The organism is Streptomyces noursei, assembly GCF_001646665.1.
GTDB classification, from domain to species: Bacteria; Actinomycetota; Actinomycetes; order Streptomycetales; family Streptomycetaceae; genus Streptomyces; species Streptomyces lavendulocolor.
This window is the reverse complement of the sequence record NZ_LWBU01000043.1, coordinates 1-229,085: the sequence shown is the minus strand read 5'-3', so window position 1 is coordinate 229,085 and position 229,085 is coordinate 1. Positions and strand designations below refer to the sequence as shown.

General features: G+C 74.6%; 184 protein-coding genes and 6 pseudogenes. 83 read left to right on the top strand and 107 right to left on the bottom strand.

Annotated elements, in window-relative coordinates:
* Positions 1–63 precede the first annotated feature (63 nt).
* The 10 genes from A4V12_RS05105 to A4V12_RS05060 form a co-directional block, all read right to left on the bottom strand.
* Entirely contained in the window at positions 64–258 is a 195-nt protein-coding gene (locus tag A4V12_RS05105; RefSeq protein WP_064067989.1) for a hypothetical protein, read from the bottom strand.
* A gap of 205 nt (positions 259–463) precedes the next feature.
* On the bottom strand, positions 464–1,330 hold the full coding sequence (locus tag A4V12_RS05100; protein WP_064067988.1) for a GAF and ANTAR domain-containing protein: 867 nt from the start codon (positions 1,328–1,330) through the stop codon (positions 464–466).
* A gap of 180 nt (positions 1,331–1,510) precedes the next feature.
* Positions 1,511–2,173 (bottom strand): ABC transporter ATP-binding protein, encoded by a 663-nt coding sequence (locus tag A4V12_RS05095; protein WP_064067987.1) that lies wholly within the window; start codon positions 2,171–2,173, stop codon positions 1,511–1,513.
* Complete coding sequence (locus tag A4V12_RS05090) at positions 2,166–3,065, bottom strand: ABC transporter ATP-binding protein (RefSeq protein ID WP_064068009.1); 900 nt, start codon at positions 3,063–3,065, stop codon at positions 2,166–2,168. The genes A4V12_RS05095 and A4V12_RS05090 overlap by 8 nt, the downstream gene beginning before the upstream one ends.
* A 41-nt stretch (positions 3,066–3,106) precedes the next feature.
* A complete protein-coding gene (locus A4V12_RS05085; RefSeq protein WP_064067986.1) occupies positions 3,107–4,012 on the bottom strand; it encodes an ABC transporter permease in 906 nt (301 codons plus the stop codon).
* A 121-nt stretch (positions 4,013–4,133) separates the two neighbouring features.
* The gene (locus tag A4V12_RS05080) at positions 4,134–5,099 is read right to left on the bottom strand and encodes an ABC transporter permease (protein WP_064067985.1); all 966 of its coding nucleotides are present in this window, start codon (positions 5,097–5,099) and stop codon (positions 4,134–4,136) included.
* A 38-nt stretch (positions 5,100–5,137) separates the two neighbouring features.
* Positions 5,138–6,751 carry an ABC transporter substrate-binding protein gene (locus A4V12_RS05075; protein ID WP_064067984.1) on the bottom strand — a complete coding sequence of 538 codons (1,614 nt, stop codon included), beginning with the start codon at positions 6,749–6,751 and terminating at the stop codon, positions 5,138–5,140.
* A gap of 131 nt (positions 6,752–6,882) precedes the next feature.
* Positions 6,883–7,959, bottom strand: coding sequence for an acyl-CoA dehydrogenase family protein (locus tag A4V12_RS05070; protein ID WP_234372080.1), 1,077 nt, complete (start codon positions 7,957–7,959; stop codon positions 6,883–6,885).
* Positions 7,938–9,119: an acyl-CoA dehydrogenase family protein gene (locus tag A4V12_RS05065; protein WP_064067982.1), complete on the bottom strand. Its 1,182-nt coding sequence runs from the start codon at positions 9,117–9,119 to the stop codon at positions 7,938–7,940. Before A4V12_RS05065 ends, A4V12_RS05070 begins: the two co-directional genes overlap by 22 nt.
* Positions 9,116–10,093, bottom strand: coding sequence for an NADPH:quinone oxidoreductase family protein (locus A4V12_RS05060; RefSeq protein WP_064067981.1), 978 nt, complete (start codon positions 10,091–10,093; stop codon positions 9,116–9,118). Before A4V12_RS05060 ends, A4V12_RS05065 begins: the two co-directional genes overlap by 4 nt.
* Positions 10,094–10,641: 548 nt before the next feature.
* Between A4V12_RS05060 and A4V12_RS05055 the strand changes: the two genes are divergently transcribed.
* A complete protein-coding gene (locus A4V12_RS05055; RefSeq protein WP_064067980.1) occupies positions 10,642–12,099 on the top strand; it encodes an aminotransferase class I/II-fold pyridoxal phosphate-dependent enzyme in 1,458 nt (485 codons plus the stop codon).
* On the opposite strand, the gene A4V12_RS05050 is transcribed toward A4V12_RS05055, so the two are convergent.
* The 3 genes from A4V12_RS05050 to A4V12_RS05040 all read right to left on the bottom strand — a co-directional run bounded on the left by A4V12_RS05050 (position 12,089) and on the right by A4V12_RS05040 (position 14,610).
* Positions 12,089–12,832, bottom strand: a complete 744-nt coding sequence (locus tag A4V12_RS05050) for a PIG-L deacetylase family protein (RefSeq protein WP_064067979.1) — start codon at positions 12,830–12,832, stop codon at positions 12,089–12,091. The two genes, A4V12_RS05055 and A4V12_RS05050, sit on opposite strands and share 11 nt — an antisense overlap.
* 65 nt (positions 12,833–12,897) lie before the next feature.
* Entirely contained in the window at positions 12,898–13,260 is a 363-nt protein-coding gene (locus tag A4V12_RS38335) for a dTMP kinase (protein WP_064067978.1), read from the bottom strand.
* A 255-nt stretch (positions 13,261–13,515) separates the two neighbouring features.
* Positions 13,516–14,610 (bottom strand): glycoside hydrolase family 5 protein, encoded by a 1,095-nt coding sequence (locus tag A4V12_RS05040; RefSeq protein ID WP_064067977.1) that lies wholly within the window; start codon positions 14,608–14,610, stop codon positions 13,516–13,518.
* Between the two features lie 171 nt (positions 14,611–14,781).
* Here A4V12_RS05040 and A4V12_RS05035 point away from each other — a divergent pair, with 171 nt between their 5' ends.
* Both A4V12_RS05035 and A4V12_RS05030 read left to right on the top strand, forming a co-directional pair.
* Entirely contained in the window at positions 14,782–15,753 is a 972-nt protein-coding gene (locus tag A4V12_RS05035; protein WP_064067976.1) for an acetylxylan esterase, read from the top strand.
* 106 nt (positions 15,754–15,859) lie between these two features.
* Entirely contained in the window at positions 15,860–16,456 is a 597-nt protein-coding gene (locus A4V12_RS05030; RefSeq protein ID WP_064067975.1) for a Type-2Aa cytolytic delta-endotoxin, read from the top strand.
* A gap of 30 nt (positions 16,457–16,486) precedes the next feature.
* Here the strand turns inward: A4V12_RS05030 and A4V12_RS05025 are convergent, their stop codons facing one another.
* The 3 genes from A4V12_RS05025 to A4V12_RS05015 all read right to left on the bottom strand — a co-directional run bounded on the left by A4V12_RS05025 (position 16,487) and on the right by A4V12_RS05015 (position 20,437).
* The gene (locus tag A4V12_RS05025) at positions 16,487–17,830 is read right to left on the bottom strand and encodes a UDP-glucose dehydrogenase family protein (RefSeq protein ID WP_064067974.1); all 1,344 of its coding nucleotides are present in this window, start codon (positions 17,828–17,830) and stop codon (positions 16,487–16,489) included.
* A 206-nt stretch (positions 17,831–18,036) separates the two neighbouring features.
* Complete coding sequence (locus A4V12_RS05020; RefSeq protein ID WP_079136818.1) at positions 18,037–19,800, bottom strand: SulP family inorganic anion transporter; 1,764 nt, start codon at positions 19,798–19,800, stop codon at positions 18,037–18,039.
* 37 nt (positions 19,801–19,837) lie between these two features.
* Positions 19,838–20,437: a carbonic anhydrase gene (locus A4V12_RS05015; RefSeq protein WP_064067973.1), complete on the bottom strand. Its 600-nt coding sequence runs from the start codon at positions 20,435–20,437 to the stop codon at positions 19,838–19,840.
* Between the two features lie 596 nt (positions 20,438–21,033).
* Here A4V12_RS05015 and A4V12_RS05010 point away from each other — a divergent pair.
* Both A4V12_RS05010 and A4V12_RS05005 read left to right on the top strand, forming a co-directional pair.
* Complete coding sequence (locus tag A4V12_RS05010) at positions 21,034–21,777, top strand: response regulator transcription factor (RefSeq protein WP_064067972.1); 744 nt, start codon at positions 21,034–21,036, stop codon at positions 21,775–21,777.
* Between the two features lie 14 nt (positions 21,778–21,791).
* A complete protein-coding gene (locus A4V12_RS05005) occupies positions 21,792–23,327 on the top strand; it encodes a sensor histidine kinase (protein ID WP_064067971.1) in 1,536 nt (511 codons plus the stop codon).
* A gap of 7 nt (positions 23,328–23,334) precedes the next feature.
* Here A4V12_RS05005 and A4V12_RS05000 read toward each other — a convergent pair whose 3' ends face one another.
* The gene (locus A4V12_RS05000; protein WP_079136817.1) at positions 23,335–23,886 is read right to left on the bottom strand and encodes a DUF2165 domain-containing protein; all 552 of its coding nucleotides are present in this window, start codon (positions 23,884–23,886) and stop codon (positions 23,335–23,337) included.
* A gap of 102 nt (positions 23,887–23,988) precedes the next feature.
* On the opposite strand from A4V12_RS05000, the gene A4V12_RS04995 reads away from it, so the two are divergent.
* Both A4V12_RS04995 and A4V12_RS04990 read left to right on the top strand, forming a co-directional pair.
* Entirely contained in the window at positions 23,989–25,629 is a 1,641-nt protein-coding gene (locus tag A4V12_RS04995; protein WP_064067970.1) for an FAD-binding oxidoreductase, read from the top strand.
* Positions 25,630–25,860: 231 nt separating this feature from the next.
* Positions 25,861–26,655, top strand: a complete 795-nt coding sequence (locus tag A4V12_RS04990) for a VOC family protein (protein WP_064067969.1) — start codon at positions 25,861–25,863, stop codon at positions 26,653–26,655.
* A 22-nt stretch (positions 26,656–26,677) separates the two neighbouring features.
* Here the strand turns inward: A4V12_RS04990 and A4V12_RS04985 are convergent, their stop codons facing one another.
* From A4V12_RS04985 to bdeA, 3 genes are all read right to left on the bottom strand, one after another.
* Positions 26,678–34,297: a type I polyketide synthase gene (locus A4V12_RS04985; protein WP_064067968.1), complete on the bottom strand. Its 7,620-nt coding sequence runs from the start codon at positions 34,295–34,297 to the stop codon at positions 26,678–26,680.
* A 176-nt stretch (positions 34,298–34,473) separates the two neighbouring features.
* Positions 34,474–37,404: an AAA family ATPase gene (locus tag A4V12_RS04980; protein ID WP_064068007.1), complete on the bottom strand. Its 2,931-nt coding sequence runs from the start codon at positions 37,402–37,404 to the stop codon at positions 34,474–34,476.
* Between the two features lie 215 nt (positions 37,405–37,619).
* Positions 37,620–38,561 (bottom strand): bis(hydroxyethyl) terephthalate hydrolase, encoded by a 942-nt coding sequence (gene bdeA / locus A4V12_RS04975; RefSeq protein ID WP_064067967.1) that lies wholly within the window; start codon positions 38,559–38,561, stop codon positions 37,620–37,622.
* 181 nt (positions 38,562–38,742) lie between these two features.
* Between bdeA and A4V12_RS04970 the strand changes: the two genes are divergently transcribed.
* From A4V12_RS04970 to A4V12_RS04945, 5 genes are all read left to right on the top strand, one after another.
* A complete protein-coding gene (locus A4V12_RS04970) occupies positions 38,743–39,408 on the top strand; it encodes a TOPRIM nucleotidyl transferase/hydrolase domain-containing protein (RefSeq protein WP_064067966.1) in 666 nt (221 codons plus the stop codon).
* A gap of 860 nt (positions 39,409–40,268) precedes the next feature.
* A complete protein-coding gene (locus A4V12_RS37355) occupies positions 40,269–40,898 on the top strand; it encodes a hypothetical protein (RefSeq protein WP_064067964.1) in 630 nt (209 codons plus the stop codon).
* 158 nt (positions 40,899–41,056) lie between these two features.
* Positions 41,057–41,428, top strand: a complete 372-nt coding sequence (locus A4V12_RS04955; RefSeq protein WP_064067963.1) for a hypothetical protein — start codon at positions 41,057–41,059, stop codon at positions 41,426–41,428.
* A 193-nt stretch (positions 41,429–41,621) separates the two neighbouring features.
* The gene (locus tag A4V12_RS04950; protein ID WP_107415322.1) at positions 41,622–45,527 is read left to right on the top strand and encodes an nSTAND1 domain-containing NTPase; all 3,906 of its coding nucleotides are present in this window, start codon (positions 41,622–41,624) and stop codon (positions 45,525–45,527) included.
* A 139-nt stretch (positions 45,528–45,666) separates the two neighbouring features.
* Positions 45,667–46,641 carry an NlpC/P60 family protein gene (locus tag A4V12_RS04945; RefSeq protein ID WP_064067961.1) on the top strand — a complete coding sequence of 325 codons (975 nt, stop codon included), beginning with the start codon at positions 45,667–45,669 and terminating at the stop codon, positions 46,639–46,641.
* Here the strand turns inward: A4V12_RS04945 and A4V12_RS04940 are convergent.
* The 9 genes from A4V12_RS04940 to A4V12_RS04900 form a co-directional block, all read right to left on the bottom strand.
* On the bottom strand, positions 46,629–47,015 hold the full coding sequence (locus tag A4V12_RS04940) for a VOC family protein (RefSeq protein WP_064067960.1): 387 nt from the start codon (positions 47,013–47,015) through the stop codon (positions 46,629–46,631). The genes A4V12_RS04945 and A4V12_RS04940 overlap by 13 nt on opposite strands.
* A gap of 9 nt (positions 47,016–47,024) precedes the next feature.
* Positions 47,025–47,246 carry a Trm112 family protein gene (locus A4V12_RS04935; RefSeq protein ID WP_064067959.1) on the bottom strand — a complete coding sequence of 74 codons (222 nt, stop codon included), beginning with the start codon at positions 47,244–47,246 and terminating at the stop codon, positions 47,025–47,027.
* Entirely contained in the window at positions 47,233–48,144 is a 912-nt protein-coding gene (locus tag A4V12_RS04930) for a hypothetical protein (protein ID WP_064067958.1), read from the bottom strand. Before A4V12_RS04930 ends, A4V12_RS04935 begins: the two co-directional genes overlap by 14 nt.
* An 8-nt stretch (positions 48,145–48,152) precedes the next feature.
* The gene (locus tag A4V12_RS04925) at positions 48,153–48,884 is read right to left on the bottom strand and encodes a class I SAM-dependent methyltransferase (protein WP_064067957.1); all 732 of its coding nucleotides are present in this window, start codon (positions 48,882–48,884) and stop codon (positions 48,153–48,155) included.
* Between the two features lie 109 nt (positions 48,885–48,993).
* Positions 48,994–50,319, bottom strand: a complete 1,326-nt coding sequence (locus tag A4V12_RS04920) for a hypothetical protein (protein ID WP_064067956.1) — start codon at positions 50,317–50,319, stop codon at positions 48,994–48,996.
* Positions 50,316–54,542: an alpha-(1->3)-arabinofuranosyltransferase domain-containing protein gene (locus A4V12_RS04915; protein ID WP_079136814.1), complete on the bottom strand. Its 4,227-nt coding sequence runs from the start codon at positions 54,540–54,542 to the stop codon at positions 50,316–50,318. Before A4V12_RS04915 ends, A4V12_RS04920 begins: the two co-directional genes overlap by 4 nt.
* A complete protein-coding gene (locus tag A4V12_RS04910) occupies positions 54,539–55,264 on the bottom strand; it encodes a class I SAM-dependent methyltransferase (RefSeq protein ID WP_064067955.1) in 726 nt (241 codons plus the stop codon). The genes A4V12_RS04915 and A4V12_RS04910 overlap by 4 nt, the downstream gene beginning before the upstream one ends.
* 4 nt (positions 55,265–55,268) lie before the next feature.
* Positions 55,269–56,696, bottom strand: coding sequence for a glycosyltransferase family 4 protein (locus tag A4V12_RS04905; RefSeq protein WP_079136813.1), 1,428 nt, complete (start codon positions 56,694–56,696; stop codon positions 55,269–55,271).
* Positions 56,697–56,944: 248 nt separating this feature from the next.
* Positions 56,945–57,913, bottom strand: a complete 969-nt coding sequence (locus A4V12_RS04900; protein ID WP_064067954.1) for a DUF3068 domain-containing protein — start codon at positions 57,911–57,913, stop codon at positions 56,945–56,947.
* Positions 57,914–58,102: 189 nt separating this feature from the next.
* On the opposite strand from A4V12_RS04900, the gene A4V12_RS37915 reads away from it, so the two are divergent.
* The 4 genes from A4V12_RS37915 (at position 58,103) to A4V12_RS04885 (ending at position 63,221) form a co-directional block, all read left to right on the top strand.
* Positions 58,103–58,255, top strand: coding sequence for a hypothetical protein (locus tag A4V12_RS37915; RefSeq protein ID WP_199831219.1), 153 nt, complete (start codon positions 58,103–58,105; stop codon positions 58,253–58,255).
* 15 nt (positions 58,256–58,270) lie between these two features.
* Positions 58,271–59,497 (top strand): helix-turn-helix domain-containing protein, encoded by a 1,227-nt coding sequence (locus tag A4V12_RS04895; RefSeq protein WP_064067953.1) that lies wholly within the window; start codon positions 58,271–58,273, stop codon positions 59,495–59,497.
* Positions 59,498–60,061: 564 nt separating this feature from the next.
* Positions 60,062–62,125: a galactose-binding domain-containing protein gene (locus A4V12_RS04890; RefSeq protein ID WP_064067952.1), complete on the top strand. Its 2,064-nt coding sequence runs from the start codon at positions 60,062–60,064 to the stop codon at positions 62,123–62,125.
* Positions 62,126–62,183: 58 nt separating this feature from the next.
* A complete protein-coding gene (locus tag A4V12_RS04885) occupies positions 62,184–63,221 on the top strand; it encodes a lactonase family protein (protein ID WP_064067951.1) in 1,038 nt (345 codons plus the stop codon).
* A 12-nt stretch (positions 63,222–63,233) separates the two neighbouring features.
* Here the strand turns inward: A4V12_RS04885 and A4V12_RS04880 are convergent, their stop codons facing one another.
* Both A4V12_RS04880 and A4V12_RS04875 read right to left on the bottom strand, forming a co-directional pair.
* A complete protein-coding gene (locus tag A4V12_RS04880) occupies positions 63,234–63,470 on the bottom strand; it encodes a hypothetical protein (protein ID WP_064067950.1) in 237 nt (78 codons plus the stop codon).
* 73 nt (positions 63,471–63,543) lie between these two features.
* The gene (locus A4V12_RS04875; RefSeq protein WP_064067949.1) at positions 63,544–65,457 is read right to left on the bottom strand and encodes a glycoside hydrolase family 15 protein; all 1,914 of its coding nucleotides are present in this window, start codon (positions 65,455–65,457) and stop codon (positions 63,544–63,546) included.
* Positions 65,458–65,685: 228 nt separating this feature from the next.
* Here A4V12_RS04875 and A4V12_RS04870 point away from each other — a divergent pair, with 228 nt between their 5' ends.
* A complete protein-coding gene (locus A4V12_RS04870; RefSeq protein WP_107415321.1) occupies positions 65,686–68,043 on the top strand; it encodes an MMPL family transporter in 2,358 nt (785 codons plus the stop codon).
* A gap of 39 nt (positions 68,044–68,082) precedes the next feature.
* Positions 68,083–68,170 (top strand): annotated as a pseudogene (locus A4V12_RS39880) (IS5/IS1182 family transposase); the annotation flags it as partial.
* 136 nt (positions 68,171–68,306) lie between these two features.
* Here A4V12_RS39880 and A4V12_RS38330 read toward each other — a convergent pair.
* Positions 68,307–68,399 (bottom strand): annotated as a pseudogene (locus A4V12_RS38330) (IS5/IS1182 family transposase); the annotation flags it as partial.
* Positions 68,400–68,523: 124 nt separating this feature from the next.
* Here A4V12_RS38330 and A4V12_RS38325 point away from each other — a divergent pair.
* The 5 genes and pseudogenes from A4V12_RS38325 to A4V12_RS39415 all read left to right on the top strand — a co-directional run.
* Positions 68,524–68,625: pseudogene (locus tag A4V12_RS38325) on the top strand (IS5/IS1182 family transposase); the annotation flags it as partial.
* A gap of 17 nt (positions 68,626–68,642) precedes the next feature.
* Positions 68,643–69,144, top strand: a pseudogene (locus A4V12_RS39875) (transposase); the annotation flags it as partial.
* Positions 69,145–69,239: 95 nt separating this feature from the next.
* Positions 69,240–69,710: a DUF5959 family protein gene (locus A4V12_RS04855; protein ID WP_064068006.1), complete on the top strand. Its 471-nt coding sequence runs from the start codon at positions 69,240–69,242 to the stop codon at positions 69,708–69,710.
* Positions 69,711–70,190: 480 nt separating this feature from the next.
* Positions 70,191–70,685 carry a peptidylprolyl isomerase gene (locus A4V12_RS04850; RefSeq protein WP_064067947.1) on the top strand — a complete coding sequence of 165 codons (495 nt, stop codon included), beginning with the start codon at positions 70,191–70,193 and terminating at the stop codon, positions 70,683–70,685.
* A 195-nt stretch (positions 70,686–70,880) separates the two neighbouring features.
* Positions 70,881–71,009, top strand: a complete 129-nt coding sequence (locus tag A4V12_RS39415; RefSeq protein ID WP_267893180.1) for a hypothetical protein — start codon at positions 70,881–70,883, stop codon at positions 71,007–71,009.
* A gap of 113 nt (positions 71,010–71,122) precedes the next feature.
* On the opposite strand, the gene A4V12_RS04845 is transcribed toward A4V12_RS39415, so the two are convergent.
* The gene (locus tag A4V12_RS04845; protein WP_064067946.1) at positions 71,123–71,785 is read right to left on the bottom strand and encodes a hypothetical protein; all 663 of its coding nucleotides are present in this window, start codon (positions 71,783–71,785) and stop codon (positions 71,123–71,125) included.
* A gap of 225 nt (positions 71,786–72,010) precedes the next feature.
* Here A4V12_RS04845 and A4V12_RS04840 point away from each other — a divergent pair, with 225 nt between their 5' ends.
* Both A4V12_RS04840 and A4V12_RS04835 read left to right on the top strand, forming a co-directional pair.
* A complete protein-coding gene (locus tag A4V12_RS04840; protein ID WP_064067945.1) occupies positions 72,011–72,907 on the top strand; it encodes a GNAT family N-acetyltransferase in 897 nt (298 codons plus the stop codon).
* 179 nt (positions 72,908–73,086) lie between these two features.
* Positions 73,087–73,605: a hypothetical protein gene (locus A4V12_RS04835; protein ID WP_064067944.1), complete on the top strand. Its 519-nt coding sequence runs from the start codon at positions 73,087–73,089 to the stop codon at positions 73,603–73,605.
* Positions 73,606–73,652: 47 nt separating this feature from the next.
* Here A4V12_RS04835 and A4V12_RS04830 read toward each other — a convergent pair whose 3' ends face one another.
* Together A4V12_RS04830 and A4V12_RS04825 are read right to left on the bottom strand one after the other, a co-directional pair.
* A complete protein-coding gene (locus A4V12_RS04830; RefSeq protein ID WP_064067943.1) occupies positions 73,653–74,537 on the bottom strand; it encodes a diacylglycerol/lipid kinase family protein in 885 nt (294 codons plus the stop codon).
* A 52-nt stretch (positions 74,538–74,589) separates the two neighbouring features.
* Entirely contained in the window at positions 74,590–76,185 is a 1,596-nt protein-coding gene (locus tag A4V12_RS04825) for an FAD-binding oxidoreductase (RefSeq protein WP_064068005.1), read from the bottom strand.
* A 73-nt stretch (positions 76,186–76,258) separates the two neighbouring features.
* Here A4V12_RS04825 and A4V12_RS04820 point away from each other — a divergent pair, with 73 nt between their 5' ends.
* From A4V12_RS04820 to A4V12_RS04810, 3 genes are all read left to right on the top strand, one after another.
* Positions 76,259–76,858 (top strand): TetR/AcrR family transcriptional regulator, encoded by a 600-nt coding sequence (locus A4V12_RS04820; RefSeq protein ID WP_064067942.1) that lies wholly within the window; start codon positions 76,259–76,261, stop codon positions 76,856–76,858.
* Entirely contained in the window at positions 76,855–78,459 is a 1,605-nt protein-coding gene (locus A4V12_RS04815; RefSeq protein WP_064067941.1) for a glycerol-3-phosphate dehydrogenase/oxidase, read from the top strand. Before A4V12_RS04820 ends, A4V12_RS04815 begins: the two co-directional genes overlap by 4 nt.
* 378 nt (positions 78,460–78,837) lie before the next feature.
* Positions 78,838–79,347, top strand: coding sequence for a hypothetical protein (locus A4V12_RS04810; protein WP_064067940.1), 510 nt, complete (start codon positions 78,838–78,840; stop codon positions 79,345–79,347).
* Between the two features lie 18 nt (positions 79,348–79,365).
* On the opposite strand, the gene A4V12_RS04805 is transcribed toward A4V12_RS04810, so the two are convergent.
* The 4 genes from A4V12_RS04805 to A4V12_RS04790 all read right to left on the bottom strand — a co-directional run bounded on the left by A4V12_RS04805 (position 79,366) and on the right by A4V12_RS04790 (position 82,066).
* Entirely contained in the window at positions 79,366–80,220 is an 855-nt protein-coding gene (locus tag A4V12_RS04805) for a DMT family transporter (RefSeq protein ID WP_064067939.1), read from the bottom strand.
* Between the two features lie 240 nt (positions 80,221–80,460).
* Positions 80,461–80,838 (bottom strand): phage holin family protein, encoded by a 378-nt coding sequence (locus A4V12_RS04800; RefSeq protein WP_064067938.1) that lies wholly within the window; start codon positions 80,836–80,838, stop codon positions 80,461–80,463.
* A 143-nt stretch (positions 80,839–80,981) separates the two neighbouring features.
* Positions 80,982–81,401 carry a VOC family protein gene (locus A4V12_RS04795; protein ID WP_064067937.1) on the bottom strand — a complete coding sequence of 140 codons (420 nt, stop codon included), beginning with the start codon at positions 81,399–81,401 and terminating at the stop codon, positions 80,982–80,984.
* A gap of 92 nt (positions 81,402–81,493) precedes the next feature.
* Positions 81,494–82,066: an antibiotic biosynthesis monooxygenase gene (locus tag A4V12_RS04790; RefSeq protein ID WP_064067936.1), complete on the bottom strand. Its 573-nt coding sequence runs from the start codon at positions 82,064–82,066 to the stop codon at positions 81,494–81,496.
* 428 nt (positions 82,067–82,494) lie between these two features.
* Here A4V12_RS04790 and A4V12_RS04785 point away from each other — a divergent pair, with 428 nt between their 5' ends.
* Positions 82,495–84,315 (top strand): S8 family peptidase, encoded by a 1,821-nt coding sequence (locus A4V12_RS04785; RefSeq protein ID WP_199831218.1) that lies wholly within the window; start codon positions 82,495–82,497, stop codon positions 84,313–84,315.
* 86 nt (positions 84,316–84,401) lie between these two features.
* Here the strand turns inward: A4V12_RS04785 and A4V12_RS04780 are convergent, their stop codons facing one another.
* Entirely contained in the window at positions 84,402–85,202 is an 801-nt protein-coding gene (locus tag A4V12_RS04780; RefSeq protein ID WP_064067935.1) for a DUF1206 domain-containing protein, read from the bottom strand.
* A gap of 239 nt (positions 85,203–85,441) precedes the next feature.
* Here A4V12_RS04780 and A4V12_RS04775 point away from each other — a divergent pair, with 239 nt between their 5' ends.
* The 12 genes from A4V12_RS04775 to A4V12_RS04720 all read left to right on the top strand — a co-directional run bounded on the left by A4V12_RS04775 (position 85,442) and on the right by A4V12_RS04720 (position 101,060).
* Positions 85,442–87,058: a sigma-70 family RNA polymerase sigma factor gene (locus tag A4V12_RS04775; protein WP_064067934.1), complete on the top strand. Its 1,617-nt coding sequence runs from the start codon at positions 85,442–85,444 to the stop codon at positions 87,056–87,058.
* Between the two features lie 174 nt (positions 87,059–87,232).
* The gene (locus A4V12_RS04770) at positions 87,233–87,799 is read left to right on the top strand and encodes a methanogen output domain 1-containing protein (RefSeq protein WP_064067933.1); all 567 of its coding nucleotides are present in this window, start codon (positions 87,233–87,235) and stop codon (positions 87,797–87,799) included.
* 1 nt (position 87,800) lies between these two features.
* On the top strand, positions 87,801–89,381 hold the full coding sequence (locus A4V12_RS04765) for a PP2C family protein-serine/threonine phosphatase (RefSeq protein WP_064067932.1): 1,581 nt from the start codon (positions 87,801–87,803) through the stop codon (positions 89,379–89,381).
* Positions 89,382–89,595: 214 nt separating this feature from the next.
* Positions 89,596–90,792 carry a PP2C family protein-serine/threonine phosphatase gene (locus tag A4V12_RS04760; RefSeq protein WP_064067931.1) on the top strand — a complete coding sequence of 399 codons (1,197 nt, stop codon included), beginning with the start codon at positions 89,596–89,598 and terminating at the stop codon, positions 90,790–90,792.
* Between the two features lie 252 nt (positions 90,793–91,044).
* Entirely contained in the window at positions 91,045–91,581 is a 537-nt protein-coding gene (locus tag A4V12_RS04755) for a hypothetical protein (RefSeq protein ID WP_064067930.1), read from the top strand.
* A gap of 433 nt (positions 91,582–92,014) precedes the next feature.
* Positions 92,015–94,150, top strand: a complete 2,136-nt coding sequence (locus A4V12_RS04750) for a hypothetical protein (RefSeq protein ID WP_064067929.1) — start codon at positions 92,015–92,017, stop codon at positions 94,148–94,150.
* Between the two features lie 95 nt (positions 94,151–94,245).
* Positions 94,246–96,030, top strand: a complete 1,785-nt coding sequence (pelF, locus tag A4V12_RS04745; protein WP_234372078.1) for a GT4 family glycosyltransferase PelF — start codon at positions 94,246–94,248, stop codon at positions 96,028–96,030.
* Positions 96,027–97,346 carry a hypothetical protein gene (locus A4V12_RS04740; RefSeq protein ID WP_064067928.1) on the top strand — a complete coding sequence of 440 codons (1,320 nt, stop codon included), beginning with the start codon at positions 96,027–96,029 and terminating at the stop codon, positions 97,344–97,346. The genes pelF and A4V12_RS04740 overlap by 4 nt, the downstream gene beginning before the upstream one ends.
* Before the next feature lie 185 nt (positions 97,347–97,531).
* On the top strand, positions 97,532–98,533 hold the full coding sequence (locus tag A4V12_RS04735; protein WP_064067927.1) for a GDP-mannose 4,6-dehydratase: 1,002 nt from the start codon (positions 97,532–97,534) through the stop codon (positions 98,531–98,533).
* 31 nt (positions 98,534–98,564) lie between these two features.
* Positions 98,565–99,278 (top strand): nucleotidyltransferase family protein, encoded by a 714-nt coding sequence (locus A4V12_RS04730; RefSeq protein WP_064067926.1) that lies wholly within the window; start codon positions 98,565–98,567, stop codon positions 99,276–99,278.
* A 7-nt stretch (positions 99,279–99,285) separates the two neighbouring features.
* A complete protein-coding gene (locus A4V12_RS04725; RefSeq protein WP_064067925.1) occupies positions 99,286–100,257 on the top strand; it encodes an NAD-dependent epimerase/dehydratase family protein in 972 nt (323 codons plus the stop codon).
* Positions 100,254–101,060, top strand: a complete 807-nt coding sequence (locus A4V12_RS04720) for an endo alpha-1,4 polygalactosaminidase (protein ID WP_064068003.1) — start codon at positions 100,254–100,256, stop codon at positions 101,058–101,060. Before A4V12_RS04725 ends, A4V12_RS04720 begins: the two co-directional genes overlap by 4 nt.
* 99 nt (positions 101,061–101,159) lie before the next feature.
* Here the strand turns inward: A4V12_RS04720 and A4V12_RS04715 are convergent, their stop codons facing one another.
* Positions 101,160–102,170: an isopenicillin N synthase family dioxygenase gene (locus A4V12_RS04715; protein ID WP_423564146.1), complete on the bottom strand. Its 1,011-nt coding sequence runs from the start codon at positions 102,168–102,170 to the stop codon at positions 101,160–101,162.
* A gap of 536 nt (positions 102,171–102,706) precedes the next feature.
* Between A4V12_RS04715 and A4V12_RS04710 the strand changes: the two genes are divergently transcribed.
* Both A4V12_RS04710 and A4V12_RS04705 read left to right on the top strand, forming a co-directional pair.
* Positions 102,707–104,914, top strand: coding sequence for an acetoacetate decarboxylase family protein (locus A4V12_RS04710; RefSeq protein ID WP_159028817.1), 2,208 nt, complete (start codon positions 102,707–102,709; stop codon positions 104,912–104,914).
* A gap of 54 nt (positions 104,915–104,968) precedes the next feature.
* Positions 104,969–105,265, top strand: a complete 297-nt coding sequence (locus A4V12_RS04705; RefSeq protein WP_064067922.1) for a hypothetical protein — start codon at positions 104,969–104,971, stop codon at positions 105,263–105,265.
* Between the two features lie 90 nt (positions 105,266–105,355).
* Here A4V12_RS04705 and A4V12_RS04700 read toward each other — a convergent pair whose 3' ends face one another.
* Together A4V12_RS04700 and A4V12_RS04695 are read right to left on the bottom strand one after the other, a co-directional pair.
* A complete protein-coding gene (locus A4V12_RS04700) occupies positions 105,356–106,585 on the bottom strand; it encodes a beta-ketoacyl-[acyl-carrier-protein] synthase family protein (protein ID WP_064067921.1) in 1,230 nt (409 codons plus the stop codon).
* A 199-nt stretch (positions 106,586–106,784) separates the two neighbouring features.
* On the bottom strand, positions 106,785–108,005 hold the full coding sequence (locus tag A4V12_RS04695; RefSeq protein ID WP_079136809.1) for an acyl-CoA desaturase: 1,221 nt from the start codon (positions 108,003–108,005) through the stop codon (positions 106,785–106,787).
* A 213-nt stretch (positions 108,006–108,218) separates the two neighbouring features.
* Between A4V12_RS04695 and A4V12_RS04690 the strand changes: the two genes are divergently transcribed.
* A complete protein-coding gene (locus A4V12_RS04690; protein ID WP_064067920.1) occupies positions 108,219–109,559 on the top strand; it encodes a cytochrome P450 in 1,341 nt (446 codons plus the stop codon).
* A gap of 64 nt (positions 109,560–109,623) precedes the next feature.
* Positions 109,624–111,216 carry a peroxidase family protein gene (locus A4V12_RS04685; RefSeq protein WP_064067919.1) on the top strand — a complete coding sequence of 531 codons (1,593 nt, stop codon included), beginning with the start codon at positions 109,624–109,626 and terminating at the stop codon, positions 111,214–111,216.
* Between the two features lie 28 nt (positions 111,217–111,244).
* On the opposite strand, the gene A4V12_RS04680 is transcribed toward A4V12_RS04685, so the two are convergent.
* From A4V12_RS04680 to A4V12_RS04665, 4 genes are all read right to left on the bottom strand, one after another.
* Positions 111,245–112,897, bottom strand: coding sequence for an FAD-dependent oxidoreductase (locus A4V12_RS04680; RefSeq protein ID WP_064067918.1), 1,653 nt, complete (start codon positions 112,895–112,897; stop codon positions 111,245–111,247).
* A gap of 201 nt (positions 112,898–113,098) precedes the next feature.
* Positions 113,099–114,013 (bottom strand): AurF N-oxygenase family protein, encoded by a 915-nt coding sequence (locus tag A4V12_RS04675; protein ID WP_064067917.1) that lies wholly within the window; start codon positions 114,011–114,013, stop codon positions 113,099–113,101.
* A 278-nt stretch (positions 114,014–114,291) separates the two neighbouring features.
* Entirely contained in the window at positions 114,292–115,296 is a 1,005-nt protein-coding gene (locus tag A4V12_RS04670) for a 2-hydroxyacid dehydrogenase (RefSeq protein WP_064067916.1), read from the bottom strand.
* A gap of 260 nt (positions 115,297–115,556) precedes the next feature.
* Complete coding sequence (locus A4V12_RS04665) at positions 115,557–115,943, bottom strand: hypothetical protein (RefSeq protein ID WP_064067915.1); 387 nt, start codon at positions 115,941–115,943, stop codon at positions 115,557–115,559.
* Between the two features lie 297 nt (positions 115,944–116,240).
* Here A4V12_RS04665 and A4V12_RS04660 point away from each other — a divergent pair, with 297 nt between their 5' ends.
* Positions 116,241–119,717: an amino acid adenylation domain-containing protein gene (locus A4V12_RS04660; RefSeq protein ID WP_079136808.1), complete on the top strand. Its 3,477-nt coding sequence runs from the start codon at positions 116,241–116,243 to the stop codon at positions 119,715–119,717.
* 11 nt (positions 119,718–119,728) lie between these two features.
* Positions 119,729–120,961, top strand: a complete 1,233-nt coding sequence (locus A4V12_RS04655; RefSeq protein ID WP_064067913.1) for a cytochrome P450 — start codon at positions 119,729–119,731, stop codon at positions 120,959–120,961.
* A gap of 120 nt (positions 120,962–121,081) precedes the next feature.
* On the opposite strand, the gene A4V12_RS04650 is transcribed toward A4V12_RS04655, so the two are convergent.
* From A4V12_RS04650 to A4V12_RS04630, 5 genes are all read right to left on the bottom strand, one after another.
* Positions 121,082–121,975 carry an SDR family oxidoreductase gene (locus A4V12_RS04650; protein ID WP_064067912.1) on the bottom strand — a complete coding sequence of 298 codons (894 nt, stop codon included), beginning with the start codon at positions 121,973–121,975 and terminating at the stop codon, positions 121,082–121,084.
* Positions 121,976–122,173: 198 nt separating this feature from the next.
* Complete coding sequence (locus A4V12_RS04645) at positions 122,174–123,073, bottom strand: endonuclease/exonuclease/phosphatase family protein (RefSeq protein WP_423564183.1); 900 nt, start codon at positions 123,071–123,073, stop codon at positions 122,174–122,176.
* A 241-nt stretch (positions 123,074–123,314) separates the two neighbouring features.
* Positions 123,315–125,261 carry an ABC transporter permease gene (locus A4V12_RS04640; RefSeq protein ID WP_064067911.1) on the bottom strand — a complete coding sequence of 649 codons (1,947 nt, stop codon included), beginning with the start codon at positions 125,259–125,261 and terminating at the stop codon, positions 123,315–123,317.
* A gap of 290 nt (positions 125,262–125,551) precedes the next feature.
* A complete protein-coding gene (gene modA, locus A4V12_RS04635; RefSeq protein WP_064067910.1) occupies positions 125,552–126,352 on the bottom strand; it encodes a molybdate ABC transporter substrate-binding protein in 801 nt (266 codons plus the stop codon).
* A gap of 116 nt (positions 126,353–126,468) precedes the next feature.
* Positions 126,469–126,882 carry a TOBE domain-containing protein gene (locus tag A4V12_RS04630; RefSeq protein ID WP_064067909.1) on the bottom strand — a complete coding sequence of 138 codons (414 nt, stop codon included), beginning with the start codon at positions 126,880–126,882 and terminating at the stop codon, positions 126,469–126,471.
* A gap of 406 nt (positions 126,883–127,288) precedes the next feature.
* Here A4V12_RS04630 and A4V12_RS04625 point away from each other — a divergent pair, with 406 nt between their 5' ends.
* Positions 127,289–128,563: a serine hydrolase domain-containing protein gene (locus tag A4V12_RS04625; RefSeq protein ID WP_064067908.1), complete on the top strand. Its 1,275-nt coding sequence runs from the start codon at positions 127,289–127,291 to the stop codon at positions 128,561–128,563.
* A 324-nt stretch (positions 128,564–128,887) separates the two neighbouring features.
* Here A4V12_RS04625 and A4V12_RS04620 read toward each other — a convergent pair whose 3' ends face one another.
* The 5 genes from A4V12_RS04620 to A4V12_RS04600 form a co-directional block, all read right to left on the bottom strand.
* Positions 128,888–130,315, bottom strand: coding sequence for a DEAD/DEAH box helicase (locus A4V12_RS04620; protein ID WP_064067907.1), 1,428 nt, complete (start codon positions 130,313–130,315; stop codon positions 128,888–128,890).
* A gap of 102 nt (positions 130,316–130,417) precedes the next feature.
* Positions 130,418–131,344: an amino acid ABC transporter permease gene (locus A4V12_RS04615; protein WP_064067906.1), complete on the bottom strand. Its 927-nt coding sequence runs from the start codon at positions 131,342–131,344 to the stop codon at positions 130,418–130,420.
* A complete protein-coding gene (locus A4V12_RS04610) occupies positions 131,341–132,006 on the bottom strand; it encodes an amino acid ABC transporter permease (protein WP_064067905.1) in 666 nt (221 codons plus the stop codon). Before A4V12_RS04610 ends, A4V12_RS04615 begins: the two co-directional genes overlap by 4 nt.
* Positions 132,007–132,016: 10 nt before the next feature.
* On the bottom strand, positions 132,017–132,859 hold the full coding sequence (locus tag A4V12_RS04605) for a glutamate ABC transporter substrate-binding protein (RefSeq protein WP_064067904.1): 843 nt from the start codon (positions 132,857–132,859) through the stop codon (positions 132,017–132,019).
* Between the two features lie 46 nt (positions 132,860–132,905).
* Complete coding sequence (locus A4V12_RS04600; RefSeq protein ID WP_064067903.1) at positions 132,906–133,700, bottom strand: amino acid ABC transporter ATP-binding protein; 795 nt, start codon at positions 133,698–133,700, stop codon at positions 132,906–132,908.
* Between the two features lie 246 nt (positions 133,701–133,946).
* On the opposite strand from A4V12_RS04600, the gene ppk2 reads away from it, so the two are divergent.
* A complete protein-coding gene (ppk2, locus tag A4V12_RS04595; protein WP_064067902.1) occupies positions 133,947–135,002 on the top strand; it encodes a polyphosphate kinase 2 in 1,056 nt (351 codons plus the stop codon).
* Positions 135,003–135,113: 111 nt separating this feature from the next.
* Here the strand turns inward: ppk2 and A4V12_RS04590 are convergent, their stop codons facing one another.
* Positions 135,114–135,698: a hypothetical protein gene (locus A4V12_RS04590; protein ID WP_079136806.1), complete on the bottom strand. Its 585-nt coding sequence runs from the start codon at positions 135,696–135,698 to the stop codon at positions 135,114–135,116.
* Positions 135,695–137,323, bottom strand: a complete 1,629-nt coding sequence (locus tag A4V12_RS04585) for a serine/threonine-protein kinase (RefSeq protein WP_064067901.1) — start codon at positions 137,321–137,323, stop codon at positions 135,695–135,697. The genes A4V12_RS04590 and A4V12_RS04585 overlap by 4 nt, the downstream gene beginning before the upstream one ends.
* Positions 137,324–137,618: 295 nt before the next feature.
* On the opposite strand from A4V12_RS04585, the gene A4V12_RS04580 reads away from it, so the two are divergent.
* Positions 137,619–138,206, top strand: coding sequence for a hypothetical protein (locus A4V12_RS04580; protein WP_064067900.1), 588 nt, complete (start codon positions 137,619–137,621; stop codon positions 138,204–138,206).
* Positions 138,207–138,234: 28 nt separating this feature from the next.
* On the opposite strand, the gene A4V12_RS04575 is transcribed toward A4V12_RS04580, so the two are convergent.
* From A4V12_RS04575 to A4V12_RS04565, 3 genes are all read right to left on the bottom strand, one after another.
* Positions 138,235–138,630 carry a hypothetical protein gene (locus tag A4V12_RS04575; RefSeq protein ID WP_107415320.1) on the bottom strand — a complete coding sequence of 132 codons (396 nt, stop codon included), beginning with the start codon at positions 138,628–138,630 and terminating at the stop codon, positions 138,235–138,237.
* Positions 138,631–138,825: 195 nt separating this feature from the next.
* Entirely contained in the window at positions 138,826–140,103 is a 1,278-nt protein-coding gene (locus tag A4V12_RS04570; protein ID WP_064067899.1) for an MFS transporter, read from the bottom strand.
* 6 nt (positions 140,104–140,109) lie between these two features.
* Positions 140,110–141,492, bottom strand: a complete 1,383-nt coding sequence (locus A4V12_RS04565; RefSeq protein WP_064067898.1) for an FAD-dependent oxidoreductase — start codon at positions 141,490–141,492, stop codon at positions 140,110–140,112.
* A 140-nt stretch (positions 141,493–141,632) separates the two neighbouring features.
* Between A4V12_RS04565 and A4V12_RS04560 the strand changes: the two genes are divergently transcribed.
* The gene (locus A4V12_RS04560; protein WP_064067897.1) at positions 141,633–141,995 is read left to right on the top strand and encodes an ArsR/SmtB family transcription factor; all 363 of its coding nucleotides are present in this window, start codon (positions 141,633–141,635) and stop codon (positions 141,993–141,995) included.
* A gap of 105 nt (positions 141,996–142,100) precedes the next feature.
* On the opposite strand, the gene arsB is transcribed toward A4V12_RS04560, so the two are convergent.
* Both arsB and A4V12_RS04550 read right to left on the bottom strand, forming a co-directional pair.
* Complete coding sequence (arsB, locus tag A4V12_RS04555; protein ID WP_064067896.1) at positions 142,101–143,183, bottom strand: ACR3 family arsenite efflux transporter; 1,083 nt, start codon at positions 143,181–143,183, stop codon at positions 142,101–142,103.
* Entirely contained in the window at positions 143,180–143,488 is a 309-nt protein-coding gene (locus A4V12_RS04550; protein ID WP_064067895.1) for an ArsR/SmtB family transcription factor, read from the bottom strand. Before A4V12_RS04550 ends, arsB begins: the two co-directional genes overlap by 4 nt.
* Before the next feature lie 99 nt (positions 143,489–143,587).
* Between A4V12_RS04550 and A4V12_RS04545 the strand changes: the two genes are divergently transcribed.
* Positions 143,588–144,001, top strand: coding sequence for an arsenate reductase ArsC (locus A4V12_RS04545; protein ID WP_064067894.1), 414 nt, complete (start codon positions 143,588–143,590; stop codon positions 143,999–144,001).
* Between the two features lie 338 nt (positions 144,002–144,339).
* On the opposite strand, the gene A4V12_RS04540 is transcribed toward A4V12_RS04545, so the two are convergent.
* Positions 144,340–145,362, bottom strand: coding sequence for an NAD(P)/FAD-dependent oxidoreductase (locus A4V12_RS04540; protein WP_064067998.1), 1,023 nt, complete (start codon positions 145,360–145,362; stop codon positions 144,340–144,342).
* A gap of 146 nt (positions 145,363–145,508) precedes the next feature.
* On the opposite strand from A4V12_RS04540, the gene A4V12_RS04535 reads away from it, so the two are divergent.
* The gene (locus tag A4V12_RS04535; RefSeq protein WP_064067893.1) at positions 145,509–146,078 is read left to right on the top strand and encodes an XRE family transcriptional regulator; all 570 of its coding nucleotides are present in this window, start codon (positions 145,509–145,511) and stop codon (positions 146,076–146,078) included.
* 118 nt (positions 146,079–146,196) lie between these two features.
* A complete protein-coding gene (locus tag A4V12_RS04530) occupies positions 146,197–147,069 on the top strand; it encodes a class I SAM-dependent methyltransferase (RefSeq protein WP_199831217.1) in 873 nt (290 codons plus the stop codon).
* A gap of 56 nt (positions 147,070–147,125) precedes the next feature.
* Here the strand turns inward: A4V12_RS04530 and A4V12_RS04525 are convergent, their stop codons facing one another.
* Positions 147,126–148,214 (bottom strand): DUF5937 family protein, encoded by a 1,089-nt coding sequence (locus A4V12_RS04525; protein WP_064067891.1) that lies wholly within the window; start codon positions 148,212–148,214, stop codon positions 147,126–147,128.
* 99 nt (positions 148,215–148,313) lie between these two features.
* Between A4V12_RS04525 and A4V12_RS04520 the strand changes: the two genes are divergently transcribed.
* Entirely contained in the window at positions 148,314–149,588 is a 1,275-nt protein-coding gene (locus A4V12_RS04520) for an MFS transporter (protein ID WP_064067890.1), read from the top strand.
* Between the two features lie 590 nt (positions 149,589–150,178).
* Here A4V12_RS04520 and A4V12_RS04510 read toward each other — a convergent pair.
* On the bottom strand, positions 150,179–152,632 hold the full coding sequence (locus tag A4V12_RS04510; RefSeq protein ID WP_064067888.1) for a phosphoketolase family protein: 2,454 nt from the start codon (positions 152,630–152,632) through the stop codon (positions 150,179–150,181).
* A gap of 344 nt (positions 152,633–152,976) precedes the next feature.
* On the opposite strand from A4V12_RS04510, the gene nsrR reads away from it, so the two are divergent.
* Positions 152,977–153,420, top strand: coding sequence for a nitric oxide-sensing transcriptional repressor NsrR (gene nsrR, locus A4V12_RS04505; RefSeq protein WP_064067887.1), 444 nt, complete (start codon positions 152,977–152,979; stop codon positions 153,418–153,420).
* A gap of 139 nt (positions 153,421–153,559) precedes the next feature.
* The gene (locus tag A4V12_RS04500) at positions 153,560–154,756 is read left to right on the top strand and encodes a globin domain-containing protein (protein ID WP_064067886.1); all 1,197 of its coding nucleotides are present in this window, start codon (positions 153,560–153,562) and stop codon (positions 154,754–154,756) included.
* A gap of 46 nt (positions 154,757–154,802) precedes the next feature.
* On the opposite strand, the gene A4V12_RS04495 is transcribed toward A4V12_RS04500, so the two are convergent.
* Positions 154,803–155,042: a DUF5133 domain-containing protein gene (locus tag A4V12_RS04495; RefSeq protein ID WP_064067997.1), complete on the bottom strand. Its 240-nt coding sequence runs from the start codon at positions 155,040–155,042 to the stop codon at positions 154,803–154,805.
* 156 nt (positions 155,043–155,198) lie between these two features.
* Here A4V12_RS04495 and A4V12_RS04490 point away from each other — a divergent pair, with 156 nt between their 5' ends.
* Together A4V12_RS04490 and A4V12_RS04485 are read left to right on the top strand one after the other, a co-directional pair.
* Positions 155,199–155,516: a hypothetical protein gene (locus tag A4V12_RS04490; RefSeq protein WP_064067885.1), complete on the top strand. Its 318-nt coding sequence runs from the start codon at positions 155,199–155,201 to the stop codon at positions 155,514–155,516.
* 262 nt (positions 155,517–155,778) lie between these two features.
* The gene (locus tag A4V12_RS04485) at positions 155,779–156,471 is read left to right on the top strand and encodes a pyridoxamine 5'-phosphate oxidase family protein (RefSeq protein ID WP_234372077.1); all 693 of its coding nucleotides are present in this window, start codon (positions 155,779–155,781) and stop codon (positions 156,469–156,471) included.
* Positions 156,472–156,563: 92 nt separating this feature from the next.
* Here the strand turns inward: A4V12_RS04485 and A4V12_RS04480 are convergent, their stop codons facing one another.
* A complete protein-coding gene (locus A4V12_RS04480; RefSeq protein ID WP_064067884.1) occupies positions 156,564–157,106 on the bottom strand; it encodes a GNAT family N-acetyltransferase in 543 nt (180 codons plus the stop codon).
* A gap of 190 nt (positions 157,107–157,296) precedes the next feature.
* Here A4V12_RS04480 and A4V12_RS04475 point away from each other — a divergent pair, with 190 nt between their 5' ends.
* Positions 157,297–157,689, top strand: a complete 393-nt coding sequence (locus tag A4V12_RS04475) for a DUF2267 domain-containing protein (protein ID WP_064067883.1) — start codon at positions 157,297–157,299, stop codon at positions 157,687–157,689.
* Positions 157,690–157,731: 42 nt separating this feature from the next.
* On the opposite strand, the gene A4V12_RS04470 is transcribed toward A4V12_RS04475, so the two are convergent.
* The 3 genes from A4V12_RS04470 to A4V12_RS04460 all read right to left on the bottom strand — a co-directional run bounded on the left by A4V12_RS04470 (position 157,732) and on the right by A4V12_RS04460 (position 161,513).
* Positions 157,732–157,983 (bottom strand): DUF5133 domain-containing protein, encoded by a 252-nt coding sequence (locus tag A4V12_RS04470; protein WP_064067882.1) that lies wholly within the window; start codon positions 157,981–157,983, stop codon positions 157,732–157,734.
* An 88-nt stretch (positions 157,984–158,071) separates the two neighbouring features.
* Positions 158,072–160,150, bottom strand: a complete 2,079-nt coding sequence (locus A4V12_RS04465) for a pectinesterase family protein (RefSeq protein ID WP_064067996.1) — start codon at positions 160,148–160,150, stop codon at positions 158,072–158,074.
* A 190-nt stretch (positions 160,151–160,340) separates the two neighbouring features.
* Positions 160,341–161,513, bottom strand: coding sequence for a carboxylate-amine ligase (locus A4V12_RS04460; protein ID WP_064067881.1), 1,173 nt, complete (start codon positions 161,511–161,513; stop codon positions 160,341–160,343).
* 323 nt (positions 161,514–161,836) lie between these two features.
* Here A4V12_RS04460 and A4V12_RS04455 point away from each other — a divergent pair, with 323 nt between their 5' ends.
* Complete coding sequence (locus A4V12_RS04455; RefSeq protein ID WP_064067880.1) at positions 161,837–162,400, top strand: hemerythrin domain-containing protein; 564 nt, start codon at positions 161,837–161,839, stop codon at positions 162,398–162,400.
* A 140-nt stretch (positions 162,401–162,540) separates the two neighbouring features.
* Here the strand turns inward: A4V12_RS04455 and A4V12_RS04450 are convergent, their stop codons facing one another.
* A complete protein-coding gene (locus A4V12_RS04450; RefSeq protein ID WP_064067879.1) occupies positions 162,541–164,994 on the bottom strand; it encodes an ABC transporter permease in 2,454 nt (817 codons plus the stop codon).
* Positions 164,991–165,683, bottom strand: coding sequence for an ABC transporter ATP-binding protein (locus tag A4V12_RS04445; protein WP_064067878.1), 693 nt, complete (start codon positions 165,681–165,683; stop codon positions 164,991–164,993). The genes A4V12_RS04450 and A4V12_RS04445 overlap by 4 nt, the downstream gene beginning before the upstream one ends.
* 225 nt (positions 165,684–165,908) lie before the next feature.
* On the opposite strand from A4V12_RS04445, the gene A4V12_RS04440 reads away from it, so the two are divergent.
* Both A4V12_RS04440 and A4V12_RS04435 read left to right on the top strand, forming a co-directional pair.
* On the top strand, positions 165,909–167,204 hold the full coding sequence (locus A4V12_RS04440) for a sensor histidine kinase (protein ID WP_064067877.1): 1,296 nt from the start codon (positions 165,909–165,911) through the stop codon (positions 167,202–167,204).
* Positions 167,201–167,902, top strand: a complete 702-nt coding sequence (locus A4V12_RS04435; RefSeq protein WP_064067876.1) for a response regulator — start codon at positions 167,201–167,203, stop codon at positions 167,900–167,902. Before A4V12_RS04440 ends, A4V12_RS04435 begins: the two co-directional genes overlap by 4 nt.
* A 39-nt stretch (positions 167,903–167,941) precedes the next feature.
* Here the strand turns inward: A4V12_RS04435 and A4V12_RS04430 are convergent, their stop codons facing one another.
* A complete protein-coding gene (locus tag A4V12_RS04430; RefSeq protein ID WP_064067875.1) occupies positions 167,942–170,641 on the bottom strand; it encodes a cation-translocating P-type ATPase in 2,700 nt (899 codons plus the stop codon).
* Between the two features lie 441 nt (positions 170,642–171,082).
* On the opposite strand from A4V12_RS04430, the gene A4V12_RS04425 reads away from it, so the two are divergent.
* The 3 genes from A4V12_RS04425 (at position 171,083) to A4V12_RS04415 (ending at position 172,892) form a co-directional block, all read left to right on the top strand.
* On the top strand, positions 171,083–171,589 hold the full coding sequence (locus tag A4V12_RS04425; protein WP_064067874.1) for a flavodoxin domain-containing protein: 507 nt from the start codon (positions 171,083–171,085) through the stop codon (positions 171,587–171,589).
* A gap of 4 nt (positions 171,590–171,593) precedes the next feature.
* Complete coding sequence (locus tag A4V12_RS04420; RefSeq protein WP_064067873.1) at positions 171,594–172,181, top strand: Rv1733c family protein; 588 nt, start codon at positions 171,594–171,596, stop codon at positions 172,179–172,181.
* Positions 172,182–172,250: 69 nt separating this feature from the next.
* A complete protein-coding gene (locus A4V12_RS04415; protein WP_064067872.1) occupies positions 172,251–172,892 on the top strand; it encodes a CBS domain-containing protein in 642 nt (213 codons plus the stop codon).
* Between the two features lie 84 nt (positions 172,893–172,976).
* Here A4V12_RS04415 and A4V12_RS04410 read toward each other — a convergent pair.
* The 8 genes and pseudogenes from A4V12_RS04410 to A4V12_RS04375 form a co-directional block, all read right to left on the bottom strand.
* Positions 172,977–173,147: pseudogene (locus A4V12_RS04410) on the bottom strand (DUF1918 domain-containing protein); the annotation flags it as partial.
* A 216-nt stretch (positions 173,148–173,363) separates the two neighbouring features.
* Positions 173,364–176,009, bottom strand: coding sequence for a cation-translocating P-type ATPase (locus A4V12_RS04405; RefSeq protein WP_234372075.1), 2,646 nt, complete (start codon positions 176,007–176,009; stop codon positions 173,364–173,366).
* 47 nt (positions 176,010–176,056) lie between these two features.
* Entirely contained in the window at positions 176,057–176,929 is an 873-nt protein-coding gene (locus A4V12_RS04400; RefSeq protein WP_064067871.1) for a universal stress protein, read from the bottom strand.
* Positions 176,929–177,831 (bottom strand): universal stress protein, encoded by a 903-nt coding sequence (locus tag A4V12_RS04395; protein WP_064067870.1) that lies wholly within the window; start codon positions 177,829–177,831, stop codon positions 176,929–176,931. Before A4V12_RS04395 ends, A4V12_RS04400 begins: the two co-directional genes overlap by 1 nt.
* A gap of 313 nt (positions 177,832–178,144) precedes the next feature.
* Positions 178,145–178,861, bottom strand: a complete 717-nt coding sequence (locus tag A4V12_RS04390; protein WP_064067869.1) for a helix-turn-helix domain-containing protein — start codon at positions 178,859–178,861, stop codon at positions 178,145–178,147.
* 141 nt (positions 178,862–179,002) lie between these two features.
* Positions 179,003–181,705, bottom strand: coding sequence for a pyruvate, phosphate dikinase (gene ppdK, locus A4V12_RS04385; protein WP_064067868.1), 2,703 nt, complete (start codon positions 181,703–181,705; stop codon positions 179,003–179,005).
* An 81-nt stretch (positions 181,706–181,786) separates the two neighbouring features.
* Entirely contained in the window at positions 181,787–182,668 is an 882-nt protein-coding gene (locus A4V12_RS04380; protein ID WP_064067867.1) for a universal stress protein, read from the bottom strand.
* Positions 182,669–182,942: 274 nt separating this feature from the next.
* Positions 182,943–183,533 (bottom strand): rhodanese-like domain-containing protein, encoded by a 591-nt coding sequence (locus A4V12_RS04375; protein ID WP_064067866.1) that lies wholly within the window; start codon positions 183,531–183,533, stop codon positions 182,943–182,945.
* Between the two features lie 72 nt (positions 183,534–183,605).
* On the opposite strand from A4V12_RS04375, the gene A4V12_RS04370 reads away from it, so the two are divergent.
* On the top strand, positions 183,606–183,887 hold the full coding sequence (locus A4V12_RS04370; RefSeq protein WP_064067865.1) for a metal-sensitive transcriptional regulator: 282 nt from the start codon (positions 183,606–183,608) through the stop codon (positions 183,885–183,887).
* An 18-nt stretch (positions 183,888–183,905) separates the two neighbouring features.
* Here A4V12_RS04370 and A4V12_RS04365 read toward each other — a convergent pair whose 3' ends face one another.
* From A4V12_RS04365 to A4V12_RS04355, 3 genes are read right to left on the bottom strand one after another with little or no spacing between them, the layout of a single operon-like run.
* A complete protein-coding gene (locus A4V12_RS04365; RefSeq protein ID WP_064067864.1) occupies positions 183,906–184,655 on the bottom strand; it encodes a sulfite exporter TauE/SafE family protein in 750 nt (249 codons plus the stop codon).
* Positions 184,652–185,008 (bottom strand): rhodanese-like domain-containing protein, encoded by a 357-nt coding sequence (locus A4V12_RS04360; RefSeq protein ID WP_064067863.1) that lies wholly within the window; start codon positions 185,006–185,008, stop codon positions 184,652–184,654. The genes A4V12_RS04365 and A4V12_RS04360 overlap by 4 nt, the downstream gene beginning before the upstream one ends.
* A 6-nt stretch (positions 185,009–185,014) precedes the next feature.
* Positions 185,015–186,406 (bottom strand): MBL fold metallo-hydrolase, encoded by a 1,392-nt coding sequence (locus A4V12_RS04355; protein WP_064067993.1) that lies wholly within the window; start codon positions 186,404–186,406, stop codon positions 185,015–185,017.
* Positions 186,407–186,604: 198 nt separating this feature from the next.
* Here A4V12_RS04355 and A4V12_RS04350 point away from each other — a divergent pair, with 198 nt between their 5' ends.
* A complete protein-coding gene (locus A4V12_RS04350; RefSeq protein WP_064067862.1) occupies positions 186,605–186,991 on the top strand; it encodes a DUF302 domain-containing protein in 387 nt (128 codons plus the stop codon).
* A gap of 115 nt (positions 186,992–187,106) precedes the next feature.
* Here the strand turns inward: A4V12_RS04350 and A4V12_RS04345 are convergent, their stop codons facing one another.
* Complete coding sequence (locus A4V12_RS04345; protein WP_064067861.1) at positions 187,107–187,847, bottom strand: SDR family NAD(P)-dependent oxidoreductase; 741 nt, start codon at positions 187,845–187,847, stop codon at positions 187,107–187,109.
* Positions 187,848–188,030: 183 nt separating this feature from the next.
* Between A4V12_RS04345 and A4V12_RS04340 the strand changes: the two genes are divergently transcribed.
* Complete coding sequence (locus A4V12_RS04340; protein ID WP_064067860.1) at positions 188,031–188,576, top strand: flavodoxin domain-containing protein; 546 nt, start codon at positions 188,031–188,033, stop codon at positions 188,574–188,576.
* Positions 188,577–188,639: 63 nt separating this feature from the next.
* Positions 188,640–189,089, top strand: coding sequence for a universal stress protein (locus A4V12_RS04335; RefSeq protein ID WP_064067859.1), 450 nt, complete (start codon positions 188,640–188,642; stop codon positions 189,087–189,089).
* A 33-nt stretch (positions 189,090–189,122) separates the two neighbouring features.
* On the opposite strand, the gene A4V12_RS04330 is transcribed toward A4V12_RS04335, so the two are convergent.
* Both A4V12_RS04330 and A4V12_RS04325 read right to left on the bottom strand, forming a co-directional pair.
* Positions 189,123–189,797 carry a CBS domain-containing protein gene (locus tag A4V12_RS04330; RefSeq protein ID WP_107415319.1) on the bottom strand — a complete coding sequence of 225 codons (675 nt, stop codon included), beginning with the start codon at positions 189,795–189,797 and terminating at the stop codon, positions 189,123–189,125.
* A gap of 154 nt (positions 189,798–189,951) precedes the next feature.
* On the bottom strand, positions 189,952–190,836 hold the full coding sequence (locus A4V12_RS04325; protein WP_064067858.1) for a universal stress protein: 885 nt from the start codon (positions 190,834–190,836) through the stop codon (positions 189,952–189,954).
* Positions 190,837–191,010: 174 nt separating this feature from the next.
* Here A4V12_RS04325 and A4V12_RS04320 point away from each other — a divergent pair, with 174 nt between their 5' ends.
* The gene (locus tag A4V12_RS04320) at positions 191,011–193,695 is read left to right on the top strand and encodes a bifunctional acetate--CoA ligase family protein/GNAT family N-acetyltransferase (protein ID WP_064067857.1); all 2,685 of its coding nucleotides are present in this window, start codon (positions 191,011–191,013) and stop codon (positions 193,693–193,695) included.
* Positions 193,696–193,716: 21 nt separating this feature from the next.
* Here A4V12_RS04320 and A4V12_RS04315 read toward each other — a convergent pair whose 3' ends face one another.
* From A4V12_RS04315 to A4V12_RS04285, 7 genes are all read right to left on the bottom strand, one after another.
* Complete coding sequence (locus A4V12_RS04315; RefSeq protein WP_234372074.1) at positions 193,717–195,402, bottom strand: FAD-dependent monooxygenase; 1,686 nt, start codon at positions 195,400–195,402, stop codon at positions 193,717–193,719.
* Positions 195,399–195,986, bottom strand: coding sequence for a hypothetical protein (locus A4V12_RS04310; protein WP_234372073.1), 588 nt, complete (start codon positions 195,984–195,986; stop codon positions 195,399–195,401). Before A4V12_RS04310 ends, A4V12_RS04315 begins: the two co-directional genes overlap by 4 nt.
* The gene (locus A4V12_RS04305) at positions 195,979–196,902 is read right to left on the bottom strand and encodes a universal stress protein (protein WP_064067855.1); all 924 of its coding nucleotides are present in this window, start codon (positions 196,900–196,902) and stop codon (positions 195,979–195,981) included. The genes A4V12_RS04310 and A4V12_RS04305 overlap by 8 nt, the downstream gene beginning before the upstream one ends.
* A gap of 78 nt (positions 196,903–196,980) precedes the next feature.
* A complete protein-coding gene (locus A4V12_RS04300; protein ID WP_064067854.1) occupies positions 196,981–198,051 on the bottom strand; it encodes a zinc-dependent alcohol dehydrogenase family protein in 1,071 nt (356 codons plus the stop codon).
* A 321-nt stretch (positions 198,052–198,372) separates the two neighbouring features.
* On the bottom strand, positions 198,373–201,309 hold the full coding sequence (locus A4V12_RS04295; protein WP_064067853.1) for an ABC transporter permease: 2,937 nt from the start codon (positions 201,307–201,309) through the stop codon (positions 198,373–198,375).
* Between the two features lie 2 nt (positions 201,310–201,311).
* Entirely contained in the window at positions 201,312–202,049 is a 738-nt protein-coding gene (locus A4V12_RS04290; RefSeq protein ID WP_064067852.1) for an ABC transporter ATP-binding protein, read from the bottom strand.
* A 312-nt stretch (positions 202,050–202,361) separates the two neighbouring features.
* Positions 202,362–203,300 (bottom strand): universal stress protein, encoded by a 939-nt coding sequence (locus A4V12_RS04285; protein WP_064067851.1) that lies wholly within the window; start codon positions 203,298–203,300, stop codon positions 202,362–202,364.
* A gap of 282 nt (positions 203,301–203,582) precedes the next feature.
* On the opposite strand from A4V12_RS04285, the gene A4V12_RS04280 reads away from it, so the two are divergent.
* Positions 203,583–204,455: a universal stress protein gene (locus A4V12_RS04280; protein ID WP_064067850.1), complete on the top strand. Its 873-nt coding sequence runs from the start codon at positions 203,583–203,585 to the stop codon at positions 204,453–204,455.
* Positions 204,456–204,547: 92 nt separating this feature from the next.
* Here the strand turns inward: A4V12_RS04280 and A4V12_RS04275 are convergent, their stop codons facing one another.
* Complete coding sequence (locus tag A4V12_RS04275) at positions 204,548–204,895, bottom strand: helix-turn-helix transcriptional regulator (RefSeq protein WP_064067991.1); 348 nt, start codon at positions 204,893–204,895, stop codon at positions 204,548–204,550.
* 148 nt (positions 204,896–205,043) lie between these two features.
* Here A4V12_RS04275 and A4V12_RS04270 point away from each other — a divergent pair, with 148 nt between their 5' ends.
* Both A4V12_RS04270 and A4V12_RS04265 read left to right on the top strand, forming a co-directional pair.
* The gene (locus A4V12_RS04270) at positions 205,044–205,556 is read left to right on the top strand and encodes a universal stress protein (protein ID WP_199831216.1); all 513 of its coding nucleotides are present in this window, start codon (positions 205,044–205,046) and stop codon (positions 205,554–205,556) included.
* 54 nt (positions 205,557–205,610) lie between these two features.
* Positions 205,611–206,666 (top strand): TerC family protein, encoded by a 1,056-nt coding sequence (locus A4V12_RS04265; RefSeq protein WP_064067849.1) that lies wholly within the window; start codon positions 205,611–205,613, stop codon positions 206,664–206,666.
* A 485-nt stretch (positions 206,667–207,151) separates the two neighbouring features.
* On the opposite strand, the gene A4V12_RS04260 is transcribed toward A4V12_RS04265, so the two are convergent.
* Positions 207,152–207,880, bottom strand: coding sequence for a response regulator (locus A4V12_RS04260; RefSeq protein WP_064067848.1), 729 nt, complete (start codon positions 207,878–207,880; stop codon positions 207,152–207,154).
* Positions 207,881–208,331: 451 nt separating this feature from the next.
* Here A4V12_RS04260 and A4V12_RS04255 point away from each other — a divergent pair, with 451 nt between their 5' ends.
* The gene (locus tag A4V12_RS04255; protein WP_079136800.1) at positions 208,332–208,799 is read left to right on the top strand and encodes a pyridoxamine 5'-phosphate oxidase family protein; all 468 of its coding nucleotides are present in this window, start codon (positions 208,332–208,334) and stop codon (positions 208,797–208,799) included.
* A 62-nt stretch (positions 208,800–208,861) separates the two neighbouring features.
* Here A4V12_RS04255 and A4V12_RS04250 read toward each other — a convergent pair whose 3' ends face one another.
* Complete coding sequence (locus A4V12_RS04250) at positions 208,862–210,586, bottom strand: sensor histidine kinase (protein WP_064067846.1); 1,725 nt, start codon at positions 210,584–210,586, stop codon at positions 208,862–208,864.
* 406 nt (positions 210,587–210,992) lie between these two features.
* Between A4V12_RS04250 and A4V12_RS04245 the strand changes: the two genes are divergently transcribed.
* Both A4V12_RS04245 and A4V12_RS04240 read left to right on the top strand, forming a co-directional pair.
* Complete coding sequence (locus A4V12_RS04245; protein WP_064067845.1) at positions 210,993–211,793, top strand: sigma 54 modulation/S30EA ribosomal C-terminal domain-containing protein; 801 nt, start codon at positions 210,993–210,995, stop codon at positions 211,791–211,793.
* Between the two features lie 62 nt (positions 211,794–211,855).
* The gene (locus tag A4V12_RS04240) at positions 211,856–212,146 is read left to right on the top strand and encodes a hypothetical protein (protein WP_064067844.1); all 291 of its coding nucleotides are present in this window, start codon (positions 211,856–211,858) and stop codon (positions 212,144–212,146) included.
* A gap of 245 nt (positions 212,147–212,391) precedes the next feature.
* Here the strand turns inward: A4V12_RS04240 and A4V12_RS04235 are convergent, their stop codons facing one another.
* On the bottom strand, positions 212,392–213,099 hold the full coding sequence (locus A4V12_RS04235) for a CBM20 domain-containing protein (RefSeq protein ID WP_159028816.1): 708 nt from the start codon (positions 213,097–213,099) through the stop codon (positions 212,392–212,394).
* A gap of 484 nt (positions 213,100–213,583) precedes the next feature.
* Here A4V12_RS04235 and A4V12_RS04230 point away from each other — a divergent pair, with 484 nt between their 5' ends.
* The 6 genes and pseudogenes from A4V12_RS04230 to A4V12_RS04210 all read left to right on the top strand — a co-directional run bounded on the left by A4V12_RS04230 (position 213,584) and on the right by A4V12_RS04210 (position 219,885).
* The gene (locus A4V12_RS04230; protein ID WP_064067842.1) at positions 213,584–214,195 is read left to right on the top strand and encodes a DinB family protein; all 612 of its coding nucleotides are present in this window, start codon (positions 213,584–213,586) and stop codon (positions 214,193–214,195) included.
* Positions 214,196–214,297: 102 nt separating this feature from the next.
* On the top strand, positions 214,298–214,708 hold the full coding sequence (locus A4V12_RS04225; RefSeq protein WP_064067841.1) for a VOC family protein: 411 nt from the start codon (positions 214,298–214,300) through the stop codon (positions 214,706–214,708).
* A gap of 616 nt (positions 214,709–215,324) precedes the next feature.
* A pseudogene (locus A4V12_RS34295) lies at positions 215,325–215,660 on the top strand (IS5/IS1182 family transposase); the annotation flags it as partial.
* Positions 215,661–215,780: 120 nt separating this feature from the next.
* A complete protein-coding gene (locus A4V12_RS04220; RefSeq protein ID WP_064067840.1) occupies positions 215,781–216,287 on the top strand; it encodes a DUF6624 domain-containing protein in 507 nt (168 codons plus the stop codon).
* A 206-nt stretch (positions 216,288–216,493) separates the two neighbouring features.
* A complete protein-coding gene (locus A4V12_RS04215) occupies positions 216,494–216,979 on the top strand; it encodes a DUF1877 family protein (RefSeq protein ID WP_064067839.1) in 486 nt (161 codons plus the stop codon).
* Positions 216,980–217,818: 839 nt separating this feature from the next.
* Entirely contained in the window at positions 217,819–219,885 is a 2,067-nt protein-coding gene (locus A4V12_RS04210) for a carbohydrate binding domain-containing protein (RefSeq protein WP_079136821.1), read from the top strand.
* A gap of 110 nt (positions 219,886–219,995) precedes the next feature.
* Here the strand turns inward: A4V12_RS04210 and A4V12_RS04205 are convergent, their stop codons facing one another.
* From A4V12_RS04205 to A4V12_RS04175, 7 genes are all read right to left on the bottom strand, one after another.
* The gene (locus A4V12_RS04205; protein WP_064067838.1) at positions 219,996–220,340 is read right to left on the bottom strand and encodes an alpha-amylase; all 345 of its coding nucleotides are present in this window, start codon (positions 220,338–220,340) and stop codon (positions 219,996–219,998) included.
* A gap of 254 nt (positions 220,341–220,594) precedes the next feature.
* Positions 220,595–220,885 (bottom strand): hypothetical protein, encoded by a 291-nt coding sequence (locus A4V12_RS04200; protein WP_064067837.1) that lies wholly within the window; start codon positions 220,883–220,885, stop codon positions 220,595–220,597.
* 441 nt (positions 220,886–221,326) lie between these two features.
* Positions 221,327–221,860, bottom strand: coding sequence for a hypothetical protein (locus A4V12_RS04195; RefSeq protein ID WP_064067836.1), 534 nt, complete (start codon positions 221,858–221,860; stop codon positions 221,327–221,329).
* The gene (locus A4V12_RS04190; RefSeq protein ID WP_159028815.1) at positions 221,861–226,228 is read right to left on the bottom strand and encodes a polymorphic toxin-type HINT domain-containing protein; all 4,368 of its coding nucleotides are present in this window, start codon (positions 226,226–226,228) and stop codon (positions 221,861–221,863) included.
* 190 nt (positions 226,229–226,418) lie between these two features.
* Complete coding sequence (locus A4V12_RS04185) at positions 226,419–227,540, bottom strand: hypothetical protein (RefSeq protein ID WP_064067835.1); 1,122 nt, start codon at positions 227,538–227,540, stop codon at positions 226,419–226,421.
* A 145-nt stretch (positions 227,541–227,685) separates the two neighbouring features.
* The gene (locus A4V12_RS04180) at positions 227,686–228,315 is read right to left on the bottom strand and encodes an RICIN domain-containing protein (protein ID WP_064067834.1); all 630 of its coding nucleotides are present in this window, start codon (positions 228,313–228,315) and stop codon (positions 227,686–227,688) included.
* Between the two features lie 32 nt (positions 228,316–228,347).
* On the bottom strand, positions 228,348–228,980 hold the full coding sequence (locus A4V12_RS04175) for an RICIN domain-containing protein (RefSeq protein ID WP_064067833.1): 633 nt from the start codon (positions 228,978–228,980) through the stop codon (positions 228,348–228,350).
* Between the last annotated feature and the right edge of the window lie 105 nt (positions 228,981–229,085).

The following is a 229,085-nucleotide window of genomic DNA, read 5'->3' as shown; positions in this document are numbered from 1 at the left end:
GTCCCCCCTCTGGGGGAGCGCGTGCAGGGCGCCGCGGGCCAGCCGAGACTTTGCGGACACGACCTAGGGCTTCAGTCCGCTGACCACGTCGGCCGTGGCGGAGACGCCGTTGTAGATGGTCGGCGCCAGGCTGGTGCTCGCGAGGAAGAACCCGAGCAGACCGCACACCAGGGCGTGGGAGATCTTCAGGCCGCCGTTGCGCAGAAAGATCACCGCCAGGATCAGCAGAAGCAGCACCACGGAGATGGATACGGCCATGTGTCACCCTCCTCGGCCAGTCGCCGCACCCGGTGTGCGGCATTCGGCGGCCAGTCTGGCGGAGCGGCGGCGCCGTCCGGACGTACGGCACGTCGGCCGAACGGGTACAACCCGGCGGTGACCCGTTACTCGTCGTGGCCGCGGAGGAAGCGGGCGGCGTGGGCCGGGTCGCCGGCGGGGCGGTGGTGCGCCGGTCGACGCGGCGTCAGCGCCGGCGGGCGGGCCTCGCCTCGGGGCGGCGGGCCGCGGCGTGGAGGTCCTCCAGCGCGTCGAGGACGACCGTGCGGTCGTACCAGGCGAGCCAGCGGCCGACTTCGCGGCCGGTGTGCTCCAGGGCCCGGAGCTGGGCGCCGTGGAGGTCGCGGATGGGTCGCTCGAAGTGGGCGGAGACCATGCCCACGCAGCGCCCGCCGGCGACCAGGGGCACGCTGTGGGCGGCGCGGCTGCCCGCCTCCAGGATCGTCCGGCGCGCGTCCTCGGTGAACACCGGGTCCGTCGCGACGTCCCGCACGGTCACCTGCGTCACCTGCTGGGCCGCCTGCGCGCAGGAGGTCCCCTCCTGGCCGACGAAGCCGAAGAAGTCCACGAAGTCGTCGCTGAGCCCGGCGTGCTTCTCCATCCACAGCCCGCCCGCGGTGTCGTCCCCGATCTGCACGTTGCCCATGTGGGTGGTGGTGATCGCCAGGGTCTGGGACAGGGCCGCCTTCAGCACGGCGCCGCGGTGGGCGTGGGAGGCGTCGTCGATGGCCAGCGATTCCAGCGCGGGGGCGGGGTGCCGCATGCGGCCGGGGAACCACGGGCCGTCCCCGTCCTCGGGCCGTTCCAGCCGGACGACGGCCTGGGCGAGGGTGCGCAGCCGTACGTTGTGACGTTGTGAGGCGAGCTGGAGCAGCGCGAACGCCGCCTCGGCGTCGGGCAGCCGGTACCGCTCCCTGAGGATGCCCTGCGCCTCCGCGATCAGGGGCCGGTTGCGGGCCTGGGCCCGCAGGTGGCGGATCTGGTCGCGCAGCCGCGCCGGCTCGTCGCGCGGGTCGTCGGTCGCCCACGCGCCGGGCTTGAACGTCTCGGTCATACGGTCGCGCCTGCCCCCGGCGGTGCGGACCACACCCCGCGTCACCCGTGGGGTGACGCCCCGCGGGGGCACTCGACCGGCTCGACCGGCCGCCGCCCCGGTCCGCCGGGGTCCTCCTGCCCGTGATGGCGGGGCGCATGCGGGAAGACCGGGGCGTGGCGTGGTGGCACCGGCGGCCCGTCAGGCCGTGCGGACGCAGTCGGCCCACTCCTCCGTCCGGTCGCACCAGCGTTCCAGCAGCACGCGGTCGTGGCCCACGGCGAGGAGGCCCGCGCCGTGCTCGCGCCGGTACGCCTCGACCACGGCGACCAGGGCGGCGGTGGTCGACGCGTCGAGCATCGCGGTCATCTCGTCGCAGACCAGCCAGCGGGGGCGCAGCACCAGGGCGCGGGCCAGGCAGGCGCGCTGCAGCTGGCCGTCGCTGACCTCGTGCGGGCGCCGGCCGAGGAGGTCGCCGGTGAGGCCGGCCGTCCGCGCCAGTTCAGCCACCCGTTCGTCGGCCTCGGCGCGCCGGCCGGTCGCCCGCAGCGGTTCGGCGATCAGGTCGCGCAGCCGCAGCCGCGGGTCGGCGGACATGCGGGGCTGCTGGAACACGACGCCGATGGCGGTGCGCAGGTCGCGCGGGGCGCGGTGGCGCCAGCCGCGTACCTCCCGGCCGTCCACGGCGACCCGGCCGGCGTCGGGGCGGTGCAGCAGGGCGGCGACCCTGGCGAGGGTCGACTTTCCGCAGCCGCTGGGGCCGAGGAGCCCGACGGCCTCGCCGGGGGCGATGGTCAGGGAGGCGCCGCGGAAGACGGGGGTGCGGGGGTCGTAGCCTGCGGTGACGGTGTCGAGTTCAAGCACGGGCCGCCTCCTCGGCGTGGTGGCAGGCGACGCCGTCCCGGAGGGGCGGCACCGCCCGGCAGGCGTCGTCCGCGCGGTCGCAGCGCGGGGCGAAGGCGCACCCGTCGGGGAGGGCACCCAGCTCGGGCGGCATGCCTTCGATGGGGGTGAAGTCCCGTTCGGGGAGGGCGGCGAGGAGTCCCCGGGCGTAGGGGTGGCGGGGTCCGGGGGCGCCGAAGAAGCGGGTGGCGCCGGTCAGCTCGACGATCCGCCCGGCGTACATCACGGCGACCCGGTCGGCGATCCGCTCGGCGGCGGCCAGGTCGTGGGTGATCAGCAGCAGGGCGCGGCCGCCGTCGGCGTGGCGGCGCAGTTCGTCGGCCGTGCGGTCGACGAGGTCGCGGTCGAGGCCGGTGGTCGGTTCGTCGGCGAGCAGCAGCGGGGCGTCGCCGACGAGGGCGAGGGCGGTGGCGGCGCGCTGGGCCTGGCCGCCGGACAGCTCGTGGGGGTAGTGGTCGAGCAGGCCGGGCGGGAAGGCGGCGCGTTCCGCCGCGGCGACGGCCGCCGCGCGCAGCTCGGCGCGGGGTGTGCCGGACAGTTCGCGCAGTGTCTCCTGGAGCTGGGCGCGGACGGTGCGTACGGGGGTGAGGTGGGCGGCCGGGGACTGCGGGACGAGTCCGATGCGCCGGCCCCGTACCGTCCGGGCGAGGGTGCGCTCGTCGGCGGCGAGGAGGTCGATGCCGTCGATCACCGCCGTACCGGAGGTCTGGGCGTTGCCGGGCAGGAGGCCGAGCAGCGCGGAGGCGAGGACGGACTTGCCGCAGCCGCTCTCGCCGACGAGCGCGAGGCACTCCCCCGCCGCGAGGTCGAAGCTCGCGCCGCCGACGGCGGCGATGTGGCGGCCGCCGCGCATGCGGAAGCGTACGGACAGGTCCCGGACGGACAGCACGGGCGTCACAGCATCAGCTCCGATCGGCGGCGCGGGTTGATCCGTTCCCGCCAGGCGCCGGCGAGGCCCGCGACGGCGAGCGTCGGGATGATCAGGAACAGGCCGGGGAAGAGCGTGGGCCACCAGTCGCCGGCGAGCAGCGAGCCGCGCGCCGTCTGCACGAGGTTGCCGAGGCTCGCCTGGTGGGCGGGGAGCCCCAGGCCCAGGAAGGACAGGGCGGACTCGTGCCACATGGCGTGCGGCACCATCAGCACCGCCGCGAGGCCGGCCTGCGGGAGCACCGCCGGGAGCAGGTGGCGGACCGTCACCCGCCACCGGGACGCCCCGCCGGAGATCGCCGCGTCGACGTAGGGGCGGGAGCGCAGCGACAGCACCTCGGAGCGGACGATCCGGGCGGTGGACAGCCAGTGCGTGAGCGCGACGGACACGATGACGGGCCAGACGCCGGGGCGGAACATCGCCACGACGAAGATGCCGAGCAGCAGGTGGGGCACGGACGAGAAGGTGTCGACGAGCCGCATGACGAGCCGGTCGGTCCAGCCGCCGAAGGCGGCGGCCGCCGCGCCGACGGCCGTGCCGATGACGGTGGCGACGAGTGCGGCGACGAGGCCGACCAGGAGCGAGACGCGCAGGCCGTAGACGCACCGCAGCAGCAGGTCGCGGCCGAGGTCGTCGGTGCCGAAGGGGTGGTCCCAGGAGGGGGGCCGCAGCTTCAGCGACAGGTCGACGGCCTGCTGGTCGAGCTGGACGAGCGGCGGTACGAGCAGCACGGCGAGGACGACGGCGCCGGTGACGGCGGCGGAGACCGCGACCCGGACGGTGCGGGTGGAGCGGCGGGTGCGTCCGTGGGAGCGCCATGCGGGGGCTGGGGCGCTTCTTTCGGATCTTGCCGGGCTCGCGTGCCCTGGCACGCGCGTCTGCGGCGTTGTCGTCGGTCGCCAATGCTCCGCAGTGGCTCTTTCCTCCGCCTTGCATCCGCCCGCACCGGACCCCGCTCCCCGATCCGGCCTGATCCAAAAGAAGCGCCCTCGGTCAGCCATCGAAGCCCACCCTCGGGTCGGCGAGTCCGTACAGCAGGTCGGAGAGGAGGTTGCCGAGCAGCACCGCCGCCGTGGCGAGCACGGTGAGGGCGGCGAGCAGGGGGAAGTCGACCGAGGTGGCGGCCTGCACGGTGGCGGCGGCGATGCCGGGCCAGCTGAAGACGGACTCGACGAGCAGGGCGCCGGTGATCAGTTCGGGCACGCGTGAGCCGATGAGCGTGAGCATGGGCAGCATGCCGGAGCGCAGGGCGTGGCCGAGGAGCACGGTGCGGTCGTCGAGGCCGCGTGCGCGTGCGCCGCGCACGGGGTCCTCGTCGAGCGCGTCGGCGACTCCCTGGCGGACGTACAGGAAGAACCAGGGCAGTTGGGAGACGCCCAGGACGAGCGCCGGGAGGACCAGGTGCGAGGCGACCTGGCCGAAGGTGACGGTCTCACTGGCGGTGTCGGTGAGCCCGCCGGCCGGGAGCACGTCCAGTTCCAGGGCGAAGAACCAGATGGCGAGGAGCCCGAGCCAGAAGGCGGGGGCGGCTTCCAGGGTGTACGCGGCGGAGCTGACGCAGCGGTCGAGCCAGCCGCCCCGGCGGCGGGCGGCCAGGACGCCCAGGGCGGTGCCGAGCAGGATGGCCACGGCGAAGGCGGTGGCGGCGAGCAGTGCGGACCAGCCGATGCGTTCGCCGATGACGTCGGCGACGGGCTGGCGCATGACGCCGGAGTCGCCGAGGTCGCCGGTGAGGGCGGAGGTCAGCCAGTTCCACCAGCGGGACACGAGGGGCTGGTCGACGCCGAGGTTGGCGCGCAGCTGGTCGAGGTTCTCCTGCGAGGCGGTGAGGCCGGCGGTGCCGGCGTAGGCCTTGACGGGGTCGAACGGCGAGGCGGCGGCGACCGCGAAGACGGCGAAGGTCACCACGAGGAGCACGGGTACGGCGAACAGCGCCCGCCGTCCCGCCATCCGGGCCATCGCCGCCCACGGGAGGCGACGGCCTGTTTTCACGACGGTCACTTCTTCGTGTCCTCGGCGCCCTTGGGGATCCAGTCCTCGACGTTCCACCAGGGGCCGGAGGCGAGGCCGTGGTCGTGCGGTTCGACCTGGGTGACCGGCCCGTCCCAGGAGTCGTTCAGGACGTACAGGTGGTCGATGTGGGTGAGGAAGGTGTAGCCGGGGTTCTTGACCAGTTCGCGCTGGATCGTGTCGTAGGCGGCCTTGCGGGCGGCCTTGTCGTCGGTCCGGCGGCCCTGGTCGAGGGCCTTGTCGACGGCCGGGTTGTCGTACCACGCCATGTTGTTGAAGCCGTCGCCGCCGAGGGAGGACTTGAGCAGCAGGTACTGGTCGAAGTCGGGGTCGCCGGGCGAGCCGCCGCCGGCGAGGACGGCGTCGGTCTTCATGCGCGGTTCGATGACCTCCCAGGTGCCGGCCTGGGTCCTGACGTCGATGCCGGCCTTCTTGGCGTCGGAGGCGTAGGCGAGGGCGTGTTCCTGGCGGAGCTTGTCGCCGGAGAGGTACCAGAGGGGGAAGGTGGCGCGGACGCCGTCCTTGGCGCGGATGCCGTCGGGGCCGGGCTTCCAGCCGGCGTCGTCGAGGATCTTCCCGGCCGCGGCGGGGTCGTGGGGGCGCTCGGTGCCCTCGGTGAACCACTCGCTGTCGGTGGGGACGGGGCCGTACGCGGGCTTTCCGGCGCCTTCGAGGATCTGGTCGACCATGGCCCTGCGGTCGACGGCGACGTCGAGGGCGCGGCGGACGGCGGTGTCGCCGGTGACCCGGTTGTGGGTGGGGAGGGTTACCAGGCGGTAGTCGTAGGTGGTGGCCTCGAAGGTCTTCTTCGCCCGGTCGTCCTTGAAGCCCTTGGCGAGGTTCGGCGGCAGGATGGCGCCGTCGAGGTCGCCGGAGCGCAGGCGGGTGGCGCGGACGTCGTCGTCCTTGATGATGGCCATGGTGAGCTTCTTGACCTTCGGCGCGCCGCCCCAGTAGTGGGGGTTGGCCCGGAAGCTGAGCTTCTCGCCCTTGGACCAGCCGGTGAGGACGTACGGGCCGGTGCCGATGGGCCTGGTGGTGAAGGGCCCGGTGTTGACGTCCTGCTTCCCCGCGACGTGTTCGGGGGCGATGCCGAGGACGGTGCGCTCGGCGAAGGGCGCGTAGGGGTACTTGAGGGTGAAGACGACCGTGTCGTCGCCGGCCGCCCTGACGTCCTCGAGGGCGTCCAGTTCGGTCCTGGAGGCGTTGTTCGTCCTCTTGTCGAGGATGGTGCGGTAGGTGAAGACGACGTCCTTGGCCGTGAAGGGCTTGCCGTCGCTGAACGTCACGCCCTTGCGGAGCTTGTACGTGTACGTGAGGCCGTCCGCGCTCACCTCGGGCAGCGCGACCGCGAGGGCGGGCTTCAGCTTCATGTCGGCGCCGAACGCGAGCAGCCCGTCGAAGATCTTGGAGTTGCCGTCCTTGCCGTAGCCGAGCAGCGGGCTCAGCGACTCGGGCTCGTACGCGATGCCGACGACCGCGCCGTCCCGGGCCGCGGAACCGGGCGCGGGGGCGCCGGGGTTCGAGCAGGCCGCCGCCGTGAGGGCCAGGGTTCCGGCCAGCGTGGCGGCGACCGTGCCGCGTATGGATCGGGCGGACATGGTTCCACACCCCTCGTACACTGATGAAGATCGACTGCTGTTGCGAGCGATTCGCAATTAAACAGCATGTAGAGGGGTGTGCGCCTCCTGCGGTCCTTACCCGGTCGCCCCCGGGCGGGGCCCCGGCCCGGTCACGCCGGGGCCGGGAGGTCGACCAGTCCGGCGAGGGTGTCCTTGTGGTGCCCCGCCGAACCCAGGGCGATCTGGTCGGCCTTCGCCCGCTTCAGATACAGATGCGCCGGGTGTTCCCAGGTCATCCCGATGCCGCCGTGCAGCTGGACGCACTCCTCCGCCGCGTGCACCGCGACGCGCGAGCAGTACACCTGGGCGACGGCCACGGCCAGCGGCGCCTCGGGGCTGCCGGTGGCGAGCGCGTCGGCGGCGCTCCGCGCGGCGGCCCGGGCGTTCACCACCTCCAGCCAGAGCCGCGCCATCCGGTGCTTGAGCGACTGGAAGGAGCCGACCGGCCGGTTGAACTGGTGGCGCTCGCGGGTGTGCCGGACCGTCTCCTCCAGGCACCACTCGGCCACCCCGAGCTGCTCGGAGGCGAGCAGTCCGGCACCGGCGAGCAGGCCCCGCCGGACCGCCGTGCGGGCGGTGGCGGCGTCCGCGACACGGGTGCCGCCACCGCTGTCGGTCACGGTGGCGAGCGGGCGGGTCAGGTCCAGCGCGGTCAGCGGGGCGATGGTGGCGTCGGCGGCGTCGACCGCGTACAGCCCGTCGGGCCGCACCACGAGCAGGACGTCGGCGCGGGCGGCGTCGGCGACGCCGGTGACCGTCCCGGTGTCCGCGGGCTCGTGACCGGGCCCGGCCGACAGCGGGACGGCGAGCACCGCGACGGTGCGGCCGGCTGCCAGCTCTCCGGCCAGGTCGCCGGCCCCGGCCGCCAGCAGCGTCTCGGTCGCGACGACGGAGCTGGTGAGGTACGGGACCGGGGTGACCGCGCGGCCGAGCTCCTCCAGCACGACGGCCGCCTCGCGGTGGGACGCGCCGTGGCCGCCCAGCTTCTCGGGGACGAGGAGGCCGGCGGCCCCGATGTCGGTGGCGAGCGCCTTCCAGAGGGCCGGGTCGTGGGCGCCGGCCTCCTCGACGCGTGCGGTCAGGTCCGCCGGGGCGGCGCGGCCGGCGAGCAGGGAGCGCACGGCGGCGCGCAGGTCGCTCTCGGCCTCGGAGTAGAGCAGGTCCGTCATCGCGCCAGGTCCTTCCATGCGACGTCCTTGTCGTTGCGCGGCTCGGGGGGCAGCCCGAGGACGCGTTCCGCGACGATGTTCAGCAGCACCTCGCTCGTACCGCCCTCGATGGAGTTGCCCTTGGAGCGGAGGTAGCGGTAGCCGGCGTCGCGGCCGGTGAAGTCGACCAGCTCGGGACGGCGCATCGTCCAGTCCCCGTACAGCAGGCCCTCCTCGCCGAGCAGCTCCACCTCCAGGCCGCTGATCTCCTGGTTGAGGCGGGCGAACGCGAGCTTCATGCCGCTGCCCTCGGGGCCGGGCTGGCCCGCGACGAGCTGCTGGCGCAGCCGCTCGCCGGTCATCCGGGCGACCTCGGCGTCCACCCACAGGTCGAGCAGGCGCTGGTGGAGGTCGTGCGTGCGCAGCTCGGGGCGTTCGCGCCAGGTCCGGGAGACGGTCCCGATCATGCCGCCCTCGCGCGGGATGCGGGCGCCGCCGATGGCGACCCGCTCGTTGTTCAGCGTGGTCTGGGCGACCTTCCAGCCGTCGCCGACCTCGCCGAGGCGGTGGGCGTCGGGGATGCGGACGTCGGTGAGGAAGACCTCGTTGAACTCCGCCTCGCCGGTGATCTGTCGCAGCGGCCGGACCTCGACGCCCGGGTCGGTCATGTCGCACAGGAAGTACGTGATGCCCCGGTGTTTGGGCACGTCGGGGTCGGTGCGGGCGATGAGGATGGCCCAGCGGGCGACGTGGGCGCTGGACGTCCACACCTTCTGGCCGTTGACGACCCAGGTGTCGCCGTCGCGCACGGCGCGGGTGCCGAGCGCGGCGAGGTCGGAGCCGGCGCCGGGCTCGCTGAACAGCTGGCACCACACCTCCTGCCCCACCCACAGGGGTCGCAGGAACCGCCGCTTCTGCTCCTCGGTGCCGTACGCGAGGATCGTCGGGGCCGCCATGCCGAGGCCGATGCCGATGCGGCGCGGGTCGTTGTCGGGGGCGCCGGCGGCGGCCAGCTCGGCGTCCACGACGGCCTGGAGGGAGCGGGGGGCGTCGAGGCCGCCGAGACCCGCGGGGTAGTGGACCCAGGCCAGGCCGGCGTCGAAGCGGGCCTCCAGGAAGGCGGTGCGGCCGGTGGAGGCGGGCGGGTGCGCGGCCAGCAACTCCTGGGTGCGGCGGCGCAGTTCGGTGGCGTCGGTCATCGTGCGGCTCCTTCCGTGGCGGGCGGGAGGACGACGAGCCGGCCCGTCGTCGTGCCGTCGGCGACCCGCTGCACGGCGGCCGCCGCGTCCTCGAAGGCGACCCGGTCGCCGATCAGGGGCTTGATCAGGCCCTTGGCCGCGTACTCGGTGAGGAGGTCGTGGCAGCGGCGGATCGCCTCGGGGTCCTTCTGGTTGTACAGGCCCCAGTGCAGGCCCATGATCGTGTAGTTCTTGACCAGGGCGTGGTTGAGGGCGGGTGCGGGGATGTCGCCGCTGGCGAAGCCGACGACCACGATCCGGCCCTCGAAGGCCACGCACTTGGCGGACTTGGCGTACGCGTCGCCGCCGACCGGGTCGTAGACCACGTCGGCGCCCCGGCCGCCGGTGAACTCCTTGACGGCCGCGACGACGTCGTCGCCGTGCCGGTCGATGACGGCGTCGCAGCCCAGATCACGGGCGACGGCGGCCTTCTCGGCGCCGCCGACGACCCCGACGACCTTCGCCCCGGCGGCCTTGCCGAGCTGGACGGCCGCGCTGCCGACACCGCCCGCCGCGGCGTGCACGAGAAGCGTCTCGCCCTCCCGGAGGGCGGCCCGGCGGTGCAGCCCGAACCAGCCGGTCTGGTAGCCGATGTGCAGGGCGGCGGCCTCGGCGTCGTCCAGCGCGTCGGGCGCGGGGAGGACCGCGGCGCGGTCGGCGACGACGTACTCCGCGAGCCCGCCGTGGGGCAGCGACGGCGTGGCGATCACGCGCCGGCCGTCCTCGGTCTCTCCGCAGACCTCCACGCCGGGGGTGAACGGCAGCGGCGGCCGCACCTGGTAGTGCCCCCGGCACAGCAGCGCGTCGGGGAAGTTGACGTTCGCCGCCCGGACCTTCAGCAGGAGCTGCCCGTCCCCGGGCGTGGGCCGGTCCACCTCCTCGCGTCGCATCACCTCGCCCGGCTCGCCGTTCCGGTGTACTCGCCATGCCTGCATCGAGGGCCTCCACAAGGTGTCGGGCAGTACCGCGCTGGGTCACACGCGTCGCATACTAAGCGGTCGCTTGCCCGGAGGGAACATCCTTCGGGACATCGACCGGACATCGACGGAACACCGGACCGGCACGCGGGCCGGGGGACGGCGCCTACGGGTGGCCGGCGCGGCGCGCGGGCCGGCAGGCGGACCGGAGGGCTTGGCGAGGCCGGGCCGGGGGTTGGTGGGCGGTCCGGCGGTCCGGCGGTCCGGGGCGGCGCACACGGGTGGCCGGCGCGGGGCGCGGACCGGCGTACGGGCGGGTCGGGCGGGGGCGTACGCGCGGGCTGGGCGGAGGTGGGAAGGGACCCGTGCGGGGTACAGGACCGGGGCCCGGCTCGCACGGGCGGGACGTGTGCGGGGTACGGGACCGGGGGCCGCATGGCACGGGCGGGACGCCTGGCGGGCGGTCCGGGGCCGCAGCCGGTTGAACGGCATCCCGCGCCCATCCGTATGGATCGGCGGCCCGCACTCCCCCGTGCGGGTCTTCCTCGGGCAGGGAGGGCAGATCCATGGCCGGCGACATCACCACGCTGTTCCGGGCGTCCACCGCGCACAGTCCCTCGATCGCCATGCTGGACCGGGCGCGCGGCGCGGGCGGGGGCGGGGGCGGCGGGGCGCCGGGCCGGATCACCGACTTCTGCATCCCCTGCAACCCCTATTTCCCCACACCGGCGATGTTCGAGCAGCTGGGCGGACGTCTCAGAGAGATCCTCACCTACTACCCGAGCAGCGCGGAGACCATCACCGCCGAACTGTGCCAGACCCTGGGGCTCAATCCGCAGACCGTCGCGATGGGGAACGGCTCCACCGAGCTGATCACCTGGATCGACCACCTGCTGGTCAGGGAGTCGCTCGCCGTGCCGGTCCCGACGTTCGGCCGGTGGACCGACCAGCCGATGGAGACGGGCAAGCGCGTCGACATGATGCTGCTGCCGGAGGCCCACGGCTTCCGGCTCGACCCGGAGGCGTTCGTACGGTTCGTCCGCTCCCGGCGCTCCCGCACGGCGGTCATCTGCAACCCCAACAACCCCGACGGCGGCCTGCTCTCCAAGGACCAGGTGCTGGAGCTGTGCGACGCCCTCCAGGACCTGGACCTGGTGGTGGTCGACGAGTCGTTCCTCGAGTTCTCCGACGCCGCCGCGGGGACGAGCATCGTCGAGGAGGCCGTGCTCCGGCCGCATGTGCTGGTGCTGCGCAGCCTCGGCAAGAACTTCGGTCTGCACGGCGTGCGCTTCGGCTACCTGGTCGCCAACCCCGCGCTGGCCGGGCGGGTCCGCTCCATGCTGCCCAAGTGGAACCTCAACTCCTTCGCCGAGGCGGTGGTGTTCATGCTGAGGGACCACCGCCCGGAGTACGAGGAGAGCCTGCGCCGCGCCCGGCAGGACCGGCAGGAGATGACCGCCTGCCTCTCGGCGCTGCCCGGACTGACCGTCTACCCCTCGCAGGGCAACTTCGTGTACGTACGGCTCCCGGTGGGCGTGGACGGGGCGGTCCTGCGCGACCGGTTGTTCACCGAACATTCGGTGCTGGTGCGGGAGTGCGGCAACAAGGTGGGCAGCTCCAGCCGGTTCCTGCGGCTGGTCGTGCGCCCTCCGCACGAGGTGCGCCAGCTGGTGTCGGCCCTGGAGCGGGTGCTGTACGGCGGCCCGGCGCAGCCGGCGCCGGTGGCCGCGCCGGCGCTCCCGCCCCTCGCGGCGGCGGCGCCGGGCGCGGGCGCACCGCACGGACTGCAGCTCGTGCCCGCGTCCGTACCGGTGATGGCGCCGCCGCAGCTCGCGCCACAGGCCCAGGCGCAGGTGCAGACACCGGCGCCCATGCCCGTGCCGCTGCCCGCGCAGCCGCTCGTCCCGGCCCCGCTGACCGCCGGCACGTCACCGGCCGCCGTCCCGGTGGTGGGGCCCATGGCGATGGCCCGGGGGTACACCTCCTCCGGCACCGCGGCCGTCGACCGGCTCGTCAGCGGCTGAACACCTCGAACGTCACCGCCGGCCGCCCGCCGAACCGTGCGGCGGCGGCCTCGGCGTTGGCGGTGAGGAAGGTACGGCAGTACTCCTCCGGGTCCTGGTCGGTCAGCACCTCGATGTAGGTGCGGTGCTCCAGCAGCGACCTGATGGCGCGCTCCATGCCGGGCGTCGCGTCGACGGCGTGCGTCGGCGACGACGATCCCGCGACCGCCACCCAGCGCACGCCGTCCCAGGGTTCGAGGCCCTGCTCGACGAGTTCGGGGAAGATCCAGCGGTTCCCGGCGTCACCGGCCGCGTCGAGGGTCGCCCGCCCGACGGCCACGTGGTCGGGGGTGTTCCAGACCGTCGAGCCCCAGGTGTCCCGGTGGTTGAGCGTGATGACGAGCTCGGGGCGGTGGCGCCGGATGGCGGCGGCGATGTCCCGGCGCAGCCCGAGGCCGTACTCGACGACACCGTCCCGGTGGTCGAGGAACTCCACCTCCGTGACGCCGACCACCGCCGCGCCGGCCCGCTGCTCCCGCTCGCGCAGCGGTCCGCACGTGGCGGGGTCGAGGGTGTCGATGCCCGCCTCGCCCCGGGTCGCGAGGAGGTAGGCGACCTCGCGACCGCCGTCCGTCCAGGACGCCACCGCGGCGGCACACCCGTACTCGAGGTCGTCCGGATGTGCCACCACGGCGAGCGCACGCCGCCAGTCGTCGGGCATCGGCTGGAGCTGGTCGTTCACGTGATCGGTCATGGCGGCAGAATACGGCGGCCTCCCCCGCCGGGGCGGCTCACGCGACGTCCGGGGACGCGGCGGGTTCAGCCGCCCAGGGACCCCTTCATGTGGCGCAGGATCTCCGCGGTCACGCCCTCCCGGGGGGTGGTGCCGTCGATGTGGACCAGTTCACTGCCGAGTTCCTCGTACGTACGGGTGATGGACTCGACCCGCTCGGCGGACCTCTCCTCGTGCTTCAGGCGGTCGCCGTCGCGCTCCCGGAGGCGCCGCAGCAGTTCGTCGGTGGGCAGCTTCAGGTAGAAGGCGTGATCGGGGCGCGGGATTCCTTCGTTGATGGTCGCCAGGAACCGGAAGTCGACGCCGCGGTGCACGAACACACCGAAGGTGGCGTACACGTACCGGTCGCAGAGCACGACCGCGTTCCGCTCCAGGGCGGGGTTGATCACCTCCCGCACATGACGCCGCCTGTCGGCCGCCGCGAGGAGGGCGAGGATGTGGGCGGTCTCGGTGGAGCCGCCCTCGTCGTGGAAGACCTGGACCTCGGCCCGCGCCGGGCCAGTCCTCGTTCGTGTTCGGTCGTCACGCCCGGCATTCTGCGGGGTGGCACCACGGATGACCAGTGCAGGCCCCCTGCCGGCAGGCAGCCGGGCGAGGTGCGGGTGGTACCCGCCGGCGGGCGGCCGGGTGGTGCGGGGCGCGGCTCAGGACCTGATGCGGTCACGGATCCAGACGCCGGCCGGCTTCAGCGAACCGGTGCCGGCCCAGGGGCCGTTGTTCGCGCAGGTGCCGGGGGTGAAGACGGCGCCGGAGCGGTGGTCGTCGGAGAAGTTCCAGTTGACCCAGCTGATCCGCTTCCGGGCCATGAGGTCGAGGTAGCGCTGGGCCATCGCGAAGTCGTCGGCGCCTTCGCCGGCGTAGTCCTGGGTGCCGAACTCGGTCACGAACACCGGGAGCCGGTCCGCCGCCCGGGAGAGGGTGGCGAGGTACTCCTCGCGGTGCGAGGCGGCGTAGAAGTGGAAGGTGTACATGATGTTGGAGGCGCGCACCGGGGCGTTGACGACCTCGGTCTCGTCCGAGCCCTCCGAGACGCCGAACGAGGACCACGCGCGCGTGCCGACGAGGATCGGGGTGCGGGGGTCCTCGGCCCGGATGACGGGGATCAGTTCCTCGGCGTAGCTCCTGATGCGGGACCAGGCGACGCCGCTGGGTTCGTTGGCGATCTCGTACAGCAGGTTCTTCTTGTCGCCGTGGCGGCGGGCGATCTCGGAGAAGAAGGTCTTGGCGCGGCTCAGGTTGTGGTGGGGGTCGCCGGGGGTGAGCATGTGCCAGTCGACGACGGCGTACATGCCGCGGGCGGTGGCCCGTTCGATGACGGAGTGCACCAGGTCGGTGTAGCCGCGCGGGTCGGTCTCGTAGCCGCCCTCCTGGACGTACATGGAGATGCGCAGGACGTCCGCCCTCCAGTCGGTGGCCAGGGCGTCGAGCGAGCCGCCGGTGACGCACTGGCGGTACCACTGGAGGCCGTGCGTGGACATGCCGCGCAGTTGCACTGGGGTGCCGTGCTGGTTGCACAGTCGGGTGCCGCAGACCTTGAGCCGGCCGTTGACGGCGACGGGGGTCGCGGCGGCGGGGGTGGGCGAGGTGTTCACGGCTCCATGATCCGCGCCGGGAGCGGCGGCGGTGGCGGCGGTGGCGGGGAGGGCCTGCGCCGTGAGTGCCGCGAGGGTGACGAGGAGCGCGGCGAAGAGGGTGCCGAGGGGGGCGGGGGGTCGTGTCCTGATCCGTGCCGGTCTCATGTGGGGGCTCCGATGCGTTGACGGGAGTTGAGACTGGAAGGAAACTTTCCTGACGGATGGATAGCAGGTCGGACTCCGCACTTGCAAGGTGCATGACAACCTTCAACGACCATGTACCGGCGGCTAGCGTGTGCTCACCATGTCCCCGACCACGAGCACGGTGGTGCCTCCATGCCGCACTTCGACCTGCCCCTCGACCAGCTCCGTACCTACCGCAGCACGTCGCGCGAGCCGGAGGACTTCGACGCCTTCTGGGCCAAGACCCTCGACGAGGCCCGCTCCCACGAACTCGGCGCCCGGTTCGCACGGATGGACACCGCCCTCACCACCGTCGACGTGTACGACGTCACCTTCGCGGGCTTCGGCGGCCACCCCGTCAAGGGGTGGCTCGTCCTGCCCGCCGGCACCCGGGAGCCGCTGCCGGTCGTCGTCGAGTTCCTGGGCTACGGGGGCGGGCGCGGCCTCCCGCACACGCACCTGCTCTGGGCGTCGGCCGGGTTCGCGCACTCCGTGATGGACACCCGCGGCCAGGGCAGCGGCTGGGCCGGCGGGGACACCCCCGACCCGGTGGGCAGCGGGCCCGCGTACCCGGGCTTCATGACACGCGGCGTGGAGGACCTGTACGCGTACTACTACCGGCGGCTGTTCACCGACGCCGTGCGCGCCGTCGAGGCCGCCCGCTCGCATCCGCTGACCGACGCCTCGCGCACCGCGGCCGTCGGCATCAGCCAGGGCGGCGGGATCGCCCTGGCCGTCGGCGGGCTGGTGCCGGACCTGGTGGCCGTCGCGCCCGACGTGCCGTTCCTGTGCGACTTCCCCCGGGCGGTGACGCTCACCGACCGCGCCCCGTACCGGGAGATCGCCACGTACCTCAGGACGCACCGGGGCCGCGCCGAGCAGGTCGCTCGGACCCTCGCCTACTTCGACGGCGTGCACTTCGCGGCGCGCGGCTCGGCGCCCGCGCTGTTCTCCACCGCCCTGGAGGACCTGACGTGCCCGCCCTCGACGGTGTTCGCGGCGTTCAACGCCTACGCGCACGAGGACAAGGCGATCGAGATCTACGACTTCAACGACCACGAGGGCGGCGAGTCCTTCCAGCAGGCCGTCCAGCTGCGGTGGCTGCCGCGCCGGCTGACGGGCTGACACCCCGGGTGGTCGTCTTGCGGTGCGGACACCCGCGGGGGCGCGGGCGGACGGGCGGCATACTGACCGACCGGGCGCGATCACTTCCGACGTACCAGGAGCAGCCATGGTTGACCCGATCGCCACGGACAGGACGACCTTCCGGCCGGTCTTCGAGGTGGGGCCGTCCTTCATGGAGCAGGCACGCGGCATCGAGGCCCGGTTCCAGCACGCGATCGCCCCCGCGACGGTGGACTTCGACTTCGGCGAGATCAGCCGGGCGGCGAAGGCCATCCCCGACAGCACCACCGTGAAGATCCTCCGCGGCTGGGGCCTCCAGGAGACCGCTCCGGTGAGCGTGATGGTCCTCTCCCTCCGGGAGGCCGTACGCCAGGCCCTTCCGCAGCCCTTCGCCAACCCCGCCTTCTGGGACAGGACCGAACGGGCGCTCACCGACGCCTTCGTGGGCCTGTACGGGCAGACCGGCACCCACCTCTCCTTCCACCGGGAGGAGCCGGACCGCACGAGCTACTACTACAACCTGCTGTTCGCCCTCCAGGACGACGAGACCGGGGACGCCGTGCACTCGGTCGCCCTGTGCGCCGACGTGACCGTCGGCCTGGGCCCGGACGCCGTCCGCGCCCTTACGGTCGAGGACACCGCGCCGTACGCGATCCGGGTCAACGCCATCACCGTGCGCCGGGGCGCACCGGCCGCCGGCTGACCCGGCGCGCGGGCCGGCGGGTCGCCGTGCCTACGCGCTCGGCGCGGGGCGCGGCGCCCCGGCGGGGGCACCGACCCGGTCCGGGAGCCGGTTGCCGATGCCGCGGTAGGTCAGTGGGAGCCCCGTCAGCCGCTCGGGCAGCAGGCAGTTCTTGCCGTCGACCACCACCGCGGGCGGTGCCATGCCGGCCGCCAGCAGGGACCAGTCGGCCTCGATGGTCTCGGGCCACTCCGTGAGGACGACCGCCGCCCGGGCGCCCTGGACGGCCGACTTCAGGTCCGTACAGGGCCGGGCGCCGGGGAAGAGCTGCCGCATGTGCTCGGCGCCGACGGCCGGGTCCCAGACGCGGACGGCCCCCGCCTCGGCGACCAGCCGGGGGATCAGGACGCGGCTGGGCGCGGCCCGCAGGTCGTCGCTCCACGGCTCGTAGCGGACGCCCAGCACGGCGATGTCGCAGCCGGCCAGCTGCTCGCCCAGCTCCTCGCGCAGGACGTCGCGCACCAGCCCGGGCTGCGCGCGGTTGACGGCGATGGTCGCGTCGAGCAGCGGCGTGTCCACGCCCCGGCCGGCCGCCCAGTGCGCCAGCGCAGCGGTGTCCTTGGGGAGGCACGAGTCCCCGAAGCCGAGCCCCGGCTGGAGGAAGGCGTGCCCGATCCGCGGGTCGAGGCCCACGCCCTGCATCACCTTGTCGATGTCGAGGTCCGGGGCGGCGCAGAGCCGGGCGCACTCGTTCGCGAAGCTGATCTTCATGGCGAGGAAGGTGTTGCTGGCGTACTTGATCATTTCCGCGGTGTCGGGCGTCGTCACCACCCAGGGGCACGTCAGCGCCCCGTACAGCTCGTGCAGCACCGGCAGGGGGTCCCGCGACCACAGGCCCACCACCGTCCGGGCCGGGGCGGTCCAGTCGTCGAGCGCGCTGCCCTGGTTGAGGAACTCGGGGTTGTACGCGTAGCGGTCGCGCAGCTGCGGATGGGCCTGGAGGAGCCGGGCGCTGCTGCCGGGCGGCACCGTCGACTTCAGCACCACGGCCGGCGGCGGCAGCAGGGCCGCCACCTCCGCGAGGGCGGACGTGACCTGCGAGAGGTCCGCCGCCCCCGTCTCGCCGGGCGGAGTGCCCACGGTGATCAGGACGACGTCGTAGGGCTGCCTGAGGTGGCTGTGCGCCAGGTCGGACGAGAAGGAGAGCCGGCCGGTCTCCCTGGCCAGGGAGAGTTCGTCCTGGAGCCCCGGCTCCGACACCGGCGTACGGCCCGCCTCCAGGGCCGCCAGCCGGGCCGGCTCGCGTTCGATTCCCGTCACCTGATGCCCCTGCCGGGCGAGGGCCACTGCCCCGGTCACACCGACATAGCCCTGACCAATGATGGCGACCCGCACGTGACTCTCCCGACACCGGCGATACCAGCAGGACCTGCTGCCGCTCCGTACGCGGAGACGCCAGCTTGCCGCCGCGGATCCGGCCGGGCCACCCGTCCCGGCCGGACGGGTGACTGCCCGAGGGGCGGAGGCCGGGCGGGTGGCGGAAGGCGGTACGGGTGGCGGGCGCCGGGCCGCCGGCCGCGGGCTCGGCGACGGTAGTCGCTTCAGCGGCGCGGGTCGGCGAACCAGGCGAACCCGTCGCCCGTGCGGTCGCCGTCGCCGGCCGGGGGCGGCACCGGGATGCCGGCGACCCGGTCCGGCCGCGGGAGCGGGGACGCGGCGGCGGGCGGGGACGTGGAAGGATCCGGCGGCAGCAGTTCGACGCGTACCGTCCCGGTCCTGCGCTGCTGGTCGACGAACTCGTCGATCCGTGTCCGGCAGGCGTGGTCCAGGTGGGTGAGGGCCGTCAGGTCCACGCGGACCCGGGGCGTTCCGGCGGCCGCCAGACGCTCCAGGGCCTCCGTCAGCTGCGGCAGCCGTACGAAGGTGGCGCTGCCGGCCAGGGTGAGCACGGCCGTCTCCCCGTCGCTGGTCTGCCGCACGGTGGTGCGCGACATGCGCAGCACCGCGAGCAGGGTTCCCGCCGCCAGGCCGATCAGTACGCCTTCCAGCAGAGCCGTACCGAAGATGGCGAGCGTGGTGACGCCCATGACGACGGCTTCGCCGCGGTCCTGGCGCCAGAGCAGCCGGAACTGCTCCGGGGCGAACAGCTTCCAGCCGCTGTGCACCAGGACGCCCGCGAGGACGGTGACCGGTATCAGCGCGAGCAGTCCGGGCAGCAGGAGCGCGAAGGCCAGGAGCCACAGTCCGTGCAGCGTGCGCGAGAGGCGGGTGCGCGCTCCGGCCTGGACGTTGGCGGAACTGCGGGCGACGACGGCCGTCATGGGCAGGGCGCCCAGGACGCCGCAGACGGTGTTGCCGACACCCTGCGAGAACAGCTCCATGTTGTAGCGGGTGCGCGGCCCGGAGTGCATGCGGTCGACGGCGGCGGCGGTGAACAGGCTCTCCGCCGAGGCGATCACGGTGAAGGTGAGGATCGTGGCGATGACCGCCGGGTCGGCGAGCCCCGCGAGCTGCGCCGGTCCGGGCAGGTGGACGGAACCGAGCAGGTCGCCGACCTGGAGGGTCCTGATGCCGACGCCGGGCAGGGCGGCGACGGCCATGCCCAGGACGACCGCGACGAGCGCGGCGGGCACCCGGTTGACCGGCCCGGGCACCTTCTTCCAGAGGAAGCTCAGGACGACGGTCACCGTGCCGAGGGCGGCGGCGACGAGCGCGTCCGGCGTGGCGAAGGTGGTGACGACCAGGCGCGGCAGCCCCAGCAGGTTCTCCACGGGGGTGCCCGGCGCCTTGGCGTCGGCGAGGACGTACGACTGGCCGATCATCAGGGGCAGGCCGATGCCCGCGAGCATGCCCTGCACGACCGCCACCGAGATGGCCTGGAACATCCGGCCCAGCCGGATCAGCGCGAGGCCGATCTGGAGGAGGCCGCTGACCAGGACGATGAGGCCGAGCATGGCCAGGCCGTGGTCCAGTACGGCGTCGGCGACCAGCGCCGCGAGGCCGGCGGCGGGGCCGCTGACCTGGAGGGCGCTGCCGCGCATCAGGCCCACCACCAGGCCGCCCACGATGCCGGAGACGATGCCCAGTTCGGGCGGCGCCCCGGACGCGACGGCGACACCGATGCACAGGGGCAGGGCTACCAGGAACACGACGAACGAGGCGGTGATCTCGGTGCCGAGGTGGGCGCCGCGCAGTTCGGCCGCGAGGCCCGGGGCCGATTTCGGCGGCGCGGGGGTGGCGGGGCCGGAGGGGGCGGTGGTGGCGGGGCCGGTGGGGGCGGCGGGGCCGGTCGCGCTGCGGGGTCCGGAGCGGCCCGCGGGGCGTGCGTGGCGGGCCCGCGGCCGGGTCGGGGACGGGGAGGACATGTGGGGGACTCCTTGCGGGAGGGCTCGGGCCGGCGGGTCAGTGGGGCGCGAACGCGCCGTCCTCGCCCAGCTCGTGGAGGACTCCGGTGTCGACGCGGTAGTACCAGCCGTGGAGCCGCAGGTCGTCGCCGTCCAGGAGGCGGCGGACGACGGGGTACGAGCCCAGCGTCGCCAGCTGGTGCACGACGTTGAGCTGCACCAGCCGTTCCAGAGGGTCGCCGTCGCCGTCGCCGTCGGCCCGGTGGGCCAGCACGGGGCGGACGAGCGAGAGCCACGCCTCGACGCCGGGCAGGAGCGAGAGGTCGCGCCCCGAGGCGAGGGCGCTCATCGCCCCGCAGTGGGAGTGGCCGCAGACGACGACGTCCCGGATGCCGAGCACGTCGAGCGCGTACTCGATGGTGGCCATCTCGCCGGACGCGTCGGCCGCCCAGCGGGGCGGGACGATGTTGCCCGCGTTGCGGAGCTCGAAGATCTGACCGGGACGCGCGCCGGTGATGTGCGCGGGTACGACCCGGCTGTCCGAGCAGCTGATGACGAGCGCCTGCGGGGACTGCCCGTCGGCGAGGCGACGGTAGGTGTCGCCGGCGTCGGCCACCTGCCGGTGGAAGGAACGGGCGTGGTCGAGAAGGGCCTGCATGGTGTCCTCCTGGTCGACGGACGCCGCGGGACGGCGACGTGCCACGTGGTGGCGGCACGGTGCCCGCGGGCTGTCCGGACGACACTAGGAAGCCGTCTGCCAGACGCGGGGAAGCGTTTGGTTAATACGCGGCCAGCGGCCGCCCAGTTTTGTTCCGGCGCGATTCTGTGAGCTATCGCTCGATGGGCCGGAGGAACGGCGTCCCGCGGCCCGTCCTGTTGTACGGTGCGAATCCCGAAAGGCAGTGCGGGGAGGGGCGGTTGGCGTGACGCGTGCGGACCTGCGCACGTCGCGCCCGTACGCCCCGCGCGGAGCGGTGCGCGTCGTGTGCGTCCGTGAAGTGCGCCGTGCGGAGCGCGGCAGTGTGTTGCGCTCCATCCGCCCGCCGCGCTGCGCGGTGCGCAGTGTGCCGCGGGAAGTGCGGGGTGTGCCGTGTCGTGTTGTGACGTGCGGGGTGTGCCGTGCGGGGCGTGACCGCCGCGCCGGTGCGGTCCGGGCGTCGCGGCGCGCGGTGCGTCGTGCCGCGGTGCGTCGTGCCGCGGTGCCGTGTGTGGTGCGTCGTGCCGCGGCGTGGACCGGAAGGACGGATACGACTCATGCGGGTGCTGCTCATCGAGGACGACGCGTCGATCGCCGAACCACTGGCGGAGGGGCTCGCCCGCTACGGGCTGACGGTCGGACGGGTGGCGACGGGCGGGGCCGCGCTCGCCGGGCCGTTCGGCGACATCGTGCTGCTGGACCTGGGCCTGCCGGACATGGACGGCATCGACGTCTGCCGCCGGATCCGGCAGGTCTCGCACGTGCCGATCATCATGCTGACCGCCCGCGGCGAGGAGGCGGACCGGGTGGTGGGCCTGGAGATGGGCGCCGACGACTATCTGGCGAAACCTTTCAGCATGCGGGAGCTGATCGCCCGCATCCGTGCCGTGACCCGCCGCACCCGTACCGCCGCCGGCCATCCGGAGCACACCGGCCTCCCCGCGCCCCCGCACCGCCCGGACGGGCACGCGGCGGCGCCCGGCACCGGACACGCGGAGGGCCCGGTGCGCCTGGGCGGCCTGGTGGTGGACCGGCGGACCCGCCAGGCGTGGGTGGGCGACGCCCTGGTGGCGCTGACGCCCAAGGAGTTCGACCTGCTGGCGCTGCTGGCCGAGGACCCCGGCGCGGTGTACTCGCGCCAGCGGATCCTCGACGAGGTGTGGGACCCGCATTTCCACGGCCCCACCAAGACCCTCGACGTCCATGTGGCGGCCCTGCGGCGCAAGTTGGGCGACTCCGGCTGGATCCACACGGTGCGGGGGGTCGGGTTCCGCCTGGTCGTCCCGGCGCCGCACGCCTGACGGGCGGTGCCGCGGTGACCCGACGCCTGCTCCTGAGCCATCTGACGGTGGCCCTGCTGGTCCTGCTCTGCCTGGAGGTGCCGTTGGGCATCGTCTACGGCAGGGCCGAGCAGCAACGCGCCACCCGGGCCGCCGAGGACGAGGCCGAGTCCCTCGCGGCGTACGCGGCCGTCTCCCTCGGCGGCGGCCGGACGGCGGCCCTGGCCGACCGCGTGGCGCACTGCGCCGAGCGCATCGGCGGGGAGGTGTACGTCTTCGGCCCCGACGGCCGCCTCACCGTCTCGTCCCGGTCGCCGGCCCCCGCCGGGACGGGCGACATGGCGGGCCGCCCGGAGGTGCGGTCGGCGCTGCGGGGGCGCGCGGCCACCCACGTACGCACGAGCCCGCTGGGCGGCGGGGTGCGGGAGCTGGCCGCGGCCGCCCCGGTGCCGCTCGGCACCTCCCGCTTCGGGGCGGTGCGCGTCACCTTCCCCACCGGCACGCTGCACCGTCGGGTGCAGGGCGTGTGGCTGACCCTGGGCGGTGTCGGGCTGGTGGCCCTGACCGCGGTGGCCGGGGTCGCGTTCCGCCTGGCCCGGTGGACGAGCCGGCCCGTGCGCGAACTGGAGCGGGCCACCGCCCGCCTCGCCGAGGGCGACCTCTCGGCGCGGGCCACCCTCGCCACCTCGACCGGCCCGCCCGAGGTGCGGCGGCTGGCCGTCACCTTCAACGAGACCGCCGCGCGCCTGGAGCACCTGCTCGAAGCGCAGCGCGCCTTCGCCGGGGAGGCCTCGCACCAGCTCAAGACCCCGCTCGCCGCGCTCCGGCTGCGCCTGGACAACCTGGAGCCGGACGTCGCCGCCCATGCCCGGGGCGGTCTGACGGCGGCGATGACCGAGACCGAACGTCTCGCCCGCATGGTCGAGGGCCTGCTGGCGATGGCCCGGCTCGACGAGAAGGCCGTGACACGGGTGCCCGTCGACCTCGACCGCGTCGCCGTCGACCGGGTGCGGACCTGGACCCCGGTGTTCGAGGAACGGGGCTGCCGGCTGGCGCTCGGGGTCGAGCACGCGGGACAGGCCCTCGCGGTGCCGGGCGCGGTGGAGCAGATCCTGGACAACCTGCTGTCCAACGCCCTGCGGGTGTCGGCACCCGGCGCGGTGGTGCTGGTCGACCGCCGGCTCCCCCGCCCCGCCCGCCGCGGTGCCCGCGAACACCGCCCTCAGTGGGCGGAGTTGCATGTGGTCGACGAGGGCCCCGGTATGCCTCCCGAGCACCGGGAGCGCGCCTTCGACCGGTTCTGGCGCGCCCCCGGGGCGACCGAGGGGGGCAGCGGACTCGGGCTGCCCCTGGTCCAGCGGCTCGCGGTCGCGAGCGGTGGCCACGTCGCGCTGGAGGTGGCCGCCCGGGGCGGCATCGACGCCGTGGTACGCCTCCCCCCGGTCCCGGCCCGCGGAGCCGGGACGACCGCAGGCCGGGCCGAGTCGCTGATCCCGTGGCCCGCCCGCCGGGCCGTCCCGGTGCCCCGCCTCCGCGGCAGGCCGCATCCGCGACCCGCGCGCCGGTCTTGACGGTACGTCAGTCGCTCTGGCGCGGCCCGGCCGGCAGGTGGACGACGACCAGGGAGAACGCCGCCAGCACGACGTAACGCAACGCCGAGTCCAGGCCGTTCCAGTCCGAGGACTGCCACATCGCGAACCACTCGCCCCCGATGCCGAAGAATCCCGCGCCGAACAGGAGCAGCACCATCACCAGGCCCAGGCTGCTCGCCCGGCGGGCCCGGTCGAGGGCGCCGCGGCGCCGCAGCGCCCCCGCCCACAGCCAGGTGGCGAGCACCAGGACGGCCGCGGTGAGCACCTCCCACACGATGATGGCGACGTACGCCGCGTTCTGGAGGGCGGGCGAGGTGATGGCCCGCCACATCAGTTGCGGGTCCTTGAAGGTGGTGTCCATGGCCAGGACGTGCTGGACGAACTGCTGGTTGGTCCCGAAGTCGGTGATGTTGCCGAAGGCCACCAGGACCATGGAGAGCGCGACCGTGCCCGTCAGGACCGCCGCCGCGACGGGGAGCGTGCCCCATCGCAGGAGCCGGTCGTAGGACGTCCCGGTGCGTCCGGTGTCTGCCGTCACGTCGAATCCCCCTCGATCATCCGGTGGTTGTACGCAACCTCGCTCCGTTCCCTCCCATCATCCTCTGTGCGACAGGTCGGCACAGCAGGGGGGCGGCGAACGATGGACCGGACGACGGCACACGGCGGCGACGGCGGCACGCGCGCGGGGACGGGCGGCGGGCCGAGCCGCCGCCGTCTCCTGGGGGCGGGCGCCGCCGCCACCGTGTCGGGGGCGTTCCTCACCGGGGCGGCGGGGGCCGGCCGGGGGCCGGCGGCCGGCCCCGGGCGAGTCCCGGGCGCGGCCGCCAAGGCGCCGGGGGCGGCGGGAGCGCCCCGGCCGGCGGACTGGGCGGCGCTCGCCAAGGGGCTCGACGGGACGCTGGTGCGGCCGGGCGACCGGGACTACGACACGGCCCGCACGCTGTTCAACCCCCGGTTCGACGCGGTGCGTCCGGCGGGGGTCGCCTACTGCGCCCGGCCCGAGGACGTGCAGAGCTGCCTGGCGTTCGCCCGCCGGCACGGCGTACCGGTGGCGGTGCGCAGCGGCGGGCACTCGTACGCCGGATGGTCGTCGGGGCCGGGCCTGGTCGTCGACGTGCAGAGGATGGCCTCCGTGTCGCTGTCCGGCGGCACCGCGACCATCGGCGCGGGCGCCAAACTCATCGACGTCTACGACCGGCTGACCGCCCGGGGCCGGACCGTGCCGGCCGGTTCGTGCCCGACGGTGGGCGTCGCCGGGCTGGTGCTCGGCGGCGGCATCGGGGTGGTGAGCCGTGCCTACGGCGTGACGAGCGACAGCCTGACGGGCGCCAGGATCGTCACCGCCGACGGCCGGACACGGGAGGTGGACGCCACGCGCGACCCCGATCTGTTCTGGGCGCTGCGCGGCGGCGGCAACGCCCAGTTCGGGGTGGTCACCGAGCTGCGGATGCGGACGCACGCGGCGCCCGAGTGCACCACGTTCTTCCTGCGGTGGCCCTGGTCGCGCGCGGCGGCCGTGGTACGGGAGTGGCAGCGCTGGGCCCCGACGGCGCCCGACGGGATCTGGGCGAACCTGCACCTGGCGGCGCCGGTGGGCGGACGCCCCGGTTCGGTGCGGGTCGGCGGGCTGGCCCTCACCGGCCGGCGTGACCTGGAGAACCGGCTCGACCGGCTGGCCGGAGCCATCGGAGCGGCGCCCGCCTCGGAGTCGATCCGCACCCGCCCCTTCATGGACGCGATGAAGGTGATGGGCGGGGTGTCGGGCTGGAGCATCGCGCAGGCCCATCAGAAGGGGTCGCTCCCCGGTCGCACCCCGCAGGGCCGGGTGGCCCGCGAGTCGTACGCCGCGCGGTCCGACTTCTACACGCGCCCCGTCCCGGCCGCCGGGGTGAAGGCCCTGATCGCCCGGGTGGAACAGCTGGCGCGGCTCGCCGGCGGCGGGGCGGGGAGCATCGCGCTGGACGCGATGGGCGGTGCGGCGAACCGGGTACGGCCGGGCGACACGGCGTTCGTCCACCGCGACGCGCTCTTCCTGGCCCAGTACATCGTCTCCTGGCCGGACCGCGCCCCGGCGGCGACGGTGGCCCGGCACCGGGCGTGGCTGGACGCCACGTACGACGTCATGCGTCCGTGGGCGAGCGGCCGGGCGTACCAGAACTACACGGACCCGGCGCTGCGGGACTGGCGTCGCGCCTACTACGGCGCGAACATCGACCGTCTGGTGAAGGTGAAGGCGGCGTACGACCCGGGCCGGCTCTTCCGCCACCCGCACGGCTTCTGACCCGGCCCGCCCGCGGGCACCGGCCGGTGCCGGGCCCGGTCCACGCCGCGCCCGGTCCGCTCCGGGCCGCACGAGTGCCGGGCCGGGCAGGGCCCCGTTCGCGCCGCGCCCGCACGAGTGGCGGGCCGGGCCGTCACCGGTTCGTCCGTTCCCGGAGGGCGGATGCCGGTGACGGGTGCCAGGCTGTGGGCGTACGCGAGTTCCGTGCCCCCGCGAAACGAGGATGGCGCCGTGATCACCACTGACTTCGCCCCCGGCTCCCCGTGCTGGATCGACCTCGGCGCGCCCGACGTCCCCGCGGCTGCCGACTTCTACGGATCGGTGTTCGGCTGGGAGTTCGAACCGGCCGGTTCCGACCAGGGCGACTACGGCATGTTCAAGCTGGGCGGCAAGGCGGTCGCCGGCCTCGGGAAGCTCACCGAGGAGGGTGCCCGCTCGGCGTGGATGATCTACTTCAGCACGCCCGACGCCGACGCCACCACCGAGGCCGTCCAGCGGTCGGGCGGCACGGTGCGGGTCGCCCCCATGGACGCCGACGGGGAGGGCCGGATGGCCCAGTACACCGACCCCCAGGGCGGCCAGTTCGCCGTCTGGCAGCCGGGCACGACCAAGGGCGTGGAGGTGGTGGACGGCGCGGGGAGCCTGGGCTGGATCGAGCTGTACACCACGGACCTGGCCGCCGCCAAGGAGTTCTACGGCAACCTCTTCGGCTGGGAGACGCAGGACATGGACCTCCCCGGCGGCGGCGGGACGTACTCGCTGATCACCCCGTCCGGCCTGCCCCCGGAGCGGATGCACGGCGGTCTGATGCAGCTGCCCGGTGACGCGCTCACCCTCACCGGCGGCCGCCCCTACTGGCACCCCGTGTTCGGCTCCGGCGACTGCGACGCGACGGTCGCCAAAATCAGGGAGAAGGGCGGCACCGTCCAGATGGGTCCGGAGGACGCGCCGGACGTCGGCCGCCTCGCGGTCTGCCTCGACCCGGCCGGTGCCGACTTCGTCGTCCTCACGCCCGTCCAGGGCTGAGCCCGCCGCCGGGCCGGCCGGGTCACCGGCCGGCGGTCCCCCCGCCGCCCTCGGGGCGGAGCCCGAGCCGCCGCAGGACCAGGCGGGCGACGTCGGCCAGGGTCAGGCCGTTGCCCATCAGTTCGGTGGGCGAGATCACCAGGTCGAAGCGGCTGCGCACGGCCACCAGGAGCTCCGCGCCCATGAGCGAGTCCAGCCCGTGGTCCTCCAGGCGGCGGCGCGGGTCCAGGTCCTCGCCGCTGGTGTGCAGCACGCCCGCCAGCAGCGTCACGAGCACCGCGGTGACGGCGGCCTCCGCCTCCTCCGGCGCCATGCCGGCCAGTGCGCGCAGCTCGTCGGCCTGCGACAGGTCCCCGTCGTCCGCGCCGTCGGGCACCAGGGCCCGGAACCGGGGGCCGTTCACCAGCGGCAGCAGCGCCTTGGCGCGTGCCCAGTCGCAGCGCTCCACACCGGCGACCGCGGTCCCCGCGGCCAGTGACGGACCGGCCGCCGTCAGCGCCTCGTCCGGGGTCAGGGGCACCATGCCCAGGCCGGCCACGGAGTGCTCCAGGGCGTGGCGGGCCACGTACCCCGTCCCGCCGATCGCGCCCCACGCGATCGTCGTGGCGGGCAGCCCCGCCGCACGCCGCCGGCGGGCGAGCGCCTCCAGGTAGGCGTTGCCGGCCGCGTAGGGCGCCTGGGCGATGTTGCCCAGGCAGGCCGTCAGGGAGGAGTAGGCGACGAAGAGGTCCAGCGGCCGGTCGCGGGTGAGCAGGTCCAGCAGGGCGCCGCCGGTCGTCTTGGGGGCCAGGACGGCGGCGATCCGCTCGTCGGTCAGCTCGGACAGGGGCGCGTCGTCCAGGTGCATGGCGCAGTGCACCACGCCGCGCAGCGGGCGGCCCGTGGCGTCGATGTCCCGCAGCAGCCGCCGCACGGCGTCCGGGTCGGTGACGTCGGCGGCGTACGGGGTGGCGCGGACGCCCCGCTCGGCGAGCCGTGCCAGCACCGCGGCCGCCTCGGGGGCCCGCTCGCCGCGCCGGCTCACCAGGGCCAGGTGCCCGGCGCCGAGTTCGGCGAGCCGGCCCGCGGTCGCGGCGCCGAAGCCGCCGAGGCCGCCGGTGACCAGGTAGGTGCCGGACGGGTCCAGGTGCGGTTCGCGGGGGCCGGTGGTCACCGGGACGGGTTCGTCCAGGGGGTCGAAGGTGACGACCACCTTGCCGAGGTGACGGGAGTGCTGGAGGAGGCGGAAGGCCTCCTCGACGCGTGCGGCCGGGTAGGCGGTGTGCGGCAGGGGCCGGTACGTCCCCGCGGCGACCCGCTCGGCGACCTCGGTGAACAGCTCGCCGTTGCCGGGGGCGTCGAGCGGCAGGGTGTTGAGGTCGACCCCGAAGAAGGCGATGTTCCGGTCGAAGGGCCGCATCGGCAGCGGCTTGTTCTCGAAGATGTCCCGCTTGCCGAGTTCGACGAAGCGTCCGCCCGGCCGCAGCAGGTCCATGCTGCGCGCGATGGCCTCCCCCGCCAGCGAGTTCACGACGACGTCGACGCCGGCGCCGTCGGTGATGCGGCGCACCTCCGGGGCGAAGTCCAGGCTGCGGGAGTCGAGTACGTGCTCGACGCCCTGGGCGCGCAGCCAGTCGCGCTTGGCCTCGGTGCCGGCGGTGGCGATGAGCCGGGCGCCCCGGGAGCGGGCGTACTGGAGGGTGGCGATGCCGATGCCGCCGGCGCCGCCGTGGACGAGGACCGTCTCCCCCGGGGCGAGCCGGGCGAGGCGGTGCAGGCCGTGGTGGATCGTGGCGTGGACGACGGGGAGGGTCGCCGCCTCGGCGAATCCCATGCCGTCGGGGATGCGGCCGAGGGACTTCTCGGAGGTGACGGTGTGCGAGGCGAGGGAGGCGGGGGCGAGCCCGTACACCCGGTCCCCGACCGACCACCTGGTCACCCCGCGGCCGACCGCGGTGACGACGCCGGCGCACTCCAGTCCGGGCCCCTGGGCGGTGGGGGTGCCTTCGACCGCCTCGGCGGGCAGGAGGCCGTTGGCCGTCAGGGTGTCGCGGTAGTTGAGTCCGGCGGCGCGTACGGCGACGGCCACGTGGCCGGTCGCGGGCCGTGCGGGGGTGGTGGGTTCCCAGGCGAGCCGGTAGCCGGTGCCCGGGTCGGTGACGCGGAGCGCGAAGGACCCGGGCGGGGCGGTGAGGCGCGTGAGTCCGGGCCGGGTGGTCGTCTCGCGCGGGACGAAGCGCCCGGCCGGGGTGAGCACGAGCTCGTCCTCGTCGTCGGGGGCGAGCAGTTCGGCGGCCAGGCGCCGGGCGTCGGCGGCCGGGTCGCCGGAGCGCTCCAGGCTGACGCGGCGGACGTCGAGCCGGGGCTGTTCGTTGGCCAGGGTGCGGGCCATGCCCCACAGGGCGGCGTCGCCGGGGAAGGCGGGCTTCTCGGGGGCGGGGAAGAGCCCGCTGGGGCGGGTGACGAGCCAGATCCGGACGGTGCCGTCCTCGGGCCGGCCGTCCCGGCAGGCCGCGGCGACGGCACGCAGGAGGGCGGCGCGGCGGGTGGTCCTGTCGGTCAGGCCGGCCGGGTCGGTCTCCGGTTCGGCGCACAGGACGGTGAGCGTCACGTCCCGGGCGCCGGCCGCCCGCAGCCGGGCGAGGGATTCGGGGGCGGCGCCGGTGCCGGTGGTGACGACGGTGGCGCCGTCGCCGGCCGTCTGCCGCAGCAGGTCGGCGAGGGCCCGGGCGGCCGGTGCCTCCGCCTCGCCCTCCGCGGCGACGGCCCAGGCGGTGGGCCGGTCGGGCGCCGGTGCCGGCAGGGGTACGGGTGCGCACCGTTGCGGGGCGCCGGTGTCACGGGACGCGGGTGCGGCGGCGAGGAGCACGGAGTAGTCGTCCCGGGTGGGCTCGCGGTCGTCGCCGGTGAGGACGACGTCGGTGAAGCCGCACTCCTCCAGCAGCGGCGGCCACGCGTCGCGGGCGAGGAGGACCGAGTGCGGGCGCACCTGGTGGTCGTCGCGCCGCCAGAAGCTCTCCAGGGTGCCGAAGACGCCGCTCAGTTGCTCGGTGTCGTGGGGCTCCAGGGCCAGCAGCAGCCCGCCCGGCGCCAGGAGCGAACGTACGCGGCGCAGCGCGGCGGCCACGTCGGTGGTGGTGTGCAGGGCGTGCGCGGACACGACCAGGTCGAAGGCGCCTCCGGTGAACCCCTGCGGGCCAGGGTCGCGGTTCAGGTCGAGGGTGCGGTGGTCGACGAAGTCGTACGCGGCGAAGCGGTGCTGGGCGCGGGTGAGGAAGGCGGCCGAGACGTCGGTGTACGTGTAGCGGGTGCGCTCCGGAGGGAGGACCGGCAGCAGGGCGGCCGTGGTGCCGCCGGTCCCGGCGCCCACCTCCAGCACGCGCAGCGGCCGGTCCGCCGGCCAGGCGCCGGCGAGTTCGCGTACCAGTGCCTGGCAGACCCGGTTGTGGAAGCGGGTCACCGGCGAGAGGTCGTAGAGCTGTTCGCAGGTGACGCCGTCGGCGGCCAGCAGCTCCAGGGGGTCGCGGGTGCCGCGCAGGACGGCGTCCAGGTGCCGGGCGCGCCGGGCGAGGAGTGCCGCGTCGGCGCAGAAGGCGGGGTGGTCCGCGATGAGCGCGCCGAAGAGTTCCCGGGCGCGGAAGGCGCCGGTCGTCAGCAGCCACCGGCCCTCGGGGAGGGCTTGCGCGAGTCCGTACCGCCGCAGCACGGGCAGCATCAGCGCGGTGACGGGGTGGTGGGACGCCGGCAGGCCGGCGCCGGTCAGCGTGGTGAGGTCGAAGGTGGCGGCCGGGCCGGGCAGGAAGCCGGTCAGTGCCTCGCCCCAGGCGTGGGCGACGGCCTCCTTCGCCGCGGCCGTGAACCGCTCGTAGGGCACGTCCCGCCAGGCCGCGCGCAGTGCGGCGATCCGCTCGGCGGCGGCCTTGGCGAGCAGGGACGGCGTGGGTGCGGGACCCGGCGGGGTGTCCCCGGGGCGGGGTGCGGCGCGCAGCACGGTGCGGCGCAGTGCCAGGGGTGCCGCCTCGGCGCCGGTGAGGCGGCGCAGCCGGCAGCCCTCCAGCTCGACGGTGACGGTGCCGTCGTCGTCGGTGACGGTGATGTCCCAGCAGACCTCGGTCGCGGTACGGGCGCGTTCGCGCACGTGCACCAGCCCCTTCGGGGCGGGGGTGCGCCAGACCCGTACGGCTCCGACGGCGGACGGCAGGTGGGCGGGGACGGCGGCGGGGCCCGCGTAGAGCAGGGGTGCTCCGGCCTGCAGGGCGCCGTCCAGCAGCGCGGGGTGGACCTCGTAGGCGGCCGGGTCGGCGCCGGCGTCGTGCCGGTAGGTGGCCAGCACTTCGCCGCGGCCCACCCGCAGGCCGGTCAGGACCTGGAACGCGGTGCCGTAGGCCAGGCCCGCGCGTTCGCAGGTGCGGTAGTGGTCGGCTCCGTCGACGGTACGCCGGCACCGGTCGCGTACGGCGGCGGTGTCCAGGGGCTCGGGGGGCGCGCCGAGCAGGGCGCGGACCCGGGCGCGGACGTGGGTGCGCGGTTCTTCCCCGCGGTCGTCGGTGCTGGTGAGGGTGAGCACCCCGTCGTCGGGTGACACCGTCACCTGCGTGCGCAGCGGCCCCGGGTCGGGCCAGGGCACCGCGAGGGGGCGGTGGATCTGGAGGTACGCGACCTCGGCCGGGGCGCCGAGGGCACGGCGCCCGGCGGCCAGCGCCGTCTCGACGTAGCCGATGGCGGGCATGACGACGGTGCCGTCCACCCGGTGGCCGGCCAGCCACGGGACGAGGGCGGGGTCCACGGCGCCGGACCACAGCGGCTGGGGTGCGGGGATCCGTTCGCCCAGCAGCGGGTGGTCGATCCGGCCGTCGCCGCCGGTGCGCAGCACCCAGCTCTCGGGGGCGCCGTTCCAGTGGCGCTCCCGCTGCCACGGGTACGCCGGCAGGTCGGCGGGCGGGGCCGGGTGGGGGAAGTGGCGGTCCCAGTCCACCGGCGCGCCCGCCGCGAGGAGGGCGGCCACCGCCTCCGCGACGGAGGCCACGCCGTCGGCGTCGCGCCGCATCGTGGGGACGTACGCGGCGGTCGCCGCCGGGGCGGTGCGCCGCAGGTAGGGGCGGAGCACCGGGTGCGGGCCGACTTCGAGGAGGATGCCGGCACCGTCGGCGAGGGCGCGGCCGACGGCCCGGTCGAACCGTACGGGTTCGCGGACGTTGCGCCACCAGTAGTCGGCGGTCAGCCGCTCGCCCGGCACCGGGTCCCCGGTGACGGTGGAGAGCATCGGCAGCCGGGTGGCGGAGGGCGAGAGTCCGGCGAGGGCCTGTGCGAGCGGGGCGCGCAGTGCGTCCATGGCGGCGCTGTGGAAGGCGTAGTCGAGGCCGAGGTCGCGGAAGAACACCTGGCGGCGGGCGAGTTCCTCGCCGAGGGCGGTGAGGGCGTCGGGGTCCCCGGCGACGGTGACGTCCCGGCCGCTGTTGACGCCGGCGATCTCCAGGCGGCCCTCGTACGCGGTGAGGGCCTCCCGCGCGTCCGCCTCGCCCAGGCCCACGGCGGCCATGCGTCCGCTGCCGGCGGTGGCCGCCTGGGCGCGGCTGCGCTCGGCGATCACGCGGGCGGCGGAGGGCAGGTCCAGCGCGCCGGCGGTGTGGGCGGCGGCCACTTCGCCGACGCTGTGGCCGATGACGGCGGCGGGCCGCACGCCCCGGTCCGCCAGCAGGGCGACGAGGGCGGTCTGCACGGTGAACAGCATCGGCTGGGCGATCTCGGTGCGGTCCCAGTGGGTGGCGTCGCCCGATTCCAGCCGTTTGGCGACCGACCACCCGAGGTGCGGGGCGAGGGCCGTGTCCACCTCGTCGACGGCCGCCCGGAACACCGGTTCGTACGCCACCAGGTCGGCGGCCATGCCGGGCCACTGGGAGCCGTTGCCGGAGAAGACGAACGTCACCGCGGCGTGCCCGGCCGGCTCCCCGACGGCCCCGGCGGCGCCGGTTCGCGCGCGGGCGCCGTCCTGGTCGGTGCCCCGGCCGGTGCCCGGGGCCCCGTCCGGGTACGGGTCCGGGTCCGGGGCCGCGGTGCGGCGCCGGTCGGGGGCCGAGGCCCCGTCGGACGCGGGGCCGCCGTCCGGGAGGAGCTCCGCCAGCCGTGCGGCCGCCTCCCCGGGGTCGTGCGCCAGGACGACCGCCCGGTGCGGGTGGGCGTCGCGCCGCAGGCACGTGGTGCGGGCCAGGCCGTAGAACTCCCCCGGCCCCGCCTCCGTGAGGCGCCGCGCCACCCGGGCCGCCGCCTCGCGCAGCGCCCGCGCCGAGCGTGCGGACACGAGCACCGGCAGCGGACGGTCGCCCGGGCCGGTGACCTGCCGGGGCACCGGGGCGGCGGCGGGCGGCGCGGCGAGGACGGCGTGGGCGTTGGCGCCGCCGAACCCGAAGGAGTTGACGCCCACGGCGGACCGGCCGGTCACCGTGACGGGGAGGGGCTCGACGGCCGGGGCGAGCCCGAGGCCGGGGAAGTCGATGTCCGGGTGGAGGGGCGCGGCGTGCAGGGACGCCGGGACGTGGCCGTGGCGGAGCACGAGCAGGGCCTTGAACAGGCCGGCCATCCCGGAGGCGGGCTCCAGGTGCCCGAGGTTCGACTTGACCGAGCCGAGCGGCAGGGGGCCACCGCTGCGGCGGCGGCCCAGCGCCCGGCCGACCGCGCGGGCCTCGACGGGGTCACCGGCCTGGGTGCCGGTGCCGTGCGCCTCGAAGTACACCAGGTCGTCGGGGTCGACGCCCGCCCGCGCGTAGACGGAGCGCAGCAGTTCCTCCTGGGCCGTCGCGCTGGGCAGGGCCACCCCCTGCGTCCTGCCGTCGCAGTTGGTGCCCGTGCCCCGGATCACCGCGTGCACGCGGTCGCCGTCGGCGAGCGCGTCGCGCAGCCGCTTGAGGACGACCACTCCCCCGCCCTCGGCGCGGACGAACCCGTCGGCGTGGGCGGAGAACGCCGCGCAGCGGCCCCGGCGGGAGAGCATGGCGGCCTGGGAGAAGCCCACGTAACCGAGCGGACCGGTCAGGACGTTCACTCCTCCGGCGAGGACGGTCCGGCCGGCGCCCTCGGCGAGGAAGCGGCACGCCCGGTCCACGGCCACCAGGGACGAGGAGCAGGCCGTGTCGATCACCATGCTGGGCCCGCGGAGGTCCAGGAAGTGCGAGAGCCGGTTCGCGCCGAGGGCGCTCGCTGCGCCGAGCATGGTGTAGGGGTTGACGTCACCGGTGAGGGAGAGCTGGAGGGTGCCGTAGGAATGGTCGGACATTCCGATGAAGACTCCGGTGTCCGAACCGGCGAGTGAAGACGCGGGAATTCCCCCGTCGTCGAGCGCCTCGACCGCCAATTCCAGCAGCAGCCGGTGCTGGGGGTCCATCTGCGCGGCTTCCCTGGGCGAAATGCCGAAATAGGCCGCGTCGAATCCGGTGACGTCGGAGAGGAAACCACCGGCGGACGTGTAGGACTTCCCCGGCCGGGGCGCCGCCCGGTCGACGAACCGCCGGGCGTCGAACCGGTCGCCGGGAGCCTCGCCGACGAGGTCGCGCCCGCTGTCCAGGGCGCCCCAGAGCTGCTCCAAGTCGGCGATGTCCCCGGGCAGTCGGCATCCGGCACCGACCACGGCGATGGCGTCCTCGTGGTCGTCGACGTCGGTGTGTTCCATGGGGATGCCTTCCGTGGGAATCAGCGGCCGTGGGCGTCACAATCCTCGGGACTGCAACCTACGGCCGCCGCTCGGAGACATTCGGCGCACACGCCCGGGCACACCCGGATCGGAGGACTTCCCCCCTTTGGAGGAAATACGGAAACGGAATTCCGCGCCGGCCGGCCACGGGGCGGTCAGCCGGCGCCGACGGTCTCCTCCCGGGCGACCAGCCGGGACAGTTCGACGCGCGAACGGATCCCCAGCAGCGCGAAGACGTTGCGCAGGTGGTGGTCGACGGTGCGGGGGCTGATGGAGAGCCGCAGCGCCACCTCGCGGTTGGTCGCCCCCTCGGCGACGCACCGGGCGATGCGCAGTTGCTGCGGGGTGAGGCGCGCCAGCGGGCCGGCCGTCTCCCGGGCCGCCGCCCCGCCCGTCGCCCGCAGTTCGGCCCGGGTCTGCTCCGCCCACACGGTGGCGCCCGAACGCTCGAAGGCGTAGAGCGCGTCCTTGAGCCGGCCCCGGGCCTCGCGCGGCCTGCGGCGCCGCCGCAGCCACTTGCCGTACAGCAGCAGTGTCCGGGCGCGTTCGAAGTCGCCGCCCGCCCGCTCGTGCCGGGCCAGCGCGTGCGCGTACAGCGCCTCCGCCTCCGGCCCCGGTGCCAGCAGGGCACGGCAGCGGGCCAGCTGCGCGGGGGCCTGCGGATCGCCGCCCAGGGCCGCCCAGACGGCGAACTCCTCCGCGGCGGTGCGCGCGTCGGCGGCGCACTCCCCCGCGAGCACGGCGGCCTCCACGAAGCAGGGCGCCATCAGCATGCGTACGGCGAAGTGGCCGCGCCGGTGGCCCGGCCGCACCAGGGGCCCCAGCCGGGCGGCCGCGTCCAAAGCCATGCCGCGCCCCAGGTCGGCGCGGGCGCGGGCCCATTCGGCGAGGGAGGCGGCCTGGGCGAGGCCGTGCGGTCCGGCCACCTCCAGGGCCGCGTCGGCGTGGCCGGCCAGCAGCGTGCGGTCGCCCTCGATCGACGCCACCAGGGCGAGTACGGCGTGGTGGTGGGCCACGACGTTGCGCTGGCCCGACCGGTGCGCGGTGCGCAGCCCCTCCTCCGCGTGGGCGCGGGCGCGGGCGTGCCGTCCGGTCCGCAGCTCGGCGTACGCGAGGTGTTCGAGGGCCAGCGGGACGAGGGTGGCGGCGGCACGCGCCCGGGCCGCGGCCAGGGCGCGGGCGTTGACGCGGCACGCGGCGGCCACGTCGCCGAGGACGAGTGCCGCAGCCCCGGCGCGCAGCAGCCGCAGCGCGTCGTCGTCGCACGCCGCCCGGTCGAGCACCCGGCGCAGCGGTCCGCGCGCGTCGCCGAACCGGCCGGTCAGCGCGTCCAGCATCCCGGTCCGGAAGTCGTCGTCCTCGGGGCGGGGGCGGGCCGGCCGCGGGTCGAGGGCGGCCAGGCAGGAGGCGCTGTCGCCCGCGGCCCACGCCGCTTCCATGGCGGCGAACCTGGCTCCCTGGGCGGCCTCCGGATCGTGCGGGTCCAGCAGCGCGGCGGCCATCAGCAGCGCCTCGTACGCGTCGGCCACGGGCCCGTCCCGCAGGGCGAGGGCGCCGCGCACGAGTTCGGCGCCGCCCCGCACCGCGTCGTGCCCGGCCGCCCCCTCCCGGGCCGCCGCCAGCAGTTCGGCGGCCCGGTGGGGGCAGCCGCCCAGCCGGGCGTACTCGGCGGCGGCCGTCAGCCGGGCGGCGCGGGAGCCGTCCGCGGGGGTGACGTCGGCCGCCCGCGCGAGGGCCACGGACCGCTGGAGGGGCTCCGCCCGGACGTCCGGGGCGACCGCGGCGGACGCCAGCTCGGCGGCGAGCCGTGCGTCGGGGCCTTCGGCGGCCAGGGCGCGGTGCGTCAGGCGGGCCAGCCGGTCACGGTCGCCGTCCAGGGCGGCGGCGAGCCGCGCGTGCGCCGCGCGCCGGCGGGCGAGCGGGGCGCCCCGGTGCACGGCACGGCGCACCAGCGGGTCGTCGAACCGGACGCGGTCGCCCGTGCTGCGCGCCACCCCGGCCCGCTCGGCGGCGTCCAGCGCGGCCGGGTCGATCCCGGCGGCGCGGGCGGCCCGCAGCACCAGGGCCGCGTCGGCGCCGCAGCCGTCCGGCCGGTGCTCGTGGGCGGCGGCCACCAGTAACAGCAGGTCGCGCGTGGCGGGGGGCAGTTCGGCCAGCCGGCCGCCCACGACACCGTTCAGGGCGGGGCCGTCGGCGAGGGGCCGGGGCAGCGGGGCGTGCCCGGCGAGCTGCGCCGGGGACAGGCGGCGGGCGAGGGCGGTGAGCAGGGCGGGGTTGCCCCCGGCCTCGCGCAGCAGCGCGTCGCGCACGAGGGAGTCGGCGGTGCCGGAGGTCAGGTCGTCCAGCAGCGCGCCGGCCGCCCGGTCGCCGAGCGGTCCGAGGCGGACGAGCGGCAGTCCGGCGAAGTCCGGGGCGCCGGCCCGGTGTCCGGCCACCGACAGCAGCAGGCCGACGGCCGGCACGGAGTCGGCGCGGCGCGCGGCGAAGCCCAGGGCGGCGCGTGACAGCGGGTCCCACAGGTGCGCGTCGTCGACGCAGACGAGGAGGGGCCGGTTGCGGTCGGCCCGCTCCAGCAGGTCCAGCAGGCCGGTGGGCGGCGTGCCGAAGGGCGGCGGGAGGGTGGGCGGAAGGCCGAGGGGCGGCAGGCCACCGGGGCCGGTGCCGCGGTCGGTGGCGGGGCGGCGGGCTCCCGCCCCCGCGAGGCCGGTGAAGGCCTCGTGGCCGGGAGGGTGGGGGGCCGGGCCGCCGGCCGCGCGGCCGCCCGGTGTGCGGACGGGGTGTGACGGGGCGGTGCCCGGCAGGGGCGCCCCGGCCGGCGAGGGGGCGCTGCTGAGCAGGGCGTGCAGCCCGCTGTGGGCGAGGTGGCGTTCGGCGGGAGCGGCGCGGGTGTGCAGGACGCGTCCGGCGGTGAAGTCCCGTACCGCCCGCTCCATGAGGGCGGTACGGCCGAGTCCCGGTTCCCCGGCGATGAGCAGGACGCCCGACCGGCCCGACGAGAGGCGCTCCGACAGGGCGGCCACGGCGTCCAGTTCGGCGTCGCGGCCGTACAGGCGCGGTGTTGTCCCGGTGGTCGTCTTCGTGGTCACGCCGATCACGTTACTTGCGCGTAACGAGTGCCGGAAGCCTCGCGTCCACCGGCGTCGTCCACCCCCTTCGACCGCTCCTGCCTGGGCGGACGTCCGGCCGGTGGTCCTGTCGCTGGGCAGGTTCATAAGGGCGGCGGGGGAAGTCTGTGCACGAGCACAACGCCGTCCGGCGGCGACCGGGCCCGGGAGGGCCGGCCGCCACCGGGCGGGTGGGCTCAGGAGGTGTGCGGGCAGTTGCCGCGGTACTCCTCGATGGTCAGGCTCGGGCGCGGTATCGGGCACAGGAACTGCTCGTAGCGGGTGTCGTTGTCGATGAACCGCTTGAGCCACGAAATGCTGTACTTGGCGATCGTGGTGTCGGAGGTGTTCGGGGTGAAGTGGGAGGCGTTGTTCAGTTCGAGGTACGCCTTGTCGAGCGTGGACGGCAGCGACTCGTAGAACGGCTCGGAGTGCGAGGACACCGGGGCGACGGTGTCGCCATCGGCCCCGACGATCAGAGTGGGGGTCCTCAGTTCCGGCCATGTCTTGTCGGTGTTCCAGCCGGTGAGCGGGATCGCCGCCTGGAGCGACGGGCGGCTCTTGGCCGCCTCCAGGGATCCGCCGCCGCCCATGGAGTGCCCCATCACGCCGAGGCGGGTGCTGTCGACACGGCTTCTGACCGTGCTGCGCTGCGTCAGGTGGTCGAGCGCGGCGAGCAGCTGGCGGCCCCGGCTGTCGGGCTGGTCGAGCGTGGTGATCGTGTCGATGGTGAAGACGACGAACCCCTGCGAGGCCAGGCGCGGTCCGAGCCAGGCGATGGACGACTGGGTGCCGGTGAAGCCGGGCGAGATGGCCACCGCCCCGAACGTGCCGTCGCTGGTGGTGGTCGGGTAATAGATCGTGCCGCCGCCGAAGCCGCTGGCGCTCAGCGACGAGACGGTGGTCTGCGACACCGCGTACGGGCCGCGCGCGGCCTCGATGCTCGACGTGGTGGGGGCGGGGCCGCGCTCGTAGGGGTTGTCCGCCGCCTGGGCGCCGGGGGTCATGGCGGTCTGGAGACCGGCGACGGCCAGGAGGGCCACCAGGGCGGCGGTGACCGGCCGGCGGCGGCGCCCGCCGGGTGCGGGGGCGGTGGTGGGGGCTGGGGCGGGGGCGGAGTTGATGCTGTGCTGCTGCACGACGGAGTCGTCCTCTCTGTCGTGGCGCGTGCGTACCGGTGCGGCCGGTCCGCATCGCCGTGGCGGGTGGGGGTGCCCACTGTCAGGGCGCCGCGGCCGGCCCGGCATCGGTGTAATCACCGGCCTCCGCCGGGCGGAAAATCGGCCGCGCCGGCGCGGCGGATGAGCGAGACTCGGACGAATGGACGATGTGGAACGATTCCGGTCGGCGACGGTCGCGTGGGCGGCCGGCGGTGACGGCTCCGCCGGGGCGGCGGCGAGCGCACGGGAGATCGCCGCCCGGATCCGGCCCGCGAGGGTGCTTCTCGTCGAGGGCCCCAGCGACCGGGTCGCGGTCGAGACGCTGGCCGCCCGCCTGGGCCGGGACCTGGACGCGGAGGGGTTCCCCGTCGTGCCGCTCGGCGGGGTGACCGGCATCGGGCGGTTCCTGGAGATCCTCGGCCCGCGGGGGCTCGGCCTGGACGTGGCGGGGTTGTGCGACGCGGCGGAGGAGCGCTGGTTCCTGCGCGGGCTCGCGCGCGCCGGGCTCGGCGACGGCCTCGGCCGCGCCGGCATGGAGCTGCGGGGCTTCCACGTGTGCGTGGCCGACCTGGAGGACGAGTTGATACGGGCGGTGGGCACCGAGACGGTCCTGCGGGTGATCGCCGACGAGGGCGAGTGGCGGGCCTACCGCACCTTCCGGAACCAGCCCGCGCAGCGGGAGCGGACGGAGGAGCAGCGGCTGCACCGGTTCATGGGCACCCACAGCGGCCGCAAGTCGCAGTACGCGCGGGCGCTCGTCCGGCAGTTGGACCCGGCGTCCGTCCCGGAGCCGCTGGCCCGGCTGCTCGCGGACGCGGCGGCCTGACGGGCCCGGCGGGCGGGTGCCGGGCGGCTCGACGGACCGGCGGACGGGCGGACGGGCGGAGTCCGGCATACCGGCCGGGGGATACCGCGGACGGGATACGCACAGCGGAGGATGTGCGGCCACCGTCCGGCTTCTACGGTGCTCAGCACACACCGTGCTTCGAAAGGACAGTCGGATGATCGAAGAGTCGGGCGGCGACCACTGGACGGACCGTGAGACGGACGCGGAGCTGATCGTCTTACTCGGGTCACCGGCCCACCTCCCCCTGGGGAGAGAACCGGGGCCGGACGCCAGGGACTTACCGGAGCCGGTCCATGGCGTACGACACCTCTCGGCTCACGACCCGCACTCCTGCCACACATTCCCCGCGCCCTCGTGCTGAGACGCCCGGAGGACACCGCGACGGCGCCCGCCCCGGGGCGCACCGCTCCCCCGCCGGGACCGCCGCCTCCGCCGGCCGCCGCACCCGCCCCCGCCCCCGCCCCCGCCCCCGGCGCCGACGAGGGCCCCGGCCCCGCCCCCCACCCCGCAGCACCGCCCCGCGCGGCACCTCCCCGACCGGGACCCGCCGTTGCCCGCCCGTGCCCGGCCTCGTTGATCCGCGTGAACGGCGCGACACGGAGGGGCGGACGTGCGGAAGCCTTGGGCATGGGTGTGGGTGCTGTGCGGGACGGTGGCCCTGGTGCCGGCGGGGCTCTGGGCGGGATGGGGCGGCACACTCGCCTCGACCGGAGGCTCGGTCCTGTCGACGGTGATCACGACGTTCGGCGTCCTGTCCGTATGGGCGTGGCCTGCCCGGCCGCGGGACCCTCACCACCCGGAACTGGCGGCACCGACTCCCGCGCGCGGCGGTCACGTTCGTGGTCACGACGGTCCTCACGGCGGCCGCGCTGCGGCTGTACGCCCTGGTCGTGCGGCCGGCCCACGAGGCCGCCGCCGACGGCTCGTCACCGGCGCCGGAGCTGCCCTGGGCGTACGGCCTGACCATGGGCGCCGCCCTGGGCGCGGTGCAGGCCCTGCTGCACTGGGTGCGCGGGACGACGGGCCCCGACGACCTGATCACCCCGGCCTCCGCCGTCCGGGCGGACCGGCTGGTGACGCTCGTCGGCGCCGGGATCGGCGTCCTGCTCGTCACCCTCCCCCTCGACATCGCCGTGGTGCCGAAGGCGACCGGTCCGGTGGCCCCGGAGGTGCTGAGGGCGGTGGCGACGCTGGTGCCGGGTGTGGGACCGACCGGGCTGGTGCTCGCGCTGGCGGCCTCCTCCTGGCCGCACTACACCGCCGCGAGGCTGGTGCCGGCGGCGCGCGGCCGACTTCCCTGGCGGTTGCAGGCCTTCCTCGACGACGCGCACGAACTGGGGCTGCTGCGCCAGGTCGGTCCCGTCCACCAGTTCCGCCACGCCCGGCTCCGGGAACGTCTGGCGCGGCACGGCCGGCTGCCCCGGCCGCGTACGGACGTGCCGGACGCGGGTGCCCCGTCGCACCGGTGAGGGTCTCCGGCGGTGTTGACCCGCGGCCCGGGAACGGCTGGTGGGAGGCGGTTTCCCGAGGCGGGGCGGGACGGGCAACGGGAAACCGGTTCACCCCGGGTGGCGCCGCGGACAGTCTGGATCCGTCAGCACACCGCAGGACCCACCAAGGGGGAAACGTGCGCAAGACGAAGATCATGAGGACCGCCGCGGCACTCGCGCTCGCCGTCGGGACGATGACCACGGTCACCGCCACCCAGGCCCAGGCGGCGGAGGCCGCCACCAGCCACGGGTGCCCGTCGGGCTACGTCTGTCTGTACCCGGGTGCGGGCTGGAACAACGACCGCCCGACGCACCGGTACTACACGTACGGGGCCCACAACCTCAGCAACATGTACGGGACGTACCGCATCCTGAACAACCAGACCGGAAACGCCACCGTCCGCACCTGCACCGGGTACAACGGCACCGGATGCCAGGGCTACCTCTACCCGAACACGTACATCGACAAGGACATGACGCCGATCAACTCGATCACCCTCCAGCCGTAACGCCGCCGCTCCCGGCATCGTGGACCGCTTCCGGAGCCGCCGTGCCGGCGGCTCCGGAAGTCCTGTTCCCGCCACACCGGACGAATGGTGCGGTCCGGTGTCGTACCCCCGCTGTAGCCTGGGCTCCTGTCATCTCACTGTCCGGGCGCACCTTGCCATGGGGGATGCTTTGGGGGATCCGGAACGCGGACGGATGACCGACCGTCCGTGCGAACCGCCCGACGACGTCGCCGAGTCCTTCTCGGCGCGGCTGAGACACCTGCGACTGCGACGCGGGTTGTCCCTGGCCGACCTGGCGCGTCGGACGCACTACAGCAAGGGTTATCTCAGCAAGATCGAGACCGGCGCGAAGCGGGTCACCGTCGATGTGGCGCGCCGGTGCGACCAGGTCCTGGGGGCGGACGGCGAACTGCTGCGCCTGGTGCGGGAGACGCCGCCCCCCGGGCCGCCCGCCGGCCGGCCGGAGGACAACTGCCCCTACCGCGGCCTGTCGGCCTTCGGGCCGCAGGACGCGGGGTGGTTCTTCGGCCGCGAGCGGGTGACGGCCGCCCTGGTGGAGCGGGTGTTCGAACGGCTCGGTGGTGGGCCGCTGCTGGTGGTCGCCCCGTCGGGGGCGGGCAAGTCCTCGCTGCTCAACGCCGGTCTCGTACCGGCTCTCCGGCGGCCGGGCGGGTTCCCGACGGCCGGCGCCGACGGATGGCCGCTGGTGGTGTGCACGCCCACCGCACAGCCGCTGCAGGAGCTGCTGGACCGCACGGCCAAGGCCCTCGGGAGCGATCACGGCGTCGGCGTAGGGCAGTTGCGGGAGCGGCCGGAGGCCCTGCTGGAGGCCGTGCGCCTGCTGTCGGGCGGGGGCCCGCCGGACGGCGGGCGGGTGCCTGGCGCCCGCGCTCCGGGGCGCGGCGAGGGGGACGGGGCGGCACCCGAGTCCGGGGGCCGGCGGCCTCCGCCCGTCCGGCCGGTGCTCGTCGTCGACCAGTTCGAGGAGCTGTTCACGCTCTGCTCCGACGAGGACGAACGGCGGGCCTTCGTCCGGGTGCTCACCGCCCTCGCCACCTCCCGCCCGGAGACCACCGGGTACGACGCCGCCGTCGTGGTGATCGGCGTCCGGGCCGACTTCACCGGCAGGTGCCTGGACCTCCCCGATCCGCCGTCCCTCTTCACGGAGGGGCTGTTCGTGCTGCCCCCCATGTCCGTGGCCGAGCTGTGCGAGGCCATCACGCGCCCGGCCCTGCTCGCGGGCGCGGCGCTCGAACCGGGGCTGGTCCCGCTGCTGCTGCGGGACGCCGGGCTGCGCGACGACCCGGGCGACCCGGCCGGCCCCCGGGGGGCCCCGGAGCGTGCCCCGTCCGGCGCCCTGCCGCTGGTGTCCCACGCGCTCATGGCCACCTGGCAGCGGCGCGAGGGCGCCACCCTGACCGTCGCCGGGTACGAGGCGACCGGCGGCATCCAGGGGGCGGTCGCGCGCACGGCGGAGGACGTGTTCGCCCGTCTGTACCCGGCCGAACAGCGGGCCCTGCGGCGGATGCTGGTGCGGCTGGTGCACGTCGCCGACGGCGCCGGGGCCACCCGGAGGCGGACGGGCCGGACGGCGCTGCTGGAGCAGTTCGCGGACGCGGAGGGCGCCGCGGCGGCGCTGGACGCCTTCGTCCGGGCCCGGCTGATCACCCTGGACAGCGACACCGTCGAGATCACCCACGAGGCGCTGCTCCACGCCTGGCCCCGGCTGCACGGCTGGATCCACGCCGACCGGGCCGGGCTGCTGATCCACCAGCAGCTCGCCCAGGCCGCCGAGGAGTGGGAGCGCGAGGGGCGCGACCCGTCCGCGCTGTACCGCGGGACCCGTCTGGACACCGTGCGCACCTGGGCGGACGAGCTGGACGGCGCGAGCAGGCTCGGCCCCCGCGAGGCGGCGTTCCTGCGCGCGAGCCGGGCGGAGGAGGACGGCCGGGCAGCGCAGGCCAGGCGCCAGGTGCGGTGGCAGCAGCGGATGCTGGCCACGCTCGTCGTGCTGCTGGCCCTCGCGCTGACCGCGGGGGGCGTGGCCTACCAGCAGCGGGCCGGCGCCCTCGACCAGGAGCGCGTGGCGCGCTCGCAGGCGCTCGCGGTGCGGTCCACCTCGCTCGCCTCGGGCCGGCCGGAGGCGTCCATGCTGCTGGCCGAGGAGGCCTACCGCACGGAGGCGACGACCGAGGCGCGCGGGGCGCTGCTGAGCACCCAGTCGCAGGCCTTCTCCGCCCGGCTGCGCGGCCATCGCGGGCCGGTCAACGCGGTGGCCTTCGCGCCGGATGCGCGGCTGGTGGCGTCGGCGAGTTCGGACGGCACCGTGCGGCTGTGGCGGGTGGCCGACCGCCGGACCACCGCGACGTACGCGGTCCGCGGGCGGGTGCGCGCGGTGGCCTTCGCCCCGGACGGGCGGACCCTCGCGGTGACGTCCACGGCGGGGCCGGTGCGCCTGTGGGACCCGGCCGGGCGCCGGGCGGGGGCGGGGGCGGCGGTGCTGCCGGCCCGCACCACGGGCGCGCGTTCGGTGGCGTTCGCGCCGCGGGGGCGGACGCTGGCCGTCGCGGGGGCGGACGGCACGGTCCTGCTGTGGGACGTCCCCGGGGCGCGGGTCATGGCACTGCTGCCCGGTCACGCGGGGAGGGTCAACGCCGTGGCGTACGCGCCGGACGGGCGGACGCTGGTGTCGGCCGGGTCCGACCGGACCGTGCGGCTGTGGGACGGCGCGAGCGGCCGGCCGTTGGCCGTCCTGCGGGGGCACACGGACGAGGTGCTCGGCGCAGCGTTCGCCCCGGACGGCCGGACCGTGGCCACCGGGGGCGTGGACCGGGCGGTGCGGCTGTGGGACGCCCGGTCGGGCCGTGGCGGGCGGGTGCTGACGGGGCACGACGACGACGTCAACGCGGTCGCGTTCACGCCCGACGGTACGACGGTGGTCAGCGCGGGCGGCGACGGGACGACCCGGTTGTGGGACGTGCGCAGCGGCCGGCCGGCCGTGACGCTGACCGGCCACACCGACTACGTGCTGGGGGTGGCCGTCGATCCGGGCGGCGCGGTGCTGGCCACCGCCGGGTTCGACCGGTCGGTGGCGCTGTGGGACCTGCGGGGCTCGGTCCTGACGCCGCGTCCGTTCACCGAGATCTGGCAGGCCGCGTACAGCCCGGACGGGCGGACGCTGGCCACGGCGGACGCCGACCACACGGTGCGGCTGTGGGACGTGGCGGGGCGCCGGGTCCTGGCGACGTTCACGGGTCACCGGGAGACGGTGTTCTCGGTGGCGTTCGCGCCGGACGGGCGGACGCTCGCGTCGGCCGGGTCCGACGGCACGGTGCGGCTGTGGGACGTGGCCTCCCGGCGTCCGCCGGCCGTCCTCACCTGGACGCGCGGGGACGTGTTCTCGGTGGCGTTCTCGCCGGACGGGCGGACGCTCGCGTCGGCCGGGTCCGACGGCAGGGTCCGGCTGTGGGACGTGGCGTCCCGGCGGTCCTCGGCGGTGCTGACCGGTCACACCGACTTCGCCAACGACGTCGCGTTCAGTCCCGACGGGCGGACGCTCGCCAGCGCCGGGGACGACCTGGCCGTACGGCTGTGGGACGTCGCCTCCCGGCGGCCGCTGGCCGTCCTCACCGGCCATACCGGCGCCGTCCGTGGCGTGGCGTTCGGGCCGGACGGCCGGATGCTCGCCAGCAGCGGCAACGACGGCGTCGTACGGCTGTGGGACGTCCCCTCGCGCCGCTCGGTCGGGGCGCTGACCGGCCACACCGGTTCGGCGCGCGGCATCGCCTTCTCCCCCGACGGGCGGACGCTCGCGAGCAGCGGCAACGACCGCACGGTCCGGCTGTGGGACGTGCCGGGGCGCCGGTTGTGGGCGGCCCTGACGGGTCATACGAACGCGGTGTGGGGCATCGCGTTCTCCCGGGACGGGCGGACGGTGGCCAGCAGCAGCAACGACGGCACCGTACGGCTGTGGGACCTGGACGTCGGGAGCCGGCTGGCGGAGATCTGCCGGGTGCGGCAGCGCATCGGCCCCGAGGAGCGCGAGCGGCTGCTGCCCGACCTGCCGGTCCCGCTCGGCGGCGCCTGTGCACGCCCCTGATCCGGCCCGGTCGCCGGGGGTTTCCCGGCGGGTTTCCCGTTGCCCGTCCGGATGGTGCGCGGCCGGGGTCTCGCCACCGGACGGCACGGCACACAGGCTGCTTCCGGACAGGAACGTCTCCGGGGAACGAGGGACCAGCATGCTTCGACGCCGCCACGCCATCGCCGCGCTCACCGCGTGGACCGTCCTCCTCCTCTGGGCGCCGGCGCCCGCGTCGGGGGCACCCCCGGTGCCCCGGCCCGCACAGGCGGCCGCACCCGCGCCCGCCTCCGGTGCGGTGGCCGCGTCCGGTGCGGTGGCCGCGTCCGGTGCCGTGGCCGCCGACGACACGTGTGCCGTCCGCGCGCCCGGGGCCTCCGCGGCGGCCGAGCGCGCCGTGGCCGCCGCGTGCGAGCAGGTGGCGGCGGGTGTCTGGTACACGTGGGGCGGCGGGCACGGCCCGCGGCCCGGCCCCACGTACGGACAGGTCGACCCGACCGACCCGGCCAGCGAGCACGACCCCGAGCGGCTCGGCTTCGACTGCTCCGGCCTGGTGCGCCACGCCTACGCCCGGGCCACCGGCGAGGACATCCTCAACGGCGTGGCCTCCGCGCAGTACTACACGCACCGCGCCGCGGAACGCTTCACCGCCGCGCAGGGGCTCGCCCCGCTGGTCCCTGGCGACCTGCTGGTCTGGGGCAACTCGCAGAAGCTGCACCACATCGCCCTGTACCTGGGCGCCGGGAAGATGGCGGAGGCGCGGCAGTCCGGCACCAGGCTGATGGTCAGCGACGTCCGCCTGGACGGCGGGTACTTCGGCGCCGTCCGGGTGGACACCGGGCCGGTGACCGGGCACGTCTTCAGCACCTGGGGCGAGGGCGTGTGGACGAAGGCGCAGCCGTCGGTGCGGGCCGCGCGCGTGTACGCGTTCCCCGGCCCGACGACCGTCCGCGTCCAGTGCCAGAAGCACGCGGAGACGGTCACCTCCGACGGCTACACCAACGACGCCTGGTCCTACCTGCCCGACTACCGCGCCTGGGTCACCAACATCTACATCAAGGGACCCGCGTGGCTCGACTCCGTACCCACCTGCGCCTCTGACACAGGTGAGGTGCGGACCGCTCAGGGCCGGTAGCGCAGCGGATGGTCCGCGGGCACCTCGGTCAGCACGATGCGGTGGCCGTCGGGGTCGGCGATCCACATCTCGATCAGGCCCCACGGCTCCCGGACGGGCTCGCGCAGCACGCGCACGCCACGGCCGGCCAGTTCGTCGTGGGCCGCCGCGCAGTCGGCGACCTGCATCCACAGCCGCAGCGTGGTCGTCGGCGGCTCCTCCGAGCGGCCGGACACCTCGAGGAACCCGCCGCCGAGGAAGTAGACGGTCCCGCGCTCCCGGCCGGTACCGAACTCCCGGTAGACGGCGAGGCCCAGGGTCTCGCCGTAGAAGACGCGCGACGCGTGCGGATCACGGGGACGCAGCAGGACCCTGCTGCTCAGTACGTGCACCATACCGGGACCCTACGCCGCCCCTCCGGCCGGTGGGCCGGCGACGAGCCGTTCGTGCTCGTCGTCCGGGACCTGCCGGCCGGAGGACGGCAACAGCTGCGGGATGCCGCCGGTGACCGGGTACAGGCGGCGCAGCCGGGGGTTGTAGAGGGCGTCGCCGGCCGGCAGAAGGATGAGCGGGCCCTTGTCCAGCGGGCAGACGAGGATCGTGAGCAGCGGGTCATCGGGCTTCATGGCGCGCCCCTTTCGGTTGCGGGGTGGTGGGGACGGACAGCGCGAGGAGTACGGACACCGCCAGGGCCGCCCCGGCCAGGAGCAGTCCCAGGCGCAGGGGTTCGGCGGGCAGCGACTCGCCGAACGCGAGGGTGCCGAGGGTGGCGGTGTACAGGCACGAGGTGGTGGTGCAGACGGGGACGACCAGCGACGCGCGGCAGCGCTGCAGGGCGGCCTGGGACAGGACGAGGCCGCCGGCGCCCGTGATCAGCAGCAGGTAGGGGTACGGGGTGGCCGCCAGCGACAGGGCGGAGTCGAGGGGCGCGTCGGGGGCGAGGCGCCCGGAGATGCCCTTGATCGCCAGCGAACTCACGCCGTAGACCAGGCCGACGGCGACCGCGTGGGCCACCCCGGCGGGGGGCGCCGCGTGCCGCCCGCGGGCGGACCGGCGCCCGCCGGCGGCGTACAGCCAGAAGCCGGCGGCCAGCGAGACGCCGCCGAGGGCGAGCACGGAGCCGGTGGAGGCGGTGTCGCCCACCTCCGCAGGTTCGGGACGCAGCGAGCCGACCACCATCAGCAGCGCGGCGAGGATCCCCGCCGTGGCGTACCGCTCGCGCGGGGACAGGCGTTCGCCGAGGACCAGGGAGGACAGCAGGAGCAGCAGGACGAGGCCCGAGACGAACAGCCCTTGCGCGGCGGCCATCGGCAGGGTCCGGTACACCACCAGCTGGGCGCCGAAACCAGCCGCCAGGGCGAGGGAGCCGCCGATCCACAGCGGGCTGCCGAGCAGCAGTCGCACCAGGCGCAGGGGGTGACGGACGCTGAGCGACGGGATGCCGGACAGGGCGCGCTTCTCCAGGACGAACCCGGAGCTGTAGAGGACGTTGGCGGACAGTGCGGCGGCCACGCCCCACCACATCCCGCTCGTCACCGGGCGCGCCGGGCGTGGACGAGCAGGATCGAGGCCGCGCCCGGCACCGCGCAGGCCAGGCGGTCCAGGGGCCGCAGGGCGCGCGGCACCCCGTGGAAGGGGGCGCCGGCGAGGCGGACGACCTCGAATCCGGACGCGGCGAGGAACTGCCGCAGCGCGCGGGCGGTGTAGAGGCGCAGGTGGCCCACCACCTCGGAGCCCGGGCGGCCGTGGATGCCGCGCAGGCTCACCTCGGAGAAGACGGGCTGGACGCCGGCGAGGAGCAGTGCCCGGTTGTACCAGGCGGCCAGGTTGGGGGTGGACAGCATCAGATGGCCGCCGGGCGCGAGGACGCGGCGGAGTTCGTCGAGCGCGCCGTCCGGGTCGACGAGGTGCTCGATGACCTCCGCGAACAGGACCGCGTCCGCCGCTCCCGTGGCGAACGGCAGCCCGCCGCCCTCCAGTTCGCCGCGCACGACCGTGCCGATGCGGGGTGCCGCCCTGCGCAGCGCGTCCTGCGACCAGTCGACGCCGATGATGCGGTGGCCGGGGAGCAGGCGGGCGGTGACGGCCGCCGCGGTGCCGTCGCCGCAGCCGACGTCGAGGACGGTGGCGCCGGCCCTGCCGCGCAGGGCGGTCGCGAGCATCCGCGCCTGGCAGCGGCTGCGGGCGTCCCCGGAGGCGACGGGCACGGCGGGGTTCTCGTAGAAGTCGCGCAGGCCCGCGGGGGGCCGGGCGGTGGTGGTCATGGGGGCTCCCTCATCCGGTGGGGCGTTCACACGGACGTCCGGCGGGCGGGTCGGTGTCGGGCGTCCGGGCGGGCGGTCACGCGGTCGGTGGCGGGTGTCCGGCGGGAGGTCACGTGCGCGGGCCGGCCGGGCCGGTGGCGTCGAGGTACCGGGCGAAGAGGTCGCGCAGCCGGGCGCCGTCGTCCGGGCCGAGCAGCGCGGCCGACCAGCGCAGGGCCAGGTGCAGGCGGCCGCCGGTGCCGGCCGTGGTGACCGTCAGCCCGCGCGGCATGCGGGCCGGGGCGGAGAACCAGACGGCGCGCGCCGCCCCGACCCCCTCGCCGAAGTCGAGCGGGTAGGGGACCCGGCCGATGTTGCTGAGCAGGGTGGTGGACGTCCAGGGGGCGAGGGCGCGGCGGGCGGTGCGCGCCGCGGCGGCGCGGACGGCGACGGGCAGGACCGGCGCGGTCAGCAGTGCGGCGCCGCGGCCGAGCTGGGGGCGGTGCAGCGCCTTGAGCGCGCGGGTGCGGGCGGCGGTCAGCCGGAGCAGTTCGGGGGTGGGGCCGTCCAGTTCGCCCGGCGCGAAGGGGACTTCGACCAGTCGGGTGCCGTTGCCGATGGGCATGTCGGCCCCCCGCGTCCGGTCGTCCACCGGCATGGTGATCCGCAACGGGCGCGCGGCGCCGCCCCGTTCGCGGTTCCAGTGGGCGATCGTGCGGGCGGCCGCCACCATGAGCTGGTCGTTGACCGTGTACGGGGCACCCCTGGGGCGTGCGGGCACGGCCAGTTCGGTGACGAGCATGCCGTTGGCGGGGCCGGGGCCCGGGGTCCCGCGGGCGACCCGGGCCACCCGGGCGAACCCGGTGCCGCCCGCCTCGGGGAACCGGCCGCGTGGCGCCGCGCCGGCGGGCGGGCGCACGGGCGGCGCCTCAGGGGCGTTGTCGCGGCCGCCGTAGAGTTCCGCGGCGGTCGCCAGGACGCGGAGGCAGGCGGGGCCGTCGAGGGCCGTGTGGTTGACGGTCAGCACCAGGACGCGGTCGACGACCTCCAGCCGTACGGGCGGGGAGGAGGTGAGGGGCGGGGCCTCGCTCAGGGCCCGGCGCCGTGCCCGTTCCAGTGCGCCGGGCCCGGGGTCCGGTACGGAGACGACGTCCGTGCCCGGGTCGGGGCCGGTGGTCAGTTCCCACGCGTACCGCCGCCGGTACCAGGCGCCGGGTGCTTCGCGCATCAGGATGCGCGGGTGGCGCCGCAGCGCCTCGGTGAACGCGGTGCGCAGCCGTGCCGCGTCGGGGCGGCCCGGGAGGTGGACCTCGATGTGGACGGTCTCCGGCTCCTGCGGGGTCAGGCAGTGCCGGGTGACCTCGTCGACGGTGGAGAACGGCACCCGTTCCCCGGTGGGCCGGGCGGGCGGCCCGTGCCCGTCGTGCCGGGCGGGGTGGCGGTGCGGGGCGGTCATCGGCCGTTCTCCTCGGTGCGGGGGTGTTCGGCGGGCGGGCGCCGCCGAGGGAGCGGGGCGGTGTCCGCGGACGGGCCGGGCGGGGGCGTGCCGGGCGGGTCCCCGGCCCTCCTGGTGGTCACCGCGGCGGCCGCCAGCGCCGTCACGGCGAGGAACTGGGCGACCGGCCCGAACGTCCCGTCGCCCGCCGAGGGCGGGGTGCCCGCGTCCCAGGCGGCCACGGCGCCCGCCGCGCCCATCGCCACGAGTGCCACGGCCGCCGTCAGTGAGCGCCGCAGGTGGGCGGCGACGGCGAGGACGGGCACCACGAGCGCCGCCCATCCGGCGACCAGCGCGACGACCACCGTCAGCGCCGCCAGCCCCAGCACGGGTCCCGGTGCCGGAGGCCGCGGCGCCGCGCCGGCCGCGCGCCGGCCGCGCCCGAGGACCAGCACGAGGCCCACCAGCAGCAGGACGCCCACGACGCCCGCGACGAGCCCGGCGGCGTACCACCGCGCGGGGGCGAACTCCAGGTGGATCGTGCCGCCTTCGCCTTCCGGGACGAGGAACCCCTGCTGCCAGCCGTCGATCCGGACCGGTGTCAGTTCGCGCCCGTCCAGGGTGGCCCGCCAGCCGTCGTTGTGGTTCTCGAACATCTGGAGGTACGAGGCCGGGCCGGCGCCCACCTCCGCGGTGCGCCGGTCGCCCGGCCAGTCGGTGACGGTCAGGGTGCGCCGGTCGGCCGGGGCGGCCGGGCGGGGCGCGTCGCCGCGCGTGAGGCTGAGGTCGGTGATGGCGAGCGGCCCGGTGTCCCCCGCCTCGACCCGGTGGGTGCCGGCGGCGAGCCGGGTGGTGCCGCCGCGTTCGGGGCCCGCGCACAGGGTCACGTCGACGGGCCGGCGCTCGGTCAGGTCGCGGATCTTGCCGCGGGCGGCGGTCGCGTGGAGGGTGCCGTCCACGGAGAGCACCGGCCCCTGTCCGCAGGGCAGCTCGAACGCGGTGTCCGGGTCGGGCTGCGGCACCCGGAGGTCGTCGAGGGCCGGTACGTACACCTCGCTGAGCCCGACGGGCAGTTGGAGGCGTCCGTCGGCGACCGGGTTGTGCAGGGTCAGCGGGGCGGCGCGGGTCACGGTGATGTCGAGGCGGTCGGTGGTGATGGGCTGGAAGCGGGCGAGGCCGGTCTCGTCGACGGAGGCGGTCGCGGCCCCGTCCGGTGAGCCGATCTCCACCTGCTGGGCGCGGGTGGACAGGCCGCCGGCGGGTGCGAGCACGATCTCCCCGACCGGGCGTTTCCCGGGCCACCGGAGGTGGATGACGGCCCGGTCCCCCGCGATCCACGCGGTGGTGAGGTCGCCGTCGACGAGGTTGCGCGGGGTGAGGGAGGAGCCGAGCCCGGCGGTCGAGCCGGCGGTGGCGGTGAGCTTCGCGCGCTGTCCGGGCGCGACCCGGTACAGCAGCCGGTCCAGCGCGTCGCCCGGTACGGGAAGCGCGGTCGCCCGCAGCGTGTACGCGCCCGCGGTGCGGATGACGAACTGCCGGTGCAGGCCGGTTTCGGCGGACGCGGGCGACAGGCCGCCGGGGTCGCTGCCGCGGTGGAGGGACACGACGTCCTGGGCCGCGCGGTCCTCACCGGCCGTGTCCTCCGGGAGGGCGAGGAGCCGGGTGACCGTGACGCCGGGGATGTCGACGGAGGAGAAGCCGGCCCCGATCAGCCCGGGCCGGCCCTGCTGGGCGCCCTCGATGGTGATTTTGAGGTGGCGGGTGGTCCCGGCCGGCACCCGTACGGTCTGCGGGGTGCCGTCCGGCCGCAGCGCGCTGACCTCGCTGCCCCGTTCGGTCTCCACGCGCACGGAGGTGGCCGCCGCGCGCAGCCCGGCCGGGGCGAGCGGGGTCAGCCGCACGGATCCGGGCAGGTCCCGTGGGCGGTCGAAGCCGATCCGGAGCCACTGCCCGACCGGGGAGCCGGCGCCGCCCTCGGTCCAGGCGGTGCGGGGGTCGCCGTCGAAGGCGTTCACCGGGTCGTACTGCGGGAGGTGGAACAGCCAGTTGCCGCTGCTGGACGCGGTGACCGAGGCGGCTCCGCGGAGCACGGCGACCGTCTGGTGGCGCGGGTCGCCGGTGGGGAGGATCTGGCGGGGCGGGCGGCCGGGGTCCTGCACGCTGCCGGACGGGTTCCGCTCGGTCGCGGTGTAGGTGTACGAGGTGTTGGTGTGCACGAGCCCGAAGCGGGTGTCGGCCCGCCGCAGTCCGTCCGCCACGGCCCGTACGGCGGGGGCGTCCAGGCCCGGCGCCGCGTCGCCGGCCAGCACGGCGGGCCGGCCGCGCATCGACGGGTCGGCGGACAGCCGCAGCAGCGCCTCGGGGCCGCCGCTGACGACGGCCGTGTCCGCGACGGGCCGGACGGCCGCCCGCCCCGGCCGCTCGGCGCCCTCGGGCGGCGCGTACACCTCCACGGCCTGCCGGCGGGGGTAGAGGCCCTCGACCTGTACGGGGGTGTCGTCCGGGATCCGGCCCCCGGTGAGGACGGGCCCGAACCCGGTGACGCGCCGGTAGCCGGACGCCTCCAGGGTGCGTGCGACGGTCTGCGGCGGGACGTATCCGATCTGGTCGGGGTCGAGGTCGTTGCGGACGACGACGTGGTGAAGCCCGGCCCGGCCCAGGAAGGCGGCGAGGCCCGGAACTTCGCCGCCGGACAGCAGGGCCTGCTCCACGGCGTCCATCGCCCGCCGGCTGCCGGGCGTGCCGAACGGCACGTAGTCGCGCTGGGCCCAGGGCGAGTCGGCGAGGACGTCGAGGGGCTGGTCGATGGTGGTGCCCCAGGTGTGGATGCCGTGGGCCGTCGCCGGGACGACGAGCGCGCGGGTGGTCGGCGCGTGCTCGGCGAGCCAGTCGGCGGTGCGCTCCCAGTGGGCGGGCAGCTCGCGGAACGCCCCTGGTTGCAGGACGCTTCCGTCGGCGTACGGCAGGACCAGGCCGGGCAGCACCAGCGCGGCGGCGGCGAAGGGGACGTACGGCCGTCCCCGTGCCGCCCGCCCGCCGCGCCGGCGGCCGAGGACGGCGGTGAGGTGGGCCAGCCCGAGCGCCAGGGCGAGCGCCAGGCCGGGCTGGAACTTGTAGATGTTGCGGAAGGGGACGAGCCAGGTGTTCAGCCACTCCTGCACGGTGCCGTGGAAGAGCCCGCCGAGCGGGCCGCCGTACCCGGCCAGGGTCACCAGGGCGACCGACAGCAGCACCAGGATCAGCCACCGGCGTTCGGGCACGTCCCCGCGGGCGATGCCGGCCAGGCCCAGGGCGGCGGCGCACGCCGACCCGAGCACCGTGGGGACGGCGGTCGCCACCGTCCAGCCGGCGGGCAGCCATGCCTCGCCGAAGTGCAGGTACGCCACCCAGTTGCCGGCGCCGCGCAGCATCTCGGTGGCGGACATGGTGGCCGTGGTGGTCTCCGACTGCTCGACGTACGGCAGGAAGTTCTCGCCGTGCAGTCCGAGCAGGAGGAGGGGCACGACCCACCAGGCGGTGGCGAGCAGCACGCCGGGGATCCACCAGGCGAGCAGGGTCCGCCGTCGCGGGCCCGCCGGCCGGCTGAGCAGGTAGAGGGCGACGGGCAGCAGGGAGGCGAGCGTCGACGCCGCGTTCACCCCGCCCATCAGGGGGATCAGCAGCGCGGAGCGCAGGGCGGCGGCCCTGGCCGGGAGGCGGGGATCGGTGAGGGGCAGCAGCACCCAGGGCAGCAGTGCGCCGGGCAGCGCGGCGGCGGACGTGGAGCCGACCACCACCGTGAAGACGGGCCACAGCGCGTACGCCGACGCGGCGAGGAGCCGGGTGCGGGCGGTGCCGAAGTCCAGCCGCTCGGCGAGGCGGAGCGCGCCCCAGAAGGCGGCCGTCACGACGATCGACAGCCAGAGCCGTTCGGCGAGCCACACCGGCAGCCGCACCAGGTCCGCCAGGGCGTGGAACGGCAGCATCGGGAAGGCGTAGCCGATGTACTGGTCGAAGATGCCGCCGAAGCCGGCGCGGCTGTGCCACAGCTCGCCGAGGTCCGCGAGGAAGCGCCGGGGGTCGAGGACGACGCCCAGTTTGGTGTCGAACGTCGTGCGGCCCGGCGCCGCGGCCAGGAACGCGGTCAGGACGGCGGCCCAGAAGCCCCACATCCAGCGACGGGAGCGGGGCCCGTCGGCGGGTCCGGGGGCGGGCGGCGTCCCGGGCGCCGGGGAGCGGGGAGGCGCGGGAATGGTGGTGGTCATGGGCACCGCCGGAGGATGAGGAGGAGGTTCCAGGTGGCGAACTCGCGCAGCAGCGGCGCCCTGGTGACCAGTTCGGGGAGGAACGGCCAGTAGCGGGCGCGGGCGGACAGCACGGCCACGTCGTCGCGGGCCCGGACCTGGCGCAGCGTGGGGCCGATGTGGACGCGGAAGAGGTTGTCGCCGAGGACGTGTTTGGCCGGGCGGCCGGTGCGGCGCTCGTGGCGGCGGCGTGCCCGGTCGGCGCCGAGGTAGTGCCAGGGCGCCCACTCGTGGCCGCCCCAGGGGGAGAGCCAGTTGGTGAAGGACACGTAGATCAGCCCGCCGGGGCGGGTGACGCGGACCAGTTCGCTGAGGAAGGTGCCCGGGTCCTCCACGTGTTCCAGGACGTTGGAGCAGAAGCAGATGTCGGCGGTGCCGTCGGCCAGGGGCAGCAGGTACCCGTCGGCGAGGACCGCCCCCTCGGGCGGCGGCCGGGTGGCGGTCAGCTCGCGCGGGTCCGGTTCGAAGAGGTAGCCGTGGGCGCCCCGGCGCCGGAACTCCTCGGTGAAGTGGCCGCCTCCGCCGCCCACGTCGACGACGACGCGTCCGGCGAGCGGCTCGTACCGCTCCACCTGGTCCGCCGCGTCGCGGGCGAGGAGCGCGTAGAAGCCCCCGGGGTCGGACGGTTCGCGCAGGAAGCCCCGGAAGAGGGCCACGGAGCGGCGCAGCGAGGGGTCCTTCATCGGCTCAGCCCCGGCGCGGCGCGGTCGGTTCCGCCGGGGCGGTGGGTGTCCTCGCGGGGGTCGGTTCCGCCGGGGCGGTGGGTGCCGGTGCCGCCGGGGCGGTGGGTGTCCTCGGGGTGGCCGCGGCAGGGGTACGGGCCGGGGCGCCGGCGGGGAGGGCCGCGCCGTCCCGCCCGGTGGCGTCGCCCGGCGCCGGGGCGCCGTGGCGGGCGGCCGCCTCCGCCGCGACGTCCCGGAAGCGCCGTACGGTCGTGGCCCACCGGTAGCGTCCGGCCCGCAGGGCGGCGGCCCTGCCCATGGCCTCACGGCGGTCGTGGTCGAGGGCGAGCGCGCACCAGGCCGCCGCGAAGGCGCTCTCGCCCCGCACCAGCGCCCCGGTCACGCCGTCCTCGACGGAGTCCCGCAGTCCGGGTACGTCGAACCCGATCGACGGGGTGCCGCGCCCGGCCGCCTCGGTGACGACCAGCCCCCACCCCTCGACCGCCGACGGGTGCAGCAGGAGCCAAGAGGCGCACAGCAGCCGGTGCTTCTCCTCCTCGGACACCCGGCCCGCGAGGACGACGCCGGGACCGGCGAGGGCTTCGAGCCGCCGGGCCTCGGGGCCGTCGCCGACGATCACCAGCGTGCCCCCGGTGACCGGCCGCACCCGTTCCCAGAGCCGCAGCAGCAGGTCGATGCGCTTGTACTCGACCAGCCGGCCCACCGCCAGGAACAGCGGTTCCCGGGACCTGGGCGTCCTGGGCCCCGGGTCCTCGACCCCGTTGTGCACGATCCGGATCCGGTCCGGGTCGACGCCCAGGGCGCCGAGCGCCGACGCGGTCGACTCCGAGACGGCCACCAGGAGGTTGCCCCGCTGGGCGCCGGACAGGGCCCAGCGCTCCAGCCTGCGCCCGATGCCGGCGGCGGGGCGGGGGTAGCGCATGCCCCACAGCTCGGTGTGGACGTGGTTGACCAGGCAGAGGGTGGGCCCCCGGTGCCACAGGGGCGCCAGGTAGGGCAGGCCGTTGCACACCTCGACCAGCAGGTCGCAGGCGCCGACCTGGCGGGTGAACGCCGCGGGGGCCCGCAGGAAGTGGCCGAGGTCCCCGCCCGCCGAGACGACCCGGTAGTCGCGGTACACGGCGGGGCCCCCGCACAGCAGGGTCACCTCGTGGCCCAGCTCCGTCAGGCCCTCCGCGAGCCGGTCGACGAGCAGTTCGGAGCCTCCGGCGGCGGGGTTGCCGAGGTCGCGCCGGGAGAGGAAGACGATCCGGCGGGGAGCCCCGACGGCGCCGCCGCCCCGGGAGGACCGTCCGGAACGGGCAGCGGCCCGGTCCGGGACGCCGCCCGGGGTGGAGGCCGGGGCCGGGGTCCCGATCGGGGGCGGGGCCGGGGGTGCGGCGGGGAGCGGGGTCGGGGCTGCGGTCAGCGTGGGGGGCACGTGCTGGGGCATGCGGGCTCCAACTCGTTCGGGTCGGGAACCGATGACGATGCTCCGGGCCGGCATGCGGTCGCCGGCACCGGGTGGGGGGATGGAGCAGGTCATGGAGGGCCGCCCCCGGAGAGGCGGGCGTGGCGGTGCGGTGGGCTGGTCAGTTTTCGCCAACTCCGCCGCCACAGCTACTCACCCGGATGACAAATTCCGCACGGATGAGGGGCGGCAGCACGCAGTTTCGCTGGCGGTGGGCCGGAATCCCGTCGTCAGCGCCCGGCCCGGCCGGCCCGTCGCGCCCGCCCACGTCCTCCCCCGGCCAGGAGCACCACACCGGCCGCGGCCGCCAGTGTGCCGGCGACGGCCGCACCGAGGGGTGCCGTTCGTCCGAGCAGCCGGAGTCTGCGATTGTCCGCCGAGGCCAGCGCCACCTGGGCGCGCTGGGTCGCCGGGGTGAACTCCAGGCGCCGGCTGTCCAGCAGGACCACCGCGTCCTTGGTCGACCCGGGCGCGCGCAGCACCTTCCGGGGGCCGATCGCGGCGTTCACGATGCGGCCGGTGCGTCGGTCGACGACGAGTTCGATGCCGTGGTTGGAGTACCACTCCTCGGCGAGGACCTGGGGCCGGCCGGGCTGCCCGACGAGCCGGCCCGGCACCAGGCGTGTGCCCGTCCTCGCCGGTTCCACGCGGCCGGTGAAGCGGTACCCCTCGTACCCCTGGACCGTGGCCCGACCTGCGAAGCGGAGGGTCACGGTGGAGCCGAGCGTGCCGTCCCACCAGCGGTAGGGGCGTTTCTGTACATCGAAGGGGAACTTCAGGTAGGCCTCGCCGTCGAAGGCCGGCGACTCCTGGCAGCAGTGCACCGGTTCGTTGGTGCGCCGGTCGGTGACCCAGCGTTCCAGGGTCCACTGGAGGGAGTCGTGGGTGGCGGCGGCGGGGAGCGTGTGCTCGGCGTCCACCGAGGTGGAGACGTCCCACACGGCCCGGCCGCTGCGGACGCTGTCGGCCACGTCCCCGCGCACCTGGCGGGTGATGGTCAGCGGGCGGCCAGTGACGGTCTCGATCCGGCGCGTGTCGAAGTAACTGCCCGTACCGGTGAAGACGGTGAGGGTGTCGACGTCGATGGGGGTCACCTTGGCGCGCGGCTGGACGTACTGGACGAGCAAGGGGGCGAGGACCAGCAGGAACACGCCGGTCCCGAGCAGGATGAGCGACAGGGGGGAAGCGGTGCGACGCATTGCGGACACTCCGTGGGGGCCGGGACGAGGTTGCTCGGCGTAACGTGCACTCCGGGAGGGACTCCGTATGGGCCGGGAACCGTAGGGGTCCTCTTGACGGACTGTCAATGCACTGGTGCGATGGGGTGGTCGCCGTCCGGGGTGGCGGGCTCGTGGTGGGGTCCCAGCGTCAGAAAGGCTGACCCGACCATGTCCAGACTGCTCGCCGCCGCCCTCACCGTGGCGGTCGCCGCGGCGCTCGCCGTGGGAGCGGCCCTCGGCGTCGTGGCCCTGCTCGAGGCCACCCCGGAACAACCCAACGTGCCACTGATCAGCCATCAGACGGCTTCGCCGCGGGGGTGACCGGAGGTGACCGGAGTGGACACGCAGGCGCCGGCCGGTGAACGCGCGGCCTGGGCGGACCTGCCCCACCGCCAGGTGCGCGAGTTCGCCGACCGCGCGATGGGAGAGGTGCCCGCGCTCGCCCGGGAGATCCTCGACACGATCTGCCGTGAGCATCCCCGCATGCCGCTGCTGGTGGACGACTCGGGCGAGCTGGTGGCCCTGGTCGGCATCCGGCGCGCCCTGGAGGAGTTCCTCCAGCACCTCGTGTACGGGTCCGGCAGTCCCCAGCCGCACCTGGAGGTCTTCCAGGACTTCGGGCGCGGGGAGGGGCAGCAGGGCCGCACGCTCGACTCCCTCCAGGCGGTGTACCGGCTGGGGGTGCGGCTCGCCTGGCGGCGGCTGGCGGAGATCGGCCACGAGGCGCGGATCCCGCCCCCGGCGATGTACGACCTGGCGGAGGCCGGGTTCGCCTTCCTCGACGGCCTGGTGGACCAGACGGTGCGCGGTTACGCGGAGGCCGCCGCGCGGCAGGCGGGCGAGCGGCTGCGGTTGCAGCGCAAGCTGACGCAGGCGCTGCTGGGCGAGCACCGTCCCGACCGGTCACACCCCCTGGAGGAGTACGCCGCCCACGCCGCCCGCATCGGCTGGGCGGTGCCCCAGCGGGTGGCCGTGGGGGTGCTCCAGCGGCCGGCCCGGGACTGCGTGGCGCCGGCCGTGGGGGCGGAGGTCCTGCTGGACATGGAGCGCGAACGGCCCCTGCTGTTCGTGCCGGACCCGGGGGTGCCGGGCCGTCGCGAGCAGGTGCACCGGGCGCTGCGGGGCTGGACGGGTGCGATCGGCCCGGCCGTGCCCCCGCCGGACGCGGCGGCGTCGCTGCGCTGGGCCACGGAGGCGATGGGGCTGATCGAGCGCGGCCTGCTGCCGTCGGGGGACCTGCTGCACTGCACGGAGCACATCGACGCGCTGGTCCTGCTGCCGCCCGAGGAACTGATCGGGGCGCTGGCCGACCGCTGCCTGGCGCCGCTCGCCGACCGGGGCCCGACGCAGCGGCGCCGGCTGGCGGAGACGCTGCTGGCCTGGCTGGAGACCCGGGGCGGCGCCCCGGAGATCGCCGCCCGGCTGGGCGTCCACCCGCAGACGGTCCGCTACCGGATGCGGCAGATCAAGGAGCTGTGGGGCGACGACGTGGAGGACCCGGACCGGCGGTTCGAACTGGAACTGGTGCTCCGCGCCCAGCGATTACAGGGCCGGCTGGCATGACGCAACGGGTGCGGGGCGGTGGGTGGTGGGTGCGGTGGTCGGCAGCGGCCCCGGCCCGCTGGGAGCCCGGAAACCGGCGGACGCGGAGGCCGGTGCGTGCGGACCCGCGCGGGCGGCCGCCTGGACATGGAGGCCGGTGCGTGCGGGGACCGCGCGTGGCCGCCTGGACACGGAGGCCGGTGCCCGCGGCGGTCGTGCGGGCCGGAAGCACGTGCGTGCGGTGGCCGGAGGCCGGTGGGCGCGAAGCCCACACAGGGGCGGTACGCCCGGGAGCCGGCAGCGTGCGGGAGGCGGCCGGCGCGGGCGGACCGCGGGCGGGCCCTGGGGCGGCGGCACCGCGTGCCCGGACGTGACGGCTGCGGGCGGACCGCGGGCCGGTGCGCCTGATCGCGGGGACGGCCCGACGTCACCGCCGGGACGGCCCGACATGAGCGTCGGACCCCTTGACTGCTCACCCCGCAGCCGGGATTCTCGTCGCGCGCGCGATTTATGCGGACATGACAATCACCGCGGGCCCGGTACGCGTCCGGCTCCCGGCGGTGCCCTCCGGCTGGAAATCGGGTGATGGCCTTGTCGCTACGCTCGCACGGCAGGCTCAAGGTTCTCGCGGTGCTGTCCCTGATCCTCACCCTGCTGACCCTGGGACCGGCGCCCGCCGTCACGGGCTCCGCCGCCTCGGCAGGCTGGTGGGAGCCGCCGGCACGGCCCGCCCCCGACTCCCGTGTCGACGTCGCCGGGGAGCCGTTCAAGGGCACCGACGCCCAGGGCCGGGTGCGGGGCTTCGTCGACGCGCACGACCATCTGATGTCCAACGAGGCCTTCGGCGGCCGGCTGATCTGCGGCAAGCCCTTCTCCGAACTCGGCGTCGCCGACGCGCTGAAGGACTGCCCCGAGCACTACCCCGACGGCTCCCTCGCCGTCTTCGACTTCATCACCAAGGGCGGCGACGGCAAGCACGACCCGCACGGCTGGCCCACCTTCAAGGACTGGCCGGCCCACGACTCGCTGACCCACCAGCAGAACTACTACGCCTGGGTGGAACGGGCCTGGCGCGGCGGCCAGCGCGTCCTCGTCAACGACCTCGTCACCAACGGGGTCATCTGCTCCGTCTACTTCTTCAAGGACCGCGGCTGCGACGAGATGACGTCCATCCGCCTCCAGGCGCGCCGCACGTACGAGATGCAGGCGTTCGTCGACCGGATGTACGGTGGCCCCGGCGAGGGCTGGTTCCGGATCGTCACCGACTCGGGCCAGGCCCGCTCGGTGATCGAGCAGGGCAAGCTGGCCGTGGTGCTGGGCGTGGAGACCTCGGAGCCGTTCGGCTGCAAGCAGATTCTGGACGTCCCGCAGTGCGACAGGGCCGACATCGACCGGGGCCTCGACGAGCTGTACGCGCTCGGTGTCCGCAGCATGTTCCTGTGCCACAAGTTCGACAACGCCCTGTGCGGCGTCCGGTTCGACTCGGGCACCCTCGGAACGGCCATCAACGTGGGTCAGTTCCTGTCGACGGGGACGTTCTGGAAGACCGAGAAGTGCACCGGTCCGCAGGCCGACAACCCCATCGGCAACGCGTCCGCGGCCGAGGCGGAGAAGAAGCTCCCGCCCGGTGTCGCGGTCCCGTCGTACGCCGCGGACGCCCGCTGCAACACCCGCGGCCTGACCGCGCTCGGCGAGTACGCCCTGCGCGGGATGATGGAGCGGAAGATGATGGTCGAGATCGACCACATGAGCGTGAAGGCGACGGGCCGCGTCCTGGACGTCCTGGAGTCCGAGTCGTACCCCGGCGTGATCTCCTCGCACAGCTGGATGGACATGGACTGGACGGAGCGGGTCTACCGCCTCGGCGGGTTCATCGCCCAGTACATGCACGGCGCCGAGGCGTTCACCGCCGAGGCCCGGCGCACGGACGCCCTGCGCGAGAAGTACGGCGCCGGCTACGGCTACGGCACCGACATGAACGGCGTCGGCGGCTGGCCCGCCCCCCGGGGCGCGGACGCGCCGAACCCCGTCCGCTACCCGTTCCGCAGCGCGGACGGCGGTTCGCTCATCGACCGGCAGACCACCGGTGAACGCACCTGGGACATCAACACCGACGGCGCCGCCCACTACGGCCTGGTCCCGGACTGGCTGGAGGACATCAGGGTCACGGGCGGCCAGGACGTCGTCGACGACCTCATGCGGGGCGCCGAGTCCTACCTGTCCACCTGGGGCGGCTCCGAACGGCACCGCGCGGTGAACCTGGCGGCCGGGGCGGCGGCCTCGGCCAGTACGTCCGAGTGGAACCCCTTCACCAGTTACGCGCCCGGCCGCGCCGTGGACGGCGACCGCCGCACCCGCTGGGCGAGCGACTGGCGCGACCCGCAGTGGCTCGGCGTCGACCTGGGCGCCACCCGCACCGTCGGGCGGGTCACCCTCGACTGGGAGCGGGCGTACGGGAAGGCGTACCGCGTCGAGGTGTCCACCGACGGCGACACGTGGCGGACCGTCTGGTCCACCACCGCCGGGGACGGGGGCCTCGACACCGCCCGGTTCACCGCCGTGCCGGCCCGCCACGTCCGCGTCACGGGTCTCGAACGCGGGACCGATTGGGGCTACTCGCTCCACGAGGTCGGCGTGTACGGCTCCTGACGCCCCGGCCCGTGCCTACAGTGCCCAGCCAGTCGGACAACGGCGGAAGGGGCATCGCGTGCACTGGGCGTACATCGGCTCGTTCACCTCGGGAGGCGGCCGCGGCATCACCGTCGCGGCCGTGGACCCGGCGACCGGGGCGCTGACTCCGCGTACGAGCGTCGACACGGTCGTCAACCCCTCCTGCCTCGTCCTCGCCCGCGACACCGGGGTCCTCTATGCGGTGAGCGACACCGATCCCGGTGCGGTGGCGGCGTTCCGCACCGGGGCGGACGGCGGGCTCACCCCGCTCGGCCCGGCGGTCGGCGTGGCGGGCTCCGGCCCCACGCACCTGTGCGTGGCGGGGCGGCGGCTGTACACGGCCAACTACGGCTCGGGCGGCGTCAGCGGGCTCACCGTGCGCCCCGACGGGAGCCTCGCGGGGCCGCCCGCCGTGCTGGACCACCAGGGCTCGGGCCCCGACGCCGACCGGCAGCGCGGGCCGCACGCCCACCAGGTGCTGCCCGCGCCCGGCGGACGGTGGGTGCTCAGCGTGGACCTGGGCACCGACTCGGTGCGGGTCTGCGCGGACGACCCGGCTTCGGCGGGGCTCCGGGTGCACGGGGAGACCGCGCTGCGGGCCGGGTCGGGGCCGCGGCACCTCGCCTTCCACCCGGACGGGGAGGTCGCGTACGTACTGCACGAGCTGGAGCCGCAGATGACCGTCTGCCGGTGGGACCCCGGGGCGGGGCGGCTGGAGCCGCTGGCGGAGGTGGCGATCGACCCGGAGGGCGCGGGTGACGGGGAGCGGGTGTACCCCTCGGTGGTCCACGCCGCGCGGGACGGCCGGTTCGTCCGGGCCGCGGTGCGCGGCAGCAACAGGATCCTGACGTTCTCGCTCGCGGACGGGGCGGAGAAGCCCCGTCTCGTGGGCGCCGTGGACTGCGGGGGTGTGTGGCCCCGCGACCTGGTGGCCGGCCCGTCCGGGAACCGGCTGTACGTCGCCAACGAGTGGTCCGGCGACGTCACCTGGTTCGACGCGGACCCGGAGAGCGGTGACCTCCGGCGCGGCGGCGCGCTGGAGGTGCCGGCCGCCGCGTGCGTGGTCCTCTCCTGAGCGTCCGGGGAGCTACGGCCGGGCGCCCGGCCGGATCGACGCCTTCGACTGCACGGTGTGGAGGGCGTCCACGGCCTCGTCCAGCACCTGTTGGCCGAGCCGGCCGTCCGCCCCGACGTGGACCTTGTCGACCAGTCCCCCGTTGAGGGACTCGGCGTGGGCGGTGGTCGCGGAGGGGGCCAGGGCGGCGCCGGTGAGGGCGAGCAGGGCGAGGGCGCGCGGGGCGCGGGCGAGGGCGGTGCGTGGCATGCCGGGCCAACGACGGCCCGGCGGGCCGGGTCACGGCGGCGGTCGCCCGTCCGGCGCAACCGGCGGCCCCGTCTCAGTCGCCCGCCCGGTCCAGCTCCTCGTCCAGGGCGAGCGCCGCCATGATGAGCGCCACGTGGGTGAACGCCTGCGGGAAGTTGCCCAGTTGCTCCCCGGTGGGCCCGATCTCCTCGGCGAACAGGCCGACGTGGTTGGCGTAGGTCAGCATCTTGTCGAAGGCGTAGCGCGCCATCCCCACCCGGCCCGCGCGGGCGAGGGCCCCCGCGTACAGGAAGCTGCACAGCGAGAAGGTGCCCTCGTCGCCGCGCAGGCCGTCGGGTGAGGCGCGCGGGTCGTAGCGGTGGACGAGGCTGTCGGAGACCAGTTCGGCCTCCATGGCGTCCAGGGTGGACAGCCAGCGCCGGTCCCGTGGCGAGAGGAAGCCCACCACCGGCATCAGCAGCAGGGACGCGTCCAGGACCTCGCCGTCGTAGTGCTGGACGAACGCCCCGCGGCGTTCGCTCCAGCCGCGTTCCATGACCTGCGTGAAGATCGCGTCCCGTGCGGCCGTCCAGCCGGCGACGTCGGCCGGTCTGGCCAGTGCGGTGGCGAGGCGGATGCCGCGGTCGAAGGCCGTCCAGCACATCAGGCGGCTGAAGGTGAAGTGGCGCCGGCCGCCGCGCGTCTCCCAGATCCCCTCGTCGGGCCGGTCCCAGTTGCGGGCCAGCCAGTCGAGGAGCGCGGCGAGGTTCCGCCAGCCGTCGTACCCGGCGAGCCGGGCCATGTCGGGCGCGCGGGCCATGTCGGGGGCGTGGACGCTGTCGGGGGCGCGGGCGGTGTCAAGGGCGGGGGCCGCGTCGGGGGCGTGGGCCAGCGCGTACGCCACCTCGCCGTAGATGTCGAGCTGGAGCTGGCCGGCCGCGTCGTTGCCGACCCGTACGGGCGCGGAGCCCCGGTAGCCCTCCAGGTGGCCGAGGAGTTCCTCGGGCAGGTGCGGGTCGCCGTCCACCCGGTACATGATCTGCAGGGGCTCCCCCGTCACCGTGGCGCCCGCCGCGACGCGGTCGCCCAGCCAGCGACGGAACGCGTCCGCCTCCTCGGCGTACCCGAGGTCCAGCAGCGCCTTCACGGACAGGGACGCGTCACGCACCCAGGTGTAGCGGTAGTCCCAGTTGCGTTCCCCGCCGAGGCGTTCGGGCAGTCCGGCCGTGACGGCGGCGACGGGCGCGCCGGTGGGGGCGTACGTCATCAGCTTGAGGGTGATGGCGGAGCGGTTGACGACCTGCTGCCAGCGCCCCCGGTACCGGCTGCGGCGCACCCATCGGTGCCAGTGGTCGTACGTGGCGCGGAACGCGTCCCGGACGGTGGCCTCGGTCGGGCGTGGCGGCGGGGGCATGCCGGTGCCGGGGCACACGGTCAGCACCGCGGCGACCCGCTGCCCCTGACGCAACGTCAGGTCGGATCGTACGTCGGCCCCGTCGCGCACCAGTTCCACGGGGTGTGCCGCGTCGCCCCCGAGGTGCAGGAACACCGTCGTCCCGGGGCCGGTGAAGCGCGCGGTGTCCCGGTCCGCGTCGAGGCGGTGCGTGCCGCGCCCGTAGTCGAACCGGGGCCGGCACTCCAGCCGGAAGCGGACGGTGCCGCGGGTGACGCGCACGACCCTGATGACGCGCTGCCGGTCCCCCGGGTCCGCGAGACCGGCGGGCGGCATGAAGTCGACGACCTCGCCGACGCCCTCCTCGGTCAGGAACCGCGTCACCAGCACGGCCGTGTCCGCGAGGTAGAGCTGACGTGTCGTCGCGCCCTCCGCGTCCGCCGGTGCGACGGTGAAGTGGCCGCCCCGGTCGTGGTCGAGCAGGGCCGCGAACAGCGTGGGCGAGTCGAAGCGGGGCGCGCAGAACCAGTCGAGGACCCCGTCGGACGAGATCAGCGCGGCCGTCCGCAGGTCGCCGATGAGCCCGTGGTCGGCGATCGGTGGGTAGCGGCGCATGGCGGTCCCTTCGCGCGATCACGCTCTGCCCCGACGCTAAGCCGCGGTGGCCCGGGCCGCACGCGGGGCCGTCCGGGGCGGGCGGATCACCCGTGGGGCGGCGCGGGAGTGCCGAGCGGCGCGGGGGCCCGTTGAATGGCGGCACCAGGTGCGCCGCCGCTCGTCGCGGGCGGCGCGCGTCGTCCACCACGGCCCCGCACGGCCGGGCCGGTGGCTCCGGGAGGGCACATGGCGTCACCGCGGAAGGGCGTGCTGCGGCGCGTCGGGACCTGGTGCGCACACCACGGTGCGATCGTCGTCGTCCTGTGGCTGGCGGCCCTGGTGGGGCTCCAGGTGCTGGAGCGGGCGCAGGGGGGCGACTACTCGGACGACTTCACCCTGCCCGGGTCCCAGTCCCAGGAGGGCCTCGACGTCCTGAAGGCGCACGAGCCCGCCGCCGGCGGCTACAGCGCCCAGGTCGTGCTGCACGACGCGTCCGAGCCGCTCACGCAGGTGAGCGGTCCGATCGGCACGGCCGTCGGCAGCCTGCAGAAGCTGCCGCACGTGCTGAGCGCCCAGAACCCGCTGCCGGCGCCCGGTACGCCGCCGCCCGCGCAGGGTGCCGCGAACGTCGGCCCGCTGTCGTCGGACGGGCGGACCGCGTACATCACGGTCCGGTTCGACGTGCAGCCCTCCACGCTCGGCTCCGCGTACCTGGACGGGGTCGACACGGCGGTCGAGCCGCTGCGCGCGGCGGGCGTGGAGGTGGAGTACGGCGGGCCGCTGGGCGAACTGGCGCGACCGGAGGCGGACGATCGCACGAGCGAAGCCATCGGCTTCGGAGTGGCGGTCCTGGTCCTGCTGGTCGGCTTCGGCAGTGTGGTGGCGGCGGTGATGCCGCTGGTGACGGCGCTGATCGCGGTGGTGTGCGGGCTTGCCCTGCTGGGACTGCTGGCGGCGGCGTTCACGTTCGCCACCGTCTCGCCCACGCTCGCGACGATGATCGGCCTGGGCGTCGGCATCGACTACGCCCTCTTCCTGATCACCCGGCACCGGCAGAACCTGATGGACGGCCGGGACCCGCCGACGGCCGCCGGGCTGGCGGCGGCGACCAGCGGCCGGGCCGTACTGGTGTCCGGCTGCACGGTGATCATCGCCCTGTCCGGGCTGTGGGTGTCCGGCATCGGCTTCATCGGCAAGCTCGGGCTCGCCGCGGCCGTCACGGTCGTCACCGCGGTCCTCGGGGCGCTGACCCTCGTACCGGCGCTGCTGGGTCTGGCCGGGCGGCGGATCGACCGGCTCCACGTCCGGCGGCCCGTCGCCGAGACGGAGACCGCGAGCACCGGCGCCGCGGGGGCGGCGGGGACGCTCGCGGGGACCGCGGGGGCGACAGGGGCCACGGAGGCCGGCGGGAGCGCGGGAGCCGCGCGGGGCGGCACCTGGCACCGCTACGCCCAGCGGGTGGAGCGGCGTCCGTGGTGGTTCCTGGCCGGCGGGGTGGTGGTCCTGGCGGTGCTGGCGGTGCCCCTGCTCTTCATCCGGCTCGGGCACATCGGCGACGGCGCGGACCCCGAGTCCTTCACCGACCGGCGGGCCTTCGACCTGATGTCCTCGGCCTTCGGGCCGGGGTCGAACGGGCCCCTGACGCTGGTCGTCGACCAGACGGACGTCCCCCAGGCGGACCGGTCGTCCCTCGCGTCCAAGGCGCAGAGCGCCCTGACGGGTGTCCCCGACGCGGCCCTGATCACGCCCCTGGAGCCGACGCAGGACGGCGACGTGCTGATCGCCACCGCCTACTCCGTGGCCGACCCCCAGGACGAGAGGACCACCGCCCTGGTCAACCGGCTCGTCGACGACGTGCTGCCACAGGCGGTCGCCGGCACCGACGCCCGTACGTACGTCACCGGCACCACCGCCGCGCAGGTGGACTTCCTGGACATCGTCTCCAGCCGGCTGCCGCTGATCATCGCCGTGGTCGTGGGGCTGGCGTTCCTGGTGATCCTGGTCGTCTTCCGCGGGGTGCTCGTCGCGGTGAAGGCGGCGGTGCTCAACGTGCTGTCCATCGCCGCCTCGTACGGCGTGCTCGTCGCGGTGTTCCAGTGGGGCTGGGGCGGACCGGCGCTGGGCGTGTCGGGCGAGGTGCCCATCGAGAGCTACGTACCGATGATGATGTTCGCCATCGTCTTCGGGCTCAGCATGGACTACGAGATCTTCCTGCTGTCCCGCGTCCACGAGGCGTGGCTGCGCACCGGGGACCCGAAGGCGAGCGTGGCCCACGCCCTGGAGATCACGGCGCGGGTGATCACGTGCGCGGCGCTCATCATGGTCAGCGTCTTCGCCGCCTTCATCCTGAGCGACAGCATCGTCGTCAAGATGCTGGGCCTGGGCCTCGCCGCGAGCGTGCTCATCGACGCCACGATCGTCCGCCTGCTGCTCGTCCCGGCCGCGATGACCCTCCTCGGCAGGCGGGCGTGGTGGACACCCCGATGGCTGGACCGGGTGCTGCCCCACATCGACCCGGAGGGCGGCACCACCGACCACCCCGGCGCCGGCACCCCGGCGGACGCGGCGCCGGGTCGCGGCGGCCGCGGCGATACGGTGCGTTAGACCCTGTCGAATGCCCTCGCCGGGTGACCGCTAGCGGGTCTGCGCATGCGGCAGCTCGCACCGCTGTTCGACGTCTCGCCGGCGACGGTGTGCCGGGGGATCCAGCGGCTGCGGCCGCTGCTCGTGGCCACCGTCTGCGAGGGCGTGACCGTGCTGGGGAACGGCGCGTACATCAACACCGGTCTGGTGATGCCGACCCGCAGACGCCCGGGCCGGGCCCTGCTGTCGGGCCTGGAGGAGGACAACGCCGAGCACCGACGGGTGTGGACTCCGCTGCCGCGCTGACGGTAGTCGCGGAGGATCTTGTAGTGCTTCATCCGAGTGAAGGCATGCTCGAGACGGGCCCGCACCACGCGGTCCAGGCCGTCGCCCACCTGCACAACCTCGCCCACGCCGCATGACCGGACCGGCGCCCAAGCCGGCCCCGGCCTGCCCGGGTACAACCTTTTGCAACACGCTTCAGGTCCACTTGGCGGAGGCGGTCTCGCCCGACCTCTCGCCTTCACCATCATCGCAGGCCAGGCAGGTGAGAGGCCCGCCTTCGAGACGGTGATGCCCCGCATATGGGTGTCCCGTACCGGCCCAGTAGCCAGCATCCCAGAACCCGGGGCCGCCGGGGCTGTACGCCGGTCGTGCGGCTGTGCGGCCGCGGTTCCGGGCGAGTGTCTCTGGCGGGCATGACCTGCTACAGGCCTGGTGAGCGGAACCCGGCTGTTCTATGCGGTCCGGGAGTACACCGGGCGCAAGGACCAGCCGAAGGGCTTCGGCTGGCGCGACTTCCGTGATCCGATCGTCCGGGCACGCATCCAGCTGGGCGGGCCGATCGTGCTGGTCTGCGACAACCTCCGACTACACCTGACGAAGCCGCTGCGCGAGTTCATCGACGCGAACGCCGAATGACTCACGGTCGTTCAGCTGCCCACCTACGCGCCCGACCTCAACCCAACCGAGGGCGTGTGGTCCCTGGTCAAGCGCGACATCGGCAACCTCGCCGCCGCCAGCCTCAGCCAAGTAACCCGCGCGGCCATGCGTCGGCTCAAGCAGCTCCAGCACCGGCCGGACGTGATCGACGGCTGTCTTGCCGGCACCGGCTTGACCCTGGGCACCCGACTCTCCAGGCCTGGGCCTGACTGTGTCGCTCGTCCGCCGGTAGGAGACGATGCAGCCCACACCAGCGCATGAAAGCGAGCAACTTCATGACGGAACCCGCTCCGATGGACCTGATCCACCTCGCCGATCCGGACGGGAATCGCTGCATCGTGCGCGTCACGGGACGGTGCCAGCCGGGCGCGCTGACCGGCCACGACATCCTGCACGCGGACGTACTCGCCTCCGCGAGCTTCGTGGACGCCCGGCTCGGCCTCTACCTCTTCCCGCACGACCTGGACTCCTGGGAGCAGGAGCTGTCCAACCTTCGACCAGGCCAAACAGCCAGCATCGGCGGAGACCGCGGCCTGAGCCTTGACATCCACGTGCACGAAGACGGCTGGCTGTCGATCCAGGTCAGCGACCCGGACCGCCTTACGACGGTCCTGGGAACCCGACCCCAGGGAGACTGGATCGCGGAGCACCGCAGGCGCCTGGAACAGGTCCGGCAGACGTGGCCCCGCGAAGTCGTCGAGACGGCATCAGGAACCTACGAGTGGAGCCCCGAGCGCAAGCGGTGACCTCCTGAATTCAGCAACCGACATGACGCATTCAAGTTCAGTAGTCACAACCGGGCGCACCAGCCCCGCCGTTTGTTCGGCACTTCCCGGTGGGCGGTCAGGGCATGAACACGGGTATCCAGAACGCCGTCAGTCGGCTGGAAGCACACCGCGGTGATCCGCGGCCAGGCTCCTGACTTGTTGCTCAACCCCTACCAGGACGAACGCCACCCCGTAGCTGCCCTCGTCCGATCGCCCTTCCGGGGCCCAGTGGGTGCGGAAGACGGGGTGGAGCACCCCTCCGTGCGGCGGCCGCTCGCTCGGTGGAAGCCGACCTGATGGCCGCCCTGGTGATGCGGGTTCCGTCCCCGTGCCGCCCCGGCGCGCCGTGCGTCGGTCGGGGTCCCTGGCCGGCGGGGCGGAGCACCGCCCACCCCTCCGGCGCGCGGGGCCCGCGGGTCCTGTCTTCGGCCGCACCTGCGGTAGGGGAGAATCTGGGCCATGAGTGAGAACGTCTACTTCAAGGTTTCCGCCAACGGCGAGGATCTCGGCCGCATCGTCTTCCGTCTGTTCGACGACGTCGTGCCGAAGACCGCCCGCAACTTCCGTGAGCTCGCGACCGGCCAGAACGGCTTCGGTTACCAGGGCTCGCCCTTCCACCGGGTCATCCCGGAGTTCATGCTGCAGGGCGGTGACTTCACCAACGGCAACGGCACCGGCGGCAAGAGCATCTACGGCGGGAAGTTCGCCGACGAGAACTTCCAGCTCAAGCACGACCGTCCGTTCCTGCTGAGCATGGCCAACTCGGGCCCGGGCACCAACGGCTCGCAGTTCTTCATCACGACCGTCAAGACCCCGTGGCTCGACGGCAAGCACGTCGTCTTCGGCGAGGTCGTCGAGGGTGAGGACGTCGTCAAGGCGATCGAAGCCCTCGGCAGCGGTTCCGGCACCACCTCCAAGAAGATCGTCATCGAGGAGTCCGGCGTCGTCGCCTGACCCTCTTCGAGTCCCTGACGGGACTCCCCGGGTCGCGACCCCCACCCCGCGACACCAGCGCCCCGTCCGTCATCAAGGACGGACGGGGCACGGTATTCAGGGCCGGCGGGCCGACCGCCTACCGAGCGTGGCCCTGCGGCAGGCATCCCACGTGGACCAGGGGGCAGGTGCGTAGCAGCCGACCGGGGAGAACCGATGTTGCCGACCGATGCCGCGCCCCTCGCCTACAAGGGCTTGGGGACGATGCCCACCTGGTTCATCGTGGCCGTTGTCGTACTTGCCGCCGTCTGTATCGGCCTGGCGGTGAACCGCAGGCGGCGCTGAAGGACTCCGGCGCGCCCCCGGTCTCCGTTGCGGAGCGCCCTGCCCCTTGCGCGGCGCATCGCCGCACCCGACAGGCGGGCCCGGGGGTGCCGGGTCCGTCCGGCGGGCGCCGGTCAGGCGGGGGTCAGTCCGGCGCGCCGCGCCAGTGTCATCGCCGCCTCCAGCCGCTCGGGCGGTACGCCCTCCGGGAGGGCGGCGGTCAGGAGCTCCGCCACGGCGGTCTCGTCCACCGTCCGGGCCTCGGCGCGCTCGCGGAACCGCGTGACGGCCCCGCCCAGGCCCCGCTGCTGGTCCCGCGTCAGGCGGTCGGCGTCCGCGAGGGCCCCGACGAGGGCCGTGAACTCGCCCTCGCTGTCCACCCAGGGCGCGGCACCCTCCAGGCCGTCCTCCGTGAGCTGCTCCGGGTAGGGGATGCGGTGCCAGGCGCCGTCGTCGTACCAGTAGACGAAGCCGAACAGGTTGCCGTCGGCGTCCTCGCGCAGCTGCTCCCAGGGCAGCCAGTCCGGGCCGCCCGCCAGGAAGTCGATCTGCCGGCCGTCGATGTGCGTGTGGCTGCCGTCCGGGTCCTGGCCGACGAGGACGGCCCGCCCGCCGTCCGCCGGGGTCAGCCGCCACCACCCGCCCGCGCCGGTGCTGTGGCACCACAACCCGTCCCCGTCGAGGACGTGTTCGGGCCGGCGGTCGGAGCACGCCGCTTCCACCAGCGCGAAGGTGACGGCGCGTGCCCAGAGGCGGGCGGGGTGGTCGAGATCCTCGGGAAGGCTCGGTGCGTGCACGGTGGTGGTCCCCCTTCGAGCGGTGTGTGCGGGAGCCAGCCTCACACGGAAACCGGTGGACACCCGCACCGGGGGCCGCCTAACGTGTGCGGTGACGCCCACGACAGCGGAAGGGAGGCGAGCGCCGTGCACAAGTCATGTTCCCCGCGCTCCCGTTGCCTTTCCCCGGCGTCCTTGGTCTGACCGGGAGCGCTCCACCACGCTTCGTCCCGGAGGACACCTCTCATGACCGACCCGGTCATCCGCGTACTCGACTCGAGCGACGCCTCTCTCTTCGACACCCTGCCCGATCCCCTCGGGGCCCGCGCCGCGCACGCGCGGAACACCCACCGGCCCGAATGGAAGCGGGTGGCGCTGCGCGACGGTGAAGTCGTCGCGCGTGGCGCCTGGTGGGGCGGTCCGGACGACGACACCCCCATCAACATCAACTGGTTCGACGTCGCCGAGGGCGAGGAGGAGGCGGGCGCCCACCTGCTGCGCTCCTCCCCCTACCGGGTCGAGCTGGAGATCAACCTGCCCGCCGGCTGGCGCGACGACCCGGTCACGCGCGCCGCGGGCGAGACCCGGCTGCGGGCGGCCCGCGCGGCGGGCTACGAGGTGCTGGTCGAGCGGTACATGTACCGCTGGACGCCGGACCTCGGCCTGCCGGAGCGGCCCGGGCGGCTGAGGTTCGCGGCGGAGCCGGACGACGCCGTGTTCTTCGACGCGCTGCGCCGCATCCACTCGGTGACGCTGGACGCGCACGCGCTGCGGGCCGTCGCGGAGGGCGGTCTCGACCAGGCGGCGCGGGAAGAGCTGGACTTCTTCCACTGGTGCCCGTCACCGCGCGAGTGGTGGCAGGTGGCCTACACGCCGGACGGGGAGCCCGTCGGCATCCAGATCCCCGCGCACAACCCGTCCGGGCCGTGCGTCGGCTTCATCGGGGTCCTGCCGGAGCAGCGCGGGCGCGGCTACGCGTACGACCTGCTGGCGGAGTGCACGCACTTCCTGGCCGAGCGGGGTGCCGGCTTCATCGCCGGGGCCACGGACCAGGGCAACGCGCCGATGGCCGCCAACTTCGCCAAGGCGGGGTACCCGGTGGTGCGCGAGCGCGTCAACCTGGTGCCGGCCGACAGCGCCTGACGGCGGGCCGCCCGGGGGCGTGCGGACCGGCACGCTCCCGGGCGGTCACCCGTAAGGGGGCCGGCCGGTACGACTACCGGGCCCCGGGGGATGGCCCGGCGTGGCGGCGGGCAGCGTCACCACCGGCCGCTCGGCGGCCGCAGCGCCCACGCCCACGTCCACGTACCCCGGGAACGACCATGAAGAAAGCCCTCCTCGCCTGTCTGGCCGCGGCCGTCACCGTGTCCGTGGCCGCCGGCGGGTACCTCGCCCTGCGACCGGCCGGCACCTCCGCCGCGCCGGTCACGGCCGTCGCCGCCGCCTCCTACGATCCCGCCGGGGCACGCGAGGCGGCGGCCCAGGCCGACGACGTGTTCCACGGCACCGTGCTGCGCGGCACCGGGCGGCGGACCATCGCCGAGATCCCCTCGCGGCTCTACGAGGTGCGCGTCGGGCACGTCTTCAAGGGCGGCCTCGGCGGCACCGTCACGGTCACCCAGCCGGTGGCCGAACCCGCGCTCCGGCCGGGCGGGTACGTGTTCGCGACGACCTCGTGGCACAACGGGGACGACGAGCACGGTCTCCTGGCGGGCTCCCCTCCCTACCCGGCGGACGACCTCACCGCTCCGGTGCGCGGCGCGGCGGCGGGCGCGGGGACGAGCGTGGGCGCGTACTGGCGGGAGGCGGTGGGCCCCCGGCGCGGCGGCCCTGCCGGCTGACGCGGGAGGCGGGGCGGGGGGCCCGTCCCCGGCCCCGCCTCCCGGGGTCAGCCGAGCACGCGCAGGGCGCCGGGGCAGACCCGTACGGTGACCGGGAGGGTCGCGTCGACCTCGCCGTCCGCGCCGTAGGGCAGGTCGCGGTCGGCCTCGATGCGGATCTCCTTGCCGCGCAGCACCTCGACCTGCGGGCGCCGCATGTGGGCGCCGGTCTTGAGCTCGTTCATCATCGCGAAGAACAGCCGCTTCGGGGCGTGCCGGATGACGACCACGTCGAGCAGGCCGTCGTCGACGCGGGCGTCCGGCGCGATGCGGCGGCCGAAGCCGTAGTAGCCGGAGTTGGCGGCGACGACCGTGTAGCCGCGCCGCTCGTGGGTGGTCGTGCCGTCGACGGTGATGCGGTACGTCGCCGGGCGCCAGCCGACGACGGCGCGCGCGCCGCCCGCGTAGTACGAGGCGGATCCGCGCAGCAGCCGGGAGTGGTTGGCGTACCGGTTGGCGACGGCGTCGACGCCCGCGTACACGCTGCCGAGCACCGCGATGCCCGGGTGGGCGGCCGAGTCGACCCTGATGGTGTCGACGGCCCGCGGTGTGCCGTGCAGCAGGACGTCGGCGAGGGCCGCGGGGTCGGCGGTCAGGCCCAGCGCCCTGGCGAAGTCGTTGCCGCGCCCGGAGGGGACGAGTCCGAGGACGGCGTCGGTGCCGCTGAGCACACCGCCGACGGCGCCGGCCATGCCGTCGCCGCCGACCGCGAGGACGGTGTGCCCCTGGGCCGCCGCCTGCCGTGCCAGCTCGCGGGCGTGGTCGAGGCTGCGGCTGTAGCGGGTCTCCAGCCCGGCGCCCGCCTCCCGCAGGAGCCGGGCGACGGGCAGCAGGGCCGCCGTGCCGCTGGAGCTGCCCGCGGCCGGGTTGACCACGGCGGTGAACTGTCGCATGTGCGCGCCTCCGAGGGGCGTGGGCAGGCCGGGGCCTGCGGGACGGGCCGGGTCAGGGGTGGCGGACGGGCACGAGGACGCCGGGGTTGAGCACCCCCGCCGGGTCGAGTTCCGCCTTGACGGCCTGGAGGGCGCGGATCCCGAGGGGCCCGGCCTCCCGTACGTACCAGTCGCGGTGGTCGGTTCCCACGCCGTGGTGGTGGCTGATGGTGCCGCCGGCGGCCAGGATCGCCTCGTTGGCGGCGTGCTTGGCCGGTGCCCAGTGGGCGACCGGGTCCTCGCCCTGGGCGGAGACGACCGTGAAGTACAGGGAGGCGCCGTTCTCGTACACGTGCGAGACGTGGCACATGACCAGCGGTGGTGTCCCGGCGTCGGTGAGGGCGGTGGTGAGGGCCTGCCGGACGTTCCGGTACAGCTCCGGGAGCGCGGACCAGAAGGCGGCGGTCTCCAGGGTCTCGGCGAAGGCGCCCGCGTCGAGGAGCGCGTCGCGCAGGTAGGGGGCGTCGTAGCGGCCGTGGGCCCAGCGGTCGCCCGGTTCGGTGCCGGCGCACTCGCCGCCTTCGGCGGTGAGCACCCGGTGGACGCCCGCGCGGCACCGCTCGGTGTCGGCGTCCGTGCCCTCGTAGCCGACGATCGCCATGCAGCCGGCGGACTCGGTGCCGCCGTCGCCTATGCGGTCGGGGTGGGCGAGCCCGATGAAGGTCTCGGTCTCGTCGGACAGGCGCAGGACGGTCGGGCGCGGGCCGTCCTGGGCGAGCCGGCGCAGCGCGGCGGTGCCCGCCTCGAAGGAGGCGAAGCGCCAGCCCTCGTAGAACCGCTTCCGCGGCAGGGGGCGGATCCGGACGGTCACCGAGGTGATCACCCCGAGCGCGCCCTCGGAGCCGAGCACCAGCTGGCGCAGATCGGGGCCGGCGGCGGAGCGGGGGGCGCGGCCGGACTCCCAGGTGCCCTCGGGGGTGGCGACGGTGAGGCCGAGCACCATCTCGTCGAACCGGCCGTAGCCGGCGGAGGCCTGGCCGCTGGAGCGGGCGGCGGCGAAGCCGCCGATGGTGGCCCATTCGTACGACTGGGGGAAGTGGCCGAGCGTGAAGCCGCGTTCGTTGAGCAGGGCCTCGGCGCGGGGCGCCCGCAGTCCGGGCTGGAGGGTCGCGGTGCGGGAGACCTCGTCCAGGTCGAGCAGGGCGTCCATGAGGCGCAGGTCGAGGGCGACGAAGGTGGTGCGTTCGGGGGCGAGGCCGCCGACCACGGAGGTGCCTCCGCCGAACGGCACGGCGGCCACCTGGTGTTCGGCGCACACGCGCAGGACGGCGAGGACCTCGTCGTGCGTGGCGGGCAGCAGGACGGCGGCGGGGATGTCGTCGACCTCTCCGGCGCGGATGCGCAGCAGGTCGGGGGTCGACTTGCCGCGGGTGTGGCGGATGCGGGTCTCGGCGTCGGTGCGCAGGCGGTCGGGTTCGCCGAGGCACGCGGCGAGGGCCTGGCGGGCCTCGCCGGTGAGCGGCGAGCCGGGTACGGCGATCTCCTCCAGCGCGGCGGGGCCGTGCTCGCGCGGGGTGACGCCGAGCAGGTCTCGCAGCAGGCCGGTCACGGTGTCGGGCAGGGGTGCCGCCTTGGCCGGGTCGCCCCAGCCGCTCCACAACATGTCCACGGGGTCGGGTTCCTCACCGTCGGTTCGGTTCGTGGCGTGCTCGCTGGCCCGCACTGGCGGTACACTGTGACAGATGACGCCCATTCGTCACAACCATTCGGACGGGGAAGCCGTCCTCGACGCGGCCCGCGACTGCGTCCTCGCCGTCGGAGTACGCCGTACGACGCTGACCGACGTGGCCCGCCGCGCCGGGGTCTCCCGCATGACGCTCTACCGCCGGTGGCCGGACGTCCGGACGCTGGTTGGGGACGTGATGACCCGCGAGTGGGTCGGCCTGGCCGTCGCGGCCATGCCCGAGCGCGTGCCCGGCGCACCGGCCCGCGACAGGCTCGTCGACGGGCTGGTCGCCGGGATCGAGGCGTTCCGCGCGCACCCGCTCTTCCACAAGATCCTGGACGTGGACCCCGAACTCCTGCTGCCCTACGTGCTCGACCGGCGCGGCGCCAGCCAGGACGCGCTGCTCGGCCTCATCACCGGCGCGCTGAAGGAGGGGCACGAGGACGGTTCCGTCCGGGCCGCGCACCCGGACCTCCAGGCCCGGTCCGTGCTGCTGATCGTCCAGTCCTTCACGCTCTCGCTGCGCACCATGACCGACGACTCGGACCCCGAGCTCGACGAAGCGGCCTTCCTCGCCGAGTTGCGGACCCTGCTGGAAAGGACCCTCGTCCCATGAGCGACCCGAGCACCACGCACCCCGCCCACCCGTCGCGCGACGCGTCCCTCGACGCGGCGCGCCGCCGCCGCGAGCTGGAGCAACTGGCCGGCGGGACCGAGGTGGACGTCCTGGTCGTCGGCCTCGGGGCCACCGGCGCGGGCGTCGCCCTCGACGCCGCCTCCCGGGGCCTGACGGTCGCGGCGATCGACGCCCACGACCTGGCCTTCGGCACCTCCCGGTGGAGCTCCAAGCTCATCCACGGCGGGCTGCGCTACCTCGCCTCCGGACAGCTGGACGTCGCCCACGAGAGCGCCGTGGAGCGGGGCGTGCTGATGGAACGCACCGCGCCGCACCTGGTCGCCGCCCAGCCGTTCGTCCTCCCGCTCACCCCGCTGGTCTCCCGCTCGCAGGCGGCCCTCGCCCGGGCCGGACTGCGCGCCGGCGACCTGCTGCGCGCCTCGGCGCGCACCTCGCGCGCCACCCTGCCGGCACCCCGCGCCCTGTCGCCCGTCGAGACCCGGCACATGGCGCCGGTGCTCCGGTCCGCCGGCCTGCGCGGGGGGCTGCTCTCCTGGGACGGCCGGCTGAGCGACGACGCCCGGCTGGTGACGGCCCTGGCCCGCACCGCCGCCGCGCACGGCGCCCGGATCCTGACCCGCACGCGCGCGCTGGCGCTGGACGGCGGCGGCGCACGGGTGCGGGACGAACTCACCGGCGAGGAGACCCGGATCCGGGCCCGCGCCGTCGTCAACGCCACCGGCGTCTGGGCCGGCGGCCTGATCGACGACATACGGCTGCGGCCCTCCCGGGGCACCCACCTGGTGCTCCGCTCCGAGGACCTCGGCTCGCTCACCGCGGGCCTGCACATCCCCATCCCCGGCGAGTCGAACCGCTTCGTCCTGGTGCTGCCGCAGGGCGACGGCCGGGTGTACGTGGGGCTGACGGACGAGCCGGTCGACGGCGACGTCCCGGACGTGCCCGAGGTCCCGGAGACGGACATCGGCTTCCTGCTCGACGTGCTCGGCTCGGCCCTCGACGTCTCCCTGGGCCGGGCCGACGTGATCGGGGCCTTCGCCGGGCTGCGCCCGCTCCTCGACGCCTCGGGCCCGTCGGGTTCGTCCCGTACGGCCGACATCTCCCGCAGGCACGCCGTGCTGACGAACCGGGAAGGTGTCGTGACCGTGGTGGGCGGCAAGCTGACCACGTACCGGCGCATGGCGCAGGACGCGCTGGACGCGGCCGTCGCGGCGCGCGGCCTCGTGGCGGGGCCGTGCCGCACGGCCGCCCTGCCGCTGGTCGGGGCCGCCTCCCCCGGCAGGCTCGCCGCGCTGGACGTCCCCCGCCGGCTCGTCCGCCGCTACGGCACCGAGGCGCCCGCCGTGCACGCCCTGGGCCTGCGGGATCCGGAGATGGCGCGCCCCGTGGTGCCGGGCCACCCGGTCACGGTGGCGGAACTCGTCTGGGCGGTACGCCACGAGGGCGCCCTCGACGAGGGCGACCTGCTCGACCGGCGCACCCGGATCGGTGTGGTGCCGCACGACCGGGCGGCGGCGCTGGGCGCGGCCCGTGAGGCGCTGCGCCAGGAGGAGGGCGGCCGGCTGGCTCCGCACGCCCGGTAGGACGGCGGGCGCCGGTCGCGGCGCCGGTCTGTTGCCGTGCGGGTCAGTGCTGTGCGCCCGTCAGTTGCTGCGCCGGGCGAGGCTGTAGAAGAGGATCAGCACGGCCACGGCCATCACCGTCACGTGCAGCCAGGCGGGTGCGGCCGAAGCGTCCTGGGAAGCGGTCACGAGGTGATTCATCAGTGCCTCCGATTCATGTCGTCGTTCGTGTCGTGGTGTTGTCGTGTCACGCTCCGCGCGTACCCCGCGCGGCGGGGCTGACGCGTCGGCAGGGACCGCTTCACACCGCCGGGGCACCGTTCCGAGACGATTGTCGGTGCGACCGCCTAGGCTTCACGACGAATGGCTCGTACGGGCCGCTTCGGGGGAGGGCGGGGCATGTGGTTCGAGCAGGTCTTCACGTACACGTGGCCGCACACGACCGGGTGGCCGCACCGGCCGGCGGAGCAGGGGTCGTCGGTGCTGTCGGTCGCGTACGAGCCGCCGGAGGGGGACGGGCCCCGGCGCTGGCTGCTCCTCGCCGGGCTGCCCGTCTTCAGTGAACTGCTGGCCTTCGACGACGCGGCGCACGCGCGGGAGTTCGCCCGCGCGGTGCTGGATCTGCCGGCGGCACCCGTCCGCTACGAGCGCGAGCTCCACCTGAGCGAGAGCAGTACGCGCACGATGACCTCGGGGCCGGCCGAGGAGGAGCGCTTCGCGACACTGAGCGTCGGGCGCGATCCCGACGACGGGATGCGCGCCTACTTCGCCTACCAGTCGTACGTCGACTTCCCCGGAACCCCGCACATGACGGCCCTCGGCCTGGAGGTCATCTGCGACGACGTCGACGTGGAGCGGGCGCACACCGAGGCCCGGACCCTGCTGGCGGCGCTGGACGAGGACGGCTGATCTGCCCGGCCGGCCCCGTCACCCGCGGGCGCTCTCGGCCCGCGCCAGGGCGAACACGCCGACCACCACGAGGCCGACACCGAGCGCCTCCGGCACCAGCCACCAGTGGCCGCGCAGGTGCTCCTCGTACAGCAGCACGCCCAGCGCCAGGCTGACGGTCGCGTCGCCGAGGGTGAGGGCCGGCTGCGACGCCACCAGCGGCCCGCCCTGGAGGGCGTGCTCCAGCAGCAGCAGCGCGCAGATCCCGCACGCGGCGAAGGCGTAGGTGTGCCAGGTGGTGAAGAAGGCGGTGACGCCCTCGTCGTCGAGGATGTGCATGGACGTCTTCATCAGGGAGGCCGTCAGCGCGTAGCACACCGCGGTGGCCGCGCCGAGGCATCCGGCGCGGGCCATGCCCGGGGGCCTGCGCAGCGCGGTGGCCGTCAGCAGGAGGACGACAGCGGCGCACACCGCCAGGGTGATCACCCACCGGTCCAGGGGCACGTGGGTGCGGTTGCCCTCGGGCGAGGCGGCGAGCATGGCGACGACGAGCCCGGTGACCACGGCGCCCACGGCCGCCCACTGGCGCGGCGGCAGCCGCTGACGGTCCGCCAGGGACCCGAACAGCAGGGCGAGCGGCAGCTCCAGGATGAACAGCGGCTGTACGAGGGCGAGGGGACCGGTCGCCAGGGCGGCGGCCTGGCCCACGCCGGCGACGATCACGGCCAGGATGCCGGCCAGCCAGAGGGGCTTGCGGAGCAGGTCGATCAGCATGCCCGGGCGGAAGCCCTGCGTCTGGGGGACGGTCAGCGTGGCACGGCGCTGCAGGACGGTGGCGACCGCGTTGGCGGTCGCCGCGCACAGCGCGAAGAGGGTGGGGAGGAGGACGCCCATCCGCCGATCCTCGCCGTGCGGACGGCGCGGACGGCGACGACACGGCCGTGTCCCGCCGGTCGGGTGCCGTCGTTACGGCGGGTGGGCCCGCCCCCGCCGTAACGCGGCGGCGGGGCTCCTGCTGGTTGCGGCCCGCCCCGGGGGTCCGGGCGGCGCGGCTCCGGCAGGGCGGCGCCGACCGAGGCCGGTCACGGGCCATGGGCCCACGGCCGGATCCCGCCCCCGCGGGGCGGCCGGTGGTCAGGCGTCCTTGAGCTCGTCGACCACGTGGCGGACCACGTCCACCGAGGAGTGCAGTGCCTCACGGGAGGCGGCGCGGGCCACGCGCATGCGCTTGGACCCGTAGTGGACCAGGACGGAGGCGCCCGACGCGTAGACGACGGTGAGCGCGCCCGTGACCTTCTCGGGCGACCAGACCCGTTCCAGGCCGCGTACCAGCGTCGAGTGGGCCGACAGCAGGGCCAGCAGCCCGCACGCCCCGCCGGCCGCCAGTGCCGCGACGCCGTGGCGCGCCTCCGACAGGCCGAGTGCCGCCTCGTCCCGCGCGGTGTCGATGTCCTCGCGGACCGTGGTGTCCTCCCGGACCATGGTGTGAACGTCCTCGACCGACTGCCTCATGACGCGCTGGTACCCGGTGCGGGCCCGGGCACACCGCCGTTCGCGCCCGCCGCGGCGGCGCCCGACTGGACCGGGCCCGCGCCGGGGCCGCACTCGGGACGTACGCGCGGCCGCACGGGTGGCGCCCCGTGCGGCCGGGCCGTTCAGCCCTGCGGCTGGCCGATGTTCACCATCCACGCGATGCCGAACCGGTCCACGCACATGCCGAATTCGTCGCCCCACATCTGCGTCTCCAGGGGGACCGACACGGCGCCGCTGTCGGAGAGCTTCTCCCAGTAGCCGCGCAGCGTCTGCGCGTCCGCGCTGTCGCCGCTGAGGCTGACGGCCATGTTGTTGCCGGGCCGGTGTTCGGAGCCGGGCGGCTGGTCGGCGCCCATCAGGGTGAAGCCGCGGTCCGTCTCCAGCATGCCGTGCATGATCTTCTCGGCCTGACCCTGGTCGTCGGTGCCGAAGTCGCCGTAGGTGTTGAGGGTGAGGTCGCCGCCGAAGACCTGATGGTAGAACTCCATGGCCTGGCGGGCGTCACCGTCGAAGCTGATGTACGGATTGAGGCGAGATGCCACGATTTACCCCTTTCTGTGCGTCCCCATCCTCGCGGATGAGCGGCACACCGCAACGGCACACCGCAACGGACGCGTGACGAACGGGGCGCGGCCTAGCGGCGCAGCCATCCGCGCAGGAGGCGGCTCACGGCCGGCATCGCCGCGTACGTCATCAGGACGTTGAACACGCAGGCGATCACCGCGCTGGCCACGACCGGGTGCAGGCCCGCCAGGTGCGGGACCAGGAAGTAGCTGCCGAGCAGGGAGATCGGGTAGATCGCCAGGGTGGCGCTGATCGCCATCTTCCAGCGCGGGGGCGCAGGGGTCACCGCTCCGGGCTTGGCGAACCAGGTCTCCATGCCCGTCAGCTCCCGCCGCGCCACCTCGGTGTGATGGTGGCCCTCGCAGCTGGCGAACCAGGCCGCCCGTTCCGGGGACTCCTGCCACGCGCGGCACGCCGCCGCGTCCTGGAAGCGGTGGACGAGGAACCAGGGCGCACCCTCGGCGGAGGGCCGGAACAGTCCGTACCCAAGGTGCCCGGGGAAGAGTGCCGCGCTCGCGAGGATGCCGCGCGCCCACCGCTCGAAGGCCGCCTCGTGCCCCGGCTCGACCCGCCGGGCGATCAGCAGGGTCACCTCGCCGGTGTCGGCGGGAACGGTCGTGTGCTCAAGGCTCACCGCAGTCACGTGCTCTCCTGATGCTCGTGCCGCGCCCGGAACGGCACTCTACGGTGCCCCTCGGCCGGACGTCAGCCCGCTCCCCCGGTCACCGGGCAGCAGCCGACCCGTGCCGCGCCGCCGACCGACGACACCGGCCGGGAACACCGGCCCACAGCACCGGACGGCAACACCGGCCGGCCCGACGGCGCCGGCACCCCCGCCACCGCCGCTCGCACCCCAACCGCCCTACAGAACAGTGGCGTAGGGCGGACAACGGGGCGAGCCAGGGCGAACCGGGCACCCCTCCGCCCGTGGCGCGGACCCTCGGGCCGCAGTGGCGGGGGCAGCAAGGGTTTCCCCTCCTTCTCACCGGTTCGGACGTCTGACATCTTGCGTTCACCCCCTACTCATTCGGCCCGGCCGCCCGACCAGCGCGCCGGGACTCGGAGGACGCTTTGATACGTCACATATCCAGACGGCACCCGGCGAAGTCGATCGTCGTCGCCGCGGCCGTGCTCGGCTCGACGCTCGCGCTCGGCTCTACGGCCACCGCGGCCGGCCCGACGCCGCGGGCCGGTGCCACCCCGGCCGCGCCCGCCGCCGCCCCGGCCTCCGCCACCGCCACCGCTTCCGCGTGGGCGGCCGGCACCCGGGCGCACCTCGTGATCACCGCTCCCGGTGACACCTCCGCCGTACGCACGGCAGTGACGAACAACGGCGGCTCGGTGTTCGCGTCCTACGACGCCATCGGCGTGATCGTCGCCCACTCCACCTCGTCCGGCTTCGCCGCCGCCATGCGCGGTGTCGCCGGGGTCCAGCAGGTGGGCGCCACCCGCACCTCGGACGTCCCGGCCGACGCGTACGCCCCCGCCCTCCCGGCGAACCCGGCGCAGACGCCGACCACGCTGACGGAGAGCCTGACACGCTGGGACATGACCCAGATCAAGGCCGACCAGGCGTGGGCCGTCACCACCGGCTCCTCGACGGTCAAGGTGGGCGTGCTCGACACTGGTGTCGACGACCGCCACCAGGACATCGCGCCCAACTTCAACGCGGCGGACTCCGTCTCCTGCGCGTACGGCAAGGCGGACACCCGCGCCGGGGCGTGGCGCGACGTCGGCACGCACGGCACGCATGTCGCCGGCACCATCGCCGCCGCCAAGAACGGCAAGGGTGTCGTCGGGGTGGCGCCCGGGGTGAAGATCTCCTCGGTCCGCATCGCCGAACCCGGCACCAGCCTGTTCTTCGCGGAGAACACCATCTGCGGCTTCATGTGGGCCGGTGACCACGGCTTCAAGGTCACCAACAACAGCTACTACACCGACCCGTGGCAGTTCAACTGCCCGGACAACGCCGACCAGGCCGCCATCATCGAGGGCGTCCGGCGGGCCCAGGAGTACGCGGAGCGGCGCGGTTCGCTCCAGATCGCCGCCGCCGGCAACTCCAACCTCGACCTGGCGAACAAGACGGTCGACACGGAGAGCCCCAACGACTCCACCCCGGTCAGGCGGACCATCACCAACGCCTGCCTGGACATCCCGACCGAGCTGCCCGGTGTGGTGACCGTCGCCGCGATGGGCAAGGGCAACGTCAAGGCGTCGTACTCCAACTTCGGCAACGGTGTGATCGACATCGCCGCGCCGGGCGGCGACGGTGCCTCCGGGGTCTACTCCACCCTGCCGGGCGGCAAGTACGGCAACATGAACGGCACGTCCATGGCGTCGCCGCACGTCGCCGGTGTCGCCGCGCTGATGGCGAGCGCCGACCCGGCCGCGACGCCGGCCGACATCCGGTCCCGGCTCGGCGTGCAGGCCACGGACGTCGCCTGCCCCTCGGACAGCCGGTGCACGGGCACCAACACGAAGAACGGCTTCTTCGGCGAGGGCCAGACCGACGCCCTCAAGGCGGTCTCCGGTACGACGCCGCCCCCCGGCGGGTACTTCGAGACCACGACCGACGTGACGATCGCGGACAACGCGACCGTCGACAGCCCCCTCGCCGTCACGGGCGTGACCGGCAACGCGCCGGCCACCCTCAAGGTGGGCGTGAACATCGCGCACACCTACCGCGGTGACCTGATCGTCTCCCTCGTCGCCCCCGACGGCACGGTGTACCCGCTGGAGGACTTCGCCGACAACGACGGTACGGACAACGTCAGCAAGACCTACACGGTGAACGCCTCCGCCGAGGTCGCCAACGGCACCTGGAAGCTGCGGGTCCGTGACATCGCCACGCAGGACACCGGGAAGATCGACGCCTGGAACCTGACCTTCTGAGCACCGCGCTCCCACGGTCGAGCCGCCACGCGTCCCTCATCAGGGGTGGGACGCGCGGCGGCCATCCGTTTTTTCCGTGCCGGCGGTCAGACTCGGCGCCACACCGCCATCGCGAACGAGAACAGCCCGTACAGCGCGAGGCCCAGGGCCACCGCGACGAGGAGCCAGGGGCCCGCCGGGGTGTCGGCGAAGGAACGGATGGTGTCGTCGAGGCCCTTGGCCTCGCTCGGCCGATAGGTGACCGCCGCACGCACCACGAACCCGCCCGCCACCACGAACACCAGGCCGCGGGCCACTCCCCCGCCCACGCCCGTGACATCCACGGCGGTACGTGTCCTGGACGACATCTCGCCCAGCCGCAGATGCTTGCGGTAGGAGCGGCGGACCGCCTGCACGGCTCCGACGACACCCGCGACCGCGATGGCCGCACCGGCCGCGCCGACGAGCCACTGCCCGGCGGGCAGGTCCAGCGCCTTCGCCGTCATGTCGTGCGACTGCCGGTCACTCTCGCCGCCGCCACCGCTGTGGTCACCGCCGGCGAAGACGAACACCGACCAGGCCACGACGGCGTAGAAGACGGTCCGGCCGGCCGAAAGAAGACGTTTCGTCGTCTTGTGTCCCCACAGGGCCTCGGTGAGCTGCCAGAGCGCCATCCCCACCAGGCCGATGCCCAGCAGCCACAGCAGCACCGAGCCCATCGGCTGCGCGGCGACCTCGGTGAGGGCTCCGCCCTTGTCCGCCTGTTCGCCGTTGTCGCCGAAGGCGATCCGCAGTGCGAGGACCCCCACCAGCAGGTAGATCACTCCTCGCGCGGCGAAGCCCCACCGCCCCGCGACCTCGACGACCTTTCTGCCGTTCTTCCCGTTCGCTTTGCCGCGTACGCTCACCTCGGCACCTCCCCTCCCCCCGTTGCCCCCGGAAGGGGCCGGGAAACAATGGGGCGGCCGGGGGGTGGGGGCCGGGGGGCGGTGTGCCCGGCCCGCGGGGCGCGGGAGGACGTGTTCGCCGTTTCTCGTTCCTCTCCGTTTTTCTCCGTTCTTCTTCGTGGTTTTTGTTATCGCCGGCCCGGCGGCCGGTCTCCCAGGTGTCGGGCGGATCGCCGCCCGGGGAGGAAAGGAGCCGAGAGGTGAGCCAGACAGACGAGGTAGGGCTGGTCAGGGCGGCGCAGGCCGGGGACCAGCGGGCGCAGGACGAGCTGGTCTCGGCGTACCTGCCGCTGGTCTACAACATCGTCGGGCGGGCCCTGAACGGGCACGCGGACGTGGACGACGTCGTCCAGGAGACGATGATCCGGGCGCTCGGCGGTCTCGGTTCGCTGCGGGAACCGCAGCGGTTCCGGTCCTGGCTCGTGGCGATCACCATGAACCGGATACGCGACCACCGGTTCGACCCGGCGGTCGCCGGCGCGCCGGCCGACGGGGCCGACCTGGCCGATCCGGGGGCCGACTTCGTGGACCTCACGATCCTGCGGCTGAGCCTGTCGGGGCAGCGGCGCGAGGTCGCCGAGGCCACCCGCTGGCTGGACGACGCCGACCGCGACCTGCTGTCGCTGTGGTGGCTGGAGGCCGCCGGCGAGCTCAGCCGGACGGAGGTGGCCGACGCCCTGGAGCTGACGCCGCAGCACACCGCGGTGCGCGTGCAGCGCGTGAAGGCGCAGCTGGAGACCGCGCGGATCGTGGTCCGGGCCCTGGGGGCGGTCCCCCGCTGCGTACTGCTGGACGACGTGCTGGCCGGGTGGGACGGGCTGCCGTCGGCGCTGTGGCGCAAGCGGATAGCCCGGCACGCCCGCGACTGCACGGTCTGCTCCGGTCACGGCGCCGGGCTCGTCCCCGCCGAGGGACTGCTCGTCGGCCTGGGCCTGGTGCCGGTGGGGGCCGCGCTCCTGGGGGCGGGCGCGGGGCTGTCGTCCACGGGCGGCGACACGTTCGTCCTCTCCGGAGCGGCCGGCCCGGGCGGGTCCGCGGCGGGCGCCCGGCGGCGGGAGCGGCACGCCCGGCGGCGCAGGCAGCGCCGCGGGGCCGCCGCCGCGGCGGCGCTGCTGGTGGCCGGCGGCGGGGTCGCCGGGCTGCAGTTCCTGGGGCCGGACGAGGGCGGCCGGGAGGTCCGTACCCAGACCGCGGCCGGGCCCTCCCGCACGCCGGGCCTGCCCGCGGCCACGCCCGCCCGGCCGTCCGGGACCCCGTCGGCCTCCGCGTCGCCGTCCGCCTCCGCGAGCCCGTCGCCCTCGGCCTCGGCGTCGGCGACCAAGAAGGCGTCGCCCACGCCCACGCCCCGCCGCTCGACGCCGAAGCCGCCCCCGGCGCCTTCCCCGGAGCCCGAACGTTCCACGCCGCGCCCCGAGCGGCCCCAGGCGCCGTCCGGCCCGTTCGCCCAGCAGGTGACCACGCTGGTCAACGAGGAGCGGGCGCGGAACGGGTGCGGTCCGGTGAGCCAGAACGGCACGCTGGACACGGCGGCCGCACGCCACTCCGAGGACATGGCCGCCCGCGACTACTTCGACCACACCAGCCCCGACGGCAAGGACCCGGGCGACCGGATCACCGCGGCGGGGTATCAGTGGACGACGTACGGGGAGAACATAGCCCGCGGGCAGCAGAGCCCGGCGGCGGTCATGGACTCGTGGATGAACAGCCCGGGCCATCGCGCCAACATACTGAACTGCTCGTTCAAGGAGATCGGCCTCGGCGTCCACGAGGGGTCCGGCGGACCGTGGTGGACCCAGGTGTTCGGCGCGCGGGGCTGACCGGAGGGCGGACCCCCGCTCGTCCCTTCCCCGAATGAGGGGTGCTGAAGCAAGGGTTCAGCACCCGCCTCGCGGAGCCCTATCCTCGGACTCGGACCGTAGGGCGTCGTGGCCCTTCGGTGACGCAGGCGCCGGCTGACCGCGCGGTGCTCCGCCACGGGGAAGGGAGCGGACGTGAAGCCGGCGAGAGAAGCGGACGTGGGCCTGGACCGTGACGTGTTCATGCGCGGTCTCATCCGGGAACTGGCGACCTCCCTGGAGTCCGTGGTCGGGCTGGAGGAGGCGTCCGGCTACATCAGCCTGGTCGGCCAGTCGGTCGGCTCGCAGCTCAACGAGTCGTACACCGCCGCCCTCGGCCTGTCGCGCCTGAGCAGGGAGCAGGTCGCGGACGTCCTGGTCGACCTGAAGCAGCGCATCAAGGGGGACTTCTACCTCATCTCCCAGGACGACGAGCGGATCGTCCTGGGCAGCCGCAGCTGCCCGTTCGCCGAGAAGGTGCTGGGGCGGGACTCGATGTGCATGATGACGTCGAACGTGTTCGGCACCATCGCCGCCCAGAACCTCGGTTACGCCCGTGTGGAACTGGAGGAGACGATCGCCCGCGGCAGCTCCGGCTGCCGGGTCGTCGTGCATCTCACCCCCGACCTGGACGTGGACGACGAACCCGGCCGCGAGTACTTCGGCGACGAGCACGCGCCGGACGGCGCGGACGCCGCCCCGGCGTACCCGGCAGGTAAGTGAGATGGACCTGGCGGCATTCCGCGCCATGGCGAGACTCCTGCCCCACGCGGTCGTGGTGTGCACCGCCTCGGGCCGGCTGCTGGCCGTCAACCCGGCGACGCGCCGCACGGTGGACACCCTGGTGACCGGCGCCGACCTCCTCGACCTGGTGCTGGACGCGGACGAGGTGGCGCAGCGGCTGCGGCAGTGGCTGCGCAGCGGTTCACCGCTGCCCGGCGTGATGACCGTACGCGACGGGGAGGGCCGCCCGGTGCGCCTGCGGTGCCACGGCGCCCGGGCGACCTGGTGGCGGGGGCCCGAACCGGTGGTCCAGCTCCAGCTGGCCCGCCTCGACGTGAGCGACCGGTTCGTGGCGCTCAGCCAGCGGGTCAGCCTGATGAACCAGCAGATGGCCTACCGGCGGGCCATCGCAGAGCAGCGGGACCGGCTGCTGCGCGCCGAGACCCAGGCCCGGGCGCGGATGCAGCGCCTGTACCGGCTGACGGCCGCACTGGCCGCCAGCGCCGACCTCACCGACGTGTGCGAGGCGGTGCGCAAGAGCGCCCCGCAGGCCCTGGACGCGGCGGGCGTGACCCTGGAGCTGCACCCGCGCCGCATCGTCCCCTCGCTCGCCCCCACCGACACACTGCCCGTCACCACCGACGCCTGGACCGACCTCGACCGGCTGCCGGGTGCCGCCGCGGCCGAGCCGCTGCCGGAGACCGCGCGCCGGGTGCCGCTCGAGGCGGAGGGCGTGCTCCTGGGCAGTCTGGTGGTACGTTACGCGCCCGGCAGCGAACCGGACCTCGACCACACCACCGCCATCGCCCAGCAGATCGCCCAGGCCGTGCGCCGCGCCGGGCTGTTCGAGCACGAGCACGGCCTCGCCGTACGGCTCCAGCGCAGCCTGCTGCCGCGCCTGCCGGACGTCGCGGGCCTGGACATCGCCAGCGGCTACGCCCCCGGCACGCACATGGTGGACGTCGGCGGCGACTGGTACGACGTGCACCTGCTGGACGCGGACACCGTCGGCTTCACCATCGGCGACGTCGCCGGGCACGGCATCGCCCAGGCCACGGCCATGGCGCAGATCAACACCGTGCTCCGCAGCATCTCCCGCCGGCACAGCGACCACCTGCCGACGGTGATGGCGGAGCTCAACGACTTCCTGGGCACCTACCACGAAGGGCTGATGGCCACCGCCTGCTACGCCACCTACCACCGGAGCACCCGGACCCTGCGCTACACCCGGGCCGGGCACCCGCCGCCACTGCTGGTCCACAACGACGGCACCACGGAGTACCTCGAGGCCGCCCTCGCCCCGCCGCTCGGCCCGGTGCCGTTCACCCGCTACCCGCAGGTGGAGATCACCGTCCCGCCCGGCGCCACGCTCGTGTTCTACACCGACGGCCTCATCGAGCGCCGCGGCGAGTGCCTGGACGTCGGGCTGGACCGGCTGGCCGGTACGGCGGCCACGACGGCCGGCCTCGACGCCCGAGGCACGTGCGACCTGCTCCTGCACGAACAGCCCGACTCGGACATGCCCGACGACCGCGCCCTGCTGGTCGTCCGCTTCCCCCACCCGCCGGACCCCGGCAGCTGACCCCGTGGCGGCCCGCCCCGCCCGGCGCGCCTGCCGGCGGGGGTCCGCGCCGCGTGCCGGGGTGGGACGGCCGGTGCGGGGGTGGAGGGTGCGGTCGCGGTGGACTGTGGTGCTGGCCTTCAGGCTCACGGGTGGTTGTGGGCCCCGGGCATCGACTCCCAGGTGAGAACGGCGCGGCGGGGGGAAGAAGGAGCGGCAGCGAAGGGAGGTCGCTGTGGACGGTGAGGACCTGAGACTCGGGGACGTTCTGGCGGAGGCGGCGAGCGCCTCACCCGTGGAGTCCGTCGACGTGGTCGCCCGGCATCTGCAGAAGCGCTTCCACGCTGTGTGCGTCTCGTTCCTGTTCGCGGATCTGATCGGCGAGACGCTGGTGCGGCTGGCGATCGCCGACGGCGCGGAGGCGGAGGAGGAGGGCATCACCCGCATCGGTCTGCGGGGCAGTGTGTACGAGAAGGTCCTGCACTCCCAGCGCCTGCACGTGGAGCCGGACGGCGACGGCGGACGGAGGGTCGTCGCGCCCGTCACCAACAGGGGTGACTGCATCGGCGTCCTGGAGATGACGCTGCCCGACACCGACGACTCGGTGCTGCGGCAGGTCCCCGAGGCGGCACGGGCGCTGGCGTACATCATCGTCACCGACCGGCGGTTCACCGACCTGTACCACTGCGGGCGGCGTACGACGCCCACCAGTCTGGCCGCCGAGATCCAGCACAACCTGCTGCCGTCGGCGTCGAGTTGCGAGGCGGCGCAGTTCTCGGTGGCCGGCGGGCTGGTGCCGGCCGACGACATCGGCGGGGACACCTACGACTACGCGCTGGACCGCGACACACTGCACCTGTCCATCACCGACGCCATGGGCCACGACACCGAGTCCGCCCTGCTCGCCACCCTCCTGCTGGGGGCGCTGCGCGGGGCACGGCGGGCCGGCTGCGACATCGTGGAGCAGGCCGACCGGGCGCACCGGGCGCTGCTGGCCCACGACTCCGGCATCGCCACCGGCCAGTTGCTCCGCATCGGGCTCGACAGCGGCCGGGTGCGGCTGGTCAACGCCGGTCATCCGCGCCCGTTCCTCCTGCGGGACGGCGCGGTGGAGGAGGTGCGCCTGTCGGTCAACCTCCCTTTCGGTGTGCCTTCTCCGCGGCCGTACCGGACGCAGTGGCTGGACCTGCGCCCCGGTGACCGGCTGGTACTGCTGACGGACGGCATGCAGGACCGGGCGGCGGCCGGGGTGGATCTGCCCGGCCTGATCCGCGACACCGGCCGCCTGCACGCGCGCGAGACGGTCACCGCTCTGGTGGGGGCGGTGCGGACGGCCTGCCGGGACCGGCTGCCGGACGATGCCACCGTGCTGTGCCTGGACTGGCACGGCGCCGACGCGACGGGTCAGCGGTACACGCCCCGGCCGGAGTAGGCGGGCGGCCGGGCGCATCGTGGCGGAATACGCCATTCCTGCCCGACGGTGGGCAACCGCTTGCGGGCGTACGGTGATCGCCGTCCGCGCGACGGCGGTGCGTGCCCCGTCCGGGGCGTATGCCGTGCGGCCGCCCGCGGCGACCGGCCGCGGGGAGGCCCCGGGACACGGGTGCCGTTCGAGCCGGGGCCGGCGCCCGCGGCGCGGGAGGGGGCAGACGGCCGTGCCGGGCGTGACCTAGCCTCCCGCGCCATGCGTCTCACACACCTCAGGAACGTGACCCTGACCGCCCTGCTCGCCCTCGCCGTCGTCCTGGGCACGAGCGGTTCCGCCACCGCCGCCGAGCCGGCCGCGGCGGACCTGACCTTCACGGCCGGCCAGCAGACCGTCACCCCGGGCTCCTCGGTCGACCTCACCATGACGTTCACCAACAACCAGGAGACGGACATCTGGTTCGTCTACCAGTCGGTGCAGCCGACCTGGACGACGACCCAGCGCAAGGACCTGAAGTACGCGTTCACCGCCTGCACCTCGGAGGGCGTGACGTGCTCGGGGACCGGCACCACGAGCCTCGGCGTCGGCTACGCCGTCCCGCTCGCTCCCGGCGCCACCCGCACGGTGACGCTCACGGTCCAGGTCGCCGCCGACTCCGGCTGCAACGGGAACATCGGCTTCTACTCGTACCTGTACTACGAGTACAACGGCGGGCAGGCCACCAAGGACGGGCTGTTCACCACTCCCGAGACGCGGGTCGCCTGCGCGCCCGCCGCGGCCGCCGCACGCTCCTGAGCCCTCGCACCCGTCACCGACGGCGGCCGGCCGCACCCCGGGTGCGGCCGGCCGTCTGCCGCCTGGCCGAAAACCGGCAGACCACAGGGCGTCCCGCCCCACGGCGTGCGGACCACCGCGACCGGCGCACGCGGTTCCCGCCGGGGGCGCCCACTCGCGGGCCCGCACCAGGGGCGCGCCCCGCCGACGGCACGCCGGGCGCCCCTTCGGCCCCAGCCGCACGGGCCACCGGAGGGCACCTCTCCGCTCGTCGCACACCTGCGCTTTTCCGTCATGTTCCACAGCGTGCGCACGAATCATCCACACAGGCCGCACTATGTGACGCGTCGGAGCGAAGCGGTGCCCCCTCGGCGAGGGGGCACCGTGACGCTGGGGGGGTCGGGGCGTGTCCGCCGGGGAGGCGGGCCGCCCTTCCGGGGAGGGACAGCACCGCATGAAGCGGACTTCACGCACGACCGCGCTCGCCATGGGCGCGCTGCTGTTAGGGCTCGGCTGCCCGGCCGCGCCGGCGACCGCGGCGGCCGGGCCGGCGGCGCCCCGCGTCGACCTGCGGGTGCTGGTCGTCACGGACGGCGGGCCGGCCACCACGGCGGTGGCCGCCGAACTGGACGGCGCCGGCACCCCGTACACGCTCGTGGACCTCACCCGCGCCGACCGGCCCGTGATCGACGCGGAGTTCCTCGCGGACACGGCCGGCGACCGGCCGCGGGCCAGGTTCCAGGCGGTCGTGCTGCCCGACGACGCGCCCTTCGCGGCCGGTTCGGGCGAGATGTCCGCGCTCGTGTCGTACGAGCGGACGTACGGCATCCCGCAGGTCGACGCGTACACCTACGCCCGTCCCGAGGCGGGGCTCGCACACCCGGTGCACGGCGGCTACGCGGGCCCGGTCGACGGGCTGCGCGCCGAGGTGACGGCGGCGGGGAAGGCCGGGCCGTTCGGGTACCTCGACGGCACCGTGCCCTTCGAGGACAACTCCCCCACCGTGAGCGAGAGTTACGCCTTCCTGTCCCGCCCGGTCGCCGGCGCCGACTTCACCCCGTACGTCGACGCGCCGCTCCCCGGCCGGCCGGGCCGCGGCGTGCTGGTCGGCGAGTACCGCCACGACGGGCGCCGGGAACTGGTGGTCACCTTCGCCTACAACCAGCACCAGCAGCAGTTCCGGCTGCTCGCCCGCGGCATCGTGGACTGGATGACCGACCGGACCAGGCTGGGCACCTCCCGCAACTACTTCGCCGTGCACGTGGACGACGTCTTCGCGGCCGACGACCGCTGGGACACCGCCCTGAACTGCACCCCGGGGGACGTGGACTGCACCCCCGGCACCGGTACCCCGAACCCGATCAGGATGACCGAGGCGGACGTCCGGTACGCCACCTCGTGGTCGCGCGAGCGGGGCTTCACCCTCGACATGGCGTTCAACGGCGGCGGCAGCGTGGAGTACCGCGAGGAGCACGGCGGCGCCGACCCCACCGCCGACCGGCTCGTCGCCGACCGTGACGCGTTCCGCTGGATCAACCACACCTACGACCACCCCTACCTCGGGTGCGAGCAGGACGTGAGCACCGTCCCGTGGAAGTGCGCGACACATCCGGACGGCACCACCCGGTACGTGGGGCGCGACGAGATCGACCGCCAGATCGCCGCCAACCGGTCCTGGGCCGAGCGGGCCGGGCTGCCGCTGCGCACCGGCGAACTGGTCACCGGGGAGCACTCCGGGCTCCGGCTGCTCCCCCAGCAGCCGCAGGACAACCCGCACCTGGCACCGTCGCTCACCGGGCAGGGCATCGCCTGGCTCGGGGCGGACAATTCCCGCGACCCCGGCCAGCGCCGGGTCGGTTCGGCCCTCACGGTCGCCCGCCACCCCGTCAACATCTTCTACAACGCGGGGCGGGTGGCGGAGCAGGTCGACGAGTACAACTGGATCTACACCTCCCGCGCGCAGGGCGGCAGCGGCCTGTGCGAGGAACTGGCCACCACCACCTGCCTCGACGCGCCCCTCGACCCCGCCACCGGATACACCGGGCACATCGTTCCGCTGGAGACCCGGGTGGCCCTCGGGCACGTCCTGGCGGGCGACCCGCGCCCGCACTTCATCCACCAGTCCAACCTGGCGGAGGAGCGGATCGGCTATCCGGTGCTCGACGGGGTGCTCACGCGGTACGCCGAGCTGTTCGCCGCCGACACCCCGCTGGTGAACCTCCCGATGGGCGCCATCGGGGCCGAGCTGCGCGACCGGACGGCGTGGCGGGACGCCCTGCGGGCCGGCGCGGTGACCGCGTACCGGATCGGCGCCACCGTGACCGTCGAGGCACCCGTGGGCGTGCCCGTGGCCGCCACCGTGCCGGCCGGCACGCGCGACGGCGACGCCCCCTTCGGGGAGCCGTACGCCGGGACCGCCTCCGGGCGGGCCGGCACCGGCCCGGACGGGACGCTGTCCCTGACGCTGCCCGGCTCCCCCGCGCCCGTGACCACCGCGCCCGTGACCACCGCGCCCGCGGCACCGGTCGCGCCGGCCGCCCCGGTGCCCGCGGGCGTCGCACGCTCGGTGCCGTACGGCACCGAGCGCTGACACCTCCCCTTCCCCCACCCGGTCCCCGGGCACCGGCGCACGCCTGCGCGCCGGTGCCCGCCCCGGGCCGGTCCCTGCTGCCGCGGAGCACGTCCATGCACGTAACGCACCCCACGCCACGCACCGGCGCGGCGCACGTCACCCTGCTCACCGAAGGCACCTATCCGCACAGTCACGGCGGCGTCAGCGTCTGGTGCGACCAGCTCGTCAACGGCATGCCCGACATCGACTTCGCGGTGATGGCGGTGACGGGCACCGGCCGCGAACCGCTCGTCTGGAAGGTCCCGCCGCACGTCGCCGAACCGGTCTCCGTGCCCATGTGGGGGCCCACTCCGCCGGGCGCCCCTCCGGGCGGGCGCCGCGGGCGGCGGCTGATGGCGTCCTACGAGCGGTTCCTCACCGCCCTGCTCGACCCCGCGCAGGAGGACCTGTTCGGGCCGGCGCTCCACGAGCTGGCGCACGCCGCCCGCGACGGGCTGCTCAGCCCGGCGCTCCGCGGTGACCGGGCCGTCTCGGTGCTCACCGGGGTGTGGAACCGCCCCGGGCTCACCGTCCGGGAGGCCCGCCCCTCGCTGCACGACGCCGTGACGGCGACGAACCTGCTGGAGCACGCCCTGCGGCCGCTGGCCGCGGACCCGCCCCGCCGCGGCGTCGCCCACGCCGTCAGCGGCGGCATCGCCGCCCTTCCCGGGCTCGCCGCGCACCAACTCCACGGCGTGCCGCTGCTGTTGACCGAGCACGGGGTGTACCTGCGGGAGCGGTACCTCGGCTATCGCGGCGCCCCCTACCGGTGGCCCGTCAAGGCGGTGATGCTCGGCTTCTTCCGTCTGCTGGCCGGCGAGACCTACCGGCGGGCCGCCCTCATCACCCCCGGCAACCGCTACAACCGGCTGTGGGAGGAACAGGGCGGCGCCGATCCCGCCCTGATCCGTACCGTCTACAACGGCGTCGACCCCGCGGCGTTCCCGGCCGCCGGACCGGAACCGGAGCGGCCCACGCTCAGCTGGGCCGGCCGGGTCGACCCGATCAAGGACCTGGAGACGCTGATCCGCGCCTTCGCGCTGGTGCGCGAGCGAATACCGCGGGCCGCGCTGCGGCTCTTCGGCGGTACGCCCCGGGGCGGCGAGGCGTACCGGGAGCGGTGCGAGGAGCTGGCCCGGTCGCTGGGCCACGGTGACGCCGTGACCTTCGAGGGGCGGGTGGACGACATCCGGGACGCCTACGCGGCGGGCAACGTGGTGATGCTGTCGAGCATCAGTGAGGGGTTCCCCTTCACGCTCATCGAGGCGATGTCGTGCGGCCGGGCGACCGTCTCGACCGACGTGGGCGGGGTACGGGAGGCGGTGGGGACGGCGGGCCTGGTGGTGCCGCCCCGCGACCCCGGGGCGATGGCCGCCGCGGCGCTGGAACTGCTGACCGACGCGCCGCGCCGGGCGGCGATGGGCGAGGCGGCACGGCTGCGGGTGATCGAGCAGTTCACGCTCCGGCAGACCGTGGAGACGTTCCGCTCGATATACGTCGAACTCTCCGCGCACTCCCCCGCCGAGAGGCTGCCGGCACACGGCCCGGCCGGGCTCTCCGCCTACGCCCCCGCCGAAGGGCGTCCCGCCTGCGCCCCGGCCGAGGGGGTCTCCGTGTACGCACCGGCCGAAGGGTCTTCCGCCTGCGCCCCTGCCGGGAGGGGCCCCGCCCACGCCCCTGCCGCTCTCGCCCACGTCCCGGCCGAGGGGGGCTCCGTGCCCGCCGCCGGGGGGCCGTGCGCGCACTCCGCTGCCGAGGGTCCCTGCGGGCACTGCGCCACCGTGGCCCCGGGGGACCTCGCCCCGCGTCCCGCGTCCGCACCGGCCTCCCTCGCCGGGCCCCGGAGCGTGGCCGGATGAGCGGCGCCGCCGCCCCCGGGTCCGACGGGGACACCGTGGCGCTGCGGCTGGCCGGTCCCGTCGACGCGCTCGCCGCCGAACTCGCCGACCGGACGGCCCCGGCGGTGCACCCCTACGAGGTCGCGGCGCTCCTGGAGTCGGAGGGCCTGACGGGCGAGCAGGTCCGCGACCGCTACGGGCACCCGGACATCTTCTCGCTCGCGGCGGAGCTGTACCGGCGGGTGCCGCGCGGCTTCCCCGAGCCCGCCCCGGTCGCCGACCCGTGGGCGCCGGACCACCTGCGGTGCGCCCTGCGCGGCCTGCTGTTCGCACTGCCCGGGCTGGCCTACCCGCTGAGCGCGCCGCTGTGGCGGGACCCCGGCGCGGTGTCCGCGCTGGTCGTGGCGGGGCTGCTGTCCTGGGCGTGGGGCCAGGCGCTGGGCCACCGGATGTACGCGCGCCTCGCCACGGGCCGGCACGAGGCGGGCCTCGCCGCGCGGGCCGGCGCCCCGCTGGGGGCGGTCCTCGCGTCGCTCGCCGCGCTGGCGGTCGCTGGGCCGGGGGCGGCGGCGCTGTTCGCCGTCGGCCAGTCCGTGTACCTGGCCGGCGCCGGGGTCCTGCTGGTGCTGGGCCGTGAGCGGCTGCTGGCGGGCGCGCTGCTGCCGCTCGTCGCGGGCGGTGCGCTCCTGCTGTACGGGGAGCCGGGGCCGGTGTGGCGGGTGGGGCTGCCGCTGCTGACGCTGGCCGCGACGACGGGCCTGGCCGTGCACGTCGTACGGGACGCGCTCGGGGCGGCGGCGGTGCCCGGGGCACCTTGTCCCCGGTACCTGCCGTCCCTGCCGTACGGGCTGTTCGGCCTGGCCGCCGGGGTGCTGGTGCTGGCCGTCGGGGCCCGTCATCCGTACGCCGTGGTCGCGCTGACGGTGAGCATGGGGCCCGCCGAGTGGCTGCTGTACCGCTTCCGGGGCCTGTCGGTGGCGGCGCTGCGGGCGTCCGCCACGGTGCGCGGTTTCCGGCTGCGTACCGCGCGCACCCTGGCGTTCTGCCTCGCCGTGTACCTGGGGCTGCTCGTCCCGGCGGCGTGGGCGACCGGTGCGCCGCCGGCCGGACCGGCGGCCCTGGGCGCCCTGTTGTGGATCGCCCTGCTGCTCCAGGCGTTCGGGGCCGGCCGGTCCCCGGCGGCCGTGTGCCTCGTGACGGCCGCGGCCGTCACGGTGGTGCCGGCCACCGGCGGCTCCCCGGGCCCCTGGTTCCTCCCGCTCTGCTGCTGTCTCGCCGCACTCGTACTGGCCGGTGTCGCCCTGCACGTCCTGGGCCGGCCCTCCGCCCACGCCTGATCCCGCCCCGCCGCCGCGGCCCGCACCGCGCCGGCCGCACCACCACACCACCGGACCGCAACGCAACGGACCACCACGCACCGCAACGGACCACCGAGGACCACCACGCACGACGACGCACCACCGGCACCGCACGCGCACCTCACTCACCGCACACGCACCGCTCGGGACGAAAGGAAGACGACGTGACCTCCGCACCGCTCGCCGCTGTCACCGGAGCCGACGGGTTCATCGGCTCGCACCTGACCGAGGCCCTGGTGGCCTCGGGGCACCGGGTCCGCGCCATGGCGCAGTACAACTCCTTCTCCTCGTACGGCTGGCTGGAGGTGCTGCCGCGCGACGTGCTCGCCGAGGTGGAGGTCGTCCTCGGCGACGTGCGCGACCCGGGTTCGGTGCGCGCCCTGGCCGAAGGGGCCGACGCGGTCTACCACCTGGCCGCCCTCATCGCGATCCCGTACTCCTACCGGGCCCCGCACAGCTACGTCGACACCAACGTCACCGGCACCCTCAACGTGCTGGAGGCGGTACGGACCCTGGGGACGCCCCGGCTGGTGCACACCTCCACCAGCGAGACGTACGGCACGGCCCGGACCGTCCCCATCACCGAGGACCACCCGATCAACACCCAGTCGCCGTACGCGGCGTCGAAGGCCGGCGGGGACCGGCTCGCGGACAGCTACCACGCGAGCTTCGGCACCCCGGTGGTGACCCTCCGCCCGTTCAACACCTACGGCCCCCGGCAGTCCATGCGGGCCGTCATCCCGACCGCCATCGGACAGGTCGCCGCGGGATCGCGCACGATCACCCTCGGCGACCTGCGGCCCACCCGCGACTTCACCTACGTCGCCGACACGGCCCGCGCGTTCCTGGCCGTGGGCACCGCTCCGGCGGACCGCGTGGTCGGGCGGACCTTCAACGCCGGCACGGGGCAGGAGATCTCGGTCGGCGACCTGGTCCGGCTCATCGGCAAGGTGATGGACGCCGACCTGGACGTGCGGGAGGACCCGCAGCGCATCCGGCCCGCCGCCTCGGAGGTGATGCGGCTGGTCGCGGACGCGGGCCGGCTGCGCGGCGCCACGGGCTGGGCGCCGGAGCACGACCTGGAGCGGGGCCTCGCGCGGACCGTCGAGTTCTTCCGCGACCCGGCGCACCTCGCCCGCTACAAGACGGACATCTACAACATCTGACCGACCGCGTCCACGTAGAGGGAGGCTTCCCATGCACGTCGTCATACTCGCCGGGGGCAAGGGCGTCCGGTTGCGTCCGTACACCACCGCCCTGCCCAAACCGCTGGTGCCCATCGGGGACCGGCACGCGATCCTGGAGATCGTCCTGCGGCAGCTGGCGTCGGCCGGCTTCACCAGCTGCACCCTGGCCATCGGCCACCTCGGTCAGATCATCCGGGCGTACGTCGGCAACGGCTCGCGCTGGGGGATGGAGGTGGACTACTCCACCGAGGAGAGCCCGCTGGGCACCATCGGGCCGCTGCTGACGATGCGGGACCGGCTGCCCGAATCGTTCCTGGTGATGAACGGCGACGTCCTGACCGACCTCGACTACGCCGACCTGCTGCGGTGCCACACCGAGGGGGACGCGCCGCTGACCATCGCCACCTACTGCCGCCAGGTGCACATCGACTTCGGCGTGCTCACCACCGACGCCGGCAAGGTGGTGGGATTCCGCGAGAAGCCCAGCCTCGACTGCCGGGTGTCGATGGGGGTGTACGGGCTGTCCCGCGCCACGCTGGACGCGTACACGCCGGGGCTGCCGCTCGGGTTCGACGAACTGATCCTGGACCTGCTGCGGACACCGAACCCGCCGGCGGCGTACGAGTTCGACGGCTACTGGCTCGACATCGGCCGCCCGGACGACTACGACCGGGCCAACGCCGAGTTCACCAGCCACCAGTCGCTCCTGCTGAAGGGAGCCTGAGCACCTCATGCGCATCCTCGTCGTGGGCTCCACCGGGTACCTGGGGAGCCACGTGACCGCACACCTGCGCGCCGCCGAGGGGGTGGAGCTGCTGCTCGGCGGCCGGTCCCCCGGCGCGGACCTGCCGGTGGACCTCGCCACGGCCCGTACCGGTCCGCTGGCCGGGGCGCTCGCCGCGCTCGCGCCCGACGCCGTGGTCAACTGCGCGGGGGCGGTCGGCGGCGACCCCGTGACGCTCGCGGAGGTGAACGCCCGCGGCCCGGCCGTACTGTGCGCCGCCCTGCGGGAGGCGGCGCCCGGCGCCCGGCTGGTCCACCTCGGGTCGGCCGCCGAGTACGGGCCCGGCCGGCCCGGTGAACCCGTCACGGAGGAGGCGCCCACCCGGCCGGTCGCCCCCTACGGGGCCACCAAGCTCGCCGGGACGGTCGCGGTGACCGCCTCCGGCCTGGACGCGGTCGTCCTGCGCGTGGGCAACCCCGTGGGGCCGGGCGCCCCGGCGGCGGGGCTGCCCGGCGGTCTCGCCCGGCGTCTGTCCGGGGCGGGCGGCGGCCCCGGCGAGGTGGTCCGGCTCGGTGACCTGTCCGCGTACCGGGACTTCGTGGACGTCCGGGACGTCGCCCGCGCGGTGGTGCTCGCGGCGACCCGGCGCGGTGCGGTGCCCCCGGTGCTGAACGTCGGCGGCGGGCGGGCGGTCCGGGTGCGCGACCTGGTGCACGCGCTGGCCGGCGCGGCCGGGTTCACGGGGCGCGTCGAGGAGGCGGGCGGCGGGTCGGACCGCTCCTCCGCCGTCTCGTGGCAGTGCTCCGACATCTCGGCGGCGCACCGGGCGCTGGGCTGGGCGCCCCGCTTCGGCCTCGCGGACTCGGTCGCCGCGCTGTGGGCGTCCGTGGCGGGTGCGCCGGCCGGGGACGGCGCCGGTGCGGCGGCCGGGCGCGAGGCCGGTGCGGCGGCCGGGCGCGACGCGGGCGCCGTGCGGTGAGGGGGCGCGCCGTACCGTACGGGCGGCGGTCGCTGCTGGTCGTCGCCCTGCTCCTGGTGGTCGCGGGGTGCTCGGGGGACGTCTCCCCCCGGCCCCCGGCGCCGGGGCGGTGGGTGCCGCGCCCGGGCACGGCCTGGCAGTGGCAGCTCGACGGGCGGGTCGATCCCCGTGCCGACGTGCCGGTGTACGACATCGACGGCTTCGAGAACGGCGCCGGGGACGTGGCGCGGCTCCACCGCGACGGCCGGCGCGTGATCTGTTACGTCAACGCCGGCGCCTGGGAGGACTTCCGCCCCGACCGCGACGCCTTCCCGCGGTCCGTCCGGGGCGGGCCCAACGGCTGGAGCGGGGAGCGCTGGCTGGACATCCGGCGCCTGGACGTCCTGCGGCCCCTGATGGAGCGGCGGCTCGACATGTGCCGGGACAAGGGCTTCGACGCGGTGGAGCCGGACCTGCTGGACGGGTACCTGCACGACACCGGTTTCCCGCTGGAGGCCGCGCACCAGCTCGCGTACAACCGCATGATCGCCCGGGCGGCGCACGAGCGGGGCCTGTCGGTGGGGCTGAAGAACGACCTGCCGCAGATCCCCGCCCTGGTGGGGCTCTTCGACTTCGCGGTCAACGAGCAGTGCGCCGAGTTCGAGGAGTGCGAGCGGCTCGCCCCGTTCGTCCGGGCGGGCAAGGCGGTCTTCCACGTCGAGTACGCGCTCGCCCCGGCCGACTTCTGCCCGCAGGCGCGCCGGCTGGGCCTGTCGTCGATGCGCAAGCGGCCGGACCTGGACACCTGGCGGCATCCCTGCTGACCCGCGCCGCCGGCACGGGCGGCGGTACGGGCGTGCCAGGGGCGGCCGACGGCGGTACGGGGGCTTCGGGCGCCTCCCGTACCGCCGGCCAGGGCCGGGTCAGCCCGCGTCGATCAGCTCCGGGTGGTGGCGGCGGGCGACCTCCGGGTGGGCCCGCGTCCAGCCCTTCAGCTCGTTGCGGCCGTACTCGGCGTGGAGCGGGTTGGTGTGGTCGTGCGCGATGCCGGGCGCCTTCGCCAGATACGCCCCCGGCACGGTGTCGATGACCGCGTCGAGGCGGGGGTTGTAGAAGAACGGCACGGAGTAGCGCTCCACCGCACCGGGCGGGCTGACGACGCGGTGGTCGGTCGCCGCCAGGTAGCCGTCGGTCGCTATCTCCAGCAGCTCGCCGAGGTTGACCACGAACGCGCCGGGCATGGGCGGCACTTCGAGGAACGTGTCGCCGGAGCGGACCTGGAGCCCGCCCACACCGTCCTGGAGCAGGAGCGTCAGGAAGCCGTAGTCCTTGTGCGCGCCCACGCCCTGGCCGCTGCCCGAGGGTGCCGAGCCGGGGTACCGGATCAGTTTGGTGTGCAGATGGGGACGGTCGGCGAACGCGTCGTCGAAGAAGTCGGCGGGCGCCCCGATGGAGACGAGCAGTTCCCGCAGCAGCCGGTGGGCCACCGCGGCCAGCCGTTCCTGCCAGGCGAGCACCACCGTGCGCAGCTCCGGCAGCGCGGCGGGCCACTGGTTGGGGCCCTCCAGCCACAGGTACGCGGGGTCGTCGGGGCCCACCGTGGGAGCGGGCCGTTCGGCGCCGACGTCGAGCTGGTCGCGCCAGTCGGAGCGGCCTCCGGTGAGTTCGTGTCCGACGCGGGTGTAGCCGCGGAAGTGGGGCGAGCGCAGGTTGCTGACGGCCAGCCGGTCGGCCTCCGGGAGGGCGAAGAACTCCCTGGTGACGCGCAGGATCCGGTCGGTCTCGGCAGGGGTGACGCCGTGCCCGGTCAGGTGGAGGAAGCCCACGTCGTGCGCGGCGTCGTGCAGGTCCCGGTGGAACGACGCCCGGGTCGCGGGGTCGTCGGCCAGGGAGAGGTCGATGACGGGCAGGGAGCCCGGGAACGCTGGTGGCATGGACGGCATGATGGCCTTCCGTTTCTGATGTGACGAGGCCCTGTTTCCCGGAGGTGGCGGGATCGCGAGGGTGCGCGGGAGGCGCCGGCAGGGGTGTGCCGGGGAGCGCGTGTCCGCCGCGGCAGGACCTGGTGGGACGTGAGGAGAGGGTCAGTCCTGCGGCGGACAGCTCATGGTCGTGACGCGCGCGTAGTCCACGTGCCGGCGCATCACGAGAAGAGTCACCCGGTGAGCTTAACCCGGACCGCCGTGTCCCGTGCGGAGACGTCGGCCACAGCGGGCCACGGTCGTCCCGAGACACTTGCGAGAAGACCGGGTTCCCGGAGGCCGGGGTGCGGGGCCGGTGCGGGTGGCCGGGATGCGGGGGGCGGGGCGGGGGGCCGGGGATGCGGGGGGGATGCAGGAGGGCGGGATGCGGGGGGGCCGGGGCGGGGGGCCAGGACGCGGGGCCGGGATGCGGGGCCGGGCGGGAGAGCCGATGATCGGCCGGGAAGGGCCGAACCCGTCGGCCCGGTTCACGTCCTTGCGAGGCCGTCATGGCGTCCCATCACCATGCCGGTGCGGCGCACCCCGCCGAGCCGGGTGCGGCCGAGACCGCGCGAATGCTGCGTGAGGCGGCCCTGGAGGTGTCGCGCTGCGCCCTGGAGGTCCGGGGCGCCGCCGCGCGCGCCGGGGCCGTACTGGGCTCGCCCCTCTTCGCCCGGTCGAGCCTGCGGCATCCGCGGGCCGGCATGGCCGCGCAGTGGTCGCTCGTCCGGGCGCTGACCAGCGCGGCGGGCCTCGGCTTCGCGCTGGGCGGCGGCGACGGGGTGCTCAAGCGGATCGGGCAGGCCGGTGAGGTGTGCGGCCGGGAGAGCCTGGCGAACCGGATCGCGGTGACGTCCCTGCGGATGCGCGCCGCCGCCGTGCTCGCCGAACACCCGGAGCTGGGGCGCGACCCGGGCATGCGGCGCCTGATGGACGCGGTGACCGGCGACCGGGACGTGGAGGCGCTGCGCGCCCTGCGGGCGCTGCTGAAGGACAAGGGCGCCGAGCGGGCGATGTCCACGGTGGCGCCCCTGTTCGCGGAGCTGTCGGCCATCCGGGCGCTGCTCGACGAGAACCCGCTCAACGACGAGGTGGGGTGGCAGATCGCGACCGGTGAGGCGCTGCACGCCGATCCGTGGTTCGGGATCGCCGCCCGCCACCTCGCGGCGTTCGACGCGGGCGAGGGGGCCGCCGTCGCGGTGCCCCTGGACGAGGAGGAGCGGCGGGCGCTCGGTACCGAGGGCTCCCTGATGGACTTCCTGGGCAACATCGACCTGCTGCGGACGGACGGGCGGATCCTGATCCAGGACGTGCGGGGGCCGGACGGCGTGGTGCGGCACGTGCTCCAGGCCCCGGGGATGGCGCCCGGCAAGCCGCGCAACGACTCCCCGCAGGACTTCGTCGGCGCGTGGAGCAACCTGTTCGACCCCGAGTCCCCGTACACCCGTGGGATCCTGCTGGCCATCGACGAGTACGGGCTGCCGGCCGGTGCGGAGATCGCGCTCGTCGGGCACAGCGAGGGCGGCATCGCCCTGATGAACCTGGCGCAGAACAACGCGTTCTGCCGGCGTTTCCGGGTGACGCACATGGTGGCCGTGGGCTCCCCCATCGACAACAAGAAGCCCGCCGACCCCCGGACATGGGTGGCGAGCGTCACCAACCAGCACGACCTGGTGCCGACGCTGGACGGCCGGGGCGCGGGGTCGGGTTCGGTGTTCACCCCCCACCCGGACTGGTACGAGGTGGACTACATCGACTCCAGCCACGAGTTCCCGCTCTGCCACACGCTGGGGAAATACATGGGGAACCTGGAGGCGGAGCTGGCCGGCGCCCGCCGGGACATCGACGAGGCGCTGACGCCCTACCGGGGGCCGGTGCTGCGCTCGCAGGTGTACCAGCTGAAGGACCGGGCCAACCCGCCGCAGGGGTACCCCCTGATGGCGGTTCCGGTGAGCCCGGTGGCGACGTCCGCCGGGCCGGTGGAGACCCCGGTGCGGTACTACGACTCGACGGCCGCGGTCGCGATCTTCGCCGTGGACCCCGAGCGGGTGGCGGGGCTGCTGTCCGACGCGTCCTGGATGAGCCCCAGCCGGATCGGGCGCCGCGTGCTGGTGGCGCTGTCGGCGTACGAGCACCGCTGCGTGAGCCTCGGCCCGTACAACGAGCTGAGCCTCGCCGTCCTGGTGAACGACCTGTGGCGGCCCCGTGCCCACGACGTGGTGCGCGAGCTGCTGCGGCGGGCGGACACCCGCCGCACCGGGCGGCAGGTGACCGCCCTGGCGGTGACGACGCCGGAGGCAGCCGCGGCCGGCCGGGAACTGTGGGGGCAGCCGGCCGCCACGGCCCTGGTCGACGTGCGGCTGGCCGGCAACCGGCTGAACGCGACCCTGTCCGGACCGGGCGGCACGGACGCGCCGCCGCTCCTGGGGCTGACCGGTGACCTCGGCCCGTACGTGCCCGCTCCGCACGTCGACTCCGTGCTGTACGGGCGTACCGCCGACGCGACCCTGCGGTCGATGGTGCACTGCGCGGGGCGCCAGCGGTTCCACGCCGCGCCCCGGCTGCGCCTGCGCTGCGCGCCCGGACCTGCCGCGGAGGAGGAGCCGCTGGTGCGGCAGGCCCGGGCGCTGGGGCTGGACGGGGCGCGGCCGCTGTGCGTGTTCAGCGCGCCGGAGTACCAGGCCCGGCGCGGTGCCGGGGCGCCGCTGCCCCGCTGAGTCGGACGGCCGGGACACGACAGGGTGACGCCGGGAGAGCGAGGGAGCAGCCGCATGACCGTGGACGCGGTACGGGACGACGACGACCTGTCCGCCCAGCAGGCCCGCCTGCGGGCGGACGCGGAGGCGCTGGCCGGGGCGGAGCGGCGGTTGCTGGCGCAGGCCGCCGCGCTGGAGGGGCGGCCGGGCGTGCCCGACTGGTGCGTGCCCACGCTGCGCCGGCAGGCGGAGTGCTGCCGGGCGGCTGCGGACGACATGGCCGCCGCGGCCGCCGGCCTGGGCCGACTCGCCGCGCGGGCGACGACCCGCCGCGCCGCCCCGCGCACGGCGGCCCGTTCCGACGCGCTCTGACGCGGGAACGGGCCGCCGTGCGCGGGGCGGTCCGGTACACCGGTCGCTCCCTCGGCCGGCCGGTGGCGTCGCGTGGTGGGGCGGGAAGGGTCAGGGAGCGCGCAGGACGAGGGCGGTGTTCTGGCCGCCGAAGCCGAACGACGTACTGAGAGCCGTCCGCATCCGGACGGTACGGGGCGCGCCGGTGACGACGTCCAGTTCCGCCCCGGGCTCCTGGCGCCTCAGATTGGCCGTGGGCGGGATCGTGCGGTGCTGGAGGCTGAGCACGGTGAGTACCGCCTCGATGGCGCCGGCGGCGCCCAGGGCGTGCCCGATGACGCTCTTGTTCGCCGTGACCGGCGGGTCGTGGCGGAACAGCCGGCGCAGCATGCGCGCCTCGGTGACGTCGTTGAGCGGGGTGGACGTGGCGTGGGCGTTGACGTGGTCGACGTCGTCGGCGGTGCAGCCGGCGTCCTCCAGCGCGGCGAGCACCGCCGCCTCGGCTCCGCGCGCCTCCGGGTGCGGGGCGGCGGGGTGGTGGGCGTCCGCGCTGGCCCCGTAGCCCGCGAGGTAGCCGCGCACGGCGGCGTTCCTGCGGTGGGCGTCCTCGGACCTCTCCAGGACCATCACGGCGGCCCCCTCCCCCGGGACGAAGCCGTCCCGCTCCACGTCGAAGGGGCGGGACGCCGTGGCGGGGTCGGCGCGGCGGGCGGACATGGCGCGCATCTGGCCGAAGCAGGTGGTCGTCATCCGGCTGCGGGCGGACTCGCTGCCTCCGGCGAGGACGATGTCGCAGCGGCCGGCGCGCAGCAGATCCAGTGCCGTGCCGAGTGCGGTGGCCCCGGAGGCGCAGGCGCTGCTGGTGGTGAAGTTGACGCCGTGCGCGCCGAGGTCGAGCGCCACCTCGGCCGCGGCCATGTTCGGCACGCTGCGGGTCACCTGGTACGGCGAGACGCGGTCGCCGCGGTTCTCGCTCAGGAGCCGGAAGGGCTCCTCGTAGGAGTGCAGGCTGTTGCTGCCCACGCCGAGGACGACGGCGACGCGGTCGCCGCGCCACCGGGCGGGGTCCAGGCCTGCGTCGTCGACGGCCTGCCGGGCGGCGACGACCGCCATCTGGCTGTACGGGTCCATGCGCCGTGCGGTCGCGTGCCCGAGCAGCGCGCGGACCGCGAAGTCGGGGACCGCGCAGGAGAAGTCGGTCCTCAGTCCCGCGAGCACGGGGTCGGGGCGCGCCACCGACACGCCGCGGAGGAGGGTGGCCCATGTCGAGTCGGGGCACGTCCCCGCCGGTGACAGGAGACCGACGCCGGTGACGGCGACGTCGCGCGTGCGCGGGTCCAACGGATGAACCTCCGGGTGGCGGGCACGGCCGGCCTCGTCCGGCCGGCCGCGACTCCCGTGGGCGGGCGCGGGCGGGCTGGGCGTACCTGGACGGGAGGCGGTGCGGTGCGGGGTGGTGAGCGGTCGGTCCCTGCCTACCACCCCGCCGGCCCGCGCCGGTGCCGCGCGCTCACCGCGACACGCGGGGCGACCTCGGCGTTCACTCCATCGTGGGGTTCGCCGGGGTCAGCATCCGGGTGGCCAGCCGGTCGCGGTCCGGCCAGCGGACGTCGTGGGCCCAGCCGGCGCGCTCGAAGAGCCGGATGAGCGCGGCGGTGGGGTCGGCCTGTCCGCGCAGGGCGCCGTGCCGGGCGCTGGTCGGGTCGGCGTGGTGGAGGTTGTGCCACCCCTCGCCGAAGGTGAGGAGGGCGACCCAGCGCACGTCGCGCGACTGGTCGCGGCTCCGGTAGTGCTGGGGGCCGAAGGCGTGGGCGATCGAGTTGACGGACCAGGTGACGTGGTGGACGACGGCGTAACGCACCAGGCTGCCCCAGAAGAAGGCGGTGGCGGCGCCGTGCCAGGACATGGTCCACAGCCCTCCGACGAGCGGGGGCAGGGCGAACGACACGGAGACGGTCAGCCAGTACCAGCGGTCCAGCCGGGCGATGTCGGGGTCGCCGAGGATGTCGGGGGCGTAGTGGGCCAGGTCGGCGCGGCGCCGGCGGGCGAACCAGCCGATCTGCGCGTGCCACAGGCCGCGCAGGAGGGCCCGGTGCCCGGTGCCGAAGGCCCACGGCGAGTGGGGGTCGCCTTCGCGGTCGGAGAACTGGTGGTGCCTGCGGTGCTCGGCGACCCAGAGCGAGACCGGGCCCTCCACCGCCATGCCGCCGGCCAGGGCGAGGGCGATGCGCAGGGGCCGCTTGGCCTTGAAGGACTGGTGGGTGAAGTGGCGGTGGTAACCGGTCGAGATGCCGGCGATCGAGATGGCGTACATGACCGCGCCGAGGGCCAGGTCGAGACCGGACGCGCCCCACTCGCGGGCGAAGGGCAGGGCGGCGGCGAGCACGACGAAGGGCAGGACGACGATGCCGACCAGGTAGCCGGTGTACTCGGCACCCGACACCGGGACGGTCCCGGGCGGTGCCGCCCGGGGCGGGCCGCCCGTGGCGGTGCCGCCGCCGGCCGTCGTCTCGGCCGACGCGCTGCCCGTCGCGGTGCCGCCGCCGTCCGTGGCACCGGCTGTCGCGTCGCCTGTCGCGGTGCCGCCGCCGTCCGTGGCACCGGCTGTCGCGTCGCCTGTCGCGGTGTCACCGCCGTCCGTGGCACCGGCCGCCGCCGTACCGGTCGCGGGGTCCCCGCCGGCTGTGGCATGGGCTGTCGCGTCGCCTGTCGCGTCGGCCGTGGCGTCGGCCGTCGCGGGGGGTTCGCCTCGTCGGAGCATGGGTGCGGCCTCCTGGTCCGTGCCGGTGGGTTCCGGACCATGCTGGGGCGTCGCCCGGGCGACGGGGCGGCGGCGCGCGGCCGGACCAGCGTGCCACGCGCATATTCACACCGCCGGCGCGGTCCGGGTGCGCGGCCCCGGGGCACGTGCCGTAATGGGAGGGAATCCGCCGGCGACCGCTGTCGTGTCGCCCTGCCACGACTGGGTGGTCCCATGGAATTCCTCGCGGCGTACGACGCGATCCCGCAGACCGACGCCGCGGGGCGCGTGGGTCTGCTGAGGCAGCAGATGAAGGCCGACGGCCCCGCCCTGCTGCGTGAACTGCGCGAGCGGCGGCCGGTGTTCGCCACTCCGGTCGGTGTCTTCGTCACCCGTATGCCGGATGTGGTGGAGGTGCTGTCCACCCCCGAGGTGTTCACCGTCGGGGTGTACGGGCCGGTGCTGGAGGAGGCGCTGCACGGGCCGTTCATGCTCGCCAGGGACGGCGCCGACCTGCACTGGCACGATCGGGCGCACGCGCAGCTGATGCTTCCGCCGGAGGACTTCGCGCCGGTGCGCGGGCTCACCGCCCGGGTGTCCGACGACGCGCTGGACCGGGCGGTCGCGGTGGCGCGCATCGAGGGGCGCACGACCTTCGACTACGTCCAGGAGTACGCGGCTCCGGTCGCGGCCCGTGTCGCGCGGGAGTACCTCGGGTTCACGGACGTGCCCGAGGAGACGCTGCACGGCCTCTCGCAGCGGGTGCAGCGCGCGGTGTTCGTGAACCAGGAGCGGGATCCCGACGTGCACGCCTCGGGCGTGGCGGCCGGCAAGGAGCTGCACGACATCGTGGCCGGTGTCATCGGGCGGCGCCGTGCGGCCGGTGTCCGGCCGGGCGCCCCGGGCGGGCCCGCGGGTGACTGGGCGGGGGACGACGGTGCGCCGGACGACGTGCTCGGCCGGATGCTGCGCACGGCGCTGCCCCCGGGCACCGGGCGGGAGCTGGACGACGAGCGCGTCAACAACCAGCTGGTCGGCTTCCTGATCGGCTACCAGCAGAACGCCGCGCAGTGCGCGACGACCGCGTTGAAGGAGCTGGTCTCACGGCCCGACGAGTTCGCGCGGGCGGAGCGGGCGGCGGCCTCGGAGGACACCGCGGTGTTCGACGGGTACGTGTGGGAGGCCCTGCGCTTCCACCCCTTCGTCCCGTCGACGCCGAGGCTCTGCGTGCGCGACCACGTCCTGGCCGCGGGCACGCCCCGTGAGACGCGCCTGGCCGCCGGCACGGTGGTGCATGCCCACATGGCGTCGGCGATGTTCGACGAGACGGTGGTGGCGGACCCGTACACCTTCCGTCCCGACCGGACGCCGGTGCACAACATGGTGCTGGGCCACGGGGCGCACGACTGCGTGGGCAAGTACCCGGCGCGGGCGATCGTTCCCGAGATGGTGCGCCGGGTGCTCCTGCGGCCCGGTGTCCGGCCGCTGCCGGGCCGCGAGCGCGACCTGGACTACGCGGGCACCCCGTACCCCCAGCACTACCCGGTGACGGCGGGCGCGACGGCCTCCGCGTGACGTACCCGCACGACGACGCACCGACGCACCGACGCACCGACGTGACCACGAGAGGACAGGGACGATGACCACCACCTCGCGCCGCGCGCGCACCGGGGCGGAGGACGGCCGCGACCCGTCCAGGGACGGGCTGCGCAACCGTGTCGAGGCGCACGTGCTCACCCACTACGAGCCCCTGTGGCGGGCGGTGCAGGGCAACCGGTGGCTGTACCGCAGGACGAACGCGGTGCTGACCGACCGTGCCATCCTCAAGGCGCCGCCCCGCCCCAATCCGCTCAGCACCATGGCGCCGTACACCTCGTGGGCCTCCCTGACGGACCGGTCGTACGTGGGCCGGCACCTGCCGCCCGACCCGGCGCCGCACCCCGGGCGGCCGTCGCCGGCGCGGGCGGCCGAACTGTTCCGGCGCGAGGCCGACGGCGGCACCTGCCCCCGGTCGACCGCGCTGCTGCCCGCCTTCGCGCAGTGGTTCACGGACGGGTTCCTGCGCGGGCACGGCAAGGGCGGTGACCCGCGGCGCACCGACTCGCCGCACACCATCGACATGGTGCAGCTGTACGGGGCGAACGCGGCGATGACGGCGTGCCTGCGGGAGTTCGAGGGCGGCCGGCTGAAGAGCCGGACGGTCGGCGGGGGCGAGTTCCCGCCCCTGCTGTGCGAGAACGGGCGGATCAAGGCGGAGTTCGCCGCGCTGAAGCCGGCCCGCTGGGAGGACGTGCCGGAGCCGCTGCGCGACACGGTGTTCGCGTCGGGCGGCGACCGGGCGCACGCCCACCTGGGTCCCATGCTCGTCAACGTGCTGTTCCTGCGGGAGCACAACCGGATCGCGGGGCTGCTGGCGCGCGCGTACCCGTCGTGGGACGACGAGCGGCTCTTCCAGACCACCCGCAACATCCTGGTGGTGATGACGATCCGGCTGGTGCTGGAGGAGTACATCAACCACCTGACGCCGTTCCACTTCCGGTTCCGTCTCGACCCGCGGCGCACGGTGCGGACCAGCTGGCACCGGGAGAACTGGTCGACGATCGAGTTCAGCCTGGTCTACCGCTGGCACAGCCTGATCCCGTCGGCGTACCGGATCGCGGGCCGGGAGGTCCCGCTGCTGCACACCCTCGCCAACGGCCGGATCATCGAGGAGCGGGGCATGGGCCCGCTCTTCGACGACCTGTCCCGCCAGCCCGCCGGGCGCATGGGGCTGTTCAACACCGACCCTCTGCTGCTGCCCATCGAGGAGCGCAGCGTGGAGGTGGGCCGGGTGCTGGAGGTGGCCTCGTACAACGACTACCGGGAGCACTTCGGCTTCCCCCGGGCGACCGACCTGCGCCAGCTGTCCGGGGACCCGGTGGTGCGCGAGGCGCTGCACGACCTGTACGGCGGGGTCGACGAGCTGGACCTGTACGTCGGCATCTTCGCCGAGGACGCCCGGCACGGCAGCCTGTTCGGCAACCTGCTCGGGCGGATCATCGGCATCGACTCGTTCTCCGAGGCCCTGACCAACCCGCTGCTGTCGCCCCGGCTGTTCACCCCGGCCACCTTCTCGCCCGAGGGCATGGACATCCTGCGCCGGACCCGGTCGCTGTCCGACGTCGTCCACCGCAACCTGCCGGAGGACGACGGGCGTTACCTGGTGTCGCTCGGGGCGAAGCGCGCCCCGTGAGACGGTGGCCGGCGGACGGCGGGCCGGGTCAGGGCCGCGGTGCCCAGCGGGGGCGCCGGGCGGTGGCCAGCAGCTCCTCGACGGTGGCCAGTTTGACCCGCGGCCGGCCGTCGCGGCGGCCACGGGCGCGTTCCGCCCGGTCGATGGCGGCGAGCCCCCGGGCGTCGACGACTCCCCCGGACGCCCGGCGCCCGAGCAGCCGCCGGAAGGCCTTCGGCGGGTACGCCGGTTCGGGCAGGGCGCCGGCGACGGCGTCCGCGATCAGCGTCCCCACCGTCTCCGCCGCGCACGTGCGGTTGGCGCCGATACCGCCCGACGGGCCGCGCTTGATCCACCCGACGACGTAGGTGCCCGGCCGGCCCGCCACCCGGCCCGCCTCGTGCGGGACGGTCCCGGTGGCCTCGTCGAAGGGCAGCCCGGCGAGCGGTGCGCCGCGGTGGCCGACCGCCCGGATCACCGTGCCGGCCGGGATGGACCGCTCGGTGTCCGGTCCGGTCACCCGCACGGCGCGGACCGCCTCGTCGCCGAGGATCTCCAGTGGCGAGGAGTGGAAGCGGAACACGATGCGGCGGCCCGGCGCGGGCGGGCGCGACCAGTCGACGGGTACGCGGGTGACGTCCTTGACGAGCGCCGCCTTGCCGGCCGGTCCGGCCGCGTCGACGGCGGCCCCGATGCGCGGGTCGTGGTCGTCGACGACCATGTCCACTCCGTCCAGGTGGTGCAGGGCGCGCAGTTCGGAGCGCGTGTACGCCGCGTCCTCGGGGCCCCGGCGCCCGAGCAGCACCACCTCGCGCACCGGCGCCGCGCGCAGCGCCGCCAGCGCGTGGTCGGCGATGTCGGTGCCGGCCAGGGCGTCGGGGTCCGACACCAGGATCCGTGCGATGTCGAGGGCGACGTTGCCGTTGCCGACGACGACCACCCGCTCGCCGGCCGGCGCGACCGCGTCCGCCGGGACGTCGGGGTGGGCGTTGTACCAGGAGACGAACGTGGTGGCGGGGACGCTGCCGGGCAGGTCCTCCCCCGGGATGCCGAGGCGGCGGTCGGCGGAGGCGCCCACCGCGTACACGACGGCGTGGTGGTGGGCGGCCAGTTCCTCGGTCGTGACGTCCCGGCCCACCTCGACACCGAGGTGCAGCCGCGCCCGGGGGTGGGAGTGGAACCGCGCGAAGGTGTCGCCGATCCGCTTGGTACCGGGGTGGTCCGGGGCGACGCCGTACCGTACGAGGCCGCCGGCCACCGGCAGCCGGTCGACGAGGGTCACTTCCGCGTTGGTGTGCAGGAGCAGGTCTTCGGCGGCGTACATGCCGGCCGGCCCGGTGCCGACGACCGCGACCCGGATGGGGGCGAAGTCGGAGGGGAGGCTGCGCTCGAAGCGCGGCTCGCCCCAGGCGTGGAAGTTCGGTCCGCCGTCGGTGGCGGAGGGCCGCCGGTCGCGGAAGTACGCCTCGTTGACGGCGGCGAACTCCTGCTGCGGTCCGGTCAGGCCATCGGCCGGGAGGACGGCGTCCACCGGGCACGCGTCGGCACAGGCGCCGCAGTCGATGCAGGAGCGCGGATCGATGTACAGCATGTCCGTGGAGCCGAACTCCGGCTCGTCGGGGGTGGGGTGGATGCAGTTGACGGGGCACACGGCGACGCAGGTGGCGTCGGTGCAGCAGTTCTGCGTGATGGCGTAGGTCATGTCGTCGGCTCGGTCCGGATCGGGTCGCGGCGGTGCGCGTCGGGGCGGGGCACGTCGGAGCGCGGTGGTGCGGGTCGCGGTGGGGGCGGGTGTGCGGCCGGCCGCGGCGGGACGCGGCGGGGGCGGGGAGCGTCCGGCTCGGCGGCGGGCGTGGGGGCGTACGGCCGCGGTGGGGCGGCGTCGGCCGGAGGGACGGACGGGTCAGATCAGGTGGGCGCGCTTGTAGAACGCGAGGGCCGGCCGGGTGAGCAGGCCGGCGGACGCCAGGAACTCCATCAGCCCGGCGCAGCTCGACCGCATCAGGGACTTGTGGTGCTCGTTGGCCCTCGCCTCCCGGACGGCGCGCTTCCGGTCGAGTCCGGCGTTCTCGTACACGTCCTCGTTGACCATGCTGGTGACGATGACGTACGACGCGATCGCGATGACGACGGCGTGGATCTCGCGGCGGAGCCGGCCGGCGCGCGCGAGGCGCCTGCGCGTCTCCTCGCGGGCGAACTTCATGTGCCGCGACTCCTCCACGACATGGATGTTGTTGATGGTGCGCACGAACGGCACGACCCGCTCGTCCCTCATCCAGTCGCGCTGCATGACGTCGAGAACCTCCTCGGCCACCAGGATGGCGGCGTAGGCGGCCTCACCGAAGGCGATCGTCTTGAAGGCCCTGCCCAGTTCGACGGCGATCCGGTGCGGCCGGTAGGCCGGCGCCCCGAGCTTCCGGGCACCCCGGGCGAACATGATCGAGTGCCGGCACTCGTCGGCGATCTCGGTCAGGGCCCACTGGAAGCCGGGCTGGGTCGGGTCCTTGGCGTAGATGTCCCGCAGCACCAACTGCTGGAGGATCATCTCGAACCAGATGCCGGTGCTGGCGACCGACGCGGCCTCCTGCCGGGTCAGCTCCTTGCGCTGGGCGTCGGTCATCTCCCGCCAGTAGGCGGTGCCGTAGAGGGTGCTCCACTCCGGGCTGGCGCCGTGGAAGTCCTTGTCCAGCGGTGTTTCCCAGTCGACCTCGGTGGCCGGGTCGTAGGAGAGCGTCGCGGACGAGTCGAGCAGGCGGCGAGCGACGTCCCGGGCGTGCGGCCCGTCGTGCGTCTCCGGGTGAGCGGTGCTGCTTGCCATGCTGGGGCTCCTCGGATCGAGCGGCGTTTCCTTATTAGACAAGATGTAAGCAAGCTGTTGGGACGGACCGTACAGCAGGAGCACCGGTCGGGCCTACCCCCCGGTAGAAATCTCCACATGACCGCCTCCGGAGCCCTGTTCGCCCCGTCCGCCCCGCTCGCGCGGACTGCCCCGCCCCCGAAACGCGGCGTCCCGCCCGGAGGGACCGGGCGGGACGCGACGAGCGGGATACGGCGGCGGACGGGGGGTCCATTCCTGTGGGCTACGGGCTCACGGGCTCACGGGCTCACCAGGGTGTTCTCGTTCACGCGCCCGGCGAGGTAGTCGTCGATGTTCCGTACGGTGGCGTCGACGATCTGGCCGACCGCGGTGCGCGTGAAGTAGCCCTGGTGGGAGCTGATCAGCACCTGGGGGAAGGTCATCAGCCGGGCCAGGGTGTCGTCGGTGATGCCGCCGACGGACCTGTCGACGTAGAAGAGCCCGGCCTCCTCCTCGTAGACGTCGAGGCCGACGCCGTCGAGCCGGCCGGCACGCAGGGCGTCGACCAGGGCCTGGGCGTCGAGGAGGCCGCCGCGGCTGGTGTTGACGAGGATCGCGTCGTCCTTCATGAGGGCGAGCGCCCGGGCGTCGATCAGGTGGTACGTCTCCGGCAGCAGCGGGACGTGCAGGCTGATGAGGTCCGCCTCGGCCAGCAGCCGGTCCAGCTCCACGTACCGCATGCCCATCGCGAGGCACTCCGGGTTCTCCACCACGTCACGGCCGAGCAGTTCGCAGCCGAAGCCCTGGGCGATGCGCGCGAAGACCGTGCCGATCTGCCCCGTGCCGACCACACCGACCGTCATGCCGTGGATGTCGCGCCCCATGAGCCCGGTGAGGCGGAAGTCGAACTCCCGTGACCGGTTGGCCGCCCGTACGGTCCGGCGGTTCACCGCGAGGGCGAGGGCCCAGGCGTACTCGGCCACGGCGTAGGGCGAGTAGTGGGCGACCCTGGCCACGGTGATGCCCGCCTCGCCGGCCGCGGCGAGGTCGATGTTGTTGTAGCCGGTGGAGCGCTGGGCGATCATCCGCGTCCCCCCGTCGGCCAGGCGACGCAGGACCGTGGCGTCCAGCCGGGCGTTGACACCGGTGGACACCACTTCGTGGCCGGCGGCCAGCGGGGCCGTGTCCTCGTCGAGGAACATCTCCAGGCAGCGCACCGCGCAGCGCACCGCGCAGCGGCCCGCCAGGGCCCGTTCCAGCAGGGGCTGTTCGTCGCTCTGCACCTCGAACGCCAGGATCTCCACGCCACGACCTCGCTTCCGCCACGACACCGGGCCGACCGGACCCACACCGGCATTGTGGGCGACCGCGGAGGCGGTCCGCCGCTGCGGAAGGCGTCCGGCGTGTCCCCCGCCCGGGCGAGCGGCCGCCTCGCCGCGGCGCGGAACGGGAGGCCGGCGGGCCGGGCCCGGGCGCGGGCCGGCCGGTGCCCCGTGGGGCGACGGCCGCGAACGCCGGCGGGCCGGGCCCCCGGGGAACGGGGGTCCGGCCCGCCGGGCCGACTTCAGTCCTCGGTGAACTCCTTGGTGACGCACACGTCACCGGGGCCGTTCCAGCACAGCTTCATCAGGTACTTGGCGGCGTAGGGCACCACGTTGTAGTCGAAGGAGCCGCAACCGGCGTCCCCGCCGTCCTGCTTGGTCTCCTTCAACTGCCAGCCGGCCATGTACATGTAGAGCTTGCCGGTGACCCCGTGGCCGTCCGCGCGCGTGTCGCAGACGCGGAAGGTGTCCGGGTCCGGGTCGAGGTGGGTCATCGTGCCGATCGTGTGGCCGCTGCGGGAGAGTCGCAGCGTCGTGTCGGCGGCGGAGGCGGTGCCGCTGCCCGCCGCGATGAGCGCGAACGCGCCCGCCGTCGCCACTGCGGCCCGGGCGTAGGGGAGTTTCCTCATGTCGTACCTCTGCGGTGTCGGTCCTGTGGGGGCCGCTCCACCCTAGCCAGGAACGATCACGTGGCGGGCGGCGGGACCGCCCCGGACCGGGGACCTGCGAAAGTCCGCACGGGAACCACACGCGTTCTCCCGCTCACCGCCCCTGCTCCGCCACGCCCGGACCCCCTCCGACGTGCCGTCGCGGCCTCTTGCCGCTCCCCGCGGCGCCGGCCGGCGACCGTACGATCGCCTCGCTCACGAGCGGGGCGGAACCAGACGCGGCGGGCCGGCGGAGGCTGCCGGGAGGGGAGCGGTCGGATGAGTCCGGACAGTGCTGCACGAGCCGCCGACACGTACGGGCGTCCCGGCGCCGGGGCACCGGTGGGAACCGGCGGCGGCACCCGGCCCTACGAGCGGTCGCCGGCGGAGCTCTTCGCGGAACGGGCGCGCCGGCACCCGGAGCGGTGCGCGGTGGCCGGGCGGGACGCACGGCTCACGTACGCCGAACTGGCCTCGCTCGCCGAGCGGTTCGCGCGCGGGCTGGCCGCGGCCGGGGTGGGCGCCGGGGATGTCGTCGGCATCATGGGGCGGCGGGGCCCGGAGTCCTGCGCCGCGATCCTGGGGGCGGCCTACGCGGGCACGCCCTACCTACCGCTGGACGCGTCCCTGCCCGGCGGGCGGCTGCGCGGCATGCTGGAGGACGCCGGGGCGGCGGTGGTCGTACGGCTGCCGGGCGCGGACGGCGGGGCGTGGGCGGGTCGGGGTGCGGAACACGGGGCGTGGGCGGTTCCCGGTGCGGGTCCGGATGCGGACGGCGGGGCGGGTGCGGGTCCCGGTGCGGTGCGGGTGCTGGAGTACGCCGCCGTGCTGCGCGCCGGCGGCTCCGGTGCCGAGGGGCGTGGCGGGGTGCCGCTGCCGGGCGCGGGGCGGGGTCCCGAGGCACCCGCGTACGTGATGTTCACCTCCGGCACGACCGGAAGGCCGAGGGCGGTCGCCGTTCCGCAGCGCGGGGTGGTGAGGCTGGCGCTGGCCAACGGTTTCCTGGACGTCCGCCCGGAGGACCGGGTGCTGCACACGGCGGCGCTCTCGTTCGACGCCTCGGTGCTGGAGATGTGGCCGGCGCTGCTGAACGGCGCCTGCCTGGTGCCGGCGCCCTCCGAGGTGCTGCTGGCGCCGCACGCGCTGCACCGGCTCGTCACGGACGAGGGCGTCACCGTCCTGTTCCTGACCACCAGCGTGTTCCACATGGTCGCGCGGGAGCGGCCGGAGACGTTCGCCGGGCTCCGGTACGTGGTGACGGGCGGCGAGGCGCTGCGGCCGGACGCGGCCCGGCGGGTCCTCGAACTGGGCAGGCCGCGCCACCTGGTCAACGCCTACGGACCGACCGAGGCGGCGTGCGTCGCGCTCGCCCACGAGGTGACGCACCTACCGGCGGACGCGACGTGCGTCCCCGTCGGCCGTCCGATCGCCGACACCGTCGTCCACGTCCTGCGGGAGGACGGGACGCCCGCGGCGACCGGCGAGGTGGGCGAACTGTACATCGGCGGCGGCGCGCTCGCGGGCGGCTACCTCAACGACCCGGACGCGACCGCGCAGCGCTTCCTCTCCCTGCGCCCGGAGTCCGCCTCGGCCCCCCTCGCGGGTCCCGGCGTCCGCACCGGCGGCGGGCGGCCGCGCGTCTACCGCAGCGGTGACTTCGTCCGTCGCCGCTCCGACGGGGTGATCGAGTTCTGCGAACGCCGCGACGACCAGGTCAAGGTGCGCGGCTTCCGGGTCGAACTGGAGGAGGTCCGCGCCGCGCTGACCCGCCGGCCGGAGGTCGCGGACGCCGTCGTCGTGGCCCGCGACGACGACGGCTCCGGCCGCTCCCTGCACGCCTATGTGACCCCACGCGTCCCCGGCCGCTCCCCCACCGCGCAGGAGGTGCGGGCGTTCCTCGCCGAGGAACTGCCCTCCTTCATGCTCCCGGCGACCGTCACGGTGCTCGACCGGCTGCCGCTGGCTCCGAGCGGCAAGGTCGACCGCGCCGCGCTGCCCGGTCCGGCCGAGGTGCCCGGTCCGGCCGAGGTGCCCGGTCCGGCCGAGGTGCCCGGTCCGGCCGAGGTGCCGGTCACCGCCCGGGAGCGGCACGAGCGGGGGTCGGTGGCCGGGGTGGTGGCGGAGGCGTGGGCGGCGGTCCTGCCGCTCGGCCGGGCGGAGCCGGACGACGACTTCTTCGTGTGCGGCGGCAGTTCGCTGCTGGCCGTTCGGCTGGTGGCGCGCGTACGTCAGCGCCTCGGCCTCGGTCAGCGGCACGGCTACGACCTGGTGACGAGGCTGCTGGCCGAACCGACGGTGAAGGCGTTCACCACCGCCGTGCGGGACACCGTCAGCACCGCGGACGCGGACGCCGTCGACGCCCCGGCCGACCCCCACGCCCTGATCGTCACGACGGGATCCGAGGCCGTGAGCGCCCGGGGAACGGACGCCCGCGCCGTCGGCACCCCGGCGCCCGCCGCCGGCGGCCCCGCGCCCGCCGCCGGCGCCTCCGGAGCGGACGCGGCCCGGGCCTCCGGGGCGGACCGGGGCGCGGCCGCCGTGGACCGCTGGCGGCCCGACCTGCGGTGGGACGTGCCGCCGGTGACCGGCGCGGACCCCCGCCCGGTGTGGCGGGCGCCCCCGCACGTGTTCCTGACCGGCGCCACCGGGTTCGTCGGCGCCCACCTGCTGCGGCAGGTGCTCGACCGCACGGACGCGGTGGTCCACGCGCTGGTCCGCGCCCGGGACCCCGGGCACGCCGAGGAACGGCTCGCCCGGGCCCAGACCCGTCACGGCATCGCACGGCCGCTGCCCGCGCACCGGGTGCGGCCGCTCGTCGGGGACCTCACGCTGCCTCGCCTCGGGCTGGCCGGCCGCGACTGGGAGGAGCAGGCCGGCGGCGCCGACCTCGTCCTCCACTGCGGCGCCGAGGTCAACTTCCTCTACCCGTACGAGAAGCTGCGCGCCGCCAACGTGTACGGCACCCGGGAGGTCATCGCGCTGGCCGCCCGCCGGGCGGTGCCGCTGCACCACGTGTCCACCGTGGCGGTGGTGCACGGCATGGGCGCGGCGGGGGTGCGGGAGGTCGACGAGGAGACGCCGCTGGACCACGTCGAGCTGCTGTCCATGGGCTACACCGAGAGCAAGTGGGTCGCCGAGGAGGTCGTGCGGGGCGCGGGCCGGACGGGGCTGCCCGTCGCCGTCCACCGGCCGCACGAGGTGTCCGGCGACACGACCGGTCACACCTGGAACAGCGGTGCGGCGCTGTGCGAGTTCTTCCGGATCATCACCGAACTGGGATCGGCACCGGACCTGGCCCTCCCCCTGGACCTGGTCCCGGCCGACTTCGTCGCGGGGGCCGTCGTCCACCTCGCCACGCACCGCGCGGCGACGGGGCAGACGTACCACCTGACCAACCCGCGCCCCGCCGCGCTCGACGCGATGGTGGACCGGCTCAGGGCGCACGGGCACCCGATCCGCACGGTCGCGTACCGGGAGTGGATCGACGCCATGGTGGCGCATCTGGCGGAGCGCCCGTCGCACCCCTTCGGCCCGTTCGCCGAGCTGTTCACCACCGAGGCCGCCGCCGGGGGTCTCACGGTCGAGGAGCTGTCCACCACCGGGCACGCCCCCCGGCTGGGCCGCGCGCGTCTCGAGGCGGACCTCGCCGGGAGCGGGCTGGCCTGCCCGCCGGTCGACGCGCGGCTCCTGGACCGGTACATCCGCTACTTCCACGCCTCCGGCTTCCTGCCCGCGCCCGCCACCGCCGGCTCGTGAGAGGACGACCGATGCCCACCCTTCCCGTGACCGTCCCCGACCTGACGGACCCCCGCACCTTCCTGCCGCGGCCGCCCCACGACGTGTGGGCCGCGCTGCGGCGCCAAGACACACTGCACTTCCAGGACCGGCGGGACGCGCCCGGGTTCCACTCGGTCACCCGGTACGCGCACGTCGACGCGGTGCTGCGCGACTCGGCCACGTTCAGCTCCGAGTGGGGCATGACCCTGGACACCGCGCTCGGTGAACGGGACGCGGCGGCCGGGCGCATGATCGAGCTGACCGACCCGCCGCGCCACCAGCGGCTGCGGCGGCTGGTCAGCGGCGGACTGACCCGGTCGGCGGCGGGCGCGATGGACGGTGTGCTGCGGGGACACGTCGACCGGTGGGTGGAGCGGGCGGTACGGGACGGGGAGACCGACTTCGTGGCGGCGGTCGGCGCACGGGTGCCGGCCGCGGCGACCGGCCTGCTGCTCGGCCTGCCGGAGCCCGAGTGGCGGCCCCTGTCCGAGCTCGCCAGCCGTGCCGTGTGCGGCTCGCTCACGGAACACGACCCGGCGGCGGGCGACCTGGCGGCCCGTCGCCGGTCGACGACGACGGCCAACGGACAACTGCTCACGCACCTGGCGGGGCTCGTCGAGGACGAGGACCGCCTCACCCCCGGCGGACTGGTGCGGCGGCTGCTGGAGGCGGACGTCGACGGCGACCGGCTCACCGGGGAGGAGGTCCTCCTCAACTGCCTCAACCTGGCCATCGGGGGCAACGAGACCACCAGGAACGCGACGGCCGCGGGCGTGGAGGCCTTCGCCCGCCACCCCGAGCAGTGGCAATGGCTCCGGGCTCACCCCGAGCACCTGGACCGGGCGATCGAGGAGGTCCTCCGCCACACGACCCCGCCGCTGCACCTGGTACGGACGGTGACGCGCCCGACGGTGCTGAGCGGGACGGCCCTGGAGGCGGGCGAGCTGCTGTGCCTGTGGCTGCCGTCCGCCAACCGTGACGCGGACGTGTTCCCCGACGCGGACGCCTTCCGGGCCGACCGCGCGGCCAACCCGCACCTGTCGTTCACCAGCGGCCGGCACTTCTGCATGGGCGCCGCCCTCGCGCGCACCCAGCTGCGCCTCGTGTTCGGGGCGCTGCTGGCGCGGGTGGACCGGATCCTCGTACGGGGCGCCCCGGCCCGCCGCGCGTCGAACTTCGTCGCCGCCTACGACACCCTGCCGGTCGCCCTGGTGGCCGCCTGACCCACGAACCGGTCGCCGAAGGACGAGGTCCACTCATCACCTGGGGAACGGGCGACCCGTTCTTCCCCGAGCCCGGCCTGACGGGCGCCGCCGGACCGTTCCGTGCCGCGGACGAGTCGGTCACCCGCCGGAACCCGGCAGCTCCGGGCCGTGGCCCTGTGCCGGCGGCGGAGTCGCAGAAGGCCGTGGTGGCGTGCTCCGCGTCAGAGCGCGGGCGGCGGCGAGTTCCTCGCGTGAGGCCTGTTCCACCGCTTCCAGGGAGGCGTAGGCGTCGTCACCGATCGGGATGCGCAGCGGGGCGGGTCCGTCGGCGCCGACGATGCCGAGCACCTGGGCGGCGCAGTCCTCGGGCCGCCCCATGTCGGGGTTCTCCGCCATGCCGCGCACACCGCGCAAGGTCTCGGCGGTCACCGTGGAGTACGCGGAGAGCCGACGGCCCGATTCGGCGAGGGACGCGCCGTAGCGGGTGGCGAAGCCGCCCGGCTCGATCACGGTGACCCGGATGCCCTGCGGGGCCACTTCCGCGGCCAGCGTCCGGCTCATCCCCTCCAGGGCGTGCTTGCCCGTGACGTACGCCCCCAGCCCCGGGAACGGCATGCGACCCGCTGTCGAGGAGATGTTGACGATGTGGCCGTGGCCCTGGGCCCGCATGAGCGGCAGCACCAGACGGACCAGCCGCCAGGGTCCCACGACCAGGGTCTCCAGCTGGTCGCGCACCTCGGCGTCGGAGACCTCCTCGACCGCACCGAACAGGCCGGCTCCCGCGTTGTTCACGAGGACGTCGATGCCGCCCAACAGGTCGGCGGCCACCCGGACCGCTTCCTCGCACTGGGCGGCGTCGCGCAGTTCCAGCGGAATCGGAAGGACGCGTCCCGGCCAGGCAGCGACCAGGTCGTCCAGATCGGCGGTCTTGCGCGCGGTCGCCGCCACGTCGTGTCCCGCACGGGCCGCCGCCGCGGCCAACGCCCGCCCCAGTCCCGAGGAGCACCCTGTCACCAGCCAACGTCTCACCATTCGCCCTCCGTCGCGTCCCGCGCCCAGCCACCCGCGCCCGTCCGGGCCCGCCCCATGGTCCGGCACGAAGGGCTCTGGTGACCCTCGCGGGAAGGGGCGCCATGGCGCACGCCAGGGGCGCGCGCGCAGCGGGACGGTCGTCCCCTCGCGGCCGGCCGGCGGGCCGCGGCGGCCCTCGGTGGCCCTCGGCGGACCGCTTCACATGCGGATGCGGGCGGCGACGGGCAGGTGGTCGCTGCCGGTGCGGGGCAGGGTGCTGATGCCGACGACGGCCGCCGTGCGCGCGAGGACCTGGTCGATGCGGGCAAGCGGCAGCGCGGCCGGCCAGCTGAACGCGAGCGGTGCCGGGGCCGGGCCCAGGCGGTCGGTGACGGGGGCCAGCCCGCGGTCCTCGACCGTGCCGTTCAGGTCGCCGAGGACGATCACCCGGCCGGCCGGTTCCGCGGCGATCGCCCCTCCGAGCAGCGCGGCGCCGGCGTCCCGGGGGCCGGAGCGGAGGCCGGTGGGTCCGATGCGCACGGAGGGCAGATGGGCGACGAGCACGGCGACCTCCCCGTACGGGGTCACGGCGGTCGCGCGCAGTCCGCGGTTCCAGTCGGTGCCGAACCCGGGAGGCCGGATGTCCAGCGGCCGGACGTCCCTGAGCGGGTAGGCCGACCACAGCCCGACCGTGCCGTGCACCGCGTGGTGCGGGTGGCCGGGCGCCAGCGCCGCCCGGTAGGCGGGAAGGGCGGCCCGGGTGAGCTCCTGGAGGGCGATCAGCTGCGGCCGGGCGTCCCGCAGGGTCCTCGCGGTGCCCTCCGGGTCGCTGTTCTCGTCGCTGACGTTGTGCTGGACGACCGTGATGTCGTACGCCGGGGCCCCGCCGGCCGCCGGGGCCCCGCCGTACCGGCCGAGCCACAGGCAGGCCGCCGGGAGCAGCATCAGCATCACGACGGCGGAACGCCGCGCCCGGGCGACGACCAGCAGGACGGGGACGACGAGCCCCAGCCAGGGCAGGAACGTCTCCAGGAGGCTGCCGAGCCGCCCGACCGTGTTCGGCACCGCGCCGGGGAAGGCCAGCAGGCAGGCGGCCGCCGCGGCGAGCACGGCCGGCACCCGGCCCGGCCGGCGCCGGGCCGGACGGGTTCGCGCGTCCGCGCCGGCCACGGGGCGGCCGTGTGCCTGTGGCTCCGGGGTCCCCCGGCGGGTGTCGTTCTCCATCCCCGACGAGGACGCCCCCGCGCACCCGCGGGTTCCCGCAGGGCGACAGTATTCCGGCAGGCCAACGCTCTCGCGGGCCGTGTGCGCGCCCGGCACGCCCCCCCCGGGGGTCGACAGCACAGCGAGGCGAAGCGCCCTAGCGGGGCACGAGGGCGACCTCGGTCGCCTTGACGCCCGTGAACACCGCGGCGCCGTCGGCCAGTCCCAGGTCCGCGGCCGCCGCCGGGGTGATCTCGGCGACCAGGTCGGGGGCCTCGTCGGAGGTGACCAGCACCCGCATCCGGCTGCCGACCGCCGTGATCTCCCGTACGGTTCCGGGCCAGACGTTGCGCGGGCTGCCGGTCGGTCTGTCGCGGTGGAGGGACACCGCCTCGGGGGCGATGATCGCGAGGGCGTCGGTGCCCACGGGGAGGGGTTCGGCGGCCACGACGGTGGTGGTGCCGTCCGAGGGCGCGAGACCGTCGGCCGTGGCGGTCCCCGGCCAGGCGTTGCGGCCGAGCATGCGGGCGACCCACGGGGAGCGCGGGTGCCGGGTCACCTCGGCCGGGGAGGCGTACTGGAGCGCCCGGCCGGCCTCCAGGACGAGGACGCGGTCGGCGAGCGAGACGGCCTCCACCGGGTCGTGGGTGACGATCAGGCAGACGCCGCCGAAGCCGTCGAGGTGACGGCGCAGGGTGTGGCGGACGTGTCCACGGGTGGTCTGGTCGAGCGCGGCGAGCGGTTCGTCCAGGAGCAGCAGCCGGGGGCGGGTGGCGAGGGCCCGGGCCAGGGCGACGCGCTGGGCCTGCCCGCCGGACAGCTGGGCGGGGCGGCGGTGGGCGAGGTGGCCGACACCGAGGCGGTCGAGCCAGCGCTGGGCGTCCTTCGCCGCCTCGCCGCGCGGTACGCCGTGGGCGCGTGGTCCGTAGGCGGTGTTGGCCAGCGCGGTGAGGTGCGGGAACAGGGCGCCGTCCTGCGGGACCCAGGCGACTGCGCGCCGGTGCGGCGGGAGGCCGGTGACGTCGGTGCCGCCGAGCGCCAGCCGGGCGTGGGCGCGGTCGGTCAGGGCGAGCAGTGCGCGCAGGAGGGTCGTCTTTCCGGCGCCGTTGGGGCCGACGACGGCGACGGTGGTACCGGGCGGGGCTTCCAGGACCAGGTCGGCGAACCCGGTGACCTCGGCGTGCAGGGCCCACCTGCCGGAGTCTCCGGGGACGTCCGCGGCCGGCTCGGGCAGCGGTGGGGCGGTGCGGTCGTCGGCGCCGGTACGGGCGTCGGCGCCGGGGCGACGGCCCGTGGCCGCCGGGGCGTGTCCGCGCGGAGCCGCCGACCAGCGGCCGCGCAGGGCGACGAGGACCGCCATCGCGACGGCGAGCAGCAGCAGGGACACGGACGTGGCGGCCTCCGGCTGCTCCTGGAGGAGGAGGTAGACCTGGAGGGGCAGCGTCTGCGTCCTGCCGGGCAGGTTGCCGGCGAAGGTGATGGTGGCGCCGAACTCGCCGAGGGCGCGTGCCCACGTCAGCGCGGCGCCCGCCACGAGTCCTGGCGCGACGATCGGCAGGGTCACGGTGCGGAAGACGCGGAACGGTGACGCGCCGAGTGACGCGGCGGTCTCCTCGTACCGCCGGTCGAGCCCGGCGAGCGCGCCCTCCAGGGTGATGACGAGGAACGGCATGGCGACGAACGTGGCGGCGACGACCGCGCCGGAGGTGTGGAACGGCAGGGTGACGCCGAACCAGTCCTCCAGCCAGGGTCCGAGGACGCCGCGGCGCCCGAACGCGAGGAGCAGCGCGACCCCGCCCACCGTGGGCGGCAGCACCATGGGCAGCAGGACGAGCGACCGGACCAGCGCCTTGCCGGGGAAGGACACCCGGGCCAGCAGCCAGGCGAGGGGTACGCCCAGCAGCAGGGACAGGCCCAGGGACCAGAAGGACACGACGAGGGAGAGCTTCAGCGCCTCGACGGCCTCCGGGGTGCCGAGGTGCGCGCCGACATCGCCCCAGGAGGTGCGGGAGAGCACACCGACGAGCGGGAGCAGCAGGAAGGCCACGGCCGCGAGCGCGGGCAGGGCCAGGGCGACGGGGGTGCGTGGGGCGAGGCGTCTCATCGGTGTCCTGTCGGAGCCTCGGACCTCGGACCGGCCTCGGACCGGGCCTTGACCGGACCTTGAGCGGACCTTGACCGGACCTCGGACCTGGACCGGACCCCGGCCGGATCTCGGTTCTCGGTCGGGTCCTCGGTGCGTGGTCGTCCGGTCCTGGGCTGCGCGGTCCGGGACCGTGCGGCCCTCGGTGCTCGGTCGTCGGTCGTCGGTCGTCGGTGCTCGGTGTGCTCGGTGCTCGGTCGGGGGTGCGGGGCGTTTTCGGGAGGCGTCGGGGGCCTGCGGGGGTGTACGGGTCAGGGCTGCTGGAAGCCCGCTTCCTTGAAGATCTTCTGCGCCTCGGGGCCGGAGAGCCAGGCGACGAACGCGTCGGCGGCCTCCGCGTGCGCGGAACCCTTCAGCGCGGCGGCGGGGTACTCGGCGACGGCGTTCTGCGCGTCGGGGATCGTGACGGCGTCCACCTTGCCGGCGGCGGTGGCGGCGTCCGTCCGGTAGACGAGCCCCGCGTCGGCCTCGCCGAGTTCCACCTTGCTGAGGACGGCGCGGACGCTGGGCTCCTGGGACACCGGCTCGACCGCGACCTTCTGGGCGTCGAGGATCTTCCTGCTGTACTTGCCGGCCGGCACCTCCGGGGCGGCGAGGACCACCTTGAGCCGCGGGTCGCCGAGGTCCTTCAGCGTGGCGATCTTCCGGGGGTTGCCCTCGGCGGTGGCGATGACGAGCCGGTTCTTCGCGATGACGGTGGGCGTTCCGGCGTCCTCCTTCACGAGGTCCATGCTCCTGGTGTCGGCGGTGACCAGGGCGTCGGCCGGGACGCCCTGCCTGACCTGGGCGACCAGTTCCTGCGAGCCGGCGAAGGAGAAGGTGATCCGGGTTCCCGGGCGGGACTTCTCGTACGCGGCGCCCGCCGTCCTGAACACATTGGTGAGCGAGGCGGCGGCCAGGACGGTGAGGTCCGCCGGCGGGGCGGCGGAGCCGGCGCTCCGGGGCGCCGGGGCGGCGCCCGTCCCGCCGTCGCCGGCGCACGCGGCCAGGGGCGCCAGCAGGGCGGCGGCCAGGACGGCGGTCGCGGCGCGGCGGGTGGGGGTCGGGGGCATCGGGTCGACTCCTGGGTGTGTGGTGCGCGCCGGGGCGAGGGCCCCGGGCGGGGTGAGGTGCGCGGTGCCGGGGACGGTGGGCGCCGACGCGGCCGGTGCCGGGCGGAGGACGCGGGTCAGACGCGGTCGATGTGCACGTTCGTGGACTTCACGCGGGCGGTGGCCCGCATGCCGACCTCCAACCCCAGTTCCTCGACGGCCTCGCGGGTGAGCAGGGAGACGAGTCGGTGCGGCCCGGCCTGGATCTCGACCTGGGCCGCGACGTCGCCGAGTTTCACGGCGGTGACGATGCCGGGGAAGGCGTTGCGGGCGGTGGTGTAGGGCCCGTCCTCCTCTCCCTGACCGCCCTGGGCGGCCGCGGAGCTCTGGGCGATCTCGATCGAGAAGGCGGCGAGGTCCCGTCCGTCGATGAGACGGCGGCCCGCTTCGTCGCGGTGTGTCGCGATCCGGCCGGCGTCCGCCCAGCGGCGCGCGGTGTCGGGGCTGACGCCCAGAAGCCGTGCGGCCTGGCCAATAGTGTAGGACTGCATGTGCGCCACGCTAGGCCCCCCGAGCCCGCATCTGCAATTGTCTGCGGCTTCCTCCATGGCAGATGCGGCTCCCTGGGCGGAAGCGACGAATACGGGTTCCCCGGCCGGTGCGGCCCCGCCCCGGCCCGCCCCGGAGGCGGGCGGGAACCCCCGGCCGCCCGGCCGTGGCGTACGCCGGTCCGGTGACCGTGCCCCGGAGGCTTCGCTTCCGATCCGCGCCCTGCCCGGCCGGTACTGACGGCCGGTCAAAAAGGTTGTCCGGCTTGCCTCGTTCCGGGAACCAGGGGGGCGCGTCGAGACTCATGGTCCATGAGTACGGGAGACGGCGCGCCGGAGCGCCGGTGCTCCCGCGGTTTCTACGCGTACGCCATCCCGCGTGCCGTACCGAGCGAGTCGAGGACCTTACGTGACCGTGTCACCGCACCGCCGCCTGGCGGCCGGCGCCACCCTGATCGCCGCCGTCGTGGCCGGCGTCGCCCCCGCCACCTCCGCCCATGCCGCGCCTTCCGCGCCCACCGTCCCTTCGGCGCCCGCCGTCACCCGCGCGGCCACGCCCACTCCCGTTCCCGCCCCCGACATGGAGGGCGTGGCCGGGGCTCTGAGCGCCGCGATGACCAACGGCGCGCCGGGGGCGATGGCCCGGTTCACCGGCCCCGACGGGGTCCAGGTGCGGACGGCGGGCGTCAGGGACCGTGTGTCGGGCGCGGCCATGGACACCCGGGCGCGGTTCCGCATCGGCAGCGTCAGCAAGACCTTCTCGTCCGTGGTGCTGCTCCAGCTGGTCGACGAGGGCCGGGTGGAGCTCGACGCTCCGGTGAACCGGTACCTGCCCGGGCTGCTGCCGGACGACCGGATCACGGTGCGGCACCTGCTGACCCACCGCAGTGGGCTGGCGGACCACACCGACAAGATGTTCGCCCAGACGGTGCCCGGCTTCGAGGCCGTGCGCAACCGGGTCTTCAGCTACCAGGAGCTGCTGGACCTCTCCCTGAGCGAACCGCGCACCACGGAGCCCGGCGTGGCGTACAAGTACTCCAACGCCAACTTCGTGGTGGTGGGGATGCTCATCGAGAAGACCACCGGCAAGAAGGTCGGCCAGGAGTACGAGCGCCGCATCATCAAGCCGCTGAAGCTGCGCAACACCTCGTACGTGCACCCCGACACCCGGATCAAGGGCCTGCACGCCCGGGGCTACCTGCACCCGGACGAGGCCGGCGCGCCGCTGGTCGACTCCACGGAGCAGACGGTCTCGTGGGCGCAGTCGGCCGGTGCGGTGATCTCCGACCCGGCGGACCTGAACACCTTCATGACCGCGCTGATGCGCGGCAGACTGCTGTCGCCGGCGATGCTGGACGCGATGACCACGGTCACGCCGACCGACGCCACGAACACCCGCTTCTACGGGCTGGGCCTGCGCCGTTACAACCTGACCTGCGGCGCCCAGGTGTTCGGGCACACCGGCACCGTGCAGGGGTTCTACACCTACGCCTTCGCGACCCGCGACGGCCGCCGCAGCCTCTCGGCGATGGCGAACACCTCGAACCGCGGGGCGGCCAACACGGCGCTCGGCGGGACGCTGGAGGCGGCGTTCTGCGGGAAGAAGCCGGCCGCGGCGGGGGCGCGTTCCGCGCGGAGCGTCCCGGTGCTGCCGGCCGAGGCCGACCTGCCCGAGCGTCGCTGAGACCGGCTGCCGGGCACGCGGGACCGCCGGCCGTGACGGTCGCCCGGTCCCGCGGGTCCGCGCGGGGCCGGCCGCCGGCGCGCCGGGGGGCGACCACCGGGCTGACGGAGGGGCCGGTGGGACCCGCATCGGCCGCCCGTTGACGCCCCGGCCCATCCCCAGCCGGTGCCTCGGGCCCTCCGCCGGTGCTCCGGCCCACCCCCGCTGACGCTCGGCCCGTCACCGGCCCCGCCCGGCGGGCCGGCCGGCCGTGCGCCGGCGGGGGTGGCGGTCCGGGCGCCGGGCCGGTCGGCGGGCCTTCGCGCGCCTGGGCGGCCGGGCCGGTCAGCGGGCCTTGCGCGCCTGGGCGGCCCGGCGGGCCTCCGCGAGCTTGCGGGCCTCTGCGGCGCGGCGGGACTCCTTCGGAGGGCGGCCCGTCCGGGTGCCCATGCCCTGGAAGGGCGCCCCGGCGCTCTTGGTCCGGCCGCCGCCGTCACCGGCCGGAGGGCGCCTGGCACCGGTGATGCGGGTGAGTGCCTCTTCGCCGGACCGCACCTGGGTGACGGTCGCCCGGACGCCGGCGTCCGCCATCATCCGGTTCACGTCACGCCGCTGGCCGGGGGTGACGAGGGTGACCACGCGGCCCGACTCCCCCGCGCGGGCCGTGCGGCCGCCGCGGTGGAGGTAGTCCTTGGGGTCGGCGGGCGGGTCGACGTTGACGACCAGGTCGAGGTCGTCGACGTGGATGCCGCGGGCCGCGACGTCGGTGGCCACCAGGACCGTGACGGCCCCCTCCCGGAACTGCGCCAGGGTGTGCGTGCGCTGAGGCTGGGACTTCCCGCTGTGCAGCGCCGCGGCCCGTACGCCGCTGTCCCGCAGGTGACGGGCGAAGCGGTCCACGCCCAGCTTGGTGTCGAGGAACATCAGCACCCGTCCGTCCCGGGCGGCGATCTCCGTCGCGGTGGCGTACTTGTCGGCCGGGTGGACGTGCAGCACGTGGTGCTCCATCGTCGTGACCGAGCCCTCCAGCCGGTCGACCGAGGCGAACACCGGGTCGTGCAGGTGGTGCCGGACCAGCTGGTCGACGTTGCGGTCGAGCGTGGCCGAGAACAGCATGCGCTGCCCGTCGGCGGGCGTCTGGTCCAGGATCTCCATGACCTGCGGCAGGAACCCCAGGTCGCACATCCGGTCCGCCTCGTCGAGCACCGTGATCCGCACGTGGTTCAGGAGGCAGTCGCGCCGGGAGACCAGGTCGGCGAGCCGGCCCGGGGTGGCCACGACGACTTCGGCGCCGGCCTTGAGGGCCGCCGCCTGCTTCCCGATCGACAGCCCGCCGACGACGGTCGCCAGCCGCAGCCCCAGCACCCGCGCGTAGGGCTCCAGCGCGTCGGTCACCTGCTGGGCGAGCTCCCGGGTCGGGACGAGGACCAGGGCCGGGGGCCGCTTGGACTCGGCGCGCCGGCCCGCCGTGCGGGCGAGCAGCGCCAGCCCGAACGCCAGCGTCTTGCCGGAGCCGGTCCGCGCGCGCCCCAGGACGTCACGGCCCGCGAGGGCGTTCGGCAGGGTGGCCGCCTGGATGGGGAAGGGTTCGCGCACCGACAGGCCGGTCATGGTGGTGAGCAGGGCGGCGGGCAGGTCCAGCTCGGCGAAGGTCGCGGCGGGCGGCAGGCCCGGGACCACCGTCGCGGGCACCGAGAGCTCGCCCCCGGGCGCCGCCGCTCGGCCGGTCCGGTCGGCGCCGGGGCGCCCGGCGGCTGCTGGCTTGGCGTTCATGGGGACCCTTCCTCGATGCGGCGCCGGAACGGGCCGGGGCCCGTACCTGCTGGTACGGGCCCCGGCCGCGTCGAAGCGTGAGGGCCATCCTACCCGTGCCCGTCATTTCCTGTCGTCGGCCCGCAGCTCCTCCGGGCCGGCGTGCTCGCCCGGTGTCGCGAGCTCCTCGACGGCGTCGACGCGGACCACCGCGCCGGTCGACTTCTTGGCGCGCCTGAGCCGGCGCTCGAGCCACGAGGCGAAACTGGTGAGGGCGAAGTTGAGGGCGACGAAGACGACCGCCACGACGGTGAAGCTGGCGATGGTGTTCGCGCCGTAGTTGGCGCTCATCGGCCGGACGGAGGCGAGCAGCTCCGAGAAGTTGAGCAGCGCGCCGCCGAGCGCGGTGTCCTTGACGATGACGACGAGCTGGCTGACCAGCGCCGGGAGCATGGCGGTGACCGACTGCGGAAGCAGCACGTGGGTCATGGTCTGGCCCTTGCGCATGCCGATCGCCTTGGCCGCGTCGGTCTGCCCGCTGGGCAGGGACAGGATGCCCGCCCGGACGACCTCGGCGAGGACCGAGGCGTTGTAGAGGAAGAGCCCGGTGACGACGGCGTACAGGGGGCGGGTCTCCGGGCTGATGTCGGTGAACTCGGCGTAGGCGGCGTTGGCGAACAGCATGAGGATCAGGACCGGGATGGCGCGGAAGAACTCCACCACCGTGCCGGCCGCGCCGCGCACCCACGCGTGTTCGGAGAGGCGGCCGATGCCGAGAAGCGCGCCGAGCGGGAGGGCGATGGCCATCGCGAGTGCCGCGGCGATCACCGTGTTCTTGAGGCCGGGGAGGATGTACGTCGTCCACGTCCGGGCGTCCGTGAAGAACGGCTCCCACTTGGCCCACTCCAGCTGGTTCTTGTCGGCGAGGCTCAGCCCCACCCACCAGATCACCGCGGCGAGAGCCAGCAGGAACGCCATGGTGTAGAGGACGTTGCGGCGCCGCGCCCGCGGGCCGGGGGCGTCGTACAGTGCGGACGGTCTGCCCCTCATCGCTTCACCGCCACCTTCTTGCTGACCCACCCGAGGAAGAGGCCGGTCGGGAGGGTGAGGCAGATGAAGCCGAAGGCGAAGGTCATGGAGATGAGGATCAGCTGCGCCTCGTTCTCGATCATCTCCCGCATCAGCAGGGCGGCCTCGGCGACGCCGATGGTGGCGGCGACGGTGGTGTTCTTGGTGAGGGCGATGAGGACGTTGGCCAGCGGTGCCACGACCGACCGGAAGGCCTGGGGCAGCACGATCAGCCGCAGCACCTGCGGGAAGCTCAGCCCGATGGCACGGGCCGCCTCGACCTGGCCGGCCGAGACGGTGTTGATGCCGGACCGCAGCGCCTCGCAGACGAACGCCGAGGTGTAGGTGATCAGCCCGAGCACGGCGAGCCGGAAGTTGATGGTGGTGAAGTCCTTGGCGCCGAGGCTGATGCTGAGCGTCTGGAACAGGCCCAGCGAGGTGAAGACGATGATCACCGTGAGCGGGATGTTCCGGACGATGTTGACGTAGGCGGTGCCGAAGCCCCGCATGAGGGGGACGGGGCTGACGCGCATGGCGGCCAGCATCGTCCCCCAGATCAGGGAGCCGATCGCGGAGTAGACGGTGAGCTGCACCGTCACCCAGAAGGCTCCGAGCAGGTTGTACCCCTCGAGGAAGTCGAACACGTCGGCTCCCTCACTTGACGATGTTGCCGATCTGCGGCGCGGGCTCGTTCTTGTACCCGGCCGGGCCGAAGTTCTCCTTCACGGCCGTGTCCCAGGCGCCGTCCGCGACCATCTTCTCCAGCGCGTCGTTGATCCTCTCCTTCAGCTCGCTGCCCTTCTGGACACCGATGCCGTAGTTCTCGTTGCTCATCTTGAAGCCGCCGAGCTTGAACTTGCCGCGGAACTGCTCCTGCGCGGCGTAGCCGGCGAGGATCGAGTCGTCCGTGGTCACGGCGTCGATCACGCCGTTCTCCAGACCGGTCAGGCACTCCGAGTACCCGCCGTACTCCTGGAGCTGGGCGTCGGGGGCGAGCTTCGTCTTGACGTTCTGCGCGGACGTGGAGCCGGTGACCGAGCAGAGCTTCTTGTTGTTCAGGTCGGAGGGCTTCGTGATGGAGTTGTCGTCCGCGCGGACGAGGACGTCCTGGTGGGCCAGCAGGTACGGACCGGCGAAGTCGACCTTCTTCGCCCGCTCGTCGTTGATCGAGTACGAGGCCGCGATGAAGTCGACGTCGCCCCGCTGGAGCATCGTCTCGCGGTCGGCGCTCTTCGCCTCCTTCCAGACGATGTCGCCGGGTTCGTAGCCGAGCTGCTGGGCGACGTAGGTCGCCACGTCGACGTCGAAGCCGGTGTACGACCCGTCCGGGGTCTTCAGCCCGACACCGGGCTGGTCGAACTTGATGCCTACGTTGATCTTGTCGCCGTTCCCGCCCGATCCGCCGTCCCCGTCGTCCCCGCAGGCGGCGACGGAGAAGGAGAGGGCGAGCGCGGCGGCCACGGCCACGGTGGCCTTGCTGAGCTGGTGCGGGTTCATGGTGATCACCTTTGGAGGTGGAGTACGCGCCACGGGTGGGGGCGGCTCAGTGGTGCAGGATCTTGGACAGGAAGTCCTTGGCCCGGTCGCTGCGCGGATTGCTGAAGAACTGGTCCGGTGTGGTCTCCTCCACGATCCTGCCGTCGGCCATGAACACCACGCGGTGCGCGGCCGAGCGGGCGAACCCCATCTCGTGGGTGACGACCACCATGGTCATTCCCTCCCGGGCGAGCTGCTGCATGACCTCGAGCACCTCGTTGATCATCTCGGGGTCGAGCGCGGAGGTCGGCTCGTCGAAGAGCATCACCTTCGGCTCCATGGCCAGCGCCCGGGCGATCGCGACGCGCTGCTGCTGGCCGCCCGAGAGCTGGGCCGGGTACTTGTCGGCCTGGGAGGCGACGCCCACCCGGTCGAGCAGTTCGTGGGCCCGCACTCCGGCGGCCTTCTTGTCCTTCTTGCGCACCTTGATCTGGCCGAGGGTGACGTTCTCCAGCACGGTCTTGTGGGCGAAGAGGTTGAACGACTGGAACACCATGCCGACGTCGGCACGCAGGGCGGCCAGTTCCCGGCCCTCGGCGGGCAGGGGCTTGCCGTCGATGAGGATCTCGCCGGAGTCGACGGTCTCCAGCCGGTTGATGGCGCGGCACAGGGTCGACTTGCCTCCGCCGGAGGGGCCGATCACGACGACGACCTCGCCGCGTCCGACGGTCAGGTCGATGGACCGGAGCACGTGCAGCGCACCGAAGTGCTTGTCGACGTTCCGCAGTTCGACGAGTGCGTCGGGGCGCCGGGCTTCGTCGTGCCGGGCGCCGGTGTGCCGGGCATCGTCGCGGTCGGGCATGGCACCCTCCTGGGTCGCCGTTCCCCGCTTGTCACTGTACTCACGTTCATGCTCCGCCCTCCCGTGCCCGGCTGCACGCCGGGAAGGGAAGGGACCGGCGACGGGTGCGGTGGTCCGTGAGGGTGCGGAAGGCGCCGGGGGCGGGGCCGGAGGGGACCGGGCAGTGCCGGACGGTGCGGGACGGGCCGGACGGTGCCGGGTGGTGCCGGACGCGGTGATCCTGGCCGGTCCGGGTACTGGTGGGACATGGAGGACGTGGACAAGGACCCCGAGCAGCCGCAGGCGGAAGATCTCCTGGCGGGCCTGAGTGTGGACGACAGCCGGCCGGAGCAGCCGGTGCTGCTGGACTCGGCCGGCGCGCCGATCCGGACGTGGCAGGAGAACTACCCGTACGACCGCAAGATCCGGCGGGCGGAGTACGAGCGGACCAAGCGCATCCTGCAGATCGAACTGCTGAAGCTGCAGCGCTGGGTGAAGGACACCGGAGCACGCCTGGTGGTGATCTGCGAGGGCCGGGACGCGGCCGGCAAGGGCGGCACGATCCAGCGGTTCACCGAACGGCTCAACCCGCGTGGCGCGCGGATCGTCGCCCTGGACAAGCCGACCGAGCGGGAGTCCGGTCAGTGGTACTTCCAGCGGTACGTCGCCCACCTGCCGGCGGCCGGCGAGATCGTCTTCTTCGACCGCTCCTGGTACAACCGGGCCGGCGTGGAGAAGGTCATGGGCTTCTGCACCGACGAGCAGTACGACGAGTTCCTGCGCCAGTGCCCGCTCTTCGAGACGATGCTCGTGCAGGACGGGATCCTGCTGGTGAAGTTCTGGTTCTCGGTGTCGCGCGCCGAGCAGCGCACCCGTTTCGCGATCCGTCAGGTCGATCCCGTACGCCAGTGGAAGCTGTCCCCCACCGACGTGGCGTCCCTCGACCTGTGGGACGCGTACACCACCGCCAAGGTGACGATGTTCCGCGCGACCGACACGGAGCACGCGCCGTGGACGGTGGTCAAGAGCAACGACAAGCGGCGCGGCCGGCTGGAGGCGATGCGCAGCCTCCTCTGGCGGATCGACTACGACCGGAAGGACCAGGCGGCCGTCGGCGAGCCCGATCCGCTGATCGTGGGCGCCGCCGACACCCTGCTGGAGCCCGGTGAGGAGCCGGCCGACCTCTCGCCCACTCCGCTGGCGGGCCCGCCCGCCCGGCCGGGACAGCACCCGGAACCGCCGCCCGGCCAGGGGACCGGTCCGGGTGCCGGCGGCCTCGGGGCCGGCGGAGATCCAGGGGCAGGGGGTCCGGGGGCGGGCTGAGGCGATCCGGTGGCGGGCGGTTCCGCGACCGGGCGATCCGGTGGGCGGGCGGTTCCGCGGCCGGGCGTTCCGGTGGCGGGGCGGTTCCGGTGCCGGTCGCCCCGCCGCCCGCTACGGCGCGGCGCAGTCGTAGGTGAAGCGCACGGCCGCGGTGTGCCGGGCGGGTTCCAGGATCTCGAGCCGGGCCTCGGCCGGGTAGTGCCCCGGTCCCTGGAAGGTCCACAGCAGGTGGAGCGTGGCCTCCCGCCTGCCCTGCGGCATCCGCTCGGTCAGCCGGTCGGAACGGGTGCCGTCGCTGCGCACCCACCGGTAGACCAGGGTGCCCGGGCGGCCGTTCGTCCGGACGACGGCCACCACGTCGGCCGCCCCGCCGCAGGCCGGTCCGGCCGGATCGGTGCTGACCGCCACCTCCCGCACCTCGACGCCCGGACCCTGGCGCTGCCAGAGCAGGTAGACGAGGACGGCGGCCAGGACGGCGGCCGCGAGGGCGTACCGGCGCAGACCGGCCCGGCGGGGCCGCGCGGTCGCGGGCGGCACCTCCACCGGGAACGGTGCCACGGCGGCCGCGGTGACCCCGGGGCCGAAGCGCAGCACCGAGCCGTCGGCCCGGTCGGGTGCGACATAGGTCTGCGGTGACGGCGGCCCGCTGATCCAGGCGCTGCCGAGGACGGTGGCGCTGTACTCGTCGTCGTTCACCGGATCTCGCACCGCCTGATCAGGATCTGCTGGGTCGCGGCGCCGGCGTCCGCCGACGGGGTGGTCGTGGCCCGCACACCCCAGTAGCAGCCCTGGCCCGAGAACGTCAGGGTCCGGGGGGTCGCCGCCGAGGCCGCGGAGAAGGTCATGGAGCCCTCGGACGCGCCGAGCGTGCCCCGGGCGTCGCCGCTGAACCACTCCAGCAGGACGGTGGCCGGGCCGGAGGCGTCGACGGAGAGCGTCACCTGGGCCGCGGTGAAGTCGGTCTGCCGGAACGAGGTCACGTTCACCGCCTTCACGCTCGTCGCGGGCGGCGGCGGTGACGGTGGCGCGGTGGTCGGCGGCGCCGCCGTCGGCCCGGTGTCGGTGGGCGGCGTGGTCGGCGGTGTCGACGGGACGGGCTCCGAGGGGCCGGAGGACGCGGACGGGGGCGCGGCGGACGTCGGGGTGCCGGTCGGCGCCGACGCCGAGGGCGTCGCCGGCCCGGAGGCGGACGACGACGTGGAGGCGGAAGGCAAGGGCGATCCGGTGGGCGGGGCCGACGCCTGCCCGGCCGGCCCGCCGGTGAGCGGGACGGCGCTGGTCGTCGCGGAGACGCTGCCCGCCACGGCCCGGCCCGTCCGCTCCAGCGCGCCGGCCTGCGTGAGGATCAGCAGCAGGCCGAGCGCGAGCGCCGCGCCGGCGCCCAGCCAGCCGGCCCTGCCGGGTGCCCACAGCGAGGTGGTGGCGAACGCGGTGGTGGAGGCCGCCGAGCCGCCCGCGGACGGGAACAGCAGTGGCAGCAGGGCGGCCAGGGCCGCGAGCTTGCGCTGTCCGCGCTCCTCCCAGTCCGGCCCGTAGGCGGCGCGGGCCAGCTCCTCCAGTTCGGCCACGAACGCCTCGGCGTCCGCCGGGCGTTCCTCGGGGCTCTTCGCCAGGCCGCGGCGGATCAGCGGGCGCACCGGCTCGGGGACGTCGGACTCGGGGACGGGGGCCTCGATGTGCTGGAGCGCCAGTTCCGCGAGGTTCTGCCCGGTGAACGGCTTGCGTCCGGTCAGGCACTCGAAGAACGTGGCCGTCGCCGCGTACACGTCGGCGGCGGGCGACGCGGGTTGCCCCTGCCACTGCTCGGGGGCCATGTAGGCGGGCGTGCCGGCGACGCCCGGGGTGGCGCCGTGGTCGGCGGCGATGCCGAAGTCGACCAGCTTGGACGAGCCGTCGGCCGCGACGAGGACGTTCTCCGGCTTGTAGTCGCGGTGCACGACCCCGGCCCGGTGGGCGGCGGCCAGGCCGAGCAGTGAGCCCTTGAGCACGACCAGGGCGGCCTCGGGGCCGGTGTCCCCCGACTGCTTGAGCACGGCGCGCAGGGCGATCCCGTCCACCAGCTCCATGACGATGGCCGCGCCGCCGGGCGCCTCCACGTACTCGTACAGCTGGACGACGTACGGCGTGTGCAGGGCGCCGAGCAGTCGGGCCTCGGCCCGGAACCCCCCGACGAACGCCGGATCGCTGCGCAGACGGTCGCTGAGGTACTTCACCGCGACCGGAGTGCCGGTGGCGTCGTGCACCGCCAGCACCACCCGGCCGCTGGCGCCCGAGCCGAGTTCTCTGGTCTCCGTGTAGCCGGGGACCACCCACGCCTTCATCTTTCCGTCCCCCCTTGCCGCGGTCCTCACCCCTTGGGACACGGACGGGCCGTGGCCGGTTCCCGTACGAGCCGTCCGTCCGGGCGGCGGCTCGCACCCGGTGTGCGAACGGCGGACCGCCCCGGAGCGTGCGCGACGGCGGACAGGCTACCCGGCGCCGGGACGTACGCGGTGCGGGGGCGGACGGGCCCGCCCGCGCCGCGGCACACGCGGTGACGAGGAGGCCGTCCCGATCGTCTAGCGTGTTCGCGCCTCGTGCGCCTCGTGCGCCTCGCGCCTCGTGAAAGGACCGCGCATGACCCTCCCCTCCACCCGGTCCGCCGACGCCGAACGGGCGCGCCGATGGCTGCTCGCCGAGGGCGCCACGTGCGGCGCCGACGGCGTCTGGCGGCATCCTGCGTTCCCGGGCGGCGCCCTGACGGCCGGGACCGCCGCGCACCTGTGGGCGGACATGGCGGTCCAGGACCCGCGGCTCGGCGGGGAGGAGGTGGTACGGATCGTCCTCGGGCTCATGGACCTGTGCGACGAGCCGGGCGTGACCGCGGCCTTCTCCGCGTGGGCCGACGCGTACGAGGAGACGCGGGCGCACCTGTGGACGGCGTACCGGACCCGGCTGGAGGCCGTCGAGGAGCCGCGCGGCGTGCTGGACTCGCTGGCCCACTGGTTCGAGGACGGCTTCTGCGCGTCCGCCTGCTTCCACGGCGTCCTGGGCGGTGAGGCCGCGTCCCTGCCCGGCCGTCTGCGGCCGGGCGCGCCGGGCCGCGACGCGCTGCTGCGCCGGGTCCGCCGCGTCCTGTCCGTCGCGGGTCCCGTCCCCCGGGAGGACCGGGAGCCGGTGTACGAGGCGGTGGCCGGGGTTCCGGAGCTGCGCGGCGTGCGCTGACCGCTCCGCCCGGCTCCGGGCCGTGCGGTCAGGGGAGCATCACGCAGTGGTTCTCGATGACCCTGCCGCCGCGGTCGAGCCCTCCGCAGACCGCGAGTCGCGGGTACGCCCTGATCTCCCGGTTCACGACGAACCGCCACCGCGACACGCCTGCCTTGCTCGCCCGGTGATCGCCCACGAAGGCGCGCAGGGTTCCCGGGAGGCCGTCGCGGGTCGTGACCGTGATGTCCTGGACGTAGTCGCGCCCCTGGTGGGCGGTGGCCACGCAGATGTAGCTGCCGCACGTGGACTTGACCTCGGCGCCGGCCGGCGGCGCGGTCGCCAGCACCAGCACGCCGGCCGCGGCGAGCGCGGCCGTGAACGCCACCGCCCGCCGTGCCCTCGTCCCCGCCGGGCGGTCGGTCTCCTGGCGCGCGTACGTCACCTGGTCCCCCTCATCGGCATGCCTCGGTGGTCGGTTTCACGGCGTTCCCCACTGTCCTGGTCCTGTTCCCGGGGCCGCGACGGCGCGAGCGGGGCGCGACGGCCGGACAGGAGGCGCACGGAGGCACCCGCGCGGTGGCGGCGCACGGGCGTTCGCGCCCGGCCGGGCCAGCGTCGGGCTGAACGACCGGGCGAACTAGTGGCCGCTGACGGCGCGGGGACCGCCGGTGGGCGGCGCGCCGCCGGGGGGTGGCCGGCGGCCGGACACCAGGGCGAGGAGCACCGCGGCGGCGGAGCAGGCCGCGAGGGCGGCGAAGAGGCCGTCGTATCCGCCGAGGGGGCCGCCGGCCAGCGCCGCCCCGGCCCAGGGCGCGAGGGCCGCTGCCACGGTGGCGGGTGCGGTGAGCAGCGCGGACAGGCGGCCGTAGTCCGCGGTGCCCCAGCGGTCGCTGACGGCCGTGGCCTGGAGGAGGGTGAGGTTGCCGCGTACGACTCCGGCCAGGACGGCGAGGAGGACGAGTACGGCGACCGGCCCGGGGACGAGGGCGAGCGCCGCCGTGGTGACTCCCCCGGCGGCCATGAGCAGCGCGGTCCGGACGGTCGGCCCGGTCCGGCGCGCGAGTGTGGCGTACAGCGTGCGGCCGAGGGTCTGGCCGGCGCCGCCGAGTCCGAGGGCCCAGGCCGCGGTGGTGGTGTCGGCGCCGCGTTCGGTCAGCAGGGGTACGAGCCCGATGACGACCGCGTACATGGCGAAGCCGGACAGGGTGAGGGCCGCGGCCAGCAGCAGGAAGGGACGGCTGCGGGCGGTGCGCGGGGTCCTGGCGCCGGGCCGGCCGCCCGGGTCCGGGGCCGGGGTGGGGGCCGGGGGCCAGGGGGCTCGCAGGGCGAGGGCGTGGATGGGGACGGTGACGACGGCCAGGACCGCGGCGAGCACGGCGTAGGTCGCCCGCCAGCTCAGGTGCTCGGCGAGCGCGGCGGTCAGCGGGGCGAAGACGGTCGAGGCGAGGCCACCGGCGAGGGTGACGACGGTGAGGGCGCGGACGCGGTCGGGCCCCCACCAGCGGGTGACGGCGGCGAAGGCCGGGTGGTAGAAGGTGGCCGCCATGGCGACACCGGCCGCCGTCCAGCCGGCGAGGAAGACCACCGGCCCGGGGGCGGCGGCGACGGTGAGCAGGGCGAGGACCGCGAGGACCGAACCGCCGGTCATGACGGCGCGCGGCCCGCGCCGGTCCAGGACGCGGCCGACGGGGATCCCGGCCGCCGCGGAGACCAGCAGGGCCGTCGAGAACGCGGCGGTCACCGTGCCGGCCGACCAGCCCGTGTCGGCGGTGATGCGGGAGAGGAGCACGGGGAACGCGCAGTAGACGATGCCCCAGCCGGTGATCTGGGTGACGCACAGGGCCGGCAGGACGGCGCGGGGCCGCGACCGGTCCCCCGTACCGGTCGCGGCCCCGCGCGTGTCGGGATGGGCCACGGTGGATCAGCAGCCGCCGGACGCGGCCGGGACCCCGGTGCCGATCGTGAGGGTGGCCGGTGCGGCGCAGCAGCCGCCGCCGGACTCCGCGGTGGCCGCCTCCGGCTCGTCGAAGAGGCCGGCCCCGCCGCACACGCCCGTCTCGGGGAGGGTGAGCTCGACGCGCTCGGCGGCCTCCTGGTCGCCGGCGAGGGCGGCGGCGATGGAGCGGACCTGCTCGTAGCCGGTCATGGCGAGGAAGGTCGGGGCGCGGCCGTAGCTCTTCATGCCGACCAGGTAGACGTCCTTCTCGGGGTGGGTCAGCTCCTTGACGCCGTGCGGATAGACGGTTCCGCAGGAGTGGACGTTGGGGTCGATGAGCGGGGCCAGCTCCAGCGGGGCCTGGAGCCGCTCGTCGAGGCCGAGACGCAGCTCGGAGAGGAACGACAGGTCGGGGCGGAGACCGGTCAGGACGACGACCTCGTCGACCGGGTCGAGGCGGCGGCCGTCCTCCGCCACCAGGACCAGCTGTTCCCCGGCGCGCTCGACGGCGGTCGTACGGAAGCCGGTGACGGCGCCCGCGTGTCCGTCGTCCACGGCCGCCTTGGCCGCGAGGCCCAGGGCGCCGCGGGCGGGGAGCTGGTCGGCCTCGCCGCCGCCGAAGGTCGAGCCGCCGATGCCCCGGCGGAGGATCCAGGTGGTGTGCGTGCCGGCGCCGTCCTCGGAGGTGGCCAGGTCGGCGAGCGCGGCGAGGGCGGTGAAGGCGGAGGCCCCGGAGCCGATCACGGCGGTGCGCTTCCCGGCGTGACGGGAACGGACGGCGGGGTCCTTGAGGTCGGGCACGCGGTAGGAGACGCGGTCGGCGGCCGCGCGCTCGCCCCGGGCGGGGAGGCCGTCGCCTCCGATGGGGCTGGGGGCGGACCAGGTGCCGGAGGCGTCGATGACGGCCCGTGCCAGGAGCCGTTCCTCGGTGCCGTCGGCGTGGGTGACGTGCACGGTGAAGGGCTGGGTGTCGCGGTCGGCGTCCACGATGCGGTCGCGGCCGAGGCGGGAGACGCCGGTGACGCGGGCGCCGAGGCGGACGCGCTCGCCGAGGACACCGGCGAGGGGCTGGAGGTACCGCTCGGCCCAGTCGGCGCCCGTGGGGTAGGTCGCGCCGTCGGGGGCGGTCCAGCCGGTGGGGGCCAGCAGCTTCTCCGCCGCCGGGTCGACGAGCTCGGCCCAGGTGGAGAACAGCCGGATGTGACCCCACTCGCGCACCGCCGTGCCGGCGGCCGGGCCGGCCTCCAGGACCAGTGGCTCCAGGCCGCGCTCGACGAGGTGGGCGGCGGCGGCCAGGCCGACGGGCCCGGCGCCGATCACCACGGTCGGAAGAGCGGACGTGGGCGCGGCGGTGGTCGGCGCAGACATGATGACTCCCTTGTTTCGACATCCGTCGATGGCTGTGCCCTCAGCATGGCACCTGCTTCGACGAGCGTCAACATAGACGTTCATCGAAATGGAGGGGATACCTCTGGAGCCTCTGGTTCGATGTGTGTCAACATAGACGTATGTCGAATGCGAGCCCGCTGCCCCTGCTGGACCCGGATGTCGTGCCGTGCTGCCCGCCGCTGACCGAGCGCCCGCTGACCGCCGAGGAGGCCGTACGCACGGCCGCCATGTTCAAGGCGCTCGGCGACCCGGTGCGGCTGCGGCTCTTCTCCGCGGTCGCGTCGCACGAGGGCGGCGAGGCGTGCGTGTGCGACATCTCCGACGTCGGCGTCTCGCAGCCGACCGTCAGCCACCACCTGAAGAAGCTCAAGGAGGCGGGGCTGCTCACCTCCGAGCGTCGCGGCACATGGGTCTACTACCGGGTGGAGCCGTCCGTGCTCGCCGCGATGGGACACATCCTCGGCCGGTACGCCGCCGCCTGAGCACCGCGGCGGCGGTTGCGGCGCTGCGTGCGGCGGTGCGTGCGACGGGGCCGGCGGCGGCACCTTTCCGGCCGCCGCCGGCCACCGTCCGCACCCGCGGGACGGTCACGCGGCGGAGGTGAACCTCCGGCGCCAGGCGAGCGAGACGTACACGAGGGCCACCAGCACGGGCACCTCGATCAGCGGGCCGACGACCCCGGAGAGGGCCTGGCCGGAGGTCACGCCGAAGGTGGCGATGGCGACGGCGATGGCCAGCTCGAAGTTGTTGCCGGCTGCGGTGAAGGCCAGGGTGGCGGTGCGGTCGTAGTTCAGGCCGATGGCCTTGCCGAGCAGGAAGGTGCCGAACCACATCACCGCGAAGTACACCAGCAGCGGGACCGCGATCCGGGCCACGTCGAGCGGCTGCGAGGTGATCGTCCTGCCCTGGAGGGCGAAGAGGATCACGATCGTGAACAGCAGGCCATAGAGCGCCCACGGGCCGACCCGGGGCAGGAAGCCGGACTCGTAGGCCTCGCGCCCCAGCCGCTTCTCGCCGATCCGGCGCGTGAGGAAGCCCGCGAGGAGCGGGACGCCGAGGAAGATGACGACGTTCAGCGCGATCTTCCACATGGAGATGTCGAGCGCCTCGCCGTCGTCGAGACCGAGCAGGCCGGGCAGCAGGTCGAGGTAGAACCAGCCGAGCACGCCGAAGGCGAGGACCTGGAACACCGAGTTGAGCGCGACGAGGACGGCGGCGGCCTCCCGGTCGCCGCAGGCCAGGTCGTTCCAGATGATGACCATGGCGATGCAGCGCGCGAGGCCGACGATGATCAGGCCGGTGCGGTACTCGGGCAGGTCCGGCAGGAAGATCCACGCCAGCGCGAACATCACGGCGGGACCGAGGACCCAGTTGATGACCAGCGAGGAGACCATCAGCTTCCTGTCGCCGGTCACGGCGTCGAGCCGGTCGTACCGCACCTTGGCGAGGACCGGGTACATCATGACCAGCAGGCCGACGGCGATCGGCAGCGAGACGCCGCCGATCTCGACCTTCGCCAGGGCGTCGTTCAGGCCCGGGACCAGCCGCCCGAGGCCGAGCCCGAGGGCCATGGCGAGCAGGATCCAGACGGCCAGGAAGCGGTCGAGCGTCGAGAGCTTCGCGACGACGGAGGGGTCCCCGGTGGTCGCGGGTGCTTCGGTACGGGTCACGGACAGGCCCTCTTGTTGTCGGCGGCGGCTCGGGCGGACTCGGCCAGGTCGGTGAACTGCCCCGCGAGCCGGGCGATCACGTCCGGCCGCAGCTTGTAGTAGGTGAACCGGCCGCACGGCTCGGTCTCCACCACCCCGGCCTCGCGCAGCACTCTCAGATGGTTGGAGAGGTTCGTCTGACGGGCGCCGGTCTCCTCCACCAGGTGGGTGGTGCACAGCGTCTCGCGGGCGAGCAGGGTGACGATGCGGAGCCTGAGGGGGTCGGCCAGGACCCGAATCAGTTCAGTGTCGACTGACGTCATCATGGGCTGATACTTTCACATCAGTGGTGGGTGACACCACCGGGTGCTGACGTCAGCGGAGCCTGACGCGCCTGCTTCGTCCTGAGACAAGAGAGACCTGCGATGTCCCAGAAGCCCTCCGTCCTGTTCGTCTGCGTCCACAACGCCGGCCGCTCGCAGATGGCCGCCGCGTGGCTGACCCACCTGGCCGGGGACCGCGTCGAGGTGCGTTCCGCCGGATCCGCCCCGGCCGACCGGGTCAACCCGGCGGCCGTCGAGGCGATGCGCGAGGTCGGCATCGACATCTCCGCCGAGACCCCGAAGGTCCTCACCGTCGACGCCGTCAAGGAGTCGGACGTGTGCATCACCATGGGCTGCGGCGACACCTGCCCGGTCTTCCCGGGCAAGCGTTACCTGGACTGGCGGCTGGAGGACCCGGCCGGCCAGGGCGTGGAGGCGGTACGGCCCATCCGCGACGAGATCCGGAAGCTCGTCGAGGGCCTGATCGACGAGATCGCCCCGCGCCCGGCGGCCTGAGGCGCCGACCGTCCCGGCCGGAGGCGGCGGGGCGGTGGGCGCCGGGGTACTCCGCGGCCGTCCGCGGGAGGCGGAGGTGACCGCGCGGGACGCCGGAGGGGGGGCGGCGAGGACGTGGCCGTATCCGTCCGCGCCGGACCGCGTCGGAGCCCGGAAGGCCGCACGCCGCGTGCGCCGGGCCGTGGCGCCGGGGGACGTGGACCGGACGCCGGTACGCCTGCGCGGTGAGCCGCGGGCCGTGCGCCGCCGCGGGGACGCACAAGAGGGCCGTCGGCCTGTGGCGGGAGCGGACTGCCGGTTCGGGGCGGTGCCACGCCCCCGGGGCCGGGGCACGGGCGTCAGGCGCGGGCGCCGTCCCGGGGCACGGGGGCGAGGGCCGCAGCGGTGTCGGCGGCGGCCAGGTCGGCGTTCATGCGGGCGCCCGCCAGGGCGCCGGCCGCGGCGGAGGCGCCGACCTGGGCCATCGGGTCGGTGACGTTGCCGGCCACCCACACCCCGGGCACGCCGGTGGCGCCCGCGTCACCCGAGGCGAAGCGGCGGCCCATGCCGCCCGGGAGGTCCTCCGTCGCCAGCCCCAGCCCGTCCAGGCCCTCGGTGCGGGCCCGCAGGACCGTGGCGACCGCGAGGACCCGGCGCCGCACCACGCTCCCGTCCGCGAGGCGCACGCCCTCGATACCGCCGTCCCGACCGGTCACGACCTCCTCCACCGGCGCGTCGACGACCCGGATGCCTCGGGCGGCGAACCGTGCGCGGGTGTCCTCGTCGAGTTCCGTGCCGCGCGTGAAGAAGACGAGGTCGTCGGTGAGCTGGCGGAACAGCACGGCGTGGTGCACCGACGCGGGGCCCGTGGCCAGGACCCCGATGGGCTCGTCGCGCACCTCCCAGCCGTGGCAGTAGGGGCAGTGCACCACACCGTGGCCCCAGTGCGCGGCGAGCCCGGGGACGTCGGGGAGCACGTCGCGCAGCCCGGTGGCGACGAGCAGGCGGCGCGCGTACAAGCTGCGGCCGTCCGCGAGGGTCACCGTGAAGCGCGGGTCTCCCCCGGCCGGGCCGGCCGGACCGGCCGAGGTCACCTCCCCGGCCACCACGAGGCCGCCGTAGCGGCGTACCTCTTCGCGGCCTCTGCGCAGCAGTTCGGCCGGGGCGATGCCGTCCAGGCCGAGCAGGCCGCGCACTCCGTCGGCGGGTGCGTTGCGCGGGGCGCCGCCGTCGATCACGACGACCGAGCGGCGGGACCGGGCGAGCATCAGCGCCCCGTTCAGGCCCGCGGCGCCGCCGCCGATCACCACGGCGTCGACGAGCCCGCCGGGCGGCTCGTCGGCGGCACGCTCGGCGGCGCGCTCGGCGACGGACACGGGCATGGTGGTGGTGTCGCACATGGCGTCGGTGTCGGACATGGTGGTCTCGGGCATGGCTGTCGCACCCTCTCTCGTCGCGGTCCCCGGCCGGTGCCGGGCCCGTTCGCGACGATAGGCGCGCCTTGCCAACCAGGCATACGATGTTGCGCATGACGCAAGAAGATGGCGATCTGGACAGCCTGGTGCGCAAACGCATCCGGGCCCTGCGCGTGGCGCAGGGCTGGTCCCTGGAGGAGTTGGCCACCCGCGCCAGGGTCAGCCAGTCCACGCTCAGCCGCATCGAGAACGGCCGCCGCCGCCTGGCCCTGGACCAGCTCGTCACCCTCGCGCGCGCCCTGGACACCTCGCTGGACCAGCTCGTCGAGACCGCCGCCGACGACGTCCTCATCAGTCCGGTGATCGACGCCGCGCACGGGCTCATGCGCTGGCCCGTCAGGGCGGATCCCGGGCTGAGCGTGGTGCGCCAGCGCATGACGGACCCGCCGCCCGACAACCCCGCGCGCATGCGCGCCCACCCGGGCCGGGAGTGGCTGGTCGTCCTGTCCGGCACCGCGGTGCTGCTGCTCGGCAACCGGCGCATGCGCGTGGAGACCAACCAGGCGGCGGAGTTCCCCACGATGCTGCCGCACGCCATCGGCGCCGAGGGCGGGCCCTGCGAGATCCTCGGCATCTTCGACCGGGACGCGCGGCGCGGCCACCAGCGCGGTGACGACGCCTGAGCGCGGCCGACCCGGCGCGAGGGCGCCGCTTGCGCGTCCGGCAGTACATCCGGCCATCGTCTTGCGCGTACGGGAAACCATGGCGGGGCGACGCCATGACCGCCCTAGCGTGGCGCCCATGAGCCACCACACGTCCCCGCAGCCCACCCACGCCGGCGCGCATCACTCCGCACGGCACGCCTCCGGTTTCGACGGCCATGCCGAAGTCCTCGACCTCGACGCCGAAGTGCTCGCCGGGCACCACGCGTCCGTCACGCAGTGGCTGCCCGTCGGCCGGGACCCGCGCCGCATCACGGACCTGGGGTGCGGAACGGGCGCCGGCACCTTCGCCCTGCTGTCGCGCTTCCCCCGGGCCGAGGTGACCGCCGTCGACGCGTCGCCGGCCCTGCTGGAGCGGCTGCGGGAACGGGCCGAGGCGCTCGGGGTCGCCGACCGGGTGCGTACGGTACGGGCCGACCTCGACGGGGACTGGCCCGAGCTGCCCCGGCCGGAACTGGTGTGGGCGTCGGCGTCGATGCACCACATGGCCGACCCCGACCGCGTCCTGCGCCGGGTCCACGACGTGCTCGCGCCCGGCGGCCTGTTCGCCGTCGTCGAGCTGGCCGGCTTCCCGCGCTTCCTGCCCGACGACGCGCCGGAGTGGCGGCCCGGCCTGGAGGAGCGCTGCCACGCCGCCCTCGCCCGGCACGCCGCCGAGCAGGTGCCGCACCGGGGAGCCGACTGGGGCCCCCGGCTGGCCGGGGCCGGATTCACCGTCGAGGACGAGCGGGTGCTCACCGTGCGCGTCGACGGCTCCGCCGACCCGGCGGTCGGCCGGTACGCGCTCAGCGGCCTGCGGCGCCTGCGCGACAGCGCCGCCCACGCCCTCGCCCCGGAGGACCTCGACGCGCTCGACCGGTTGCTCGACACCGGCGACCCGCTCGGCCTCCCGCACCGCGGCGACCTCGCGGTCCGGACCGAACGCACCGTCTGGGCCGCCCGCCGCACCTGACCGCGCCGCACCTGCGACGGCGAGGAGAGGCAGCCCGGAGGCCGGACGGACGGCGCTCAGCGCAGGACCGCCGCCAGCAGGTCGGTCCCGAGCGCCGTCAGCCCAGGCACGTCGAGGGTGTGCCGGACGTAACGGCCCTGCCGCCGGCGTGTGAGCAGTCCCGCGCGGCGCAGGGCGGCGAGGTGGCGGGAGACCTCCGGCGGTGACAGCTCCCAGGCGTGGGCCAGTTCACCGGTGGTGTGCGGGCCGCGGGCGAGGGTGCGCAGCAGCCGGAGCCGTACCGGGTGCGCGAGGGCCTCCAGCCGCAGGGTGACCGTCTCCAGCGACACCGGTTCCGCCGGGCCCGGCTCGGCCACGACGGGGTACTGCACCACCGGCTGCCAGCCGGGCGCGTGGACGACCACCAGGTGCGGGCTTCCGTACACGCTGGGGATGAAGGTGACACCGGTGCCGCGGGCGGCCGTCGCCTTGTCCTGGAGCTTGTCCACGACGAGGCAGTCGCCGCCGGGCGCCAGGGTCATCGCCCCGGACACCGACGCGAGGGCGGCTTCGAGACCCTGACGCCTCAACAGGTCGTTCTTCAGGCGCAGGTCGGAGGCGAGCCGCACGGCCACCTCCGCCCAGGCGGTGTCGAAGAAGGCCTCGGCGCACTGTTCGAGGGTGTCGCGGACCCGTGCCCGTACGGCCGCCGGGTCCGCGAGCAGCCGTTCCGCGAACGCCTCCTGCCGTGCGCCGCGGGCCTGCGCCAGGTCCAGGGCCCGCTCGCGCGCGGTCGCGTCGGTGAGCGGCGACGGTGCGGCGGCGGGGAGCCGGTTGCTGCCGCAGGTGGTGACGAGCGCGGCGGTCGCGTACGCCTCGTCGTCGATGCGGTCCACGTCGTCCAGCTCCTCGGCGAGGGTCGGGCGCGGCCGGGCGGGCAGCAGGAAGTCGGCCTGCGAGGAACGCCAGAGGAACTCCGCCTCCCGCAGCCGCTCGGCCAGCTCCGGCCGCAGCCCCGCCCATACGTCCCCGGCCCAGCCCGCGAGGTGCGGATGGTGCCCCGGCTCGGCCAGCACGTGGAGCATCGCGGTCAGTTCGGCCAGCGGGGACGCGGCGAAGCGCAGTCGTTCGGACGGCAGGCCGCCGATGTCGATCCTCAAGGTCATCCCCTCAGCATCACCGACGCCCGGCGGGCGACGGTGCCGGTTGACGGTGTCCGTCAACCGGCGTGCCCGGCCGGGCCGTCGCACGCACCGTCTGACGCCATGACAACCCGCACCGTCACTTCGATCCGGCCCCGCGCCCTCGTCCGGGCGTCCGGAGGCCCCCGCTACGCCGTCGCCCTGGCCGTGGACGCGCTCGGCACCGGCCTGCTGCGGCCGTTCCTGCTCCTCTACGGGGTGATGGTGCTGCGGCTGTCCGCGCCGGCCACCGGCATCGCCATGACGGTCGGCGTGGTCGTGGGCCTGTTGTGCATACCGGCGGTGGGCCGGTGGCTGGACCGGGGCGCACGCAGCACGGTCGTGGCGGCGTCGATGCTGGTGCGGGCGCTGGGCGTGGTGCTGCTGCTGGCCGCCCCCGCGGGGCACGTCTGGCCGTTCGCGGCGGCCGCGCTCGTGCTCGGGGCGGGCAACCAGGCGTGGCCCGCGGCCCATGCGGCTCTCGTGGCGACGGTCGCCCACGGCCGGGAACGGGACGCCACCCTCGCGGCGGGCCGCGCCCTGCGCAACGCCGGCCTGGGCGTCGGGGCGCTCCTGGCCACCGCGTGCCTGGCGGGCGGGGCCGCCGCGCTTCAGGCGCTGGCCGCCGTGACGGGGCTCGCATACCTGACCGCCGCGGCGCTGGCCCGGTCGGTGCACCTGCGCGCCCGGCCGGCCGCACCCCCGGACGGTGACGGGGCGACGGACGGGGACGGGACGACGGACGGGGACGGGGCGGGCGGGCCCGCGCCCCGGATGCGGGCCCTGCTGGCCGCCAACGTGGTGTACGTCTTCTGCCTCAACGTCCCCGAGATCGCGCTCCCGCTCGTCCTGGTGACCCAGCTGCACGCGTCCCCCGTGTGGTCCGCGGCCATCTTCGTGACCAACACGGTGCTGGTGGTGGCCCTGCAGGTCCCGCTCACCGTCCTGCTGTCCCGCTTCGCCCGGCGGACGGTGCTGGCGCTGGCCGGGGTGGTGCTCGCCGCGTCCTACCTCGGCTTCCTGGCGGCCACGTCACTGGGCGGGGGCTGGGGCGCTCCGGCCGTCGCCGCGGTGTCCGTGGTCTGCACGCTCGGGGAGATCGTCTACGCCGGCAGTGCCACCGCGCTCGTCACCGCCCTCGCCCCGGCCCCCGTACTGGGACGCACCCTGGCCCGCTTCGAGCTGTCCACCGGTTTCGGCCTAGCCGTGTCCCCGGCGGCCATCACCGCGCTCGCGCCGCACGGTCCGACCGCCCTGTGGGGCGGGCTCGCCGCCGCCACGCTCCTCTCCGCGTCCGCCGTCGCCACCGAGAAGGACCGGCCCGCGCCCCCGAAGACGCGCGCCGGTACGGGCGGGTGAGGGTACGGTCCGGCACGCGCGGGGACGGGTGGGGATCAGGGACGTCGGGCCGGGCGGCGGAGGGTGGCCATCAGCACGGCCGCCGCCCAGAGCAGTCCTCCGAGCCCCGCGACGACCGCACCCGCCACCTCGACGCTCTCCCAACTACCGGTCACCCGGCGGCACCTGGGGTCGCACCGCCAGGTGGTGGCCCCGTCCGTCCGCGCGGCACCGAGCGCGGCCAGCCCCACGAGGAACAGGACGATGCCGGACCAGAACATCCGGCGGGCGGCCCTTGCGTACCGCCGCGAGCGCGTGTCGACCATGGTCACCCTCCCCGTCGCCATGTGGCACGTGGACGCCGACGCTACGGGACGCACGGCGCGCACCGCACATGTGCGGCCGTTCACCGAGCCTCACCGGGCCCGGGAAGGTGAAACGCCCCGACCGCGAGGGGGGGGAACGCGGCGGGGCGTGAGGACCTTGTGCCCGCCCCGGCGGCGTACATGCCTCCTTCTCGTGAGGGGAGGGAGGCACGCACCTTCTCGCCGCCGGGACGCTCCCGGACCCGCCGGACCGCCGGGCCGCTCCCGGACGCTCCGGGCCCCGGCTCAGCCGGCCCACGTCCAGTCGGTGACCTCGGGCATGTCGCTGCCGTGTGCGCGGATCCAGTCGTGGTGGCGGACGCGGGCGTCCGCCATGGCCTGCCGTACGCCCACGGCCCGCACGGCGAGACCGGGCACGCGGTCGATCACGTCCATCACCAGGCGGTAGCGGTCGAGGTCGTTGCGCACGACCATGTCGAAGGGGGTCGTGGTGGTGCCGACCTCCTTGTAGCCGCGTACGTGGAGGTTCGGGTGCCCGGCGCGGCGGTAGGCCAGGCGGTGCACCAGCCACGGGTAGCCGTGGTACGCGAAGATCACCGGCTTGTCGCGGGTGAAGAGGGCGTCGTACTCCCCGTCGGTCATGCCGTGGGGGTGCTCCTCGTGGGGCATGAGCCGGGTCATGTCGACGACGTTCACCACCCGGACCGCGAGGCCCGGCAGGTGGCGCCGCAGCAGTGCCGCCGCCGCGAGCACCTCCTCGGTGGGTACGTCGCCCGCGCAGGCGAGGACCACGTCGGGCTCACGCGTGCCGTCCTCGGTGCCCGCCCATTCCCACACGCCGGCGCCGCGGGCGCAGTGGGCGCGGGCGTCGTCGAGGGAGAGCCAGTCGAAGCAGGGCTGCTTGCCGGCGACGATCACGTTGACCTGGTCGCGGCTGCGCAGCGCGTGGTCGGCGACGGTCAGCAGGGTGTTGGCGTCCGGCGGCAGGTAGACCCGGACGACCTCGGGGCTCTTGTTGAGGACGTGGTCGACGAAACCGGGGTCCTGGTGCGAGAAGCCGTTGTGGTCCTGGCGCCACACGTGGGACGTCAACAGGTAGTTGAGGGAGGCGATGGGCGCCCGCCACGGGAGCGTACGGGCGGTCCTCAGCCATTTGATGTGCTGGTTGACCATGGAGTCGACGATGTGGACGAACGCCTCGTAGCAGGAGAACAGTCCGTGGCGGCCGGTGAGGAGGTAGCCCTCCAGCCAGCCCTGGCAGGTGTGTTCGGAGAGGATCTCCATCACCCGGCCGTGCCGGTCGAGGTGTTCGTCGGTGTCCAGGAGCGGTTCCTGCCAGGCCTTGCCGCTGGCTCCGTACACGGCCTGGAGGCGGTTGGAGGCGGTCTCGTCCGGGCCGACGAGCCGGAAGTCGCGGCGGTCGGCGGTGGCGGCCATGACGGCCTCCAGCAGGCCGCCGAGGACCCCGGTCGGCTCGTGCCGGGTGCCGCCCGGCCGGTCCACGGCGACGGCGAAGTGTTCGAGCGGCGGGAGGGGCAGCTCCCGCAGCAGCAGGCCGCCGTTGGCGTGCCGGGTGGCGCCCAGCCTGCGCTCGCCGTCCGGTACGCAGGCGAGCACCCGCTCCCGCGGCCCGCCTCGCTCGTCGAACAGTTCGTCGGGGCGGTAGGAGCGCAGCCAGGCCTCCAGCTGTTCGCGGTGCGCCGGGTCCTCCCGCACCGCGGACAGCGGGACCTGGTGGGAGCGCCAGGTGCCTTCGACGGGGAGGCCGTCCACCTCCGCGGGGCCGGTCCAGCCCTTGGGGGTGCGCAGGACGATGACGGGCCAGCGCGGCCGCCCGTCCGGTCCGCCGGCCCCGGCTCCGGTGCTGCCCGTGTCCGCGTCTGCGCTTGTTCCTGCGCCTGTGCCTGCGCCGGTGCCGGTGCGGGCCTGGCGCTGGATGCGGCGGATGCGGTCGACGGCCGTGTCCATCGCGGCCGCCATCGCCCGGTGGACCTGGCGCGGGTCGTCGCCGGTGACGTGGAGGGGGTCGTGGCCGTACCCCCGGAGCAGCTCGTCGAGTTCCGCCTCCGGGATGCGGGCGAGCACGGTGGGGTTTGCGATCTTGTAGCCGTTGAGGTGGAGGATCGGCAGGACGGCCCCGTCGTGGACCGGGTCGAGGAACTTGTCGGAGTGCCAGGACGCGGCGAGCGGTCCGGTCTCGGCCTCGCCGTCACCGATGACGCACGCGACGAGGAGGTCCGGGTTGTCCAGCGCGGCGCCGTACGCGTGCGACAGGGAGTAGCCCAGTTCCCCTCCCTCGTGGATGGACCCCGGGGTCTCCGGGGCGACGTGGCTCGGCACGCCGCCGGGGAAGGAGAACTGGCGGAACAGCCGGGCCATGCCTTCCTCGTCGCGGCTCACGTCGGGGTAGGTCTCGCTGTAGCTGCCCTCCAGCCAGGCGTTGGCGAGCACGGCCGGGCCGCCGTGCCCGGGCCCCCAGACGCACAGGGCGTCGAGGCCGTGGCGCCGGATCACCCGGTTGAGGTGGGTGTGCACGAGGTTGAGGCCGGGTGACGTGCCCCAGTGCCCGAGCAGCCGGGGCTTGATGTGCTCCGGCTCCAGCGGCTTGCGCAGCAGGGGGTTGTCCATCAGGTAGATCTGCCCGACGGACAGGTAGTTGGCCGCCCTCCAGTGGGCGTCGAGCGCGTCGAGTTCTTCGTCGGTCAGGGGTACGCCGTCCGGGTCCTCGTCCTTGCGCATGCTGCCTCCGTCCTGTGGGTGGGCGCGGGCCGTCCGGCGGACCGGCCGTGTGTCGTCACCGGGCGTGTGCCCTCGCGCGGTACGCGGACGCCTCCTGGCGGCCCGGGGGCGCGCCCTCCGGATCACCCGGGGGACGCGCACTCCATGGTCGTGCGTGTGCCGCCGCGCAGCACCGTGACACGGGCGGTACGGGGGCGGGAAGGGCCGGACGGGCCACCCCGCGGGCCCTCGCCGGGACCCATGGCGGGGGTTTGCCCGCCATGGGTCCCGGCGTGACGCACCCCACAGGATCGGCGGCGCATGCAAATAGGAATTTCGTATGCGCATTTGCTAGCGTCCCGACCGTGAGGCTGACCAAGTTCACCGACCTGGCCCTGCGTTCCGTGATGCGTCTGGCGGTCGCGGAGGACGGCGACGCCCTGACCACGCGGGAGGTGGCGGAGGCCATGGCCGTGCCCTACACGCACGTGGCGAAGGCCGTCGCCCGCCTGCAGCACATGGGCGTGGTCGAGGCCCGGCGCGGGCGCGGCGGCGGGCTGGCCCTGACCGACGCCGGACGGCGGTCCTCGGTCGGCCGGCTCGTACGGGAACTCGAGGGCGAGGGCGAGGTCGTCGCCTGCGAGGGCGACTCGCCGTGCCCGCTGCGCGGTGCCTGCCGGCTGCGACGGGCGCTGCGCGACGCACAGGAGGCGTTCTACGCCACGCTCGATCCGCTGACCGTGGCGGACCTGGTCGCCTCCCCCACCGGGCCGGTCCTGATCGGACTCGTCGGCCGCCCGGCGGACTGACCCCTACGACACACATCCACCCCACACCCGCACCGACGCCCACGGGCAAGCACACCAGCCCCCCGCACCCCACCCCCACCACCCGCCCACCTCGCCGCACCCAAAAATACGAAGATCTTTAACCAATTAAGGAGTCGCCGTGCTCTCCGAGCAGTCCGCCCCCGTCGTACGCGCCACCCTCCCGGTGGTCGGCGCCGCCATCGGGGAGATCACCGAGTTGTTCTACCGGAAGCTGTTCGACGCCCACCCGGAGCTGCTGCGGGACCTGTTCAACCGGGGCAACCAGGCCAACGGGGAGCAGCCGAAGGCGCTGGCGGGATCCATCGCGGCGTTCGCCGGCATGCTGCTGGACAGACCGGACAGCCGCCCGGACGCGATGCTCGCGCGGATAGCGCACAAGCACGCCTCCCTCGGGATCACCTCCGACCAGTACAAGACCGTCCACCGCCACCTCTTCGCGGCGATCGCCGACGTGCTCGGCGACGCCGTCACGCCCGAGGTCGCCCGGGCGTGGGACGAGGTGTACTGGCTGATGGCCAACGCGCTCATCGCCGTCGAGGCACGCCTCTACCAGGAGGCGGGCGTCGCCGAGGGCGAGGTCTGGGGCCGGATGGAGGTCGTCGGGCGGCACCGGGAGACGGAGGACGCCACGTCCTTCGTGCTGCGCCCCGCCGACGGCCGGCCGGCCCGGTCCTTCCGGCCCGGCCAGTACGTCGGCGTGCGGGTCGAACTCCCCGACGGGGCCCGGCAGATCCGCCAGTACAGCCTCTCCGCCGCTTCCGGCCGGTCCGACTGGCGCATCACCGTCAAGCGGGTCCACGACGCGGCGCACCCGGACGGCGAGGTGTCGTCCTGGCTCCACGCGCACGCACGGCCCGGGGACGTGCTCGACGTCACCGCCCCGTTCGGCGACCTGGTCCTGCCGGAGGGGGACGGCCCGCTGCTGCTGGCGTCCGCGGGCATCGGCGTCACCCCGGTGCTGTCCATGCTCGGTCACCTGTCCGCCACCGGTTCGGCCCGCCCGGTGACGGTGGTCCACGCCGACCGCTCCCCCGACCGCCACGCCCACCGGGACGAGCAGGCGGCCCTGGTCGCGTCGCTCCCGGACGCGCGGCTGCACCTCTGGTACGAGGAGCCCGGCGAGCGGGCGCCGGAGGCGTCGACGGCCGGCCGCGTCGACGTGGACGCCCTGGACCTCCCGGCGGGGCTCACCGCCTACCTGTGCGGCCCGCTGCCCTTCATGCGGACGGTCCGCGGCGACCTGCTGCGACGCGGCGTGCCCGCCGAGAGGATCCACTACGAGGTCTTCGGACCGGACCTCTGGCTGGGCCGGTAGGGGCCGGCACCGCCGGCCGAGCGGCCCCGGACGTCCGGGGCCGCTCTCAGGACGGCTGGAGGGAGGCGTGCTGGGGGCGAGCGCCGGTACCCGCCGCCAGGAGGCGGTTCCGGGCGGCCGTGAGGGCGGCGTCGACGTCCCGGGTCCCGGTGGAGACGCACAGGGTGTAGGCGACGTCCTCCATGCGCCTGCGCACGTCCGGAGCACCCGCTTCGCCGTGCAGGGCTTGCAGCGCCTCGTACTGCTCGACGAGGTCGTTGAGGACTGCGGGGTGGGCCATCAGCACGCCGGTCTCCTTCACCACGTGTGGTCTCGACATGTCAGCCGGTACCCCGGCTTCCGCCGCCCATACGTGTACCCCGCATACGGGGTCGGGGGGCAGGACATAGATAGGGGACGCGCCACGGATCCGTCGGCGTACGCGTCGAACCGAGGAGAGAACGTGACCACGTACGTCATCACCATTCCGGGCACCTTCCTGCGGGAGCTGACCGACGAGGCCCGGTCCGTTCTCGTACGGAAGCTGCGCCCCGCCGACCCGAGGCAGACGTCACTGGGCCGGGCGGAGGAACTGGACGTCCTCACCGTCAACGAGAACGGCACCTTCAGCGTGCGCCTGGAGGTCGAGGCCCATGACAGCCACAGTGCCGAGGAGGCCGCGAGGCGGACGGCGACCGAGGCTCTGCGCGAGGCCGGTTACGCGGAGGACGACGCTCCGACCGGGCCGGCGGCGGTGACCGGGATCGACACGCCGACGTGAACCCGGCGGCCCGCCCCCGCCCGGGTTCCTCCACGCCCGGGTCGCGTACGGGCCGCCGCGGGGAGGCGGTGGGTGACGCGGCTGCGCAGGATCTCCATGGACCGGTTGACATGTCCCGCCAGTCCCCGGGGTACCACTGACCCTCGGCGAGGCTCGGCGGTGCTCCATGAGCGCGTTCCCGGCACACGATCCACCGCACGTCCTCGCCCCGGGTTCCTCGGTGGATCCCTCCCCGCGCTCGAACAGGAAGAACCGATCCGACGTGACCACGCACCACCTCCCCGGGACGCAGGGCGAACGCCTGCTCCAGCAGTACCTCGGCACCGCCGACCGGGCCTCCGGTTTCTACGACCGCCAGGTGAAACCGTTCCTCACCGCCGAGATGCGCGACTTCCTGCGCCGCCAGTCCATGGTCTTCCTCTCCACCGCGGGTGCCGACGGCACATGCGACGCCGGCTTCCGCGCCGGGCCGCCCGGGTTCGTGATCGACCTGGACGCGCGCACGCTCACCTACCCCGAGTACCGCGGGAACGGTGTGATGGCCGGTGCGGGGAACATCGTCGAGAACCCCCACATCGGCATGCTGTTCATGGACTTCACGCACCATCACATAGGACTGCACGTCAACGGGACGGCCCGGCTGTGCGGCGACGAGGAGCAGCGGCGCAGACACCCGCACCTTCCCGAGGAGCCGGCTCCGGGACGCCGGCCGGAGATGTGGGTGCACGTCACCGTGGAGGAGGCGTACGTCCAGTGCTCGAAGTACATACCGCACCTGGAACCGGCACCCCGCCCGCGGGCGACCGCGCCGCGCCCCAAGGACGCGGACTACTTCACGCGCTCGGCCGGGGGCGGGGAGCACCCGCTGCCGGCGGCACCCGCCGAGGTCACCGACGCCCACGCCCACGCTCACGCCCGCGCCCACGCCGGCGCGAACGCCCAGGAAAGCCGCTGAACTCCCACTGAACTGCCGCTGAACTCCCGCTGAGCTTCCGGCCCCTGGGCTCGGGGCGGAAGACGCGGAGGGGACGCCGGGCACGCCCCGTCTCAGCCCTTCGCGCCCGGCCTCCAGTCCCGGACGAGGAGACCGAGCACGACCTCGTCCATGAAGGCGCCCATCACCCAGGACGAGGAACGCAGCACGCCCTCGCGGACGAAGCCGTTGCGCTCGGCGGAGCGCAGCATCGCGGTGTTGTCCGACAGCGTCTCGATCTGCATGCGCTGGAGGTTGCGCACGACGAAACCGTAGTGGCACAGCACCGCGACCACGTCGGTGCCGTAGCCCTTGCCGCGGGCGGACGGGAACAGGCCGAGCCCGATGTGCGCGCACCGGTTGTGGTCGTCGATGCCCCACAGCCCCGCGGTGCCGATCAGCGTGCCGCCCGCCAGTTCCACCACGGAGAACTGGACGCGGCCGCGCTCCTGGTCGTCCACCACGAGCCGCGGATCCTTCGAGCCGGGTGACAGCGGGCGCCACGGCCCGCCCTCGGACCGGGAGGAGTTGACCACGTCGTCATGGAGCTCGGTCAGCAGGATCGGCAGGTCGTCCTCGCGCCGGGCCCTGAGCCCGACCCTGGTCCCCTTCAGCATGCCCGCTTCCTATCCGACCGGGCGTGCCGTCGGCAATCCGTTTGCGCGACCGCCCAGGGGGGCGTCATTCGCCGTAACCAGGTGATTGCTCTGCGTGATGCCGGGTAGAGGGTCGCTCACCGGTCGCGCACCGGTGACCGAACGGGGCGCGACCCCCATCACGTCGGAGCGCACGAGCAGGGAGTGGCACATGGACAGGTCATTGGAGACGGTGCTCGATCAGGTCCAGACCCGCGGGGGCTACGCCGTACGGCAGGAGGCGGCCGGTGCGCTGGAGCGCGTACTGGGGGTCCTGGGGGCGCACTTGGTGGGCACCGACCGGACGGACCTCGCGCGGCTGCTGCCCCCGGAGTGCGCGCCGCTGCTCATCGGCGTGCCGCCCGCCAGGGAACCGCTGACGCCGGAGGGCTTCGTGGCGGCGGTCGACGACTGCGACCAGGGCGGCACGCTGTACGCCCGCCGGGCCGTCACAGCGGTGCTGTCGACCATCGCGGAAGCGGCCGACGACGCCCTTCTGCGGCGCATCCTCACCCAGTTGCCGCCCGGCCACGCGGGCCTGTTCGGCCGGACGGAACCGTCGTGAGGCGTGACGTGCCGGCCGCCGTGCGGCCGCGGCCGGCTCGCGTCAGGCTGCGGTCACCATGCCGGCCGCAGCGGCGCCGCCCGCCGGGGCGGGGCGCCGCCGCGACGACCGGGCGAGCATGGCGTCGGCGGCCGGGAGGGCGTCGTCGATGGTCGCGGTTCCGGTCATGGCGCACAGGGCCCGGCTGATCTCGTCGAGTTCGCGCCGGAGGCCGGGGTCCTCACGGTGCAGCAGCGTGATCCGTACATCGGCGAAGCGCGCGAGTGCGACTCTCAGGTGACGCGGATCGGGCATGGGTTCGTGGCGTCCTCTCTGAACGGGTGGCCCCGTCCATGTGCCCGGATCCCCGGCCGGTACACCTGCTCCCGCCCGGCGCCGGCGTCTACGGGGTCCAGCCGCCCAGCCAGTCGGAGACCTCCTGGGACGCGGCCTGGGCGTCGGTCAGGTGGGGCCGCTCGGTGCTCCTCGGACCGGCGCCGGGGCCGGTGTTCATGTACTCGGCGAAGCGGTCCTCCTTCCAGGAGAAGCCGCCCATGTCGGTCCAGGGCGTGCGCTTGATCGCGGCGCCGAGCCGGGAGTCGCGGACGGTGGCCTGGGGGTCGACCGTCCTGTCGCCGCCGGGGTGCCAGTTGCGGCCGAGGTGGAAGGAGCCGGCGGCCACGTCGCCGTCGACGGTGGAGCGGTTGATGAGGATGCCGTTGCGGCCCGCCGGTGTGCTCGGGGCGGTGACGTAGCCGGCCGACGTGCCGTTCCAGCGCTTCTTGAGGGTGATGACCGACCGGTCGATGACGGCGGTGGCCCGGCCGAAGATGAAATCGACGTTGCCCACGACGTAGGAGTTGGTGACGTAGACGCGACCGGGCTTGTCCTTGGCCGCGGTCTCCAGCTCCAGGGTGTCCTGGTCGCCGGTGACGATCAGGCCGTCGAGCACGATCCGGTCCGCGGTGGTGAGCAGGGCGACCGCCTGCTGGTCCTTGAGGGACTGGTTCGCGGCCTCGTCGAAGTCGTTGGAGACGGTGAGGTTGCGGAGCCGCGAGTCGTCGGACCGGACGGCCACCGTGGCGCTGCCGGGGGTGCCGTACGTGCCGGAGCCGTCCGGCTTGCGCATGCCGGCCGCGTTGCCGTACACGATGACCGTGTCCTTGCGGCTCGCCCCGCTGCCCTCGATGGTGACGTGCGGTTTGTTCGCGGGGACGTTCACCGTCTCCCGGTACGTGCCCGGCTTGACGGAGACGACCACGCGGGTGGTGTTGCCGGCGGGTACGGCGTCCACGGCGGCCTGGACCGTCCGGTACTGGCCGGTGCCGTCCTTGGCGACGGTGAGGGTCCTGGCGGCGGGAGCGGCGGCGGGAGCGGCCGTGGTGGCGGTGGTGGCGGCCGCCCTGCCCAGAGAACTCCTCGGCCCGGCACCGGACTTCACCAGCCCCGGCACGTCGCGGGCCGCGTCCGGGGTGTAGCCGTAGTACTTCTTCGGGTCGAAGGCCGCCCCTCCGCCGCTCTCGTTGCGTCCGCTCGTGCCGGAGAAGACGTTGCCGCGCTGCACGAGGGCGGCGGTGGCGTCGCGGATCACGGGGTTGCGCATGCCCTGGAAGACGGAGTTCTCCAGCAGCATCCGCGTCCTGCCGCGCGCGTAGTTGCCGTAGGAGGACGTGACGGCCGTGCCCGGGGCGTCCTCCATGAGGTTGTTGTAGAGGTGCGCGTGGGCCGCGTTGTCCGTGGAGGGGTTGCGCTGCTCCGTCTCGCGGATCCAGTTGTGGTGGACCGTGATGTCGGTGACGAGGTTCTGGGTCCACCCGATGCCGAAGGCCTTGTTGGCGTTGCTCAGCCTGTTCCAGGACACCGTGACGTACGTGCTGTCCTTGCGGACGTCGATCAGCCCGTCGGCGGTGTGCCGCAGGTCGTTGTGGTCGATCCACACGTGGTGGGCGCCGTCCATCTGGATGGCGTCGAAGTCGTGTTCCTTGTCGTTCCAGACGCCCTGGTACGAGTCCCTGATCGTCAGGTTGCGGATGATGACGTTGTGGACGCCCGGGCCGAGGAAGAAGCCCCCACCGACGATGTGGCCCACGGTCCCGGAGCCGATGATCGTCTTGTCCGAGGCGACCCTGATCTCCTTGCCGACGGGCGCCATGTCGATGGTCCCGGCGACGACGATGACGTACGGCTCCGGGGCGGTGGCGTACCTCTCCAGATCGGCGAGCGTCCTGACGGTGACGGTCCGGCCGCCCCGGCCGCCGTACGTGCCCCTCTGCCCGAGGGCGTCGACCGAGGCGAACCCATCGGCCGTGGCGGTGGCCCAGGCGGGCGCCTCCGCCGCCGCGGCCCTGTCCTCCTCCCCCGGTCCCAGCCCGAACACCGACCCGTAGGCCAGCACCCCGGAGGCTGCCAGCGCCAGGGGCAGGCCGACCGCGAGGGCCGTGCGTGGTCTGCGGTGCCGGGGCGTACGGCGTGGTGAACTCATCTGCGACATCCGTTCCATGACGAGGGGTCGATCCCTGCCTGGTTGCCGCCGGGGACGCAGGAGGTTGCCGTACGCGCCGAGAACGCGTCGAACTCGTCGAACTCGTAGAAGGAGGCCGCGCCCGCCCGCGGGACGGTCCCGCGAGGGGCGTCCCGCGCGGGACCCGGGGGCGGGCCGGCCCGCCGGCCGGTCAGCCCCCGATGGGTTCCACGTGGCCGCGGTGCAGTGCGGCCGGGGCGCCGGACAGCGCGTGGGCGGCCGGGCGTCGCCGGGAGCGCTCGCCGCCACCGGTCAGGACGGCCAGCTCGTCGATGGCGGCCAGCAGGTCCTCGCCCGCGGCGACCTGCCGGATCCGGTGCGCGGCGCTTCCCTCGACCAGCGCCCTGTCGGTGAGGTCGGACACCGTCTCCCAGTCGCCGCACGCCTCGAGTTCGGCGCGCAGCCGTGTCAGCATCGTCCGGATCACCCGGGCCGCGGGCGCCGGCCGGCGGGAGACCGGGTCGATCAGGTCGCCCTCCAGGCCGGACCGCGCGGCCCGCCAGGTGGCCGCCCGCAGCCACTCGTGGCGCCCGGGGCAGCGGGGCACGGGCTCGTTGGCCAGTCGCGCGCCGGCCCGCATGACCAGGGCCCGGAAGAGCGCGGCGATCAGGACGGACGTCTCGGCCCGCGGGGCCGCGTCGCACACCCGCAGCTCCAGCGTGGGCTGGTGGTCCGAGGGCCGCAGGTCGTAGTAGATCATCCCGGGGTCGCTGACCACGCCGGAGTCGATCAGCTCCGTCACCGCCGCCTGGTACGCCCTGGCGTCCGGATAGCAGCCGACCGGCCCGGAGGTGGGCCAGCGCTGCCACACCATCGTGCGCCAGCTCGCGTAACCGGTGTCCGCGCCCTTCCAGAACGGCGAGCTGGCCGAGAGCGCCAGCAGGGCCGGTATCCAGGGGGCGATCAGGCACATCATCCGGACCGCCGTGTCACGCTCGGGCACCTCCGCGTGGACGTGGAGACCGCAGATCGACTGCTCCTGCGCCACCAGCCCGTACTCCCCGACCATGCGCCGGTACCGGCTGTCCGGGGTCACCCGTGCCGCCCCCTCGGGGAGGAAGGGGACCGTCCCGGCCGCCACCACCGCCAGTCCGTGCCGGCTCGCGGCGTCCCTCAGGTCGCCGCGCGCCCGGCGCAGGTCCGCCAGCAGGCCGTCGAGCGTGGTGTGCACGTCGCTGTTCGTCTCCACGGCGGACTGCAGGAGTTCCGCGGTGAAGCGCTTCTCCGGCAGGCCGCGGAGCACAGTCTCGGCACGGGGGACGAGTTCGCCGGTCTCTACATCGAGTACGTGGAATTCCTCTTCCACCCCGATACGCACCGTCAAGGGGACTCCCGTTGGTTCCGTGTGCGGCGACCCCGCACTTCTGACCTCCGGTTGCCCGGAAGATCCAGCAGTACGCATCGAACGTTCACGTGGGTCACAGGATGCGCACATGAGCCCCGCCGTCGGCCGTCCGGGTGAGCGGCGCTTCCCCGGCGGGGAACCGGGGAGCCGCCGTGGCAGGCATGAACGCCGGGCACTGTCCGTCCCCGCCGCCCACGGGCCGCCACGGGCCGCCCACCGGGCCGTGTGACCGGCGGACCGCGGGGCACCGGCATACGGCGACCAGCACAGTGATCACCCCGCAACGGAAGGGAGCCCCGAAGATGGGCCACGGAGGAAACGTCATCGAGGAACTCACGGCGGACCACCGGGAGGTGGACGCCCTGTTCGCGCAGATCCAGACGCACACCGGGGACGACTCCGAACGCCGCGTGCTCGCCGACCGGCTCACCATGGAGCTGATCCGCCACGCGGTGGCCGAGGAGGAGCACCTGTATCCGGTGGTCCGCCGTTACGTGGACGGTGGTGACGACCTCGCCGACAAGGAGATCGCCGACCACGGCGAGGTGGAGCGCCTGCTGAAGGAACTGGAGGGCTGCCGGCCCGGCGACGCGGAGTTCGACGGTCTGGTCAGCCGGCTGAAGGCGTCGGTCACCGAGCACGTCAGGGACGAGGAGGACCGTCTCTTCCCTCTGCTGGCCGAGGTGTGCCCGCCCGGCATGCTCACCGAGCTGGGTGAGAAGGTGCGGCGGGCCAAGGAGACCGCGCCGACCCGCCCGCACCCCGCCGCCCCGGACACCCCGCCGCTCAACAAGATCCTCGCGCCGGGTGCCGGGATGGTCGACCGGGTCCGTGACGCGCTCACCGGGCGGGGCAAGCAGGGCTGACGCCACGCCTCGCCGCACCCCGGGCCCGTCCGGCCGACGCCACGAACACGTGCGTCGCGCCGGCGGGCCCGGGGGCGTCCGGCTGCCGAGCCCGGCCTCCGCGCCCGGCGGCCTGCCGGACCGGCCGGGGCACCGCCCGGCTACTCGGTGCGCAGCGCTGTCGCCGCACGGGTCCCGGCGGCCCAGCCGGCCGGGACCAGCGCGCCCAGCAGGGCGAGCACGACGCCGCCCAGCCCCAGCAGGAGCAGCCCGACCGGCGTGTACACGTCGAGGACGGCCGCCGGCATGCCGGTCCCCACGGCGCGTCCCATCGCCGGCACGACCAGGCCGTGCAGCACGTACCCCGCCGGCACACCGAGCAGGGCGCCGACCACCCCGAGGGCCCCCACCGAGGCGAGCACCAGGCCCACGGTCTGCCGCGGCGTCATGCCGATCGCCTTGCAGACCCCCAGATCGTGGACGCGTTCCCGGGTGTCGAGGACGACGGAGTTGAGAATGCCCAGGCCGGCCACGCAGACCAGCAGGAGGGTCAGCAGCAGGGCCAGCGCGTCCATGAGGAGGAGGACACCTCCGCGCTCCGCCGGGGGGACGGTCGTGGCGTCGCCGCCCAGCGGCCGCACCAGCGCCGCGAGCTCCCGGGCGACCTCCTCGGCGGGAACACCGGGCTTCACCTCGACGAGGAAGGTGTCGGGCCGGGCCGGGGGGAAGTCGGCCATGTCGGCGTGGACCTCCGGCTCGTTGCCCGACGTGTCGAAGGACTCCCCCACGATCCGCAGGTCGGCGCTCCGCTCCCGGTACGTGAGGCGCACCGTGTCGCCGACCTCGGTGCTGGTGCGCTCCAGGAAGCGGGTGGGTACCACGATCTGCCCCCTGCCGGTGATCCAGTGCCCGGAGAGCAGCGCGTGGTGGCCGTCGCGCGCGTCGCCTTCGTAGAGGGAGGCCCGGACGGCGCCGGAGACCCCGGCCACGGCGACCTCGGTCCGGAGCTTGCCGTAGTACGACTCCACGCCCGCCCGGGACGCGAGGGCGGACCGCACCTTCGCCGGGTCGGCGGCCGCGGGACGGGAGGCACCGGCCGCCGTACCGCCGCTCACGGCGGGTGACGGGGGCTCCTCACCGCCTCCGGCGGGTGACGGGGGCCCGTCGTCACCCACGACGGGTGGCGGCGGAGGGGGTGCCGCGGCGGGCGCCCTGACGGTGGTGACGGTGACCGCGGCACGGCTCTCGGGGTCCTGGGAGGAGCCGACCGCGGTCAGGGACGAGGTCAGCCCCACCGCGAAGGTCGTCGCGACCGTGCCGAACGCGACCGCGAGCAGCATCGCGAGGGCACGCACCGGATGCGTGAAGGGGGTCGCGAGGCCGTAGGTCACCGGCCTGGGCAGCGGCAGCCGCCCCAGCGTCCGGTGCGCCCGCCGCCCGCGCCCGGTGCGCGGCGCCCGGCCGACCGCGATCGCCTCGACCGTGGGGAGCCTTCCGGCCCGCCGCGCGGGGACCAGTGCCGCGAGCACGACGACGAGGAGTGCGGCGGCCGGCACCGCGACGTCCACCCACCAGGCCACCGTGAGCGACACGGTGCCGTACACCGACTCCGTGTCCGCCAGCATCGGCACCGCCAGGAGGTTGCCCAGCGGGACCCCCGCGACGATGCCCACGCAGGCCGGGGCCAGGGCTTGCGCCACGTACGCGCGGACGACCTCGCCCGGCGTGAAGCCGATGGCCTTGAGGATGCCGATCCTGCGCAGACCGGTGCCGACCGCACCGCTGACGACGCTGCTGACGATGATCACCGACATCACGATGCCGAGCACGCCGAAAGCCGTCACGAACGGGACGGTCGCCGCAGCGCCCCGGCCCGCGGCGTGTCTGGCGTCCAGCCACGACTGCGTACCCAGCAGCGCGCCGGAAGGCACCGCGGCGGCGATCCCGGCCCGGCCGGCGAGGACCTGCTCCCTGGTGTCCGCCGACTCCAGGCGGTAGAGCATCTGGCTCGTGACCGGGTGGCCCCGCGCCGCCAGCGGGCCGATCTGCGCCGGGGTGCTCCAGGCGTCCGCCGTCCCGCTGCTCGACCTTGCGAAGCCGACGACGGAGAGGGCCGGCGCGTTCGCGGTGTCCGACGCCTTGAGGACCGCGCCGATCTCGACGCCCGGTCCCTCGAACGACGAGCCGAGCACGATCTCGCCCGCCCCGCGCGCCCACCTGCCGGACGTCAGTTCCACCCGGTCCACCGCACCGTGCGGATCGGACCGCCCGACCAGGGTCAGCGCCGGCAGCGGGAAACCCGAACGGCCCACGGGACGGATCGTCGTGGACGGGTACGGACCCGCGCTCGCGGTGACGCCGTCCAGCCTTCCGGTCTCCGCGAGCCGCGCGGCACCCGCCCGGGCCGGATCGAACCGGGCCGTGAGGTGCGCGCCCCGCTGCTTGTCGAAGGCGTGGTCGAAGGGCGCGGCCGCCACGACCATCAGCGTCCCGGCGACCACGGCCGAGGCGACGGCCATCATCGTGGCCACGGCGATCACCACGGTCCGCACGCGCTGCCGGCCCGCCCCCGACCGGGCGACCCGGGCCGGCGCGCCCCCGCCGAAGACGCTCATCGGGCGTCCCGGGCATACGTGTCGAGGACGAGGCGGCCGTCGACCAGATGGATCGTGCGGCTCGCGCACGCCTCCGCCAGTGCCAGGTCGTGGGTCACCAGCACGATGGTCTGGCCACCGCGGTGCAGCTCCCTCAGCAGGTCGCGGACCCCGTGGCCCGCGGCGGTGTCGAGGGCACCGGTGGGCTCGTCCGCGAGCAGCAGCTCGGGCCGGTTGATCAACGCCCGGGCGATGCCGACCCGTTGGCGTTCCCCTCCCGACAACCGGCCCGGGTAGGCGTGGGCGTGCTGCTGGATGCCCAGCATCTCCATCAGCTCGCCCGCGCGGGCCGCGGCCGCGCGCCGACCGGTCCCGGTCAACTGGGCGGGGAGCCGGATGTTGTCGATGACGGTGAGGTCGTCGAGGAGGTTGAAGAACTGGAAGGCGATGCCGATGTGCGCGCGCCGGAACCTGGCGAGGGCGTGCTCGCTCAGCCGGTCCACGCGTCGTCCGGCCACGGTCACGGTGCCGTCGGTCGGCCTGTCCAGACCGGCGACCAGGTTCAGCAGCGTGGACTTGCCGCTGCCGGAGGGTCCCGTCACGGCGAGGGCCTCGCCCTCGGCGACGCCGAGCGTGAGCGGTCCGAGCGCCGGCGCACCGGCGCCGTCGTAGCGCTTCGCCACACCCTCCAGTTCGATCACGTGATTCATCCGAGCCGTCCGTCCTGTCCTTGGGCCGCGAGGGGCGACATGCCGTCACCGACGTGTGAACCTAGGACCGCCGCCCGCCGGGCGCGTCGGCCGCGGAGCGGGTACGAGACCCTTCCCGAGGACGAAAAGGCCGCGGCCTCCTCCCTGAGGATGAGGACCCGCGGACGACGTTCCCGAGCCCCGGGGCGGACGCGGGCGGGACGCGGCGCGCAGCACAATGTGCGGATGGAGACGGAGGACCGGCGCGGTCGGTGGCGGCAGCTCATGGACGCGCTGCGCCCCGAGGCGGAAGCCGCCGCGCTGCCCGGACGGTCGGTCGGGGCCGACATCCTGCTGGCGTTGGTCCTGACGGCCGTCGCCCTGTTCGTCGCGGCGGGGCATGCCGGTGGGACGGCGATGGACGTCGAACCGCCCGCAGTGCACACGGGGAACGGGGTTCCGGCCCCGCCGCCGCCGGGCCCCGGCGGGGCGCCCGTGGAGGACGGCCTTCCCCCGGTGCCCTGGGCGCTGGTCGTCGTGTCGACGCTGCCGCTGGCGCTCCGGCGCCGGTACCCGCTGGCCGTGTTCGCGACGGTCCTCGGCGGGAGCCTGGCCATCGGCGGCTCGGCCTCGTGGATCACCGTCCTGGCCTGCGTGGTCGCCGCCTACAGCGCCGTCGTGCACAGCCGGCACCGGATCCTGGCGATCGCCGTCCTGGTGCTCGCCGCCGTGCTGTCCGGTTACGCCTTCCGCCACGCGGACCCCGTGGTCCCGGGGTGGTCCAGCCCGGGATTCGTGCTGCTGGTGGCCGGGATGCTGGCCAGCCTCGTCCGCCTCCTGCACCTGCGGCTGGAGTCCAGCCGCGAACGGGTCGCCGCTCTGCGGGAGGCTCAGGAGCGGGCCACCCGCCGGGCCGTCGAGGAGGAGCGTGCCCGTATCGCCGCCGAACTGCACGATGTCGTGACCCACAATGTGAGCGTGATGGTGATCCAGGCGGGCGCGGCCCGCAAGGTGATGGACGTGGTGCCCGAGCAGTCCAAGGAGGCACTGCTGGCCATCGAGGCGGGCGGCCGGGCGGCCATGGCCGAACTGCGGCACGTCATGGGCCTGTTGGCCGGGCCGGACCACGAGAGGCCCGACGGTCTGGAGCCGCAGCCGGGCCTCGCTCGGCTCGACGCGCTGGTCGCCCGGGTACGCGCGGCCGGGACACCCGTGGGCGTCGCCCTGTCCCTGCCGCCGCAACCGCTGCCACCGGGGGTGGACCTGGCGGCGTACCGCGTGGTGCAGGAGGCGCTGACCAACACGATGAGGCACGCACGCGGCGCGGAGGCGTCCGTGTCCATCGGCCACACCGACGACGGTCTGCGGATCGAGGTCACCGACACCGGTGGCACGCCGGGCTCCTCTCCGGTGGAGAGCGGAGGCCGCGGCCTCATGGGGCTGCGCGAGCGACTGGCCGTGTACGGGGGCGAGTTGGTGGCGGGGCCGACGGGCAGCGGCGGCTTCCGGGTCACGGCCCGCATCCCCCGGGGCGTGGAATGACGGCGGACGGGCCGGCGCTGCGGGCCGTCATCGCGGACGACCAGGCTCTCGTGCGCACCGGGTTCAGGATGATCCTGACGGCGGACGGCATCGACGTGACGGCCGAGGCCGCCGACGGGGCGGAAGCCGTCGCGGCGGTCCGCCGCACACGGCCCGACGTCGTGCTCATGGACATCCGGATGCCGGGGATGGACGGCATCGAGGCCACTGAACACATCCTCGCCGACGACGGTCTGCAGGAGACCCGCGTCGTCATCCTCACCACCTACGACCTCGACCAGTACGTGTACGCCGCGCTCACCGCCGGTGCCAGCGGCTTCCTCCTCAAGGACGTCACCCCCGAAGGACTGGTCGCCGCCCTGCGCCTGGTGCGGTCGGGTGACGCGCTCCTCGCGCCCTCGATCACCCGGCGGCTGATCGAGCGCTTCGCCCCTCGCGAGGAGCCGCGGTTCGTCGCCCCGCACCGCGACCCGTCCGGCCTGACCCCGCGCGAACGCGAAGTGCTGCGCCTCCTCGCGACGGGCCTCAGCAACGCGGAACTCGCCTCCCGGCTCTTCCTGAGCCCGACCACGGTCAAGAGCCACGTCGGACGCATCCTGTCCAAGCTGGACCTGCGCGACCGTGTCCAGGCCGTCGTCTTCGCCTACGAGACGGGCCTGATCACCCCGGGCGGGGACGCCCGCGACGCGTCCGGGTGACCGCACCCGAGGCGGGCCGGCCGGCGTCGGCGCCGTGGCTCAGCGGGGCCGGCTCGTGTACCTCCGGCGCCGCACGGCGCGGCGCAGCTCGTCCGTACCCCATACGAGGACGGGGAACGTCAGGACGAGGAGCACCACGTCGAGGGGCAGGGCCGCGGTGCCGAAGACGCCCTGGACGGGCGGGGCGTAGATCAGGGCGGCGGTGAAGGCGAGTTCGAAGGCGATGCCGGCCAGCAGCAGGGGGTTGGTCAGGAGGCCGATCTCGCGGAGCGGGGCGTGGTCGGTGCGGGCGGCGAAGGCGGTGCCTATCTGGCAGGTCACGATCGCCGCGAAGGTGGCGGTGGTGGCCGTCACATAGGCGTCGTGCAGCGGGCTGCCGGTCCCGGTGGGGTCTCCCGGCTGCCAGCCGGCCCGCCACAGGACGTAGAAGAAGGCGGACATGGCGAGGGCGGCGGAGACCGTGCCGAGGTAGCCCCAGCTACGGATCAGCATGTCGCGGGAGATCACGCCCTGGGAGCTCTTCCTCGGCGGGCGGCTCATCGATCCGGGTTCGGCGCGTTCCCGGCCCAGGGCGAGGGCGGGGAGGGTCTCGGTGCCCAGGTCGATGGCGAGGATCTGGAGCACGGTCAGCGGAAGGGGCACGGCGCCGCCGGAGAGGGCGAAGACCGCGAAGGGCACGACCTCGGGGGTCAGGTGGGCGAAGATGTAGACGATGAACTTCCGGACGTTGTCGTAGACCCGGCGGCCGGCCTCGATCGCGGTGACGATGGTGGCGAAGTTGTCGTCGGTGAGCACCATGGTGGCGGCCTCACGGGCGACGTCGGTCCCGGACCGGCCCATGGCCACGCCGATGTGGGCACGGTGGAGTGCGGGGGCGTCGTTGACGCCGTCCCCGGTCATCGCGACGATCTGTCCGTGGTGGCGCAGGGCGTCCGCGACCTTGAGCTTGGTCTCGGGGGAGGAGCGGGCGAAGACGATCTCCGCGGGGCTGTCGGACGCGAGCAGACGGTCGAGTTCCGGGTCGCTGACCGTCTCGGCCTCCGGGACCACGCGGAGCTCGGGTTCGCCGATGCCCACCTCCCGCGCGACGGCGGCCGCGGTGGCTCCGTTGTCGCCGGTCACGATGTGCACCCGGACTCCCGCTTCGTGGCACCGCCGTACCGCGGCGGCCACTTCCGGGCGCGGCGGATCGTAGAGGCCGACGAGCCCCAGGAGGCGGAGACCGGTTTCGGCGTCCTCGCGACGGACCGGCATCGCCTCCGGCGCGATCGCGCGGGTCGCGACGGCCAGCACGCGCATGCCGTCGCGCGCCATGTCGTCGGCTGCGGCCCGGGCTTCCCCGGCCGGCCCGGCGGGCGGTCCGGGGCCGGTGACGGTCCGGGCCAGGACGGCTTCGGGCGCACCCTTGGCGACGAGCACCAGCCGGTCACCCCCGCCGGGGACCGGGTCGACGACGGACATCATCCGGAGGCGGGGATCGAACCGGTACAGGACGCGCCGCTGTGCGTCGCGTGCCGCGAGGTCGGGGCAGACCCCCCGGTCGGCCGCACCGACGACCAGGGCGATCTCCGTCGGATCGCCGTGCAGCTGCCCGTCGGGGTCGCGGGTGACGGTCGTGCACACGGCCGCGGCGCGGGACAGTTCCTCCGTCCCCGGCCCACCCGCGTCTCCTTCCTCGGGGGTCCACAGGCTCTGGAGCCGCATGCTGTTCCGGGTCAGCGTGCCGGTCTTGTCGGTGCAGATGACATTGGTGGAGCCGAGCGTCTCCACCGCGCTGAGCCTCTTGACCACCGCGCCCCGGCGCGCCAGCGATCTGACACCCACGGCCAGGGCGAGGGTGATGATGGGCAGCAGGCCTTCGGGGACGTTGGCGACGAGGAGTCCGATGGCGAACATCAGCGAGTCGGTGAGCGGCAGGCCCACCGCCACGCCGGTCACCAGGAACACCGCCCCCATGGCGACCGCCGCCGCGGCGATGAACCAGGCGACCCTCTTGACCTGGTGCTCCAGTGGGCTCTGCTCCCGGTGCGAGCGCCGGCTGAGTGCTGCGATGCGGCCGAGTTCCGTACGATTCCCGGTGGCGTAGACGATCGCCTGTGCCCGGCCGCCGGTGCAGGTCGTCCCGCTGAACACCAGGTCGGTTTCCTGGAGCAGCGGCAGACCCTGCACGGCGGGTCCGGCGACGCGCTCGGCCGGTGCGGACTCCCCCGTCAGCATGGACAGGTCGGCCTCGATCCCGCCCTGCGTCAGCCGGGCGTCGGCCGGGACCTTGTCGCCCTCCTCCAAGAGAAGGAGGTCTCCCGGCACGAGTGTGCGTGCCTCGACGGTCCGCCGACGGCCGTTGCGGATCACCTCGGCGTGCTCGGGCACGTAGCGGGCGAGGGTCTCCACGGCGCGCTCCGCCTGGCGCTCCTGCAACAGCGCGAAGGCGGCGTTGATCATGATGACCGCGACGATGGCCCAGCCGAGTACCGCGATGCGGGCCACGAAGGCCAGGGCCGCGGCGGCCCAGAGCAGGAGGGCCAGGGGGTGCGCCAGCTGCTGCACGAGTTCCCGGCCGATGTGCGTCCGCTGCTGCGCCTGGACCTCGTTGGGCCCGTGCACGGCCAGGCGTCGGCTCGCCTCACGGTCCGACAGGCCTTCCGCTCCGGTGCCCAGTTCGCGGCGGAGCAGGGACAGCGGCTCCCGCGGGTCCGGGCCGGTCGCCGCCGGCGTTCCGGTGGCCGGCAGATGCGTCATGGGACGGCCTCCGCACGTTTCCGGGAGAGGGTTTTCCCTCGGTACGACGGCCACCGGGCCGGCGGCACCCTGCGGCGGGGCGCGGTTCACCCCGACGGGGCGGACCGGCGGGCCGGGCCGCGCCGGGCGCCTTCCCGCCGGTACCGGACCGGTCGGTCTCGTATCAGGACCACCGTCGCAGGGCGCGGCGCTGCGTACGAGAGGCGTATGGGGCAGGGGCGAGGGTCGTCCGGCCCCGTAGGTGCCCCGCACGGGGGCCGGAAGAGGGGTGTGCGGTGCCGGTCCGGGCTTGGGGGGTGAGGGCCGTTCGGCCCCCTGCTCTGCCTCACCGGCCCTTCAGCGGGCCCGCGCCGCGGCGCACCCTCGAAGAGGGACCACTCGTGCACCGGGCGGGTGACGCACAGCGCACCACCCGGGGTCCGGAGAAGGGCGGTGGAGACAGTGTCGGGAAGCGTACTGGTCACCTATGGGACCAAGAACGGTTCGACGGCCGAGATCGCCGACCTCATCGCCTCCGTCCTGCGGGACGAGGGGCTGGAGGCCCAGGCCCGACCGCCGTCGGAGGTGACGGATGTCGCCCCCTACGGGGCGGTCGTGATCGGCGGCGCTCTCTACATGGGCCGCTGGCACCGGGACGCCAGGCGCTTCGTCCGGCGGCACCGCCGGGCGCTGCGGGAACGGCCGGTGTGGCTGTTCAGCAGCGGCCCGCTCGACCCTTCGGCCTCGGAGCGGGAGATCCCGCCCGTCCCGGGTGCCCGCCGGGCACAGCGCCGTACCGACGCGCGCGGTCACGTGACCTTCGGGGGACGGCTCCAGACCGGGGCCAAGGGCCGCATGGCCAAGGCGATCCTCGACGAGGGCCGCGGCGGCGACTTCCGCGACCTGCCCCGCGTAGCGGAGTGGGCGGCCCGGGTGGCCGCCGACATCAGGGCCCCGGAAGGGCTGTGACCCCGTGCCCCCCGCGGTCTGGACCCGCCGGTGGCGTGAGCATCCACTGCGCCGGCACGTGGATGTCGTCGAAGCGCGGCTGCTGCTGCTCGTCGGCGTCGCGGTCGCGGTCGGCGCGCCGGTGGTCGGCACGGCCGCCGGCTGGTCCGCCTACGGCCACGACCGGGCCGCCGCGGCCGTGCAGGAAGCGACACGTCGCCCCGTGCGGGCCGAGGTGATGGAGGACGCGCCCGCGTCCTCCACGTGGGCGGACGAGACGGGGCGCCTGGCGAAGGTCCCCCTGGAAGTCCGCTGGACCACCGAGGACGGGCAGCGCGCCACGGCCACCGTCCCGTTGCCGGCGGGGACCGGCCGCGGGGACCGCGCGGAGATCTGGCTGGACCGGCAGGGAAGCGTGGTGAGCGCCCCGCTGAACGGCCGTGACGTGTGGGCCGGTGCGGTGAGCGCCGGTCTGCTGGGCGGTGCCGTGACGGTGGGCGCCGGCGCGGTCGCCGCGACGGCCGTACGGGTGGCCTGCGGCCGCCGGCGCACGGCCGGCTGGGCGCGCGAATGGGACCTGGTGGAACCGGAATGGAGGCGCCGCCTTGCCTGAACCGCGCCTCGGGGACCGAACCGAACGCCACGCCGGGAGGACCGGCGGGCCGAGCCGAGGAGGCCGGAGATGACCGCGTCACCCCACACCGTGAGTGACGTCATGACCCACACCGCCGTGGCGGTGGGCAGCCGGGCGTCGTACAAGGAGATCGTCGAGCTGATGGATCAGTGGAAGATCAGCGCCCTGCCCGTACTGGCGGGCGAGGGCCGTGTGATCGGCGTGGTGTCGGAGGCCGACCTGCTGCCCAAGGAGGAGTACCGCGTCGACGACGAGTCCCTGCGCGACCGGCCGCTCGCCGACCTGACCAAGGCTGGCGCGGTGTACGCGGAGGATCTGATGTCCAGCCCCGCCGTCACGGTCCACGCGGACGCCACGATCGCCGAGGCGGCCCGGATCATGGCACGGCGGCACGTCAAGCGCCTCCCCGTGGTGGACGGCCTCGGCCTGCTGGAGGGGGTGGTCAGCAGGAGCGACCTGCTGAAGGTCTTCCTGCGGTCCGACGAGGACATGGCGGCCGAGATCCGGACCACCGTGCTGGCCGACCTGCCGGGCACGGTGGACGTGGTGGTGGAGGACGGTGTCGTGACGCTCGGCGGCGAGCTGCGCGACCGGGCGCTGGTGCCGCTGCTGGCCAGGGCGGTCAGGGCCGTGGAGGGCGTCGTGGACATCCGGGTGGACCTGCACCGGCCGGAGGCGGTCGCGCGCTGACGTCCGCCCGTCGCAGGGGCGTGGGTGGTGCCCGCAGCGAGGATGCGGGCACCACCCACGCCCCTGTCGTCACGGAGGTCGTCACAGGTGCCGGATGTGGGCGTCGGGTCCCGGGAAGAACACCGTCACCCTTCCGGTGTCGGACCAGCGCACGTCGTAGGGCGGGCTCCCGTCGTCATGGTGCAGGCCGACGACTTCCCCGTCCCGGCGCACCACCCCGACGGTGGGCCCATCGACGATGATCTGGTCCCCCAGCCGCGCCCGTGTCCCTCTGTCCGCGTTCCTCTCCAGCCCGGTCCTGCTCTCCGTGACCAGATGGGGGTGACTCGTCCCGGCCATGGCCGTCTCCTCTCCGGTACTCGTCGACACGGCGACGCGGCGTGCCGCCGCCGCTTCACTCCCATCGTCCTCCGGTGCGTGCACCGGAGGCAGGGTCAGGAGGGTCGGTGTCCGGGGCCGTCCGGCCCTCCGTCAGGTGCCGGCGGTGGTTCGGCGGTGCTCCCGCGCGCCGCCGGCAACCCGCCCCCGCCCGCTCAGCCGCGCCGCCAGGAACCCGAGCCCCGCTCCCGCCAGGGCCGGAGCGGCCTCTTGCGGGCTCAGCGGAACGGTGCCGAGGAGGGTACGCAGGGCCGGGAGGTACAGCGCGGCCGCGGCAAGGCCCACGGAGGCCGCGACCGCCACCGGCAGGAACAGGTTCTCCCTGGTGAGCAACCGGTCGCGGAGCCCCAGCACCACGCCCAGCTGAGCCATGAGCAAGGAGAGGAACAGCACGGTCTGCCAGGGCGCTCCCGTCCCGCGCGCGACCAGTGCGGCCGTCAGCGAAACCGCGGTGACCACGGTTGCCAGGAACAGCAGCCGCTGCCAGAGGCCGTCTCCGAGGACGTGCTGGCCGGGCGGGCGGGGCGCCCTCCTCATCGTCCCCTTCGCCACCGGCTCGGCGCCCATCGCGACCCCGGTGAGGCCGTGCGTCAGCAGGTTGATCCAGAGGATCTGCCCGGCGCGCAGCGGCAGGGGCAGGCCGAGCAGCGGGCCCAGCAGCATGACCATGATCTCGGCGGCTCCCCCGGCCAGCCCGTACAGCAGGAAGCGCCGGATGTTGTCGTAGACCCTCCGCCCTTCCTCGACGGCGCTGACGACGGTCGACAGCTCGTCGTCCGTCAGGACAAGATCGGCGGCCTGCCGTGCCACTTCCGTCCCCCTGCGCCCCATGGCGACCCCGATGTCGGCCCGGCGGAGGGCAGGGCCGTCGTTGACGCCGTCGCCCGTCATGGCGGTCACGTGGCCCCGGGCCCGCCACGCCTGCACGATGTCGAGTTTCTGCCCGGGGTCCGTACGGGCGAAGACCCGCACCGCGGTGAGGTCCGGCACGTCCCCGGCGGCGAGTGCGCGCCCGGTGACGACGTCCCCGGCGTCGGCCTCGGTGATCAGGCCCACGCGTTCGGCCGTCGCACGCGCGGTCGCCGGGTGGTCGCCGGTGATCAGTACGGGGGTGATGCCCGCGGCCCTGCAGTCGGCCAGGGTGCCGACCGCGGCCGCCTTGGGCGGGTCGGCGAGGGCGGCGAGGCCGAGGAGGCGGAGGCCCGCTTCGGCGTCCGCGACGCGGGCCGGTGCGTCGTCGCGCTCGGCGGACGCGACGGCGAGTACCCGGTAGCCCTGCGCGGCGTATGCGGCGGCCCGGTCCCGGGCGTTGTGGAGCAGCTCAGGCGGATCGTCGAGGACGGCGGGTTCGAGAACCGCTTCCGGTGCGCCCTTGAGGCAGACCAGCAGCCGGCCGGCCGGGGTGCGGTGCAGGGTGGTCATCCTCTTGCGGACGCTGTCGAACGGTTCCTCGGCCGTCCTCGGCCAACGGTCCCGCAGTACGCCGTGCTCGGCGCAGCCGGCCTTGGCCGCGGCGGTGAGCAGGGCGGCCTCGGTGGGGTCACCGACCGCGGCCCAGCGCTCGTCGCCGCCCGGGTGGGGTGCCGGCGCGGGAGGTCGCAGCCCGGCGTCGTTGCACAGCGCGGCCGCCGTCAGGAGGGCGCGTACGGGCCGGAGCTCCTCGCTCCGGGCGGCCCGGCCCGCCACTCTCACCTCGCCGGCCGGTTCGTAGCCGGCGCCGGTCAGGGAAACCTCTCCGGCAGGTGTCCACACTCGTTCGACGACCATGCGGCCCTCGGTGAGCGTGCCCGTCTTGTCCGTCGCGAGGACCGTCACGGAGCCCAGCGTCTCGACGGCGGACAGGCGCCGGACCAGGGCGTGGCGGGCCGCCATGCGGCGGGCGCCGAGAGCGAGGGCCAGGGTGACCACCGCCGGCAGTGATTCGGGAACCGCCGCGACCGCGAGGCTGATCGCCGTCACGGCCATCGTGGCGGAGCCGGTGCCGCGGAGGAGACCGAGCAGGAAGACCACCACGCACAGGGCGAGCGTCACCACGGCGAGCACACGGCCGAGAGCGGCGAGGCGCTGTTGCAGGGGGGTGGGCTCGGCCCGGGTGTCCAGCATCCGCGCGACCCGGCCGAGGGCGCTGTCCGCTCCCGTGGCCGTCACCGTCGCGGTTCCCCGGCCCCGGACCACGACGGTGCCGGCGCGCAGGACGGCATCGTCCGGCCGCTCGGAGCGCGGGGACTTGTCGACCGGGACCGACTCGCCGGTCAGCATGGACTCGTCGACCAGCAGGGCCGCGGCGTCGACGAGCCGGGCGTCCGCCGGCACGATGTCGCCCTCGCCCAGGACGAGGACATCGCCGGGGACGACGTCCGAGGACGGCACCTCCTTGTCGGCGCCTCCCCGGCGTACGCGCGCGGTCGGCGCCGACATGGCCGACAGGGCCGCCACCGCGTGATCGGCCCTGACCTCCTGCACCACCCCGACCGTCGTGTTGACCAGGACGACCAGGGCGATGACGGCCGAGTCCGCGTAGTCGCCGATCACGACGGTCAGGACGACGGCCCCCAGCAGCACCATGATCAGGGGGTCGCGCAATTGCGCGAGGACCCGTGCGCGCAGCGGGACCGGGCGCTGCGCGGTCACCACGTTGGGGCCGTGGGCGGCCAGGAGCTGGACGGCCTGGTCCTCGGCAAGGCCCTGCAGGCGTTCGTCCGGCATGCCGGTCACCGCGTCGGTGCGACCGGATCGCATGTGGCTCCTCCCGTCCGTCGGCCGGCCGGCGGGCCGGTACGGACCGTTCAGCAGTCGGGCACGGGCACGGTGATGACGGGGCAGTGCGCGCGGTGCAGCAGCCCGTGCACCACCGACCCGAGGCGCATTCCGGTGTAGCCGCCGCTCCCCCGCCGTCCGACGACAACGGCCAGGGCGTCGGCGGACGCCTGTGCCAGCCGTTCGACCGGGTGGCCGTGCAGGACCTCCAGCGTCAGGTGGACTCCCGGGTGCTTCCGCGTCCAGGTGGAGAGGGTCTCGCCGAGCAGTCGGCGCTGTTCGTCGATCGCGGCCCGGTCGTCGCCGAAGGCGATGACGGGACGCTGCCACACCCATACCGCCTGCAGTGCCGCTCCGCGCAGGTCCGCCTCCTCGAAGGCGAACTCCACGGCGGCCCACGACGAGGCACTGCCGTCGACACCGACGACCAGGCGGCCGGGCGGGTGTGCGGTGTGCTCGGGTTCCCTGACGACGACCACCGGGCAGTCGGCCTGTGCGCTGAGCGGGACGATGACCGAGCCGGCGCTCAGGATCTCCTCCGGGCGGCTGAGCCGGCGCGAGCCGACGACCACCAGACGCGCGTGTGCCGCCGCCTCCCGGCGGAGCACCGCGGCGGGCCTGCCGTCGAGGAGCCGCGTCGTCACGGGCAGGCCGGGGCGCAGGGCGCGCACCGTGTCCGCCGCCGCGACGAGGGCCCTCTCGCCCTCGGCCCGCAGTGTCATGCGGTGCGGGGTCGTGTCCACGTGCTGGGTGTCGTGCGTGTCGGGCACCGACAGCAGCAGGCGCAGCGGCGAACCCCTGCGCTCCGCCTCGTCGGCCGCCCAGGCCAGGACGGGGACCGCGACCTCGCGCGGGTCGATGCCCACGAGCACCTCGTGGCGGCCTGTCGTCGGGTCGGGCATCACGTCTCCTCGCCATCGGCGGCCCCGCGGGGCACGATCATGACCGGGCAGTTCGCGTGGTGCAGCACGGCGTGCGCCACGTGTCCCAGGCCGGGGCCGAGGCCCATGGGTCGCCGCCGGGCTCCGATGACGAGCACATCGGTGTGGCGGCTCGCTTCGACGAGGACTCCGGCGGCGGACGTGCCGCCGGCCACCTCCGTCGTGAGGGTGAGGCCGGGGAAGGTGCGGTGCAGCGGCCCGGTGAGCGTTTCCAGGTGCCGGGCGTGTTCCCGCGCCATCTTGTCCGGGCCGTCGAGCATGGTGGCCACGCTTCCGGCGTGGGCCAGCGGGTTCCACATGCTCAGCACGCGCAGTGTCGCCTTGCGGAGCTGTGCCTCGCGGGCCGCGAACGGCAGCCAGTCGCCGTCGGTGGTGCCGCGGACCGCGGCCGTGACGACCCCGGTTCCGGGTGCGTCGGGTTCTCCCCGCACCACCGCGACGGGCGACCGGGACCGCGCGGCCACGTCGAGGCCGACGGAGCCGAGCATGAGCGCGGCGAAGCCGCCGAGGCCCCTGTTCCCGACCACGATGGTGTCCTGGGGGCCGGCGGACAGGCGGAGCGCGGCCACCGGGCTCTTGCGGCTGAGCTCCCTGACGACGGTGACGTCCGGGAAGCGCTCCTGCGCCAGCAGGGCGGCTTCGAGGAGTGCCTCCCGTCCGATGTCGTGGATCCGGTCGATCGTGTCCCCGGACGCGAGGAGGGTGAGGCGGTCGAGGTCCGCCGCGTACACGATGCGCAGGGGCCGGCGGCGCCGGTTCGCCTCGGCCGCCGCCCACAGTGCGGCTCTCCTGGCGGGCGCGGAGCCGTCGACGCCGACGACGACCGTTCCGAGGTCCGGGTCACCGGGGATGTCGGTGCTCATGGTTCCCTCCTCCGGGGTGCGCGACGTACCTCCACGCTGTCACCGCGGCACCGGCACGGGGAGGGCCGCGCAGGTCCCCGGCGGGGGACCGAAGGGCCCGGTTCCCCGACCCGCGGCTCCTCCCCCACGGCGGCCGGGCGTCCGGCCCCGCGCGCATCCGGCGGGCATACGACCGTCCGTTCGCCGGACGGAGACGCCGGACGCGGCGGCGGGAGCGTTCGGTACCCGGGGCATCCGGGAGACCCCGGCGGGCCGACCGCTCGTGAGGCGAGGCGCGCGCCGGGGCGCCCGCGGGCACTCCGGTGCCGGCCCGTCAGGGCTCAGCCCGCGAGTTACCCGGTTCCGGGTCCTGCGTGACGATCCGGCGCCCGGTCACCCGATCGGGCGTCACGACGATCCACAGGTCCCTCGGACCGCCCGCCCAGGGCGTGGTGCGGCTGTGCGTCTCCAGTCTCTCCACGGCACGGGGTTCGGTGACCGTACGGGCTTCGCCGACGGCGAGGACGCTCCATCCGCGGCTGAACGCGTCGTCGATGCGGTCCACCTCGAAGGCGACCCGCTCTCCCGCGGCGCGGGCGGGCGCGGCGTCCGGGGAGGTCCGGTAGGCGATGTCGCCGTCGAGCACCAGGTAGTTGACCGGAAGGATGGCCGGTCCCGCCGCGGTGGTCACGCCGACGCGGCCCACGCCCTCGCCGCCGAGCAGCTGCCGGCACTCCGGTTCGCCGAGCTCGACGAGCTCCGGGTGGTACGCGGCCCGGCCGATGCCCGGGGGCAGGTCCGTGTTGCCTCCGCTCAGCTCGTCGACGCTCGTCCCGAGGGCGTCGGCCAGCCGGAGCAGGAAGCCGATGCCGTGCGTGGCCGGGTGCGTCTCCAGGTACTGGAGGTACTCGGGTGCCGCGCCGGTGCGCCGGGCGAGGTCCTCGTACGACATGCCGAGCCGCTCGCGGTGCTCCGCCACTCGCCTGCCCAGGTCACCACCCCTGGCCCGCGGCCCGGACGGCGCCGCACCGGTCTGCGGTCGGTGGGACATGACGGCTCACTCTCCTGTCACTGCCACGGGGCGGGCGGGCGTCCGGGCGCTCGGACGGTGCCCGGGGAGTCCGGGCGGTGTCACGAGCGCCGACGTTCTCCACGCTAGGCAGTCACGGAGGTGGCCGCACCAGGAGGCGGTTCAGGTGCCGGCCCCGGCCCCGGCCGCCCCCAGGGCCGCTCGTCCGGCCTCGAGCCGTGCGACGGGCACCCGGAAGGGTGAGCACGACACGTAGTCCAGGCCCGTCTCGTGGAAGAAGTGGATGGAGGCGGGGTCTCCGCCGTGCTCCCCGCAGACGCCGGTCTTCAGCCCCGGGCGGGTGGCCCGGCCCTCGGCGACGGCGATCCCGACCAGGCGTCCCACGCCCTCGCGGTCGATGGTCTCGAACGGGGAGGTCCGGAAGACGCCCTTGTCGAGGTAGGCCGAGAAGAACGCCGCCTCGACGTCGTCCCGGGAGAACCCCCAGGTCGTCTGGGTGAGGTCGTTGGTGCCGAAGGAGAAGAACTCCGCATCCTCGGCGATCCGGCCGGCGGTGAGCGCGGCCCGGGGAAGCTCGATCATCGTCCCGACGCGGCAGTCCAGGGTGACGCCGGTCCCGGCGGAGACCCGCTCCAGGACCCGGTCGACCTCCGTCCGCACGAGCCGGAACTCCTCCACGGTGTCGACCAGCGGCACCATGATCTCGGCCCGCGGATCGCCCCCGGCCCGCTTGCGGGCCACGACGGCCTCGGCGACGGCGCGCACCTGCATGGCCACGAGGCCGGGGACGACCAGTCCGAGCCGTACGCCGCGCAGGCCGAGCATCGGGTTCGTCTCGTGCATCCGGGTGACCGCCGCCAGCAGTTCGGTGTCGCGGGGGTCGGGCCGCCGGCCCTGGGCGTCGTGCCGGGCGACGCGCACCGAGAGTTCGGTCAGGTCGGGCAGGAACTCGTGCAGGGGCGGATCGAGCAGCCGGATGGTCACGGGCAGCCCGTCCATCGCTTCCAGGATCCCGGTGAAGTCCTCGCGCTGCAGGGGCAGCAGGGCGTTCAGCGCCGCTTCCCGCCCGGCCTCGTCGTGCGCCAGGATCATCGCCTCGACCAGGGGGCGCCGGTCGCCGAGGAACATGTGCTCGGTGCGGCACAGGCCGATCCCCTGGGCGCCGAACCGCCGGGCACGGGCGGCGTCCTCCGGCGTGTCGGCATTGGCCCGCACCTCCATGCGCCGGGTCGCGTCCGCCTGCCCCATGAGCCGGTGCACGTCCCGTACGATCTGTGCGTCGGCCTCCCCCGGCGGTTGCCCGCCGTCCTCGAAGTACCGCATCACGGGCGAATCGACGAGTGGCGCGGCGCCCAGGAACACCAGGCCCTCCGACCCGTCCACGGACACGACGGTGCCCTCCCGGACCGTGGCGGAGGGCGTCGAGAAGAGCCGTCCGTCCGGATCGACGGTCAGCTCCTCGGCCCCGCACACGCAGACCTTGCCCATGCCCCGCGCGACGACGGCGGCGTGGCTGGTCCTGCCGCCGCGGCTGGTGAGCACGGCCTCCGCCGCGATCATGCCGGGCAGGTCGTCGGGGGTGGTCTCCTGGCGTACGAGGACGACCCGCTCGCCGCCGGCTGACCGGCGTACCGCCTCGGCCGAGTCGAAGACGACGGCCCCGACGGCGGCACCCGGCGAGGCGGGCAGACCCCGGGCCAGCACGTCGCCCGTGCCCGAGCTGTCGAAGCGGGGGAACATCAGCCGTGCCAGCCCTTCCCCGTCGACCCGGGCCAAAGCCTCCCGCGGCGGGATCACCCCCTCGTCGACCAGCTGTCCGGCGATGACGAAGGCGGCCTGCGAGGTGCGCTTGCCGACCCGGGTCTGGAGCATCCACAGGGTGCCGCGTTCGACGGTGAACTCGATGTCGCACAGGTCCCTGTAGTGCGCCTCCAGCCGCCGCATGCAATCGCGCAACCGGGCGTAGGAGGCCGGGTCGAGGTCCTCCAGCCGCTGGAGGGGCACGGTGTTGCGGATCCCGGCGACGACGTCCTCGCCCTGGGCGTTCGGCAGGTAGTCGCCGTAGACGCCGGGCCGCCCGGTCGCCGGGTCGCGGGTGAAGGCGACACCGCTGCCGGAGTCGGGGCCCAGGTTGCCGAACACCATGGTCTGGACGCTGACGGCGGTGCCCAGGTCGTCGGGGATGTGCTCGCGGCGCCGGTAGATCCGGGCCCGCTCGCCGTTCCACGAGGCGAAGACGGCGAGGACGGCACGGCGCAGCTGCTCGGCCGGGTCCTGGGGGAACTCCTCGCCGGTCTCCTCCAGGATCAGGTCCTGGTACGTCTCGACCAGCCGGATCAGGTCGCAGGTGTCGAGCCGGGTGTCGTCGGCGGCGTGGTGCTGCTTCTTGATCCCGGCCAGGACCTTCTCGAAACGGGCACTGTCGACCCCCATGACCGTACTGCCGAACATCTGTACGAGGCGGCGGTAGGAGTCCCAGGCGAACCGTTCCCGTTCGGGGGTCCGGCCCAGTCCGAGGACGGACAGGTCGTTGAGGCCGATGTCGAGGATGGTGTCCATCATGCCCGGCATGGAGAACCGGGCTCCGGAGCGGACGGAGAGCAGCAGCGGGTCGTCCACCTGGCCGAGCCGCCGCCCCGCGGCGCGTTCCAGGGCGGCGAGGTGCACGCCGATCTGGCGCTCCAGCTCCGGCGGCGGCTCCCCGGTCTCCAGGAAGACCCGGCAGGCCTCCGTGGTGACGGTGAAGCCGGGCGGTACGGGCAGACCCATGCGGGTCATCTCCGCCAGGTTCGCGCCCTTGCCGCCCAGCAGGCCGGCCATGTCCCGGCCGCCCTCGGCGAAGTCGTACACGTACGTCGGTGCCATGGAACGCCACCCGCCTTCCGTCGGGGGCCGGGTCCCCCCGATGCCCCGGTCGATACGGTCCCGGTCGATACGGCCCGGCCTTCAGTCGTGCGGGACGACCGCCACGGGTGCCGCCGTGTGGTGCAGTACGGAGTGGACCACCGGCCCGACGTGCGCCCCGAGCCGCGAGCCGCGGTGCCGGAGGCCGACCACGACGAGCCGGGCCCCGGCCGCCGCCTCGACCAGGTCCTGCGCCGCCCGCCCCGGGCGGCACTGGCTGCTGACGGCGACGGAGGGGTACGTCCCGGTCCACGGCGCCAGCGCAGCCTCCAGCTCCTTCTGCCGTTCGGCGCCCACCTCGTCCAGCAGGGCCGGCAGGACGCCGGCCGTGTCCGGCCCGTACACCGGTGGCAGCGTCCAGCTGTGCACGACCCGCACGGCGCAGCCGTAGCGGTCGGCGCACCCGAAGGCGAAGCCCAGCGCGTCGCCGCCGGCCCGGGGCAGGTCCAGCCCCACGACGATGTCGCCGCCCGCCGTGCGCGGCCGCTCCGCCGCTTCCGCCCGTGGCGCCCGTGGGGCCCGGACCAGCACGACCGGATGCCGGACGCGCGCCAGGACGGCCAGGGCGACGGACCCGGCGATGAATCCGGCCATGCCGCCGAGGCCGCGCGAGCCGAGGACCAGCAGATCCGCCTTCTCGCCGGCGGCGGTCAGCCTCTCGACGGGGTCGCCGGAGAACTGCGACGTCTCCATCCGTACGTCCGGGTGGCCCCGGCGGACGTGCGTCGCCGCCGTGTGCAGCAGGCGCTCGGCCCGGCGGCGCCGCGTCTCCGGGTCCGTCGGCGTGACGACGTCGGCGTCGTTGCTCCACACGTGGACGAGGCGCAGGAGCCGGTCACGGCTGACGGCTTCGTCGGCGGCCCACTCCGCGGCGGTCAGGCTCTCCGGCGAACCGTCGACACCGACGGTGACAGTGCGGGACATGGTGTGCTCCTCCCGGCGGGGGCGGGACCTTCTCCTCCCACACTGGCCGACCGCGGCGACGGCCGTGAGGGGCCGGAGGGCCTGGTCGGGGACCAATGGACCCCTGCGTCCCGACACCGGCACCCGGCCGTGGTCTGGGCGGCGGTGTGGGGGCCGCCCGGGCGGTGGTGCCGGTGCGCGGGCGTCAGCGGCCGGGGCCGGTGCGGACGGCCTGGCGCACCGGCCCCGCCACGCACGCGGCCGGCGCCCCGGCGCGACCGCGTCCTGGCGCCGGTCAGCGCGCCGGCCCGTCGGCCCGCCGGCCCGTAAGCGCCGCCAGCGTGGTGTCCAGGTCACCGGCCTTCGGGCGGTTGTGCGGCAGCTTGGCGAGGAGGCGCGCCATGCCGCAGGTGTCGGTCAGCGCGGAGAGGACCAGCCCGCCGGCGACCCCGGCGGACAGCAGGCGCGCCGCGGGCAGGCGCCGCCCGAGTGCGGTGCCCGCCAGGACCAGTGATCCGGCGGTCAGCCGGACCTGACGTTCCATGGTCCATGCGGCGCGCGCACCCTCGGGGCGGTGGACGTCATGGCCGAGCTGCTTCCAGGTGTCGGTGCCTCCGGTGAGCGTGGCGGCGGCGGCGCCGTGGGCCGCCAGGACGGCGCACGCCCGGGAGGAACGGGCGCCCGAGGCGCAGACCACGAGCAGGTCGCCACGGTCGGCGGCGGCCTTGATCGCGGGCAGGGCCGCGTCGAGGTGGTCGAGGGGGACGTTGTACGCGCCGGGAAGATGGCCGGAGGCATACTCGCCCGGGGTACGGACGTCGATCACGGTCAGTTCGTGCAGGCGGTCGCCGGCCTGCTCGGCGGTGAGCGCGGTGGGGGTCGTCATGACGCTTTCCTTACCGGTGCGGAGGGTCCCCTCGGGTAGGATACCCGTAGGGGTATATCGAAGGAGTGACTCGTGGAACTGGCGATGGCGGCCGAGGAGCTGAAGACGGTGGTCAACCGGCTGCGCCGGGCCCAGGGGCAGATCGCCGGGGTGATCAAGATGATCGAGGAGGGTCGGGACTGCGAGGATGTCGTCACGCAGCTGGCCGCCGCCTCGCGGGCCTTGGACAAGGCGGGCTTCGCCATCATCGCCACCGGCCTGCAGCACTGCCTGACCGACGCGGACATGGCGGCGAGCGGTGACCGCGAGCAGATGCGCGTGAGGCTGGAGAAGCTGTTCCTGTCGCTGGCCTGAACCGGCCGTCCCGGCCGGTCACGCCACCACGTCGAGCAGCATGAGGGCGGCCACCGCGAGCAGGGCGATCGCGAAGGTGCGCCGGAGGACCGGCCCCGAGACCTTGCCCGCGAGCCGTTTGCCGTCCCAGGCCCCGAGGATCGCCGTGGCGAGGAAGGGGGCCACGACTGCCCAGTCGAGGCCCGTCGCCGTCGGACCGCGTGTGACCAGGGACGCCAGGGAGTTGACCGAGATCACCAGCAGGCTGGTGCCGACCGCCGCCCGCATCTCCAGGCCGAGGACCGTGACCAGGGCGGGCACGGCCAGGAAGCCGCCGCCCACACCGAGCAGCCCGGTGAGAGCGCCCAGTCCGGCCCCGGCGCCCACGGCTCGGGCCGGCCGCTCGGCGTGCCCGGCCCGGACCGCGGCGCCCCGCGGGCGCAGCATCCTGACCGCCGCGAGTGCCGCCACGGCGGCGAAGGCCGCGGTCAGCGCCGGCTGGGGCAGCCTGGCGGCGGCAGCCCCCGCGGCGGCGGCCGGGAGCACGCCGGCCGCGGCGAACAGTGTGCCCGCCTTCCACCGCACGTCGCCCGCGCGGGCGTGGGCGTACAGGGCGGTGGCGGAGGTCGCGGTGACGATCAGCAGACTGGCGGTGGTGGCCGCCGCCGGCGAGAAGCCGAGCAGGTAGATCAGCGCGGGGACGGCGAGGATGCTGCCGCCTCCGCCGAGGGCGCCGAGGGCCAGGCCGACCACCGCACCGGCGATCAGCGCCAGGACGAGCGCGCTCACGTGATGACGCCGCTGCCGCCGCGGGCGTCGACGACCGGCAGGCCGTCGGCGGCCCAGGCGAGCATGCCACCGGTGACGTCGGTCGCCTCCACACCGCTGTCGCCGAGGATGTCGACGGCCTGGCGGGAGCGGTTCCCGGAGCGGCAGATGAGGATGACGGGCCTGCCCTGGGCCGGCGCGGGCAGCGCGGCTCCGGCGAGCAGCCGGGTCAGGGGCACGTGCAGGGCGCCCGGCGAGTGGCCGGCGGCCCATTCGTACGTCTCGCGCACGTCGAGCAGGGCGGCGTGGCCGTGGGCGGTGCGCTGCCGGGCCTGGGCGGGGGTGAGGCGGCTCGGGCCGCGTCGGGAGAACATCGCGGGTCACTCCGTGCGAAGGGTCGTGCCGTCGTCGGTACGGGTGAGGATGAGGCCGGCTTCCTCCGCGGCGTCGAAGGTGTCGTCGACGGCGACGACGTCGCGCCCGGCGGCGTCCAGGAGCGAGGCGGCGGTCGCCGCGCGCGTCCCTCCCGCGCAGTGCACCCACACCACGCCGGGCGGTATCTCCGCCAGGCGCCCGCGAAGTTGGTGGATCGGTATGTGCACGGAGCCGTCCACGTGCCCGGGCGCCCGCTCGGAGTCCCGGCGTACGTCGAGCACCACCATGGGCTCGCCGCGCCCGCGCGCGGCGGCCAGGTCGGCGAAGCGGGCACGCGGGAAGGACGCGGGCCGCTCGCCCTCCCTGATCCAGTCACCGGGGGTGCCGGTGGCGGCGGCCACCGGGCGGTCGATGCCGACCCGGGCCAGTTCACGCTGGGCGTCGGCGATCTGCTCGGGCGTCTCGGCCAGCAGGGTGACCGGCTTGCCCCAGGGGATGAGCCACGCCAGGTAGGTGGCGAGCTTGCCGTCGCCCTCGAAGTTGAACGATCCGGCGACGTGCCCCTGGGCGAAGGCCACCCGGCTGCGCAGGTCGACGACCCATTCCCCCGCCGCCAGCCGGGCGGCGATCTGTCCGGCGTCGGCCGGCTCCGGCGGGGTCAGGTCGACGGGGGCGGGGCCGGCGGCGTTGACGGAACCCATGTGCGCGTAGTAGGCGGGAACGTCCTCCAGTCCGGCGAGCAGGCCGGCCACGAAGATGTCCACGTCCTTGGTGAGCACGTCGTTGCTGCGGCGTTCCGCGCCGATGGTGGTCGTCTCCCCCTCCGTCTGGGACGAGGAGCAGAAACTGCCGAAGCCGTGAGTGGGCAGCACCCGCACGTCGTCGTCCAGTTCAGCGGCCAGGCGGTGGGCGGAGGCGTACTGCGCCCGGGCCAGCCGCTCGGTCAGCCGGGGCTCGACCAGGTCCGGCCGGCCCACGCTCCCGATGAGCAGCGACCCACCGGTGAAGACGAGGGCGCCCCGTCCGTCGTCCTCCAGCACGTAGGAGGTGTGGTGCGGCGTGTGGCCGGGGGTCGCCAGCGCCCGCAGCACCAGGCCCTCGTCGAGGGCGACCCGGTCGCCGTCGGCGACGGGGGTGCGCGCGAACGCCACCGCCGCGCCGGCCGGGACGAGGTAGCGGGCACCGGTGACCCGGGCCAGCTCCAGGCCGCCGCTGACGTAGTCGTTGTGGACGTGCGTCTCGGCGACGTACGCGATGCGCACTCCGCGCCGGGCCGCCATGGCGATGACGCGGTCGATGTCGCGCGGCGGGTCCACCACCACCGCTCGATCGCGGCCCCCGGCCACGTAGCTGCGGTTGCCCAGCCCCTCCAGTTCGAGGCTCTCGACGAAGAACACGTGCACGACTCCTTCCTTTTACCCCCCGGGGTATCCGATTCCACCGTAGCAGAGGTACCCCGGGGGGTATTTTTGAGTGGGGGGGCCGCCGCTCCGGCAACCCCCAGCGCCTGCCGTGGCGCGCCCCGTCCGCCCCCGCGGGCGGCGGGTCGCCCGCGGAGGTACACATGGACCACCACGCCCTTCCGGAGGCTCCTCATGCGCTACGACCGCACCGTCCGCCTGGCCGCCGACTTCCCCACCGCCGTCGCCGCGGTCCGCCGGGCGCTGGGCGACCACGGGTTCGGCGTCCTCACCGAGATCGACGTCAAGGCCACCCTCAAGGCCAAGCTCGGCCACGACATGGAGGACTACCTGATCCTCGGCGCCTGCAATCCGCCCCTTGCCCAGCGAGCTCTCCAGGCCGACCGCGCCATCGGCCTGCTCCTGCCGTGCAACGTCGTCGTACGCCGCGACGGAGACACGACCCTCGTCCAGGCGCTCGACCCGGACACGATGGTCACGCTCACCGGCCTGCCGGCCCTTCAGCCGGTCGCCGCGGAGGCCACCGCACGGCTGGACGCCGCTCTCGCCTCGCTGACCTGAACGGCCCCGGCCGCCGGCGCCCCAGGTCGTGTCCGTGAAGTCTCGCCTGGGTCGCGGTGCCCTGCACGCGCCCTCGCGGCGTTGTCGTCGGTCGCCGATACTTTCCGGACACTCCCTAGTCGGCCAGGACCATGCTCCCGGTCGTCGCTCCTCCGTCGATCACGAACTCCGAGCCCGTGGAGTACGTGGCGTCCGCCGCCAGGTACAGCGCCATGGCGGCCACCTCCTCGGGTGTGCCGAAGCGCGGTATCGGCTGCTCCGCCGCCACGGACGCGTCCATGCCTTCGGTCATGGGAGTGGTGATGGGACCGGGGTGGATGGAGCACACCCGGATACCGGATGCGGCCAGCTCCAGGGCGGCCGTCTTCGTCAGGCCGCGCAGCCCCCACTTGCTCGCCACGTACGCACCCAGGTTGGCGTAACCCATCAGTCCGGCCGTGGAGGAGACGTTGAGGATCACACCGCCACCGGCGCGTCGCATCGACGGCAGAGCGGTGCGCATGCCGAGCCACGGACCGTAGAGGTTGACGTCGACGACGTGGCGGAACACCTGCGGATCCGTCTCGTCCATGGCACCGAACTCCACGATGCCCGCGTTGTTGACCAGGACGGACACCGGACCGAAGGCCTGCTCCGTCTCGCTGATCACGGCCGACCAGTCGGCACCGCTGGTCACGTCGGCCCTGCGGAACCGGACCGCGTCCCCCATCGTCCCGCGCAGGGCCTCGCCCTCCTCCTCGAGGACGTCGACGATCATGACGCGTGCGCCCTCGTCCACGAAGGTGCGGACGACGGCCGCGCCGATGCCCCGCGCACCGCCGGTCACCACGGCGGTCCTGCCGCTCAGTCGCTTCATGACGCCCTCCTCCGCGTGGGATGAGGACCGCGTGTCCTCACTCCGACGCTCCCCCCGGCACACCGCCCCCGCCAGGGGGTGAACGGCCCTCACCGGGGGCCGAACGGGGCACTTCGCGGGCCCGTACGCGTCGGACGGCGCCCGCCACCCGGCGGTGCCAGACTGGGCGATCCGGGAGGTGTCATGGCATCCGTGCTGATCGTCTTCGCGTCCGAGCACCGCTCGACGGAGCAGATCGCCGCCAGGATCGGCGCCCGCCTGACCGAGCGCGGCCACAGTGCGGGAGTGCGCGAGCTGCCGCTCGACGAGCCCGGCATCCCGCCCGCGGACGCCGTGGTGATCGGCAGCGCCGTTCACGACGGCGCCTGGCTGCCCGCCGCCGACGCCTTCGTCCGCGCGCACGCCGGCGCCCTGGGCGACCGGGCGGTGTGGATGTTCAGCGTCGGGATGACTGCGGCCCTGCCCGGACCGCTGCGGTCCCTCGCCGCCAGGGCCGAGCAGCCGCGCATCGCCCGGCTCGTCGGTCTCGTCCACCCGCGTGAGCACCGCCGCTTCTCCGGCGTCGTCCGGCGGGGGCACCTGGGCCGGAAGGGCGCGGTCCTGTTCCACCTGCTCGGCTGCCGTTACGGGGACTTCCGCGACTGGGCCGGGATCGACGCGTGGGCGGCCGGCATCGGCCGGGAACTGGAGGGCCGGGCCGACCGGACGGAGCAGTCCGGCTTGGCATAGTCCGGCCGGCCCGTGCAGCGTGAACGTGAAGGGGTATCGGCTCCGGTGAGAGGGTTGACGACAATGGCAGGCAGTGGATCGGTTCCCCGCGTCGTGGTCGGGGTCGACGGCTCCGCGTCGTCACAGGAAGCGCTGCGGTGGGCGGCCCGGCATGCCCAGCTCATCGGCGGCATGGTGGAGGCGGTATGCGCCTGGGACACGCCTTCCGAGGCCGGGTGGGTGGGGCCCGCCACGGAGCCCGGCTTCGACCTGGAGCAGGCCCGCCGTGGCTTCGCCGAGGAGATCCGGACGGTCTTCGGTGACCACAAACCGGTGGAGGTGCGTGAGGAACTGGTCCGCGGAGACCCGTCGGAGATCCTCGTACGCGCCTCCGAAGGGGCTGAACTCCTCGTGGTGGGAAGCCGGGGCCGCGGCGGCTTCGCCCGGGCCATGCTGGGCTCGGTGAGCCAGCGCTGCGCCCAGCACGCCGCGTGCCCGGTGGTCGTCGTTCGTCCGCCCGGCAAGGGGAAGTGAGCAGACGGACCCGGGTGGGCTCCCCGCCGCGGGTCACCGCTCCGGCGCGGCGTCCACCACCATGGGGGCGATGAGGTCGCAGCGGACGTCCACCACACCCTCCACGGACCGTGTCAGGCGCTCGGCGACGGGGATCAGCGTGGCGTCGCGCACCGAACCGGTGAGCGTCACACACCCCTTGTCCACGTCCACCCGGATCCCGCCGCGCGAGACGGGGAAGAAGCGGTCGACGACGTCGCGCCTCACCTCGGAGGCGAGGTCGTCGTCCGTCCGGAGGAAAACCTTGAGCAGGTCCGACCGGCTCACGATGCCCTTGAGGATCCCCTGCTCGTCGACGACCGGCAGGCGCTTCACCCGGTGCTCCGCCATCAGCCGGGCGGCCCGGGGCAGCGTGGCGCCGGCGGCGACCGTGACCGCCGGGGCGGACATCAGGTCCCGGGCGGTGACGGCACCGGCCTTGGCGTAGACCGCCAGGTGGTCCTTCTGGCCGGTCAAGGTGGGTTCCTCGTCGCGCAGTTCCTCCTTGGCCAGGAGGTCCGCTTCCGACACGACCCCCACGACCCGCCCCTCGCCCTCCAGGACGGGCACCGCGGTGACCCGCCACTTCCTCATGGCGGCCACGATCTCTTTGAACTGGGCGTCCAGCCCCACCGCGACGACGGTCGAGGTCATCACGTCGTTGACGGTGTGCGGTGATCGGCGGTTCACGGCCTGCTCCCTTCGGGAGGGGGTGTCGGTGAGCGACGACGAGGACGGTGCCTCACCACCAGCGTGCCCGGCACGCGCGCGGCCCGACAGGGCCGGGTGGACCGCCGTACGGCCCGGAGCGTCCCGCCGGGACCGCCGGGACCTCCGGCACCCATCACGAGGTGCGCGGGACCACCGCGACCGGGCAGGCCGCGTGGTGCAGGGCCGTGTGCGCGACCCGGCCCAGCTGCATGCCGAACTGGCTGTGCCGGCGCCGGGCACCGACGACCAGCAGGTCGGCCGCGGCCGACCGGTCGAGCAGCACCTTGCGGGCCGGGCCCTCGACCGTGGCCCGCCTGACCCGGACGTCCGGATGGTCGCGCACCGCCGCCTCCAAGGCCCGGTCGAGCAGGGCAGACGCACGCTCCTCGTGGTAGCGGGCGGGGTCGCCCGCGAGAAGCGGGTGAGCCGCGGTCTCGTGGGCCGGGCGGCGCCAGGCGCACACCACGTCCAGGGTGCAGCCCCGCAGCTCCGCCTCGTGGAAGGCGAACCGGACCGCCGCGGCATCGACGTCCGCGTCCCCGACGCCGAGGGTGATCCGCTCGTGCGTCCCCGCCAGTCCCGCCCTGTCCCCCCGCACCACGACGACCGGGCAGTGCGACCGGGCGGCGACGGCCAGGCTCACCGAACCGAGCAGGAGGCCGCCGATGTCCCCCCGGCCACGGGAGCCGGTGACGAGGGCGAAGGCGTGCCGCCCTTCCTCCAGCAGCGCGCTCACCGCCTCCTGGGGGACGACGTCCGTGACGACCTTGACGTCCGGGGTACGCCGCCTGATGCGCTCCGCGGCCGTTCCCACGACGTTCTCCGCGAACACCTGCCCGTCCGGACGGCCGAGACCGGTCGCGAGGGCGGCGCCTTCGTAGCGCTGCCACAGCGACGCGTACACCACGCGCAGCACAAGGCCGTGACGTACCGCCTCGTCCGCCGCCCAGTCGGCCGCCCGGAAGCTCGCGTCCGAACCGTCCACGCCGACAACCAGGGGCGCCTCCATGGTCCCCACCGCCTCTCACCACAGGTCGAACGGTCCCGCTCGGGACGGGTCCTGCTCTCAGGATCGGTCCCCGTGGCCGCGACGGGCAGGGCCGGTCGGACCCCAAACCTGCCCGCCCGGCCCGCGCTCCCCGCCGTCCGGCGACGCACGCTGGAGAGGAGCACTCCGGAGGAGGGCCGGATCATGACGACCGCCGAGCCGTTCACCCACGCACTGCTGACCGACGGTGCCACGGTGCGCATCCGTCCCGCCGTTCCCGGGGACGCCGAGCGGGTGCTGGCGTTCTACGACGCCATGTCGCCGGAGAACCGGCGTCTGCGCTTCTTCTCGTCGGGGCGCCGTGCGGCCGAGCTGGCCGCAGCCCGGGTGGCGGAGGGACCGGGGGACGACCACCGGGCGCTGCTGGCCGAGGCCGGGGACCGGGTGATCGGCATCGCGGACTACTCGCGGGAGCCCGGCACGACGGCGGCGGACATCTCACTCGCGGTCGCGGACGACCAGCACCACCGGGGCCTGGGCACACTGCTGCTGGAGCACCTCGTCGCGGCGGCACGCGGGGCGGGCATCACCGTGTTCACGGCCGACGCGCTCTCCGCCAACCACGCGGTGCTCGAGGTCTTCGCGGACCTGGGGCTGCGTACACGACGGCACTTCGACGGGCCCGAGGTCCGCTGCACGATCGACCTGACCCCGACCGACGCCTACCTGTCCGCCACGGACCGGCGGGCGCTCGTCGCCGACGTCGCGAGTCTGCGGCCCCTGCTGAGGCCCCGGTCGGTCGTCGTCGTCGGGGCCGGGCGGACTCCGGGCTCCGTCGGTCGGGCCGTCCTGCGCGGCGTGCGCACAGGCGGCTTCGCCGGCCTGCTCCGCGCCGTCAACCCGCACGCCGACATCATCGAGTGGGTCCCCAGCCACCCCTCGGTCAGCTCGCTGCCGTACGTGCCCGACCTGGCCGTCCTGGCCGTTCCGGCACCGGCCGTGCCCCGGGTGGCCGGGGAATGCGGCGAGTCGGGCGTGCGCGCGCTGCTGGTGCTCACGGCCGGCCTCACCCGCGAGGAGGCCGCGGAGCTGCTGGCCCACTGCCGCCGCCGCGGGATGCGCCTGGTGGGGCCGAACTGCCTGGGGCTGCTCAACACCGCGCCGGACGTCCGGCTCAACGCCACGTTCGCCGCAGGGCCGCCGCTGCCCGGCACGGCCGGTGTCGCCGTCCAGTCCGGGGGTGTGGGCATCGCGGTGCTCGACGGCCTGTCCCGGCTCGGGATCGGTGTGTCGACGTTCGTGTCGCTCGGCGACAAGTACGACGTCAGCGGCAACGACCTGCTGCGGTGGTGGGAGGCCGACGGCCGGACCGATCTCGCCGTGCTGCACCTGGAGTCGTTCGGAAACCCCCGGGCGTTCTCCCGCACCGCCCGCCGGGTCGCCGGGGCCATGCCCGTCCTCACCGTCGACGCGGGCCGGTCCCAGGCGGGGCGCAGAGCCGCGGCCTCCCACACCGCGGCCGCCGCCTCCCCGACCATGACCCGCGGGGCCCTGTTCACCCAGGCGGGCATCATCGCCACCCGCACCATCGGCGAACTCCTGGACACCGCCGCGCTGCTGAAGGCGCAGCCGTTGCCCGCCGGTGACCGTGTGGCGGTGGTGACGAACGCGGGCGGCACGGGCGTGCTCGCGGCCGACGCCTGTGCCGAGGCCGGGCTGACCGTGCCGGAGCTGAGCGGAGCGACCACGGCGGACCTGCTGGCAGACCTCCCGCGGGGGGCGAGCGCCGCCAACCCGGTGGACACGACGGCGGCGGTCGACGAGGACCGGATGCGGCGCTGTGTCGACCGGCTGTCGCGGTGCGAGGAGGTCGACACCGTGCTCGTGGTCCTGGTGCCGACCGCGGTGGCCGCCGCGGTGGGGGACGACCTGGTGGGCGCTGTGCTCCACCGGCCGTCGCCCCCGGCCCGACCGGTGGTTGCGGTCCTGCCGTCGCAGAGCACCCGGGTCGAGCTGCTGCCGGTCCGCGAGGGCGGCCACGTACCCGCCTATGGTGACGCCCAGGAGGCCGCACGCGCGCTGGCGCACGCGGTGACGCGGGCCCGGTGGCTGGCACGGCCCGCCGGAACGGTCCCGGAACCGGCCGGCGTCGACAGCGCGGCGGCGCGCGGGGTGGTCGCCCGCCATCTGAGGGATCATCCCGAGGGCGGCTGGCTCGACCCGGCGACGGCGGCGGAGCTGCTGGGCCACTACGGGTTCCCGCTGTCCCCGTGGGCCTGGGCCGCGGACGAGGACGGAGCTGTCCGGGCGGCCGAGCGGCTGGCCGGGGCCGACGGCGCCGTGGTGATGAAGGCGCACTGGCCCGGGCTCGTGCACAAGAGCGCCGTCGGGGCCGTCGTCCTCGACCTCCGCGGCGCCGAGGACGTGCGCAGCGGCTACCGGGCACTGGCCCGGCGCTTCGGCGACCGGATGACCGGCGTGGTCGTGCAGCCGCTCGCGGGTCGCGGCACCGAGCTGTTCGCCGGAGTCGTCCAGGACGCGGTGTTCGGTCCCCTGGTGCTGTTCGGACTGGGCGGTACCGCCACCGAGGTCCTCGCCGACCACGCGGCGCGGCTCGCGCCCCTGACCGACGTGGACGTGCGGGAGCTGATGCGGGCGCCGCGCTGCGCTCCGCTGGTGTTCGGTCACCGGGGAGGCGGCCCGGTCGACGTGCCGGGCCTGGAGCAGGTGCTGCTCCGGCTGTCGCGGATGGCCGCCGACCTGCCCGAGCTGGCCGAACTGGACTTCAACCCCGTCCTGGCGCGGCGGGAGTCGGTCGTCGTGGTGGACGCGCGTGTCCGGCTGCGGCCGGCCCTGCCCGTCGACCCGTATCTGCGCAGGCTCCGCTGAGCAGGCTCCGCCGGCCCGGGGTCACGGCAGGTCCGGCGGCGGTGCGGCCGCGCCGATCAGGGCCAGCCAGCCCTTCAGCGCGGCCGGGTCGACGACCGCGCACGTGTAGCCGACGTGGCCGTCGGGGCGGACGGCCACCAGCCCCTGCCCCGGGCTGCTCGCCAGCCGGAGCACGTCGACGTACGGTCCGGCCACCGCGTCCGGCAGCGGGTCGGCGTCGCGCTGCAGCAGCAGGTGCACACCGGGGCGGGCCAGCAGGTGGTGCAGCCGCCGGGGAGGCCCGCCGGTGCTGACGGTCGCGTCCGGCAGGCGGTCCCCCGGGCGGGGCGCGCCCCGGAGGCGGGGTGTGCCCGTCACGGAGAGGGGGCTGTGCCGGTAGCCGGCGCGGAGCTGGGAGATGACCCGCACGCCCTCGGCGACCAGTCGCCGCCGCTCCAGGAGGACGGGCACGGCGGGCGCGCCGTGGGGCGCCACGACGCCGCGCAGCCAGGAGGGGACGCGTCCGGTCGACGCCTCCGCCCAGAACGCCGTGTGCGTCAGGAGCAGACGCCGGCGGGCGGCGGCGCGGCGCTCGCGGTCGTACGAGTCGAGCAGCACGTCGCCGTCGGGCCGGCCCTCCGGTCCGCCGTCGCCGGCGCCCACCGCGAAGCCGAGTTTCCAGCCCAGGTTCACCGCGTCCTGGATGCCGGCGTTCATGCCCTGGCCGGTGGCGGGTGAGTAGTTGTGCGCCGCGTCCCCCAGGAGGAAGAGCCGCCCCCGGCGGAAGCAGGCGGCGAGACGGTACTGGAGCGGTACCCGCGCGGACCACGCGAGCCGCTCTATGCGGGCGTCGGATCCCGCGTCGCGCAGGAGTTGCCGCAGTTCGGCCAGGGGGACGGCGGGGCCGGGCCGGCCGAAGACCGGCCGGGCACCGGGATCACCGGGACCGGGTACGGAACCGTGGCCGGGGTCACGAGCCCGCGTGGCCAGCAGGCGCCAGGCGGCCTGTTCCCCGAGCGGGAAGAGGAGCAGGAGTCCCTGCCGCCCCGCGAAGGCTTCGACCCTGGTGGGGGCGGAGGCGGTGGTACGGCCGGAGGCGGGTCCGGGCTCAGGGGCGGGGCGGGGGGGGGAGGCGCCGTCGGGCTCGCGGGCGAGTTCCACATCGGCGAGGACCGCCTCGACCGCGTACGGCCCGCCGTGCCACCCGACACCGGCGCAGGCCCGCACGGTGCTGTCCGGGCCGTCGCAGCCGGCGACGAAGGAGCACCGGATCTCCTCCGCGCCGCCGTCCGAGCGCAGAACGGCGTACGCCCCGTCCTTCGCCTCCCGCACGGTGACCAGCTCGGTCCCCCGCTCCACCTCCACCCCGCGGTCGGCCAGCGCACCGGCCAGCACCCTTTCGACGTCCGTCTGGCGTATCAGGGACAGGTGCGGGAAGGCCGTGTCGGGCAGGGCGAGGTCCGCCAGGCCGGCCTCCACGACGCGGGAGCCGAGATGGAGACGCGCCGAGGGGGCGGTGTCCGCGAGCCCCAGCAGGGCGTCCGTGACACCGAGGGGGCGCAGGGTCTCCAGGGTGCGGGGGTGCAGGATGAGCGCGCGGGAGGGCCGGAACAGCTCGGGGCGCCGCTCGACGACGCGTACACCCGCGCCGTGGTCGTGGGCCTGCAGCGCGAGGGTGAGACCGGTCGGGCCGGCCCCGACCACGAGGACGTCCACCGGTTCCGTCACGGCGTGTCCTGGACGCGCCACCACTCCTCGGAGCCGTCCCGTCCCGGGTCCGCGCCCGGCCATGTGTTTGTGCCCAGCTCTCCGGTGCCGGCGAGGAAGTCGTCGCGGCGCAGCCCGGGCAGGACGGTGTACCGGATGGATCCCGGCTCGCTGACCAGCGCCAGGACCCGCCACAGGGACCGGGCGTAGTGCTCGGCGCGTCCGGTACCGTCCCACTCGTACACGCCGCGGTAGCGGTTCCGCTCGTCGTGGGCCAGCCACAGCTTGGAGGCGAAGCCCGGGAAGCCGACGAACAGAGGGGTGTTGAGCAGGCTCTCCTTGCGGAACGCGGTGTGGCCGGCCCCGCCGACCAGGCGCAGCCGGAAGGCGACGACCAGGGTGCACGGGTCCCTGGCCAGGCCGCTGCCGAGGCGGGTCTCCCGGTACACCGGGGCCGAGGTGCCGTCGGCGAACCGGATCCTCGTGCCCAGCCGTTCCTCCGGCAGGTGGATCAGGCCCCGGACGAGCAGCGCGGGCGTGGCGAGGAAGCACGCGGCCACGCCGGGCCACGCCTCCTGCGGGCGAAGGGGTCCTTGCTCATCCATGGTGGCCTCCGGCGGGGACGTCCTGGGAGGTGTGCGGCACCACGGCCAGCGGGCAGGCGGCGTGGTGGATCATCGCGTGGGTCACGGGTCCGAGGCGGGCGCCCGTGTCGGCGCGGTGGCCGACGACCAGGAGGCTCGCGTCCTCGCCGGCCAGGCGCAGGCAGTGGGCGGCGCGTTCCTCGGCCAGCCGTTCCGTGACGGCCACCCCCGGGTACTTCGCGCGCCACGGGCGGAGTGCGGCGGCGAGGGAGAGCCGCACCGCGTTGCGGGTGTCGCCGGGTCCGGCCGGTGGCGGCGGGTCGTCGGTCCGGCCGTGGGGGCGCGGGACGGGCGCCTTCCACGCGTACACGACCGTCAGCGACGCCGCCCTCGCCTTCGCCGCCTCGAACGCGAACGTCAGCAGTTCCTCACCCGGGTGCTCCAGGTCGAGGCCGAGGACCACGGGGAGGAACGGCGCCTCCGGGGACATGGTGGCGGAGGGGGTGCGTTCGTCCCGTGCCCGCTCGCCGGCGCGGACGAGGACGACCGGGCCCCGCGCCCGGGCCGTGACGTCCAGTGCCACCGACCCGACCATGAAACCCTCCAGACTGCTGAACCCCTGCGACCCGAGGGCCAGCAGGGCGGAGGACTCCGCCGCCTCCAGCAGGGCCGGGACCGGCGCCTGCGCGGTCCGGTGGGGCACGAGACGCAGGTCGGAGTGGTCCGCCAGGAGCCTGTTGCCGAGGAAGTCCAGCGCCCGGTCCTCCCGCTCGGCCGGTACGTCGATCTCCGGCAGGTGGGTACGGGGTGCCGGCTCGTAGCCGGCCTGGAGCAGGGTCAGGGGCAGGCCCCGGAGCACCGCCTCACGGGCCGCCCACGCGGCGGCGGCGTTGCTCTCCGCCGAGCCGTCCACGCCTACGGTGATCGTCCTGCTCATGTGTGCCTCCGGGTGACGTCGCGGCCGTACGGGGGTGCTGCGGCGACCACCCGGTGGTGGCGCCGGTGACGGGCTCCGTCAGGCGGCCACACTGATCTCGTCGTGCTTGGGGCCGCCCAGCACCACCTTGAGCGCCCCGGTGTGCGCGGCGCCGGAGAAGACCTCGTACGCCTCCTCCATCTGCGCCAGTTCGAACCGGTGGGTCACCATCGCCGATGCCGCCGGCAGCCGGCCGGCCGCCATCATGCGCAGCAGCAGCGGGGTGGAGTGGGTGTCCACCAGGCCCGTGGTGATCGTGACGTCCTTGATCCACAGGTCTTCGAGGTGGAGCGCCGCCGGCTTGCCGTGCACCCCGACATTGGCGACGTGGCCGCCGGGCCGGACCATGCGCGTGCACTGTTCGAACGCCTCCGGTACGCCGACTGCCTCGACCACCACGTCGGCGCCCAGGCCGTCGGTGAGGTCCCGGACCAGCTGCTCCGGGTCCTCGGTGGCGCTGACGGTGGCGTCGGCGCCCATCGAGCGTGCGGCCTCGAGCCGGGACTCCGCGAGGTCGACGGCGATGATCCGTCCGGGCGTGTAGAGCCGGGCGGTCGCGATCGTGGCGAGTCCGATCGGCCCGGCCCCGACCACGACGAGCGTGTCCCCGGGCCGTACGCGCCCGTTGAGCACGCCGACCTCGTAGCCCGTGGGGAAGATGTCCGCCAGCAGGACCGCGTCCTCGCTGGTGACGGCGCTCGGCAGGGGGTGCACCGAGAGGTCGGCGAAGGGGACGCGGACGTACTCGGCCTGGGTGCCGTCGATGAGGTGCCCGAGCACCCAGCCGCCGCCGCCCCGGCACTGCCCGTACCGGTTCTCCCGGCAGAACCCGCAGCGGCCGCAGGCGGCGATGCAGGAGATCAGCACCCGGTCGCCTGGGCGGACCGTGCGGACGTCGCCGCCGACCTCCACGACCTCGCCCACCGCCTCGTGGCCCAGGACCGTTCCGGGGGTCACCTCGGGCACGTCGCCCTTGACGATGTGCAGGTCCGTACCGCAGATGGTGACGGCCTCGACACGGATCACCGCGTCGGCCGCGTCCTTGATGCCGGGGTCGGGAACGTCCTGCCAGGACGTCTGTCCGGGTCCGTGGAACACCAGTGCCTTCATGACGTCGCCCTGCCTTCCTGTTGGCGGTACACCACCACGGTCCCGCCGCCACGCCCCCGGGCGCTGGGGCCGGTCGGCCCCCGGAAGGGGGCGGACGGGCCACTCCGGCACCGGCCGTCCGGCGGGCGGTGCCGCGTGCCCGGAGGATCGGGGGGCGGCCCCCGGCCGGAGCGACCTCACGCGGGTTACGGCCCGTGTGGTCCCTTCCAGGGTCCCGCCGACCCGTGGCGGCGCAACCGGCGGGCGGCTCGGCCCCCGTGGTGCCGGTGCCGCCCGGTCCGGCGTACCGCCGCCGGTGCCGCGACCCGACCGGTTCCCGTGTCACTCCGAGACGCGGACGGCGAGGGCCGGGCGGATGGCGGCCGCGCGGCGCGCCGGTCCGACGGTGGCCAGGAGGGACGCGGCGAACGTCGCGGCCGCCAGCACGCCGATGCTGGCCCACTCGATGGGGAACCCTCCCTCCAGGCCCTCGAACGCCGCACTGTTGCGGTACATGAGCCAGGTGGTGAGCACCCCGAGCACGGAGCCCAGCACGATGCCCTCCACGGCGATGAAGGCGCTTTCCCACAGGAAGGAGCGCTGTACCGTCCGGGCCCTGAAGCCGAGGGCCCGCAGTATGCCGATCGTGCGCCGCCGCTCGCGTACGGCGCGGACCATGACCACGCCGAGGCCGGTGACGCCCACCAGCAGGCCCAGGGCCAGGAAGCCCTGCATCAGCCGGAAGAAGGCGGTGCTGGAGTCGAACTGCTGCCGTACGTCGGACGCGATCGGCGTGGCGACCAGGCTCGACGAGAGGTACTCGCCCTGGAGCCGGGTCGCCAGGCTCTCGGGAGACGTCCCGGGGCCCGTCCTGACGAGCGCGGAGGCGTTCTGCGCCTGTGCGCCGAAGAGGTCGCGCATGCCGTTCTCGCCCATGACGACGGGGTAGACCGTCGAACTGGCGCCGGTGCCCGGGTAGAAGACCATGCCGTTGGCGAGGACTCCGGCGATGGTCTTCCGCTCGGTGCGGCCGGTGCGCGGGTCGGTCACGGCCAGGGTGTCCCCCGGGTCGTAGTAGTCGCCGGCGGGGCCTCCGGTGCTGCCGAAGAACGCGTCGACGACGACGTACCGCGGGTCGGCGGCGAGGGCCCGCCACACGGCGGCGTCGTCGGGCAGCCCGGCCAGCCGCTCGCGGAAGGCGATGTTGGTGATCGCGCCGTCGGGCACGCCCACGACCGCCGTGTCCAGCGGCTGGCCGGTGCGCCGCCCGGGATCGGTGGCCCGGCCGCTCGCGTTGAGCAGCGGGGTGACGGCGGCGGTCCCGTCGGCCGCGGGGCCGCGCCGGAGATCCGTCAGCAGCCGGTCCCCGGCGACCTGCGCGTTGTAGTCGAGCCGGAGGGAGTATCCGGCGGTGGCATCGGCGACGGCGCTGTCGACACTGGCGTTGAGGACGCCCGAGATCTGGGTCAGCAGGGCGAGCACGAAGACGATCAGGGTGTACATCACCAGCGTCGCACCGGTGCGGAACCTCTTGGCGAGGGGGTAGGCGACCGCGAGCCGTGCCGCCAGGCCGGGTTCCGAGGGGCGTTCCAGCAGCCGTCGTACCGGCCGCAGCAGGGTCTTCTGGTTCTCGCTGACCAGGAACACGGCGGAGAACGCCGCCAGGCTGCCCTGGATGACGTAGACGGACATCGACGGCGTGTCGAAGATGCGGGGACGGACGACCGGCGCCAGCAGGGTCCAGCCCAGCACGGCACCCGCCACCAGCGTGGTGGCCGTGCGTCTCGGCAGCACGCGCAGGAGGGCGGGCGTGGCGAAGGCGAGCGCGAGGGCGGGCAGGAGGTAGGTCTGCTCGGCCTGGCTCCGCGCGACGGCGGGGACGGCCGCGAGCGCGCACAGCACGGCCAGGGTGCTGGAGACGATCAGCAGCCTGCGGCCGGGTGCCCGGCCCGTGCCGGGCGGGAGGTCCCGGATGGCGGCGATGATGTTGAACCGGCTGATCCGCACGGTCGTCGCGAGGATCGCCGCGAAGGCGATCAGCAGGCCCATGGCCACCCCGTTGAGCACGCTGGTGGGGGTGACGGCGAAGACGATGTCGATGCTGCTCCCGCCGACCGACCAGCCGCGGAAGATCTCCGCGGCGATCACGGCGACCCCCCAGCCGATGCCGACGCCGATGGCGACGCCGGGCAGCGCGGACAGCAGTGCGTAGGCGGCCCCTTCGAGCGTGAAGGAACCGATCAGCCGCGAGCGCTTCATACCGACGGCCCGCACCATGCCCATCTGGGGTTTCCGCTCCTCGCCCAGCATGACGAAGATGTTCACCAGCAGCAGGGCCCCGGCGATGATGCTGAAGCTGCCGATCATGAGGAAGAGGGCTCCCAGGGAGTCCCCGGCGGCCTTGGCGTCCCGCAGGACGGTGTGCTTCGGCGTCTCGATCGCCGACTGGCCGGCGAGCGGGCCGAGCGCCTCGCGGATGTCCGCCGTCACCGTGCCGGTCAGCGCGTCGCCGCCCTCGACGCCGCCCCGGTTGGACACGAAGGTGACCGTGCGCGGCTCCGCTCCCGCCGCGCGGGCGGCGGCGGTGAGGGTGCCGGGCGGCAGGAACGCGTCACGGGTGAGCCTGCCGCCCAGTCCCACGCCCGCCAAACCCTCCTGCGGCACCACCCGGTCCACCCGGAACGTGTGCGGTGTCCCGAACAGGTAGAGGGTGACCGGCTCCCCCGCACCCACGCGCAGGGACCGGGCCAGTGGGTCGTTGAGGACGACGCGGCCCGGCCGCGGGTCGGCGCCGTCGAGCCCCGAGTCGCCGCCCGCCGCCCCGAAGCGGGACGCCTCCGGGAAGTCCACCTGCCAGGCGAGGACCCGTGGTTCGGCGACCGGCCGGCCGCCGGGCCGGCTGATCGCGGCGGCCTGCGTGGCCTCGGCGGTCAGCACGCCGTCGACGTCGGGGTCGGCGGCCAGCGCGCCCAGCCGGTCGACGGCGGCGCGTCCGGCCGGACCGGGCGGTGTGATCACCCGCTCGTCGACCGGGCCGAGTGTCCGGTACGCCTCCTGGCGCACCGAGAAATTCAGGGTGTCCCCGACGACGAGGGCTCCGACGATGATGGCCGTGCCGAGCACGGATCCGCTGATCACCAGGGCGGCCTCGGTCCTGCGGCGGGCCATCTGGCGGAAGGCGAGCCGGCGGGAGACCGGCTGTCTGACGGCGACCAGCAGCAGGGCCGCGAGGGACGCGGCGAGGATGACGAGCAGGGGGGCCAGGAGGGCGGGATACATGGTCAGCCCCTGGGCGGGTCGGCCGTGGTGCCGGACAGGGCGACGGGCCGGCGGACGTCGTCGACCAGCCGGCCGTCGCGCATACGGATCAGCCGGGGGACGCGGTCGCCGATGGCGCTGTCGTGGGTGACCAGGACGATCGTCTGGCCCTCGTCCCGGTTCAGCTCGCAGAGCAGGTCCATGACCTGGGCGGCCATGGCGCTGTCGAGGTTGCCGGTGGGCTCGTCCGCCCACACGATCGCGGGGCGGCCCGCCAGGGCGCGGGCGATGGTCACCCGCTGCTGTTCGCCGCCCGACAGCTCGCTGGGCCGGTGGTCGGTGCGGTGGCCGAGCCCGACCCGGTCCAGCATGTCCACGGCCCTGCGCCTGGCCTCGCGGGGCCGCGTGCCGACGAGCAGCAGGGGGAGCTCGACGTTCTCGACGGCCGAGAAGACCGGGATGAGGTTGAACGCCTGGAAGACGAAGCCCATGGTCCGGGCCCGGTGCTCGGTGCGGGCGGCGTCCGACATGGCGAACAGGTCGTGGCCGTCGACCACCACGCGCCCGCCGTCGATGTCGTCCAGGCCGGACAGGCAGTTCAGCAGGGTGGTCTTCCCGGACCCGGACGGCCCCATGACGCCGACCAGTTCGCCCGGACCCACCGTGAGGTCGAGGTCGAGGAGGGCGGGCACCGCCACGGATCCCGTCCGGTAGACCTTCCGCACCCCCGTCGCGAGGAGAAGTGGCTGATGAGTGTCCATGTGTCCATACGAGGCCCGTACCGGCGCCCCGCACCAGAGCCGCACGGCCCCCACGGGGGCCATAGGGCCCTGCTGGGGCGCGACCGGTGAGTGCCGGGCGGCCGGACGGGTGCCGGGGGACGGGTGAAGGTCCGGGCGGCGGGACCGTGGGTGCCGGGCGGCCGGACGGGTGCCGGGGGTCGGGTGAAGGTCCGGGCGGCGGGACCGGGTGACCGCCGGTGTCCGGACCGCAGGCGCGGTGCGGGAGCGGCGCGGGCGGCGGACCGGCGGCACTGTCCGGCAGCGGCTGGTGCCGGCCCGCCGGTGGTGCGGTCAGTCGTGCGGCACGACGGCGACGGGGGCGGCGGAGTGGTGGATGACGGCGTGGGTGACCGCACCGATGTGGGTGCCGATCCGGCCGCGGCGGTTCCGGCGGCCGACCACGACCAGCCGGGCCTCCCGCGCGGCCGACGCGAGGTCCTGCGCGGGCCGGCCCTGGTGGCACTCGCGGGCGACGGGGACACCCGGGTACTTGTCCGTCCACGGGGCCAGTGCCTCGTCCAGCGCCCGGCGCGCGTCCTGGGCGACCTCCGTCATCAGCAGCGGCAGGGCGCCCCCCATGTCCGGCCCGCAGATCGCCGGAACGGCCCAGCTGTGCAGCACCCGCAGGCCGCAGCCGTACCGGTCGGCCGCGGCGAAGCCGAAGGCGAGTACCTCGTCACCCGGACGCGCCACGTCCAGGCCCACCACGACCTCCCCCGTCGCAACCACCGGACCGGCCGGACCAGCCTGGCCGTCCCGGCTGTCCCGGTCGTCCTTGTCGTCCGGACCGGCCGCCGCCGGGCGGTGCTGCGGGCGTACGAGGACGACGGGGCGCCGCGCCCGGGCGAGCACGGCCAGGGAGACCGACCCGGCCAGGAAACCGGCGAGGCCACCCAGGCCGCGGGAGCCGAGCACCAGCAGCTCGCCCTCGTCGCCGGCCGCGCACAGCTCCTCAACGGGGTCGCCGGAAGTCCACTCCGTCTCGACCTCCAGGGCCGGGTGGCGCCGGCGCAGCCGCCTCTCCGCCGTACCGAGCGTCCGCTCGCCCCAGCCGCGCGCCACGACCGGGTCGACCAGGAGCGTGCGCGGGTCACCGTCGCCGCACCACGCCTGGAGCAGGCGCAGGGGCACCTCCCGGCGCAGGGCCTCCTCGGCGGCCCAGTCCACGGCGGCGAGGCTCTCGCGGGATCCGTCGAGGCCGACGATGACGGCACGAACGGTGGAGGACATGGAGGGCTCCTTGGCTGAAGGGGTCATACGGGAAGAGGGCCGAATCGCGCTCCTCACAGTGGTCGGCCGTGAACCGCCCGCACAGGGGGCCACAGGTCCCTCCCGGGGGACAGTGGTCCTCGGGGCCCGGGTGGTGCGAGCGGCGGCGAGCGACCGGGGCCCGAACGGCGGGGAGGGAGGGCCGACCGGCCCTCGGCGGGAAGACCGCGTCCCGGCGAAGCTGAGGGCACGGAGAGCCGGCCGGAGCGGCCGTGCCCGTGGAATCCTATGGAGGCATCCCCCATGACCCGTGCCATCGTCGCAGGAGTGGACGGATCCGCGGAGAGCCTGGCCGCGGTCGACTGGGCGGCGCGCGAGGCCGTGGTGCGCGGCGTACCCCTGCACGTGGTGCACGCCTGGCTGTGGCAGCCGCTGGACGTGCCGGTGGTGCAGGACAGGGAGACGCAGGCCGCGTCGGCCGACGCGGTGCTGCGGGAGGCGGTGACACGCGTCGCCGGACGCTACCCGGACCTGGCGCTCACCTCCGAGGTGGTGCAGGACACGCCCGTCACCGGGCTGCTGAGGGAAGCCGAGAAGTCCCGGATGCTGGTGCTCGGTTCACGGGGCCACGGCGCGCTCATGGGCTTCCTCCTCGGCTCGTACGGGCAGCAGGTGATCGCCGCCTCGACGCGCCCGGTGGTGTCCGTGCGTGCCCGGGAGGGCCGGGAGGTGCGGCCGGCGGGCGGTGAGGTGGTCGTGGGCCAGCAGGGCACGCCGCAGGACGGCGACGCGGTGCTCGGCTTCGCCTTCGAGGCCGCGGCCGCCCGTGGCGCGGCGGTGCGCGCGGTCAGGGCCTGGACCCTGCCGCCGATCTACGCCTACAGCCCCGGCTCGATGCGCCTCGCGGACGAGGCGGGAGGGCTGGAACCGTTCGAGAGCAAGGCGCTCGCGGAGGCCCTGGCGCCGTGGCGGGAGCGGTACCCGGACGTCCCGGTGACCGAGCACGTCGAGATCGGCAGCGCGGGGCAGGTGCTCCTGTCGGCCCTGTCGGACGCGGAGCTGCTGGTGGTCGGCCGCAGGGCGCGCCGCGGTCCGGTGGGCACCCGCATCGGCTCGGTCGCGCACGCCGCCCTGCACCACGCCCCGTGCCCCGTCGCGGTCGTCCCGCACGACTGACCCGTCCGGGCTCCGGGCAGTCGTCACGGTCGGGGCGGCGCGGGCGATGTCCGCGAGGCCCCGTACCCGCGTATGGGCCGCGCGGGCCGCGATCACGGCCGTACGGCCGCCTCCGGCTCGGCGGGGGCGGCGTCCGGCGTGTCCTCGCGGTGGAGGAAGGCGCTCAGCAGGTCACCGACGGGGTGGTCGGCCTCGGAGGGGTGGCGGAGGGCCACGGTCGGGTCGATGGTGTAGCGGTTGCGGCGCCCCACCCGGGTGCGGGTGAGGTACCCGGCCGCCTCCAGGTCCGCGACGATGATCTGCACCGCCCGCTCGGTGATGCCGATCCCGGCGGCCACGTCCCGCAGCCGCATCTCCGGGTCCCGGGCGATCCACAGCAGCACCCGCGCGTGGTTGGTCAGGAACGTCCACTGGTCGCTGCGTGCCGATGAGCTGCTCATGAACTCCACCATACGAACTCGGCTTCGCATATACATCCCGTCGCACGAAGCTTTATTAGCGAAAAACTTTTCGCGTAATTCTTGACGCATGTCGGGCCGGAGGTGACGCTGGAAGGGAATCCTCCGGTCAAGGAAGGCGGACGACGCCATGACCCGACTGCTCCCCCACAGCCATCAGGACCGCGCCCCTCGCCTCGCACGGGCCGCACTGGTCCGACCGGTCGCGGCCGTGCTGACCGACCGCGCCGACGATGTGGCGGTGGCCGAGACGGCCGCACGGATGGCGGCGTCCCGCCGCGTTCCCCTGCTGCTGATCGTGGTGCTGCCCCCGCACGTCGGCCACTCCTCCACGGGCCCGCACTCCGCGTCGGTCCGGGCGGTCCTCGCCCGCGTGATGCCCAGGATCGGCCGGCTCCACCTGGGCCACATCCCCGAGGTCTTCCGTCCCCCCGCCCGCGACGGGTCGCGGCTGGCGGCGGCCGGCCGGCTGCTGACCCTCGCCACCCGCCACCGTGCCCCCGACGTGGTGGCCGCCCGCCGCGGCCCCGACGGGCTGGACGCGTTCACCCTGATCGAAGCCGCGGCCCTGCGAGGCGGCCCCTTCGTCCACGCGGTCGCCCCGGCGGCCCGTCCCCCTCTGCGATCACCCGCCGCCACGTGAGCGCGGTCCGGCCCGCGATCCGCCGTCCGACCACGGAGAGGAAACGTGTCCACGATGAACACCTTGTCGTTCGCCGTCCCGCTGTGGATGTGGGCCGCCGTCACCGTCGGCATCTGCGTGATGCTCGCCGTGGACCTGGTCGCCCACCGCGACAACCACGTCATCGGCTTCCGCGAGGCCGCGATCTGGTCCGGCGTGTGGATCGCCATCGGTCTCGGCTTCGGCCTGATCCTGCTCGCGTGGCAGGGCGGTGAGGTCTCCTCCACCTACTACGCCGGCTATCTGATCGAGAAGGCCCTGTCGATCGACAACGTCTTCGTCTTCGCGCTGGTCTTCTCCTTCTTCGCCGTCCCCGACGCCTACCAGCACAAAATCCTGTTCTGGGGCGTGCTCGGGGCCCTCGCGGCGCGGCTGGTGTTCATCTTCGTCGGCGCGGAACTGCTCCAGGTCTTCTTCTGGACCGCCTACGTCTTCGGCGCGTTCCTCATCTGGACCGGCTGGAAGATGGCCGTCTCCAAGGACGAGGAGGTCCACCCCGACCGCAACCCGGTCGTCCGTCTGGTCAAGAGGCTCATCCCCACCGACCCGAAGTTCCACGGCGACAAGTTCTTCGTCCGCGTCAACGGCAGACGCGTCGCGACGCTGCTGTTCGTGGCCCTCGTCGCGATCGAGGCCACCGACCTGGTCTTCGCCGTGGACTCCGTCGCCGCGGTCCTCGCGATCACCACCAACACCTTCCTGGTGTGGACCGCCAACGCCTTCGCCGTCCTCGGCCTGCGCAGCCTGTACTTCTGCCTGGCCGGCCTGCTGCGCCGGTTCGCCTACCTCCACTACGGGCTGGCGGTCCTGCTCGCCTTCGCCGGCGTCAAGCTCATCCTGTCCGAGACCCCGGTCGGCAAGCTGCCCATTCCGCTCACCCTCGGAGTCATCGCGGGCACGATCACCGTCTCCATCGTCTGGTCCCTGCTCGCCACCCGCCACCAGCCCGCCGACGCCGGGGAACCGGCGGACGGGCCCAGGGCAGGGGAGGACGGTCCCGGCCGGCCGCCCGCCGATCCCGGGGCCGACCGCAGCCCGCACGCGGAGCGCCCGCGTACTCCAGGGCGCTGACCGGACCCGCGACGTGGCAGGACCGCCCGGCAGGCCGCGATCCGGGCGAACACCGGCAGCCTGGGCGGCGTGAGGCGAACGAGCCGGGCGGCCCCGCCCACCGCGGGGCCACGGGCCGACGACGGTGCGGGGCGGGCGGCGGCTCCCGCCGTACGTCCGAGGCACGGGTCCCCTGCGGGGCAGGCCCGACGTCCTCCCTCCGTACGCCCCGAGGCGCAGGTCCCCCCTGGGACAGGCCCGGCGCCCTCCCCGCCGTACGCTCAAGGTGCACCCCCACCATGGTTCAGGCCAGGTGGCGGACTCCCGCCGTCCGCACCGGGCCCGGTGCCGGTCAGACCGTGGCCGCCCGGCTCAGGCGGCTCCCGCACCGCCGCCCCGGCCCTCGCGGCCCGGGCGGCTCCGGCGCGTGCCCTGCCGGCCGATCCGGTGGAACGCCCCGCCCGCCGCCCAGCCGGCCGGGCGGATGCCCGCCGCTGCCGGCGGCGTCAGCCACGCCTGCGTTCTTCGCGCCCCGCCGACGGGCCGTCCTGGGTGTCCCGGGCGCCCAGGGCCTGGGTGGCGATGACGGCGGCCTGGACACGGCGTTCGACGCCCAGCTTCGCCAGCAGGCGGGAGATGTTGTTCTTGACCGTCTTCTCCGCCAGGTAGAGCCGCTTGCCGATCTCCCGGTTGGTCAGCCCCTCCCCCACCAGGGCGAGGATCTCCCGCTCCCGCTCCGTCAGGCCGGGCAGGCCCTGGGGCTGTTCCTCCTGGACGGGGCCGCCGCGCAGCCGGGCCATCACCCGCGCCGTGGCGCCGGGGTCCAGCAGGGACTGGCCCGAGGCGACCGTGCGGACGGCGTGGACCAGGTCGGTACCGGTGATCTGCTTGAGCACATAGCCGGACGCGCCCGCCATGATGGCGTCGAGCAGCGCCTCCTCGTCGTCGAACGACGTCAGCATCAGACAGGCCAGGTCGGGCATGCGGGAACGCAGCTCGCGGCAGACGCTCACGCCGTCCCCGTCCGGCAGGCGCACGTCGAGGACCGCGACCTGCGGGCGCAGCGCGGGGACCCGTACCAGCGCCTGCTCGGCCGTGCCGGCCTCACCCACCACGGTCAGGTCCGGTTCGGCGTCCAGCAGATCGTGCACGCCCCGGCGCACCACCTCGTGATCGTCGAGGAGGAAGACCCTGACCGGATCCTTGCCGGTGGGGCCGCCGCTGCTGTCCGTCATCGCACACTCCGTGTTCGCCGTGTTCGCCGTCGCCGGCGGATCCACCTGCATCGTGCCGCGTGAGCGGGACCTTCGACCAGGGCCGGACGGCCCTCACCCGCGATCACGCCCCGGAAGTCTGCTGCCCGGTAGGGCCTGGCCCCATGCGACCGGCGTGCCGCAACACCGCCGCTGGGCGAATGCTTCTGAGCGCCACGACGACACCACCGGCCCGGGCAGGAGGCCGCCGTTCCCGAGCGCCGCGGCCGCGGTCGTCGCCCTCGCCGGGGGCCGGACGTCCTGCCCGCCGCGTCCCCCGGCCGTCCAGGAGGCCCCCGACCTGCGCCGCGGCCCGGAATTCGGCCAGGGCGCAAAGGGTCCGTTCGGCCCTATTGCCCCGATCGGGGCCAAGAGACGCTGGCGGCAGGGCACCCAAGTGCCGGAGGACCGAGCCGCAGCAGAGGTGGGCACGATGATGGACGAAGCGGTGCATCGAACGGCGGGCGGCCGACCAGCGGCGGTCGCGCCCCGGCGCATGGCCCAGCTCGACCGTGCCGAGGCCCTGCGGCTCCTCGGCAGCGTGTCCCTGGGGCGCATCGTCTTCACCCATCAGGCCCTGCCCGCCGTCCGTCCGGTGAACCACCTCATGGACGGTGACGACATCATCGTCCAGCTGCACGACGGGGCCACGCTCGCCTCCATCGTGGCGCCCACCCAGGCCACGGGTGTCGTGGTGGCGTACGAGGCCGACGTCATCGACCCCGAGACGCACATCGGCTGGAGCGTGGTGGTCACCGGCTTCGCCCAGCGGGTGACCGACGCCGCGGAACTCGCGCGCTTCGCGGCCCGCCTGCGCCCGTGGGTGGACCACCCCGGCATGAGCGCCGCGCTGCGCATCCACCCCGACCTGGTGACGGGCCTGCAGCTCACCACCACGTAGCCCTCACGGGGCCACGCCCCCGGCCGCCGGCCGACCGCCGGGCGAAGCGCGGCGGACCGCCCTCACCCGTCGCGGTGGGCGCCGAGCGGCGCCCGCCACACCAGTCGGCTGCCGCCCTCGCCGGGGCGCTCGATCTCCAGGGTGCCGCCCACGGCCTCGGCCCGTTCCTCGAGGTTCCTCAGGCCGCTGCGCCTGCCGTCGGTGGGGATTCCCCGGCCGTTGTCCGTGACGGTGAGGACGACCTCGCCGGAGGTGGCCTGCAGGGCGACCTCGACCCGGGTGGCGTGGGCGTGGCGGGCGGTGTTGCTCAGCATCTCGGTGAGGGCCGCCATGACGTGATCGGCCACCTGCGACGGTACGTCCGTGTCGAGCAGGCCCTCCATGCTCAGCCGGGGCGGGAAGCCGAGCGTCGTCGCCGTCTCGCCGACCGCGCGGGCCACACGCGCCCGCAGGCTCGGCCCCGCGTCCTCCTCACGGGCCCGCAGCCCGAAGATCGTCGAACGGATGATCTTGATGGTCTCGTCGAGGTCCCCGACGGCACGCGAAACCCGCTCGGCGGCACCCTCGTGCTGCACGAGCCGTGCGGCACTCTGCAAGGTCATCCCGGTCGCGAACAGGCGCTGGATGGCGAGGTCGTGCAGGTCGCGGGCGATACGGTCACGGTCCTCCAGCAGCGCCAGCTGCTCGGCGTCGCTGCGGCGTTCGGCCAGCTCGAGAGCGAGCTCGGCCTGCCCGGCGAAGGCCAGCAGCGGCTCCAGCTCCGCCTCGGTGAACACCGGCTCTCCCTGCTGCCTGGCCAGCAGCAGCACGCCGCGGGTGTCCTTGGCTGCGGTGCCCAGCGGAACGGCGACCGCCGGACCCAGGCCGTCGAACCGCCGCGGCCCCGCGGTGTACCGGTCGTCCTCGGCGAGGGCGGCGGTGGTCACGGGCGCACCGGCCCGGTAGGCCGCGCCGGAAAGGGTGCCCGCCACCGGGACGACCAGGCCGCGACGGGTCTCACCGTCGGCGCCGATGGCCAGCTCGACGACGAGGTCGTCCGTCCCGGCGACGGGCACGGTGACATCGGCCAGCCCCGCCCCGGTGATCTCCTGGGCGCGCCGGGCGATCAGCTCCAGGACCGCCAGTCGCGGGCTGCCGGAGAGCAGGCTGTTGGTGATCTCCGCACTCGCCTGGAGCCAGCGCTGCTGACGCTGCGAGGCCTCGTACAGCCGCGCGTTGTCGATGGCGACCCCGGCGGCCACCGACAGGGTGGAGATCACCGACTCGTCCTCGGCGTCGAAGTCCACGCCCCCGTGCTTGTCGGTCAGGTAGAGGTTGCCGAACACCTCGTCGCGGACCCGGATCGGCACGCCCAGGAACGTGCGCATCGGCGGGTGATTGGCAGGGAAGCCGTAGGACGCCTCGTGGGCGCCGAGGTCCGTCAGGCGCAGCGGCTCGGGGTTGCGGATGAGCTCGCCCAGGATGCCGTGCCCGGCCGGCAGGGGTCCGATCCTCGCGATCTCCTCCTCGGTCAGTCCGACCGTGAGGAACTGCGACAGCGTCCGGCCGTCCGGCCCGATCACGCCCAGGGCGGCGTACTGAGCGTCCACCAGGAGAGCGGCGGCCTCCACGATGCGCCGCAGCACCTGCGACAGGTCCAGCTCCCTGCCCACCGAGACGACCGCCTCCAGCAGGCTGTGCACCCGGTCCCTGGTCCCGCGAGCCGCGTTGATGCGCGCCTGCAGCTCCTCCAGCAGCTCATCGAGCCGCATCTGAGGCATCCGCGACAGCGGCTCGTCCACACCCACAGGGTCTCCTCCGTCGATCACACGATCTTCAAGAACAGCCTATCGGCCGTACGGGTGCCCCGGCGGTCCGACGACGGCAGTGGCCGGGACCCGGCGCGGCAGGCCGCTCGTACGATCACCGCCGTGCCGTCCGGCACCGGCACACGCGGGTCGAGCAGGGGCACGCCTGCCCGTCGCCGCTCCTCCGAGCGGTGCCCTCCGAGCGGTGCCCTTCGGGCCGCCCGAGCGGCGCCTGCCGGCCACCAACGTCTCGTGTCTGCGGGCCGAACGGCTCCGGCTGTCATCCGCGCGTCCCCGCCCGCCCGCGGGGCGGGGGGACGACCGGCACCTGGCGCCGGGTCCTGTCGGCTCTCCCCGGAACGGGTCGGCGGCGACAGGCTGGGAACGACCAAGGAGGGAGTTCCCCATGAGCGGTCTCAGGACCAGCAAGGACCTCGACGTCGAGGTGCGGAGCCGAGGGCGGGTGCCGAAGGGGGCGGACGCCTATGCCCGGCAGAAGGTGCTGGCAGTGACCGGCCGGGTGAGCGAACCGGTGCTCTCCGCCCGGGTGAAGCTCACTCAGGCCGTCGACACGTCGGCACCCCGCCCGGCAACGGCCCAGGCTGTGGTGGACGTCAACGGCCGTCCAGTACGGGCCCATGTGGCCGCGGGCACCGTGTTCGAGGCCGTCGACCTCATGCAGGACCGCCTGGCGGCGCGGATCGCCCGGGCACGGCGGTACGGGGAGCGCGGGCGGCACGGCAGCGGCAGCGGCGACGAGGCGGCGTGGTGGACGGGCCCGGGTCACGAGCACCGGCCGCACCGCCGCCGCCTCCCCGCCGGGGAGCGCCGCATCGTGCGGCACAAGTCCTTCGGCCTGGCCCGGCAGACGCCCGAGGACGCCCTGATCGACCTGGAAGCCATGGACCACGACTTCTGGCTCTTCACCGACCTGGCGTCCGGGTACGACAGCGTGGTCTACCGCGACCCCCGCACCGGCCGGCCCCGCATGGCGTCCCTCGGCCCCGTGGACCCGGGGCCTGAGACGGAGGGGCTGTTGGCCCTCAGTACCGTCCCCGTCCCCCTGTGCGGTGTGGCCGAGGCCGTGCGACGGCTGCACATGACGGGCCTGCCCTTCGTCTTCTTCCACGACACGGGCACCGGCCGGGGCAGCGTGCTCTACCACCGCTACGACGGCCACGACGGGCTCATCGCCCCGGCCCGGTAGGAGGTTTCGTCCGGATCAGGGGTCGGGTGACACCGGTCGTTCGTGGGTGGCAATCTTGGACGATGAGTTCCTGGGACACCTCCCTCGAGGACGACCTGCGGAGTCTCCTCAATGAGTGGGATCCGATCGGCGTCGCCGACGATGTACCGGACGAGTACGACTGCATGCTCGCTCCTCTGCTCCAGCAGCTCCGCTCCGGTGCCGGCCGGTCCGAGATCGGCGAGTTCCTCCGCCACGAGTTGGAAGACCACTTCGGTCTCGATCCTCTGGGCCTGAGGCCGGACGCAGTGGCCGCCCGTGTGGTCGACTGGTGGGCATCGGCCGGTCCGGCCGAGGAGCTGTCCCCCACGTAGCCGCACCCTTCCCGCCGTCTGCCCCGGTCGGGGAGTGCCGTCGGCTGAAGCGCAGTGGGCGCGGATCGAGCGTTGCTCCCGGATCGGACGCCGAAGCGGGGCGGTCGGGGGCATCGGCCCACCGGCCACCCGCACGGCACCCACCGGGGCCGTGGGCGGGGCCGGGTGGCCCCGCCCACGGCTCATGGCTGTGCGCGCGGTCGCTTCTCGGTATGCGCCCGGCGGGGCGACGCGGTGCCGGGGAGTCAGCGCCAGATGTCGTTGAGCGTCACAGTGCCGGAGGACGTGGTGAACACGGTGCGGTTGTCACCGTTCTCCCAGGTGATGGTGCCGTCGGGGTTCTTCTTCAGGTACTTGTACTCCACGATGGTGTGGGGCGGCAGCTGGTGGGTGCCGTTCCACACCGGGTAGGTGGCGTCACCGGTCGTCAGGGGAAGCGCCTTGTCCGGGTCCCACGCGCCGAGGTCGGCGACGTTGCCGGAGACGTAGAGGTTCTGGCCCCAGGTGGTGGTGGCGGTGGCGCGGAAGGCGGCCGTCACGGGGACGACGTTCCAACGGTCGTCGTTGACCGGCCCGTTCCGGGACACGGTCAGAGTCCGGTTGGGAGTGCTTTCCCAGGTCACGACGCCGCTGGGGGAACGCTTGATGTACTTGTACTGAACCGTGAGGCCGACGGGCAGCTGGACGCTGGTCGTCCAGTGCGGGTAACTGCTTGCGGTGGTGCCCAGGGGGACGGCCTTGGCCGGGTCCCAGGCGCCCAGTTGCGGTGCGTTGCCGGAGACCAGGAGGGTCTCGCCCTCGGTCGTGGCCTGCACCCGGAAGGACACGGAGACGTCTTCCGCCGTGGCTGCCCCGGCGGGGGGAGCCGTGACGGCGAGCAGGCCGGCGAGGAGCACGCCGAGCATGAGCAACGAGTGCCAGGCGGACGGAACCCGATTACGTATCAAGAGCATGTCATCCCTCACGTGATGGGTGGTCTCTGAAGGCGGAGGGTCGGTGTCACCCGCCGTCCGCCCGCATCTCAACACAAGTTGAAGCAACTCGGCGCCCGGAGGGGTCATATTCGTTCAACAGCCCGTGCTATCGCGCCACTTGACTCGACCGCCTCATGACTCTTGATTCGAGACATGAACGGAAGGGGGATACCGAAGACCGGACACCTTGCAGTCGCCGACCGGGTACGGAAGGGATGAAGGACCCGCGTGCCGACATCGCCACGCCACCCTCCGGCCGCACCCCGGCCCCGCAGACGCCATCAACCCTCTCTGCAAGATGACGCAAAAAGTTTCATCCCGCGAGCCGCCCGGGGCCGCACTCCACCCAGGCTCCGCCTGCATGCATCCGAAATGCCGGTCGAACACCCCTGCACCCAGCCGGGATCGAGCGATAGAGTCCGCTGAAAGTTGCGGCAAGCTTTTGCATCGAGAGGGTCCAGCCATGCCGGGATTCGCCCCGCCCGCCACCGATGAACGCACGGCGCTGACCGCGTATCTCGCCCACCAGCGGCGCGCGTTGCGCGCCACCGCGCACGGCCTGACCACCGAGCAGGCCCGGATGGCGGCCCCCGCCGGTGAGTTGAGCATCGGTGGGCTGATCAAGCACGCCGGGCGGTGCGAGCGCTTCTGGACCGACCTCATCCTTCAGCGGCAAGGCGGGCCGCAGCGGAAGGCGGACAAGTCGGACGCCGACGAATTCAGGCTCGCCCCCGACGAAAGCCTGGCCGGCGTGCTGGCCGCGTACGCCGAGGCGGCCGAGCGGACCGACGCGGTGATCGCCGGCATACCGGACCTCGGGCAGGCCGTCCCGGTACCGCGCGGCCTTCCGTGGTTTCCCGAAGAGGTGGGGAACTGGTCGGTCCGCTGGGTCCTGCTCCACCTGATCGAAGAGACGGCACGGCACGGGGGCCACGCCGACATCATCCGCGAAAGCATCGACGGCGCCACCCTCTACCCGCTGCTCGCCGCAGCCGAGGCGTGGCCCGCCCCGTGGTTCCGGCCGTGGGAACCCGCTGCCCCCGCCATCGGCCGGCAGCAACCTCCGGTCACATGAGCAAGCCCCCTGATCGGGGGGCGGCTTCGGAGGACCGCGGCTGGTCGAGACCCGGACCTGTCCCCTGGTCCGGCTCATCGGATCGTGTGGCAAGATCGCGGGATGCTACGACTCACCGACTTCATCATCGACTGCCCGGACACGATGGAGCTGGCAGCCTTCTACTCCGAGGTGACGGGGCTCCCGGTCAAGGAGGGCAGCAACGAGAACTGGGCCGGTATCCGGTTCGGCGAGATCGAACTGGCCTTCATCCAGGTGGAGGACTACCGCGCCCCCCGGTGGCCCGACAGCGAGCATCCCAAGCAGTTCCACCTCGACTTCGAAGTCGACGACATCGAGGCCGAACAGCGCCGCATCCTGGCCCTCGGCGCGACCCTGCAGCGGGATTGCGTCGGCCCCGACGGCTACGGCTTCCGCGTCTACACCGACCCCATCGGCCACCCCTTCTGCCTCTGCCGCAACAAGGGTGTCACCTGGACCGATCAGGGCCCGGTCTGGCCCAAGCGGAACTAGGCGCTGTTTCCCGGATCATCTCCGGAGCCAGATCATGAGGGCTGCGAGGGCGACGGTTCCGAGGCAGATGTGTCCGCGCTTGCCATAGCAGGTGGCCACGGCCCGGGGCCCCGTTGCCCTCACTGCAGGGCTCCTGCGCGGCGGCCCTCGGTGAGCAGCGCTTCCACCAGTTTCGATTTCACGCCCGGTGCCAGGAACGTGAGGGGTTTGGCGGTCCGGTTCCGGTGGATCTCCATGCGGTGCGAACGTCACGGTGTAGACCGCGATCACCACCGCCGTCGTCCAGGCGAGGTTCCCGTCGACCTGGTCGGGGGCGAACACGGTGAAACCGGCCATGAGGACCCAGGCGATCAGCAGAAATCCCCGGAATATGCGCAGCAGGGTGCCCGCGAACGGGGTCATGAGGGCATAGTCCCCTCGGATCGGACCGAGGCCCGGTCCGGACACGCGAGTGCGCACGATTCCCCCATCCGCCAGATCCGGTCCGAGCCCTGACGTGCGGCCGGCAAGGCGGGCTTACCCGTGCGGACGAGGGATCGAACAGGCTCGACCTGCATCGTGCCGGGTGGTCCCAGCGCGGGGGCACGGAGGCGGGACTGGCCGACGCGGTCGTCGCAGGCATGGCGGCGGACGCCCCCGCACCCGGCCGGACCACCTCGGCGGCGACAAGGCTTATTCCTCCCCGCCTAACCGCCGCTAACTGCGCAGACGGCAGAGCAAGCACACCATCCCCGAGCCGAAGAACCAGCGGGCCGACCGCCAACGCCGCGGCAACGGGGGCGAACGGCCCGCCGGCTTCGAGAAAACGATCTACAAGCACAGAAGTGAAGTCGACCGCACGATCAACGCCCTCAAGAACTTCCGGGCCGTTGTCACGAGGTTCGACAAGCGTGTCTACGTCTTCAAGGGCGCCGTGATCATCGCAGCAATCCGGCTCTTGCTCCGGGGGTAGATCCATTATCCCGGCGCGGCGAGGCGCCTGTCACCATTCTCCGGAATGATCTTTACATCCGATTTGCTCCTCTAGGCTTGCGGGCGGACGCAACGCATGGAACCGACTGGGGAGTAGAGAGTGGCGCACGACGTTGCCGCGTTGGCGGTGGAACTCACGGAGATGGCTGCGGCCGATCACGAGTCCGCAGTTCGCGCGAACAGCGATGACCCCGCCGAGCAGCTGGCGTGGCGGCTGCTGACCGCTCGGCACGGTGACCGGCTCAACGAGATCATGGAGGAGTACGGCTGGCCGACGGCGGAACTGGTCGGCGAGGAGGCCGCACGCGCGGCATGGCTCATCGCTCAGCACGCCGACCGGCAGCTCGACGTTCAGCGTCGCGCCCTCCACCTGATGCAGCAGGCCGTGTCGGCCGGCTCGGCCACCCCGCGCGAGCTGGCCTTCCTGCGCGACCGCACGCTGGTCAATGAGGGACGCAAGCAGGTCTACGGAACTCAGATCGCCGGCGTGAAGGACGGAACGCCGGTTCCGTGGCCCTGTGAAGAGCCCGAGCGCGTGGACGAACTCCGTGCGGCAATCGGCATCGAGCCCTTCGACGAGTACGTCGCCAAGTTCGCCACGACTTGACACCCCCTTGCCGGTCGCGTCCGGTGGATCACCGCCGGGCTCACCTGCCGACGGCGCTGATCCGCCGGACAGGCCCTGGGCCGTGCACCGACGGTCCTGCCGGATCGCGCGAGTCGATATCGACGGCACATGACTGTCAGCGCCCTCAAGCAGGTTCTGTCCGTTGGATCCGACAAGCGGGTCGTCGAGTTGAGGGATGCATCGTAGTGAGCATCTACCTGCACTTCCGTGCCGTAGCCGAGTCCGAGATCCGGGACGACCACACCTGGCTCGCTGCGTTCATGTCCGAGGCTTGGGAAAATGACGAAGCCGAGTACGCAGCAGGCATCGCCCACTCGATCAACAAGGGCTGGAGTGCTGTCAACGACTTCTATGCGGCGGCCGATGCCCTCTGCACAGACGCAGACGAGCCTTGGACCCTGCCGATCTACGGCGGCCGCCCGGTGTCCCACAACACTGCTGCCAACCCCTCCCATCCACCGCTGATGCTTCTGGGGCCATCCGGAGTGTCACAGGCCGCTTGCTTCCTTGCGACTGTCTCATTCGACGACCTGTGGAGCGTTGTCGACGCCAGGTTCACCGCCCTCGGCCGGACCAGGCAGGAGCACCTCGAACATCATCGGGGCCTGCATGAGTTCTACGGGCGGGCGGCCTCGGCAGGCCACGCGGTGGTCAAAGCGCTATGGGCATGAAGCGTAGCCATGTTCCGGTCACAGCGATTCGTTGATGACCTCAACCATCACTGTCGCCTCGTAGCGCACGGCGAGCTCCTCGTGTCACGTGATGACGGCGTGGTGTCTTCGATGCGGTTGATGCCGCGTCCGACCGCATGACGCTCGCGCGCTGGTCGATCCGGTCAGGGTGCGGTGGCCGACCTCCCGCGAGAGCTGCTCTTTCGGCGGTTGCGCGCAGGGTAAGCGTTGGCGGGGATGGCGCAGTGGCGCACGTGGAGGCACAGGAATGCCCGGCCGGAGGCGAGGTAGGCGGACCTTCTCCTCCGGCGCGAGCTTGAACTGCGGCCAGTCGCCGCGCTGCCCAGCAGCGATCACCTACCGCCCGCAGCCAACGGCAAGCAGCCACAACCACCACTGCGGCCACACCGCACTCACCACCTAAGGCCCCGCGTTCCCCCGTCGGCGGCACCCGCCGGCGAGCGGGGAGACCGATCTCCCGGTGCCGCACCGGGCGCCGACCCTGTCGCATCGGTGTGAGCCGTGACCCCGGTCCTATGGCCGGAAATCGACGGGCAGTTCCGTCACGGGACACCGGCTCCGGCCACTCACTCCGCCCGCAGCGCCCGGCGCACGGCGTGCCTCGGGGGCCCGGCCGGCGCGACCGCCCGACCCGCTGTCGGCGAGAGGCCGGGGCGGTTGTCAAAACTCTTGACGCCTCAATGAGTTCGCCCCTAGCTTGCTCGGGGCTTGCAGCAAATTGCAGCAAGAGCTTTCAAGTGCCGTGGTGCGAGCGGATCCTGTACCGGCTCGCCACCTCGGCGCACCCGCACCCGTATCCGCACGAGGAGTTCTCCCCCATGAGATTCGCTCGCAAAGCCGCGTCCGGACGGACCACTGCGGCACTCGCCTCCGCCGTCCTGACGCTCGGACTGGCGCCCACGCTCGCCTTATCCGCCCAGCCCGCGGCTGCCGCGCCCAGCGCCAACGGGCCCAAGAAGGTCACCGCCGTCCTGTTCGAGTGGAGCTTCGACTCCATCGCGCGGGAGTGCACGCGAACGCTCGGGCCGAAGGGCTACGGCTTCGTCCAGGTCTCGCCGCCGCAGGAACGCATCCAGGGAAGCGCCTGGTGGACCGCCTACCAGCCGGTCAGCTACAAGATCCAGGGGCCGCTCGGGGACCGCGCGGCCTTCAAGAACATGGTCGACACCTGCCACGGCGCGGGAGTCAAGGTCATCGCCGACACCGTCCTGAACCACATGACCTCCGGGGCGGGCACGGGTACCGCCGGCACGCAGTACAGCAAGTACACCTATCCCGGCGTCTACTCCGACGCCGACTTCCACGGCTGTCGCCGCCCGATCGGCACCAACTACGCGGACCGCCGCAACGTGCAGGAGTGCGAGCTCGGCGACGCCGGGCAGCCCTCGCTCTCCGACCTCGACACCGGCAGCGAGTACGTACGCGGCAAGATCGCCGGGTACCTGAACGACCTCACGGCGCTGGGCGTCGACGGCTTCCGCGTGGACGCCGTGAAGCACGTCCCGGCGCGCGACCTCGCCGCCATCCGTGCGCGGTTGACCGACCCCGACGCCTACTGGATCCAAGAGGCGATCTTCGGCGCCGGCGAGGCCGTCTCACCGACGGAGTACCTCGGCAACGGTGACGTCCAGGAGTTCCGCTACACCAGCGACCTCAAGCGGATCTTCACCAACGAGAAGCTCTCCTACCTCAAGAACTTCGGCGAGGCCTGGGGGTACATGCCGTCCGGTCAGAGCGGCAGCATGGTCACCAACCATGACACCGAGCGGAACGGCAACGGCCTGAACTACCGCGACGGCGCCGCGTACACCCTGGCCCACGTCTTCATGCTCGCCCACCCGTACGGGACACCGTCGGTGCACTCGGGGTACGAGTTCACCGGCCGCGACGACGGCGCCCCCAACGGCCACGACGTCAGGGCCTGCTACAGCAACGGCTGGTCCTGCCAGCACGCCTGGCGGCAGATCGCCAACATGGTCGCGTTCCGCAACGCCGCCGAGGGCACCGGCATCACCAACTGGTGGGACAACGGCAACAACGCCATAGCCTTCGGCCGCGGCGACAAGGCGTTCGCCGCCGTCAACCGCGAGAGCGGCGCGATCACCCACACGTTCCAGACGTCCCTCCCGGCCGGCACGTACTGCGACGTCCAGCACGGCGACCCCGCCGCCGGCGGCGGCTGCACGGGCCCCACGTACACCGTGGGCCCCGACGGCAGGTTCACCGCCACGGTCGGGGGCAACGACGCGATCGCGCTGCACGTCGGGGCGGTCGACGGGGACAGGCCCTCGGACAACGTGGCCACCGTCTACTACAGCACCGAGAAGAACTGGTCCGCGTACCGCATCCACTACGCCCCGACCGGCGGCACATGGACCACGGCTCCCGGTGTCGCGATGGAGGCCGCCTGCACCGGCTGGGTGCGGAAGGCCGTCGCCCTGGGCTCGGCCACCGGCCTCAAGGCCGCCTTCAACAACGGTTCCGGCACCTGGGACAACAACAACGCCGCGAACTACTCCCTCGGCACAGGAGATGTGACGGTCAAGGGCGGCGTCGTCGGCAAGGGCAACCCCTGCGCGGGCGAGCAGACGCGGACCGGCGCCTCCTTCGCGGTCACGGCGACCACCGTGCCGGGTCAGAACATCCATGTGGTCGGCGACGTGCCCGCCCTCGGCGCCTGGTCGCCGGCTGCCGCCCGCAAGCTGGACCCGGCGGCCTATCCGGTCTGGAAGCTCGACCTGGAGCTGCCCGCCGGAACGACGTTCGCGTACAAGTACGTACGCAAGGATGCTGCCGGGAACGTCACCTGGGAGAGCGGCGCCAACCGCGCGGCCACCGTTCCGGCGGACGGCAAGGTCACCCTCACGGACACCTGGCGCGACTGACCCGCACCACGTCGGCGGGCGGCGGCGGTCGGACCGCCTCACGGTCGTACGGCCCGGGCGGCGGCGAGGCCGCCCCCCGGAACCGTGCCCGGTGCCGGGGAGGCGGAGGGTCAGGCGCCGCTCGTCGTGGCCGGTTCGCAGGTCCTCAGTCCGGTGACGTAATTGGCCTGCGTTCCGTACCCGGCGAAGGTCGCCCAGGCGCCGGGCTCGATGACGCGGCACGGGGCCGCCTGGCCGTCGGTGTACTCGACGGTGACGGCGACGGTCACGTCGCAGCCGTTGTGGACATCGGTGTAGCGCCAGCTCGAGTAGTACTGCACGCACTCCGGAGGCGTGGTCGTGGCAGCGGCCGCCGCGGCGGGCGGAGTGGCGGTCAGTGCCATGAGGAGCCCGGCGGCCGCGACTCCACCGGCGAGGGCAACGGGGCGCGATATGCGCGTCATGAGGTTTGCCATGCCGGGAATCATGGAATGCGCTGCAAACCTTGCGCAAGTTCTTGCATAGATTTTCAGACACTCAGCGGTACCGGACAGTAACAGCAGGTCAGCTTGTCGTTGAAGGCGCAAGAACTTGCAGGAAGAGCAGCTCAGCGGTGTTCAGCAGCAGTCGCGAGCGCGTACACGGGCCCTGACGACGGCGGCTCGGGCGCTGCCGGTCGCCGGACGGCCCCGACGCCGGCCGGCGGTCCGACGGTCACGAGCGCGCTGACTCAGTCCCCGATGAACAGCAGGTAGCCCGAGCGACGGATCGCCTCGTGGGCCTCCTCGATGACCCGTCTCACCACAGGAGCCTTCTCTTCCTCGGGCAGCTCTTCGAGCTCGACGGCGAGACGTTCCAGCTGGGGGGTGTTGAACATGGTCAGGTCGTACGGCGAGATGCCCCGCCGCAGACTGGTGTCGGGCGCCCGACCGCACAACGTGAGGAAGGTGTCCTCCGCGTCGTCGTCGAACTGCTCGACCACGTCCTGCGCGCGGTCGAGGCGCCGCATTCCCAGACCCATCCGGGTCTCCTTTCTCGTCTCAGCCCGTCGGGTGGATCGGGTACGTCGGAGTTCATGGGTGCGGGGAGCCCTTGTCACGACCGATCGTCAGGGCCGTGACACGCGGCGACGGATGCGATCACCCGCCCGCGGTGTGCCGTGTCGCCCGGCCATTCCCCGAAGTGATGCGCAGCGGCCCCACGCGAGTCTTCGAGGGGCCGTCATGTGCTGTGCAGTCGCCGTCATTCAGGGGCTTCCCCCACTACTGGTAACGCGAGGCGCAGGCCGGCGATCCGCCCACGCTGCCCTCGCGCGTCGTCGAGCGACAGGGAAGAGCCCGCCGGAAATGTCTCCGACGGACTCACCCTCCTATCGGAACGACGCCGCCCCCGGATGCACGGATGGCGGGTGCTCCGAAGAGCACCCGCCGACCCGCGCGTCCGCCCCGTGGGGCGGCCCGGCTCAGTCGTTCGCGGACCACCAGGCCGGGGAGATGCCGATCGACCAGACGTCGCCCACCTGGCGTTCGTCCGGGTCGTCCTGGTCCAGGCCACCGTAGCCGTACGGATCGGGATCCTCGACGACGACGATGCGGGCGCCGGAACCGGAGACCCGGTACCGCCGCGTGTCCGCGACCGGTGGGGCGTCGTCCGGTTCGACCGTGTGGCCCAGGCCGGTGATCACGTCCCGCAGTTCGTCGAAACGCACCCGGCGGGCGAAGTCACCGTAGGCGTCCCGCAGGGGGCGCGGGACATCGCCCGCTCCCGGGAGCAGGCGGTGCACCTGGACGCTGATACCGAAGCACGGCCAGGTGTCGTCACTCCTCTGGAAGGACAGCTCGACCAGTCCGTAGTCCCGCCGCAGCAGCTCCCCCGAGCGGTCGTCGAGGTGGTCAGGTCCCAGCACCGCCTCCCACTCGGCGGGCTCGGACCCGATTCCGGCCCCCAGCACGTCGCCGCGGGTGGCGACATGGGCGTAGAAATCCAGATCGGGCATCTACATCTTCTCCATGGCGTCGATCAACTGCTGAAGCTCCTCGGTCCGGTCGTTGCTGAAGCGCCACTGTGGATTGCGGCCTTCCTTCATGGCCTTGGCGCTCGACTCGAAGACCTCCTTGGCGCCCTTCGTCACCCTGATCATGTCCGCTCGAAGCTTCGGGTTCGACTTGATCATGTCGATGACGGCGTCCACCTGCTTCTGGGTGGCGGTGCCCTTGCTCATACGAAGGGCCACGCCGGTGATGCCACCCTTGCCGTCCGGGCGCAGGGCGACCTCCATGCCGTCCTTCATGTTGACGTGGGCGCCCTTGTGGACCCAGTCCTGGTCGACCTGGCCGACGTGGTCGATCTGGAAGTTGCACTTCTTCTTCTTGGCGTTGTGCACCAGGACGGTCGCGGGCCCGGCGGCGACGTAGTACGTGTGGATGCCCTCGACGGTGAGGTTGTGCACCGTCAGGGTCTGCGACCAGGCGCGGGTGGCGAGGACCTGGCGCTCACCGCCCTCGGGCGTGTGGAGCAGGTCGCCGGCCCGGAGGTCGGCGGCGTCCAGCCAGCGGTGCCGGTTCTCCACCCAGAACGGGTGCCCGGCGGTGGCGGTGACCTCGCCCGTGGCGTCGCCCACCGGACCGTCGGCGTCGATGGTGACCTTCACCAGGTCCTTGCGGCCCGTGCCGATGATCAGATCGGAGACCGGGCGGGCCGCGGTCTCACCGGTGACCGGGTCCGTGGCCAGGACCCGCTGGCCGATCCGCACGTCCTTGATCGGGAGACGGGTGCCGTCGGCCATCAGGACCGGAGTCCGCGGCGTGAAGCTGTTGTCCTCCAGCGTGCAGACCACCGGGGTGTTGCGGAACTTCTCGAGGACCTCCTGGCCCTTGGTGATCAGCTTCTTCGCCTTGGCCGACTTGTCGAGGAACTCCTTGATACCCAGGATGGCCTTGCCGATCTTGGGGAGCTTGGAGACCAGGACGGCCGCCTTCGTCCACGGCAGGCTCTCCACGACCGCCCACAGGCAGGTCGGGATGTCCGGGTCGTTCCAGCACTCCTTGATCTTCTCGGCGGCGAGTTCGACGAGGAGTTCGGCGCCGTTCTCCATCAGATAGTCGAGCAGGTTCTGCTGTGCCAGGGCCCGGGCCGCCTCGTACTCCTCGGGCGACATGTCCGCGTCCTCGAGGGCCTGCTCCTCCTGCCAGGTCAGCTCGGGACCGCCGCCCTTGCCGTCCTGCCTCGCGGCCTCCTCCCGCTCCTTGCGCTCCAGTTCGCGCTGGTACTCCTCCGCCTTCTTGGCGGCCTCGTCGGCCTCCTTGGCGTAGGTGCCGGCGTTCTTGGCGGCCGTCTCGGCGGAAGTGGCGTGCTTCTCGGCGGACTCGGCGAACTTGTTCGCGTCGGCGGCGTCCTGTTCCGCCTGGGCGGCGGCGCCTTGGGCGACGCTCGCCTCCTTCTCGGCCAGGTTCGCGGCGCTGTTGGCTGCCGCGGCGTGGTTCTCGGCGTCGGCGGCGGCGCCTCGGGCGCGGGCCGCCTCGGCCTCGGCCTGGGTGGCGGCGTTGCGGGCGGCTGCCGCGTCGGCGAACGCCTGGTTGGCTGCCGAGCGGGCGAGCTTGGCGTCGGCCTGGGCCTGGGCGTCGGCCTGGTTGGCGCGGGCCGCGGCGGCGCGGGCCTTGGCCCCGTCCTCGGCGGCCTGGGCGGCGGACTTCATCGCCGCGGCCGAGGAGCGTGCCGCGTCGGCGGAGGAGAGGGCGGCGGCCGCGGCCGCCTTGAAGGCCGGAGCGACCTGGGCGTTGGCCCGCTTGGCCGCGGCCTCGGCGGCTTCGGCGGCCTTGACCGCCTCGGCAGCGCGGGTCTCGGCCTTGGTGACCTCGGCCTGACCCATCGCCTGGGCGGCCTGGGCGACCTCGGCGGCGAAGTCGGCGTCGACGTCCGTGCCGGTGAACGGTGCGGTGAGCGCGATGGCGGTGTTCGCCGGGTCGGCGATGCCGGCCGCGGTGGTACGGGCCGACGTGGCCGCCTGGAGCGCGATCGTGGACTGGAGGCGGGCCATCGCCGCCTCCCGGGTGGCACCCTCGGCCTCGTCCCGGGTCCGGTTGGCCGCCTGGAGCGACTGGTTGGCGTGGACAGCGGCCAGACCGGCGAGCCGGGACGCCTCATGGGCCGCGATGCCCGCGCGGGCCTCCTGCGCGGTCGCCTCGGCCGCCTGGGCGTTGGCGCGCTGCGCGGCGGCACGGGTGAGCGCGGCCTCGGCCTCGGCCCGGTTCGCCGCGGCGTTCGCCGCGGACGCGGCCGCCTCGGCCTTGTTGGCGGCGGCGTTGGCGCGTGCCGCGTGGGCGGTGGCCTCGGCGGCCGCCGCGCGGGCCCGTGCGGCGGCGCCCGCCGCCTCGATAGCCGCCGAGCGGGAACGTACCGCCGCCGCCGACGCCTGGTCGGCCGCACCCCGGGCCGAACCGGCCGCCGTGCCGGCCGCGTTCGCCGCGGAGCGCGCCTCGGTGGCCGCCGCGCGGGCGGTCTCGGCGTGCTCGGTGCCCGCGGCCTTGGCGGCCATCGCCTCGGTCGCCCGGGCCCTGGCCGCCTCGGCGTTGTGGACGCGTTCGGCCTCCACCGCCTTGTTACGGGCGGTACGGGCCTTGGTCTCCTCGCCCCGCGCCAGTTCGTCGGCCTTGGCGGCGATGCCCTCCTGGGCCTGTGCGGTGGCCCGCTTCTCGGCGGCCGTGGCGGCGGCGGCCTGGGCCTGGGCGCGGGCGGCGGAGGCGGTACGGGCTTCGGCCTCGGCACGTGCGCGTGCGGCCGCGGCGATGTCCCGTTCCTTCTCGGCCCGGGCGCGGGCGGCGGCGGCGAGGTCGCGCTCGCGTTCGGCGATCGCCCGCTGCTCGGCGGCGATCTTGGCCTGGCGCTGGGCCTCGATACGGGCGTCGCGGGTCTTGCGGGCGTGCTCCCACGCCTCCTTCTCGGCCTGCTCGGCCGCCAGGCGTGCCGTCCTGGCACGCGCGGCGGCGGTCGCGGCGATCTTCGCCTGGGTCTCGGCGGCCTCGGCGAGGCGGGCGGCGGCCTTGGCGTGCTCCTCGGCGTTGGCACGCCACTTGGCGGCCTGCTGGGCGTGCAGTTCGGCCTGGTTCTTGGCGTTGAGACCGGCGGCGTCGGCGGCGGTGGCGTCCACCGCGTGCCGCGCGGTCGCCGCGGCCTTCGCCGCCGCGTCCGACGCGCCCGCGATGCCGGAGGCGACCTCGGACCACTGGGTGCCGTGCGTCAGCCCGGTCCCGACCAGCACATCGGCCTGCACCTTCGCCTGGCCGGCCGCCACCTGGGCCGCCCTGGCGGCCCCTTCGGCGATGCCGACCTGGCGGGCGACCTCCGTCTTCACCGGGGCGTAGTCCGACAGGCGCTTGCCCGCCTTGTCGGCGGCGAGCATCCGGTCGGCCTCGCGCGACTGGGCGGCCGCCGAGTTCATCGCGTTCGACGCGGTCTTCAGGGCCTTGACCGCGTCACCGTGCGCGGCGATCAGCTTGGTACGGGCCTCGGCGGCGACGGCCGCCTTCTCCGCCAGCTCGCGCAGCCGCTCGGCCGCCTCCAGCGCCTCCTTCTGGGCCTTCTCGTGGGCCGCCCGGTCGTCCGCGTCCTGCTGCGCGGCGGCCAGGTAGCCCTTCTCCAGGTACTCGGCGATGACCTTGTCGTCACCCGTGGCGAGTGCGGCCTGTGCGGTCCGCTTCACCTCGGGCCCGCCGACCGCCGCGAGCATCTCGACCCGCTTGCGGTTCTCCGCCGCGCGTTCCTTCTCGTTCTGGTCCGTCGCCTTGTCCCGCTGGCGGGCGATGTCGGCGCCGAAGGCCAGGAAGTCGGCGCGGTCCTGCGCGGTGCCCTTGAGGACCCGCTCCACCTCGGCGTTGAAGAAGGAGCCGCCGGTGCCGCGCAGCGCCTCGATCTTCCGGCGGTTCTCCACGTCGGCGCCGGCGCGCTTGTCCTTGGCGCGCTGCCGTGCCTCGGCCTCCCCGTGCTGCAGGAAGTCGCGGATGGCGTTGGGGTCGGTGCTCGCCAGCGCCGCCTTCGCGGCCTCGCGGACCTCCTCCTCCTCGTCGAACTCCGCGAAGTCCTCGACCAGCTGCCGGTCCCGCTCGTCGCTGATCCGATCCAGCTCGGACGTGGCGGCGGGGGCCGGCGCGGTGCCGCCGCGCGGCTTCACCGCCTCCGCGAGCCGGTCCAGCGACTGCAGCGTCCGCGTCAGCGACGCCTGCTCGTCGCGTACGGAGGTCGCGGCGGCGGCCTCACCGGTGACGGTGCCCAGCACCGCCACCGCGACCGCCACGGACACCGCCTTCCGTACGTGCGCGGCCACGCCTGCGCGCAGCCCTCCGGCCCTGGGCCGGACTCTTCCCCTCACGGGAATCCCCCTAGACGAATGATCGAAAAATCCCGCCCTGGTCATGGGCGGGTGGTCGTCGGCCGGTGCGCCGGCCGGCCCGGGGTTCTCCGGGCCGGCCGGTGTCCCGGCTGCGGCCCAGGTCGGGGCCGGCCGGGCTGGCGGGTCGGGACCGGCCCGAGGGTTTCCCGGGCCGGCCGGACTGCCGGGTTCAGCCGCGGGTGCGGCTCTCGCCGTCCTGGGCGCGGTCGAACATGGACTTCCAGAACGCCGCCGCCTCGTCGGCGGCGGTCCGCTCCCCGGACCAGGCGGCCTCGTGGTGCTCGGCGGTACCGGAGATCGCCTGCCAGAGGCGTTCGGCCGACTCGCGGGACAGCTGGGCGACGGTCCGCCAGTTCTCCGCCTGGGCGGCCGCAGCGGTTTGTTCGGCCTGCCAGGCGCGCTGCGCGGCACCGGCGTGCTCGGACACCGCCTGCCAGGCGCGCTCGGCCTCGGCGCGGGCGCGGGCGGCGTCCGCCGCGCCGGCCACGGCCGCCTCGGCCGCCGTCGCCTCGGCGATCAGGCGGGTCAGCGTGTGGTGGCGTACCGCCTCCGCGTCGGCCACCCGGGTGCGGTAGGCCGTCAGGTCCAGCGTGGCGCCGGTGGCCCAGCCGTAGCCGAAGAACTCCGCCACGTCGTCGTCCGTGGCCCCCGGCCGCAGCGCCCACTGGGCCGCGACCCGCACCTGCTCGCCCGGATCCCGCACACCGAGGGTGCGGACGAACTCGCGGTCGGCGGCGGCGACGTCCAGCCGCTGCTGCTCGCCGGCCTCGCGCGCGGCGCGGTCGCGGCGCTGGGCCTCGGCGTACCCGGTGGCCACGAAGGCGGCCTGCTCGGCGACACCGCCCTTGAGCGCCCGCGTCGCGGCGGCCCGCACCTGCGGGGAGAACTCCACCGTGTGGGTGGCGATCACCCGCTCGCAGAACGCCTTGTTACGGGCACGGGTGTCCCGGGCGCGCTGCTTCGCGGCGTCGAAGCCGCCCCCGGGTGCGAGCCACTCCAGGAGTGCCTGGTCCCCCCGGGTGCTGCGCAGGGCGTTCCACGCCGAGGTGCGGACCTCGGCGGCCGGGTGGGTCTTCGCCATCGACGTCACCCGCTTGCGGGCCTCCTCGACGGCGGCGGCCAGCTCGGGCGACAGCTGCTGCGCCGGTGCCGGCGCCTCCGCCGGCAGGTTGGCCGGTACGGCTCCGGCCGTGGCGGCCGCCCGCTGCGGTCCGGTGGCCGGGGTGGTGCCGGCCCATGCCGGTACGCCGGCCGCGAGGGCGATCGCGCCGGCCAGTGCGCCGACGGTCACCGCCCGCGCGCATCTCCTCTGACGACTCAACTCAAGGCCCCCTCGGAAAGTGAAGTACGTTCACGGCCGCCGGGGCGGAGCCGCGGGTGCGGCTCCGCCCCTTCACGGCCGTCGACGGCGCACCTGTGCGCGCCGTCCGGCCGGGTCATGCGACCGGCCGGACCTGCCACAGCTGGGCGTCGGTGCGGTTGCAGGTGTAGAGCTGGGCGTCGATGCCGTTGTCCTGGCTCCGGCTGGGCACGTCGACGCACATGCCCTCGGCGTGGGCGGGCTGGAGCTCGTACAGCTTGCGCACGGGGTCGACGAGCAGCAGCTGCCAGCGCTGGTGGTCCCCCTGGCCGCAGGCGAACTGCTGGACGGCCGCGCCGGACTTGACGCTCTTGCCCTGGACCTCGAGGCACTTGCCGCTCTTGACGTTGCGCATCTCGAAGGTTCCGCCGCGCGCGGCGACGGCGTTCCACTTCTGGGCGTCGGTGCTGTTGCAGGCGTACTGCTGGACGTTGATGCCGTCCGTGGTCTTGCCGCCCTCGATCTCCATGCACTTGCCGCTGTGGGCGGCGGTGAAGGTGACTGCCTGCTGGGCCATCTTGAGGCGGGCGACGGTTTCCGCCCGTGCCGCGGCGGCGGCGGCCGCCGCCTCGCGCGCCGCTTCGGCGGCGGTGCCGGAGGCGGTGGGCGTGCCGGGGTCACCGTCGGCGTGGACGACGGTGGCCGTGCCGGCGAGGACGGCGACGGCCGCGCCCGCGGTCAGGACGGCCCGGATGATCCGAGACATGTGGGGATCCGTTTCTCTCGCGGGTACGGGACTCAGGCGGCCGTGACGGTGTGGATCCGCCACTGCTGGGCGGGCGTGCCGTTGCAGGCCCACAGCCGTGCGATCGCGCCGTCGTTCTTGCTGGCGGACTCGATGTCCACGCAGCGGCTCATGCCGGCCGGCGTGTGGGCGGGCCGCAGCTCGTACAGCTCGTTGGTGATGTCGACCATCACCAGGCGCCACTGCTGGTTCGGCTTCCCCACGCACCACCACTGCTGGACGACCGTGCCGGTCGCGGTGCCGGCGGCCTCCGCGTCGAGGCACTTGCCGCTGTGCGCGAAGCGCAGTTCGAAGGTGCCGGATCCGGTGGGGACCATGTCGACGCGCTGGTTCTCGGCGTCCGCGACGCAGGTCGACTGGACGGTGTTGACGCCGTTGCGAAGGCTGGCGTTGGGGGTGGTGAGGCACTTGTCGCTGTGGACGGCCCTCAGCTGTACGGCCGAGGGGGCCGCGGCCGCCGCGGCGGCGGCCCTGGCGTCACCGGCGTTCACGGTCGTCGTGGACACGGTGGTGGCGGCGGGGGTCGGCTGGGGGCGCGCCTCGTCGGCGACGGCCACGGTCACGCCGCCGGCGAGCGCGGCGACACCGGCCGCGACGGCCAGGGCGGATCGGACGATCCGGGACATGGGGTGCTTCCGTTCTTCTCAGGTCTGAAGGGAGAGGGCCCGGCGGGCGGGTGGCGGCGCGTGAGCGGGGTGGCCACCGCTCGCGCGGTCAGCGCGCGAGGGGGG

What these genes read in the sequence shown, in the direction of transcription:
- A4V12_RS37915 (WP_199831219.1), top strand. Translation starts at nt 58,103, where the DNA reads ATGTCCAGACTGCTCGCCGCCGCCCTCACCGTGGCGGTCGCCGCGGCG.
- A4V12_RS04525 (WP_064067891.1), bottom strand. Translation starts at nt 148,214, where the DNA reads ATGACCTTGAGGATCGACATCGGCGGCCTGCCGTCCGAACGACTGCGC.
- A4V12_RS04510 (WP_064067888.1), bottom strand. Translation starts at nt 152,632, where the DNA reads ATGCGCAAGGACGAGGACCCGGACGGCGTACCCCTGACCGACGAAGAA.
- A4V12_RS05040 (WP_064067977.1), bottom strand. Translation starts at nt 14,610, where the DNA reads ATGAGACCGGCACGGATCAGGACACGACCCCCCGCCCCCCTCGGCACC.
- A4V12_RS04650 (WP_064067912.1), bottom strand. Translation starts at nt 121,975, where the DNA reads ATGGTGAGACGTTGGCTGGTGACAGGGTGCTCCTCGGGACTGGGGCGG.
- modA (WP_064067910.1), bottom strand. Translation starts at nt 126,352, where the DNA reads ATGCCCCCGACCCCCACCCGCCGCGCCGCGACCGCCGTCCTGGCCGCC.
- A4V12_RS04905 (WP_079136813.1), bottom strand. Translation starts at nt 56,696, where the DNA reads ATGCCCCAGCACGTGCCCCCCACGCTGACCGCAGCCCCGACCCCGCTC.
- A4V12_RS04175 (WP_064067833.1), bottom strand. Translation starts at nt 228,980, where the DNA reads ATGTCCCGGATCGTCCGATCCGCCCTGGCCGTCGCGGCCGGTGTCGCC.
- A4V12_RS04205 (WP_064067838.1), bottom strand. Translation starts at nt 220,340, where the DNA reads ATGGCAAACCTCATGACGCGCATATCGCGCCCCGTTGCCCTCGCCGGT.
- A4V12_RS04705 (WP_064067922.1), top strand. Translation starts at nt 104,969, where the DNA reads ATGACCGTGGACGCGGTACGGGACGACGACGACCTGTCCGCCCAGCAG.
- A4V12_RS05070 (WP_234372080.1), bottom strand. Translation starts at nt 7,959, where the DNA reads ATGGAAGGACCTGGCGCGATGACGGACCTGCTCTACTCCGAGGCCGAG.
- A4V12_RS04360 (WP_064067863.1), bottom strand. Translation starts at nt 185,008, where the DNA reads ATGTTCTCCCGACGCGGCCCGAGCCGCCTCACCCCCGCCCAGGCCCGG.
- A4V12_RS04850 (WP_064067947.1), top strand. Translation starts at nt 70,191, where the DNA reads ATGAGTGAGAACGTCTACTTCAAGGTTTCCGCCAACGGCGAGGATCTC.
- A4V12_RS04915 (WP_079136814.1), bottom strand. Translation starts at nt 54,542, where the DNA reads ATGACCACCACCATTCCCGCGCCTCCCCGCTCCCCGGCGCCCGGGACG.
- ppdK (WP_064067868.1), bottom strand. Translation starts at nt 181,705, where the DNA reads ATGGCACCGACGTACGTGTACGACTTCGCCGAGGGCGGCCGGGACATG.
- A4V12_RS04615 (WP_064067906.1), bottom strand. Translation starts at nt 131,344, where the DNA reads ATGAGGGGCAGACCGTCCGCACTGTACGACGCCCCCGGCCCGCGGGCG.
- A4V12_RS04695 (WP_079136809.1), bottom strand. Translation starts at nt 108,005, where the DNA reads ATGCTCCGACGAGGCGAACCCCCCGCGACGGCCGACGCCACGGCCGAC.
- A4V12_RS04305 (WP_064067855.1), bottom strand. Translation starts at nt 196,902, where the DNA reads ATGAGCAGGACGATCACCGTAGGCGTGGACGGCTCGGCGGAGAGCAAC.
- A4V12_RS04930 (WP_064067958.1), bottom strand. Translation starts at nt 48,144, where the DNA reads ATGTGGTGGGGCGTGGCCGCCGCACTGTCCGCCAACGTCCTCTACAGC.
- A4V12_RS04715 (WP_423564146.1), bottom strand. Translation starts at nt 102,170, where the DNA reads ATGCCACCAGCGTTCCCGGGCTCCCTGCCCGTCATCGACCTCTCCCTG.
- A4V12_RS04565 (WP_064067898.1), bottom strand. Translation starts at nt 141,492, where the DNA reads ATGTCTGCGCCGACCACCGCCGCGCCCACGTCCGCTCTTCCGACCGTG.
- A4V12_RS05090 (WP_064068009.1), bottom strand. Translation starts at nt 3,065, where the DNA reads ATGCGCGGCGGCCGCCACATCGCCGCCGTCGGCGGCGCGAGCTTCGAC.
- A4V12_RS04675 (WP_064067917.1), bottom strand. Translation starts at nt 114,013, where the DNA reads ATGGCAAGCAGCACCGCTCACCCGGAGACGCACGACGGGCCGCACGCC.
- A4V12_RS04295 (WP_064067853.1), bottom strand. Translation starts at nt 201,309, where the DNA reads ATGTATCCCGCCCTCCTGGCCCCCCTGCTCGTCATCCTCGCCGCGTCC.
- A4V12_RS05010 (WP_064067972.1), top strand. Translation starts at nt 21,034, where the DNA reads ATGCGGGTGCTGCTCATCGAGGACGACGCGTCGATCGCCGAACCACTG.
- A4V12_RS04560 (WP_064067897.1), top strand. Translation starts at nt 141,633, where the DNA reads ATGTCGAATGCGAGCCCGCTGCCCCTGCTGGACCCGGATGTCGTGCCG.
- A4V12_RS04835 (WP_064067944.1), top strand. Translation starts at nt 73,087, where the DNA reads ATGAAGAAAGCCCTCCTCGCCTGTCTGGCCGCGGCCGTCACCGTGTCC.
- A4V12_RS04530 (WP_199831217.1), top strand. Translation starts at nt 146,197, where the DNA reads ATGAGCCACCACACGTCCCCGCAGCCCACCCACGCCGGCGCGCATCAC.
- A4V12_RS04320 (WP_064067857.1), top strand. Translation starts at nt 191,011, where the DNA reads ATGACGACCGCCGAGCCGTTCACCCACGCACTGCTGACCGACGGTGCC.
- A4V12_RS04290 (WP_064067852.1), bottom strand. Translation starts at nt 202,049, where the DNA reads ATGGACACTCATCAGCCACTTCTCCTCGCGACGGGGGTGCGGAAGGTC.
- A4V12_RS04285 (WP_064067851.1), bottom strand. Translation starts at nt 203,300, where the DNA reads ATGTCCTCCACCGTTCGTGCCGTCATCGTCGGCCTCGACGGATCCCGC.
- A4V12_RS05060 (WP_064067981.1), bottom strand. Translation starts at nt 10,093, where the DNA reads ATGCAGGCATGGCGAGTACACCGGAACGGCGAGCCGGGCGAGGTGATG.
- A4V12_RS04725 (WP_064067925.1), top strand. Translation starts at nt 99,286, where the DNA reads ATGCGCATCCTCGTCGTGGGCTCCACCGGGTACCTGGGGAGCCACGTG.
- A4V12_RS04310 (WP_234372073.1), bottom strand. Translation starts at nt 195,986, where the DNA reads ATGGATGAGCAAGGACCCCTTCGCCCGCAGGAGGCGTGGCCCGGCGTG.
- A4V12_RS04815 (WP_064067941.1), top strand. Translation starts at nt 76,855, where the DNA reads ATGAGCGACCCGAGCACCACGCACCCCGCCCACCCGTCGCGCGACGCG.
- A4V12_RS04245 (WP_064067845.1), top strand. Translation starts at nt 210,993, where the DNA reads ATGAGCGGTCTCAGGACCAGCAAGGACCTCGACGTCGAGGTGCGGAGC.
- A4V12_RS04275 (WP_064067991.1), bottom strand. Translation starts at nt 204,895, where the DNA reads ATGAGCAGCTCATCGGCACGCAGCGACCAGTGGACGTTCCTGACCAAC.
- A4V12_RS04925 (WP_064067957.1), bottom strand. Translation starts at nt 48,884, where the DNA reads ATGACCACCACCGCCCGGCCCCCCGCGGGCCTGCGCGACTTCTACGAG.
- A4V12_RS04535 (WP_064067893.1), top strand. Translation starts at nt 145,509, where the DNA reads ATGACGCAAGAAGATGGCGATCTGGACAGCCTGGTGCGCAAACGCATC.
- A4V12_RS04580 (WP_064067900.1), top strand. Translation starts at nt 137,619, where the DNA reads ATGACCCTCCCCTCCACCCGGTCCGCCGACGCCGAACGGGCGCGCCGA.
- A4V12_RS04985 (WP_064067968.1), bottom strand. Translation starts at nt 34,297, where the DNA reads ATGGAACACACCGACGTCGACGACCACGAGGACGCCATCGCCGTGGTC.
- A4V12_RS04640 (WP_064067911.1), bottom strand. Translation starts at nt 125,261, where the DNA reads ATGAGACGCCTCGCCCCACGCACCCCCGTCGCCCTGGCCCTGCCCGCG.
- A4V12_RS04540 (WP_064067998.1), bottom strand. Translation starts at nt 145,362, where the DNA reads ATGCCCGTGTCCGTCGCCGAGCGCGCCGCCGAGCGTGCCGCCGACGAG.
- A4V12_RS04340 (WP_064067860.1), top strand. Translation starts at nt 188,031, where the DNA reads ATGGCATCCGTGCTGATCGTCTTCGCGTCCGAGCACCGCTCGACGGAG.
- A4V12_RS04710 (WP_159028817.1), top strand. Translation starts at nt 102,707, where the DNA reads ATGGCGTCCCATCACCATGCCGGTGCGGCGCACCCCGCCGAGCCGGGT.
- A4V12_RS04225 (WP_064067841.1), top strand. Translation starts at nt 214,298, where the DNA reads ATGCTACGACTCACCGACTTCATCATCGACTGCCCGGACACGATGGAG.
- A4V12_RS05035 (WP_064067976.1), top strand. Translation starts at nt 14,782, where the DNA reads ATGCCGCACTTCGACCTGCCCCTCGACCAGCTCCGTACCTACCGCAGC.
- A4V12_RS04235 (WP_159028816.1), bottom strand. Translation starts at nt 213,099, where the DNA reads ATGCTCTTGATACGTAATCGGGTTCCGTCCGCCTGGCACTCGTTGCTC.
- A4V12_RS04935 (WP_064067959.1), bottom strand. Translation starts at nt 47,246, where the DNA reads ATGAAGCCCGATGACCCGCTGCTCACGATCCTCGTCTGCCCGCTGGAC.
- A4V12_RS04545 (WP_064067894.1), top strand. Translation starts at nt 143,588, where the DNA reads ATGTCCCAGAAGCCCTCCGTCCTGTTCGTCTGCGTCCACAACGCCGGC.
- A4V12_RS04445 (WP_064067878.1), bottom strand. Translation starts at nt 165,683, where the DNA reads ATGAATCACGTGATCGAACTGGAGGGTGTGGCGAAGCGCTACGACGGC.
- A4V12_RS04995 (WP_064067970.1), top strand. Translation starts at nt 23,989, where the DNA reads ATGGACCGGACGACGGCACACGGCGGCGACGGCGGCACGCGCGCGGGG.
- A4V12_RS04200 (WP_064067837.1), bottom strand. Translation starts at nt 220,885, where the DNA reads ATGGGTCTGGGAATGCGGCGCCTCGACCGCGCGCAGGACGTGGTCGAG.
- A4V12_RS04950 (WP_107415322.1), top strand. Translation starts at nt 41,622, where the DNA reads ATGACCGACCGTCCGTGCGAACCGCCCGACGACGTCGCCGAGTCCTTC.
- A4V12_RS05015 (WP_064067973.1), bottom strand. Translation starts at nt 20,437, where the DNA reads ATGCAGGCCCTTCTCGACCACGCCCGTTCCTTCCACCGGCAGGTGGCC.
- A4V12_RS04855 (WP_064068006.1), top strand. Translation starts at nt 69,240, where the DNA reads ATGACGGAACCCGCTCCGATGGACCTGATCCACCTCGCCGATCCGGAC.
- A4V12_RS04600 (WP_064067903.1), bottom strand. Translation starts at nt 133,700, where the DNA reads ATGCCCGACCGCGACGATGCCCGGCACACCGGCGCCCGGCACGACGAA.
- A4V12_RS04680 (WP_064067918.1), bottom strand. Translation starts at nt 112,897, where the DNA reads ATGACCTACGCCATCACGCAGAACTGCTGCACCGACGCCACCTGCGTC.
- A4V12_RS04685 (WP_064067919.1), top strand. Translation starts at nt 109,624, where the DNA reads ATGACCACCACCTCGCGCCGCGCGCGCACCGGGGCGGAGGACGGCCGC.
- A4V12_RS05080 (WP_064067985.1), bottom strand. Translation starts at nt 5,099, where the DNA reads ATGGCCCGGATGGCGGGACGGCGGGCGCTGTTCGCCGTACCCGTGCTC.
- A4V12_RS04265 (WP_064067849.1), top strand. Translation starts at nt 205,611, where the DNA reads ATGAACACCTTGTCGTTCGCCGTCCCGCTGTGGATGTGGGCCGCCGTC.
- A4V12_RS05020 (WP_079136818.1), bottom strand. Translation starts at nt 19,800, where the DNA reads ATGTCCTCCCCGTCCCCGACCCGGCCGCGGGCCCGCCACGCACGCCCC.
- A4V12_RS04450 (WP_064067879.1), bottom strand. Translation starts at nt 164,994, where the DNA reads ATGAGCGTCTTCGGCGGGGGCGCGCCGGCCCGGGTCGCCCGGTCGGGG.
- A4V12_RS04880 (WP_064067950.1), bottom strand. Translation starts at nt 63,470, where the DNA reads ATGCCACGCACCGCCCTCGCCCGCGCCCCGCGCGCCCTCGCCCTGCTC.
- A4V12_RS04750 (WP_064067929.1), top strand. Translation starts at nt 92,015, where the DNA reads ATGAAGCGGACTTCACGCACGACCGCGCTCGCCATGGGCGCGCTGCTG.
- A4V12_RS04270 (WP_199831216.1), top strand. Translation starts at nt 205,044, where the DNA reads ATGACCCGACTGCTCCCCCACAGCCATCAGGACCGCGCCCCTCGCCTC.
- A4V12_RS04300 (WP_064067854.1), bottom strand. Translation starts at nt 198,051, where the DNA reads ATGAAGGCACTGGTGTTCCACGGACCCGGACAGACGTCCTGGCAGGAC.
- ppk2 (WP_064067902.1), top strand. Translation starts at nt 133,947, where the DNA reads ATGGAGGACGTGGACAAGGACCCCGAGCAGCCGCAGGCGGAAGATCTC.
- A4V12_RS04465 (WP_064067996.1), bottom strand. Translation starts at nt 160,150, where the DNA reads ATGAGTTCACCACGCCGTACGCCCCGGCACCGCAGACCACGCACGGCC.
- A4V12_RS05055 (WP_064067980.1), top strand. Translation starts at nt 10,642, where the DNA reads ATGGCCGGCGACATCACCACGCTGTTCCGGGCGTCCACCGCGCACAGT.
- A4V12_RS05065 (WP_064067982.1), bottom strand. Translation starts at nt 9,119, where the DNA reads ATGACCGACGCCACCGAACTGCGCCGCCGCACCCAGGAGTTGCTGGCC.
- A4V12_RS04455 (WP_064067880.1), top strand. Translation starts at nt 161,837, where the DNA reads ATGGGCCACGGAGGAAACGTCATCGAGGAACTCACGGCGGACCACCGG.
- A4V12_RS04620 (WP_064067907.1), bottom strand. Translation starts at nt 130,315, where the DNA reads ATGAACGCCAAGCCAGCAGCCGCCGGGCGCCCCGGCGCCGACCGGACC.
- A4V12_RS04800 (WP_064067938.1), bottom strand. Translation starts at nt 80,838, where the DNA reads ATGAGGCAGTCGGTCGAGGACGTTCACACCATGGTCCGGGAGGACACC.
- A4V12_RS04415 (WP_064067872.1), top strand. Translation starts at nt 172,251, where the DNA reads ATGACCGCGTCACCCCACACCGTGAGTGACGTCATGACCCACACCGCC.
- A4V12_RS04805 (WP_064067939.1), bottom strand. Translation starts at nt 80,220, where the DNA reads ATGGGCGTCCTCCTCCCCACCCTCTTCGCGCTGTGCGCGGCGACCGCC.
- A4V12_RS39415 (WP_267893180.1), top strand. Translation starts at nt 70,881, where the DNA reads ATGTTGCCGACCGATGCCGCGCCCCTCGCCTACAAGGGCTTGGGGACG.
- A4V12_RS04180 (WP_064067834.1), bottom strand. Translation starts at nt 228,315, where the DNA reads ATGTCTCGGATCATCCGGGCCGTCCTGACCGCGGGCGCGGCCGTCGCC.
- A4V12_RS04875 (WP_064067949.1), bottom strand. Translation starts at nt 65,457, where the DNA reads ATGCGCCGCTACCCACCGATCGCCGACCACGGGCTCATCGGCGACCTG.
- A4V12_RS04755 (WP_064067930.1), top strand. Translation starts at nt 91,045, where the DNA reads ATGCGTCTCACACACCTCAGGAACGTGACCCTGACCGCCCTGCTCGCC.
- A4V12_RS04405 (WP_234372075.1), bottom strand. Translation starts at nt 176,009, where the DNA reads ATGCGATCCGGTCGCACCGACGCGGTGACCGGCATGCCGGACGAACGC.
- A4V12_RS04585 (WP_064067901.1), bottom strand. Translation starts at nt 137,323, where the DNA reads ATGAAGGCGTGGGTGGTCCCCGGCTACACGGAGACCAGAGAACTCGGC.
- A4V12_RS04480 (WP_064067884.1), bottom strand. Translation starts at nt 157,106, where the DNA reads ATGCTGAAGGGGACCAGGGTCGGGCTCAGGGCCCGGCGCGAGGACGAC.
- A4V12_RS04655 (WP_064067913.1), top strand. Translation starts at nt 119,729, where the DNA reads ATGCCCACCCTTCCCGTGACCGTCCCCGACCTGACGGACCCCCGCACC.
- A4V12_RS04910 (WP_064067955.1), bottom strand. Translation starts at nt 55,264, where the DNA reads ATGAAGGACCCCTCGCTGCGCCGCTCCGTGGCCCTCTTCCGGGGCTTC.
- A4V12_RS04870 (WP_107415321.1), top strand. Translation starts at nt 65,686, where the DNA reads ATGGCGTCACCGCGGAAGGGCGTGCTGCGGCGCGTCGGGACCTGGTGC.
- A4V12_RS04345 (WP_064067861.1), bottom strand. Translation starts at nt 187,847, where the DNA reads ATGAAGCGACTGAGCGGCAGGACCGCCGTGGTGACCGGCGGTGCGCGG.
- A4V12_RS04475 (WP_064067883.1), top strand. Translation starts at nt 157,297, where the DNA reads ATGGACAGGTCATTGGAGACGGTGCTCGATCAGGTCCAGACCCGCGGG.
- A4V12_RS04260 (WP_064067848.1), bottom strand. Translation starts at nt 207,880, where the DNA reads ATGACGGACAGCAGCGGCGGCCCCACCGGCAAGGATCCGGTCAGGGTC.
- A4V12_RS04375 (WP_064067866.1), bottom strand. Translation starts at nt 183,533, where the DNA reads ATGACGACCCCCACCGCGCTCACCGCCGAGCAGGCCGGCGACCGCCTG.
- A4V12_RS04945 (WP_064067961.1), top strand. Translation starts at nt 45,667, where the DNA reads ATGCTTCGACGCCGCCACGCCATCGCCGCGCTCACCGCGTGGACCGTC.
- A4V12_RS04665 (WP_064067915.1), bottom strand. Translation starts at nt 115,943, where the DNA reads ATGAGGAAACTCCCCTACGCCCGGGCCGCAGTGGCGACGGCGGGCGCG.
- A4V12_RS04230 (WP_064067842.1), top strand. Translation starts at nt 213,584, where the DNA reads ATGCCGGGATTCGCCCCGCCCGCCACCGATGAACGCACGGCGCTGACC.
- A4V12_RS04380 (WP_064067867.1), bottom strand. Translation starts at nt 182,668, where the DNA reads ATGTCCCGCACTGTCACCGTCGGTGTCGACGGTTCGCCGGAGAGCCTG.
- A4V12_RS05075 (WP_064067984.1), bottom strand. Translation starts at nt 6,751, where the DNA reads ATGTCCGCCCGATCCATACGCGGCACGGTCGCCGCCACGCTGGCCGGA.
- A4V12_RS04690 (WP_064067920.1), top strand. Translation starts at nt 108,219, where the DNA reads ATGGAATTCCTCGCGGCGTACGACGCGATCCCGCAGACCGACGCCGCG.
- A4V12_RS04820 (WP_064067942.1), top strand. Translation starts at nt 76,259, where the DNA reads ATGACGCCCATTCGTCACAACCATTCGGACGGGGAAGCCGTCCTCGAC.
- A4V12_RS05030 (WP_064067975.1), top strand. Translation starts at nt 15,860, where the DNA reads ATGGTTGACCCGATCGCCACGGACAGGACGACCTTCCGGCCGGTCTTC.
- A4V12_RS04765 (WP_064067932.1), top strand. Translation starts at nt 87,801, where the DNA reads ATGGACCTGGCGGCATTCCGCGCCATGGCGAGACTCCTGCCCCACGCG.
- pelF (WP_234372078.1), top strand. Translation starts at nt 94,246, where the DNA reads ATGCACGTAACGCACCCCACGCCACGCACCGGCGCGGCGCACGTCACC.
- A4V12_RS04840 (WP_064067945.1), top strand. Translation starts at nt 72,011, where the DNA reads ATGACCGACCCGGTCATCCGCGTACTCGACTCGAGCGACGCCTCTCTC.
- A4V12_RS04520 (WP_064067890.1), top strand. Translation starts at nt 148,314, where the DNA reads ATGACAACCCGCACCGTCACTTCGATCCGGCCCCGCGCCCTCGTCCGG.
- A4V12_RS04920 (WP_064067956.1), bottom strand. Translation starts at nt 50,319, where the DNA reads ATGACCGCCCCGCACCGCCACCCCGCCCGGCACGACGGGCACGGGCCG.
- A4V12_RS04740 (WP_064067928.1), top strand. Translation starts at nt 96,027, where the DNA reads ATGAGCGGCGCCGCCGCCCCCGGGTCCGACGGGGACACCGTGGCGCTG.
- A4V12_RS04395 (WP_064067870.1), bottom strand. Translation starts at nt 177,831, where the DNA reads ATGAGCACCGACATCCCCGGTGACCCGGACCTCGGAACGGTCGTCGTC.
- A4V12_RS04350 (WP_064067862.1), top strand. Translation starts at nt 186,605, where the DNA reads ATGCGCTACGACCGCACCGTCCGCCTGGCCGCCGACTTCCCCACCGCC.
- A4V12_RS04970 (WP_064067966.1), top strand. Translation starts at nt 38,743, where the DNA reads ATGGACGATGTGGAACGATTCCGGTCGGCGACGGTCGCGTGGGCGGCC.
- A4V12_RS05105 (WP_064067989.1), bottom strand. Translation starts at nt 258, where the DNA reads ATGGCCGTATCCATCTCCGTGGTGCTGCTTCTGCTGATCCTGGCGGTG.
- A4V12_RS04435 (WP_064067876.1), top strand. Translation starts at nt 167,201, where the DNA reads ATGACGGCGGACGGGCCGGCGCTGCGGGCCGTCATCGCGGACGACCAG.
- A4V12_RS04195 (WP_064067836.1), bottom strand. Translation starts at nt 221,860, where the DNA reads ATGCCCGATCTGGATTTCTACGCCCATGTCGCCACCCGCGGCGACGTG.
- A4V12_RS04390 (WP_064067869.1), bottom strand. Translation starts at nt 178,861, where the DNA reads ATGTCCCACCGACCGCAGACCGGTGCGGCGCCGTCCGGGCCGCGGGCC.
- A4V12_RS04550 (WP_064067895.1), bottom strand. Translation starts at nt 143,488, where the DNA reads ATGATGACGTCAGTCGACACTGAACTGATTCGGGTCCTGGCCGACCCC.
- A4V12_RS04280 (WP_064067850.1), top strand. Translation starts at nt 203,583, where the DNA reads ATGACCCGTGCCATCGTCGCAGGAGTGGACGGATCCGCGGAGAGCCTG.
- A4V12_RS04900 (WP_064067954.1), bottom strand. Translation starts at nt 57,913, where the DNA reads ATGCGTCGCACCGCTTCCCCCCTGTCGCTCATCCTGCTCGGGACCGGC.
- A4V12_RS04730 (WP_064067926.1), top strand. Translation starts at nt 98,565, where the DNA reads ATGCACGTCGTCATACTCGCCGGGGGCAAGGGCGTCCGGTTGCGTCCG.
- A4V12_RS04335 (WP_064067859.1), top strand. Translation starts at nt 188,640, where the DNA reads ATGGCAGGCAGTGGATCGGTTCCCCGCGTCGTGGTCGGGGTCGACGGC.
- A4V12_RS04940 (WP_064067960.1), bottom strand. Translation starts at nt 47,015, where the DNA reads ATGGTGCACGTACTGAGCAGCAGGGTCCTGCTGCGTCCCCGTGATCCG.
- A4V12_RS04240 (WP_064067844.1), top strand. Translation starts at nt 211,856, where the DNA reads ATGAGTTCCTGGGACACCTCCCTCGAGGACGACCTGCGGAGTCTCCTC.
- A4V12_RS04830 (WP_064067943.1), bottom strand. Translation starts at nt 74,537, where the DNA reads ATGCGACAGTTCACCGCCGTGGTCAACCCGGCCGCGGGCAGCTCCAGC.
- A4V12_RS04810 (WP_064067940.1), top strand. Translation starts at nt 78,838, where the DNA reads ATGTGGTTCGAGCAGGTCTTCACGTACACGTGGCCGCACACGACCGGG.
- A4V12_RS04660 (WP_079136808.1), top strand. Translation starts at nt 116,241, where the DNA reads ATGAGTCCGGACAGTGCTGCACGAGCCGCCGACACGTACGGGCGTCCC.
- A4V12_RS04430 (WP_064067875.1), bottom strand. Translation starts at nt 170,641, where the DNA reads ATGACGCATCTGCCGGCCACCGGAACGCCGGCGGCGACCGGCCCGGAC.
- A4V12_RS05100 (WP_064067988.1), bottom strand. Translation starts at nt 1,330, where the DNA reads ATGACCGAGACGTTCAAGCCCGGCGCGTGGGCGACCGACGACCCGCGC.
- A4V12_RS04470 (WP_064067882.1), bottom strand. Translation starts at nt 157,983, where the DNA reads ATGCCCGATCCGCGTCACCTGAGAGTCGCACTCGCGCGCTTCGCCGAT.
- A4V12_RS04630 (WP_064067909.1), bottom strand. Translation starts at nt 126,882, where the DNA reads ATGCAGTCCTACACTATTGGCCAGGCCGCACGGCTTCTGGGCGTCAGC.
- A4V12_RS04255 (WP_079136800.1), top strand. Translation starts at nt 208,332, where the DNA reads ATGATGGACGAAGCGGTGCATCGAACGGCGGGCGGCCGACCAGCGGCG.
- A4V12_RS05050 (WP_064067979.1), bottom strand. Translation starts at nt 12,832, where the DNA reads ATGACCGATCACGTGAACGACCAGCTCCAGCCGATGCCCGACGACTGG.
- A4V12_RS04400 (WP_064067871.1), bottom strand. Translation starts at nt 176,929, where the DNA reads ATGCCCGACCCGACGACAGGCCGCCACGAGGTGCTCGTGGGCATCGAC.
- A4V12_RS04210 (WP_079136821.1), top strand. Translation starts at nt 217,819, where the DNA reads ATGAGATTCGCTCGCAAAGCCGCGTCCGGACGGACCACTGCGGCACTC.
- A4V12_RS04605 (WP_064067904.1), bottom strand. Translation starts at nt 132,859, where the DNA reads ATGAACCCGCACCAGCTCAGCAAGGCCACCGTGGCCGTGGCCGCCGCG.
- A4V12_RS04890 (WP_064067952.1), top strand. Translation starts at nt 60,062, where the DNA reads ATGGCCTTGTCGCTACGCTCGCACGGCAGGCTCAAGGTTCTCGCGGTG.
- A4V12_RS04440 (WP_064067877.1), top strand. Translation starts at nt 165,909, where the DNA reads ATGGAGACGGAGGACCGGCGCGGTCGGTGGCGGCAGCTCATGGACGCG.